Here is a 230,686-nt window from a genome sequence, read left to right on the forward strand (position 1 = left end):
GGCTATGGCGCTTCTGGGCAGAAGAAAGTGCTCGCTCTCCACCGATTCCACCTCTATCCCCGGCAGGCGCATCTGGGCCAGTTGCTGCTCCAGGCGAAACTCATCGGGAGTCTGGTACTGCAGCCTGGAGACCTCATGGAGGGCACAGTGGTGCATCAGTAACTGGGGCAGGGTGTCAAATCTCTGGGTGTCGTCCAGAGTCAGGTGCAGCACCTGATGACCCTGGGCCTTGAGGTGACGGGCAAAGGCCTCCATGGCCAGGAAGATGGCCGCCACCTTTTGGATGTGATGACGGACGTAGCCGGTTTCCTGTTTCAGCTCCGCCAGCAGGTAGAGGCAGTTGGGCTCCACCTGCTGGAACCAGGAGTGGTGGGTATTGAGTTGATCCCCGAGGATCAGCCTGAGCGTGGGTGTCATGGTGTCTCCTCTGGCCAGTCAACGTGACTCTCCTCCAGCGCCACCTGACAGTCTCCCCGCCATTTGTGGATGTAACGCCCCTGTGGGTCATGCATCTGACTCTGTTTCTCCAAATTGAAATGGCGTCCTCCCCGGGGATCGGCGCCGACGCCGGCGATGTATTGCCAGTTACCCCAGTTGCTGCCGACGTCGTAATCGATCAGTTGCTGCTCGAAGTAGGCCGCGCCGCAGCGCCAGTCCAGTTGCAGCTCATTGACCAGGGCGCTGGCCACCAGCTGCCGGCCACGGTTGGAGAGGTAGCCGGTCTCGTTGAGCTCATGCATGCAGGCATTGACCAGAGGGTAGGGAGTGGTGCCCTGACACCACTGAAGGAATCGGCTGGGGTAGAAGCTGGTGAGTGGCCGCCGTTCACCGATCCCCTTGAGGCGGAACAGTTTGTGGCCCCATTTCAGGGCGTACCACTGGAAATACTCGCGCCACAGCAGCTCCCGTTTCAGCCACTCGGTGGAGTCGTTGGCTCCCCAGCTCTGTTCGTAATGGCGCAGGGCCTGCCAGATGCGCCTGGGTGACAGGCAGCCGGCGGCCAGCCAGGGAGACCATTTGGCGGAGTTCTGCCACCCCTCCAGATCGTTGCGGGTCTCCTTGTAATGCCCCGGGGCCGGCCCATCCAGGTAGTGTGCCAGTTGTCTCTGCCCCTGGGATTCGCCGCCAATAAAGGGGCGGGCCCTGTGCTCGCGGATGTGGGGCCAGGGGGTGACCTCCGGCGGTGCGTCAGGCAATGCCTGGGGAACAGCAAGGGGGGGCTTCACCTCGATGGTGAGCATGGCTCGGCGAAAGATGCTGTAACTGGAGGGCAACTGCTCGATGTCGAAGGGGAGCTGCTCCAGATCAAACAGGGTATGGCCATCAAGGTGTTCCAGTTGAAGATTCGGGTGATGGCGGGCCAGCAGTCGGCTCAGTGCCTGTTCGTTGCTGGCCAGGGGGCGCTCTCTCAGCAGGTGCGTGACCCTATGGCGCTCTATCAGCCGGGACAGGGCGGGAATCACAGGTTGCCGAATCAGCACCAGTTGTTGCCCCAGTGTCGTCAATGCCCCATGCAGCTCCTGGCGAGCCTGATGCAGAAAGTGTTGACGTTGACGCCCAATCCTGCTCAGGCCAAAGGGGCCGGGTTGACCCAGAGGGTCTCCCAGGGAGACACACAGCATCTGACCGCCGAGTTGGGCGGCCCGGGCCAGCAGCGGATTGTCGTCCAGCCTCAGGTTGTGTTCAAACAGCACCAAAATAGTCATTTAAGTTTCACTGCTCTCTTAAATTAAGTTAAATTGCAGTTCTTCTCTATCTGTCTACGGTGACTCCATGAAACGGATCCTTCCTATGCTATTGACCACAATCCTTCTGGGTTGTGCCGCAACCCCCGAAAATAATGGTCATGCACTGTTCCAGGGGTTCGATGATTTTCGCCCCGGACCGCCAGGTGGCGTCGATCTGGTCTGGGCTGGTAAAGGGATCAATTCAAAGGAAACATTCAGAGAAAAGCTGAAAAAATACAACAAGATCAAGCTTGATCAGGTCTGGGTCGTGGTGGATGAAAACTATCCCCTGGATGAGGAACAAGTGGCCGAATTGACCGAGTATCTGACCCAGTCCCTGCTCAAGGGCCTCGAAGGGCGTTTTACCCAGGTGGAGGAGGCCGATGCCCAGACCCTGAGGCTGAGTCTGGCCCTGACCAACATTGAGACCCCCAACCCCATACTGGCGGTCACCAGCACCCTGCTGCCTGTGGGCCTGGGGATCTCGACCCTGTCCAAGGTAGTCACCGGGGAACACACCAATGTGGGCGAGGGCACGGTGGAGTTGCTGGTGCGAGACGGAGCCACCGGAGAGCCCCTGGTGGCGGCCATCGATCGGCGTCAGGGGGACAAGGATCTGAACAATTTGGTGGACCCCATGGCCGGGATCAAGGGAGCCATCGACTGGTGGATCGAAAGATTGGGCCGAACCTTTCGGGAAAGTAACTGAAATACAACAAAGAAATTAAATTAGATACAGGTCGGGCTTTTCTTGTAACAGCGACGTTATATACTGGGCGGGTTTAGGGGATCGGTATATGCGCATTTGTGTCTCTTGCTGGTCTGTTTCTTAGTCGAATTCTGAGAGTGGTCGGAATGAAAGAAGTTGCCTTCCGTTGGGTGGATAAATGGCTTATCCACCTGAACCTGAGAGAGAAATTTTACCTCCTGTTCCTGCTTCCCCTGATTACCCTGTTGTTTGCCGGCTGGGTCCTGACCCACCAATCCAACCAGTCACAGAAACTGGATAGCCTGCAACAACAACAACTGGTGTCCAAACTGCTGAATGCGGGCTCCATCCCTGCCGACCAGGCCCGGACTCTGCTGCAACAGAGTGGTCTGAAGGTCGAGGGGCAGGGCAACAACTACCAGGTGGTGGCCCCGTCCGACTCCGGCTTGCTCAGTCAGGTGGCGGGTTGGCAGTGGACCCTGCTGGGGGCGCTGTTGCTGCTGAGCCTGATGACCAGCTACTACATCATGACCTTTATTGGCGGCGCCATGTTCAGTACCTATAAGGCGTTGAATAACTTGGCAGACGGCGATCTGGTTCAGCGTCTTAACTACTTCCCGGTGCGGGATGAGTTCAGCCTGTTGGCGATCACCATAGATAAGGTGACCGAGCGGGAGCAGCAACTGGTGCTGGAGATGAAGAACGCCGCGTCCCTGTTGACCAGCATCGGCAATGAACTGGCCGCCATGAGTCAGCAGTCCGAGGTATTGGCGGAGGATCAGCAGTCTCAGATCGATGGTCTGGCCGGTGCCAGCGTCGAGATGGAAGCCTCCATCCGCGAAGTGGCCGCACACTCAGAAGACTCCTCCACCCTGACCCAGGACGCGGCTCAGGCCTCCAACCAGGGCCAGCAGAAGGTGGACCAGACCCGCGGCGCCATCGCCAGCCTGGCCAGGGAGATTGAACAGGCCCAACGCGCCGTGACCGATCTGGATGCCAGCACGGTGGAGATTGGCAAGGTGCTGACCACCATCAACGCCATCAGTGAACAGACTAACTTGTTGGCCCTGAACGCGGCCATCGAGGCCGCCCGTGCCGGCGAGCAGGGGCGGGGCTTTGCGGTGGTGGCCGATGAGGTGCGTACCCTGGCCAGCAGCACCCAGCAGGCAACCGTGGAAATTCAGGGAATGGTGGAAGGGTTGCAGAACCACAGCAAGGGGCTGTTGCAGGTGACCGAGAGCACGGTGAGCAATGCCCACCAGAGCCAGGAACTGATGTCCGCCGTCCACGGTGAGATTGAGCAGATCAGCGGTCTGAATGTTACCATCTCCGATCGCAGTGCCGAGATTGCCGCTGCGGCCACTCAGCAGGGCAGCGTGGCCGCAGAGATCGCCGCCAGCCTGGAGCGGGTGCGGGCCCAGTCCCATGAAGTGGTGGGGATGATCCGCGACAGTGCCTCCAACGTGGAGCGCATTGCCCAGCAGGCGACGGTGATTGAGGGACTGGTGAAAGACCTCAAGGCCTAAGCCGGTTTTGCTGTCGAAAGCCGCCGTCAGGCGGCTTTTTTGCGCCTGGTCCTGGGGTCAACATCTGGTACCATAGGGGTTAATGAACTGAGTTTACAAAGGAAATGTCATGCTATCCCTGCTGATGCTGGCGGCGGCCCCGCAGATGACCGATATGGACGCCTGTTTATTGAAGGCGGTGAAAGAAGCCGTTGGTGATGTGACCGTTGCCGAGCTTAGGGTGATCTGTGAGGAACAGCTGAATCCAGAGCGTGAGCTTCATGACAGTGCCCTGGAGCATCGGATCGCCGAGGAGCGGATCAGCAACGCCTCTGACTTCAGTCTGACCGCCCATAAAAACAACTATGTGCTGCCATTTACCTTCAACCAGACGCCAAACCAGGCGCCGTTCGACCCGGATGAGTTGCCCCTGCAGCACGCGGAGATGAAGTTCCAGTTCAGCTTCAAGATGCCTCTGACTGTGCCTCTGCTGGATGACAGTGGCCGGCTGTTTTTCGCCTACACCAATCAGAGTTGGTGGCAGGCGTACAACAGCGATTATTCTGCGCCCTTCAGGGAAACCAATCATGAACCCGAGCTGTTCTGGGTACAGAGTGTCGACTGGCAGGTGGGCGACTGGCAGGTGCCGTTCTGGGTGCTGGGGATCAACCATCAGTCCAATGGCCAGAATGGAGACAAGAGCCGCTCCTGGAACCGGATCATCGGCTCCCTGGTGTTTGAGAAGGATGAGTGGACCGTGCTGGCTAGTACCTGGTACCGGCTGCCCGAGGATGAGAAGGAGTCGCCCGAAGATTCCAAGGGCGATGACAACCCGGACATCCTGGATTATATGGGCTACGGCGAGCTGGGGGTGGTCTACAAGTACCATGACCACACCTTCAGTGGCCTGTTCCGCAACAACCTGGACTTCGATGAGAACCGCGGTGCGGTGGAGCTGGGCTGGAGTTTCCCCATAGGCAACAAGGTGCGTGGATACGTGCAGTACTTCTATGGCTATGGGGAGAGCCTCATCGACTACAACGTCCGCACCAACCGCATTGGTGTGGGTTTGGAGATGACCCCCATTCTCTAGCCCACCAGGGCAAGCAAAGCCGCCCCAATGGGCGGCTTTGTTGTCTCAGTCTCCCTGGTTGGCCGCAGAGGCGGTTTTGCCATACCAGTTGACGTTGCGGGTCATCATCATCAGCAGGCTCAATACTGCAAAGCAGAGTATGGAGCCCATCAGCAGGGCGTAGCTTTCCGCCTGAAGCAAGCCAAACAGCAGGGCGTAGAGCAGCACCAGGCAGAATGAGAACAGGCGACCCTGGCGGTTGCCCAGAATGCCGGCCACATAGCTGCCCAGCAGGACGGTCGAGGCCAGAGAGGCCGCCGCATATGCCAGGTTGAACCCTATGTGCTCGCTCAGGGAGAGCAGCAGCAGATAAAACAGCGCCAGGGCCAGCCCCACGAAGCTGTATTGGATGGGGTGGATGGGTCGGGATTGCAGCAGCTCCAGCAGGAAGAAGGTGGCGAACACCAGGGCGATGACCAGCACGGCGTAGTTGATGGCCCGGTGGGATTTCAGGTAGTGGTCCACAGGATCGATCAGTCTTACCCCCATTTGCCTCCCGTTCAAGCCGCTGCACTGGCCGGTGTTCTCCAGGCAATTCAGCATCAGAGGTTCGATGTTGGTGGAGAAGTTGTTGGTCTTCCACTGGGCGGTAAAGCCGGTGTCATCGACCGAGGAGGCCACCGGCAGGTAGTCGCCGACGAAGCTTGGGTGTGGCCAGGGGGAGCTGAGGCTCAGGGAAGAGAGCTCACCCACAGGCGTGACCTTCAGGGATTCCATTCCGCCCAGAGTCAGGTTCAATGAGAAAGGAACCGGCTGGGTGATGTCCAGCGTGGCCAGAGGCAGTTCGGCCCCTATCCCCTGAGGCCAGGATCTTAGGCCGGTTCCCGGTTTCAGGGCCAGCTCCTGCCCGGCCAGGTTCAGGGGGCTGAGATCGCCGATGCCGCGGCTGTCGCTGATGGCCATCACCATAGACACGGACTGTATCTCATCATTTGCCAGGGTGTTTAGCCAGGAGAGATCGAACTGCCCCTGAATCTGGGTCTCGGCCTGATAGAGGCGGGCGGTGTAGATCCCCCGGTATCTTTCATGGGTGAGCATCTGCGCATCCAGCTGGAAGCGTTTGGGCAGAATCAGTTTCTGTTTGCTTAAGGGGCGGCCGCGAGAGTCCCGCTCCTTGGGGTCCAGGTAACGGATGTGGACCAGGGGCCCCATCAATTGCTGTTCCCCGGCGCTGCTGTTGGCGATTTCGTCTCGTACCTGCTGCTGTCGCTGGGCTCGTTCGCTGGAGATGCCACTGATCAGGTTCAGGGGGATCTGCAGCAGGACAAACAGCAGCACTATGTAGCCAAATTTGGTGCTGATGTCGTTTTTAAAGAGGTGTTTCATCTCTGCTCTCCTTGTTTTTTTCCAGCTTATCGAGGGAAGTTGGAGAGAGAGTGGAGCCAATGTGGAGAGTTTATGGAGTTGGCAAATCCAGGCTGACCCGGACGCCCCCCTGCACATTCTCGATGATCAAACCGGCGTCATGAAGCTTGGCCACCTGGGCGACAAAGTTCAGCCCCAGGCCGGTGCTCTTCTGCCCATGCTCCCTGGGCAGGGAGTAGAAGCGCTCAGTCAGCCTGGGCAGGGCATAGTCGGGGATGGCCGGCCCCTGGTTGAACAGCGAGACTCGCCATGAGTGTGGTTGCCGTGTGGCCTGCCACTGCAGCTGGCCACCCCGGGGAACAAACTCCAGGGCGTTGTCCATCAGATTGAACAGTGCCTGGCGCAGCAGGAAGGGATCGCCTCGCAATCGGGCATCGTCCGGTATATCGACGTCGAGGTTCAGCTGCCCCTGCTCGAGTCGAGCCGAGGCGCCCTGAATCACAGGCTCGAGCAGCTCACCGAGCGCCAGAGTCTGGCGCTGGTCCAGCTGGGGCATGGCTTCGAGCTTAGCCAGTTCCAGCAGCCTCTCCACCAGTTGCTGCATCCGGGTGCTTTCCCGCTCGATGTTGCCGGCAAACTTCAGCCGTTTCGCTTCCGGCAGGGGGGACTGCAGAATCTCTCCGGCACCGCGGATGGCGGACAGTGGGCTTTTGAGCTCATGGGTCAGGGTCTGAACATACTCCTCCACATACTGCTTACCATCGAGCTGGTTGCGCAGGGTCTCCAGGGCATTGCTCAGGGCTGCGAACTCGAAGAACATCCGAAAGCTGGGCTTGGTGGCTTTTTCTCCGCGGCCCATCTGCTGGGCGTACTGCTCCAGCCGGCTCAGGGCGGTGTTGATGCGCCAGGAGACCAGAGCCCCGGCCAGCAGCACCAGTGTGGTCATCAGCACCAGCCAGATCAGCACCTTGCGCTTGGACAGGTCGATGAAGGGCTGAACCGACCGGTTGGCCTTGGCCACGGTAACGCTGCCGATGATCTCCTTGCCCTGGTAGATGGGGGCGGCCACATGCATCACGGTGGACAGGGGATCGTCCGGATCCAGGGCGGTGCTGCGGGCGCCATATTGCCCCCGCAACGTCAGATAGACGTCATTCCACCGGGAGAAGTCGGCACCGATGTCCTGTTGCCAGGAGTCGGCGATCACCTGACCCGTGCCATCGGTGACATAGATGCGGTGGCTGATGGACTTCTTGCCAAACTCCCAGATTCGGGCCTTGGGCTGGCGCAGGCCGTAAGCGGCGATCAGCTCGGCAAAGCGGCTCTGGCTCAGCTCGCCTTTGCTCATCTCCTCCGCCGCCAGCACCGCCAGCAGGTTGGCCACGTCCACCAGGGTCTCTTCGGTGACCTGGCGCACCGTGGGTTTGAGCTCCTGGATCACCGACTTGGTGACCAGGTAGCCGGTAAGGGCCACCGGCAACAGAAACAGCAGAAACAGGCGCAGGCCCAGGGGAATCTTTGGCCAGCGTCTCATCGGTTTGCCTTACAGGGGGTCATCATTGTTCATTCCGGATGCTGTAGAGGTAGCCAAAGCCCCGCTTGGTGCGAACTCGCCCCTGCAGGCCAAAGGGTTTGAGCTTGGCACGAATCGCCTTGATGTGGGAGTCGATGTTGCGCTCGTAGGCCGCCTCCGCGGGCATCTGCGCCGCGTCCATCAACTGCTCACGACTCAGCACCCGCTCGACCGACTCAACCAGCTTGTGGAGGATGCGATACTCCACCGTGGTCAGGCCAAGCGGCTGCTGCCGCACCCAGTAGTCGTAGTTCTCCGGGCGCAGGTCAGTGGGTACTTCAGCCTGGTCCGGCTGGGGCCTGGCCCGTAACCTGAGTTTGACCCTGGCCAGCACTTCTCTGGGGCTGAAGGGTTTGGTGACGTAATCGTCGGCACCGATCTCCAGGCCCACCACCCTGTCTATCTCATCGCCGCGTGCGGTGAGGAAGATAATGGGCAGGGAGGAAAAGGAGCGGATCTGTTTGCACAGCTCAAAACCACTCATGTCCGGCAGCCCGACGTCCAGAACCACCAGATCTGCGGCGCCCTGCTCTATGACGGCCAGCCCCTGTCGGGCAGTGGTGTGCCACAGGGTGTCAAACCCCTCCATCTCCAGCACATGAACCAGGGTGTCGGCGATGGCGGGCTCATCTTCGATAATCAGGATTTTCAAGGTGTTACTCTTTATTCGAACTGTTCAGGGATTATACTCATTAATTGGGGCAATACGGCAACCGGATAGGGTTGACCTGGATGCCTCGAAGAGCGTTGTGGGAATAAACCTTGGTTCGTTCAGCTAAGGTACTGATAAAGAACCTACAATCAGCTTCATTTTGGCCAGGGAGAGGATGAGAGATGAGACTTTGTACAGTGGCGCTGGCGTTGATGCTGGCGGGGGGCGCCTGGGCCGGTGAGGAGGTGGAGCGCAGCCCCATCACCAACAGCCGCTGGGAGGAACTATCCCTGACGCCCGATGTGTATGACAATCCCTATGCCGTCTCCCTGTTCAGTGCCCCCAATGGAGAGGACAAGGCGCGTCTCTGGTCTCAGACCAAATCGGTGGCCGCTTACGGCGTGGGGGTGGCCGGCTTTATCGCCCTGCTGCCGGAGGACATCTCCAACTGGGAGCGGGACGACATCGGCCTGTTCGACAAGTGGTGGGACAACGTCTCCGACGGCCCGGTCTGGGATCGGGATGTCTGGTACATCAACTACATAGGCCACCCCTATTTTGGCGGGGTCTACTATCAGGTGGCCCGCAAATCCGGCTACCGCCAGTGGGACGCCTTCGTCTACTCCTTCCTGATGTCCACCTTTTACTGGGAGTATGGCCTGGAGGCCTTTGCCGAGATCCCGGCGATTCAGGATCTGGTGGTCACCCCGGTACTGGGCTGGGTCTACGGTGAGTGGGCTTTCAACAAGGAGCAGGAGATCTGGGCCAACGGCGGTAAGGTGTGGGGGTCCGAGGGCTGGGGCAGCACCGCGCTGTTTTTCCTGGATCCGGTGGACAGCATCGGCCGGGGCATCAATAACCTGGTGGGACGCCAGCTGATCAAGGCGGGTACAGGTTATGTGACCCTCAATGAGCTCACCATGGCCGATGGCGGCACCGACACCCAGGTGCAGTTGCAGCTCAGGTACCGTTTCGGCGGCGGCGACGAGGGGATGAGGCCCCCGAAAACCGGCTATATGCCCAGCGACGATCCGGTGGACACCGGCATCGTCGGCCTGACTCTGGGGACCACCTGGGTGGAGCCGGACAGCAAGTGGGGCGTCAAGGCCGGCCCGGCGGCGGTGATGACCCTGGGGCTCTATTTTACCCCGAGCTTCTCCACCCGGCTGAGCTACGCCCGAGGGGACCTGGATGAGAAGGGCAGTGGCAAGCAGCTGACCTACGAGAACTACAGCCTGGATGCCCAGTACTACTTTATGGCGGAACAGGCGCTGCGCCCCTACCTCATTGGTGGGGTGGGCGAGACCATGTGGGAGCAGGACAGGGACAGGAAAACCTTCCAGGTGAACGGCGGGGCCGGACTGCACTGGCGCTGGCATCGCAACTGGGCACTGCAGGGACAGTGGCGTGCCTTCCACAGCACCAGTGCCTCCACCACGGATTCCATGGCCGAGGTGCAGCTGGTGTACCGCTTTGGCGGCGGCGAGCGATAACGGCTTGGACTCAGGATCAAAAAGCCCGGCATCTGCCGGGCTTTTTGATTATTTGGCGTTGAGGAAGGCGAAGCCTGTGGTGAAGGCCGCTTCCTGGAACTGCTTGAGTCCCACATCCTTGGTGGTGACCTCCAGGGGCGTGCGCTTCAGGCTCTCCTTGATGGCGGTGTTGGTCACCACCTGGGCATCCAGGCCCTCAATCAGCTGAATCGCCGCTTCCATCTTGAAGCCCGCCGCACTGCCGGCAAACTTGCCCTTGGTGGGGCGTTCGCGAATCACCACCTTATCCACCTGGTAGTCGCTCAACAGTTTGGCAAACTCGCTCTGGAAGGCGTGCAGCGCCTTGGTGCCCTGGGTGTCGGTCAGGGTCAGTTTGCGGGCCCGGCAATCGGGTACGTTAAACAGTCCCTTCTCCAGTGCCAGGATGCAGATAATGGCTTCGTTGCTCTTCAGTTCTACGGCGCAGATTCTCATCGGTTCCTCAGGTGTCCCCAGTGATGGCTAGATCGGCGGCCAGTATAGTGGATCCCGCGGCGCTGCGGGAGGGGGATTCTTGTCCGTCCTCCCTCTTTGGGGAAGAAATGGTCAGGGGGCCGGGACGGGCAAACAGGAATCCCTGCATTCGGGTGATGCCGCGATCCAGCAGGTAGAGGCGCTGCTCCTCGGTTTCCACCCCTTCGGCGATCACCTCGATCTCCAGCCGGTTGGCCAGTTGCAGGATGGAGTCCAGCACCGGCTGGGGGTCGCGGCGGTGCTTGATCGCCTGAATAAAGCTGCGGTCCACCTTCAGATAGTCAGGCTGGAACACCTTGAGGCTGGCCAGGCCGTTGTGGCCGGTGCCGAAGTCGTCGATGGCCACCTTAAAACCGCGCTGGCGGATGTTGTACAGGGTGCGCTGAAAGGGGCGGGAGTGGAAATCCAGCACCTCGCGTTCGGTGATCTCCACCACCATCTGCCAGGGCTCGATGCCAATCTGCCGGCTCAGGTGCTCGAGGAAATCCCCCAGGCTGCGCTTCTCCGACAGCAGCTGCTGACCCGCCAGGTTGATGCTCAGGTAGCCATGTTGAGAGGGTTGGTACTGGCACTGGGGCGCCAGCTCATACAGCAGCCGGTCCAGTTGCTGGTGGTACTCCAGCATGGGAATGAACTCGTCCGGCGGGACATTTCCCAGTTGTGGGTGACTCCAGCGTGCCAGCATCTCGTGGCCCAGCACCCTCTTGTCGCGGCCATCCACTATGGGCTGGAACACCGGGAAGATCTCCCGGTTGCTGAAGGTGTCCAGCAGATCTTCCGGATGCAGCCCCTGATAGCTGCGCCAATAGAGCAGCAACATGGTCACCAGGGTGGAGAAGATCAGCGTCAGCGGCAGCCCCAGAGACAGATCCCGCTTCAGGGACAGTGTCAGGTGTTGCGGGGCCAGGGACAGGCTGATGGAGAGGGGGCCGCGTTGTTCCTTGTAGTGCTGAGACAGCCAGTCCTGTTTCGCCTCTCCCAGGGAGACGATGGTCTGTTCCTTGAACTTGAGGGTAATTTTAGCGTTGCTGAGCAACTCCGGCTCGGGAAACAGCAGCTCCATCATGCGCCGGCTCTTGGTGATGCCAAACAGGTAGCGGCTGTCACCCAGGTGCAGTGCCATCATCTGATAGGACTGCAGGTGATGGCTGACGTTCTTCATCCAGGTGGGGCCTTGCCCTTCGAGCAACATGTTGAAGGCGGTGGAGGGGGCGATGATCAGATCTTCGTCGCGACAGAACCCCTCTTCGTCGCTCATGGTGGCCAGGTAGTCAAAGAAGTGGGACAGCTCCGCCTGGCGCTTCAGCTCCAGCTCAGAGGAGGCGTCGCACATCCCCCAGGGAATGCGTCCGGCCAGTTGTTTGAGCTCCTGCTCACTCTGGTTGTAGTAGGCGTCGAACAGGGACAGGCCGAGATCCAGCCTGGAGTTGATGTTGTTGGTGTGGGTCATCAGGCTGAGGGAGAGGCTGAACAGCACGCCCACGAGCAGACAGAGGGAGAAGTATCGCCACCCCAGTCGGATAAAGCGTCCAAGCTGCCACCTGAATTTGCTCATAAACAGGCTGTGGTCCCTGATTGACCCCCAAAGATGTAGCTCAACTTATCACACTTTGACTTTAAAAAAACTGAACGGATACAGACATGTGAGCAAGATGTGAACGGTTTTGACTTAAATTTACTGAGGCTAAAATCCCGGCCTCGGCCCTCCTTATACCCGGCAACCGCCGCCACCTTGCCCGGGATCACAGCTTCGGTCAGTACGCAAAGCCCGTCACACCGGGAGTGAGCGTCATTCAGTGGCGTGAATCACCTTTCCAAATGACATCCATTCTTATTGCTATAGTTGGTGGACCAAGTTCACGAATGCGGTTCATGGTTAAGATCGCATTTTAACGGCTCGTTAAATAAATAACCTTTCCCTTTGTGTTGGAAATTTGGACCTTCGCCCTATCTCAAAAGGAATACCACCTAAGGGGTATGGCTAGCCTGAGGCCAAAAAAACAACATTTAAATCAATGAAACGCAAAACGACACAGGTGAAGACCTTGAGTGAGACGGTGCATATAAGTGGTTTGGTGGTGAGCTGCACGGCGGAGCTGGAGGGGGCGGTGATTCCGGCCCTGACTGAGATCCCCGGTTGTGAGCTGCACACCAAGACAGACGACGGCAAGTTGGTGGTGACCCTGGAGCGAGACAGCCAGGCCAGCACCAGCGAAGCCATTGAAGCGATATCGGCCATCGAAGGGGTGATGAACACCGCTTTGGCCTATCACAGGGTAGAACAACTCTAATATATCAAGAGGATGATATGAGCTTGAACAGACGCGAGTTTATCAAAGCCAATGCCGCAGTGGCCGCCGCCACCGCCGCGGGTGCCATCTTGCCTGTGTCCACCGTCAATGCGGCACAGGGCAAGGACGATCTGGAGTGGGGCAAAGCGCCTTGCCGTTTCTGTGGTGTGGGTTGTTCCATCATGGTGGGCACCAAGGACAACCAGGTGATCGCCACCCGCGGTAACCCAGACTCCCCTGTGAACAAAGGCATGGCCTGTGCCAAGGGCTACTACCTGTCCAAGATCATGTATGGCAAGGATCGCCTGACCACGCCTCTGCTGCGTATGAAGGGTGGCCAGTACGCCAAAGACGGTGAGCTGACTCCGGTATCCTGGGATCGCGCCTATGAGATCATGGCCGAGAAGTGGAAAGCCTCTCTGAAGAAGAAAGGCCCAAGCTCTGTGGGTATGTTCGGTTCCGGTCAATGGACCGTCTGGGAAGGCTACGCGGCCGTTAAGATGATGAAGGCGGGATTCCGTTCCAACAACATCGACCCTAACGCCCGTCACTGTATGGCCTCTGCCGTAGTGGGCTTCCTGCGCGCCTTCGGCATCGATGAGCCCATGGGCTGTTACGATGACATCGAGCACGCCGATGACTTCGTCATGTGGGGCTCCAACGCCGCCGAAGCACACCCCATCCTGTGGAACCGCGTCACCGATCGTCGTCTGGGCCACCCAGGTGCCAAGATCCACGCCATCTCCACCTACCGTAACCGCTGCTTCGACATCGCGGACAACGGCCTGATCTTCAAGCCTCAAACCGACCTGATCCTGCTGAACTACATCGCCAATTACATCATTGAGAATGGCGCGGTAAACAAGGACTTCGTCAACAAGCACACCAAGTTCGCCATGGCCACCACCGACATCGGTTACGGCCTGCGTCCTGATCACCCACGTGAGAAGGAAGCCAAGAACCAGAAGTCCGCGAAGAAGATGACCCCCATCAGCTTCGACGAGTACGCCAAGTTCCTGAGCACCTACACCCTGGAGTACACCGTTGAGCAGACCGGCGTCGACGCCGACGCTCTGGTGGCCATCGCCAAGGCCTACGCCGATCCCAAGCGTAAGGTGATGAGCATGTGGTGCATGGGTGCCAACCAGCACGTTCGTGGTGTGTGGGTGAACAACTCCATCTACAACATCCACCTGCTGACCGGCAAGATCTCCGAGCCCGGCAACAGCCCGTTCTCCCTGACCGGTCAGCCTTCCGCCTGTGGTACTGCCCGTGAAGTGGGTACCTTCGCCCACCGTCTGCCAGCAGACATGGTGGTGATGAAGAAGCCTCACCGCGACATCACCGAGAAGCGCTGGGCCGTGCCAGAGGGCACCATCCCTGCCAAGCCTGGCTACCACGCCGTGTTGCAGAGCCGCATGCTGAAAGACGGCAAGCTCAACTGCTACTGGACTCAGGTGACCAACAACCTGCAGGCCGGCCCCAACATCAACGAAGAGACTCTGCCTGGTTTCCTCAACCCAGAGAACTTCATCGTGGTGTCCGACGCCTATATGACCGTGACTGCCTCCATGGCTGACCTGGTTCTGCCGACCGCCATGTGGGTAGAGAAAGAGGGTGCCTACGGTAACGCCGAACGTCGTGGCCAGTACTGGCACCAGCTGGTTAAGCCGGTTCCCGGCGCACGCTCCGACGTGCTGCAGGTGGTTGAGTTCTCCAAGTACTTCAAGATGGAAGAGGTATGGCCTGAAGAGCTGCTGGCTCAGAAGCCTGAGTACCGCGGCAAGACCATGTTCGATGTGCTGTTTGGTAACGGCGTGGTGGACAAGTTCCCCGTATCCGACTGCAAAGGCAAGCACAACGACGAGTCCGAGGCTCTGGGCTTCTACCTGCAGAAGGGTCTGTTCGAAGAGTACGCCGCCTTTACCCGTGGCCACAAGCACGACCTGGGTGAGTTCGACGAGTACTTCGGCGAAGGCATGCGCTGGCCTGTGATTGACGGCAAAGAGACCCTGTGGCGCTTCAAAGAGGGTCTGGATCCTCTGGTTAAGCCTGGCACCGGTTTCGAGTTCTACGGCAAGCCTGACGGTAAGGCGATGATCATCGCCAACCCCTACGAGGGCCCGGCCGAGGAGCTGACCGAGCAGTACGACATGTGGCTGTGTACCGGCCGTGTACTGGAGCACTGGCACACCGGCACCATGACCGGCCGCGTCGACGAACTGAACAAGGCCTACCCTAACGCCAAGATCTACATGAGCGACAAGGACGCAGCCAAGCGCGGCCTCAAGCGTGGCGATGAGGTGATGGTCAGCAGCCCACGTGGCGCTGTTCGCACCCGCATCGAGACCAAGGGTCGTTACGAGATGCCAGAAGGCGTGGTGTTTATGCCCTTCTGTGACGCTCGTCAGCTGGTGAATAAGCTGCTGCTGGATGCCACTGACCCCATGTCCAAAGAGACCGACTTCAAGAAGTGTCCGGTTCAGGTAGTCAAGGCTTAATCGATTAGGGAAGGGGCCGCCAGGCGGCCCCTATGGAGAGACCAATGAAAGCAAAAATTCTTATGGTAGCAGCGGCCCTGATCGTGGCCGGATGTCAAATGAATGCCACCGAACAGGCTCAGAACACCGCTGAGTCCCGTCGCGGAGAGGCTGCGGTAAACACCCAGGTGCCCGCCGCCCCCATCGCCAACTATCCCAAGAAGCAGGTTGTGGATGAGGTGTTTGCCGGCCAGCCGCCGCTGATCCCTCACAAGGCGACTTACCCAATCACCCTGAAGCGCAATGGCTGCATGAGCTGCCACAAGCCCAAGAAGCAAACCCTGCCTGTCAGCCACACCGACAACGGCAAGCTCAAGGGCCAGCTGTATCAGTGTAAAGCGTGTCACGTGCCTCAGGCCGATAACGTTGGCGCCCTCGCCAACAAGTAACACCAAAAAATAATAAAGACGGGGCGGCCCACCGCCCCGCACTTTGTCAAAACAGGAGACGACAATGAAACTACGCTACCTGGCCACCGTAACTGCCCTGGCCCTTTCCTCTGCCGCTGTGGCTGCCGAGCCCGCGTCCATCGCCGATGCTGTTGCTGAAGGCTCCGTGAAGCTGGATGCCCGTCTGCGTTACGAAAACGTCAGCCAGGACAACGCTCTGAAAGACGCCGATGCCCTGACTCTGCGTACTCGCCTGACTCTGGAGACCGCTGCTTACCAGGGGCTGTCTGCCCTGGTTGAGTTTGAAGACTCCCGCGATGCCTTCGGCATCAACGATTACAACGACGCTCTGGGCAGCAAGCCAGAGTACTCTGTGATTGCCGATCCCAACACCACCGAGCTGGATCAGGCCTTCCTGCGCTATCAGCGCGGCATGTTCAAGGGCACCCTGGGTCGCCAGGTTGTGACCATGGACAACCACCGTTTCGTTGGCCACGTTGGCTGGCGTCAGGACCGTCAGACCTTCGACGCGGTCAACCTGATGCTGACCCCTGCCAAGGACCTGTCCCTGAACTACGTCTACATCAACCAGCGTAACCGCATCTTCGCCGAAGAGAAGGACGTGGATTCCAAGGACCACCTGATCAACGTTGGCTACAAGACTGGCTTCGGTAAGCTGACCGCCTACGCCTACCTGCTGGAAATGGACAACGACACCACCAACGGCATCGACACCTATGGTGTTCGTTTCGCCGGTGGCGCCAAGCTGGCCAACACCCCGGTTAAGTACCAGCTGGAGTACGCCACTCAGGAAAACAAGGCCAACGACTTCGAGGCCGACTACTACCTGATCGAGGGTGCCGCCACCTTCGGCGTTGTGACCGCCAAGCTGGGTTACGAAGTTCTGGGTTCCGACAGCGGCCAGTACGGCTTCTCCACTCCTCTGGCGACCCTGCACAAGTTCAACGGTTGGGCTGACCAGTTCCTGGGTACCCCAGATGCCGGTCTGGTTGACCTGTACGCCGGTGTATCCGGTAAGGCTCTGGGTGGCAAGTTCGCTGCCATTTACCACGACTTCAGTGCCGACGAGAGCGTTGCCGCCGATGATTTCGGTAGCGAAATCGACCTGAGCTACACCACCAAGGTAGCCAAGAACTACACCCTGGGTGTGAAGTACGCCATGTACGACGCCGGTGACATCAAGGTAGATACCGACAAGCTGTGGGTATGGGCCAGCGCCAGCTTCTAAACATCCTGCCCCTGTAATGGAGCATGAGGGCGTGTAGAACCGGAAGGTTCAGCGCGTCCTGGGTCACCTGGGCGGGTGGCCACGACCTAAGGAGGACTCTTTTGAGTCCTCCTTTTTTTTGCTGTTTGTCCGGCCGGGACATTGCCGTCCTTACCCTTGCTTGGAGAGCACCTCCTCAAACAGGACCTGCATTAGTTTGCTGCCGTTTGGTGAGCTCCAGTCCTGAGCGAGTTCCGCGATGAGCTGGTTGGTGGTGGTCAGGGTCACGCCGTGAGCCTCCATTCGCCTCAGGGCAGTCTCGTCTGCCAAGGTGCTGGGAGAGCCGGATCCGTCCACCACGACCTGAACGTTATACCCCTGTTGGATGGCGGTGATGGCCGGATAGACCACGCAGACATCCGTGGTGATGCCGGCGATGATCAGGTTCCTGCGGCCGGCGGCGGCCACCGCCATGGCAAACTGGGGATCTTTCATGGCATCGACCACCCCCTGCCGCTGAATGCGGTTGGCGAAGGCCTCTGGTACCGCGGCGGCCAGTTCGTCAAACAACGGTCCCTGCACCTGATCCTCCTGACTGGAGGTGAGGATGAGCGGCATCCCGGTCTCCTTGGCCGAGCGGGCCAGGGCCAGGGTATGGCGCTTGATCTCCTCGAGGGTGTTGGACTTGACCCAGTTGAGGGTACCGACCTGGTGGTCGATGAGCAGCATGGCGGCATTGTCCGGGGAAAAAAGATTGGATTTCATTGTAAACCTCCTTGGGTGGATGTCAGGGTTGATTCTAGGCCTGATGAAGAGTTTGAACCTCTGGTCCGCCTTAGCCTGCCTCGGGGTATCCGGTACATCATTCGTCTTATCGGGGGCTTCGGTTGCCTGAGTGTGGACTTAGTGTAGTGAACCCTGTGTCCCTTTATTAGATGGTATAGTTGAAGTTAACTATCCCATTTTTGTTGGTAATCTCGGATGGATCTGAATCAGGTCAGAGTTTTTGTTCGGGTGGTTGAAGCCGGAAGCTTTGTGGGGGCGGCTCGGTCTCTGGGGATGCCGTCGACGTCGGTCAGTCGCAAAGTTCAGCAGTTGGAGGCAGATCTGGGAGTGAGGCTGCTCAACCGTAGCACCCGCAAGTTGTCCCTCACCGATGTGGGTCAGCGTTATTTTTTGAACTGTCAGCATAACCTTACTGGCTTGGAGCAAGCCGGCCAGCTCGTTCATCAGTCTCAAACGAAACCCACAGGAACCATGCGCATCACTGCGCCTCTGGATTTTGCTCTGATGTTTGTTCAACCCTGGGTCAGTGCCTTTCTTGTCCGCCACCCGCAAGTGAATGTGGAACTTGAGATCAGTGACCACCAGGTCGATCTCATCGAAGAGAGGATCGATATTGCCTTCCGCTCTGGAATCCTCAAGGATTCCAGCTTGGTGGCACGTCGCCTGTTGACGAAATCCTTGGTTTGCTGTGCCAGCCCCGAGTATCTGGCACAGCACTCGGAACCCCGTCATCCGAACGATCTTACCCAGCATCAGTGCATACTCTGGGGAAGGTCGCTGCAAGGGCACTCCTGGCAGTTTTTGGATCAGGGTAGGGCGGTCGGGGTGCCCGTAACGGGGCGGTACTCGGCAGACACCCAACACCTGTTGATTGAGGCTGTGCTCGCCGGGCTCGGGGTTGCCAAGTTACCTTTTCTGCTGATTAAGCCTTATCTGGAACAGGGTCAGCTTCGGCCCCTGCTTCAGGAGTACCAAGCACCGGCAGGCAACATGTACCTTATCCATCAGTCACATCGCCATGTGAGCCAGGCGGTTCGGTTATTTGTGGATTATGTGGTCGAGCAGATGCACAAGCCTGAACCCGACTCACCGGCGGGATGACCGGCTAGCGTTTTTCGCCCTCAGGCGGTGGCCGGTTGGGGCAGGGGGCAGCTGTCATGCCAGTGGGCCGGCCTGCCAAACAGGTAACCCTGCATGCTGGTGACCCCGCGCTCGAGCAGGAAGCGGCGCTGGGCATCGGTCTCTACCCCTTCGGCGATCACCTCCACCTCCATCTTGCGGGCCAGTTGAATGATGGCGTCCAGCACCGGTTTCTGAATGGCATCGCCGCTGACGGTGTGCACATAGCTCTTGTCTATCTTGATCACATCCGGGGAGAAGGTGCGCAGACAGGCGATGCCGTTGTGGCCGGTGCCGAAGTCATCGAAGGCCAGTTTGAAGCCGGCGTGACGCAGCAGGGCCAAAGTCTCCTGCAACTGCGGGCAGTCGTAGTCCAGGGCATGACGCTCGGTGATCTCCACCATCAGCCGATTGGCGGGGATCTCCAGTTTGTGGCAGAGCTCCAGCAGGAAGCTCAGAGGGTCCCTCAGCCCCTGGGTGAGCTGCTCGCCGGAGAGGTTGATGCTCAGGTAGGTGGTGCTGGGCAGCTTACCTCGGGCCTGGTCCGCCAGTGAGGTGAGCAGGTTATCCAGCAGTCCATGACGCTCCATCATGGGGATGAAGGTGTCCGGGGTAATCTTGCCCAGAGTCGGGTGGGTCCAGCGGGCCATCATCTCGAACCCTTTGACCCGGCCATTGCCGCCATGGACTATGGGCTGGAACACCGGGGCAATCTCCCCCCGGCGCAAGGCGGTGGTCAGGTCATCCAGCAGTACCCCCTGATGGCTGCGGCGTCGAATCATCAGCACCGGCAGGATCAGCCCCAGAGTCAGGGAGAGGGGCAGGCTGTAGGTCAGCCAGCGGCGCCAGTGATCACCACTTAACAGCAGGGCCATCATCTGTGCGTTGACCTTGCCTTGGCTCAGGTTGGTTTGCAGGCTGAGCCAGGGCACCTGGGTGAGGCTGTCTCTGGCATAGAACAGCCGCTGATCCACCTGGATCTGGATCTGCCGGATAAACTCCCTGTCCCTGGGGCTGATCAGTCGCTCCAGCAGGTGCGCCGATTTGGCCATGCCAATGAGGTAGTGCCCCGGGGTCTGCTCGAGAACAAACAGCTGATAGGGGGTCAGGGTGCTGTCATCGAATGAGAGCCACAGCGGTCCCGGATGGGTCGAGATCAGCTGTCCCACCTGAACCGGGTAGAGGGGATTGGTGGCACTGCGGCAGTAGCCACCCCGGTCGCTGAGATAGGCGAAGTGGTCGAACACATCGGAGTGAATGGCCGCTTCGGTGAGACGAAACTCGGTGGTGGCGTCACAGACCCCGGGTGTAAGCTCCTGGCCCAGAGTGGTCAGAGAATCGATGCCCCGATTCAGGTAGTTGTCGGTGGCGGCCACCACCTCTTCCACCCTGTCATCCAGCCGTTCGCTTAGGGCCAGGCTGCCCGCGAAGAGCACGCTCAGCAGGCAGATCAACTGAATCAGAATAAACCATCGCCATCCATGACGAATGTAGCGTCCGAGCTGCCATCTTATTTGAATCATTATGGTCCTGGCACAGGAAGAAGCTGATGCGATCCCCAAAAAAGTGACAAAAATGTAGCAAAATCCCGACGCCCTTTAAACCGAGACCGGCGTAGTTTCCGGGCGTTTCTGCCCACTTTCGAGGCAAAGTATTGAAATGCTGGTTATTAAAAATTTTGCTCAGATTGGCGGAGTGAAGAAGTTTTCTCTGGGGGAGGGCGGGTTAAAAAAAGGTTCTTCGCACATTAGCGGGAACTAGATACGAAAACGGCTGGAAAGGTTATTGTTTAGTCGCCAAACACAAACAATCACCACCAGCCGTTCTCGATGCAAAAGCTTACCTTGCCTATCTCACCGTGGGAAGGGTTTTCCCCCACTCATACTGAGCTCCACCACGATACTCTTACCATCCATTTAACCCCCTCGGGCCCCGGTCAATGTCGCTGTGGCCAAGCTGTCAGTCGGGTTCACGATGTCACTATCCGCACTGTTCAGGAGCGTGATGTTTTTGGCTACCAGACTTTGCTGTCTGTACCACTGCGCCGACTACGCTGCCCTGACTGTGGTGTGGTCACTGAGTGCCTTTCCTGGCTGGAGCCCCATGCTCGCCAGACCAACCGACTTATCCTGTACGTCGAGCAACTGCTTAAGCGGATGCCCATTAAGCACGTTAATGAGATGACCGGTTTGCACTGGCACACCCTCAAGCGGCTGGACATACAGCGTCTGACTCGGGAGGTCACCGAGCCGGACTGGAGCAAGGTACGACGTCTGGTCATGGACGAGTTTGCCCTGTTCAAGGGCCACCGCTACGCCACTGTCATCGCCGATGCCGACACTCACCAGGTGCTGTGGGTTGGCGAGGGCCGTAGTCGAGAGGCGATACGACCGTTCTTCCTGACGTTGGGAGAGCACTGCCAGCATATCGAAGCGGTAGCCATGGACATGAATACCGCCTTCGACCTAGAAGTGGCGATGCATTGCCCCAATGCCGCAGTGGTCTACGACCTTTTCCATGTGGTGGCCAAATATGGCCGGGAAGTGGTGGATCGGGTGCGAGTGGACCGAGCCAACGAGCTGAGGCAGGACAAACCGGCCAGAAGAAGAGTAAAGCGAGGTCGGTGGGTGCTGCTGAAGAACCGGAAGAACATGACCGACAAGCAGCACGCCTACTTGGAGGAACTGCTGGCTGAGAACCGGTCGCTGATGGTGGTGTACCTGATGCGGGAACAACTGAAGGAGCTGTGGTATGCCGACAGTCCCGATGCTGCTCTGAGCCAGTGGCGTTTATGGTGGCAACAGGTCACCGAGAGCGGCATCGAGCCGCTGATTCGCTTCGCAAAGAAGCTCAAACCCTACCTCAAAGGCATCATCGCCTCGGCTACCTTCCGGCTGCACACCTGCAAGCTTGAGGGAATGAACAACAAGATAAAGGTTATCAAGCGCATGGCCTACGGATACCGGGACAGCGACAACTTCTTCCTGAAGATACGAGCCGCTTTTCCCGGTAATGCGCGATGAACCAAAAAAAAAGGGGGCCGAAGCCCCCAAGTGACTAGTAAGCGTCTTTATGTACATTGGCAACGGCGCGACCCGAAGGGTCGGCCATGGCGGAGAAGCTCTTGTCCCAGGCCAGGGCCTCGGGGGTAGAGCAGGCGACGGACTTGCCGCCGGGTACACAGCGGGCACAGGCCTCGCCGGGGAAATGCTGCTCGAACAGGGTGCGGTAGAAGTAACCCTCTTTGGTGTCCGGGGTGTTGACCGGGAAGCGGAAGTGGGCGTTGGCCAGCTCCTGATCGCTCACCTGGGCCTCGGCGTGCTCCTTGAGGGTGTCGATCCAGGAGTAGCCAACCCCGTCACTGAACTGCTCTTTCTGGCGCCAGGCGACGGACTCCGGCAGGTAATGGGCAAAGGCTTCCCGCAGAATCTGCTTCTCGATGCGACCCTCGGTGATGGTCTTGGCTGCGGGGTTCTGGCGCATCGCCACATCCACGAACTCCTTGTCCAGGAAGGGCACCCGGGCTTCGATGCCCCAGGCGGCCATCGCCTTGTTGGCCCTCAGGCAGTCGAATTGGTGCAGCTTGTGGATCTTACGCACCAGCTCTTCGTGGAAGGCCTGGGCACTGGGTGCCTTATGGAAATAGAGGTAGCCGCCAAACAACTCGTCGGCGCCTTCGCCGGAGAGCACCATTTTAATCCCCATGGCTTTGATCTTCCTCGCCATCAGGTACATGGGGGTGGAGGCGCGGATGGTGGTGACGTCATAGGTTTCCAGGTGGTAGATGACGTCGGTCAGGGCGTCGATCCCCTCCTGAATGGTGAAGGTGACCTGGTGGTGGACGGTGCCGATGTGGGCGGCCACTTCGGCGGCGGCGGCCAGATCCGGCGATCCCTCCAGGCCGACGGCGAAGGAGTGCAGCTGTGGCCACCAGGCGGGGCTGGCTTCATCCTCTTCGATGCGGCGGGCGGCGTACTTCTTGGCCAGGGCCGAGGTGATGGAGGAATCCAGGCCGCCGGAGAGCAGCACGCCGTAGGGCACGTCCGACATCAGCTGGCGTTTCACCGCTTCTTCCAGGGCCTGGCGCAGGGTGGCGCTGTCTGCCGGGTTGTCGGCCACAGCGCTGTGCTGCTGCCAGTCGCGCCGGTAGTAGGTGACCGGTTCGTCCAGCCAGCTTGCCTGATAGCGCCCGGGCAGGAACTCCTCTATCTGGCGGCACTGGGGCACCAGGGCTTTCATCTCCGAGGCGACGTAGAAGTTGCCTGAGGCGTCGTAGCCGGTGTAGAGGGGGATGATGCCGATGTGGTCCCGGCCAATAAGATAACGCTGTTTGGCCTTGTCCCACAGCACGAAGGCGAAGATGCCATTGAGACGATCGAGAAACTGCTCGCCGTATTTGCGGTAGAGGGCGAGGATCACTTCACAGTCGGAACCGGTCAGAAATTCATACTCCGCTTCCAGCTCCTGGCGCAATTCTCTGTGGTTGTAGATCTCGCCGTTAACGGCCAGCACCAGATCGCCCTCTTTGCTGTAGAGGGGCTGGGCTCCGTTATCGATATCGACAATCGCCAGTCGCTCGTGAACCAGGATGGCGTTGTCGTCGCAATAGATTCCGGACCAGTCCGGGCCCCGGTGGCGCATCTTTTTTGACTGGCTCAAGGCCAGAGATCGCAGTTCGGAGGCTGGAGTCTTCAGATCCAGAATACCAAAAATACTGCACATGGTAGTGGTTCTCCGTTGTCGTCTAAGGGGCAGGTTGCTGTCACATTGCCACTCTTTGGTTCATTTGCCAACTGCATGTATAGTCAGTGTAAATGAATTGATAATCGGTCGCGCCCATGGGCACGACCACAAAAGCTCAGCCGATGGTGCGCTTGAGCTGTTCCAGTAAGGTGGGCAGGGAGGTGTCATCGTCCCAGCTCAGGCTTTTGTAGCTGTCACCGCGGAAGGCGCGATCGACTTCTATCAGGGCATTCATGCGACCGCCCTGAGGCACGAAGGAGACCTCCACTTCCCGCACCCCGAACAGGCTCATGCCGCCGGGGACAAACTCCAGCTCCTGATAGGCACCGCTTTGGGAACTGAAGCCTGCACCATTGAGGTGCCCTTTTTCCACATCGGCTTTGTGCAGTTGATAACCCGCTTGCTCCATGGCGGCCAGCAGGGTGTCCATCGCCGGGGTGGGGGCGACGGCCAGGATGTCACGGTCGGAAGGATCGATGGCCAGGTCCACCTCAAGACCGGTTTGCAGCCACACCTTGCTCTGGTTGCGGCGACCGCCCACTGTGGTGATGGGGGTTTCCGGGTGGAGCACGCCCTCGAAAGGCAGCTCATAGGTTTGGCCCGCTTCAATGGTCATTTTTTCACTCAGGCGCCAGCTCTCCAGGGCCACGTGCTGATAGACGGTGGAGTCGTCCACCTCCGCCTTGGCTTCGGTCACCAGAGTCAGAGACAGCCCTGAGATCTCCTGGTCCACGTCGCCCCCTTTTATCACTATAGTGGCGGAGAAGGGGTGGCCGGGCATCATCACATCCTGATGCAGCTGGGTGTCCACCTTGGCGGCGCCGATTCCTACAGACGCCAGTAGTTTCTTAAGCATGATTCTTCCTCAAATCTTCTGTTGGCCGCCGTCATTGGCGGCCCTGATTAACTTGCCGGGCGCAGAGCGTGGAATTCGCTGCCCTGATTGAATCCGGGCCACTGTTCGCTGTTGGCCAGTGCGCTGCCTGCCCGGTAGAACACCTCAATGTCCTCCAGGGCCCCGGAGAGGTTCCAGTGTTCCCGGTAGATGTCACAGGTGTTGTGGTAGCACCCCTTCATCTCCTCTCGCATCTTGTTCCGATACTCGGCCAGAGCGTCGCTCTTGGGGGTGGAGCCGCCTCCGGCAAACACTGCCGGAACGCCCTGTTTCACGAAGGAGAAATGGTCGGAGCGGAAGAAGCCGCCGGCTTCAGGGTAACGCTCCGGCGCCAGCACACGCTGTTGACCCGCTGCCGCCTCGGCGAGATAGTCGTCCAACTGGGACTGTCCCAGGCCGACCACGGTGAACTCCTTCACTGCGCCATAGACGTTGGTGGAGTCCAGGTTGAACACCCCGGCGGTTTTCTTCAGAGATTCGGTGGGGTTGGCCACGTAGTAACGAGAGCCCAGCAGGCCCTGCTCCTCGCCGGTGACGGCGATAAACTGGACGGAACGCTCCGGTGGCTTGGGGGCCTCGGCGAACTGGCGGGCGATCTCCAGGATGCCGGCCACGCCGGTGGCGTTGTCCAGGGCGCCGTTATAGATGGTGTCTCCATCGCTGCCGAGGTGGTCCCAGTGGGCGGTGTAGCTCACTACCTCATCGGGGCGCTCACTGCCGGTGAGCTTGGCCACCACGTTGTGGCTGGTGGCGTATTCCACCTTCTGGCTCAGCCTGGCGTCAGCGCGGGCGTTCAGTGACAGGTTAATGGGCGACTGGGCCGCCTGGGCCATCAATGCTTCCAGACTCTTGCCTTCTTCTGCCAGCAGCTTCTGGGCCACCTCTTTCTGAATCCAGCCCTCGATCATGGGATGGGGCTCGCTGCTGCCGGCCAGGTCCAGTTGCGGGCCGGTCCAGCTGTTGGCAACCACGGACCAGGGGTAGGAGGCCGGCTCGGTGTCGTGAATGATCAGGGCCGCGGCGGCGCCCTTGCGGCCCGCTTCGGCAAACTTGTAATCCCATCGGCCATAGTAGGTCATGGTGTTGCCCTTGAAGTGCTCGGGCTCCCCGGTGGCAAAGCCTGGGTCGTTCACCAGAATCAGCACCGTCTTGCCGGTAACGTCCAGCCCCTGGTAGTCGTTCCAACCATACTCGGGGGCATCGATGCCGTAGCCAACGAAGACGATGTCACTGCCGGATAGGACCTGGGAGGGGCGGTCGTGAAAGCTGTTGATGACCGCCTGTTCCGGCAGGGAGAGAGACTCGCCGCCCAGGCTCAGCTGGGTGCCGGGCTGTGTGGTGTAGGTGACCATGGGGACAGGCTGGAGGTAGGAGTCGCCGTTGCCGGGCTCCAGGCCCATGGCACGAAACTGCTTCTCCAGATAGGCCAGGGTCAGGGCTTCCCCTTGAGTGGTGGGCTGGCGGCCCTGATAACGGTCGGAGGCCAGCTCCTTGATGTCGGTACGGAACCTGGATTCATCGATACCTGACTGCTGGGCCGGAATCTGGCTGCAAGCACCAAGCAGCATCAATGCCGGTGCCAATAGGGTGAGTCTCATGCTAAATCCTTCTTTAATGTGTTGGCTGAATCTGCCGTTCAGCTGATGTGCAAGACCCTATCATCCTTTGGCGACAGCCACTCGACAAGATTGACTTGTAAGGAATTCTTTTTGTCCTATGTGGCCTATGCTCCAAGGTGCCCTATTGTTGCCATCCGGCTTCGGGTATCGGAAGGCCAGGTTAGCCGCTCACCTCGCTGCCCGGGGTTGGCCCCAGGCGACGTGCCCCCGTAACGCTCATGCTGGAAGCTGATGGGGATTTTTCATCATTCCCATGCTGAAAATCAACATGTCTTAAAAATAAACCTTCAAGGCTTTTTATTTCTCAACTGATGCCGCTTTTTATTGGTGATTTATTATTTGATAGGCAAAAAAGTGTTCGATCACTGACGAATCGGCAATCAACACATTCGTTGTGTGTTGTCGAGAAGGGGCAGGTGCGGTCAGGTGGCAGGAGAAGGGCAAAAAAAGGTGGCACTGAGGCCACCTTTTCGAAGCTTGCTCTGTCGGTCAGACCACATCAATCTCCGCCACACAGGGGAAGATGTGGGTGGGCCTGAAGGGGTGGGTGTCCAGCTCCTCGATGCCGGTGACACCGGAGAGCACCAGGATACTCTCCAGCCCTGCCTGAACACCTGCCTTGATGTCGGTGTTCATGTTGTCACCCACAATCACCGTATCACCGGAGTGGCTGCCCAGGTGATCCAGGGCGCTGCGGACGATCCAGGAGGAGGGCTTGCCCACATAGAAGGGGGTTTTGCCGGTGATTCTCTCGATGGGGGCACACAGGGCCGAACAGGCCGGGCTGTAGGAGGGGCCGTGGGTGTCCGGATTGGTGGCAATAAAGCGGGCACCGTTGGCCACAAAGTTGGCAGCACGGTGGATCATGTCCCAGTTGAAGGAGCGGGTCTCGCCCACCACCACAAAATCGGGGTCGATGTCGGTGATGGTAAAGCCCGCCTGATACAGCTCGTGGGTCAGGGCACCCTCGCCGATGACATAGGCTTTATTGCCGCTCTGGTGCCTGAGGAAGTGGGCGGTGGCCATGGCGGAGGTATAGAACGCTGAATCCGGCAGGTGGATGCCTGAGTTTGCCAGGCGGTTGGCCAGATCCTTGGCGGTCTGGGCCGGATTGTTGGTGAGTAGCACCAGCGGATTTCCCTGCTCCTGCAGCCGCTTGATAAAGCGGTCGGCGCCGGGGATCAGCTGGTTGTCGTGCATCAGCACGCCGTCGATGTCACAGATAACGCTCTTTAACTCAGTCGCCATGTATGGCTCACTCCTCGCTGGCGTACCCCTGTTCGGGCAACAGTTGACCATCCAGAAGGGCACCCTGGTCGTTCATGGCCAGGCGTCCCTCACAAAACCATTTGACCACCAAAGGATAGATGCGGTGCTCCTGGGTATGCACCCGTTGAGTCAGCGCCTCTATGGTGTCCTCTTCAAACACCGGCACCTTGGCCTGGAGGATCACCGGTCCTCCGTCGAGCTCCTCGGTCACAAAGTGGACCGAGCAGCCGTGCTCGGCATCGCCGGCGTCCAGGGCTCGCTGGTGGGTGTTGAGACCTGTGTACTTGGGCAGCAGGGAGGGGTGGATGTTAAGCATCTTCCCTGCAAACTTCTGCACCAGCCCAGGGCTCAGAATTCTCATAAAGCCAGCCAGGACCACCAGGTCTGCATTCAGTGCATCCAGTTGGGCGGCCAGGCGGGCGTCGTAGGACTCCCGGCTTTCTCCCTTCTCGGCGAGCAGGGTGATCCCTTCGATGCCGGCGTTGGCTGCGCGGGTGAGGCCATAGGCCTCGCCCTTATTGCTGATGACGCCGACGATCTGGCCGGGAACCAGACCTTCGGCGCAGGCATCGATGATCGCCTGGAGGTTGCTGCCGCTGCCGGAGATGACAACGGCGATTCGGGTCTGCTGTGCCATCTTAAGCGATCACCACCTGGGGTTGGTCATCGCCGCGGGCATCGATGTTGCCCAGCAGCCAGGCGTTTTCCCCTTCCGCTTTCAGCAGGGCCACGGCGGCCTCTGCCTCGGATTGAGGCAGGGCGATCACCAGGCCGACGCCACAGTTGAAGGTACGGTACATCTCGTGCTGGTCGATGTTGCCCACCTGCTGCAGCCAGTTGAACACTTCTGGCCACTGCCAGGAGTTGCCGTCGATCACCGCCTGGGCATTGTCAGGCAGGACTCGGGGAATGTTCTCCCAGAAGCCGCCACCGGTGATGTGGGAGATGGCGTGCACCTTGTGCTGCTCCAGCAGTTTCAGCACGGGCTTGACGTAGATGCGGGTCGGGGCCAGCAGGGTCTGGATCAGAGGTTGACCACCGATGGTCTGCTCCTGTGGGTTGTCCACCCGCTCCAGTACCTTGCGGATCAGAGAGTAGCCGTTGGAGTGCGGGCCGCTGGAGCCCAGGGCGATAAGGGCGTCACCTGGGGCCACCAGGCTGCCGTCGATGACGTCGGCCTCTTCAACCACGCCGACACAGAAGCCGGCCAGGTCGTAGTCTTCCCCTTCGTACATGCCGGGCATCTCGGCGGTCTCACCACCGATGAGGGCACAGCCTGCCTGTTCACAACCATCGGCGATGCCGGAAACCACCTGGGTGGCGGTGTCCACGGAGAGTTTGCCTGTGGCGTAGTAATCCAGGAAGAACAGGGGCTCGGCACCCTGCACAATCAGGTCGTTGACGCACATGGCCACCAGGTCCACGCCGACGGTGCCATGACCGTTGTAGTCCATGGCCAGGCGCAGCTTGGTGCCTACGCCATCGGTGCCGGAGACCAGAAGGGGCTTGTTATATTTCTCGGGCAGAGCGCACAGGGCGCCAAAGCCGCCCAGGCCGCCGCGCACTTCCGGGCGATGGGTACGCTTTACCGCAGACTTAATGTTGTCTACCAGGGCGTTACCGGCATCGATGTCGACACCGGCGTCTTTGTAGCTGAGGGAATCGGCTTTGTTCACAGAGGCCTCGTTGTTTTTGTAGGGATTTTTATAGTGTTGATGTTCTGGCGCGCATTTTACCAGTTGCACACTGTGTGCCCAAGTTTTTCTCTGTGATGGCGGTTCACCAAACGTAAACCGGTTGAAAACTCTTCGTTTATGGTGTTTTAGTGTGATCGGCCTCCCGTCGTGGGCTGGCTGGCAGCACACTCTCTTCCCAAGGGTGGGGATTCACGCTATGATTCCGCTGTTTACCTGTAGCCTACCATTCGGAGAATAAGATGAAAGTCACTGAGGTCAAGCACCCGCTGATTCAACATAAACTGGGCTTGATGCGTGAAGCTGATGTCAGCACTAAGCGCTTCCGTGAGCTGGCAAAAGAGGTTGCCGCTCTGCTGACCTACGAAGCGACCTCCGATTTTGAGACCGAGTCCGTGGAGATCGACGGCTGGAACGGCCCCATCACCGTTAACCAGATTAAGGGTAAGAAAGTGACCGTGGTGCCCATCCTGCGTGCAGGCCTGGGCATGATGGATGGCGTTCTGGAGCACATCCCTGCCGCCAAGGTGTCCGTTGTGGGCATCTACCGTGATGAAGAGACCCTGGAGCCTGTGCCTTACTTCGAGAAGCTGGTCTCCAACATCGATGAGCGTATCGCTCTGGTTGTGGATCCCATGCTGGCCACCGGCGGTTCCATGATCTCCACTCTGGATCTGCTGAAGAAGCGCGGTTGTACCAGCATCAAGGTTCTGGTTCTGGTTGCGGCTCCCGAGGGCCTGAAGGCTCTGGAGGAGGCTCACCCGGATATCGAACTGTTCACCGCTTCCGTGGATGAGTGCCTCAACGAGAAGGGCTACATTCTCCCGGGACTGGGTGACGCCGGGGACAAGATCTTCGGAACCAAGTGATTTCAGAGACGGCGCCATCGGCGCCGTTTTTTTGAATCCCGTGAAAGCCGGGTGGGGCTGTGCCCCAGCTTTCGACCCTACATTGGTCCACTAGAGACCAATCACATAATTACGATAAATAACAACGAGGTTAACATGCAGCAGCAAGCTGTTACGGCCGGGGCTGCGCCTGTCCCGGCAACCTGGCGACAGGTGGTCGCCGGTACCCAGATGCTTTTCGTGGCCTTTGGTGCCCTGGTTCTGGTTCCCCTCCTTACCGGTCTGAATGTCAACGTTGCCCTGTTCACCGCCGGTGTGGGCACCCTGTTGTTCCAACTGGTGACCAAGCGTTCGGTTCCCGTATTCCTGGCTTCCTCCTTTGCCTTCATTGCCCCCATCTCCTATGGCGTGGCCCAGTGGGGCGTCTCGGCCACCATGGGTGGCCTGATGGCGGCCGGCCTGGTGTATGTGGTGCTGTCTCAGGTGGCCCGTGCCGGTGGCATGGAAGCGATCAACAAGTTGCTGCCTCCGGTGGTCGTGGGTCCGGTGATCATGGTGATTGGTCTGACTCTGGCCCCTGTGGCGGTGAACATGGCTCTGGGGATGCAAGGGGACAATCAGGCCTATGAGACTGGCTTGGCGCTGTCTATTGCCCTGCCTACCCTGATTACTGCCCTTGTGGTGGCGGTGATGGGCAAGGGGATGCTGCGTCTGCTGCCGATTCTGTCTGCGGTGGTGGTGGGGTACAGCCTCTCCTGGTTTGCCGGCATCATCGACTTCAGCGGCGTGGCCGCTGCGCCCTGGTTTGCCATGCCTGACTTCACCACGCCGAGCTTCCACTGGGAAGCGATTCTGTTCCTGATCCCGGTGGCCATTGCCCCGGCGGTGGAGCACATCGGTGACATGCTGGCCATCAGCAATGTGACCGGCAAAAACTACGTGAAGAAGCCGGGCCTGCACCGTACCCTGCTGGGCGATGGTGTGGCCACCATGGCCGCCGCCAGCCTGGGCGGACCACCAAACACCACCTACTCTGAGGTGACCGGTGCGGTGATGCTGACCCGCAACTACGACCCCAAGGTGATGACCTGGGCGGCGGTGAGCGCCATCCTGCTGGCCATGGTGGGTAAGTTCGGTGCCATCCTGGCCACGGTGCCCACCGTGGTGATGGGCGGCATCATGATCCTGCTGTTCGGCTCCATTGCAGCAGTGGGCATGAGCTCGATGATCAACAACAAGGTGGACGTGTCCGAGCCCCGTAACCTGGTGATTGTGGCGGTGACCCTGGTGTTCGGCATTGGCGGCATGACCATTAAGATGGGTGAGTTCACCCTGCAGGGTATCGCCCTGTGCGCCGTGGTGGCCATCCTGCTGAACCTGGTATTGCCAAAGAACTTCGGTCACGAAGACGAGGCCTGATAGCCGGCTCATCTAACGAACAAGAGGACTCATTGAGTCCTCTTTTTTTATCAGGCTTTGCCTTCGGCCTCTTTCTTCCTGGCTTCAGCCAGCTTGGTGTTGGCCTGACTGAGCTCGGCGGTGATGCTCATGATCTCACTGCGTTTGGCATCCAGCAGTTTCTGTTTGGCTTCCGGGTCCATCTCTTTGCTTTTGAGCTCTTCCAGTTGCTCCTTGGCCTTCTCCAGCCTCTCCTTGATCAGCTTGATCGACTGTTTGATTCGCTCGATAGCAGGAGATTCCTTCTTCTCAGACTTCTTGCTCTCTCCAGTGGTGGCCTGCTCGCCGGCCAGTTTCTGTCTGGCTTCCTGGGAGATGCTGACGGTGATGCGGTTCTCCTTTGGCGTGGACACATTGCCTTTGGGGGCGGTGGTGCCGGCGTCGGTGGCGGGCACGGCTTCCCGGCCCTGGGAGGTGGCCAGGGTGATGTTGCTGCCCTGATGTTGAGAGATCTGCATGGAGAGCTCCTGTTGACGGTCTGATGGTGAGTGTATCGGCAGCATATAGAATCACTTGAGAGTGATTACGGGAGATAACTCAAATAAATCAGTAAGTAAAAGTAAGCGTTGGTTTGAACAAGGGAATAAGAAGGGACAGAGCCTTGTCCGTCACCTTCATTACTTTCTGTTGGCGGAGAGTATTGGTTTAGTTGGGTAATTTAAGATACTGAATGTAGTAATTCAGATGCTGGATATCCACCAGAGAGACCAGAGCATCCAGATCTTCTACGGCCAAAGTGCCATATTTTTTCCGAATCATCTCCTGGCCAATCAACTCTTTAATTACTGAGATGCAATATTGTTTGGTCACCCCGGAGAAGCTGGCGATATCTTCATATTTCAGTGGCGCATCTCGAAACTCGATCTCATGCCCATAGAGAAAGATGATCACCAGGCACATGATGATGTGTTGTTTCTTATCCAACAGGCTGCTCATCACCGACCAGTCACGGGTGGCGGCATTGCTGATTTCATAACGTCGCAGGCAGAACTCAAAAAGGGCTTCTGATCTGCCGGCCAGGCGGTGCAGACAGTGACCAGGAATGGCCCGAAGTACTGTGTTGTCCAGTGCCACATAGCTTTTGTTCAGCCAGGGGTTGATGCCATTGGGGGCATGGCTGGTGAGCAGGGTCTTGGGTAGCCAAATGCCGGTGACTTTACTGAGCTCAGCCGGATAGTCCACCACCTCCTTGAGTACACCACTCTCGACGAAGTTCAGGGCGGCTTCCTGAAAGCTGGGCAGGAAGCACTCACCTTTTTTGAGTTTTATCAGGAAGCTCTGATCCAATATCTCGGCGGTGAGAGGTTCATCTATGCCGTTTCGGAGCAAAAGATCAGTCAGGGTGTCCGGAGGAGGGGACCAAGAAAAGCTGGGGTTCTTCATCAATTTCGTCTGTTCAACCTTGATTGTTTGCTGCAGCCACCACTTGTTACAACCGGGCCACAATGTCAGTTATTGTCGTCAAAGTCTTCACGTGTTTTGAGGGGAGAGCCGGTTGGATTCCGCCGAAGCCATTCTTTTGAGGCTTTTTTTTAAAGATTGGAACGTTAAAAGAAAAAGAGTAAAAAAAATGTGAATGACCACTTTACAGGGTTTTTGACTGAGAAATGGGTTCTATCACCGTCCGGAGCGGAGTCTATCACATCCATTAGTGTTTGAATGGTCAACGGGTTTACCATTTGCGGTCTGTTCTGCGAATTTATTTTATCTTTGTTACATTCGGCTCAAAAACGTCAGTTTGTGTATAAAGTCGCTATTGAGTTCGCCGATATCCAAGACAAGTTCGATTACAAACTTGGTAAGGGGGTGTCGTGCGAATTGCCACAAATACGACATCGATGTTCACCAACCAGTTGCTGCAACGCAGCAGCAGTGGTGTTGCGTCGTCGATGGAGAGGATGTCGTCTGGGCTAAGAATCAACTCGGCAAAGGACGATGCGGCCGGGTTGCAGATTACCAATAGGCTAACCTCGCAAATTAATGGGCTTAATGTCGCGATTAAGAATGCATCTGATGCCATCTCGATGGCGCAAACTGCAGAGGGCGCCGTTCAGGAGGTGACCGAGTCCCTGTTTCGTATCCGTGACCTTAGCTTGCAAGCGGCGAACGGCTCGAACAGTGATGAGGACAGGAAAGCGCTTCAGAAAGAGGCGGCCGCTCTGTTGGAGGAGATTGACCGAACCAACACCACCACCTCGTTTGGTGGCAAAAGGTTGTTCAAGGAAACCGATGCTTCCCGGGTGGATCCTGTGGAGAGGGAGATCGTCAGTAAGCTTGCCAACAGCTGGCTGAAAGAGTCTGAGGACTTGATTAAGGATAAGCTGGGTATTGATGGCAAGAACACCACGCTGAAGATCGACCTTGAGCATATGGATGGGCCTGGTGGAACGGCGGCCAGTGTTTCCTCCCTGGTTGCGGGCAGTACCGCCTATAACCAGGTGATGACCATTGATCTTGACGATTTTGGCGCCGGTGCCGGTGGAGGCAGTCTCGAGTTGGATGAAACCATCCTTCACGAGATGGTGCACGCTATTCAAGGGGCGAACTTCGATAAATGGGGAAGCACTGCGACCTGGTTTAAAGAGGGCAGCGCCGAGGTGATGCGTGGGGCCGACGACAGGTTGAGTGCGGATATCGCCAATAATGGTGGCGGTGCCACAGGCATTGGCGCCATCTGGACTCAGCTCAAAGCGGATGTGGCCAGTACAGCCAACCCGGGCACGGCCATTGAAACGGCAGCCGCCTATTCCGGCGGTTATGTGGTCAACCGCTACATTGACCATGAGCTGGGTGGTGGTGGACTGAAGGCGGTCAACACGGCCATGGCTGGCGGTGCCACCCTGGACGCGGCCCTTAACACCGCTTCCGGAGGCCGATGGACCGACGTCAATGCTCTGTTCGCTGAGCTCGATGGCGCAGGTGGCGGTGGTGCGGCGACCAAGTTTGAGGAGTTCATCAATACCCAGATGAATCTCTCCAATGCCGACAATGGCTCATTGGCCGGTTTCGATGTGACTGGCAGTGGCCCAGAGCTGGACAATGTGATGCAGGGTGTCACCGGAGATGGCAGCGGTGCGGCCTCCTTCGATGAGTACTTTGTGTCCGGTGACGATGACAACGACGACAGCGACTTTGCCCCGGGCAGTTATGACCCGACGGGTATCGGCGCGACGGAAGTTGCTCTGGCTGACTATGCTCCGGAGATCGGTGAGGGAGAGGGTGGGTATCAGATTGCTGCCCAGGTTGGCGCCAATGCCCATGAGGAGATTACCTTCAACCTCGGCAGCTTTGGCACCAAGTATCTGGGATTGGACAGAGTCGATCTGACCAAGGACCCTCAATCGGCCATCGAAGCGGTGGATGATGCGCTCAAGATTGTTGATTCGTCACGGGCCTCATTGGGGGCAACGGTGAACCGCCTGGAGCACACCATCTCCAACTTGACCAATATCACCGAGAACACCTCGGCCAGTCGTTCCCGAATTCGGGATACGGACATGGCAAAAGAGTCCTCGAAACTGGCCAAGCAACAGGTGCTGCAACAGTCCGCCTCGGCGATGTTGGCTCAGGCCAATCAGCTGCCGTCTGCGGCATTGTCTCTGCTGTAACAAGCCCACAAAAAAAGCCCCGTCGCAGTTGCGGCGGGGCTGACAGTAATGATGATTGTGGTGCAGCAGGCTCGTTGATATGGGTCGAGATTAACCAATGAGCAGGGAGAACCTTGCTGACCGACGCCAATTCTATCCTTCTGGGTTTTCCCGCTTTGTCATCCAGTGTTCATTTACCCCGTACCGGGTTCACACTTTTGTCTTCCGGCGGAGAAATCAGGCAGTCATTCAACTTCCCTGCCTCTGTGATACACTCTGGCCATTGATGTTGACCCCGGGAATCTTCGTGAAACGACTCGCTTTTTTACTGCCTCTGCTGTTCTGCTCATCCGCCCTAGCGGTGGAGGTGGCCAACCTCTATCAGGCCCAGGTTCAGGTGGAAGGACGTGAGCGTGCCGAGCGCCAGCAGAAGATTCCCGATGCCCTGATGCAGACTCTGGTGCGACTGACCGGAGATGACGCCGTAGCCGAGGACCCCCGCATGAAGGGGATGCTGGGCAACCCCACCCGCTTTGTCTCCAGCTTTGGCTATGGCGGCGATCCCCTGACCCTGACCATCCAGTTCGATGGCTCGCTGCTGGTGAAAGAGATGCAGCAGCGACAACTGCCGGTGTGGGGCAAGCAGCGGCCCCTGACCCTGGGGTGGGTTGCCCTGGAGGATGAGCAGGGGGAGCGTCAGCTGATGTCAGAACAGCTGGACGCCCAGATGCTGGAGGCCTGGCGCGAGCAGTCCGAGTTGCGTGGCCTGCCCCTGTCCCTGCCGTTGATGGATCTTGAGGATGCCATCCGGGTGGGCCTCAATGACGTCTGGGGCTTTTTTGTGGACCCTGTGGCCGAGGCCAGTGAGCGATACCAGGCGGATTTCTTTATGCTGGCCAGGGTCTGGCCCGGTACCGAAGGCTGGTATTACGCCCTGGCCCTCTACCCCTATCAGCAGGGAGACCAGGCCGACCGCTATGGTTTTGGCAGCGTCCGCCGCAGTGTGATGCAGAAAAGCGGACAGGCCGAAGGGCTGGAGCAGGGGCTGATGGCCCTGCAACGGGAACTGGCCGGCTACTACGCCCGTCGTTACGCCACCGTGGCCAGCGAAGAGGAAGCCCAGAAACAGCTGGTGTTCGAGATTCAGGGCAGCATGTCCGAGCTGGTTGCCGTCGAGCGTTATCTGCGTGGCCTGAGTGCCATCGCCAGCCTGCAGGTGACCGCTTTGCAGGACCGTCAGGTGAGCTTTGCCGTTGAACTGGTGGGCTCCGCCGATGCCCTGGCGCAGATTCTCGAGCTGGAGCCTCGGGTGGAAACCCTGGTGTCTGACGATGAAATGGTCACTCAGACCCGATATCGCTGGATCGGCGATCAGTGAAATTGGGACGGGCGGGAGCCCGTGCTACAATGACGCCATCTTGCGGACTGGAGCTGTAAATCCCTAGTGCAATCGAATTCACCCATTCAGCTCTCCCTGCCTGTACATCTGCCGGACGATGAGACCTTCGGCAGTTACTACCCGGCGGCCAACCAGCAGTTACTGGAGGCGATTCGTCAGGTGGCCGAGGGCAAAGGGGAGACCGTCACCTACCTGTGGGGGCAGGCCAAGTCCGGCCGTACCCATCTGCTGCATGCCGCCTGCGCCCACGCCCGGGAGCTGGAACGGCAGGCGTTCTACCTCCCCCTGGGAATCCACGCCAGCATGTCGCCTGCGGTGCTCGATGGGCTGGAGGAGATCTCGCTGGTCTGTCTGGATGACATCGATCAGCTGGCCCGAAATCCCTTCTGGGAGGAGGCGGTGTTTGATCTGTACAACAGGATCAAGGAGCGCGGTGACTGCAAGCTGATTGTGTCCGCCAGTTGTCCCGCCGGCCAGGCCGGGTTCCTGCTGCCGGATCTGGTGTCCAGGTTGAACTGGGGGGTGCATTACCAGGTGCAGTCCCTGACCGACGAGGAGAAGCTGACGGCACTGCAGCGCCGGGCCAAGGCACGGGGACTGGAGTTGCCCGAAGATGTGGGCCGCTTTATGCTCACCAGACTGGCACGGGACCTGCGCACCCTGTTTGATGTGCTGGACAGGCTGGACAAAGCCTCCATGCAGGCTCAGCGTCGACTGACCATCCCCTTCGTCAAGGAGACCCTGCACCTCTAGCGGGTCGACTCAACGAGCATAAGAAAGGCCGCGTCTGCGGCCTTTTCTGTTTTAGTGGTTTTCCAGCTTCCAGTCCGGAGCCCTGCCCAGGTGGCGGTGCTGTCCCTCCTTGGGGGAGAGCAGGGGTGGCATGGCCTGGACCCGCGGGGCCGAGGTGGCCTCTTCCAGGGTCAGATTCTGGGCCCAGCTTTCGCCGCTGCGCATCTGGTTGGGGCTGGGGAGCCCTGAGATCACCTGGTCGGCGTTCAAGGAGGGCATCAGCTCGGTGAGCACCAGGTCCAGCCTGGGCAGTATCGCCGTTTCGCCGATGCGGCCCCGCTGGCCCCAGTCCACGGTGATGCTGGAGGCGGAGACCTGCTCAGGCAGGTCGGTGACCGCCACATCCCGGCGAATCTCATACCTGTGCATCATCATCGCCTCTTCAAACAGCATCGCCAGATCCTCTCTGGAGGTGGAGTAGCTGTAGTCGTCGTTGGCACGGTCGCCGGAGAAGAAGGCGGTGATGTCATCGGGCTGGTAGCTCTTCTGCAGGGTGGTGGCCTTGGTGCCTCTGAACTGCACGTCAGCCAGCGCCTTCATCTCGCTGCTTTGCAGCGGCAGGTCCCGGGTCAGGTGATCGGAGATCAGGGCATTCTGTTCGCTGCGCTGATAGAAGGCCTCAAGCAGGGTGGCACTGTTGATGCTGTCCCAGGTGCTGCTGGGGAAGAAGTCATTGGCATGGGCCAACTCGTGGTAGAGCAGGCTGGCCAGGTCGGGCTCCAGGGCGCCCAGGCTGCGGCTCGCTTCTAGGTGGGGCGGGTAGTAGACGCTGGCGTAGCTGTTGCCCTTTACATAGCGCCAGGGAAGCAGGAAGTTCAGTTCGCTGCCGAAGCCGCTGCGAAAATCCGGATCTTCATTGATGGTGGCCATCTGCCAGGGAGCCTGCCACAGATCCGACGGGTCAAGATAGATGGCGCCGGTGGCGACCCAGTAGAAGGAGGGGCGAACATCGGAACTGATCACCACAGCGGTAACCGCACCCAGCAGGCGGCGGAAGTCGCCATGGGTGTCGCGCTGTTCCAGGAAGCGCTTAAAGGCGTCCCCCATCCAGGGGTGGGAGACCACCACCCGCTCCATCACCTGGTCCACCGTGGGGTTCGGGTGGCTCTGCCCCAGCAGCGGCAGGGTCTCTATGCGGCAGGGGGAGGAGGAGGTCAACTGAGTGGAGTAGACGCAGCGCCCCAGGGCATCGGCCCAGGGGGAGTCTGAATCCCAGGCGACCACTCGGGCCAGGGGGGAATCAAACAGGGCGCCGGAGACCGGCGAAGGTTCGGCGGTGACCAGCAGGTAGGCGTTGTCAGCGACATTCTGGCCATTGTCACTGGCGCTGGCGCTGATGCGAATCAGGGTGTCCTGGGTCACTGCGGGGGCGGTAAAGGTCAGCAGTTCAGGGTCACTGTTGTCCATGTTGCTGATGTCAGGACCGGAGCGCTGCTGCCAGCTGATGTTCTGCAGGGGCTGGCTGCGATCGCCGCTGCGACCCAGGCGCATGGAGACCCGTCCGCCGGAGGGCACCACCTGATCCCCTCGGATCCGGGTTGCCGACACCGGCTCCGTGGTGCTGATGTCCACAGGCGCTTGGATGACGTTGCCCTGGGTGTCGGTTATGGTTAGCTGAAACTCGTAGAGGGTTGCCTGGGGCGCCTCGAACGCCGCCATGGGCGATCTGGGGTTGGTGATGTTGACCGCCGGCCCTGAGACTTGAGACCACTGGAAGCTGAGATCCCGGCTGGGGACACCATCGACGGTGGCCACCAGGGCCACACTGCCGTCGGCCGCCGGGCTCAGGTTCAGCCTCAGCTGTGACGAGGGAGGAAGCGGCGTGGGATCAGGGGAGGAACCTCCGCCTCCTCCGCCACAGGCGGCGAGCAGAGTTAAGGCGGTCAGTGCAATCCAGTGCTTCTTCATAGGCTCTCTCCCATAGGGGGTTAACATGGGTGCAGCTGGCCTCCCTGGCCTGCCCGTACCCTTTCTATTGCTTCTTTTTCTTCAGCCCCAGGCCCAGTTCTCTGCCGCGGCTGCGGGCGTAAAAGCTGCTGGCCAGCAGCCAGCTCAGGAGCATTACTGTGGCCAGGGCTGGCCACCAGAATGCCTCTCTGGCCACCCAGAGTTGGGTCAGGCTGGCCACCAGATAGAGGCAGGCGATGAAGCCGGACCAGGCATGGGTGTAGGGTTTCCCCTTGAGCATGCCGGGAAGGGGCAGGAACAGGGGCACCAGCATCATCAGGCTGAACCCCAGGGAGTATCCACTTCCTGGCGCCAGCCACAGTTGCCAGAGGGGAATGTACAGCAGACAGCTGAGGTAGCTGCCCAGGGCGATGCGGCCCAGGCTTTCGCTGTTGCTCACCATCTTATTTGAGGATCTCCAGCACCTGCTCAGGGGGACGGCCGATGGCGGCTCGGTTGCCATGGACCACGATGGGGCGCTCAATCAGTTTGGGGGTGCTGAGCATGGCGGCGATCAGGGCGTCATCTCCGGCATCGGCCAGGTTCTGCTCCTTGTATTCCGCTTCCTTGGTGCGCATCAGCTGGCGGGGAGTCAGCCCTAGCATCTCCAGAATCTGACGCAGTTCCGTTTCCGAGGGGGCCTGTTTCAGGTACTCATACACTTGAGGGGTGACCCCCTGCTCCTCCAACAGGGCCAGCGTTTGACGGCTCTTGGAGCAGCGGGGGTTGTGCCAGATGCGGGTCGTTTGGGTCATGGTTATGAACTTCCTGTGATCATGATCTCATTATGGGGCCATTCTACGTTGGCCCGCCATCAGATCAAAGGGATTTCATCTCCTGTTCCGACTTGCGCAGTTCCTTGATTCTGGCATCGATGCGTGCCTTCTGCAGCGGATTGTCCCGGGTCTGGCGGTAGGCGTACTGAAGCTGTTCAATCGCCTGGCCGTAACCGGCCGACAGGGCCAGCAGCTCCGCCTGGACCATATGGCGCTCGGCGGTCAGGCCCATCTTGCGGTAGACCTGGGAGAGCAGATCGTAGGCCACCACGCTGTCCTTATTGAGCAGAATCTGGTGCTCAAGCAGGGCGCGGGCCTCTTTGAGCTGACCCGTCTGCAGCAGCACGTTGGCTAGGTTGATCTCGATGACGCTGTTGTCGGGCCTGAGCTTCTGTGCCTGGCGCAGCAGGGAGATTGCTTCCTTTGGGCGCTTCTGCATCAGCAGGATGTCGGCGGCGGTGTCCAGGTAGAACAGGTTTTGCGGATCTTTGGTCAGCAGGGCCTTGAGCTCCTTCTCCGCCTCATCGAAGCGCTCCATGTCCAGCAGGGTCAGGGCCTTGCCGTAATGGGCGGCGTCGATGACCACAGGGTCGCCCATCTTGGCCTGCTTATCGAACAGGAACAGGGCGTGGTCTCTGTCTAGCTTGGAGTAGCGCACCTGCACCCTGGCCTTGGCCAGATGGAACAGCAGATTCTCCGGTACCGGACGATAGGGGTAGAGGGCAGCCCGGGCGCGGGCGTCGGCCACCCGGCTTTCCGGCAGGGGGTGGGTCAGCAGCATCTGCGGGGGCTTGCTGGCAAAGCGGTATTTGGCCGCCATCTTGCCGAAGAAACTGGGCACGGCGTTGGGATCGAAACCGGCGGCCGCCAGGGTCTTGATGCCGATGCGGTCCGCCTCTTTTTCGTTGCTTCGGGTGTAGTTGATCTGCGCCTGCTGGCTGATGGCCAGGGTCGACTGCAGGGCGGCTATGCCCGCTTCCGGGGAGGCCATGGCCAGGATGATGGAACCAATCACCCCGGCCACCGTGGCGGGGGCGGTCTTCTTCTGGGCTTCAATGGCCCGGGCCAGGTGGCGCTGGGTCACGTGGGCAATTTCGTGCCCCAGTACCGACGCCAGCTCACTCTCGTTGTCCGCCTCCTTGATGATGGCGGTGTGAACCCCCACATGGCCGCCGAAGAAGGCGAAAGCGTTGATTTCGTTGTTGTTGATCAGAAAGAAGGTAAAAGGGGTTTTGACGTTGTCTGCCCTGGCCACCAGCCGGTTGCCCAGGTCATTAAGGTACTCGTTCATCACAGGATCGTGGATGATGGGAAGCTGACCACGCAGCATCCGCATATAGAAGTCCCCAATCTGACTCTCCTTGTCGATGGAGAGTGTGCTGGAGGCCACGGTGCCAAGCTCTGGCAGCTCCGGTTGAGCCTGGGCTGCGGTGAGCCCCAGGGTCGCGCTCAGCAGCGCGGCTCCCAGAGTAAGTGAAAAACGTCTGATCACGTGTGTCCTTGATGTCCGTTTCTGATGATGTTCCGGCCAGTGTACCTGCATCCGCCTGTGAATGACCACAGTGTTGCGCAGGCATTTACCCGAAGTTAAGGGAGTAATGCTATGTTTTAGCTTAGGTTATTCCGGTCTTTGGTTGTCGTTTCGCTCCGGGGTGGCCTGGATTGTTATCGGGGTGCGTTGGCCTTTGCCGTTCTGGGAGCGACTTGGCATCCATGGGGAAACGACAATCGGCAGAGCGCAGCCTGCCTTAGTTAGTCTGCGCAGAGGCCCTTTGGGTTCCAGCGACTTTACATAATCTTGCATCCCAGGTTTGTGGTTTGCCTGAGCTAGGGGGATAATGGCGCCCGATTCGTGGCGGTTTTCTTGCGGGGATGAGTTTCCCTGATGAGGGCCCATTTAGTCGGCAGGGAAGTCAGGATGCAATTTGTTGATCTTTCATCTTATCGTTGTCCAATGGCCTTCGTTCAGGCCAAGCTGGCGATGAAGGATCTACGTGGGGACGGGGCGCTGGAACTGCTTATCGGCGACCCGGCAACCTTGCGGGATCTGATCCCCTATGCTCGGCGCTGCGGCTTTTCGGTGGAATCCGAGACCCGGCCACAGGGGACGGCAGTCTATCTGCGCCCGCAACATTAAAAGACAGAAAAGGTTTTAGAAAAGTATGTGGAATCTACTCCGCAACTGGTACCAGGAGAAGTTCTCCGACCCTCAGGCGGTCACCCTGGCGCTGATCCTGATGGTGGGCTTTGCCATCATCTACTTCTACGGCAAGCTGATTACTCCGCTGCTGGTGGCCGTGGTGCTGGCCTACATGCTGGAATGGCCGGTGGCGCAAATGGCCAACCGGGGCCTGCCACGCTCTTTGGCGGTGTCGCTGGTGCTGCTGGTGTTTGTCGGGGTGATGATGATGTTCTGTCTCATCGCCCTGCCTCAGATCTGGAATCAGGGGATCAGCCTGGCTCGTGAACTGCCCGACATGATTGGTCAGGCTCAGGGGATGGTGCTGACCCTGCCCCAACAGTATCCCGAGGTGATCAGCGAGCAGCAGGTCCATGAATTGATGCAGAACCTCAACAACCAGATTCTGGCCTGGGGGCAGCAGGTACTGCAGATCTCTCTGGGTTCCCTGGTGGACCTGGTGGCCCTGGCGGTCTACGCCATTCTGGTGCCGCTGCTGGTGTTCTTTTTCCTCAAGGATAAGCGTCAGCTGCTGCGCAGCCTCAGCCGCTTTGTGCCCAGCAATCGTGAACTGGCCAAGCAGGTGTGGGCCGAGATGAACGGCCAGATCGTCAACTACATTCGCGGCAAGGCCATTGAGATCTTGATCATCGGCGTGGCCAGCTACCTCACCTTCCTGTTTATGGACCTGCGCTACGCCGCCCTGCTGGGGCTGGCCGTGGGCCTGTCGGTGCTGATCCCCTACATCGGCGCTACCGTGGTGACCATTCCCGTGGCCCTGGTGGGCCTGTTCCAGTGGGGGGTGACCCCACAGTTCGGCTATCTGATGCTGGCCTACGGCATCATCCAGATGCTGGATGGCAACGTGCTGGTGCCGATTCTGTTCTCCGAAGCGGTGAACCTGCATCCGGTGGCGATCATCATCGCCGTGCTGATCTTCGGCGGCCTGTGGGGCTTCTGGGGGGTGTTCTTTGCCATCCCCCTGGCGACCCTGGTCAAGGCGGTGATCAACGCCTGGCCCAGCACTGAGATGGTGCAGGAGGCGGGTCAGTGAGTCAGCTTCCCGTCAACGAGATCTTCGAAACCATCCAGGGCGAAGGGCAGTTTACCGGCATGCCGGCGGTGTTCCTGCGTCTTCAGGGCTGCCCGGTGGGGTGCCCCTGGTGCGACACCCGCCATACCTGGGAGGTGGAACCTGAGCATCAGGTGGACCCTGAACAGATCATCGGGGTCAGTGGCGACAAGCCAATCTGGGCCCAGTATGACGAAGCCCAGCTGGTGGCCCTGCTCACCGACGGCCGCTACAGCGCCCGTCACCTGGTGATCACCGGTGGCGAGCCCTGTCTCTATGATCTGACCGAACTGACCGAACGGATGCACGCCGCCGGCTGGCGCTGTCAGATTGAGACCTCCGGCTGTGCCGAGGTGCGCTGTGACGAGCAGACCTGGGTGACGGTATCGCCCAAGGTGGGGATGAAGGGCGGTCTGCCTGTGCTGGCGCAGGCGCTGGCGCGGGCCGATGAGATCAAGCACCCCATCGCCACAGAGCGTCACATTGAGGAGCTGGATCAGCTTCTGGAAGGCCAGGCCCTGCCGAGAAACCCACAGATCTGCCTGCAGCCCATCTCCACCAAGAAGCGGGCGACCGAGTTGGCCATCGACACCTGCATCAAGCGTAACTGGCGACTGTCGGTTCAGACCCACAAGTATCTGGATATCGATTAAGCGGCTCGACAGCCCCGATAAAAAAAGACCGCCATCTGGCGGTCTTTTCTGTTTCTGGGCAGGTTATCTGGGCTGATCGGCCAGCAGGTACTTGTCTATCTCCGCCCTGGTCATCTTGTGGATGCCGCTGGCCGGAGCCGCCTGGATGGTGAAGAAGTAAAAATCCGGGCCCAGGGTGTCACCCAGCATCTCTCTGGAGAAGGTGAGGTAGGGCGCATGTTGGGCGTCGTCTTTGCTCAGCTTACCGGCATCCTGGCCCTTGTCGGTGCAGCACCAGGAGTGAACCCCCAGAGTGGCGCCATCCTGATAGACTCTGTGGTAGCCGGCGGAGAAGAGATCCACGCCGCCGGAGTGGGCCTCGCCCCCTTTACGAATCTCTGTGGTCAGCTGGGCATTGCGCACCAGGCGGCTGGTGTGCAGGTTGATGGCATCGTTCACCGAGCCCTCCACATTCTCCAGGACCAGGGTCTTCAGGCCAGGGTTGTTCTCCAGCAGAGCCTTGAGCTTGATGTAGCTGGAGGTGCCCAGGGCGCCGTTGACGAAGGCGGTGGTCTTGGCCTCATCCAGGCGGAAGCTGGCGTTGCCTGCGCTCAGCAGGGCTTCATTGAAGACAAATTCAACGTTGTACAGCCCCTGGGTGACGGGCTCCTCGACGCTGCCCTCCATCTTGAAGTTGTCGCCCTCAGAGGTGACGGTGATCGCCTTGTGGCTCAGCTCGTCTCCCACCCGGTCAATTTTAAAGCTGGTGGCGATGGGCGTTTCCTTGTCGAAGTCGAAGCCAAAGGTCAGGACGCCCTCGGCGAACTTGACCACAATGAGCTTCTCCTTCTGGGACATGTCATAGAACTCCACCGGGTACTCTTTTCCGTCCAGGGTAAGTTTGATCTGGTCGTACTGGCTCTGGAAATTCGCCACATAGGCGGCCACCTTGTCGGGCTGAATGAAGTGAGCCTCTTTGGTGCTGGCCTTGTCATTGTCGCTGTTGCCGCTGCTGCCTCCACCACAGGCTTGCAGTGCCAGGGTCAGGAGGAGTACCGAGAAAACTCTTAACGTCATGGTTGTCTCTCTGTCTGTGTTTTGTTGCAGAGATTTAACCAAATAACCGGCCTGCGCTTTGTAACCCTTTGTATCCTTGCGCTGACTCAGGACCAAAAAAATCCCCGCCGGGGCGGGGATCTTCAACTCGTTACAAAACCGTCAGCACTCGACGATGTTCACCGCCAGACCGCCACGGGCGGTCTCCTTGTACTTGGTACGCATGTCCTGGCCGGTTTCCCACATGGTCTTGATCACCTTGTCCAGGGAGACCTTGTGCTGACCGTCGCCACGCAGCGCCAGGCGGGAGGCGTTGATCGCCTTGACCGCGCCCATGGCGTTGCGCTCGATGCAGGGCACCTGCACCAGGCCGCCCACGGGGTCGCAGGTCAGGCCCAGGTTGTGCTCCATGCCGATTTCCGCGGCACACTCCACCATGGCCGGGGTGCCGCCCATGATCTCGGTCAGGGCGCCGGCGGCCATGGAGCAGGCCACGCCCACTTCACCCTGACAGCCCACTTCGGCGCCGGAGATGGAGGCGTTTTTCTTATAGAGGATGCCGATGGCGGCGGCGCTCAGCAGGTAGCGGCAGGCGGTCTCTTCATCCACCGGCTGCACAAACTTGTCGTAGTAGCAGAGTACCGCGGGCAGGATGCCGGCGGCGCCGTTGGTGGGGGCGGTGACCACCCGGCCACCGGCGGCGTTCTCTTCGTTCACCGCGAGGGCAAAGAGATCCACCCAGTCCATGGCGTTGAGAGGATCGCTGCTGTTGCACCCCTCCACGGTGAGTCTGCGGTAGAGGGTGGGGGCGCGGCGGCGCAGCTTCAGGCCACCAGGGAGGATCCCCTCGTCCCGGCAGCCACGCTCCACACACTGTTTCATGGTAAGCCAGATGGTCCACAGCTGGGCGCGGATGGCGGCCTCGTCGGCCACCACCTTTTCGTTGGCCATCATCAGTGAGGCGATGGACAGACCCTGCTCATTACACAGCTCCAGGAGCTGAGCGGCGCTCTCGAAGGGGTAGGGCAGAACCGGGCCCTGACTCAGAGTCACCGGCTGGGCGATCTCACTCTTGTCCAGGACAAAGCCGCCTCCGACGGAGAAATAGGTCTGCTCATAGACCACCAGTCCCCGCACCAGGGCGCGCAGGGTCATGGCGTTGGCATGTTGGGGCAGGGTTTTGCGTCTGTGGTAGGTGAGGCCATCGGCCCGGGTGAAGCTGACCCGGCGCTGGCCTCCCAGAAGCAGGGCTTCTTCGGATTCAACCTGGTCCAGTTTGCCCTGGACGCTGTCGGTGTCGACGGCTTCAGGCTCGTCGCCCAGCAATCCCAGCACCACGGCTTTGCCGGTGCCGTGACCCTTGCCGGTCTGGCCCAGGGAGCCAAACAGCTCACACTGAATCTCATCGGCCTGCTCAAACTGCTGATGCTCTTTGAGCTCATCGATAAAGCGATTGGCTGCCCTCATCGGGCCCACGGTGTGGGAGCTGGAGGGGCCGATGCCGATACTGAACATATCGAACACGCTGATCATAAACGGTATCCCTGTTGTGTCGTTGCCCGCAGGCGGATGGCTGATGGTAACCCAGGCGGAGGGAAAGCAAAATCCGACCTGACTCAATTAGCATAATATCTCGTGGCTGTGCTGTCCTGCCGATGTCTGTGCCGAAGCGGGTGTAACCTCAGGGGAAGTGCTCTGGAGAAAAACTGTTCGGGAATGGGATTCACACTGGATTGGGCCCATACTGGTTAGAGACACACTTCTGGGGTGGGGTTGAATTGGGCTCACCTGGCAAAATTCGACCAACCGTGATCCAGATCAGGGTTTGCCCTTTGAATGGTCCAGCCCTGTGGCTATAGTGGTCCCAAGCTAATGGAATGGTTTCGCTATGATTATCTACCTGCACGGCTTTGATGCCACCAGTCCCGGAAATCACGAGAAGGTGCTTCAGCTGCAGTTTGCGGATGAAGATGTACGTTTTATCAATTACTCCACCCTGCATCCCCGTCATGACATGCAGCATCTGCTGAAAGAGGTGGAGAAGCATAAGAAGTTCAGCGACGATGCCAATCCGCTGATCGTCGGTGTTGGCCTGGGCGGCTTCTGGGCCGAACGGGTGGGCTTCCTCTGTGGCATGCGTTCCGTGGTGTTCAACCCCAATCTCTGGCCGGAAGAGAATATGGTGGGGCTGATTGACCGACCTGAGGAGTATCGGGACATCAAGGAGAAGTGCGTCAAGGCGTTCCGCGAGCGAAATCGCGGCCACTGCCTGTGCGTCCTGGCCCGCAATGACGAGGTGCTGGACACCAAGCGCATCGAGTCGGAGCTGGGGGCCTACTACCCGGTGATCTGGGATGAGACCCAGACTCACAAGTTCAAAGATATCTCCAAACAACTCAGGGCCCTGTCCCAATTTAAAACAGAGGAGCGCGACTGCGCCTGAAGTTTTAGCCAATCTTGGGGCGGTGTTCACAAAATCACCGCCCTCTCTTTACGCTTGTTATTGATACTGTTAGTTTTTATTCACTTTAAGGAAATGCTAATGTACTGATCGCTGTTAAGGAAGACAGTTTGTTCAACCGATTCAAAGTCAAAGCCGTTCTTATGGCGCTGCTCATGGCAGCGATCTTCACTTCCGACCCCTTTGGCCTTCAGAGTGCTTCAGAAAGCCACAACGAAACACTGGTCAATCGCTATCTCTCCCCTTTTGTTCCGGACACCTTCGCAGATCAGATAACGGTTGTTCTCATTGATGAGCGATTTGTCGCCAATACCCAGGATATCTACCCTGTTCCCTATTCGGATCTGGCAAGGGTTCTTAAGAACCTCAACGCTCTTAAGTCTGGTCCCATCTTTTTTGACATTCTTCAGCACTATGAGCATTCACCTGGATTGAATCGGTGGCTCAATCGGTTACGCAGAAGTGATGCGCCGGTGGTCATGGCCAGTTCCCCCAAGTTTGATACTGATGCCCGGCTTAGTGACCCGAATAGCCTGCGTCATGCGATTGCCGGTGTTTCCACTCTTGGAGCCGTGTCTTGGGATGGAGTTGGTTACCACTACCCTCTGGTGTGGGAGGAGGGAGGTCTGGTCCGAACCAGTGCTGCGCTGCGCCTGTACCGGATTTGGTGTCAGGACAATGGCCGTGAGTGCGAAGGAGATGCTCGGTTTCAAGAACCTATGACGGTGCGTTGGAGTAACCGTCATGCACCGGATCAGGAGAGGATTCTCAATCTCAGCAGTCAATGTCAGCAGTCGAAGGGAGCCGCTTACCGGCAATCGCTGTCTGCCATTTTCGGGGACCTGGCCCAAGGTTTACTCTCCGATGACGATACTGAGCTCAGTGGGCGCTACCCCTGTCCGCAGATCCTTACCATCAGTGCCTGGGAGTTGATGGAGCCCGGTGCACTCAAGGATCCTGAGCTACGCAATGTGATTGAGAACCGGGTGGTGATGGTTGGTTACGATCTGGAAGGGCTGGCGGACCGAGTGTTGTCGCCGGTTAACGGAAACCTTCCGGGAGTGTTCCAGCATGCTGTGGCCCTCGAGAATCTGATGCTGTTTGGTGACCAGTACTGGCATAAGCCTTCGGAGTTTGATGGATGGGGTTTTGGCTTTTTCGACGTGGTCAGTTGGTTTATTGAGTTTCTTGTGCTGTGTTGGGTGTTTGATTACCGGATGCGATACATCGAAGTTCAAACCGAGCTGTGTCATGAAGAGCGGCTCTCTGCGGCTCTGTCAGGGTTAAAACAGGCGCTGCTGTTTGCGTTACTCACATTTGGAACTGCGATGCTGCTGAGCTCCCAAATGGGGATTGGCATCGTTAACCTGCATATTCTGGTGCTGATAGTTCTGTTGGCCCTGCCTACCTGGTGTTTCTATTTGGTGTCTGCTCTGAGGTGGACACTGCTTCCCGATTTTTCTGGCGGTACCTGCCCCGATTCCACAGAGATGGGCGGTGCCTTAACGACTTCGCGTCAAGGAAGTGATGATGATTAAACCGTATATATCCGCCATTCTGGCTCTGGGTGTGCTGGCTCCTTCAGCACAATTGGTTGCCGCAGAGAAGGTGCTGATCTTGGATTTCACCATGGACACTGTGGAGATCTGCGACAGGCAGGAGAACTGCAAGGATGTGCCCAGGGCCGAGCTTCCGAAAGACACCGGCTTGCCCCTGGAGGTGAAGAGTTACGACAAGCCGACCGGAATGTTGATGTACAAGCTGGAGGAGGTTGAGTACTGGGTCCATCAGTCAGAAGTCAGCCTCAATCAGAAGGCCAGTGCCAGCTACATCTGCACTTCGCACACGATAGCCCGCAAGAGCGATGAGGAGACTTTTGGCTCATTGGGGCTGGGTGAGGGGTGTGACCAATGAAGAAACTGTTTGTTCTGGTGGCCGGACTGGCTCTGGTGGGTTGCAAGACCACCTTGCCTCTTGTGGGAAGTAGCACTTATGAGACGGTTAACGGTACTTTTCTTAACTCCACCGCCCTGGCCGATGCCAAGGCGAAATCTGTGAAGGAGAAGGCCCCCGAGGAGATGATGGTGGCCTACCGTCCTGGCGCCGATCGTCACCTGATTGAGAGTCGCAAGATGGATGAGTACCTGCAAGGGGTACTTGGCAAGGTCCTGGCTCAGTGGCCTCATCCATTGGAGCGGCCTATTAAGGTGAAGGTCACCGCTAACCGTGCCTTTACCGCACGGGCTGAAACCGACACCATTATTCTCTCCATGGGGCTGATTGCAGACATCGAAACCGAGGATGAGCTGGCCTTTGTCCTTGCCCACGAAGCGTCTCATATCCTGTTGGGACATCAGGATACCAACGATTATTTCCTGGCGCAGAAGGTGGTGGTGGAAAAGGCAGCAAATGTGGCGATCAACGCAGCGTTTCTTGCTGACCTGGAACACACTAAAACCGAAAAGGGATTCAGGATCTCCACCAAGAACAGTGAAAAGTCTCAGCAGCAGATGGTGGATGCATATAAGACCGGCCTAACCATCAACCGTCTGAGCCGGGATGTCATCAGTTCGGCGGTGTCGCGTGGGCAGGAGGATGAGGCGGACCTGCTTGGGTTGGACCTGATGGTTCTGGCGGGATACAGCCCTGCCTCTTACCAGTCAGTTCTGGAACGCATGGGCAGCAGTCAGACCTTTTCTGAAGAGCAACTTCAGGAGAAGAAACAGGATTTTCAGCAATTCGTTACCCTAGCCACCAGTGGAGAGATCCCTGAGGGAGGAAGTACCTGGGAAACCATCGGTTATATGGCGGCCAATGAAGGGACAACTCGGCTACTTCAGTGGTTTTCTGATCGGCATAACAAACCGGAAGCGCGTATCTCCGACCTGGCACACTATGTGAAACGGGAGTATCGAAAAGAGCGTCGTCGTCGTCAAAGCAGTGACGCCCTGCAGGCACTTAAGAGTGACAATGAGCTGAACCGTTACTGGTTCGCATCGGAAGCGTTCAGAGCCTTGGATAAGGGGTTTGTTGACAAGGCTGAGGCGCTCGCTCGCAAGTCCTTGACCGGCAGTACTTCGCGTCACGCTTATCCGCGATTTGCCATGTACAGTGTGCGCATGGCCCAGGGTAATAAAACTAAGGCGGCACAGAACCTGGACTTGATTGAGAACTGGGAAGATGCCTCCATTCAGACCTTTATCTTGGCCTCTCAGGCGTACCGCGATCTGGACCAGTTGGACAAGGCTGATTCTATTCTTACGAGGGGGGAGCAGGTGGTTGGCAGTCGCACTCCTTTCCATGTGGATCACATCGCTCTTTATCGGAAGCTTGAAGATCAGGACAAGGTCGCGGCTGAACTGGAGGGGTGCAAGGGCGTAGGTACTGAAGAGATTGTTGTTCAATGTCATCAGGCAGCAGGTATAGCTTATGCCGATGAGAAAAAGGATGACAGTACCTTGGGAAGCTTGGCGGATTCGGTTACCAGCCTGATTAAGCTATAGAGATATCAATGGAAGCCGGCTTTTTTTGCGGAAGCCGGCAGTTCCGATGAAGCTGCTATATTGAAACTAACTGTTGACGGTAGGTGCTTCGATGAAACGGCTGTTGGTGAGGGTGACAGGCAAGGTCCAGGGAGTGTGGTTCCGGGCCTCAGCTCAGGAGACGGCACTCCGGCTTGGGGTGACCGGTTATGTACGCAATCTGGATGACGGCAGCGTAGAGATGCTGGCCCAGGGGGCAGACAGGGCGGTGGATGCCATGCTGGATTGGGCCCATCAGGGCCCGCCCAGTGCCCAGGTATCCGATGTGCTGGTGTCCGATTACGACGGCAGCGATCTCTACCTGGACTTCGAAGTTACTGAGTAAGCTCGGTACTCTGTGCGCTTGCCGGCGTCGCAGTCGCCGGCTCAATCTCAGGTAAAGCCTCTACGGGCGCCTCTTCCAGCGGTGGCATCTTGCTGGGCTGGGTCATTCTGCGGATCTGCACCACCATCCCCAGTCTGGGGTGATCGAAATAGTGAATCTCCCGGCTGCGCACCCGGCGGCTCTGTTCCAGCCTGATCCGGTTCAGGAAGGGTTCGGTCTCCACTTCGGCTTCAACGGCTTCCTCCTGCTGCAGTGCAGAGACCATGGGCGCCGCATCTGCCACTGGATTAACCTCTTCGCTTTCCAAGGCGGTCACCGGCCGTTCCCCCTCTTCACGCAGCTGCAGCTGGGTATCGATGTGGAGGAACTGGTTGAGATAGATGCGAATCCAGCCATCGAGCTGCCACATGGGTTCGCTCTGTTCCACCTGGGGCATCAGCCAGGAGAGATCGAAGGTGCCGCTGTCGGCGGGGCCTTCCTCCGGGATCAGCCGGCCATCGGCCTGATAGCGGTCGGCGAAGTTATGGCCGCTGTAGAGGCGGTAGGCCTGGCTGTTGCCGCGGCTGTAGACCGGCTGTTGCCAGCCGGTGTGCAGCAGCAGCTTGACGCCGCCGCGCTTCAGTTTGGCCAGTGCCTCATCGAACTCAATCTCGCTCTCCGGCAGCAGGTAGGGCTCGCCCAGGCGGGGATCGCCCATGTTCATGGCGGTGACCCGAACCGGCAGGTCACTGGGCTGCTGTGGCTCATCGGTCTGAGGTTGGCACTCGGGCTGATCCGGCTGCCAGCCAAAGCTCTGACAGTCGCTCAGCGCCAGCTCCAGAGAGCTGGTGTCCGGCATCACCGCCGGGCCGAGCAGATCCCGCTGGGCGGCGATCTTCATCGGCGTCAGCTCTTCCGGGAAACGCTCGCTGGTAACCTGGGGACGTTCAAACACCACCAGCTCCACCTCAAACCAGGTGGCCTCTTCGGCGGCGGTCATTCCGCTGCCCAGCAGGGCGGTGAGCCCAAACAGGGCGTGGTACAGTGGTTTGCTCATCAGATCCCCAGTTGGCTTAACAGCTGCTCCACCGCCTCCAGACGGGCAGGGGTTTCCTGCAACTCGCCCTGAAAGCGCAATTTATTGGGGCCATCCATCCGCAGGAGGCCAGGTTGGGATTGTAACAGACCTATGAGGATTTCCGGAGTCACACTGGTGTCCGGGCCAAACTCGATGCTGCCACCCTTGGCGTGACCGTCGATGCGACGGATGCCGGCGGCCATGGCCCTAAGCTTCAGTCGGGTCAGGGTCAGCAGATTCTCGGTGGCATCCGGCAGTTTGCCGAAGCGGTCCACCAGCTCCACCCTGGCTTCGGTGAGCTCGTCCACGCTGTTGCAGGAGGCGATGCGCTTGTAGATGGCCAGCCTGGTGTTGACGTGGGGGATGTACTCCTCCGGCAGCAGGGCCGGCACCTTCAGCTCCAGCTCGGTCTGCTCTGCCAGGATCTGGTCCAGGCTGGGCTCCTTGCCCGCCTTGAGGGCCGCCACTGTCTGCTCCAGCATGTCCATGTACAGACTGAAGCCCACCTTGGCGATGTGGCCGCTCTGTTCATCCCCCAGCAGTTCGCCGGCACCGCGGATCTCCAGATCCTGGGTGGCCAGCATAAAGCCTGCCCCCAGATCTTCCAGCTGTTCGATGGCCTCCAGGCGCTTCTTGGCGTCCTTGGTCAGGCGCTTGCCCTGGGTCAGCAGGTAGGCGTAGGCCTGGTGGTGGGAGCGGCCCACCCGCCCCCGCAGCTGATGCAGCTGGGCCAGGCCGAAGCGGTCGGCCCGCTCGATGATGATGGTGTTGGCGCTGGGGATGTCGATGCCGGTTTCGATGATGGTGGTGCACACCAATACGTTGAAACGCTGATGGTGGAAGTCGCTCATCACCCGCTCCAGCTCCCGTTCGCGCATCTGGCCGTGGGCGATGGCGAAGCGGGCTTCGGGCACCAGTTCCGCCAGATCCTTGGCGCACTGCTCTATGGTTTCCACGCTGTTGTGCAGGAAGTAGACCTGGCCACCACGGAGGATCTCCCGCATCAGCGCTTCGCGGATCAGGTTGCCCTCCTTGGGGCGGACGAAGGTTTTCACCGACAGTCGCCGCGCCGGTGGGGTGGCGATGATGGAGAGATCCCGCATGCCGGACATGGCCATGTTCAGGGTCCGGGGGATGGGGGTGGCGGTCAGGGTAAGGATGTCCACCTCGGCTCGCAGCGCCTTGATCTGCTCCTTCTGGCGGACACCGAACCTGTGTTCCTCATCGACGATGAGCAGCCCCAGATCGGTGAACTTGATGTCCGATTGCAGCAGCTTGTGAGTGCCGATGACGATGTCCACCTTGCCTTCGGCCAGTTGGCTGAGCACCTGTTTCTGCTCACCGGCGGTCTTGAAGCGGGACATCACCTCGATGCGCACCGGCCAGTCGGCGAAGCGGTCGCGGAAGTTCTCATAGTGCTGCTGGGCCAGCAGGGTGGTGGGCACCAGTACCGCCACCTGCTTGCCTCCGGCCACCGCCACGAAGGCGGCGCGCATGGCCACTTCGGTCTTGCCGAAGCCCACGTCGCCGCACACCAGGCGGTCCATGGCGTTGCTGGTGCGCATGTCCCGCACCACTGCGTCGATGGCGTTGTGCTGGTCGACGGTCTCCTCGAAGGGGAAGCCGGCGGAGAAGCGCAGATACTCGGGCTCATCCAGTTCAAAGGCGAAGCCCGGCTTGCTCTCTCGCCGGGCGTAGATGTCCAGCAGTTCGGCGGCCACGTCCCGCACTTTCTCGGCGGCTTTGCGTCTGGCTTTGTCCCAGGCTTCGCTGCCCAGGCGGTTGAGCTGAACCTCCGAGTCCTCACCGGCGCTGTAGCGGCTGATGAGGTGCAGGGCGTTCACCGGCACGTAGAGTTTGGCCTGGTCTTTGTATTCCAGGACCAGGAACTCGGTGCTCATGCCGCCGGCGTCCAGGGTCTGCAGCCCCTGATAGCTGCCGACGCCGTGCTTCAGGTGCACCACGGGCTGGCCCACTTTGAGCTCGGCCAGGTTGCGGATCAGGGTGTCGGAGCTGACGGTCTTGCGCTGACGGCGGCGCTGACGCACCCGGCCCCCAAGCAGCTCCTCTTCGCAGATGAGGGCCAGTCCCTCCTGCTCCAGCATGACGCTCTGCTCCAGAGGGCTGACGATGATGCCCATGGTGGCGTCATCCTCAAGGAACTGGTCCAGATGGTTGAACTGGGTCAGGGAGAGCTGCATGGGGCGCAGCAGTTCCAGCAAGGCCTCCCGGCGACCCTCGGACTCGACGCTGAACAGGGTGCGCTTCACCCCATCCAGTCTTTCGGCCAGGGCCTGGGTCGGCACCTTGAGCTGATGGTTCACCGCCACGTCGCCGATGGCGGCGACTTTGGCCTTGGGCTCTTTGGCGATCTCGCTGACGTCACGGGAGAGCTGGATGCGACCATGGGGTTTGATGCGGGAGAACAGCTCTTCGGTGTTGAGGAACAGGGTGGTGGGCGGCAGCAGTGGCCGCAGCGGATCCACACCATAGTTGTCGTAGCGCTGGGTGGCATCGGAGAGGAACTTGTCACAGGCCCCCTGAATGTCCCCGGCGGTCATCAGCTGCACCTGCTCCGGCAGGTAGTCGAACAGGGTGGCGGTGGACTCGAAGAACAGCGGCAGGTAGTTCTCTACCCCGGCGGGCATCAGGCCGCGGCTGATCTGTTGATAGACAGACTCGGCTTCGTTGCTGATGCGGCTGAAATGCTGGCCCCAGCGACTGCGGAACCCTTCGATCGCCTTGTTGTTGGTGGGAAACTCCCGGGCCGGCAGCAGGCGGACCCTCTCCAGGCTGCCCTGGGTGCGCTGGCTGTCTACGTCGAAGGTGCGGATGGACTCCAGCTCGTCGTCGAACAGATCCAGGCGCAGCGGCTGTTCGCTGCCCATGGGGAACAGATCGATGATGGAGCCGCGTACCGCAAACTCACCATGTTCATACACCTGCTCCACATGGTGGTAGCCCGCCTGGGTCAGGTTATGGCGCAGGGCCTCGATGTCGATCTGCTGGCCGGGCTCCAGCAGCAGCACGCTGCTGCCCACATAGTCCACCGGCGGAAGCCTGACCAGGGCGGTGTTGACCGGCACGATCACCAGGCCACTTTGAGTCTGGGGCAGTCGATAGAGGGCTTCCAGGCGCTGGGAAACAATATCCTGATGGGGAGAGAAGCTGTCGTAGGGCAGGACCTCCCGGTCCGGGAACAGGGTGACCGTCATCTCTGGGCAGAGGTAGGAGAGCTCCTGCTCCAGGTGCATGGCGGACGGGGTGTCCTGGGTGATCAGTAAGCTGACCCCCTGATGCTGTCGGGCCAGGCGGCTGATGGTCAGGCTGAGGGCACTGCCGGTAAGGCCGGTAAGACGGCGCTTGCATCCGGCGCCGGCGGGGGCCGGAGCCAGGGGGGAAAAACTACTCATGATTCGGGCTTACTGAAGTTAGGTGCGGCTATTGTAGGCAAGGGGGGCGGGCGCTTCCACCCCGCCTTGTCAGGGAGTGTGTTGTTCGCGTCGGGCCTGGGCCCGGGCACGCAGCAGTCTCTGCTCCACCTGCAGGCTGGCATGAACCAGACGCTCCTGGTCCGCCTCGATGATGCTGGTGAAGTCCAGGTCCCACAGGTAGCCGTCCTCCTGGGGTAGACACTGGGTCAGTTCGGCAACGGCGAATACGGCGACGTTCTCTTCGGGCACCAGCAGCTTGATCTCGAGGATGGTGCCGGGCTCCAGGGCCTCATCACTGTGGACCTGGGCACCACTGCCGCCAAAACGAACCCCCTGGCAGCGGTACTGGGCCTCGGTGCTCTTTTCCAGCTGAAGCTGCAATACCATATCCAGCTTGAGGTTTTGCAGGCTCAGGTACTCCGCCAGCTCGGCGGCGTGCTGGGCCAGGCTGGCCATCAGGGGCTGACAGCGCTGCTCCACTTCGTTGACCTGGGCCATCAGTTTGAAGGCCCGTGGCATCATGGCCAGCAGGGTATCGCCATCCACCAGGCGCTTGTCTGCGGGCAGGGGGTCGGCAAACAGGGTGAACTCGCAGCTGACGCTGAAAAAGCTTTGTTGCGTTTCGGACATGGCCTGAACTTGTCTATTGGGGGCGAATAACTTTATTATCCGATAACTTATCTATTTGGCAAATGGTTAGATGTCGCCCTCTGTCTCCCTGCTTATCGGGTTGCGTTACTGGCGTGCCCGTAAGGACACCCAGTTCGTCTCCTTTATTACCTTCTTCTCCGTGGCCGGTATCGCCCTGGGAGTGGCCGCGCTGATCGTGGTCAGCTCGGTGATGAACGGCCTGGAGGGGCGGCTGAAGACCCGCCTGCTCGGCGCCGTGCCCCAGGTGCTGGTGTCCGAGTCCCGTTATCTTGAAAGCCCCGCCGAGTTGCAACAGACTCTGGCCGCTCAGCCCGGGGTGGTGGGCGTGACCCCGCTGGTGAGTACCGAAGCGATGCTTCAGGGAGAGGGGGCCCTCAGTGGTGCCCAGATTCTCGGAGTGGATCCCGACCAGGAAGCCGGCTTCTCGACGGTTTCCGATCATCTGCTCAGCGGTCGCTGGCAGGATCTCGAGGCGGGGCAGTACCAGATTCTGATGGGCGCCCGCCTGGCCAGTCGCCTCAACCTGATGCCCGGCGACAAGGTGCGGGTGATCTCCGCCACCGGCGCCGTCTACGGTCCCATGGGGCGCCTGCCCAGCCAGCGGGTGTTTACCCTGGCCGGGGTGTTTGAGCTTGGCGCCGAAGTGGATGGCAACCTGGCCTATGTGCACATCAACGACGCTGCCCGCCTCACCCGACTGGGCAAGGGAAAGGTGGCGTCCATGCGCCTCTATCTGGATGATGCCTTCAAGGCGCCCTCTCTGGCCGCCCAGCTGCAGACCCAGCTCGGAGAGGCGTTTCGGGTGCAGGACTGGCGCAACGACTACGGCCAGCTGTTCAGTGCGGTCAAGATGGAGAAGAACATGATGGCCATGCTGCTGGCGCTGATCATCGCCATCGCCGCCTTCAACGTGGTCTCCGCCCTGGTGATGATGGTCACCGACAAAACTTCCGACATCGCCATCCTCAAAACCATGGGGCTGAGCCGCGCCTCGGTGATGGGGGTGTTCTCCGTCCAGGGGATGACCAGTACCCTGCTGGGGGTGGTGATCGGCGCCCTGGCTGGCCTGGCGCTGGCGTTTAACCTGCAAGGGGTGATGGCCGCCCTGGGGATCTGGCTGTTGCCGCCCGGGCAGCCTCTGCCGGTTATCCTCAACTATGGCCAGATTGGCCTTATCCTGGCCGGCGCCATGCTGATCAGCTATCTGGCCACTCTCTATCCCGCTTGGCGGGCTTCCCTGATTCAACCCGCTGAGGCGTTACGTTATGAGTGATCTGTTGCTGCGTTGTGAGCAGCTGGGCAAGGAGTATCGGGAGGGTAAGCTGGCCACCCGGGTACTGACTGACCTCAATCTGGAGGTGCATGCCGGTGAACTGCTGGCGGTGGTGGGCAGCTCCGGTTCGGGCAAAAGTACCCTGCTGCACATCATCGGCACCCTGGACAGCCCCAGCGAGGGCCAGGTGTGGTTTAAGGGGCAGGAGCTGTTTGCCTTGAGCGATGGCGCCCGCACTCAGCTGCGCAACCGTGAGCTGGGCTTTGTCTATCAGTTTCATCATCTGCTGCCGGAGTTCACTGCCCTGGAGAACGTGATCATGCCTCTGCTGATCGCCGGTCAGTCCAAGGCCCAGGCCAGAGCCCGGGGGGAGGAGCTGCTCAATCGGGTGGGGCTGAATCACCGCATGGCCCATAAGCCCTCTGAGCTTTCCGGAGGCGAGCGCCAGCGTGTGGCCATCGCCCGGGCCCTGGTGAACAAGCCGGCGCTGGTATTGGCGGATGAACCCACGGGCAACCTGGATGAGACCACCGCCGAAGAGGTGTATGAGCTGATTCGGGAGCTGGCCGCCCAGGAGGGGACCGCCTTCGTGGTGGTCACCCACGACCGGGAACTGGCCGCCCGGCTGGATCGCCAGCTGATGATGCATGGCGGCCGATTGCAGGAAGCCCAATGAAGAACCTGGCTCTCATCTGGCAACTGGGGTGGCGATTCCTGCGCACCCGCCACAGTAACCGCTTTATCTCGGTGATCTCCCTCTCCTCCATCATCGGGGTGGCACTGGGTGTCACTGTGCTGATCCTGGTGCTCTCCGCCATGAACGGCTTCGAAAGGGAGCTTAAAGACCGGTTGCTGGCGGTGGTGCCCCAGGCGGAACTCATCGCGGTGGACAGCCCCATTCTGGACTGGAACGCCATGGCGGATGATGCCCTGAGTGAACCCGGCGTGGCGGCAGCGGCTCCCTTTACCCTGGTTAACGGCCTGCTGCAAAAGGGAGAGAAGCTCAAAGGGGTGTCGGTGCGAGGGGTGGACCCTGAGCTGGAGGCTCAGGTCTCCGATGCCCAGAGTTATATGTCTTCCGAGGCCTGGGGCTCACTCTCCGGTGATGACTCGCCCCTGGTGCTGGGCAAAGCCCTGGCGGCCGAACTGGGCCTGAGTCTGGGGGACAAGGTCACCCTGCTGGTGCCCCGGCCTGCCGCCCAGGGGCAGCGCCCCCCCAAGCGGGTGGTGTTTACCCTGACCGGGCTGTTTGATCTCGGCGGCGAGATTGACCGCACCATGGCCTTCACCAGCCTCAGCCGGGCCTCACAGATACGGGACTTTGGCCAGGGCGTGGGCGGCCTGCGCCTCAAACTGGATGATCTGTTCGCGGCGCCTCAGGTGATTCGCGCCGTGGGCTATCGCCAGACCCATTATCTCTACCTCAATGACTGGACCCGTACCCAGGGGCACCTCTACTCCGACATTCAGCTGATCCGCAGCCTGATGTACCTGGTGCTGGTGCTGATGGTGGCGGTGGCCAGTTTTAACATCATCTGCTCTCTGGTGATGGCGGTGCGGGACAAGCAGGCGGAGATCGCCATTTTGCGCACCATGGGCCTGGAGCGACGGGCGGTGATGGGGGCTTTCCTGGTACAGGGGGCCCTGACCGGTCTGACCGGCTGCCTGTTGGGGGCGGCCCTGGGCAGTGCCCTGGGCTGGCGGCTGTCCGATCTGGTGCGCGCCATAGAGCAGAGCCTGGGGGTGACCCTGCTCTCCGGGGATGTCTACTTTATCGATTTTCTGCCGTCACAGCTGATCTGGAGTGACGTGGTGTCGGTGACGGTGCTGGCCTTCCTGGTGACCGTGGTGGCGTCTCTCTATCCCGCCTGGAAAGCGGCGGCCCAGGAGCCGGCTCAGGCACTCAGGTAGGTGTCACACTGACACTCGGCAAAGAAAGAGGCACCCATGGGGTGCCTCTGTTGCATCAGGGGATCAGCAGCAGTTTGCCAGTGACCTTGCCCGCCTCGATGGTGCGATGGGCTTCGGCGGCCTCGCTCAGGGGCAGGGTGCTGTAGACCGGCTTGATCTTGCCTTCATCCAGCAGCTGGTAGAGTGCCTTCATGGAGCTTTCTACCAGTGGGTAGTCATTGAAGAAGGTGGCGTAGATCTCCGAGTAGGTGATGGTCGGGGCCTTACCGAAGTGCTTAAAGGCCTCCGCCTGCAGGTTGGTTTCGCCTGCGCCGCCCAGCAGCCCGAAGATCACCACGTGGCCCAGAGGTTTGAGCAGCTCCAGATCCTGGACAATGGTGTCACCTGCCACCGGGTTGAAGATGTAATCCACCCCCTCACCACCCGTAGCCTGTTTGACCTGCTCAACCCAGTTGTCATCTGAGGTGTCGAACATGAAATCGGCTCCCTGGCTGAGGCCATTGGCCAGCTTTTCTGCCTTGCGCTCCAGTCCCACCACGGTGAGGCCCGCATTTTTGGCCAGTTGGATCAGCGCAGTGCCCACACCGCCTGAGGCCGCATAGATCAGTGCGGTCTTACCGGGCTGCGCCCTGACGACGTTGTGCAGCATGTGGTAGGCGGTGAAGTAGTTCACCGGCAGTACCGCAGCTTCAAGCAGATCCGCATCACCAGACAGAGTCACCAGTCGGTCGGCCGGCACCGCGGCATACTCGGCGTAGGCGGACGCACCGATGGGGCCAAGGAAGGCCACCTTCTGCCCCGGCTTCAGCTCCGTGTTGTTGGCATCCACTATGGTGCCGCTGCCCTCGACGCCCGGAATAATGGGCAGCTCCGGCATCATGCCTGGAGGCATATTGCCTTCACGGATGATGGTGTCGATAAAGTTCACCGGGGCGGCGGCGATCTTCACCAGCACCTCGCCTGTTTTTAGGGTTGGGGTGTCGACGTTCAGGTATTCAAGGGTGTCGGCTGCGCCGGTTTGCTTGATGCTAATTGCTTTCATTCTGGGACTCTCCTCAGTGGCTATGGGGCAGATGCTAGGGGGGAATCCCTGTGGAGAACAGGCGTAAGAGCGGTTAAGATAATTCCATAAATGAGATTATCGGGTGCCCGATGAGAAAGTTATATGATGATCTGGAGCTGTTCTGCGCCGTGGTGGAAGCGGGGTCGCTGAAGGGGGCCTCCAGCACATTAGGGGTGCCCCACAGTACCGTCAGTCGCCGCATTGAGGCTTTAGAGCGGGAGATGGGACTCTCTTTGTTGCAGCGCACAACTCGCCAGCTGAAGGTGACCTCTCTGGGGGAGCAGATATACCAAGATTGTTCTCCCATGCTCAGGTCTATCAAAGACTCGCTCACATTGGCCAAGGAGAGAGAGCAGTCGTTCCAGGGGAGCTTGAAGGTCAGTATGCCCGTGAGAGCCGGGTTGGATTTTCTGGGATGCTGGATGTTGGACTTTGCCGCCGACCACCCCCGGATGCAGCTGGAGATGGAGCTTAGCGATACCTATGAAGATATGATTCACCGGGATATCGACTTGGCATTTCGAGTCGGCCCATTGAGCGACTCCTCGGCGGTAGCATCTCGTTTATGGGATATTCCCTATACCCTGTTGGCCCACCCTGAGCTGTTGGAGCGTCATGGAGTTCAAGGCAGGATCCTGGACATCAGCCAGCTTGAGCAGTTGCCCTGTATTCAGGTGAAGCCGGTAATGAAATGGGGCTTTTGCTCTCAGGAAGGACAGATACTCTATGTTCAGCCTGGGCAGGGCGCTAGGGTGAATGACCTGGCGCTGGCCCATCACGCCGCTGGGCTGGGGCTGGGAATTGTCTTCGGTCCCCGTGAAATGCACCGTAATAAAGATCTGGTGGAGCTTCAGGTGGAGGGTTGGCAGCCCATTCAACGAACCATGTACGCATACCATATTGGCAAACGACACCTGAACAGCCGCATCCAGGCGATAGCCGAGTATGTTCGTCAGCGTCGTATCCAGTGGGAAACAGAGAGAAACCTCTGACACAGAAAAGGCTCCTCTCGGAGCCTTTTTTGACGGAATTTACCGGCGAAGCTCAGCTGCCATTGCCATTGCCATTGCCATTGCCATTGCCATTGCCATTGCCATTGCCATTGCGCTGTTTCTGGCGCTTCTTCCAGTTAAACAGGATGGAGTAGCGCCACAGGCTGTTGATCACGAAGTAGGTAAACAGGGAACTGAGCACCCCAAGTACCAGACACCCTAACAGGAAGGGTTCGCCAATCTGGCCCAGGCTGGTGCTGAGCCACTCCCAACTGAGCTCAAACTGGAAGTGCCCCGCTTCGATTCCCAACAGGGAAGCCCCGACCAGGTAGGCCAGATAGAACATGAAGGGCATGGTGACCGGGTTGGTAAACCAGACGGTGACCACCGCCAGGGGCAGATTAACCCCGAGGATGATGGCGGCGGCGGCGGCCAGGATCATCTGAAAGGGAACGGGAACCCACGCCATGAACATGCCGGCGGCAAGGGCGCCAGCGGCAGAGCGACGATTCAGGTGCCACAACCCCGGTTGATGGATCACATCACCGAAGAGTTTCAGGTGCTTGTGGTCCTTGAGCTTCTCAGGGTTCGGCATCAGCCGTTGAATGGTCTTTTTTGGCATAGCGGTTTGTTATCGCCTAAACAGAGTCAGGTGAACAGTTTTCTTCTAGGTTGGGTGGCAGCCATCAGCTCAGGCCTGTTCTGGCCGGCACTGCTGCCTCCCGGGTTTCTGGTCGTCATTGGAGCGGCCGCCCTCTGGCTAGTGCGGCAAAGGCCGATGCTGGCCGGATTGCTGCTGGGCATCTGCTGGTTCTCCTGGCACGGCGACCGTCATATCACGGCGTCGCAACCCCTGAATGAGGGGGAGCACCAGCTGGTGGCAAGGCTGCTCACTTTACCAACCCGCGGCGCACTATACCAGCGAACTCTATGGCAGGTCGAGAGAATCGGTGAAAGGTCACTGAAGTTTCACCATCCCAATCGCATCTGGCTGAGCTACCAGGGAGAGACCCAATGGCAGGCGGGCCACCTCTATCAACTCAGGGTTAAATTGCGGCCCCCCATGGGTACCTTCAATCAGTTTAGCTGGAACCAGCGGCGCCATGCACTGGCCAACCGGGTGGTGGCTCAGGGACGCATCCTGGCGATGGAGCCCCTGGCGCAGAACAGCCACTGGCGGGTGCCCCTGGCCCAGACTCTGGAGCAGGCGGTGGCCCAGCTGCCCAGAGGGGATCTGCTGCGTGCCCTGGCCATGGCGGACCGGCGCGGCCTCAGTGATGAGCGCTGGCAGCAGCTGAGGGCCGCAGGCCTGACGCACCTGGTGGCGATCTCTGGACTGCATCTGAGCCTGGTGGCCCTGTTGCTGGTCACTGTGCTGGGCTGGTTGGCAAGGCGGCTGTTCCCCTCTCAGGGTGGTGGGGCACGTCTGCCCGTATTGATGGTGGCCGCCCTGGGGGTGACCGCCTATGCCCTGCTGGCCGGGCTGGGGCTGGCGACCCAGAGGGCGCTGATCATGGCTCTGGCGGCCATGGTGATGCTGGCCACCGGGCGATTCGGTCGTCCCTGGGAGCTGTTGCTTCGGGCCGCGGCGCTGTTGCTTTTGCTGGACCCCCTGGCGGTGCTGGGGCCGGGCTATTGGCTCTCCTGCTGCGCCGTTGCCATCATCATGCTGTTGGTGGCCCAGGCTCCCGGTTGGAGTCATGGCCGTCTGGCCAGCCTGGTGTGGATTCAATGTGGATTGACTCTGCTGCTGGGGCTGGTGCAACTGGGGTGGTTCGGCTCCCTGTCTCTCCATGCCCTGTGGGCCAATTTGTTGATGGTGCCCTGGGTGTCCCTGGTGGCTCTGCCCCTGACCCTGCTGGCCGCCCTGTGGAGCTGGAGCGCTTTGCCCTTTGCCGATGCTGGCTTGTGGTTGGCGGACCTGTCTCTGTGGCCTCTGGAGTGGGTGGCTCGACTGGCCCAGTCTCTGCCGGGGGCCAGTCTTGGCTGGGCCCATGGCCTGATGACCCTGATACTGCTCCCTCTGGCCCTGTGGCTGGTATGGCGTCCTCCTGTGCCCCTGGCCAGATGGCTGGCCCCCCTGTTGCTGATGCCGACACTGCTGACTCAGGTGGGAGAGCCCCCTTCGAGCTGGCGGGTGCATGTGATGGATGTCAGGCAGGGGCTGAGTGTGGTGGTGGAGAAGCAGGGCAGGGCCCTGGTGTACGACACCGGGGCGGCCTTTCCTTCCGGTTTCAGCTACGCCGAGCGGGTGGTGGATCCCTTCCTCAGAGGCAGGGGCATTGTCAGCCTGGATTATCTGGTGCTCTCCCATGGCGACAACGACCATGCGGGCGGGGCCGGGGCGATCAAACGCTTGTGGCCCGGGGTCGAGGAGATCTCGGGGGAGGGGTGCAAGCAAGGCCCCTCTCACTGGCAGGGGCTCGATCTGGCCTGGCAGAAGTTCGACTACCGGGGCAACAATGGTTCTTGCATCCTGCGCATCTCCGACGGTCAGCACAGCGTCCTGCTTCCCGGTGACATCGAGGCGGCCTCCGAGGCCAGGATGAGCCCGAAGCGGGCCACGGTATTGGTTACGCCCCACCACGGCAGCCGCAGCTCCAGCACCGAGTCCTGGGTCAGGGCGGTCGCCCCCAGCATCGTTGTGCACCCGGCGGGCTGGCGCAACCGCTGGGGCTTCCCCCACCCGGAGATCGAGGCCAGGTACCAGGGCAGCGGGGCGCTTCAGAAAACCACGGGGCGTCAGGGGCAGGTGAGTGTTCACTTTCACCCTGAAGAGGTGAAGGTATTGAGCTTCAGTGAGCAACTGGCTCCCTATTGGTACAACCAACGACGGTGGTAATTCATGTGGTAATTGACGGTTAAATCGACATTTGTTCACCTTGCGTTGGTATCCATGCCCTGTGTGGGTAGAATGGCCCCTTAAATTGAAATTCGGTTAACTCTATGAGCGCCAAACCAACTCCTATGGAGAAGGGACAGACCTGGGCAACCTTCAAGCGTCTGTGGCCCTATGTTCTCCCCTACCGCGCCGCCTTCGTTGTCTCCATCTTGGGGATGATCACCTATGGTGCGGTGGACGCCGGTATGATCTGGCTGGTTCAGCCCCTGATTGATAATGCCCTGACGGCGGGCAACAGCGATGTGCTGAAGATTGCCCCCTTTATTGTGGTGGGCATGTTCCTTGTCCGTGGCTCGGCCAACTTTGTCTCCACCTACTGCCTGGCCTGGGTCAGCCAGAAGGTGGTGCAGAGCATGCGTCAGATGGTGTTCGAGAAGTACCTCAACCTGCCGGTGAGCTACTTTGACACCCAGAGCTCCGGTGACCTGATCAGCCGCATCACCTATGACACCGAGCAGGTGGCCCGCGCCTCCAGCAGCGCCCTGGTGAGCATGGTGCGCGATGGCGCCACGGTCATCGGCCTGCTGTTCATCATGTTCTATCAGAGCTGGCAGCTGTCACTGATCTTCTTCCTGATTGGGCCCCTGGTCGCCTGGGTGATCACCCTGGTGAGCCGTCGTTTCCGTAAGGTCTCCAAGGCGATTCAGAAGGCGATGGGCGGCGTGACCACGGCGTCTGAGCAGATGATCAAAGGGCACAAGAATGTGATCGCCTTCGGTGGTCAGGCGATTGAGGCGGAGCGTTTCGCTAAGGTCAATAACCGCAACCGTCAGCAGAACATGAAGCTGTCGGCGGCTCAGGCGATCAGCCAGCCGGTGATTCAGATCATCGGCTCCGTGGCCCTGGGCGTGGTGCTCTATGTGGCCAGCTTCGACTTTATCTTCCAGAGCCTGAGCCCTGGCACCTTTATCACCATCGTCGGGTCCATGATGGGTCTGATGCAGCCGCTGAAACACCTGACCCGGGTCAATGCCGACTTCCAGCGGGGCATCACCGCCGCTCACTCGGTGTTTGAGGTACTGGATACCCCGAATGCGCCGGACGGCGGCAGCCATAAAGTGGACCGCATCGAGGGTGCCATCAGCTTCAAGGATGTGACCTTTTGCTACCCCAACACCAACAAGGATGAGCCGGCCCTGCGTGGGGTGTCTCTGGATGTGCCTCCAGGCAAAACCCTGGCGCTGGTGGGCCGCTCTGGTTCGGGTAAGAGTACCATCTCCAGCCTGTTGCCCCGTTTCTACGACGCCACCGCGGGTAGGATTCAGGTGGACGGGGTGGATGTGAACGAATACGTCCTGAGTAACCTGCGCAGTCAGATTGCCATGGTGTCCCAGCAGGTGACCCTGTTCAACGACACCATCGCCAACAACATCGCCTACGCCTGTGAGCGCTGCAGCCGGGAGCAGATCGAAGCCGCCGCCGAAGCAGCTTACCTGATGGAGTTCGTCAAGGATCTGCCTCAGGGGCTGGACACCATGGTGGGTGAAAATGGCATCCTGCTCAGTGGCGGTCAGCGTCAGCGCATCGCCATCGCCCGCGCCATCCTGCGTGACGCCCCCATTCTGATTCTGGATGAGGCCACCTCGGCCCTGGATACCGAGTCCGAGCGTGCCATTCAGGCGGCACTGGATAACCTGCAGAAGGGGCGCACCTCAGTGGTGATCGCCCACCGCCTGTCCACCATCGAGAACGCCGACATCATCATGGTGGTGGACAAGGGCCAGGTGGTGGAGCAGGGCAGCCATCAGCAGCTGCTTGCCCACGGGGGCATCTACAGTCAGCTGCACCAGATGCAGTTCGGTGACAATGAGTAGCTGGTTTGAACGGGCCTGGCAGCAGGGGAGCCCGGTGCTGTGGCTGCTGGCCCCACTGACCGGGCTGTTTATCCTGATCAGCGGCCTGCGTCGCCTGCTGTTTCGTCTGGGTCTCCTGCCCAGTGCCAGGTTGCCGGTTCCGGTGATCGTGGTGGGCAACCTCAGCGTCGGTGGCAATGGCAAGACGCCGGTGGTGCTCTATCTGATTGAGTTGCTTAGTCGCCACGGCTACAAGGTCGGGGTGATCAGTCGCGGCTATGGTGGTCAGGCGGAAGCCTGGCCTCAGTGGGTTTCTCCAGACACGGACCCCGCGCTGGTGGGGGACGAGCCGGCATTGATCGTTCAGCGAACCGGGGCGCCCATGGCGGTGGGACCGGACCGCATCAAGGCGGCACAACTGCTGCTGGAGCGGGCTGAGGTGGACGTGATCCTGGCCGACGACGGCCTGCAGCACTACCGTCTGCGTAGAGACATTGAGTTGGTGGTGGTCGACGGCGAGCGCCGTTTTGGCAATGGCTTTCGGATGCCCATGGGGCCCATGCGAGAGCCGGTGAGCCGTCTTAAGAGTGTGGACATGGTGATCTGCAACGGCGGAAAGCCTCAGGCTGGCGAGTACCCCATGTCACTGGCGCCAGACCAACTCAAAGCGGTGGATGGCAGTGACCGGGCCTTCGACCCGGACCTGGAGATTGTGGCCATGGCGGGAATCGGCAATCCCCCAAGGTTCTTCACCTCGCTTGAGGAGCAGGGACTGTCGCCGCTGCGCTGCGTCCCCTTTGCCGATCACTATCTGTACAGCGAGGCGGAGCTGGCGGCACTGACCCCGGACGACGAGCTGCTGCTGATGACCGAGAAAGATGCGGTCAAGTGCCGTGGTTTTGCCCGGCCCAACTGGTTTTACCTACCGGTAACTGCTAATTTACCGGAAGAATTTGATGGCGCACTGCTGTCACGACTGAAGGAATAAACAATGGCGTTCGATACCAAACTGCTAGAGATTATTGCCTGCCCTGTGTGCAAGGGTAAGCTGGAGTTCAATGCGGCTGAGCAGACCCTGACCTGCAAGGCAGACCGTCTGGTTTACCCCATTGATGACGGTATTCCGGTGCTGCTGGAGAACCGTGCCACCGAGCTGAAGGAAGACTGAGCATGAGCTTTGTGGTGGTGATCCCCGCCCGCTATGCCTCGACCCGGTTGCCGGGCAAACCTCTGGCGGACATTGCCGGCAAACCCATGATCCAGTGGGTCTGTGAGCAGGCCCAGGCCAGCGGTGCCGACAGGGTGGTGGTGGCCACCGACGATCAGCGGGTGTTCGACGCGGTTACCGGTTTTGGCGCCGAAGTGGTGATGACCTCAGAGCATCATAACTCCGGAACCGAGCGCCTGGCCGAGGTGGTTGACCTGCTTAAGCTCAGTGAAGATCAGGTGGTGGTCAATGTTCAGGGTGACGAGCCGCTGATCCCACCGGCTAACATCCGTCAAGTGGCGGAAAACCTGGTTTCCAGTGGCTTGCCCATGTCCACCCTGGGGGTGGCCATCGAAGACGCCGAGGAGATGTTCAATCCCAATGCGGTCAAGGTGGTGTGTGCCGCCGACGGCCGTGCTCTGTATTTCTCTCGTGCGCCCATTCCCTACCACAGGGATGGTTTTGCCGATGGACCCGCGGTGAGCCCGGGCGCGTTGCGTCATGTGGGCATCTATGGTTACCGTGCTGGTTTCATTCAGCGCTACATCAGCTGGCAACCCAGCCCCCTGGAGGGGATTGAGTCTCTGGAGCAGCTGAGGGTGCTCTACTACGGCGAGGGGATTCACGTGGAGGAGGCGAAACAGACGCCGCCTGCAGGGGTGGATACCCCGGAGGACCTGGACAGGGTCCGTGATATTCTAAGTTGAAAGCAGGCGGCCCCAAGGCCGCCTTTTTTAGGCCTGCCTTCAGTCCGGCCAGACTTCCGATCTGGCCTTGTTGATCTGCTGCTTAAAGGTGGTGGTGAGGGAAGCGCCATTGAGGTATTCGCTGGTGCCCCACTGGTAGGTGAGGCAGAGCACCGCCGCCAGAATCAGGCCGCGCCAGGTGCGGGTGCCAAACAGCAGGCTGAAGGCAACAGCCCCAAACAATCCCCCTACCAGCCAGGCCCAATGGCCGCTGATTCTGTCCAGTGACAGCTCCAGCAGTGCCAGGGCGACACACACGGTCAATGCCCCCAGCAGGGGGCCGGGAGTGGGTGAGCGGATCAGCACCGCCGCCCCATACACTGGCACCATGGAGACCAGTAACACCAGGGCGGCGAAAATCAGCAGATCAATCATGCAGCCTGTTTCGATCCTCGTAGAGAGTGGTGACCCAGCGCTCGGTGGTGATGAAGCGCCAGCTCCAGGAGGCCATGGATGCGGGGAAGGCTTTTTGCCAAGCCTCAAGTGGCGCATCCTTGTCCTGTTTTTTCGCCCATACTATTGAGTCTAGCAGCATTTTTTCGAACTTTTGCAGATCGGCCTTGTTGGCCAGCTTGCCGTGCCCCGGTATCACCCTGGTGTCTGCATCCATCCACTCCAGCGCCTTGGTGACCGCATTGAGGTACCCCTCCACACTGCCTCCCCCCTTGAGGTCGACGTAGGGGAACATGCCGTTGAAGAAGAGATCGCCCATGTGCACCACATTGGCTTTCTCGAACCGCACCAGGGCGTCGCCGTCGGTGTGGCCATGGGGCAGGTGGATCACCCGGATGGTGTCGCCGTTGAGGTGGAAGGTGATCCCCTTATCGAAGGTCACCACCGGCAGGTGCTCGGGGGAAAACTTATCATCGTCTGCCAGTCTCAGCCGGACGTTGTGATGGGCAAAGACCGTGGCCGGAGGAGCAAACTCGGCGTTGCCGCCGGTGTGATCCCCGTGGTAGTGAGTGTTGAGCACATAGTTCACCGGCCCGGGCTTGATGGCGGCCAGCGCCTGCTGGATGCGGCCCGCCAGGGGGGCGAACTGGTCGTCGATGATAAGAATGCCATCGTCACCGGCGCTGACGCCGATGTTGCCACCGCTGCCTGTGAGCATATGGACCCCGTCGGACACCTGCTCGGTGAGAATCTTCACATCCTTAAAGCGATCCTCGGCGCTCAGAGGCATCGAAAACAGCAGGGTCATGAGAAGCAGTTTGCGCATAACAGATCTTCCTGATTGTTGTTTGTTGTTGAAAATAGCATCGATTCTGTGCGGTTGATAGACAAGTCACTTCCTCCATATAGCGACTTTGGCTTCTGGGTGGCGTCCTCAGATGGACCGGCAAGAAACAGGGCGTGTTACCGAGCCGTGCAAGGATTTTTTCTGCCGGCCTCGACTTTGGTTGATCTGCACCAGCTGCAGAGTGTGAGTTGCTGCGCAATCCGCCGCCCTGGTAAAAAGTCAATATGTAAATACCGGGTCATTTGCAAAATTTAGCCTCCTATCATCGCTTCAAGGCCCCAAAGGGCTGCTTATAAAAAGGTGAATAGTGATGATGAGAGAAACGCAAAAATGGCTGGCCTACGCGGCCATGGCCACGGCGCTGACCGCCTGTGGTGGCAGTGACGATAAGGATACCGCCGAGACCCCTGAGCCACCGCAAGTGACCGACCCGAACCGGCCCGCAGAGCGGGTATTCGGCCCCAGGCCGACCCATACCATGGCGGGGAAGAGCTTCAATCTCTACTGGAACGAAGGCAGCGGCTTCTATTTCTATCCTGGCGGCATGGTGATCACCCCACCGGCTACCCGCCCCATAGTGATCACCGGCGATGAGGTGCTGCAGTGGCTGGATCAACACCATGGTGGTGAGTCCATCAAGAACCAGTATGTGAAGATGTTCAAGCCGGGCAACTTCACCGAGTTTGATGCCCTGGTGTACGCCGCCGAGAACCGTAAGCAGGAGATCTGCGACCGCTGGGGCAAGGCCGCCGACTGCGAGGTCAATCTGGAGTACCAGTGGGATCCAGGCCGGCGCAGTTTTGATATCACCATCAATGGTGACGGCAACTGGATGACCGCCCAGGACTACGACGGCGGCGACGAAACCGCGGTCAACAACTGGGGGCTGGAGCACATCGGCTACTTCAGGCCGGACGAGATTCTGGTGAAGCACAAGATGAACTTCGGTTTTGCGCCTTACCCCCAGGACGAGGTGGAGTTCTACTACCAGGCTCAGCGGGAGGAGATCACTCGCCTCGAGGAGAATGGCGGCAAGGTCATCGTTGCCGAGATTCAGGTTCAGACAGGCATGCGCCTCAATAGCCAGATGGAGTTTGAGACCCGTTACATCAAGGAGTACAACAGGGCCAACCCCTACGAGTCGGTGTTCACCGAGGAGCGCTCCGAAGCTCAGCTGGACGACAATGGCCAGCCCATGTACCACACCGGCTTTATGATGGAGGGGATGTTCATCAGCTGTGGCATCGAAGGGCTGATCTGTTGGGACTATGAGCCGGACTACCGGATTCGCAATGTGGAGGTGAAGCCCCACAACCTGCGTCCCGACTATTACTACGATGGCGTGGTGACCATGGCCGACGTGGCCCTGTCTCTCAATGATGTTCCCGGTCACTCGGGCAGCCTGATCCTCTGGCCCTCATTGGACACCAACACCACGGTGGAGACCTACGCCATCAACGACATCGACGGCCTCTACTCCAGCGGCTTCTATGGCTGGAATTACAACTGGAGCCATAAGATGCTGTTCGAGCGCGAAGGCGCGCCTTACCAGAAACTGGGCCAGACGCCTTTCGATTACTCGCCCCATATCGTTGGAGACATGGCGGTACTGGGTAGCCCGGATGTGATGGTGTTCCAGTATGGCGACTTCTACCGCTCCTACTATGAGGTGCAGGAGTTCCTTCAGGGGGATGAACACGACCCTTACCGGTTGACCCGAGGCAGTATTGCCGAGCCTATGGCGCCCCTGTCTGAGGCCCACTTTGGCTGGAAAGTGGCAAACTGCGGCATGTGTCATACTCCCAAGGATATGGACTATGGCAAGCACCCCTCTCTGGTGGACGATAGGGTGATAGAGCCTGCCAAGTGCGCGGAATGCCACGGCAACAACGGTGCGCCCGAGGGGCACGATCAGAAGGCCGGTTGTTATCGTTGCCACTTCGACATGGTGGGCCATGGGGATGCCATCGAGGCCAACTTCACCGCTCACCCCTTTGAGAAGCTGGGCAAGGGCCAGAGTGCGACCTTCCCCGATCCCTACTCCTGTGTCAGTTGCCATGCGAACCAGCAGGATGTGTTGGTAGGCGGTAAGTAAAACCCTTTGAACTGGACACCCCTGACAGGCCTGGGGTGTCCGCTTTGGCAATGAACTCTGAGGTTGCTATGAAACGAGGCAGATTAAGGGTTGAAGAGGAGGAGCTTCTGCTCCCTGCATTGGCAGAGTTTGGCATCAGCTCCTTCTACTACACCCTGTTTTATCTTCCGGAAGGTGACGATGCGTTGGACATGGAGTTTGCCAACAAAGTGGATTTCAAGACCTACTCGCCGGCCAGGATGCTGAGGAAGAGCTATGTGTCCGGCGGTGACCAGGCCACCTTGCCCTACATCGAGCAGTACCTGAAGCGTTACGCCGAGCAGGATCGCTGTTTCTATTACGATGCGTCTGAGGAGTTCGAGTTTTATCAGCCCAGATGCGGTGAGCGTAAGAACCAGGCCCTGCTGAAGCTGATGGCCAGTCATCACGTGAATGCGGAGATGGGAACCGGGGTAATCGACAGGGTCAGGCCTGGGTTCTTTGGTTTTTTCTTCCTGACCTCCTCCCTGCCGTCGGAGCAGTTCGAGGTGGCCGCGCTGAAGCGGAAAACCGAGATCCGTGCGGTGTTGGAGCGCTTCCATCATCAGGTGTGTGGCCGTTACTTCAGGGAGCTCAATCCCTGGTTTGATTCAGGGCTGATACCTGAGCAGGCGCTGGAGATACTCCAGCTGTTGTCCCGGGGCTACATCACCAAGGAGATCGCCGAGCTGAAGAGTCTCTCCAGTCGCGGGGTGGATTATCATCTGGATAATCTTAAATCCTGTCTCAATGCCCGAAACCGGATCCATCTGGTGGCCAAATCCTACGAACTTGGGATTCTTCCCTGAACCGACCAAAAAGCCCGGCAGATGCCGGGCTTTGTTTTTGGGAGTCTTTGCCTTAGTACCTGTAGGTCAGGTCCATGTAGTAGTAACCGCCATTGAACCCGAAGGGGGTGTTGGTGAGCGGGTAGACGAAGATGCCGTTGAAGTTGTTGTCCTCTGGGCGCTTTTCCGGATAGGTGTCAAACAGGTTCTGAGCACCGGCGGTCAGGGTCAGGTCATCGGTCAGGGCATAGCTGGCACTGAGATCCGTGGTCCACTTGGCGTCATATTTCACCTCGGAGCGGGAGTAGCCCACGGTGTAGGTGCCGAAGTAGCTGAACCTCAGGTGGGTAGTCAGATCCTTCAAGCTGTGGGTGAAGCCGATGTTGCCCTTATGGTGCAGGTTGGCGTCGGTGGCGCGGATCTCCTCTCTGCGGTCGAACAGCTGCTCCTCCTGGCCACTCAAGATGGTGGGCAGGTTCACCGACTGAATCTCGGTGTCGTTGTAGGCGTAAGCCAGGTTGGCTTTCAGCTCACCCCAGCTGCCCAGGTCAAACTCCTGGGTGGCCACCAGGTCCAGGCCCTGGGTGCGGGTGTCCAGGCCGTTGATGAAGAAGCGGGCAGACTCGGCGTTGGTGCCGGCGAACAGGGCTTCAATTTGTGGGGAGGACTCCTTGTCCACCGAGCCGGAGAGGATGATGCGATCGTCCACATCGATGCGGTAGGCATCCAGGGTGACGGTCAGGCCGCTGTCGTGGCTGTACACCAGACCCAGGCTGTAGGAGTGGGAGATCTCCGGCTCCAGCTCATTTACACCCAGGGCCTGGGTGATGGGCGCCAGGGTGTTGAAGGTGCCGGACTCACGGGGCACAAACTCGCCGGTGACCGGATCCGGGTCGAAGAAGGTGGAGATGTTGGTGAAGTACAGCTGCTGCACGCTGGGGGCGCGGAAGCCGGTGTTGGTGGTGGCACGCAGCGCCAGGGAATCGGTGAAGTCCCAGCGCCCCGCCAGCTTCCAGCTGGTGTTGCTGCCAAAGTCAGAGTAGTCCTCGTAACGGGCGGCGGCGGCCCAGTAGAACTGGTCGCTGTACTGGTTTTCCAGCTCCAGGTAGAGCCCCAGGTTGTGACGGTCCTCGTCTACCGCAGACTCGGGAGTGAAGCCGCCAAAGCCCTGGCTGCCACCGGATTTGCCCTGGTAATCGCCGCGGATGTAGGAGGCTTCCTCACCGGCTTCCACTTTATAGCCGCTGTTGCGCCAGCTGGCGCCCAGGGCGACCACCAGTTCGGAGTCGTTGACGAAGTCATAGTAGCGGGAGGCGTCGATGTTGAGGTTGAGCTCGTTGGTGGTCAGCTTACCCGCATCGAATTCGGTTTGGCTGGTGGGGCCCAAAGAGGCGTTCAGGCTGTTCTTTACCCGGTACTCGAAGCTGTTTTGGCCATAACCGGCGGAGGCATCCAGGCTCCATTCGCCCACCTCGAATTCATAACCCACCAGTAGGGAGGCGTCGATGATCTCGGGGTTGATCTGGGGCAGGAAGCCGTCGGGGTAGATCTCCGGTACGTTGCGGCTGTCTCTGGCGCGGCGGTAGAAGGCGCCGGAGGTGGACTCACGCTCGGAGTAGCCGCCGAAGAAGTACAGCTGGTCGTCGCCACTGATGGCGGTGCCGGCGTTGAGGAACAGGCCGTAGTTCTGGTAGTCGCTGTCACCCACATGGTGGTTGTTGCGGTCGAAGGTCTCCTCGCGGGGATCCGGGCTGCCGTCGGCCAGCTCAGGGTACTGCTGGCGGGGGTCGTTACCGGCGCGGTTTGTGGGGTTCTTGTGATGGCTCTCCAGAGAGAGGTTCAGGAAGCCCTCGTTGCCAAACTGCATGCCGTGATTCAGGCCGATGCGCACCTGCTCACCGTCACCTTCGTAAGTCTGGCCCAGGTGGGTGCTGATGCTGCCTCCCTGGTCGGCGTCCTTGAGCACCACGTTGATCACCCCGGCGATGGCGTCGGAGCCGTACTGGGCGGCGGCACCGTCACGGAGAATTTCGATGCGCTTGATGGCGGACATGGGGATGGCGTTCAGATCCACGTTGGAGGAACCCTTGCCCACGGTGCCGGAGAGGTGCACCAGGGCGGTGGTGTGGCGGCGTTTGCCGTTGACCAGCACCAGGGTGTGATCCGGGGACATGCCGCGCAGGTTGGCGGGGCGAACCGCGTCGGTGCCGTCGGTGACCGAGGAGAAGGGGAAACTGTAGCTGGGGGCGGCAAACTGCAGCGCCTTGGCGGTTTCCAGCTGACCGGTGGCGGCCAGGTCTTCGGCGGAGATGATGTCTACCGGGGCGGCAGAGTCGGTGGCGGTGCGCAGGGCGATGCGGGAGCCCACCACTTCGATACGTTCAACAGCGGCCTCTTCGGCGGCCAACAGGGGGGCTGGCAGGGTTGCTGCGACAGCCAACGCAACAAGGTTTCTAAACATCCGTACTATCCAAATAACCAAAGTGAATATGAAAGTGTGAGGATGTTAACATTTCCAAGTTCGCCGAATTATAACCAAATCGTCTGAATCATCGTGCTCCGGTCTAAAAACCGTTGAAATAAACTCCTGTTTTAACTTGGCTTAAGTCTGTTGTTAAGAGTTGGTTTTGGGGCCTGAAAAAAGGGAGGCCTAAGCCTCCCGAACGACGGTGGGAAAACTCATTACATCCAGTTGGGCAGTTTGTCGTCGCTCCACTGCTTGATGCGGGCGCAGCGCTGGGCGTAGAAGTGACGCATGCGACTGAGCAGCAGGTAGCAGTAGGGCACCAGGAACAGGCTGGTGACGGTGGAGAACAGCAGACCGCCGATGATGGCCAGGGCCATGGGGGTGTAGGAGGGGCCGCCGCCGGCCAGGCGGGTGTCATTCAGGGCCAGAGGCACCAGCCCCAGCACCGTGGTGGCCACCGTCATCAGCACCGGTCGCAGACGGGAGGCGGCCGCCTCGATGATCGCCTGCTTGAGACGGTCGATGTCCGGCTCTCTCTGGTTGATCTGGTCCACCAGCACGATGCCGTTGTTCACCACCACCCCCATCAGGATCAGGATGCCGATCATCCCCATGATGGACATATCCTGCCCCAGCACCATGAAGGTCCAGTAGACCCCGGTGATGGAGAACAGGATGGAGGTGATCACTGCCGTGGGCAGAAGCAGGGATTCGAACAGCGCCGCCATCACAATGTAGATCATGGCGATGGCCAGCAGCATGTTGATCATCATGATCTGCTCGCTGTCCTGCTGCTGACGGAAGCCGCCGCCGAAGCTGTACTCGTAGCCGGGGGGCCAGTGGATGGAGTCCAGCACCTTGGTCAGGTCTTCACGCACCTCATCCATGGAGCGGTCCTCGACGTTGCCGCCGATGGTCAGGGCGGTCTGGCGGTTGAAGTGGCGAATCCCCTGCAACTGGGGCTGGCTGTCGATGCTGGCCAGCATCTCCAGGGTGTAGACCCGCTCTCCGTCTCGGACTATGGGCAGCTGCTTGAGCTGCTGCAGTGAATCACGCCACTGGCGCTCCCAGGCGAGGAAGATCTGAATCTCGCCGCTGGGGTCGTGGCGGAAGGAGCGCAGGTTCTGGCCACGCACCGCCAGGGCCAGGGTCTGGGCGGCGTCGCTGACCTCCAGCCCCAGGCGGGAGAGCAGTTGGCGGTCAAACTGCACCACCAGCTCCTGCTGGCCGGCACCGGCGTCGGAGCGCACATCTTCCAGTCCTTCGATGCGGTTCATCAGGGGCACCAGCTGCTCCGCCAGCTCCATCAACACCGTGGTGGAGCGACCAGTGAGGGTGATCCTCATGCCGCTGTCATCACCACCGCCCCAGCCAAACTCAGGCTCGGCGTTGGCCAGCCTGGGCATGTTGTCGCGGATGGTCTGCTTGATGGACTCGATGTCTGCAGGCAGCTCTTCGCGCATGATCAGGGTGGTGGTGGCGTTGTCTGTGGCGTAGTAGCTGTAGATGCTGTCAAAACCCAGCTCCTCCTGGTTGGCAAACAGGTACTCCTCCACTCTGTCCACCATGGCTTCGGTGACCGCCACCGGCTGGTTCTCCTGCAGGTGGTAGCGCAGGTAGAGACGGGTGTTGTCGTCGTCATCGTCCGCCATCTTGACCTGACTGATGGGCAGGGCGGTGCTGCCAAGCAACACCAGGGCGATGATTCCCGAGGTCTTGGGCCACTCCAGGCAGCGGGTCAGCCACTTGCGGTATCTGGGGTGGTGGCTGCTGCCTTTGGGGCTGGATTTCAGTCCCTTGAGGCGGGAGAGCAGCAGGGGCAGCAGGGTCTTGGCCAGCAACAGGGAGGCCAGCAGGGAGATGCAGATGGCGATGGCCACATGCTCCAGGAACATGGTCAGCTGCACCTTGGTACCGAAGATGTTCGGCAGAAACACGATGATGGTAGTCAGGGTGCCGGCCATTACGGCCAGGGCTACCTTGTTGACCCCAGCCAGAATCGCGTCCTTGGTGTCCTTATACTTGCCGCTCTCCTGAGCCTGCAGCACCGACTCGGTGACCACCACAGAGTTGTCGATCAGCATGCCTACCGCCAGCAGCAAACCCATCATCGACAGGATGTTGAGGCTGTAGTTCATCAGGTACATGGCCGCCAGGGTGATGGCGATGGAGATGGGCACGGACACCACCACAATCAGGGTCATGGGGATGTTGCGCAGGAACAGGAACAGCACCCCGAAGGAGAGGCCTGCGCCTATCAGGCCGGCCATCAGCAGGTCATGCAGGGAGCTTTTTACCCCCTGGGCCTGGTCGTCCATGGAGAACAGCTCGATGCCCTGGAACTGGGGGTTGTCGTTGGCCTGGTCGATCACCTTGGTGACCCGGTCGGCCACCTCCACCAGGTTGGCGCCGGACTCCTTGAAGATGTCCAGGCCGATGGCGTAGGCGCGATTGAGGTGGCGGCCATCGATGCGCTCTGCCTGGGTGTAGCCAATCTCGGCCACATCACCCAGGCGCAGGCCGGGGCGCAGCACCAGATTCTCGATTTCACTGACGCTGCGAAACTCCCCTTTAGGCGAGAGTTGCCACAGGGTCTGCTGGCTGCGCAGGGTGCCGCCGCTGAGGGTGAAGTTCTCCTGGTTCAGGCGCTGTTGCAGCTTGTCAGGATTGATCCCCATGGTGGCCAGGGCATCGGCATCGACGCGAATCTCGATGCGGGGCTTGTCCACACCGTAGAGGGTGACCTGGGAGACGCCGGGCAGGCGCTCCAGAGGACGCTTGAGCTGACTCTCCAGCAGATCATAGGCGCCGCTGAGATCCCGCTTGGAGGAGATCCTCAGGGTATAGATGGGCATGTCTGCGGTAGAGAACTGGCGCAGCAGCACCCGCTCGACGTCGGTGGGCAGCAAATGACGCACCGAGTCCAGCCGTTCCCTGGCTTCCACCGTCTTGGTGGCGATGGGCACACCCCAGTCGAAGCGCATCTCGATAAAGGCGCCATTCTCGGTGGAGTGGGAGCGCATGCTCTTGACATCACTCAGGGTGGCCAGGGACTCCTCCAGCACCGTGGTGATGCCGCGCTCCACCTCCTGGGGTGAGGCGCCCTGGTAGGGTACCTCCACCATGATCTGGGGGATCTCCAGGCCGGGAAACATCTCCAGGGGCAGCAGTCGGCTGGAGACCAGCCCCATCAGCAGCATCGCCAGGAAGGCCATGGTGATGGTCACCGGCCTCTTCAGCGCCAGCTTGGTCAGATTAGTGGTCATGCTGACCCTCCATGGCAAATTGCTTGTTGTCGAACAGGCTGTAGAGCACCGGCAGCACCACCAGGGTAAGCAGGGTGGAGATCATCAGCCCGGCAATTACGGTAATGGCCATGGGGGCGCGCATCTCGGCGCCTTCGCCCAGGCCGATGGCCATGGGGGCCAGACCCAGGGTGGTGGTGAGGGTGGTCATCAGGATGGGGCGGAGCCTGGAGTGGGCCGCTTCCATGATGGCCTGGCCACGTTCCACGCCCTCCTGGCGCAGCTGGTTGATCCTATCCACCAGGACGATGGCGTTGTTCACCACGATACCCGCCAGCATGATCAGGCCGATGAAGACGATCACCGAGATGTGGGTGCCGGTGAGCCACAGTCCATAGACACTGCCGGCCAGGGCCATGGGCACCGCCGCCAGAATCAGCAGGGGGTGCAGCAGGGATTCAAACTGGCTGGCCATCACCAGGTAGACCAGGAACACCGCCAGACCCAGGGCGATGTAGAGGGAGTTCAGTGAGTGCTCCATCTCCTCATTCTGGCCACCAAACTGAATGCTGGTGCCCGGGGGCAGCGACAGTGAGTCCAGCAGGGTAGAGGCGGCGTCCACCCCCTCCTTGAGGGAGCCGTAGGCCAGGTTGGCGGAGACGATGGCCACCCGCTGCTGGGCGATACGGTTGATGGACGCCGGGCCAATCTCCTCCTTGATGGTGGCCACCGCATCCAGGGCGATGGGACGCTCTGAGCCCGGGTTGACGATCAGGCTGGCCAGATCCTCATGTTGATCCCGTTGGGCGGGCAGGGCTCGCACCAGAATGTCGATTTTGCGGTCGCGCACCGTGTATCGGGAGGCCACACTGCCGCCGATCACCGAGGCGACCCGGTTGGCCACATCCGGGGCGGTCAGCCCCAGAGACGCCAGCTTGGCGTGGTCGAAACGGATGGTCAGCTCGGGCTGGCCCTCCTTGAGGCTGTTCTGAATATCTTTGAAGCGGTCGGACTGAGCCAGGGTGGCCGCCACCTGACCGCTGGCCAGGCCCAGCATATCCAGGTCATAGCCGCTGATTTCAAGCTCCAGAGGAGTCTTGAAACTGAACAGTTCCGGCGACTGGGCGGAGTACTCCAGATCCGGGATGCGCGAGGCGCTGTGGCGCAGGGCGCTCATCACCCGGACTTGCTGGCTGGCGTCACTGAGCACCACCTGCAGGCGGCCCCAGTTTTCGCCGCCAATCTGGGAGGCGGAGCTGAGCAGGCCGCCGCTGCCCGCCTGGGAGTAGACCTTGTCCACCGCCTCATCGTCCATCAGGCTGTCCGCCAGGTGGCGCAGCACCTTGTCGGTGTGACTGACCTCGGTGCCCGGTGGCAGTTGCACCTCCAGGTAGAACTCCCCCTGGTTCATGGGGGGGATCAGCTCCATACCCAGGCGCGGGGCCAGGGAGAAGGCCAGGGCGGTGACCGCCACCGCCACGCCCAGAGTCAGCACCCGGGCACTCAGGGCCAGGTTCAGCAGCTTGGGGTAGGCCCAGGAGAGGGCGCCGTAGAGGCGGTCAAAGCCCCAGAGCACCGGAGTCAGCAGCAGGGCGAACAGCTTGCGCAGGGCGCGAACCACCACCATCACCACCCCAATCAACAGGCTGGGAATATAGGAGAACAGCAGCACGAAGGGGAAGCTGAACACCGTCGCCGCATGGTGGCGCACCTTGCCCCAGCGGGTGGTGGGCTTGGCCTTGGGCTGGCTGTTTTGATTGACCTTGAGCTCAATCCCCTTGCGGGAGGAGAGCATGGGGATGGCGGACAGGGCCACCAGTAGAGAGGCGATCAGGGCGAAGGTGACCGTCATCGCCTGATCGGCAAATAGCTGACCGGCGATGCCGTCGACAAAAATCAGCGGCACAAACACCGCCAGGGTGGTGAGGGTGGAGGCGACGATGGCGCCACTCACTTCCCGGGTACCCTTCTCGGCGGCCTGATGCAGGTCATCTCCCAGGCGACGGCGACGGTCGATGTTCTCCAGTACCACGATGGCGTTGTCCACCAGCAGGCCCACCGCCAGGGCGATGCCACCGAGGGACATGATGTTGAGGCTGATGCCGGCGAAGTACATCAGGTTGAAGGTGGCGATCACCGACACCGGGATGGAGAGGGAGATGATCATGGTGGGCTTGAGCTGGCCCAGGAACAGGAAGATCACCGCCATGGCCAGCACGGCGCCCACCAGGGCGGCGCTGGTCACCTCGTTGACCGCATTCTCAATGAAGCGGGACTGATCGTAGAGCAGGTTGATGGGGTAGGGGGTCTCCTCCTCCAGGGTTTTGAGCTTGGCCTTCAGGGCCTGGGCCACCGCAACGGTGTTGGCGTCCCCCTCCTTGTAGATGGCCAGCTCCACCGCTTCCTGGCCCTGGCTGCGGGCGATGTTGTCCCGCTCCTTGAAGCTGTCTTTGACCTGGGCCACCTCGAACAGGCGCACCTGGCGCTGGTCGTCGCGATAGACCACCATCTGGCGCAGCTCCTCCAGGTTCTGGAACTGATTGAGGGTGCGGATCAGCAGCTCCTGATCCCCCTGGGTCAGCTTGCCGGCGGACAGGTTGAGGTTTTCGCTGCGAATGCGCTCAATCAGTTGGGCGGCGGTGAGGTTGAGCTGAGCCATCTTTTGTTGGTCGATGAGGATCTGCACCTCCTGCTCCAGACCGCCGGAGGGGCGCACCGAGGCCACACCGGGTACGGTTTCCAGGGTGCGTTTGAGCTCCTCTTCCACCCAGGTGCGCATCTGCACCAGGGCGGCTTCGTTGCTCTCCTCGGTGGTGACCGCCAGACGGACTATGGGGTCCAGGTTGGGGTTAAAGCGCAGAATCAGCGGCTTATCCACATCCAGGGGCAGCTCGATGGCATCCAGCTTCTCGCGGCTGTCCAAGGCGGCCAGATCCATGTCTGTGCCCCACTCGAACTCCAGGTGAACGTCGGACAGACCGGCTCTGGAGGTGGAGGAGACCTGGCGCAGCCCCTTGACCACGCCCACGGATTCTTCGATGGGCTTGCTGACCAGCTGCTCCACTTCCGCCGGGGCAGCCCCCGGATAAAGGGTGCGCACCGTCAGGGTGGGGTAGCTCATGTCCGGCAGCAGGTTGACGCTGAGGCGACTCAGGCCCACCAGGCCGAACATGACGATGGCCAGGATGAACATCCAGACGGTGACCGGACGTTTGACTGAGGTGTTGATGATTCCCATGTGCCGTCCTTAGCGCTGGGCCAGTTGCAGTGGGGCGATAACCTCCACGCTGGCGTCATCCTTCAACTGATGCTGTCCACGCACCACCACCTGGTCGTTCAGGGCCAGTCCCTGGGTGATCTCCACCCGGCCCTCATCCTCGTAGCCCAGTTCCACGGCGCGGCGCTTGGCCTTGCCTTCTTCCACCACGAACACGGCGTGTCCCTGGTCCTGGCGTAGCAGGGCGTTTTTGGAGATCACCAGGGTACCTTCGTGGGCGTCATACTTGAGTCTGGCCCGGGCAAACATCCCGGCCTTGAGGTTGCCCTGGCCATTGGGCACGGTCAGGGTCACCTTGAAGGTGCCGGTGTCGGCGTCGACGATGGGGCTGATGCGCAGCACCTTGGCCTGATGCTTGCGCTCATCGCCGCTGAGAATCAGCTCCGCCATCTGGCCTTTACGTACCTGGGCCAGCTCCTGCTCTGGCAGGTGGATGATGCCGTGCAGCTCATCCTGACGAACGATGTAGAACAGCTCCTTGTATTGTTCCGCCATGTTGCCTCGCTTCACCAGGCGCTTGGCAACCACGCCGTCGAAAGGCGCTTCGGCGCGGCTCTCTTTCAGTTGCAGGGCGGCCAGGTCACGATCGGCGATGGCGGAGAGGCGGCGGAACTCCAGTTTGGCCATCGCTTCTTCGCTGACCAGCTGCTGGTTGGCGATCTTCTTCAGACGATTGAGCTCCTGGTCAATCACATCCAGCTCGGCCTGGGCCTTGTCCAGGTTGTAGCGGTAGCGCTCGGAATCGATGCTGGCCAGGACCTGGCCCTGGGTGACCTTGTCGCCCTCTTCGACGTTCACCTGAGTGATCACCCCGGGTACCCGGCTGACCACCATCGCCTCTTCCGGAGCTTCCAGGATGGCGGTGGAGCTGTAGTAGGACGCGACGGTGTCCTGGACCACGGGTTGGGTTTCCACCGGCAGGGTGACCACCTGCTCCTCTTTGGCGGCATCGGCTTCTTTGCTGGTGTCATCGGCGGCGGGTGCCTGGCCACAGGCGGAGAGAATCCATACCAGGGAGAGGGCGGTCAGGGAGAGGCGTTTCATGGCGCAAATCCTTTATGTCGTTATTCGGAAGTTACGCTTGGAATGCACAGCCTGTGCCAGATTTTTTAACAATATAAAATCAATGGCTTACGTGGTAGATGAGTGGTTAGGTAAACAAAGTGTTGAGGGGATTCACCAAGAGTTGGTGAGTTTTCTTAACTTAATTGAGTGAGTTTGGCACTGCCGCCCTGGTGTTTGCGAAGTCCACTGCCGATAACGGCAGCCAGCCCTCCCCATATCAGCATAAAACCCAGCAACTGCTCCGGAGGACACAGCTCATTGAACACCCAGATCCCCAGCAGGAACTGCAGGCTGGGATCGATAAACTGCATCAGCCCGTAGGTGGTGAAATTGACTTTCTGAATGCCGTGATTGAGCAGGGTCAGGGCAAAGAGGATGAGGGGGGCGAAGCCAAGCTGCAGCCACAGGCTGCTCTGGTCGCTGATCAGGCTGGGCTCTCCCTGCCAGTGGAGGTAGCCCCAGTACCCCAATGCCAGGGGCAGGACCGCCAGGTGCTCCAGGATTAGGGAGGTGAAGGTGTCGGTTTGGGCGCACTTTTTCAGGAAACCGTAGAGGGCGAACAGGGCGCCTATCCCTACTGCCAGGAGTACAGAGAAGCTGTGGTTGCCAAATTGCAGCATCAGGCCGATGGCCGCCGCAATCAGGGCCAGCTTTTGCAGCGGGGAGAGTCGCTCCCTGAGCAGCACCACGGCCAGCAGTACGGACACAAAGGGTGAGAGATACTGTCCCAGGCTGGCGGCGAGGATCTGCTGGTTGAGGTAGGCCCAGATACTGAGCAGGCCGGCGGCCATGGCCAGCGGCGCCGCCAGCATGCAGCACAGGGCGGCTTTGGGGTCACGTTTGACCTGACGCAGCAGGGGACGCCACTTACCCCTGACAAGAAGCAGGCCGAACAGAATGGCGCTGCCCAGGATGATTCTCAGGGCCACCAAATGGGTTACCTGGGTCTCGGGCATCAGGTTCAGGTAGAGAGGCAGCATCCCGAAGATGCTGAACGCTATCACGATTTCCAGTTTATGAAACAAGGGACCCACCTCAGGCAAAACTGACCCAATGTAGCACCCGCAGTGGCCCCTGGCAGTGAGACGAATTCGGAAATCGGAACTGGATCGCCTCTTAAGTCGAATCGGAAGTGTGGCTTGGCTGCCGGGTGGTTCTGCGCCGAATGCCCGCCATGGCTTCCACAGAGCAGAGCAGCAGCCCCAGCCAGATCAGGCCAAAGCTGACGGCTTTGACCTCGTCAAAGGCTTCGGCAAACACCAGGGTGGCCAGCAGGAACTGCAGACTGGGCTCGATGTACTGCATCAGTCCCACCATGGTCAGACTGGTGCGGTTGATGGCCAGGGTAAAGAGCACCAGGGGGATCAGGGTCACCGGGCCGGCGCCCAGGTAGAGCAGCAGGGTGGCGGTGTCCGAGGTGATAAAGGTCAGCCCCTGAGTCTGGCCGCGCCAGACAAGGTAGGCCAGGGCAGGGGGGATCAGCAGCACCGCCTCCACCATGACCGAGTTGAGGGCATCGAAGCGGATGAATTTCTTAATCAGACCATAGAGGGCAAAGGCGCCACCCATCACCAGGGAGAGCCAGGGAAGCTCACCATATTGCCACACCTGGTAGCCGATGCCGGCGGTGGCCAGGATCACCGCGGCGCGCTGTGCCGGGCTGAGTTTGTCACCCAGAAAGAGCACCCCCAGGGCGACCGCCATCAGAGGGTTGATAAAGAATCCCAGGCTGGCGGCCAGAACCTGGCCGTTGGTCAGGGCCCAGGTAAAGCTGTACCAGGAGGTGCACATGACGGTGGAGGCCAACAGGCAGAGCAGCAGAGAGCGTTTGTCTGCCCACATGGCGCTCAGGGAGAGCACGGGTCTGCGCAGCACCAGAATAAGCAGCAGCATGGCCGGTGCCGAGGTGATGATCCTCAGGGCCAGCATCTCCTCCATCTGAGCGCCCTCCAGCGGGGCATAGTAGAGAGGAAGCAGGCCATAGGCCACGAAAGAGAGGGCTGCCAGCAGGTTGCCGAGTCGGGTTGCGCTCATGGGTGATGTTCAAGGGAAAAAGAGGGCGCCATTCTACTGCCGAGGCGGTGTCGGCGACAGGGGGCTTGGGAATAAATTGAGGAGGAGTTCGCGAATACCGGTCGGCGATTAACCTGGGGTTCAGCGTTTGGGGTGGGGGTCCAGCTGCTTCAGCTTGGAGTCCAGCTCTCCGGTGACCGCGTCTTTCAGCATCACCCAATCCCCCAACAGGCTGTAGAAGGGGTACTGGAAGGTGGCGGGGCGATTTTTCTCGAATCCGAAATGGCCCGCCCAGGCGAAACCATAGCCGATGACTGGCAGGCTGAGCAGTAACAGGTATTTGCCGGAGGCCACGGCGATGCCCGCCATCAGCAGCACCAGCGCTGAGCCGACGTAATGAAGGATGCGGCAACGGCGATCCCGATGCTCACCTAAATAGAAGGGGTAGAATTCGTCAAAAGAGCTAAAGCGCTTATCCATAAACCTGTTGTGACCAAAAACTAATCACAACAGGTTTATCATGCTGGTGGCTAGAGCGCCATATAGTTTCAGAAAAAACACCAGCGAGAGGCAAAATTTTCCCAGGCTAGGCAGATTTCTGACGATCTAGTGGCCCTAAATCGAGGAAATCTAACGACGCATGGGGGAATTTTGACCTCGCCCTCCGGGAGCGCCGGAAAGTCACTCATCTTTAGTTGTGTCAGTTTGAAAGAGGACTGATATGGCTTGCATGAGTGATTTTTCGGTAGCTCTGGTGTTCGTTGACGAACCTATTTGGCGCTCTGGGTGGCAAGGTCCGCTTGGGCACGCAGGACGTCGAAGCCTTCGGCCTGGAGCATCTCGGTGAGGCGGATCAGCGGCAGACCCATCAGGGTGTTGGGGTCGCGGCCACTCAAGCGGTCGAACAGGGCGATGCCCAGGCCTTCGCTTTTGAAGCTGCCGGCGCAGTTATAGGGCTGTTCCGCCTTGAGGTAGGCGTCGATCTGCTTGTGGCTCAGGGTGCGGAAGTACACCTTGAAGGTTTCCACGTCCACCTGGCTTTCACCGGTGTCGGTGTTGAGCAGACACAGGCTGGTATAGAAGGTGACCTTTTTGCCACTGGCTGCGGTCAGTTGCTCAATCGCCTTCTCATGGGTGCCGGGCTTGCCCAGGATCTCATCATCGATGACCGCCACCTGGTCGGAACCGATGACCCAGGCGTCGTTGTGCTGAGCACCGGCGGCACGGGCCTTGGCTTCGGCCAGGCGCATAACCAGCTGATAAGCGGTTTCATTGTCGAGAGGGGTCTCGTCCACTTCTGGCTTTTCACAACTGAAAGGGAGATTCAGTTTCTCTAGGATTTCTCGGCGAAAGGGCGAAGTGGAGCCCAAAATAAGCGGCTTTTTCATAGGCTGTCTGGTAAAAAGTGAGACAAATTTTCAGGCCGCAAGCCTAGCAGACTCGAGGCCGGGGCACCATGGAGCCCATTGATTTGGGTCAAACGTCCGCCACTCTAACGGAGTTCAAGGGTTTTACCCTGGAAAAACGGGGCAAAAATCAGCCATCAAGCTATATTTTACCGACCTCGGCCCGTAGTATGGTCAGCCCTTAGCCAGCCTGGGTTTTCGCAGCTAAAATTTCCTTTGACTCAGCTTGAGACGATCGATAAACTGCGCGGCCTATGCAGAATGTACAAATTCCGGTTTCGCTCGACCCAAAACGAGCCGCCCAAAGAAGATTGGTGTATGAAGGTCTCCTTCTCGCTAAGAATCTGAAGCGATTGATTGGTGTGAGTTCCGGCGATTGCACTGATGCCGAGGTGACCGTTGAATGCGGCACTGACATCCAGGGGATAGTCTACCTCAAGGGGAAGGCTGTGACGGAGCTCACTCTGACATGTCAGCGTTGTATGGAGCCTTTTCGGCAGACTCTCGCAGTTGAATTCGCATACAGCCCTGTGACCGACGAAGCACAGGTCGAAGAGCTCCCGGATGCTTACGAACCCGTCGAGTTAGATGAACACGGTGAGGTTCGACTTCATGAACTGGTGGAGGATGAGCTGCTGCTGATGGTCCCGATGATGCCTATGCATGATCTGGCCGACTGCAGTCGCCCCGAAACCGAAGTCGTCGTCGGCGACCTGCCCAAAGAGAGTGAAGATGAGCGTCCGAATCCCTTTGCGGTGTTACAAAAGCTTAAGAGTAAGTAATTAGGAGATTGGGGCCATGGCCGTACAACAGAATAAAGTTACCCGTTCACGTCGCGGTATGCGTCGTTCTCACGATGCGCTGACCACTTGCCAGCTGTCTGTGGACGCAACTTCCGGTGAAACCCACCGTCGCCACCACGTAACCGCTGACGGTTACTACCGTGGTAAAAAGGTAATCAACAAGTAAGTTGATACCGCTTTGACTCATCTAACCCTAGCGTTAGATACCATGGGGGGCGATCACGGCCCCCATGTCACAGTGCCTGCAGCTTTGCAGGCATTGTCGGTTTACGCCGACCTTCATCTGATCCTCGTGGGCGACCGCCCCACCATCCTCTCTATTATGCGTCAGCGTCAGGCCTGTGAATCAGAACGCCTGAGGATTCTGCACGCCGAGCAGGTGGTTCAGATGGGCGATAAGCCGCTGCATGCCCTGCGTCGACTCAAGCACAGCTCCATGCGACTGGCCCTGGATCTCGTGGCCAATGGCCAGGCTCACGCCTGCGTCAGTGCCGGAAATACCGGTGCCCTGATGACCATGGCCAAGGTGGTGCTGAAAACTCTGCCTGGTGTCGACCGCCCCGCTTTAGTGACCGCGTTGCCCACCATGACGGGTGACCCGGTCTATCTGATGGATCTCGGTGCCAACGCCAGTTGCGACTCTCATGCGCTGTTTCAGTTTGCCGTGATGGGTTCGGTGCTCGCCGAGCAGGTGGCAGGTAAGACCAACCCCAGGGTTGCCCTGCTGAATATTGGTACCGAAGAGATCAAAGGAAATGATCAGGTTCAGCAGGCATCCGGCCTGCTGCAGTCCACACCGCACATTAACTACACCGGGTATGTGGAGGGTGACCGCATCTTCTCCGGCGAGGCCGACGTGATTGTCTGCGACGGCTTTGTGGGGAACGTTACCCTGAAGACCACGGAGGGGATAGCCCGCCTGTTGATGCACCAGATAGCTCAGTCGGTTAAGCGGAATCCGCTGGCCCGCTGTCTGAGCTGGCTGCTCAAGGGCAGGCTGAAAAAGCTGTTTTTGCAAATGAACCCCGACCACTATAACGGTGCGAGTCTGTTAGGATTGCGCCATATTGTGGTGAAGAGCCACGGTAATGCTGATGAGCTGGCCTTTCTGCGCGCTGTCGAAGAAGCCATGACAGAGGTTCAAAGGCAAGTGCCTGGCAAGATTGAAGCTCAACTCGAGTCGGTGTTACTAGAAAAGTCCTGTTGATATTCCTATGTATACAAAAATTTTAGGTACTGGGAGCTACCTGCCCACCCAGATCCGCACCAATGCTGATCTGGAAAAGATGGTGGATACCTCCGATGAGTGGATTCTGGAACGTACCGGCATCCGTTCACGCCACATCGCCACCGGCGATGAAAATGTCTCCACCATGAGCCATCGCGCCGCGGTGAAAGCTCTGGAGATGGCCGGCATTGATGCCTCCGAGTTGGATATGATCATCTGCGGCACCTGCAGTGCCCCCAACTCCTTCCCCTCCGCCGCCTGTGAGGTTCAGGAACTGCTGGGTATTGGCAGCATTCCCGCCTTTGACGTGGCCGCTGCCTGCAGTGGCTTCATCTATGCACTGGCCGTGGCGGACCAGTTTGTTAAATCCGGTGCCTGCAAGAAGGTGCTGGTGATTGGTGCCGATGCCCTGGCAGACATGTGCGATCCCGATGACCGTACCACAGTGATTCTGTTTGGTGACGGGGCCGGTGCCGCCGTGGTCGGCGCCTCTGAAGAGCCTGGTGTGCTCTCCACTCACATTCACGCCGATGGTCGTCAAGGCCCGCTGCTCAAGGCCGCCGCGCCCGCCCGCAGCAAGACTCCACGTGCCACCAGCAGTGACGAGTACATGTTTATGAAGGGGAACGAGGTGTTCAAGCACGCCGTGACCCGACTGGCGGAAGTGGTCGAGGAGACTCTGGAAGCCAACCAGATGGATCGCAGTGAGATCGACTGGCTGGTGCCCCACAACGCCAACTACCGCATTCTTAAGGCAACCGCCAAGAAGCTGAATATGGGTATGGACCAGGTGGTTCTGACCCTGGCCGAGCACGGCAACACCTCGGCGGCCTCCGTGCCCATCGCCCTGGATGTGGCGGTGCGTGACGGTCGCATCCAGCGTGGCCAGGTGCTGCTGCTGGAAGCCTTTGGCGCCGGTTTTGCCTGGGGCTCTGCCCTGATCCGTTTTTAAAGGAATCTGAGATTATGTCCAAGTTTGCTTTTGTATTTCCCGGCCAGGGCAGCCAGGCCGTAGGGATGCTGTCCGAGATCGCCGCCGAGAATCCGGTGATTGAACAGACCTTTGCCGAAGCCTCCGAAGTACTGGGTTACGACCTGTGGCAACTGGTGAGTCAGGGCCCGGCCGAGGACCTGAATCAGACCCAGCGTACCCAGCCTGCACTGCTGACCGCCAGTGTGGCGCTCTACCGTGCCTACCAGGCTGCCGGTGGCCAGGCGCCTGCCGCCATGGCTGGCCACAGCCTGGGTGAGTACTCCGCCCTGGTGTGTGCCGGTGTGATCGACTTTAAAGACGCAGTGAAACTGGTTGAGCTGCGTGGCCTGGCGATGCAGGATGCGGTTCCTGCCGGTACCGGTGCCATGTACGCCATCATCGGCCTGGCCGATGACGCCATCGCCACCGCCTGTGAGCAGGCGGCTCAGGGGCAGGTGGTGTCTCCGGTGAACTACAACAGCCCGGGTCAGGTGGTGATCGCCGGCGAAAAAGCCGCCGTTGAGCGTGCCGGTGAGCTGTGCAAAGAGGCTGGCGCCAAGCGTGCCCTGCCACTGCCAGTGAGCGTGCCTTCCCACTGCGCCCTGATGAAGCCTGCTGCCGAGAAGCTGGCGGATGCCCTGGCCAAGCTGGAGCTGAACGCCCCAGCCATTCCTGTACTGAACAACGTGGATGTGGCGGCTGCCGACGATGTGGACGCCATCCGTGATGCCCTGGTGCGTCAGCTGTACAGCCCGGTTCGCTGGACCGAGACCATCAACGCCATGGCAGAGATGGGAATTGAGACTACCTTTGAGTGTGGTCCCGGCAAAGTGCTCACCGGCCTGGCCAAACGAATTAACAAGACGATCGCTGCAGCGGCGCTGAACGACTCGGCGACCCTGGCGGCGGCCCTATAACAAGGAAACGACTCCTATGAGCATTAGTATGGATCTGAGCGGCAAGATCGCCCTGGTCACCGGCGCCAGCCGTGGCATCGGTCGTGCCATTGCTGAGCAACTGGTAGCAGCCGGAGCCAAGGTGATTGGTACCGCCACCAGCGAGCGTGGCGCGGGCGCCATCAGCGACTACCTGGGCGACAACGGCCAGGGTATGGTACTGAATGTGACCGAACAGGCCTCCATCGATGAACTTTTTGCGGCAATTAAGGCCGAACATGGTGACATCGATATTCTGGTGAACAACGCCGGCATCACCCGTGACAACCTGATGATGCGGATGAAAGAGGATGAGTGGAACGATATCATCGACACCAACCTCACCTCAGTGTTCCGCACCTCCAAGGCGGTACTGCGTGCCATGATGAAGAAGCGCAACGGTCGCATCATCAACATCGGCTCCGTAGTCGGCACCATGGGTAACGCCGGTCAGGCCAACTACAGCGCCGCCAAAGCGGGTCTGCTGGGCTTCACCAAGTCACTGGCTCAGGAAGTGGCCAGCCGTGGTATCACAGTGAATGCTGTGGCTCCCGGTTTCATCCAGACCGATATGACTGACGAGCTTACCGAAGACCAGAAACAGGGAATCATGGGCCAGGTGCCTGTAGCCCGTCTGGGTCAGCCGCAAGAGATTGCTGACGCAGTTGTATTTTTGGCTTCCGATCGTGCAAGCTATATCACTGGTGAAACTTTGCATGTCAACGGTGGGATGGTGATGGCCTAAATTTTGGGCCGGATCGTGATCCAGTAGGTAATTTGAGTCTAATTTCGCCTAAATGATGCAAACTCCGTGGTTTGACCATTAAGACCTCGCTTGCATTGTGGGATGAATCGAATAAACTACTCGCAACTCTACGCAGATGCGTAAATTTAATAGGAAAGCGAAGACTATGAGCAACATCGAAGAACGAGTTAAGAAGATTATCGTTGAACAGCTGGGCGTAAAAGAAGAAGACGTTAAGGCTGAAGCTTCTTTCGTTGACGATCTGGGTGCTGATTCTCTGGACACCGTTGAGCTGGTTATGGCTCTGGAAGAGGAGTTCGATACCGAGATTCCTGACGAGGAAGCCGAGAAGATCACCACCGTTCAGGCTGCGATCGACTACGTTACTGCTAACCAGTAAGCAGAAGAATTATGAAACAGGCGGCATGGGCCGCCTGTTTTTGTTTCTGACGGAGAGAGACAATGACCAAGCGCCGTATCGTAGTCACTGGCCTGGGTGCCGTGACTCCTGTCGGACATGATGTGGACACCACCTGGGCCAACCTGCTGGCCGGTAAGAGTGGCGTAACCCCCATCACCCACTTTGACGCCAGCGAGTTTGCTGTGCGTTTCTCTGCCTCAGTCAAAGATTTTGATATCGAGGCTTATCTTTCCAAGAAAGATGCCCGCAAGATGGATCTGTTCATCCAGTATGGTATGGCAGCGTCTATCCAGGCGATGCGCGACAGCGGCATCGAGGTGACCGAAGACAATGCCCACCGTATTGGCGCCGCTATCGGTGCTGGTATGGGTGGTTTGCAGCTGATCGAGGCCAATCACGACCAGTTCAAGAAATCTGGTCCTCGCCGGATCTCCCCCTTCTTCGTGCCCTCCACCATCATCAATATGATTGCTGGCCACCTGTCCATCATGTATGGCTTTACCGGCCCCAACATCGCCATTACCACCGCCTGTACCACAGGGGTGCACAATATCGGCCATGCGGCGCGCATGATCGCCTATGGTGATGCGGACGTTATGGTTGCCGGCGGTGCCGAGATGGCCACCACCGAGCTGGGCGTGGGCGGTTTTGCGGCCGCCAAGGCACTTTCCACCCGCAACGACGACCCCACCAAGGCCAGCCGCCCCTGGGACAAAGACCGTGATGGCTTTGTGATCGGTGACGGTGCCGGCGTAATCGTGCTGGAAGAGTACGAACACGCCAAGGCCCGTGGCGCCAAGATCTACGCCGAGCTGGTCGGCTTTGGCATGAGCGGCGATGCTCACCACATGACCTCGCCACCGGCGGACGGTCGTGGCGGTGCTGCTGCCATGCGTAACGCCCTGAACGATGGCGACGTTGCGCCAGAGAAGGTGGGTTACATCAACGCTCACGGCACCTCCACCCCGGCCGGCGACATCGCCGAAGTGAACGGTGTGAAGTCTGTGTTCGGTGATCACGCCTACAAGCTGATGATGGGCTCCACCAAGTCCATGACCGGTCACCTGCTGGGTGCGGCGGGATCTGCTGAAGCGATCTTCACCATCCTGGCTCTGCACGACCAGAAAGTGCCGCCAACCATCAACCTGGAAAACCCCGATGACGGGTGTGACCTGGACTTCGTTGGCCCTGTGGCCCGCGAGGCGGAGCTGGAGTATGCCCTGTGCAACTCCTTCGGCTTCGGTGGTACCAACGGCTCTCTGCTGTTCAAGAAAGCCTGAGACTGAGTCTCAGAGCGAAAAACGGCGCCCCAGGGCGCCGTTTTTTTGTGCCTGTTGACTACAACTTGTGGATCTCCACCCGGCGGTTGGCGGCCCGCCCCTCTCGAGTGCCGTTGTCCTTGAGGGGGGTGGATTCTCCCTTGCTGTCGGTGGTCAGCTTGTCGCGCTCCATACCCAGTTGCGAGAGGGCCTCGGCGGTATGCTCGGCCCGGGCCAGCCCCAGCTGCTGGTTGTAGCTCTCAGTGCCTGTGCTGTCGGTATGACCGGTGATGGTCAGAGGCTGAGCGTTGATGCGCTGGGCCAGCTCACCCAGGATGGTGCGGGAGGCCGGAGTCAGGTCGCTGCGGTCAAAGTCGAAGTAGATGCGGGCCAGAGGGGCATCCTTGGCGATGCCAGCCTGCTTGAGCATCTCCAGGCAGTCGCTGCCCAGGTCAATCATCTGAGTGCTCTTGGCCAGCTCTGAGGCCAGAGCGGAGCCGTCCTGGCGAATCTGCAGTTGGCCATCCCTGTGATGGCCCATGGCCACCACGGGCGCTATGGCGACGTTATGGCGCACCTCCAGGCTGTCGGTGGCACACAGCTGGGCGATGCGGGCGTTGAGGGTGTCATCGGCCACTACTGGCAGGCTCAGCAGGGTCAAGGTAAGCAAGGTCAGTCTGTGGGTCATGATTCTATCCTGAGTGTCGGTAGTAGAGTCGGCTGATGCCATCGGTGCGGGCGCCCTTGGCGATCAGCTCTTCGATCTTTCTTTTGAGGTCACCGGAGTTATTCACGTCGATCACCTCATTGGCGCAGCGTTCAAAGGCCTGCTGGCTGGTGGCGCTGTATTTGATCCCCAGCACCCCGATGTAGAGGGGAACCTCTCCCCCCTTGAACTTCTCCCGGATGGCGGTGCACAGCCCCTTGTCCACCAGCTTGCCGAAGGTGCTTTGGAAAGGTTGCTCCGAACCGTCGCTGAGGATGATGATCATCTTGGCCCGGCGCTTGTATTCCTCCACCACGGTTTCGTTGGCGCCGCTGCCTGGGATGCCATCGGCCAGGATCTGGGCGCCGCGCAGCAGCCCCTGATACACCGCGGTGTAGCCATTGGACCTCATGCCGTTGATGCTGGGCGGGGTTTTTGCCAGGGGCAGGGTTTTGAATTCGGTTTCGCACAGGCCCCAGCCATAGGGGGTGTGGTACTGGCTGGGATGGCGCTTGGCAAACCGGCGCTTGTCATCAAACAGCTTGTTGACCGTCCCCTGGAAGGCGATGAAGCTGTAGGGGTCAAGATAGTAGGGGTTGTCTACCCCGGTTTCCTGACGGGCGGCTTCAAACACCTTGAGCATGGAGCGCGCTTCGCTGCGAGGGCGGTTGTGGCAATAATCGCTGTAGCTGTATCCCTCGGCACAGTATCTAATGTCCCTATAGCTGTGGCTACTCCAGGCTCGCCAGTCGATGCTCTCATGGCCCACTTCCACACCGGTATTGTTGGCGTTTTTGTAGTCCAGCTGAGACACACAGCGATAATCGCCGTTTATCTGCTCGATGGTGCGCATGTTGAAGGGGACAAAGCCGATGCGGTGATCGAAGCCGTCCGCCTTGGCCTGGTCGGAGAGCAGGTCAGCGGTAATGGCGTTGATCTCCTCTTTGAGCACCTGAATTTTGGATTTGTAGCTGTTCCAGCTGCGATTCATGGAGCCGGAGAAGTCCGCCACAAACACCAGGTCGATATTACGCTCCCGCTTGATGGGGTAGCTCTTGGCCATGGCTCGGTTGGCCACCTTCTCCTGGGACTGGAAGCTGGGGATGATGTTGCCTGTATTGCCAAACCAGGAGTTGTGCTTGGTGGTGGCACTGACCTGGTACTGGATGTATTCCGCCGCTTCGCCGCCTATCAACTCCTCCCCCTCGGTCTTGAGTATCTGCAGGTCGTCGATCTCCACCGTATGGCGCATATAGGCGTTGATGTAGGCGGTTGCCAGCCGTTTACGAAACTCAGCCGGGGTCTCTCCCCCTGGGCCGGGAACATTGCGGTTGGCCATGGAGACCGCCATGGAGGCAGCTTCGGTGGCGTCGGCCAGACGGTTTTTCTTTTGGATATAGCGGGTGCCCTCGACCGCCAGAAACACCATGCTGAACATGGGGGCCAACAGGAAGGCCAGGTAGATGGCGGCGACGCCTCGCTGAATTTTAGGGCTTAACCTTTTCACTGTTATCTCCCCGGCATCACTGAGGTGGCGGAAATCAGGTGCTGACCTATGGCTTTGTCGTACCAGGAGCTGGAGGTCATGCACAGGGTCACCTGATAAAGGGGAAAGCGTTTGCCCGCATCGTTCTCCGGAACCAGCTCACTGAGGGTTGAGATGTTGTTGTCAGGCACACAGGGGGTGTCACCGGCAAAGGTCTTGCTGAAGCTCACCTGAGTTCCCTCCACCAGAGATTGAACCGAGATGCCGAACTGGTCCTGTTCCTCTGCGGTGCTCTTGTGCAGCAGCCGGGCGGCGATCTCTTGAATCTGCAGGAAGTCGGCCCGGCTCAGGGGCTCCCGCTCTGCGTAGAAACGCTGACGCTCCTTGACCAGATTCACCAGGGAGTAGCTGACCCTGTCCAGCTTGGCCCGGTTCAGCACCTGCTGGGAGAGATCGGCACTGAACAGGAACAGGGTGACCAGAAAAGCCAGCACAAAGGCCATCTCGATGGCAAAGGCCCCCTGCTGTTGGTGGACAGAGGCGCGGATACTACTCATCGCTCCACCCCTCATGCTCCTGAATGGAGAGGAAGCGCCGGGTAATGGTGCGGTCTCCCATGGTGCCTATGAAGTAGATTGGCTGATAGTCGTAGCTCAGCTCCACCTCCACCAGGGGGCAGCGATCGCCGCAACTGCTGCTGGGTCTGCCCGCGGCCAGATCGTCCAGGCTGTCGTAGTAGGTGCGGCTGATGCGGTAGCGCTCAACATCCACCAGGCTGCCCCACATCTCGCCATCATGCTGAAACATCTGGTCCTGACGTTCGCCATAGCCCTGGCCCATCCGCTCCCCCTCGAATACCCGGGTATCCCGGGCTGACTCGGACAGGGCGGTTTCGGTGAGATTGACGATATAGACAAAGCGGCTCATCTCGAACACGGCAAAGGTGGTGAGAAACAGCACCATGGCGCCCAGGGCGAACTCGATGGAGAGTACCCCCGCTGTCTGTTTTTTCCGTAGAGCATCTTCATGGGGTGAGCGCCTGCAGCTGTCGGAGGACCCGGGAGACGGGCTGGTCCGGATAGATGCGGCTCAGCAGTTTGTGGGCCTTCTCCAGTTCACCCCCCTTGGCCCAGGCCAGGGCCAGGTTGGCCTGCACCTGCTCGTTGTCCGGGTGACGGCGATAGAGCCCCTCCAGCAACTGACTGGCCTGGTGATAATGTCCCTGGGCCATCTGCACCATGGCCAGATTGTTTTTGACTGCCAGCTCATCGTGGCCTCTTAGCCTGGCGGTATTAAAGGCGTTGGTGGCGGCCTCATACTGACCCAGCTGGCTGTGGGCCACCCCCTGGCGCAAGGCCAGTTCGCTGCTGCTCAGCCCCTGAAGCTGAGCCTTGGCGTAATGCTCCAGGGCCCTGGCAAATTCCCCCTGGTCGGCGGCGGCTTTGCCCGCCAGCAGGCTCTGTTGGGGGCTCTGGTGACCAAGGGTCTCAAGGTGGCTTAAGTAGAACTGGGCAGACTCCAGGTCGTTGCTCTGGTAATAGGCCTGGGCCAGTTTCAGCAGCAGCACCGGGTCATTGGGATGGCTGGCCAGTTGCCCCCGCAGGTGCTCAGCCAGTCCGCTGTAGTTGCCTGTGGTTTCAAGTTGCTCTTCAACTGAAGGTGAGGGAGCCCCGGTAGATGCACAGGCTGCAAGAAATGTCATTAGGATAGGAATCAGATAGTTTTTCATCATTGGAAATTCAACATTAATTGACTGATACCAGGGGCAAGGATCAGGATTACAATTGGCATCATTATCAGGATGATCAGAGGAACACTCATCTTGGCGGACAGCTTGCCGATCTTCTCCTCCACCGAGAGTACCTGCATCCGGCGCATATCCTCGGACAGGTCGGACAGCACCTGAGCGATGGAGGTGCCGTACTGCAGGTTCTGAATCAGGGTAAAGGCGAAGGAGCGGATCTCCGGAGTGGGTACCCGTTCGGACAGGTCGTGCAGGGCTTTTTCCAGCCCTTTGACCGCTGCCGCATCCGAGGTCTTGCGGATCTGGTAGCAGAGATCCTTGTCGAAGGCCTGGAGTTCATCCCCCAGGTAGCGGAAAGCCGCTTCTATGGTCATGCCGGTCTGGATGCACACCGCCATCATATCCAGCATGTAGGGCAGCTGACGGGCGGTTTTGGCGATGAGCCATTTTTTCCTCATCCCCAGGTAGAGATCCGGCAGCACAATGATGGCCACCAGGGTCAGGGCAGCGGCCATCATCTTGTGTGTACCGCTCAGGGACGAAAAGGCGATGGCGGCCATGGCAATGAAGAGCAGGCCATACTTGGCGGGGAGAAAGTAACGTGCCCAGCTGCCCTGGTAGATGCCAGCATCCAGCAGTTTTTGTTGAATGTCCGCCTCCTGGTTCTGGCTGAGCTTGCTCATCAGCTTGGTGACCCAGGTGGCGCCCTTGGCATTTCTTGGTTGCAGGTAGCCGCGGATGCGCGCTTCGCGGCTGCGACCCTGCACCGCCTGAGTCAACAGCCAGGCCAGCAGGGCGGCAAAGGCGAGGGCGATGGCCAGATAGATCATCAGCGAATCCCCCGGACCAGCAGCCAGATGATGGTCAGCCCCAAAGCTTCGCTTCCCAGCACGTAGAAGAGGATCCAGCGGCCGTCCGGATGAAACAAAACGTATTGTAAGTTATCAGGTGTTATGAAGTGCATGACCCCCATAAAAGCCAGGGGCAGGGCGGCGACGATCTTGGCAGAGAGGCGGGCTTCCGAGGTCAGGGCCATCTTCTTCTTCTCCATGGCCCTGGAGTCCACCAATACCCGGATCAGCTTGGCCATCACCTGCTTCAGTTGGCCACCCCGGCTCATGTTGGCGCGAATGGTCACCACAAAGAACAGGTAGGCGGGGTAGGGGAAGCGCTTGCAGGAGCGGTTAAACACCTGCTCCGGGGGTTCACCCAGCTTCAGTCGTTCCCCCACATATTTAAATTCCCGGCCAATCTCGTTATCCAGGGTTTTGCCTACGTAGATGATGGACTGGGTGATGCTGTCCCCGGCGGTGATGGCGCTCATCATGATGTTGAGGGCATCGGGAAACCCCTGCTCGAAGCTGGCCCGTCGCCGCCGCAGCATCAGGTTCCAGCCCCAGATGAAGGCGGCCAGAGTCACCGCCGCCGGCAGCAGCAGGGGATTCAGCTGAAGCCATTTCTGGTTCAGGTAGGAGGTGGCGGTAAACACCAGCATCAGGAACAGGCCAATCTTCAGCCAGGCGCCATCACCCAGGAGATCCAGTACCGGATCCCCCAGCTCCTTGAGCTTGAGGTAGAGGGGGGATTTCCCCAGGCTTTGCAGGTTGACCGCCAGGGGCGTCTGCTCCTGCTGTTGGGGCTCATCCGGGCGCAGGAAGGCGGCCTTGGGATCCGGCTTGCTCTTGCGGTAGAAGGCCAGGGCCAGGCCACCGAGGATCAGGGCGATATAGAGGCTCATGCGGGCACCCCTGTCTGGAACGCCTCCATCAACTCCTCCTGCAGGCCATAATAGGCGGCCTGGCGCATCAGCATGGAGCGCTGCATCAGCCCGGAGGAGACAAACTCCCCGGTGATCTTATCCCTGGCTTGATGGTCATCGGAGTGGAACTGGAACAGCTCCTCCATCACCGCGTTGTCCCCCTCCAGGCCCACCACTTCGCTGATGGAGGTGATCTTGCGGCTGCCGTCGCGCATTCGGTTGACCTGAACGATAAGGTGCACCGCAGAGACTATGGTGCGGCGAATGGCGGACAGGGGCAGGTTGAGGTTGGCCATCATCACCATGGACTCGATACGGGCCAGGGCATCTCTTGGAGAGTTGGCGTGCAGGGTGGACATGGAGCCGTCGTGGCCGGTGTTCATCGCCTGCAGCATCTCGAACGCTTCCGGACCCCGGCACTCACCGAGGATGATGCGGTCAGGTCGCATCCGCAGGGCGTTGATCACCAGGGCCCTCTGGGTAATGGCACCGGTATTCTCCACACTGGGGGCCCGGGTTTCCAGGCGCACCACATGGGGCTGCATCATCCTCAGTTCGGCGGCATCCTCGATGGTGAGAATCCGCTCATCTTCGGCGATGTACTGGGACAGGGCGTTGAGCAGGGTGGTCTTACCCGACCCGGTGCCGCCGGAGATGACGATATTGAGGCGACAGCGGGCGGCGATCATCAGAATCCTGGCCATGGGCTCTGACAGGGTGCCGAACTTCACCATATCCTCCAGACCAATCTTCTGTTCGCGGAATTTACGGATGGAGATGGTGGTGCCATCCAGGGCAACTGGCTTGAGGACAATGTTAACCCGGCTGCCGTCGTCCAGGCGGGCGTCCACCATGGGGGAGGATTCATCTACCCGGCGCCCCACCCGGGAGGCGATGCGCTGGGCGATCTCTACCAGCTGCTGCTCGTTGACGAAGGCCAGGTCTGAGCGGTGCAGTTTGCCGCCCCGTTCGAAGAAGATGTCGTTGACCCCGTTCACCATGATGTCGGTGATGCTCTGATCCTCCATCAGCGGCTGCAGTGGCCCCAGGCCCACCAGCTCGTCCACCAGGTTCTTGACCAGGCCGGCACGCATCACCGCAGGCACCGGGCTGTGGTAGTTGGCGGCCAGGACGCCGACGGCGCCTTCAATCTGGGCGGTCAGCTCATTGCGGCCCATACCTGAGACGGCGCTGGCGTCCAACACCTCAAAGATGCGGTTGCGAAAGTCGGCGTAGATCGCCTTGCTGGTGCTCATCGTTTAAACACCTCTTTGAACAGAGATAGTGGGGTGGACTTCTGCGGGGCCAATTGGCCGTTGATCAACCTGTAGAGGGTGGTCAGAGGTTTCTGCTTGCCAGACTCCTGCTTATGCAGACGGCGCCCCTCCAACACCAGATGGGCGGTCTGCTTGTTGTAGGGGATGACGATGTCCATCTCCCGCTCCAGGAATTGATGCATCTCCTGCAGGCTCAGGGAGAAGGAGGACTCAGGCCTGTGGTAGTTGGCCACCAGCAGCAGCCGGGTGTCATCGCCCCCGTCCAGGTTGAACTTGGCCACCTGCTCCAGCAGTTGCTGGCCATTGCGCAGGGAGGTGACCGAGGGCTCCAGCACCAGTACGATCATGTCGCTGCGCTTGTAGAGGGCTTCCATCTCCAGGGGAAAATCGATGGAGGCGGAGTAGTCCTCCACCATGAAGTTGGCCTGCCTGAGGAGCAGATCGCACAGGGAGTGGGTAAATTCGGTGAGCTCCCTCTGGGGGGCGTCACCGGTGAGGCCCAGCAGATTCAGGCGCCGGCTTACCTTGGTGAGGTAGCTAAAAGCGGCGTCCTCATCCAGCTCATGCAGCTGCAGGCTGATGTTCTTTACATCCTGCTTGGCCAGGTCTTTCTGCCCCAGGATGATGTCGATGTTGCTCAGTTGGTACTTGTGATCCACCAGCACGGTTTCGGCGCCGGAGCCGGCCAGGGCGGAGGCCAGCTCGGTGGCGATCAGCGTGGTGCCGCATCCGCCCCGGGTCCCCACCACGGAGATCCGTTTGGCTTTACGGTTCTGGCTGACCCCGGAGAATTTCTGCTGATTGGCGTGCACATGACGCAAAAACTCGGTGAGCTCCTGTTTGCCCACAGGCCAGAACAGGTAGTAGAACCCCATCTCCTTGAGGGCGCGCATGGTGGTGATGGCGTCCTCCTTGCCGATGATGATGATCCCCTTCTTGTTGGGCATCTGGCTGGCGAACTGACGGGCATCGGCCACCACATTGTCCGAGTCGTTAAGCTCCAGGATGACGATGTCCTGCAGCTTCTCCGGGTTGATCCCCTGGGACTCCTTCTGGCTGTGGGGTTCTGGCCATCCTTCGAAGCGGCATACCTCCTGGACCAGGTTGTGACACTCAGGGGTCTGGTAGAACAGGCTGAAGCCCGCCGGTCCCCGCTCCTGGGGCTCACTCTTGGTATTGGCGCTGATCGCCTTGGCGAGATCAAACATGTCACTGACCTCCTTTGGCCAGGGAGTCTGGGTGGCGGGTGTGAGTCACCCGGTTGGCGTCCACGGCGCACCCCAGCCTGGCATAGGGCTGATCCAGTCGGTGGGCGCTGCACTCTCCGACCAGGGTTTTCCAGAGGGAGACGCGCAGGCTGATGGGGGTGTCCAGCTGACTGTCCTCAATCAGCGTGATGCGGGCGGGATTCAGCCCGTCTGTCAGCAACGCCTGCCTGAGCTGCTTAGCCTGAGGGCCCCAGCTCGGAGCATGGTGCAGGGCCAGGCGGGAAGCATCGGCATCGAACTGGGCGACCAGTTCAGACACCTTGGCTTTCATGGTGCTGACATCCTGACCCTTGGGTCTTAAGTCAAACCTGTGCTGCTCTGCGTAGACCAGAGCTTCTGAGCCCGGGCTGTCCATGGCGTGGTCGGCACACCCGACAATCAGGGCTGTGCCCAGAAGCGCGGCCAGCAGGGGAGAGAGAGTTCGAATCATTGGATAAAGCCTCCGCGCTCCAGCAGCTCCAGGGTGAGAGCCTGCTCCTTGGTGTCGTTGGGGTTGGGATCCGGTAGGTTGAACAACCGGTTCAGGGTGGTGCTGCGCTGTATGTGGGGCAGCACAATCTGATCCGGGGTCACCGGCTTCACCAGATTGACGGTGGCGATGATCACCAGCTCGGTCTTACGTCTGGTGGTGGTGGCCTTGCGGAACAGGCCGCCGAAGAAGGGGATGTCGCCGATGCCGGGCACTCTCGCCAGCTCCTCCACCTCTTCACTGCTCATCAGTCCCCCCAGCATAAAGCTGTCGCCATCCCCCAGTTCCACTGTGGTCATGGCACGTCTGGAGCTGAGCTGAGGCACTTCGATGCCCAGGGTCCGCACATAGCCCTCGATGGCGCTCACCTCCGGGGCCAGCTGCAGGCGGATCTGCTCGCTGCTGATCACCTTGGCGGTGAGGTCCAGACCGATGCCAAACTCCTTGAAGGTGACGTTGGTGTTGTTGTTGTTGGTGACGATCACCGGCACCTCGCCGCCGACCAGGAAGCTGGCGGACTCGCCGGAGATGACGGTGAGGTTGGGCTCGGCCAGCAGCTCGGCCAGGCTGTCATCCCCCAGGGCGGTGATGATGGTGGAGAGATCCGCCGCTTCGAAATCCGCAAAGGTGAAGGTGCCGGGCAAAGAGCCGATGGAGGACCAGTCCACCCCCAGGGTCTCGTTGAACTCGTCGGTCACCTGGGCCACGGAGATCTTCACGTTCACCTGCTGGGGCCGGTCCAGCTCCAGCAGCTCGATGATCCCTTCGTAGGTGTAGAGGCGGTGGAAGGTGGCCAGGCCACTCTCCTTCATGCCGTTGTCAAACTCCAGCACTTCAGTTTCGCCGTAACGTTCCATGCGCTTTCGACCTAAGAGTCCGGCTACCAGGGCGTAGAGTTCATCCCGCTGCTTGTCGCTGAACACCTTGCCTTTGACGGCGACCTGATCGCCTAGCGCCTTAAGTTGGATGCTGAGGTCGGGATAGCGCAGGGCAATTTCCCGGTGGATAGGCGTGAGGTCGATGTCCACCCGCACCAGATCCGAGGCAAGCACCTTGCCGGATTTGGCGTAGACGATGAGCCGGGTTTGGCCCAGCCCCTGGCCGAAGAGTACCAACTGGCGGTCACCGACCACCTTGTAATCGGCGATGTCCGGCTGACTGATGAAGATGGTGCCCAGATCCTCGTTGAAGCTGAGGTTGAGGGCATCCCCCTGGATGAGGTTGCGCTCGCCGGCGATAAGGCCCAGGGGTAGCAGCAGGGCTAGCAGGGTAAGCAATCTGGTTATAAGGCTCATCAGAAGGCGCCTCCAAGGTCGTCACCACTGTCGTCGTCGCCGCCGCGAAGCTCCTTGATGCCGGTGTAGTTGGCGATGATGTCGCTGACATCTGCATCGGGAATGGGGTGCTGGCGCTGACTGCGGTAGATTTCGATGAACATGGTGCGCTGGGCCAGGGAGAGTCTGGAGACCGCCTGGGGGGCAACCTCGATTACCACCGTGGTTTCCAGCTCGCCATTGATGCCCACCTTGGGTTTGACGCCGTTGTCGGACTGACTGTCCAGGGCCATCACCCGAACCTGTTGCATCAACAGGCCGGCCCGCACGCCGGTGAACTGGGTCAGTTCGGCGGTGGCATTGGAGAGGTTGGTGTGGGGGGAGCTCACCGTCAGGATGTCGATGTAATCCCCGGGGTGGATGTAGTTGTCCACCAGATTGGTGGCCGAGATGGTCAGCGGATAGAGCACCATCCCCTCAGTGGTGAGGAGATCGAGATAACCGGGCTGACCAGGCTGGCTAAGCTGCTCGGGGAAGACCCACTCTCCGTCATCGATGTTGCGCGCCGCCAGGGTGGCCGGGGTCAGCGTCAGAGAGATATCCTCATTGGCCCCCAACTGGGCAGCTTCCTCCTGAGTCAGGGTGACTCGGGTCAGGATCGAGCCTGAGACGGCCTCGCCCTCGGCGATGGCACTGCTGGCCTGCCATAGGGTTACCATCTTCACTTCAGGCGGCGGGGGCGTGGCCGGTTCACCATTGCCACTGACCAGGTCCAGGATGCCGTAGAGGCCGAAGATGACCGCCAAAAAGGCGATAAGGTAGGTCACTTTTGAACTCATAATGTGGTTCGCCGTTCGACTGTTTTAGGTATTGAGCGTCGAGACAAGAAGCTGGAATCCCACCCCCAGCAAGATGGCGAGGCCATAGGGGAGTCCCGGGTCTTCCTTGCTCCGGTCAAAAATTCGGTACTTGATGAGGTAGCCTGCGGCCAGCACACCGCCGATAAGCAGTATCCAGAAGCTGGCGTGGAGCAGTTCATCTAAAGTCATCAGTGGCGCCAGGGCCATATAGAGCTTGGCGTCCCCGCCTGCCCAGAAGCGGACCAGGTAGAGGGCCAGGCCGATAACAATGGCCAGGGCAAAGCTTGGCAGTGCCTCAGGCCAGGTGCCGCCGATGAGGGCGACCAGCCAGGTGAGCAGCAGCAGCAGCCCCACCTGGCCGTTGGATATCCGCCGATGGCGGATATCCGACAGGGCGATCCAGCAGGCTTCCAGTGTGATAACAGCGGATAGAACCGGAAGCATTTGGGACCGCCTTGCTAATTAGCCGTCAGCCTGAACGGCTTGTTCACCGAGCATTGTGCCAATGGTGCCAAAGGCTTGCTTAAGTGAAGTAAAAATCGCACCGTCGTTAGCAAATGCTACGCCTAGAATTACAGCCATAGCTACACCAATCAGGCCGTACTCGATGGCGGTTACACCGCGCTCGTCGCGCTTGAAGGTGGTCAGGGCGGCTTGGGCTTTGGCGTAGGTTTTGATCATGTTCACTGTCATCTCCTTATAAACATTTTTAGGCGTGAATGAATCACGGAATTGATGTTATTGAGATGCTGAAATCTTAAAAAGATGGGTTCTATAAGAGTGGCTTATGGAAAGTTTGCTGAATATAGTATTTTCAACGGGTTAGTTCTTGGTGGGTTCCACCTGATTTAATGTGAAAATTTGATGTATATACCATTTGGTACAGGTGAGTCAGGGGAATTGTTGGATATTACAAGGGGAGTATAGACGAAAATGGGAGCGAAAGAGTTTCGCTCCCATGGAAAAATCATCAAATTTGATGAGGCAGGAATTATTGACGGACGTGCGCCAGTTTATTAAAGAGCCACAGCCCGGCATCGTGGAATTGATGGCCATTGGGCCAAAGCAATGTAGCACGCCAGTCAAAATGAGAAATTCGGTCAAAATCGAACTGGATAGGGGTCAGTTTATTGTTCTCCAGATCCTGTTTAATTACGAAATCAGGCAGGCAGGAGATGCCTATGCCGCTTCGACAGAAGCTCAATAGTGTATTGAGGTCTTCCACCTGCCACACCTGCACCATATCGGTCATTTTGCGCATGGATTGCTCCGGCAGGTTGGTGGGCAGCAGCAGCCTCGAGTGGCACAGACTGGCGTAGCGGATGGGTTGCCCCAGGGATTCGGCCAGCTGGGGAGAAGCAACCCAGTGACTGCTTATCTGAAAAGCATCCACCGAGGTAAAGTCCACCATGTCGGTCTTTGGGAACAGGCCAAGAACCGCATCTAGCTGTCCATCATCAATTTTTTGCAAAAGAGACTGACTGTTTTGCTGAACCAGGTAGAGCTCTACGTGGGGAAAGGTTTCAGCAAACTCTGACATGATGGTGAGCAGCTCAGGTGTGCCGACTAAGGGGTCGACACCGATGCGCAGGCGGGGCTCGGCCACCCCTTCAAGGGAGCGCGCTTGCTCGGAAAAGTGCTCTACCTGGGAGAGCATCATCCTGGCATCTTTGAGCAGTCTCTGGCCTTTCTCCGTCAGTTTTGGGTATTTCCCTTGCCGGCTAAAGAGATCAAAACCCAAATCAATTTCCAGGTTTTGTACCTGTTGGCTGATGGCAGCTTGGGTCTTTTTTAATTGTCTTCCTGCGGCGGTAAAGGATCCCTCATCCGCGGCAGCAACGAAGGCTCTGACTGCTTCCAGTTGCAGTTTCATAAAGCTGTCCCTAATAAAACTCTGGCACAAATAAATTAGAAAAAGAGGGGCTGAATAGGGAGGCCCACTCATTAGAGATAATTATTGTTGGCGTTTTTTCACATCAAGATCAACAGTGAATGCCACTCAGTGGCGATTTTTTTGCATATTTGCCGGTTGCATAATGCAAAAACATCAGCGTCATATTTTTCAAAGTGCTGACTTGATTGAGTTTTTCATCTTGGCATGGAAATTTCTTTATCCCTTTCAAACCTATGCCTGGAGGGGATGAGATGTTTCGATTAGCCACACTTTTAATGGCGGTGTCAGCTGGGGCGGCGGCGACGCCCTTTAACAACTGCCCAACAGAAGCCTTTCTGTTTCAGAAGGACACCACGGTGTATGGGGTCGATCTGGTGACCGGTGATTACCAGGTTTTGAAGGAGGACCTGACCCTTCCGGGCAACGTGAATGCCATTGGTTTCAATCAGACCGACAACTACATCTATGGCTTCAGCAAAAGCCAGCTTAATGTGGTTCGGGTGGGCAGTGATTATGAGGCTGAGATCCTGGGGGTCACAGGCCTGCCGTCAGGGGTGCACTTCTATGTGGGGGATGTGCATGAAAACACCTACTGGATCTATCACAGGAATCACGGTCTCTACGCCATCTCCCTGACCGCCTCAGACCCGAACTATCTGCAGGCGGTGAAGATTCAGGGGGCCGATACGTCCATGAACCTCACCGACTTCGCCTTCCACCCGGACGATGGCGAGCTCTATGCCGTGGATAACAGCAGCGGCGCCGTGTATCAGGTTGACATCGGCGACGGCAGCCGCGAGATCCTGGGTTACAGCGGCGTCACCGGCACCTTTGGCGCCGGCTATTTCGATAAGAGTGGCTACTACTACATCAGTCGCAATCAGGACGGCAATATCTTCCGCCTGGATCTGCGCAATCCTGAACAGCTCGATCCCACCGCCGAGTTCTATGCCAATGGCCCCAGCTCCAATCAGAACGATGGCGCGCGCTGTGCCATCGCGCCTGTGGTGGCTAACAACGTCGACTTTGGTGATGCGCCGGACAGCTACGGTACCACCATGGAGGAGAATGGCGCCCGACACAGCCTGGAGCCGCAAGGCCCCATGCTTGGCAGTCAGGTGGACGCGGAACCGGACGGTTTCAAGTCGCCGAGGAGCGATGAGTCTGATGGGCTCAATGATGAGGATGGCATCAGCTTTAAAAACGGCCTGACTGCGGGCCAGACCGCCATCATAGGGGTGTCGGTGGGCCGACAAGCCGGTTACCTGCAGGGCTTTTTCGACTGGAACAGTGACGGCGACTTTGACGATGCCGGAGAACACGCGGTACAGGATGAGTGGCTGGCCGTTGGCAGCAGTGATATCCAGGTGGCGGTGCCCGCCGATGCGTCCGGTGTGGTGCAGACCCGCTTCCGCATCGCTTCTGCCGCCGGGGTTCGCTCCCGAGGAGGGGCGCCGGACGGCGAGGTGGAAGATTACGCTGAAGCCGTGCTGGCACCTGGGGTCACCCAGATCCCCTACCCAAGCAGTGGCTGGGCCACCGTCGCCTTTGAGGACCGTTGGCCCAGAATGCCCGACTACGACATGAACGACGTGGTGGTGGATCTCAAGTTTATCCAGTATCTGCAGTCAGGCGAGATCACCCGCCTCAAGGTCACCGGACAGCTGCGCGCCGCTGGCGCTGCCTATCACAACGGCTTGGCACTGCATCTGCCAGGCATCAGCCGAGGCAACATCCGCAGTGACTCGACGCTGATTAAGACCAGTGGCTCGGTGGAAGGGGCGGGTCTGGAAGCGGGGCAAAGCAATGCGGTGTTTGTCATCAGCGAGGATCTTAAGACCGAAGTCACCACCAATTGCCTTTACTACCGCACCATTGTGGGGTGTGACGAAGCGATTCAGATGAGCTTCGAGCTGGATATCCATTTCGCCGATGGCATTCCGGCCAATGCCATGCCCAGGGCACCCTTTGATCCCTTTATCTTCGCGACCCCGGGCAAGGCGAGAACCGGCTTCGATGGTGCTCCCGGTCGCGGCCTGGAGATCCACATGGCGGATTATCCCCCCACGGATCTGGCCAGCGACCTCTACTTTGGTACCGAGCAGGATGACAGTGCGCCGGGCAGCGGTCGCTACTACCGCACCAGCAACAGCCTGCCCTGGGCTCTGGAATTCAGCCACCAATGGAGCTATCCCGCCGAGCAGGAGGACCTGCTGCAGACCTACCCGGACTTCGAGAAGTACCTGGAGTATGACGGTGGCCAGTACACCGACTGGCATCAGAAGAGTAATGGCGTCCAGCAGAAGCTGTTTGATTGAGGAGATGGATTATGAAGAGTTTCAACCTAGCAGTGCTCACCCTGTTTCTCTGCGCCTGTGGTGGGGGAGGCGGTGGCGGGGGCAGTGCACCCGCTCCGGATACGCCGGCGGTGCCGGACACCCCCTCGACACCGACCACTCCGGACACCCCGGCGACACCTGATGCTCCTGAAGAGCCTCAAACCACCGCGGATCTGGTGGCGTCACCTCAGATGGATTTTGCCAGCAGCAGTGAGCTGTCGGTCAGTGTGACCGTGGATCCCGGCCGCTCCGCCTATGTGGCGCTTTACTCTGTGTTTGACTCCATTGGCGGAAGTTTTCAGCCGGATTACCAAAACCGACTGGCGGCCGGGGTCACCGATGCGGGTCAGTTCAAGGCGGAACTGATGGCCGCGGACGAGCAGCAGGAGCTGCTGGTGGAGGTGTGGTACCACGGAGAATCCACGCCGCTGCAACAGGTGTTCAGCATGCCGGCTGAGCGCATTGAGTGGGAGTTGTAGCCACTGACCTTGCTGAGCAGGCAAGGGGCGTAGTGCCCGGAATAAGCGCTTGCCTGCTCTACTCTTTTACTTTTTACAGGCTCGCAATCCTGGCCTATCTGGCACACAATGAATCCACTTTCGTTGTTCAGAGGGAAAACAATGGCCAAGGTTGCCTTTATTGGATTGGGCGTCATGGGTTACCCCATGGCGGGTCACCTGCAGCAAGCGGGGCATGATGTCACCGTCTATAACCGTACCACCGCCAAGGCGCAGCGTTGGCAGGAGCAGTATGGCGGCAGTTATACCCTGACCCCAAAGGACGCTGCCCAGGGGTGTGAGTTTGTCTTCGTCTGCGTGGGTAATGACGATGACCTTCGTCAGGTGGTGGCTGGCAAGCATGGCACCCTGGCGGGGATGAGCTCAGGTGCGGTGCTGGTGGATCACACCACGGCCTCTGCCGATGTGGCCAGAGAGTTGGCAGCCAAGGCTGGGGAGCAGGGTGTTGGCTTTGTGGATGCGCCGGTCTCCGGTGGTCAGGCGGGTGCGGAAAATGGCGTGTTGACCGTCATGGCCGGTGGTGAACCCGAGCAGTTCGAGCGTGCCCGACCTGTGATAGATGCCTATGCCCGCTGCGCCGAGCTGATGGGGTCCGTGGGCAGCGGTCAGCTGTGCAAGATGGTGAACCAGATCTGCATCGCCGGTGTGGTTCAGGGGCTGGCCGAAGGGATGCACTTTGCCCAGAAGGCGGGCCTGGATGGCGATAAGGTGCTGGAGGTCATCGGCAAAGGCGCGGCCCAGTCCTGGCAGATGGATAACCGCGGACACACCATGCTCAAAGATGAGTATGACTTTGGTTTCGCCGTCGACTGGATGCGTAAAGATCTGGGCATTGCCCTGGATGAAGCCAGAGGCAACGGGGCTCAGCTGCCGCTGACCGCCCTGGTGGATCAGTTTTATGCGGAGGTGCAGCGTCTGGGTGGCAGCCGCATGGACACCTCTTCGTTAAAACTGCGCTTACCCAAATAGAAAATGCCGCCCCATTGGGCGGCATTTTTTCCCCTGTATTTAGGAGGCTATGCGCTCATTCTCCAGCCTGGGTCTTGGTTTAGGCCCCGGTTGAACACCAGGCGGCGTCGACCCGCCTGCATCTTCTTTACGCTCTTATTAAGCTTCCGCTTTGAAAACTTCAAGTTTCACCTGGCTGACTGTGGCCAGAGCATCGCTGGCGCTGTGAACAAAGCTGATCTGACCCCGAGCACTCTCCACCAGCACGGCGCGGCGGATGCTGTCGAAGGGCAGTCCCATACGAGCCATGCCGTTCAGAGCGATCTGCATCGCTGGCAGACTGGGATTGAAGGCGGCGTTCTCGGCATAACGACCCACAAACACCCGGCCGGTATCCGTCTCCAGGGCGATGGCCGCCGGAGTCTTGGAGTAGGGGGCGTAGGAGGCGTTGGCCTCACGCAGGGCACGTTGCACCAGGGAGTCGTCACTCTCCAGCACCATTTCATGGTCGTTGCCGTCCAGCAGGCCATCTTCCATACCCAGGTCCTTGGGCCCGAAGGCGTAGGGCAGGTAGTGGGTCAGAGGCTGGGGTTGCTGCTCGGGCAGACGGATGGTCAGGCCTTCGTTGTTGTTCAGTTCGGTCATGAACTGACGACAGTGGCCGCAGGGAGAGTAGTTAACGGTGATCCCCACCAGTTTACGCTCGCCCGCCAGCCAGGCGTGGCTGATGGCGGATTGTTCGGCGTGAACGGAGTGGAACAGGGCTTCCCCTACCAGCTCCATGTTGGCGCCCATATAGGCGTCGCCAGACACCCCATGGGCGATGGCACCAACAAAGAAGTTGGAGATGGGCGCGTAGGAGAGTGTCGCGGCGATGGGCAGCAGAGCCAGGTACAGCTCGGTGCCGCTTAAGCCGGATTTCTCACTGAGCTCCTTCAGCTGATCGGCGGACAGGTGACCGGCAAAATGCTCGGTCAACATGGGGGCTACCGCCTCCGCCAAGGCTTCGGGCATCTGAGTCAACGCGTCGGCAAAACGGGTACTCATCCTCAATCCTCAATTTATGAAACTGGGTTACAGTTTAGGTGGTTGCGGATCGTTCTGATGTGACGCCGATCACACCCACTTCCAAATATAGGGGAAGTGGGCAACATTTCTTTAATTTACAACGATTGGAGATGATGATAGAGCGCTTTCAGTAACGCCATCTTGGTCTCATCCTGTTGATGCGTCTCCACTAACTGCTCCAGTCGCATCACGTACTCGGGGTCGTTGATCCGCTCCTGGCAGTGGTTGTGCCAGCGTTTCTGCTCCTGCTCGGACAGGGTCTGCGGGAAGTTGCGGGCCCGGAAACGGAAGAACAGCGGGGCCAGCCTGGGGTCGCTGAACTGAGGGTTGAGCGCCGCCAGGTGCTCCGGCGCCGTGGTGCGGATGAGCTCCATCTGACTGCGGTCGCTATCGGAGAAGAAGCCGCCGTACAGCTGCTGGTCCACATCCCGGCTGTCGTCCGAGGCCCACTCTTCGCTGTAGAGGGCGGTGAGCTTCTCCCGAACCTGCTGATGGTGGCTGCGCAAAAGCTTGTAGTTGTCACGACAGCGCTGCTTATCCAGTCCCAGCCGCTCTGCCTGGGCATCTTCCAGGGTGGCCGCCGGGGCGATGAAGGGGCTCTTGTTGAAGTGCAATAGTTTCACCGGCACCCGCAGGTCACCTTCATTGAGTTCACGACTTGGGGTGTACAGCCGCTCCTTGAGCTGTTCGGCACTCCATTCGATCAGTGGGGTGACGTCCTGATGCAGGTCCACCACCACCACGGCGTTGCGGTTCTCCGGGTGCCAGGCCATGGGCATCACCAGGGTGGTGCAGCCCTGGCTGGCGGGGAAGCGTGAGGAGACATGGAGCAGGGGCTTCATCGCCAGCACATCCACCAGCTTGGCCACCGCCTGCTTACGCCTCAGGCCAAAGAACCAGTCGTACAGCTTGGGCTGAGCCTCTTTGATCAGCTTGGCCAGGGCGATGGTGGCCTGAACGTCGGACACCGCATCGTGGGCATTGCCGTGATCCAGGCCGTTGGCGGCGGTCAGATGCTCCAGCTTGAAGCTGGGGTTGCCGTCTTCGCGCAAGGGCCACTCTATGCCTTCGGGACGCAGCGCGTAACAGGCGCGAACCAGATCGATGATGTCCCAGCGGCTGTTGCCGTTTTGCCACTCCCGGGCATAGGGATCATGGAAGTTGCGATACAGGGTGTATCGGGTTACCTCATCATCGAAACGGATGGAGTTGTAACCGACGGTGCAGGTGCCAGGCTTGGCCATCTCCGCTTCCACCTTGGCGATAAACTGCGCCTCAACCTCACCCAGGCGGTTGGCCCGCTGAGGGGTGATGCCGGTGACAAACATCGCTTCCGGGGAGGGCAGGTAATCTGCGGGCAGTTTGCAGAACAGCTCTATGGGCTCGCCGATGGGATTGAGATCCAGGTCGGTGCGGATGGCAGCGAACTGCGCCGGGCGATCGGAGGAAGGGTTGGCACCCCAGGTTTCATAGTCGTGCCACAGCAGGCTTGGGCCGTCGGTCATCGAAACTCGGTCTTTTACAGGAATTTGGGCTGAGTATACACCAGTGCGCCGCTGGCGACACTCGGGCCACCCTAGCGGATCTCCATCGCAGAGCCCGAGCCGATCTCGGCTTTCAGGGCCCGGCGCAGCTTCAGGAACTGGCGCCACATCGCCAGCCGCAGCAGCCGGCGCTTGCGGATCCGGCTATGCTTTTTGTGATTGATTTTCTTGGCTGTGTTTGGGCGAAGTGAATTTCACATAGATATCCATAATCGAGAGGATGGTTTCGTCAGGCAATCACTACCGAACACACGTTAACCTTGTGTGTTGGTCCCAAGGATGTGCTCTTTAGCCTCAAAGCTTTTTGCTACGACTTTGATAGGAGTATTCCTTGTCTCGTTGTAGGAAATAGTCAATCGTTTGATTAAGGCGAAATGATACTGTTGTGATTTGAGATTTCTTTTGTTGTGGAGCTGGGGCTAATTAAACTGCATAGGTGGGGAATTACTGGTTGAATTAACTGTTAGGTTGTTGTTTGGGTGGTTGATGCGGCTTGTTTAACATGTCGTTTACAACTGATTTGTTTTATGAATTTACGTTCTGTCAATAGCTGATATATAATTTTTTAAATATAGACAGGAACATTCTCTTTACATAAATTACTTTCATCAAGTTCAAGTGATTCAGGGTCTATTGGCGCCCGAAGTTGTACTTGATGGGAAGTAAATAATTAGACATAGGATGTAAGTATGTTTTTTAAAAAGATAGCAATTGTAGCAATGCCGCTTATTCCACTCGTCGCCTCCTTTGGTGTTCAGGCTCTCGATGCTGATGATTATGAAATGGTAAGAGAAACTTTTGGAGTGTACAATTGGACTAATTGTAGTTATCAAAAAGGTAGTGGTGAGCCCAATTTTTATAATCTTAAGGGTGGGTTGCAGCCTTATGTGCCAAGACACTATAAGGGACTGACTGCAACAGGTTATATCGACAAGGTAGATACTTCGGCTCCCTCAGAAGACTTGGTCACACCTTATAAAATAGGTTGTTACCAAGATCAGTATCTGCCAAACGCAGAGACCCAAGTATTGTGGCACAACTACAGGCCGAAAGTGTCTTTTACCTATTCAGAAGATCGCTATTGGAGCGGAGGAGTAAATAAAGTTACATTTACGGCTAATGCTACTGATTATGATGGTTACATCGAACAGTATACATGGTATGTAAATGGTGTAAAACAGGTGTCAACTAATAATACATTAACTTTTTACACTTTTGATGGTGGAACGCATCGGGTAAGTGTTAGGGCGCAAGATAACGGTAGGAAGTTTATTCATTCCAGTCAAGAATATTGGTATAACTTTGGCGAGCCCGCTATGAAGCTAACTGCAGAGGATACAAGAGAAGTTGTCCTGAGCCCTTGGAGTTGCCTGGGCCGTTGTGACCCTCTTTAACGTTAAAATATGTAGAAGATGAAAGCCTAATAATCTATGGGTCTCAAGTTCAATGAGCGCCCATAGATATTGCCATTAACTACTAATCTTACTAAGATCTTCCAATTTAAAGTTGTGGCTCGGGTATTGCATTCTAAGCTCTATTTAACCCCTTTCTATAAGAGAAAAATAACTGAGTTTTTGCTGTGTGTCATATTTTTCCCTAGAATTTTTTGGCCTAAATTCGAGTCTTCAGAGTGTAGAACTGGCCTGAATCTGTGTACATCTCTGTTTTATCCGTCACTTTCTAAGTGGTTTGTGATAGCAAGGACACTCGGGCCACCCTAGCGGATCTCCATCGCAGAGCCCGAGCCAACCTCGGCTTTCAGGGCCCGGCGCAGCTTCAGGAACTGACGCCACATCGCCAGCCGCAGCAGCCGGCGCTTGCCAGGAGGGAGGTCGGCGTAGCGCAGGCGATAGAACAGCCGCTGCAGCAGGCGTACAGGGAGAGAGGCCGGCGGGCAGTGGTGGCGGGTCATGGCCACCAGTTGGGAAACCGAGGTGGCGGGGCCGGGCTGGGCACCGAGGCGACTCAGACGCTTGGACAGCCAGCGCCACAGCAGCAGCTCCGGCGCCGGCAGCCTGGGTGGGGTCAGCATTCTGGCCAGTTTCAGGTGAATCAGCAGGGTGGTGAGCACTATGGCGGCTGCCAGCAGCATCAGGTTCTGAACGGAGAGTTTACCCAGCCACTGGCTCAGCCATTGCTGCTGACTGAGGCGGTCAAAGCCGCTGACCTGCTGATGCCACAGGGCATTGAGGCTGTCGGCCCAGGCGCCCAGGGTGCGCACCGGTGCGCTCTCCTTCAGCCAACCTGAGAGTCCCCACCACTGGGCCAATCGTTGTTCCCCCAGTATCTGTACCCGGTCCGGGGCCACCATGTTGGTGGGGTCAGTGCGGATCCAGCCCTGGGCCGGCAGCCAGTACTCCACCCAGGCGTGGGCATTGAGCTGACGAACCTGCAGCCGGTTGCTGTCGCCCAGCCAGCGTCCGCCCTGATAGCCGGTGACCAGCCGGGCGGGGATGCCGGCGGCCCTGAGGACGAACACCATGGCACCGGCATAGTGGCCGCAGAATCCAGCCTGGGTGTCGAACAGGAAATCATCGATCTCATTGGGCCCTGTGGCGGGCGGCGACAGGGTGTAGTGGAAGGGATTATCCCTGAACCTGCGCAGCACCCGGTGAACGATCTCCCGCTGGCTGAGCCCCTTTAAGGATTCTCCCAACTGCCTGGCCCTGGGGTTGCCCGAGGCGGGCAGCATCAGCGCCTCGGTGATGGCCGCGGGGGCCGCCGGAATTGCCCTGGGTCGCCAGCTCAGTACCTGGTCCTGCTGAATCCGGCCCTGCCACAGCCCATCCCCCAGGGGACGCATGCCGGGGGAGAGTCCCTGGCTCATGGCCAATGTGGGTAACCTGACTCCGGAGTACCAATGACTGATGCGATACAGGTGACCCTCTTCCGCCCGGGTGGCGGTGATGGCGTCCAGGGGGTAGGGGCGGGCCCCGTGCCAGGTGCGGCCATCATAGAGGTTGTGGATCCACACCCGGAAGTAGAGCAGCTCCTGAGGCGGTCGCAGTTCGAAGCTGGCGTTGAAGGCCATCTCGGTGGACTGGGTCAACTCGGCGATCTCCCCCAGCGACAGGGTGTCGCTCAGGCCGGTTTGTGCCCCGGGGCGCACGCCCTGGTGCCAGAGGGGGTCCACCCTGGGCACCAGCAGGTAGAGCAGCAGAGTCATGGGCAGGCTGAACAGCGCCAAGCGCAAGGTGGTACCTAGGTTGCTGCGGGCAGAACTGCTGCTGTGCAGGCTCAGCAGCACGGTGATGTTCAGGGTGAACAGGGCCAGGGCCGACGCCAGTTTCAAGGGGGATTGCTGAGGGATGAGGCTCAGTGAGATGAGGAAAAAGCCCACCAGGGTCAGCACCAGGATGTCGCGCCGGGAGCGCACCTCCAGGGATTTGAGGCTGTAGGCCAGGGCGATCATCACCGACAGGGTGATGGCCAGCCCCTCCCCCAGATAGAGGGGCACCAGGCTCAGCAGCACCATGAGTGAGATCAGAAACAGCACCCAGGGCCGGGGAGGCGGGACCTTGCCCAGGAAAATGGCCAGTCGCCAGGCCAGGGCCAGGTTGGCGATGGCCAGGGCCCAGTCCGGCAATATGCCTATCAGGTGGACCACCATCATCTGTTGGGTCAGCAGCAGCCACCCCAGAGTTTGGCGGAAGGCTGCCTGCGGGAATTCAGCGACCATGAGGCACCCCGGCCAAGCTGTCGAGAATCCGGCCCAGGTGATTGCCATCCAGGCCTGGGGGGATCTCCATATGAGGCCCCCGGAGTCCGAAGGGGACCCCCTGCTGCTGACAGTGCAGTGCCGCGCCGGTCAACTGACTCAGGTGCTGCTCCAGATCGCCGTGGCCAGGGTTGAGCTCCAGCCAGAAGGCCTGATTGTTGTTGTCATTGAATTGTTTGAGCATCTTGCCGCGCTGTCTGGCCAGCTGTTTCCAGTCCATCCGTGAGAGGCTGTGGCCGGGTTGCCAGGGGCACAGGCCATCAAGCTCCTGCCATTGGCTGGTCTGGGAGGGGGAGGAGACTGCCGGGATGGACCGGTCGGGTGGGGTCGGGCTGGGCCAGACCCAGCATCCGACCTCTGGCCTGATGTGGGCCCAGACCCGGCACAGGCCCAGGGGATAGTGACTGCTGACTCGCACCCTGCCGGGCAGCAGCCGGCCGCGCCGTTTTCCCAGTGTGCCCAGCTCCAGTCGTTGCCCCGGCGTGACCAGAAGTTGCAACCTCTGCTGTGCCCCCTTGTCCAGGCTGAGGGTCAGGGCATGGCGCGCCCGGTCGCTGGCCAGTTCCAGGGGGAACCCCACCTGCTCACCGGCAAAGCCGGAACGGCCAGGCTGAAACCTCAGGGAGAGCCCGGACAGGTTGCGAAAGCAGATAAGCAAGCAGGAGCTGAACAGGCTGAACATCAGGAAGGAGAGGATCAGGATCAGATTGTTCTGGTAGTTGGAGCCAAAGACGAACAGCACCCCGGCCAGGGCAAGGTAAAAGATGCCAAATCGAGAGGGCAGAATCAGTATGTCGTTGTGTTCCAGCCGCGCGTTGGGGGAGGCCTGGATCTCAGGGGGCTGCCAGAATTTGGGGATCTTCATCGGATGGGATTTACCCTGTCCAGCAGCCGCTGAGCCCCGGAGCTGCCCCGTTCACCGGAGGCCAGCCTGTGGCCGGCCACGGCGGCGAAGACCGCCTGTACATCGTCAGGCACGGCGAAGCTGCGGCCATCCATCAGTGCCCAGGCGCGGCTGGCGGCCAGCAGCGCCCGGCTGCACCTGGGGGAGAGGGGCAGCAGGCCCTCACTGTTGTCCCGGCTGTGTTGCACTAGCTCCAGCAGGTAATCCAGCACAGGCTCGGCAACGGCCACCGCGTCGGCACGCTGCTGCATCTGGCTCAGATCCGCGGCACTGAGCAGAGCGGGGAGCTCCCGCACCCTGTCCGCCAGGTGGTCGCCGCGCAGCAGCAATTTCTCCGACTCGATACTGGGAAAGCCCAGGCTGAGTCTCATCATAAAGCGGTCCAGCTGAGATTCGGGCAGGGGAAAGGTGCCGGATTGCTCCTGGGGATTTTGGGTGGCGATGACGAAGAAGGGGTCGGGCAGGGTGCGAGTGGTGCCATCACAGCTGACCTGGTGTTCCGCCATGGCTTCGAGCAGGGCACTCTGAGTCTTGGGGCTGGCGCGATTCACCTCATCGGCGAGCACCACCTGGCTGAACAGAGGGCCGGGGTGGAAGCGAAACTCCTGGGACTCCGACGAGAAGATGGAGAAACCGGTGAGATCCGCCGGCAGCATGTCTGCGGTGAACTGCACCCGTTGATGGCTCAGCCCCAGGGTGGTGGCCAGGGCCTGGGACAGGGTGGTTTTCCCCATCCCGGGCAGATCCTCGATAAGCAGGTGGCCACGGGCGATGAGGCAGGCCAGTGCCAGCCTGATCTCTCTGGGTTTATCCAGCACCACCTGTTGTAGCTGACCGAGAACGGGGTCCAGGCTCTGCACCATGTTGCGCTCCTTGGGGTTGTCACACCCTCAAGGATAGTCGAGCCCTGCCGCGGCGTGAGCCGCAGCCGGTTCAGTAGCGGCGGCTCAGCTCCTCCTCGGAGAGCAACAGGCCTGGGGTGCCCAGCAGGTCGTTGTAGATCAGCTGGTAACTCAGTACCGCTTTGACATAGTCCCGGGTCTCCTTGAAGGGGATGGTTTCCACCCACTGGTCGGTGGCCAGGTTGCCGTCGGAGCGTTTCAGCCAGCGGCTGACCCTATGGGGGCCGGCATTGTAGGCGGCGGTGGCCAGGATGCGGTTGCCGTCATAGCGTTCCAGCAGCTGATTGATGTAGGCACTGCCCAGCCGAATGTTGTACCCCGGATCATAGAGCTGACTGCGGCCCTGGTAGGAGGTGCCAATGCGCCGGGCGGTCTCCTTGGCGGTCGAGGGCAGCAGCTGCATCAGACCATAGGCGTTGGCGCCGGAACGAGCCCTGGGGTAGAGGGCGCTCTCCCGCCGGGCGATGGCCCGAAGCAGCGCCGGGTCCAGTTGCCAGTGCTTGCCCTGACGGTTGAACTCGTCGTTGTAGGCGGCGGGGAAGCGCCAGGGGATGGCGTTCCAGGCCTTGGCGGTGATGGTGCCCTGGACCGTCAGGAAGTGCCAGCCCATCTCATCGGCCAGGGCGGTCAGGGCATGCTGCTCCTCCTTGGTGACTCTGAGCAGTTGCCAACGCCACTCGGCCCTGGCCTCAGGCAGTCTGTCCAGGGCCATCAGCTCGGTGATGCGCAGCAGGGCAGGCAGCCGGGCGACCTTGTCACTGGCCTGTACTGAGGGGCTGGGCAGTGTGGTGTTCAGGCTGTAGGGCTGTCCCAGGCGTTGGGACACCAGGAAGCCGTAGTAGCTGCGCTCCTTGGTCAGCTCCCGGTACGCGGCCATCGCTTCCTGCTCAAGCCCCAGTTCCTCCAGGGCCCGGGCGCGCCAGTAGCGCCAGTCGTCCGCTTCCACATCCTGAATCCGCGACAGCCACAGGTTGATTTGCGCCCAGTCGCCGTTGCCGATGAGCTGACGGGTGCGGCGGATGATCAGGTCATCCTCGGGATATTGCTCCATCAGGCTGGCCAGTTGTTCCGTCCAGATGTTGTCGCCCAGGGCGCTGCGGATGATCTCCCGTCGAACCTGGGCTTCCTGATCTCCCAGTTCACCCTGCCAGTTGAAGTATTGCTTGAGGGCGTACTTGGCGTCAGAGCGTGCCAGCCGTTTCAGCGCCGCGGCGGCCATCTGCGGAGCCTGAGGGTAGCGCTTGATGCTGCCCTGATTGCGCACCTCTCTGGGGTAGCGGTAGAGGCGCACCAGGCGCTCGCCGCGGCTTTTCCACTCTCCCTTGAGCAGGGTGTTGAGGTAGGCCAGTCGTTGCCCCTGACGAGCGTCGAAGGTCAGCAGCATCCGCTGCCATATCAGTTCATTGGTTCTGCGTCCGGCTTTACGCCACTCGTTCAGCAGCGGGGTGCAGGCTTCGGGCAGGCTCTTGGGGGTCAACCAAAGCTGGTCGGCGCCCTCCCAGGCAAGGTCGGGCTCTCCCAGGGTGCGTTTGGCGCGATAGTAGTAGCATCGAAGGTCGGTGCTTCGTGGCGGCTGAGGACTGATGGCCACAAAGCTCTCCCAGCGCTTGCGCTTTCCTGCCTGCACCAGGAACCGGTGCTTGAAACTGTCGTACAGAGGGGTGTTGGCGAGGTTGGCGAGGATCTCCACCGCCTGCTGGGTGGTCAGCTTACTCATCTGGGTGGTGCGATATTCATACTCCAGATAGGGGGCCAGGGGGTAGGCTTTAAGCTGTTTCCTCAGCAGGTGATACTCAGCCTGATCTCCGGAGTCGATGGCGTTCATCGCCTGTTCGAAGGCGTCTCTTTGCGTCGTGTCTGCCCAGATGTGGGCGCTCAGCAGAGCCGATACCAGTACCAGCGTCCGGGCAATCCAACCCATCGCTCCTCCTTTGTTCCGTTCCAACTCGCCTGTTACTCCCCCGCTGCCTCGTCCAGGGTGGGGTTGAGGGCGTCCTCCAGCAGAGCCGCCTGAGGCTGTTTGCTGGTGGTGGCACCCAGCTGTTTCATCTGTTCCGCCTGACGCAGCAGGTTGCCACGCCCGGAGGAGAACTTGTTGACCGCCTTGTCGTAGCTGCCCTGAGCGGTTTCCAGGGCTCGTCCCACCTTGAGCAGATCGTCGGAGAAGCCCACCAGCTTGTCGTAGATCTTGCCCGCCTGACCGGCGATCTCCTGGGCGTTGCGACTCTGGTGCTCGAAACGCCACAGGTTGTTGATGGTGCGAAGGGCTACCATCAGGTTAGTGGGGCTGGTCAGCAAAATGTTCCGCTCCAGGGCGAAATTTACCAGGTCCGGGTCCGACTCGATGGCGGCGATGAAGGCCGGCTCCACCGGAATGAACATCAGCACATAGTCCAGGGTGCGGATCCCTTTGAGCTTGTGATAGTCCTTCTCTGCCAGTCCCTTGATGTGGCCGCGGATGCTGGCCAGGTGTTCGCGCATCCCCTGCTCACGCTCGGCGTCCTCTTCCGCATTGAAGAAGCGTTCATAGCCGACGAGGGAGACCTTGGAGTCGATCACCACATCTTTGTCGTCCGGCAGGTGAACCACCACATCGGGTTGATAGCGTTTGCCATCCTCCTGCTTCAGGGCGGCCTGGGTGTCGTACTCGTGGCCTTCGCGCAGGCCACTCTGACTCAGCAGGCGGGCCAGCACCACCTCGCCCCAGTTGCCCATCGCCTTGTTGTCCCCTTTCAGGGCACGGGTCAGGTTGAGGGCGTCTTCACTCATACGCAGGTTCAGGGCCTTGAGATCTTCAAGCTGATGTTTCAGGGCGAAACGCTCACGGGTCTCACTGGTGTAGCTCTCCTGCACCTGTTTGCGGAATCCGTCCAGCTGCTGCTGCAAGGGGTTGAGCACGGCGCCCAGCTGGCTGTGGTTGGCTTCGGTGAGGCGGCGGCTCTGGGTGTCGAAGATGCGATTGGCCAGATTTTCAAACTCCATGCTCAGCCGCTTCTCGCTCTGCAGCGCCTGTTGCAGTTGCTGGCGCACGCCCTCCTCTTTGGCCCGGCTTTGAGCCAGGGCGCCGTGGAGGTCGTTGAGAAGCGCTTCCTTGCCCTGCAGCTGGGATTCCAGCTTCTCCAGCTGTTCTCTCTGGTTGGCGGCGGTGACCTCTAGGGCGGTGGCGTCCTGCTCCGCACGTCGGCGGGGACCGAGTTGCAGGGCCCAACCCAGAATCAGTCCCAGCAGAGTGGTGAGGCCCAGCAGGCCAAGGGTAAGGGGTTCCAGAGTCATAGCAGTTTGATTCTCAAGGAGTGATGAAGTCTAGGGCGTGTTGACCTTTGCTGAATATTTTTGCGCTAGCATCCAGCCACTAAGGCCTCGATGTGTCGAGATTGTGACCCAAATGAATGGGAACCTGGACTGAGCAAAGCGCCCTTCGGGGCCGGACTGACAACGACTACTCTTCGTCGTTCAATTTTGACGTAGAACAACTATGCCTACAATCGAACTTCTTGATTAGTCGTCGTCATCCTCGGCCAAATTCTAAACACCAAAGATAAACACTCCCTAGGGTGGCACCGGGATGCGGCGCTATCAAGGGGAGAGCGGTTAAGCGGCGCAAAAGCGCGCGTTTAGGCTGAGGAAAATGCAAATCTTGCATATTGGATTATTCGGGGAGTGCAACTGGCCACCCCGGTCAATCACAGTTCCAGTTTTTGCTCTACACAAGGGCTTGTTCCTTCCCCGGAGATGGCTAAGTATGAGGTTGAAATTACTGAGAGAGCTTAGGAATGAGTGACTGTCTGACCTGGCGCCGGCTGCGGCGGTTAAGCCTGTTCGATCTGGAGGTGTTTTTGCTGCTCAGCCAAAAACTCAACTCCAACCAAGTGGCTGAATCTCTGGGGATATTGCCCTCCAAAGTCAGCCGCACCCTGAGCGGATTGAGGGAGGTGTTTGACGACCCTCTGTTTGTTCGTCGTCAGCACGGCTTTGAGCCCACGGCTGTGGCGGTGGGCCTGTATCCCCAGGTCGATGCCCTGCTGGAGGTCGCCCGGGCGATCCCCGGTCGGCGCAGTGCACAGCAGGCAGAGGGAAAGCGACCACAGATCCGGGTGGCCGTCCCGACAATCTTTGCTCCTGGGTTGCTGCACTTCCTCAAGTCTCGGGCGGAGTCCAAAGGTCAGGAGCTGGATGTGGCCGTTGTGCCAGGGGTTAACGGCCCGGGAAGGGTTGGAGAGGGGCAGCAGATTGATTTGGCGGTGTACTGTGCCTTCAGCCCCTGGAAGGAGGGGGACTCCAAGCGCATCTGCCAGAGCATCCACACTCGGGTGGTGGCGGTTCGGGATCACCCAATCTGGGACAGAATATCGGAGCTGCACCTGGCGCTGCTGGATTACCCCTTTGTGGTGACCGAGGTGCCCAATTTTAACGAGGGCCGTGACCCCATAGAGGACTATGCACTGTCCTTGGGGCGAACCCTGGAGGTTGAGGCCAGGGTGGCGTCACTGCCGGACCTGGTCAATGTGTTGTCCGAAGGCAAGGCATACAGCTTCATTGGCGGCTACAGCTGCAAAGAGTATCTGGAGTCACACCCGGACCTGGTGACCTCCCGGCTTCCCTACAGCTTTCTGCAGCAGGTGAGACGGTTGTTTCATGGGCCATCGGCGGAGCTGGGGGTCTACCTGTACCGCAATGAGGCCGCGAATTGTCCTGAGTGGCTGGAGGCTGCCCTGTGTGAGTTTGTCAGCCAAAACGTGGGCCGGTGACCGGTCATCGGGCAAGGGGCTCGATCGGTAAAGGGCGTTGCAGTTTCTGCAAAATGGAAATTCCAATGATTGCATAGTGAAGGTCTGTGCTATCACACATTGAAATTTTTTCGTCATTAGCTCTTGTGGGCATGATGAACATGGCAAACTATACAGCCTCTTACACCAGGAGGCTGAAGGTGGCCATGAACGACATATTGACCTGGCGCAGGCTGAGGCGGCTCAGTTTGTTTGATCTGGAAGTCTTTGTGCTTCTCAGCCAGAAGATGAACTCCAATAAGGTGGCCGAAGCCCTGGATGTGCTGCCCTCAAAGGTGAGCCGAACCTTAAGCGGCTTGCGTGACACCTTCAACGACCCTCTGTTTGTGCGCCGGCAACGGGGTTTTGAGCCCACTCCTCTGGCGATGCGCCTCTACCCCAGAGCCGATGCCTTGCTCGAGATGGCCAAGGAGATGCCCCATGAGCTGATGCAGCCGGAGGCCGCCAACTCCAATGCCAGGATTCGCATCTCGACGCCGACGGCCCTGAGCCAGGGGCTGTTGAAACACCTGCGCACCCTGGCGGAAGCCCGGGGGGAAAAGCTGGACATTGCCGTGGTAACCGGTGGCACTGAGCCGGTGGCCCCCAATGACAGCAATCAGGTGGACATGGCCATCTACTATGGGTTCGAGCCTTGGAAGCATGTGGAATCGAGGCTCATCTGTTACAACAACAACCCCCTGGTGGTTGCCGTCAAAGGGCACCCGATCTGGCAAAGAAAGGCGGAACTGCACCTGGCGATGCTGGATTATCCCTTCGTGGTCAATGAGCTTCCCTCCTTCAACGAAGGCCGTGATCCCATGGAGGATTACGCCAATGCCATGGGCAGGAAACTGGAGATTGAAGCCAGGGTGTCTTCGCTGCCGGATCTGGTGGCCATTCTCCAGGAGGGGAGGGCGTACTCCATCATCAGCGGCAAGGGCAGTCAGGAGTATCTGGAGGCCCATTCAGACATCCTTTCCGTCATCATGCCCGGGTTGTTGCGGCGCAAGCTGCACAGCTTGTTCAGCGGCAACTCCACCAACCTGGGGGTTTACCTGCATTGCAACAATCCCAGCCTCTGCCCGGGGTGGTTGGTTGAGGCACTGACCCAATTCGTCAAGCGAAACTACGAGGGCTAACCCGGTACTTGTGTTGCCTTTTCTTGAAACTGGGTGAAATCATCTGGTGCCTTCCTGGGTCTTATTGGTTAACCCAAGAGTAAGGAAGTGTGTGGATGAAGTACTTAGCCAAAAAAGCGTGGGACAAGCACAAAGAGAATGACGTCACCCCAGAGGAGGTGTTCAGGGCCAGGCGTAAGATTGCCAAGGCCCTGGGGCTGGGTGCCATCAGCGCCAGTTTGCCGCTGAATGTCCAGGCGGGCTTGCTGGATTGGTTGAAGCCGGAGAGTGAGAGCGTGGATCTGGCGCCCCGCCGGGATCTGGCCTTCGACGTCAGCCGCAACTACGGCATCACCGACGAGCTGACGCCGGAGGATAAGATCCTCACTCACAACAACTTCTACGAATTTGGTACCAGCAAAACAGACCCGGTGAAAAATGCCCAGGGCCTGAAGACTTCGCCCTGGACCCTGACCATCGACGGCGAGGTGGACAACCCCCTGACCCTGGATGTGGAGGAGCTCATTGCCTCCATGCCCCTGGAGGAGCGCATCTACCGGCTGCGTTGTGTGGAGGCCTGGTCCATGGTGATCCCCTGGCTGGGCTTTCCCCTGGCGGAGCTGATCAAACGGGCCAACCCCAACAGCCGGGCCAAGTATGTGGCCTTCGAAACCCTGTATGACCCCAAACAGATGCCCGGACAGGCGTCGCGTTTTGTCGGCGGCGGCATTGACTACCCCTATGTGGAGGGGCTGCGCATGGACGAGGCGATGAACCCGCTGACCCTGGTCTCTGTGGGTCTCTATGGCCGCACCCTGCCTCCGCAAAACGGTGCCCCCATCCGCCTGGTGGTGCCCTGGAAATACGGTTTCAAGAGCATCAAATCCATCGTGCGCATCAAGTTGGTGGAGAAGATGCCGCCCACCACCTGGAATCTGCTGGCCAGTCATGAGTATGGCTTCTACGCCAATGTGAATCCTCAGGTGGATCACCCTCGCTGGTCCCAGGCCAGTGAGCGTCGCATCGGTGCCGGAGGCCTGCTCTCCGCTAAGCGGATCCCCACGGAAATGTTCAACGGCTATGGTGAGCACGTGGCTCAGATGTACACCGACCTGAATCTGAGGCGCTGGTATTGATGAAGTTGACCCGAGGCCGGATTCTGGCGCTGAAGACCCTGCTGCACCTCGGCTTCCTCCTGCCTCTGGCCTATCTGTGGCTGGCGGTGCAGGCCGGGGCCGCCGGTGGCGACCCGGTGCAGTATGTGATCCACTTCCTGGGGATGGGAGCGATCCACGGCCTGATCCTCAGCCTGATGGTCTCCCCCCTGGCCAAAGGACTGAAGATGGCCGGGCTGATGCGAGTGCGCCGCCTGGTGGGGCTGTGGGCCTTCGCCTATGCCCTGCTGCATGTGGCGGCGTTTCTTGGCCTGGACCTGCTGGGGGACGTGGGGCTGCTCCTCGGTGAGATCGTCAAGCGCCCCTACATCCTGGTGGGGATGGCGGCACTGCTGATCCTGATTGCCCTGGCGGTCACCTCCACCAGCGCCATGCAGCGGCGCCTCGGCCGTCGCTGGCAGAAGCTGCACAACTGGGTCTATCTGGCCGCGCTGCTGGTGCCGGTGCACTTCTGGTGGTCGGTGAAGTCCGGTTGGTATGAGCCCGCACTCTATCTACTGGTCAGTCTGGGGCTGTTGGCCTGGCGCCGAAAGCGAATAGTGTTGTACCAACAAATTGTTACCAACTTTAACCGCGGCTTAGACCGGGGCTGACAGCGGCCCCGCTTTTCTGGTTTACTTGCCACACCCAATCCATCAGGGAAGTGAACCATGAAAACCCAAGTTGCCGCCCTGGCACTGCTGGCCAGCCTTGGGCTGGCGGGCTGCCAGAGCCAGTCCACCGCCGAATTGACCCCGCCCCCCTGCCTGGCCGAATGTCAGGCCCAGAAGTTTGATGCCGTCAGCCAGTCCTTTGTGGATGACCTGTGGCGTCACTCGCCCACCTGGGCGCTCTACAGCGGCTTCTACGACTACGCGGATCAGCTGGTGATCCCGGACAGCGACAGCCGTTTGCGCGATGCCCAGTTCGTGGCCAAATGGCGTGCCCAACTGGCCCCCTTCGGCCAGGTGGAGATGACCGCCGGCGCCCGCATCGATCTGGCGCTGATCACCAATGTGCTGGACAAGATGGAGTGGGAGAACACCAGATTCAAGTCCTGGCAGTGGAACCCCGCCAACTACAACGTGGCCGGCCCCTTTGCCCGGCTGATGAATGAACCCTATGCTCCCCTGGAGACCCGGCTGACGGCGATTCTCGGTCGCATGGAGATGGTGCCCGAGTATTACCGCGCCGCCCGGGAGAACATCAACAACCCCACCCTGGAGCACACCGAACTGGCGCTGCTGCAGAACAAGGGGGCACTGAGCGTTTTCTCTGACGCCATGCTCTCCCAGGCGATGGAGTCAGGTCTGAGTGACAGTGACAAAGCCCTGTTCCAGGAACGCTTCTTCGTGGCCAAGCAGGCGATTCAGAGCCACATCGGCTGGCTGGAGGCTCAGGTGGCCCAATTGAAGAAGGGCACCCCGCGCTCCTTCCGCATCGGCGAGACCCTCTATGAGGAGAAGTTTGCCCTGGATATCCAGGCGGGAATGACCGCGAAACAGCTGTATGAGAAGGCGCTGGCGGACCGGGACCAGGCCCAGAAACAGATGATCACCATCACCCAGCAGCTGTGGCCCAAGTACTTCCCCGGTAAGGGGATGCCGGTGAACGATCTGGAGGCGGTTCGCGAACTGGTGGACCACCTGTCTGCCCGTCACGTGAAGCGGGAGGACTTTGTTGCCGAGGTGCGCAAACAGATCCCCGAGCTGGTGCAGTTCGTCAATGAGACTCAGCTGGTGACCCTGGATCCCACCAAGCCCCTGGTGGTGCGGGAAACCCCCGCCTACATGCGCGGCTTTGCCGGTGCCTCCATCTCGGCCCCGGGGCCCTACGATAAGCAGGCCAACACCTACTACAACGTGACGCCGCTCGATGGCATGACCGACGAGCAGGCGGAGAGCTATCTGCGGGAGTACAACCACTGGATCCTGCAGATCCTCAACATCCATGAGGCGATCCCCGGTCACTACACCCAGCTGGTCTACTCCAACGAATCCCCCAGCCTGGTGAAGAGCCTGTTTGGTAACGGCGCCATGATCGAGGGCTGGGCGGTGTACGCCGAGCGGGTGATGCTGGAGCAGGGCTATGGTGGTTTCGAGCCGGAGTTGTGGCTGATGTACTGGAAGTGGAACCTGAGGGTGATCACCAACACCATTCTTGATTATGAGATTCAGGTGAAGGGGATCTCCCGCGAACAGGCCCTGGCCCATATGGTGGGCGGTGCCTTCCAGCAGCAGGAGGAGGCGGAGCAGAAGTGGCGCCGTGCCACCCTCAGCCAGGTACAGCTGACCTCCTACTACTCAGGCTTCCGTGAGATCTACGACCTGAGGGAAGCGCAGAAGGCGAAAATGGGGAACAACTTCGACCTGCAGCGGTTCCACGAAACCTTCCTGAGCTACGGCTCATCGCCGGTGAAGTACATCCGCCAGTTGATGCAGTAGTCAGACTCAGACAATCCGGCCCACGTGGCCGGATTTTTTATGGCGGCTCAGGTCGCTGTACCGAGGAAAAGCGCACCTTAATCCGTTCTCTCCGTGGTGGCCTGCAGCGTCATCGAGTGAGGCCAGCCACCAATCGAAAACGCCGTCCTCGGGGACGGCGTTTTTTTGTATGGGGCTAGCGCCCTAGCCCTTGATGGCGGCCTTTAAGGCATCGCTGGGACGGAAGGCGGCACTGGAGCGGAAGGGGATCTCTATGGTTTCCCCGGTAATGGGGTTGCGGCCGCTCTTGGGCAGGTGATGGCGAACCTCGAAGACGCCCAGTTTGGGCAGGTAGACCTTTTCACCCTCGTGCAATGCTTGAGCTATGGTGGCCAGCAACTGGGTCAGGCTGGCTTGGCATTGGGATTGGCTCAGGCCACTGCGGGCCGCCATGGTTTGAATCAATTGTTTCCGATTCATGGGTCTCTCAGGTTGATGCGCAGGAGCGGCTTTATACCTGAATTTCGGCGCTGAATCGACGTTAGCGGGAACTGACTGATGCCCCTTTATCCGATTCGGGGCAAAAGAAAGCGCCACCCTATAGAGGACAGCGCGCAATATGACATGCTTGGGAACATTAAACGCTTTGAAGTGTATGGGGTTTGTTGCGCATTTGCTGTGAACTGGCTCACGACGGGGGCGAAAAAAGCGAAGAGGTCGGAGAAAGTGGGCTTCGGTCGATTAATCTTGGTCTAAGTTGCTGATATTAAGTGATTATCAGACTGTTGCGACTGCGCTTTTTGTGATCGGGTTTGGGCTGAGGTTGGTGGGTGTGATCTCGCCCCTGGTTGGGCGGGCAGAAATTGCTCCTCGTTGTCATATGACTGCAATCTCTCTGGCCTAAAGTGCAGCACAACGAGCAAACATGCTCTCTCGTTATTGTTTTGACCTTGAAATCCCTGGCCCCCAGAAACCCATTCCGGGGGCATTTTTTTGCCCTTTTCGCTCTCCCTTAATATCTACTAAGAAAATCAACGGCCTGGTTGCTTTCTGCACGATTTTCTCTCTGCCTTCGCCAAAGCCTTGCCATACTTATCTCCATCCCTGTTGAAACAGGGCACAAAAAACTCTGGTCTGATTTTATTGTGGGGCGTGATTGACTTACGCCGTCCTTACCGAGATAAGGAGGCAGCTTTTGATAAAGCGGCTTTGTCTGTTGGCCATATTCTGGACACTGGGATGCGCTGCCCAGCCCATGCCCCTGTGGCGGGCGGTTCAGGACCAGCAGCGAGCCGCCGAAGAGTTAACCCAGCACTTGTCACTCTTGTCTGCAGCGAACGTGTCTCCGCAGTTTTACTCTCTTCACCAAAATCTCGAAGCGCCCGACTTGTCTATGGAGGAGCGGGACAGGCTGCTGCTGCTCGGTTTCCAGTTGATCGAGGAGTTTCATCGGCAACTGAGTGAACGTCCTCCCGGTGCCGATGGCCTGGGCGGTGCGCCCTTCCTGCTGATGGTGCCAGAGGGCGGGGAGTACCCTGTGCTGAAGGCGGCAGAGCAGGGGCGGCTGGAGCAGAGAGTCCGGGAACTGGCGCCTGACTCTGTGCAGTATCGTATGGCACGCCAACGAGTGATCGAGCTGATGGCCTTGGAATCTCTCGTCTGGCCTGAGTTTGGCAAGGCGCCTTTGTTGGAACCCGGAGACCGCCACCCTCAGATTGCCGAGCTGCGCTGGGTGCTGAAACAGTTGGGGGATTACCAGGGGCAGGTGAATGGTGACCACTATGATGACGAGCTGCTCGACTCTGTGCAGGGGTTTCAGCGACGCCACGGCCTGGCTGCCGACGGTGTGGTGGGGCCCAGGACCCGAGCCTGGCTCAGGGTCTCTCCCAGGGTTCGGGCACAGCGACTGGCCCGAAACACCCTGAGGCAGTGGCATGACCGAAGCCGGTTTGCCGACAGTTATCTGCTGGTCAATATTCCCGAATACCGTCTCAGCTGGGTCACTCCAACTGGGGAGAGATTCAGCACCCGGGTGATTGTCGGGCGCAACAGCAGGCGCACGCCCAGGATGACCACCGAGGTGGTCAGCCTGGTGGTGAACCCCAGCTGGAATGTGCCCCGCTCCATAATCTGGCGGGATCTGCTGCCCAAGATACGCCTGAGTGGTGACTACCTGGCCAAGCAGCGCTTCGATGCCTATAACCGCCAGGGTGAGCCGGTGCAGTATTCCGCCGACCAGTGGCAACAGGCCGCCACCGGCCGCTTCCCGTATCGCCTGTCTCAGCGACCGGGTGACGATAATGCCTTGGGACGATATAAGTTTCACCTGACCAACAGCAAGGCGATCTATCTGCACGATACCCCGGACAAGCAGTTGTTTGACCGTTCCCGGCGGGCTTTGAGTTCAGGCTGTGTCAGGGTCGAGGGCGCCGACCTCCTGGCTCGTCAGCTGGCTTTCGAAGGGGAGGTGGATCTTAAGCGCTTTAATCATGCCAGGGGCCTGGGGGAGACCAGGTGGTTCAGGTTGAAGCGGCCATTACCCGTCTACATGGTGTATTGGAGTGCCTGGGTTGCCGACAATGGCGTAGCCCACTATCGCAAGGATATCTATCACCAGGATGGTGATATGGATCACAAAAATGCCATTGCGATGAGATCGACTTTCGGCAGATAAAGGAAGCTGATTCTCAATACTTTATCCCTTCCAACCATTCAGTAGCACAAATTTCAGTTCTTGCCAGTACAAATTATAGCCGTTAGTTTAATGGCGCCGGCACCCTAGCCGGCCTCTTTATAGGGCTGTACTGGAACTGTTGAATGACCGCTTTTGATAACAATAGACGCAAGATTCTTTTGGGGATTGGTGCCGCGGCTGCATTGAGTCAGGTACCTCTGACGGCCCATGCCAGCCTCTCCGCCCCCAAGCGCCTGAGTTTCTACAATCGCCATACAGGTGAAAGCACCAGCCAGACCTTCTGGACCCCGAGTCAATATGATCCCTCCGCCCTGGATGCCTTCAACCAGGTGCTCAGAGATCACCGCACAGGTGAAGCCATGCCTATGGACAATGGCCTCTATGAGCTGCTGCATGACCTGACCCGGGTGCTGGATACGGATCGTCGCATCGAGATCATCTCGGGCTACCGCAGCCCCAAGACCAACGCCATGCTGGCCGGTAAGTCCGCCAAGGTGGCCAAGAAGAGCTACCATATGAAAGGTATGGCCATCGACATCGCCATTCCGGGTGTGGAGCTCTCCGACCTGAGAAAGGCGGCCTTGTCACTGAAGCGGGGTGGGGTGGGGTATTATCCCAAGTCAGGCTTCGTCCATGTGGATACCGGCCGGGTCAGGCAGTGGTGATCACAGGGCGCTGGTGATCCTCAGCCGGTCATGGTAGACTCCGTCCGCTTTTTGAAAGTGCCACTGCTGGTCGCAAGCAGTGGCATTAATTTTTCTGACATTGAAGGTAATAACTATGTCTTTCGAATTTAATGCTGTTGTACGTACTGACCTGGGGAAAGGTGCGAGCCGCCGCCTGCGTCATGCTGACAAAGTACCCGCCATCATCTACGGCGGCAGCGAAGAAGCCGTTGCTATCGAGCTGGAGCACAACGTAATCCTGCAAGCCCAGGAGAACGAGAACTTCTACACTGACGAGCTGACCATCAACATCGATGGCAAAGCCGTTAAGGTGAAGGCTCAGGACATGCAGCGTCACCCCTACAAGCCTAAAGTTACCCACATCGACTTTAAGCGCGTTTAATCTCGCGCAGGCTTGAAAGAAGCGCCCTCAGGGGCGCTTTTTTTGTGCCTGCCATTCTCCGTGTCCGTCCCGATGAGTTTACGATTGTGATCTGGCTCTCTTTTTTTAACAGACTAAAATAGAGTGAGTTTTGGGTACAATCCCATCCCCTCGTGTATGGAAGTGAAGCCACAGCCGTGGCGGATAAGGAGAATCCAATGACGGTGTATGCCACCCTGTGTACCCTGGCAGCCCTTGCCATGATGATCGCCTTTATCAACAGCAAGGTGGGGCGGATGCAGATGACCATCGCCATCACCGCCGGGGCTCTGATGCTGTCCCTGCTGATCGTCATTGCCGGTAAGGCGGGCTGGTTTTCGCTGAAGAGCGTGGCGGCCGAGGCGATCGATCGCATCAATTTCGAAACCTTCCTGCTCAACGGCATGCTGGGCTTCCTGCTGTTTGCCGGCGGTCTGGGAATCAAGTTGCCCAACCTCAAGGCGCAGAAGTGGGAGATCGCCACCCTGGCGCTGGTCGGTACCCTTATCTCCACTTTGCTTATCGGCGGGGTACTGTGGCAGTTCTTCCGCCTGATTGGGGTGGAGTTCGACCTGGTTTACTGCCTGCTGTTTGGCGCCCTCATCTCTCCTACCGACCCCATTGCCGTGCTGGCCATCGTCAAGAAGATGAAGGCGCCCGAGCAGATCAGTGTGCAGATCGAGGGGGAGTCCCTGTTCAACGACGGGTTCGGCCTGGTGCTCTTTGTGACCCTGTTTGCCATCGCCTTCGGCGGCGAGGCGCCGACGCTGGCGGGCATCACCCAGCTGTTTATCCACGAAGCCCTGGGGGGCATTCTCTACGGGCTGGCCATCGGCTTGCTGTTCCACACCCTGATCAGCTCCACCGATGATCACTCCATGGAGTTGCTGCTGACCCTGGGTATCCCCACGGGCGGCTATGTGCTGGCCAGTGCCCTGGAGGTTTCCGGTCCGTTGGCCATGGTGGTGTCGGGCATCATCATTGGCAACTGGACCCGCCACACCGGCATGTCCACCGAAACCCGCGACCATCTGGACAGCTTCTGGGAGCTGGTGGATGAGTTCCTCAACAGCGTGCTTTTCTTGCTGATAGGCCTGGCGATGCTCACCTTCAGCTTCCATCAGGAGGATTGGATTCTGATGGTGGTCTCGATTCCTGTGGTCCTGGCGGCTCGCTACCTCAGCGTCCGTCTCTGCTACCTGGGGTTTGCCCGGTTCCGTCAGTACAATCCGTTGTCGGTGACCATCCTGACCTGGGGAGGACTGCGGGGCGGCTTGGCGCTGGCGATGGCGATGTCGGTGCCTTCAGGTGTGGTGGTGGTGGCCAGCAAAGGGATAGATGTTCGTGAGATCCTGCTGGTGATGACCTATTCGGTGGTGGTGTTCTCCATTCTGGTACAGGGTTCCACCATAGCGCCGCTGCTGAACCGGGCCAATAACTGGGAGACGAACCGGGACAATGGCGACAGTCAGGCCGAGGTGGCTTGATGGCGCTTACGCTGTACCCAGGATGCTGTGACGGGGTTTCACTCTTGTAAGAGGCAGGTAACGCCGGTGTGAGGTTCTGCAGAATGAATGCCGGGCCGAGGGATAGCCTGCGCCACGGGGGATATAAAGCGGATTTTTCTGCATAATTTAGCGGTTTTTAGGGTCTGCCCAAGACACACTTGAATTGGCTTCGTGTACAATATCTGTCCTACTGCGGGGTGGGCAAGAGCGCACCCCCAAAATCCCGAGCAGGTGTCCATGAGCCAGAGCCACTACCCCGAAGTGATACAGCTGATGCAGCAGAAGCACCTGCGTCAGGGGACCCTGTGGGTGGGCTTTTCGACCCTGCTGGTGCAACTGCTGTTCTTCATCAACCTGTGGGAACACCTGCCTCAACCTCCTATACAGACCCGCATTATGGCGTCGGCGCAGATTGTCATCTCGGTGTTGGTGCTTGCCCTGGCCGCCTACCTGATCAATAACCCGGGTGAGGTCAGAAAAACCACTCGAGCCCTCATGGCGCTGCTGGTGGGCACCGCCTGGAGTCTGGTTTCCATCAATACGGTTGAGAGTTGGGGGGAGTATCAATCCTCCAAACAGATCTTCATGCTGGGTTGCCTGACCGTGGTGATTGGCTGGTACACCTCCAGGCTGATGATGTTCCTCAGTTGCTGCATCATCCTGATTGCATACGCCTACCTGACCCTGCTGCACACCGGGTTTGAGTCGGTCACCTACTATCTGTCGGTGGTGAAGTTTCCTCTGCTGATCTGTCTCTCCTCCCTCTATTTGCGTCGCTGGTACTTCTTTGGCCTGGACCGACACAGCCAGAGCCTGGAGTTGCTTGAGCAGTTTAAGCGGGAGACCACCTTGGATCCCCTCACCGGGGTGATGAATCGTCGTGGCTTCGATCAGGCGCTGTCCGACGGTGTGGCGTCGGCAAGACGCTTCGAAATTCCCACCTCCCTGATGCTGGTGGATATTGACCACTTCAAGCAGTACAACGATGCCCTGGGGCACGATCAGGGGGACAAGGGGCTCAAGTTGGTGGCCAACACGCTGTCGGCACTGATGGCCCGCCAGACCGATGTCTTCTGCCGGGTTGGGGGAGAGGAGTTTGCGGTGATACTCTCAGGCACCGACATGGAGGGCGCCAAGGTGATGGCGCAGCGGATGCAGCAGGCGATGGAAGCCCTCAATCTTTCTCATCCCGATTCCATCACCTCGGACAGGGTGACCCTGAGCATCGGCATTGCCCAGTGGCGCGACGAGGACACCTCGGCGTCGCTGTACCGCAAAGCCGACCAGGCTCTCTATCACGCTAAATCACAGGGGAGAGACTGTTGGGCTGTGGACCGGCTGTCCCTGGCTGTCTGAGTCTGGCTGGCGGTCCGTTGACTGCCGCGGCGCCCCGATACCGGCCAATGACCTGCTCTTTGACCATGGCTTTGCGCTTCCTGAGGCAAAGATAATTCGGCTTCTGCTCTTGCCTTGCCAGATGAATTGAGTCCAAAATGTGAATAGATACTAGACTTTCCTATAATTATTCTGATTCTGGCAACGATGGACCTACTTAAATCGATACGGATATTCCGGGCCGTCCTGGAGCAGCAGAGCTTCTCCGCCGCGGCAGCGTCTCTCAACCTGGTGCCGTCGGCGGTGAGCCGGCAGGTCAGTGAACTGGAGCGTCACCTCGGTGTGCAGCTGCTGCAGCGCACCACACGCTCGGTGCGCCTCACCGACGAGGGGCAGCGTTACCTGGCGAAGATGGAGTCCATCTGCAAAGAGGTGGACGGGCTCTATGGTAGCACCCAGACCGGAGATGGGCTGGCGGGCACCATAAGGATGGTGGCCCCGGTGCTCTTTGGCCAGTCGATTCTGCCCACGGCCCTGGCGGAGTTTGGCCGGGAGCACCCCGGAGTGGCCATCGAGCTGCAGTTGCTGAATCGTCAGTGCGATCTGGTGGACGAAGGCTATGACTTTGCCATCCGTACCGGCAAGCAGCCGGACAGCGGGGTGGTGGCCACCAAGCTGACCACCATGCGCATGCTCACCGGGGCCTCTCCCGGTTACCTGGCCCTCAACGGTGTGCCCCAGCACCCGGCGGATCTCACCCGTCACAACTGCCTGATCAACAATGTTCACCGTACCCCCAGATCCTGGCTCTATCAGGATCAGGGCCACCGAATTCCGGTGAAGGTGGATGGGGACTTTGAGAGCAACGACAGCCTCTGTATCCGGGCCCAGGCCCAGGCGGACCGGGGAGTGGTGCAGCTGGCAGACTTCCAGCTGTGGCGCGCCTTCGATACCGGTGCCCTGCAGCCGATTCTCAATGATTATGAGCCGGCGCCGGTGCCGGTGTGGCTGCTGCATCCGGCCCAGCGTTTCCTGCCTGGTGTGCAGCGGGCCCTGATGCAGTTCCTGGTGGAGTACCTGAAGCGTAATGCCCTGAAGCGGATGCCTGTCTAGGGGATACGCTGTGTCTCACCAATAAAAAACGGCTACCCTGGGTAGCCGTTTTTTCATGTTAAAGCAGGCGTTGTCAGTGGCCGCCCACATCAGGGTTGAGCATGGCATTGACCGGATTGTTCTCCTCATCCAGCTCCATCTGACTCCAGCCGTGCATGTAGGCCATCGCCTCTTCGATGGTGGCGATCAACTGCTCCGGCGCTGGCTCTGCGCCCTCTCGCCAGGCCAGGGCGTGCTCTTCGTCACTGCCCAGGGTGGCCAGGTAACCCATAAACTGGCAGCAGGACTCCACCTCTTCCAGCTGTTCCGGGGTGCAGATCTCCTGCCACTTCTCCTTGAGCACCGCAAAGCCGGTGAGGAAGCCGGCGCACCAGTGGCGCAGATCCATGGGCACCTGACGCTGTGTCAGGTCATCCAGCAGGGGACGACACTTGGGAGAGAGCACCTCGCCTTTCTCCACCACCTCGGTGTGCAGCTGATTGTACAGAGCAAAGAGTTGCTCCATCACCTTGTTTTCGAAGGGCCACAGCTCCTGTTCGGGCTTGGTGTTGGCGATGTGGGCGCTCCAGACTCCGGGGTCGATGGTCTTGGGAAAGCAGTGCAGGTGCGCCAGATAGCCGCGGCTCTGCATCAGGGTCATGCCACCGTACTGGGCAGCGTCGTCCAGGGTTTTCGCCAGTTGCTTCTCGTCGGATTTGGTCAGTTTTTCATTCATTTGCGTTCGAGCCCGGTGGGTAGCGTCTCAGGAAGAGGGCTGATAATGCCAGTTGTTCACCGTCATTTTAATGCTCTGGCGCAAGGTTAGGAAAAATTAGTTCATTTTTCGGATGGAAAATCAGGGGGGCGATCGCCCCCCTTGCAGATCAGTGGTGGTCCTGACTGCCACTGATGCCGGTGTACATGGCGTCGCCAAATTGCGCTTTGCCATAGTTGCTGAGGATCTGCTGGCCGGCTTGTGAACCAACGAACTCAATAAACTGGTCCGCGACTTTCAGGGCCTCAGTATTCCCCTTGACGCCCCTCAGGGCATGGTAGGTATTGACCAGTATCGGGTCGCCGGAGAACAGCACCTTAAGCTCACTCAGGTTGGCTTTCTCCGCCACCCAGGTGGAGCTGTCGGTCATGAAATAGCCCTGCTGTTCGTTGGCCTGACGCAGTGTTGCCCGCATAAACTCATGGGTCACCTGGTACCACTGGCCTTGAGGTTGCTTCTCTGCCAGGCCCCAGATCATCATCTCCTTCTTGTGGGTGCCGGAGTTGTCCCCGCGAGAGAGGAACAGGGCGCGGCTGTCTGCCACCTTGCGGTAGGCCTCTTTGATGGAGCCGGCGTCGTTGACACCGGCGGGGTCTGCCTTGGGACCCACCAGATAGAACTCATTACTGCCGATGAGCGTCCTTTGGCTCGCCCAGCCCTGTTCTACCGCTCTCTTTTCCGCCGCGGGTGCGTGAACCATGGCTATGTCGACCTCACCCTGTTTCAGCAGGGAGAGGGACTTGCCTGAGCCGGCCTTGACCCAGCACAGGCGGCTGTCATGACTGGCATTAAACTCATTGGCCAGCGCTTTAAGCAGGCCCAATTCTCCGGGACTGCCGGTAGCCAGTCGAAAGTTGACCTTGCCAGTGCCGTAACTGGCTTTGCACTCGATGGCCTGAGCGGGCAGGGCGGCCAGACAAACCAGGCCCAGGGTGATGGCAGTTTTGAACATCATGACTCCGTTATCGGGGCGCCGCCGACTGCATTGTGGCAACGCCGGTGAGAATGTTGAGGTCATGGTTGATCTGGGTCACCTTTGTGGCAATGGTCTTCTTTTGCACCCTAGAGCCGGATCAACACAAAATCCGTCATTTGGAGTGAAGTGACTAAAAATAACAATGGGGTGCGGACAAATTGACTCAGGTTGTGAGCGAGAAGGGATTGCGAGAAAAGGTGGCCGGCTGAACCGGTCTGCACCGGCTCAGCCAGCCGGAGCGACTGGTGAGTATCGAAAAAAGTGGGGCCGGACGGATTAGCCAGCAAATAGGTGTCTCGGCCCCTAAAACTGATGGCGTCAGTCTGGCTTTATGGCAAAGTTCTTCAATCTGATTGCTGGTGAACTGTGACCGGCGTCTCGGTGTAAATCATTGGAAAAATTCAGATTACTTCTAATGACACCCCGCAGGGACAAAATGTCTCTATCTGGCGTCGCTGTGTTTGGCTTGAGCCCGGCGGCGCGGCAGATCACAGTGGCCATTGTCCCCATGTGGCATACTGTGCCGCTTGTTCCAAACTCTGGAGACTTTATGACCCCTGCCGTTAACGCCGCTAAGAAGGCCAAGGTGCCTTTCCAGCTCCATCAGTATCAGCATGACCCCAGTGCGCCTTCGTACGGCCTGGAGGCCGCCCAGGCCCTGGGACAGGACCCGGCTCGGGTGTTCAAGACCCTGCTGGCGGCGGACGATGCCGGCAAGCTCTGTGTGGCGGTGGTGCCGGTGACCGGCCAATTGGATCTCAAGGCTCTGGCCAAGGCGGTGAAGGCCAAGCGGCTGACCATGGCGGATCCCAAGGCGGCAGAGAAGGCCACAGGTTATGTGGTGGGGGGCATCAGTCCTTTGGGGCAGAAGAAGCGCCTGACGCTGGTGCTGGATGCCTCAGCCGAGGCCTTTGACACCATCTGTGTCTCCGGCGGCCGTCGCGGCCTGGAGATTGAGCTGGCCCCTGGGGATCTGCTCAAGCTCACTGGGGGCGTCTTTGCCGCGGTTGGCTACTCCAAGGGGGACTCGACCACCACATAGCTTTGGCCACCGGCCAGGGGGGCAAACCAATGCTCTCCCAGGTTGTGGTAGCTGATGCCATCGACCACCACACTGTGGCTGCCCGAAGGAAGCTGGTCGATGCGTTGGCCCAGGGTGTAACCGCTTCCGGTATCGCCTGCCTGGATGACGCTGTAGCTGCCTGCCGGGGGAGATTCCACGTAGAGGTAGTGATCCCCGTGTTTACGGTAATAGGCGTCGTTGACAATGGCGTAGGTGACGCCGGAGTACACCGCGAAAGTGGCGATGCGGGCCAGTTCCCTGTGGTGGTAGGCGTAGTGATTGTGATGGGGGGTGTGGCGATACCCGGGTTTGACGACGATTACCTTGGTCTTGTGCTGCGGACCATGGTGAGGTTTGGCCTGGACTGGCGGGGCTGTGAGCAGCGGCAGAATGAGGGCGGTGATCATCATAAGGCGCATGGTCTTGCTCCGTTGGGAAGGTCTGTTTCCAATGTTAGCCGCTTCAATGTAAAGGCGTGACAGCCTGGGTAAAACTGGATAAAGAGTGAGCTGACAAAAGCGCCTCCCACTAAAAAGGCCACCTTGCGGTGGCCTTGTTCAGTTCAAGAGGCAGTCTTAGCGCTTAGGCTTGGACGCGCGGTCCAGCAGGCTCAGAATGTTCTTGTAAGGGATGCCGGAGTGAGTGGTCAGGCCAATCTCACAGGTGGCGGATACGGAGTAACCGCTGGTGCAACCCTTGTCTTTGGTTTCTGCTTTCAGGTGACGCAGACCGTGCTCGTTCAGCTCTGGGAAGTTCATGCCACGGTTACCGGCCATACCACAGCAGCCAACCTTGTCGCGGTCAGGTACAACTACGTCAGAGGCACACAGCTTGGCCAGGCCAACCAGGTCATCAACGATGCCCATCTTGCGGCAGGTACAGGTTGGGTGAACAGCGATCTTCTCTTCGATCTTGCTGATATCCAGGCGGTCAACCATGTACTGCATGGCGAACTCTTCTGGACCCAACATGTTCAAGCGCTTGTCACAGGAGCGACGCATACGCTCCAGACAGGCGGTGGTTTCCACCAGGATGGGGTGCTCACCGTTGTTGGACACTTCCAGCAGCCACTTGGACAGCTCGTCGGACTTGCGGTCCGCCTGCTCGTTGTGACCGTAGGACTCCCAGGACTGACCACAGCACAGACCCTGAGGCTTCTCGCCACACAGCATCTCGATGTTGCACTTCTCGAACAGAGCCTTGATGGTCTCTGGAACGGAGCGCTGGTCAGGGTTGTTAGGAGCGGTACCCAGCATACGGTTCAGACAGGCTGGGAAGTAAACGGCCTTGATGTCACCGGCAGTCTTCATCTCAGGCAGGGCTTTACCACGCTTAGGCATACCGGAGGTCCACAGAGGGATAGGCATGCCAGGCATAACCTTACGGGCAATCTTGGTGATGCCACCCATGCCGCCTTCGCCGATGACGGCACGGGCGATATCGGTTGCACCCAGGGCGAAGCGAGCAACGCCTTCCAGGTTGTCGTACTGGTTTGCAGTGAAGTTGGCTACCTTCTTGTCGGTACCGGTGGCGTACTTGGCACGTTGAACCTTGATGAACTTACCGGTGTCGATGCCCATGGGACAGCCCAGCTTACACAGGCCGTCGGCGGCACAGGTGTCCATGGCGAAGTACTTGTAGTTGGCCTGCAGGTCAGCCAGAACCTCGGGCTCTTTGCCGGTGGTCTCCAGGGTCTTCATCACACGGGCTACCGCGGTACGCTGACGAGGAGACAGGGTCAGGCTGTGGGCCACACAGTGCTGTTCACAGAAACCACACTCGATACACTTGTCGATGATGTCGTGTACCTGAGGCAGAGGCTTAAAGCCCTTGGAGTGGCAGTGTGGGTCATCGTTGATGATCACGCCTGGGTTCAGGATGCCCGCAGGGTCCAGAACGTTCTTGGTGCGCTTCATCAGGTCGTAGATGCGGGTGCCCCACTCTTTCTCTACGAAGGCCGCCATACCGAAGCCGGTACCGTGCTCAGCTTTCAGGGAGCCGTCGTACTTGGTGGCAACCAGCTCTACTACCGCTTCCATGAAGTTGTCGAAGCGGTCTACTTCGGCCTGGGTGCTGAAGTCCTGGGAGAAGATTACGTGGTAGTTACCTTCCAGGGCGTGACCGTAGATCACCGCATCGTTATAGCCGTGCTCGAAGGAGAGGTTCTGCAGGTCGATGGTGGCCTGAGGCAGTACTTCGATTGGGAAAGCGATGTCTTCAATGATGCAGGAGGTGCCGGCAGGGCGCATGGAGCCAGCCAGAGGGAATACCGCCTTACGGATGGCCCACATGTTGGCAATTTCGGAGCCGTTCTGAGTGAACTCAACAGGACGGTACAGACCGTGCTTCTCCATGATGGCGTTCATCTTGGCGGTGTTGCGGTCGATCTCTTCCTGGCTCATGCCGAAGGTTTCGAACAGTACCGCAGTCACATCCTTATGGATGTCGGCCAGGAAGTCTGGGGTCTGGTACTTGGACGCAGCTACCGCCTTCAGGGCGAAGTTGTCCAGCAGCTCGGCGGCGTTGGTCTCGTCGAAGGCGTCTTTACGCAGTTCAACGATCGCTTCACAGGCGCCGCGCAGAGAGTCGAAGTACACCATGGCGGACGCAGAGTGAGTCGCCTTTGGCACGCTCTTCATGGTCATCTCGGACAGGAAGCCCAGAGTACCTTCAGAACCCACCATCAGGTGCAGGATGATGTCGAACGGGTCGGAGAAGTCCACGAAGGAGTTCATGCCGTAACCGGTTACGTTCTTAATGGAGTACTTACGATTGATACGGTCAACCACTTCCTGGTCAGCCATGATCTCATCGCGAATCGCTTCGATACCCTTGATCACTTCAGGGTACTTGGCGGTGAACTCTTTGCGGCTGGCTTCGCTGGCGGTGTCCAGAACGAAACCGTCGGCCATGACGATACGGGCGGAGTCGATCAGCTGGTAGGAGTTGGCGTGGGTACCGCAGTTCATGCCGGAGGCGTTGTTGGACACAATACCGGCAACCATGGCAGAGGCGATGGTGGCTGGATCAGGACCAAACTTCCAGCCCAGAGGGTTCAGAACCTGGTTAACCTTGGAGCCGATTACGCCGGCCTGCAGACGGATACGCTCACCGCCGTCCAGAACCTCGTACTTGTCCCAGTCACCACCGGCTACCATCAGGATGGAGTCGGAGATCGCCTGACCACACAGGGCGGTACCAGCGGCACGGAAGGTAACGGGAGTTTTGTTGGCATGACACTCTGCCAGTGAAGCGGAGACTTCAGCTTCGGTCTTGGGGTGTACCACAATCTGTGGACGCTTTTGGTAGAAGGAGGCGTCGGTACCCCAAGCGACTCGGCGTAGGTTGTCGGTATGGACGCGATTAGCATCAAGAATCTGGCTAAGTTTGTTAGCCACTTCACTATAGTTAGCAGTTAGCACTTTTATATACCCTTATATTTTGTACCAAGGGACTTGAATATTTGAACAAATATCCATTTCTCCCGGTAAAGGCCGCACCTGGATCACATTCATTCAGTATAAATATTATGCCATAAGCGAACTGAGGGTCTTTGGGCGGATGACTGAATATAGAGTCAAAAATAACCGCCATTTTTGTGCAAGTGAACAAATTAAGTGAAGAAAGATCACTTATTCTTCTTGTGGCCTTCGGGATGGAAGTCTCACGGTTACAGGGGCTGGTCGGGCAGGGTGGCAAGGGTTCGAACTGATCAACATTTAAGCCAGGGTAACGGTCCGATATTATCTGCAATTGGCGCTGTCGTTGCACAGCGTTTTGCCAGGGTCAAAGTGGCTTTGACACTCACCTTGGCGACCCTGGTTCTGCCGGATGCATGTCGCCCGCCTGTCTAATAAAGCAGCGTTTTCATGGTTGATTTTCCCAGGCTTAATAGTGGCTTAGGCTTGTCTTGGGGTGGGAGGTGCTTACCAGCTTCTCCCCGGGGAACGCGGCCAATATCGATGTGCGTTGCCCATGGCCGCCGGGGTAGCCTCACTCCTCGAAATGGGTCTGTCTCCCTGGTTAAGGTTTACCCTGATTGTGGGTTCGGTTAAGCCGTTAAGAGGGAGGCCGCCCCGATGAGTCAACCAGACAACTGGCGTGATCCCATCGAAATGCGAATGCCACTCATCCAGGTTTTTGGGGTTGGCGCATTGGGGTGGGGAGAGTCTGTTGTTTTGGTTTTGTGCACAAAGCGGTGTTCGGGCTTGTGAGGCTTGGATTATGTCGAGCAACAAGGGTCGGCTATTTTCAGCGCTGTCCTTGGCAAGAGAGCGAATATGTTCAAGTCAGGGCGGATAAATATGGAGAAATTCCAAAGAAGGCAGAGCAGAGTTATCGGAGTGAGTGGCAGGTAAATTGTTGCGGAAATAAAAAAGCCGGACCCTTAGGCCCGGCTTTTTTTACCAACTTCTAGGAGCTATTAGTAGCCACCCCAGAAGAAGGCGATGGTACCGGCAACCATGGCGTAGGCCAGGGCAACAGGCATGGTCTTACGAATAATCTCAGACTCACGACCCGCCATGCCTACTACGGTAGCAGCAGCAACAACGTTCATTACACACATCATGTTACCGGCGTTAGCACCGATACCCTGCAGGGCCAGTACCAGGGCGTGGTTCATGCCCAGGTTGTCGGCTACAGAGTACTGCAGGCCGGAGAACATCATGTTGGAGAAGGTTGCGGAACCGGACAGGAAGGCACCGAAGATACCAACTACCGGAGCAGTCCACTCCCACACGGCGCCCATGGAGTTAGCCAGCATGTCAGCCAGTGCCTTAGGCATGGACATCAGGCCAGCGTCGTTGGCGCCAGAGTTCAGGAAGATCTTCACCATAGGTACGGAAGCACCCAGGGAGATGATGGTGGGGATCATGGACTTGCAAGAGTCAGTGAACGCACCAGTGAAGGCCTTAGGCTTCATCTTGAAGATGAAGAAGCCCAGGATACACACGGCGACGAAGAAGGCGCCAGGAGCGTACAGAGTCTTGAAGCCGGAACCCAGCTCAGTACCCAGCAGGTTGGGGAAGCTCAGGTTGAAGCTCAGCAGGAAGCTCTTCAGAGGAGCAACTACGCGAGACAGAACCAGCAGACCGGCCATGACCAGGTAAGGGGTCCAGGCAGCCAGCTGAGAGAACTGAGGCTTGGCAGCAGCAGCACCAGCAGACTGAGGCTGACCGGCGTTAGCAGGAGCGGCTTTACCGTCGTTCTCGGCGAAGTCATTCCAAGGCTGTGCAGGCAGCAGGAAGCCTTTCTTCGCAGCAGGAATCACGATGGCCATACCAACCAGGGCACCAATTACAGATGGGAACTCTGGACCGGCGAAGAAGTTGATCAGCCAGGCAGGTACGGTGAACGCCAGACCGGCGAACAGGGCGAACTTCCAGATTTGCAGACCTTCGGCGAAGGACTTCTTACGGCCGAAGAAGCCAGTCAGCACAGCAACCATGGTCAGGGGTACCAGAGTACCGGTGAACAGGTCGATGGTGATCATGTGCTTGGCAATCAGCTGAGCGTAGTCAGCGAAGCCGGCGGTAGCGCCCAGGGCAGCAATCTGCTCGGCAGCCATGGATACGCCGCCAGCGTCCAGACCCTTGTCCATACCGAAGAGTACGGGCAGGCCGATGGCGCCGAAGGATACGGAGGTGGAGTCAGCAATCAGAGCCACACAGGCCGCGGCCAGAGGCGGAATGCCCAGCAGTACCAGCAGAGGAGCGCCGATAGCAGCAGGGGTACCGAAACCGGCGGAACCTTCGATGAAGGAACCGAACAGCCAGCAGATGATGATGACCTGAACACGGGCGTCAGCACTAATGTTAGTGAAGCCCGCACGGATGGTATCCATGGCACCGGAGGCGGCCAGCGTCTTCAGCAGGAAAATTGCGCCGAAGATGATGGTCAGAGGGGTAATGGCGTCCAACATACCCTGGACGACGGATGCGCTTAGGATTGCGGTATCCATCTGCCAGATGAAGGCAGCGGCCAAACCGGTTAATACTGCGGAGATTGGCATTGCCTTGGAAGCAGGCAAGCGCAAGAGCACCAAGAATACGAGTACCGAAATAATCGGTGTGAGCGTTGCGATGGTCTGTATGAGATTCACGCCGTTTTCCCTTCTATTGAGGAATGATTACTTTGTTTCAGTTTCACTATAGTCAACCAAATTTGAATCATGCTTGGTTGAACGATAGTAATTGGTAGCGTATTCAATAGCGGAAAGCACCTCAGAAAATTGATCCAAGTCAATATCGATGAACTTCACATTTTAGTAGCAATCGGGAATGAGTTTCTCGTCCCAAATGGTAGGAAAGTGTGATCTGCGCACTTGATGCGGGATTTTTGACTGTGATCTTGATCACAATAAAAAAGCTGTTTTTATAACCATTTTTTTACAATCGATAAAAATCCAATAAAATCAAAGGGATGGCTTCGTGTGGCGTTAGGGTGGTGTTGCAAGCTTAGAGTCACTAAAGGGTCATAATGGGTGCTTTTGGAATATATAAATGAACATTAATCATAAAAGTGAATAAGGCGGCTAACTTTGTTGCAAAATCGATTTCGGGGGATTTTTGGTTGGAGGGGAAAATATTCGGTAAGGACCGCCTTAAAATGTAGGAAAATAACTAGATAAATCGGGTTATTGCCGAATTACGGCGCTATTACTGAATATTAATTACAAAACCTCGTCATGTTTAGTTTTTGCACAACTCATCTTGCGCCAGATCACAAAGTGCTCTCGGTGGTCCATACTAAGCTTTGGTAAATCAAGCTCCTACGAATCTGAGGTGGATTTTGCAGGGAAACTGGCTACTGATCATGGCCGCCGTGACTCTGGTGACGGCACTTCGAAACGTCGGGTTGATGGCCAGGCATATCATCTTGTTAACAGTTGGCTTACTTGTGGGTCAACTTGTCAGTACATTCCAGTGGCAGACAGGCATCACCGCGACCGGGCTGACCCAAACCATCTACTACCTGATATTGCCCTGGTTGCTGGTGCATGCGGCCCAGATGATCTCCCGCCGGCGGCTGCGTTTGCTTTGGCCATGGGTGGTGGTTCCCGCCACTCTGGTGTTTCTGCTGACCCTGGCAGTGGTGAGCCTGGGGCTCTTTGTGCTGATCGACCATCCCGGCTTTCCATTGATCTCGGCCCTGATTGCCGCACTTTTGCTGGCTGCGTCCGATCCCAGTTGGAGCAGCCAGCTGGTGCAGCGACAGCGCTCTCTGCTGGTACTGCTCGAGGGAGAAGGGATCTGGGTCGAGTTCTTTGCCCTGGTCGGGTTGATGGTTCTGATCAAGGCCGGGTCACTGGAAGAGCTTCGTATTGCAGAGTTTGCCCTGACCTTTACCCGGCTCCTGGTGAGCTCGTTGCTGCTGGCCTGGTTGCTCTCCTATATTGTCCGTCCGTTGATCAGGTGGAACCCCGGGCTGACTCTGCCTTTGGCCTACCTGAGTTTTTGGGGGGCCGAGTGGGCCCTGGGCCTGCCGGGTGCGGCGGTGTGTCTGTTGCTGGTGCTGTTGAGTCGGCCACAACTGGCCAGGGGCGGGAGTCAAAGCATCGAAGAGGGAGCACGCCTGGGGGCGGATCTTCTGGTGTTGATTCTGGGGTTCTCCTTGACCCTCTCCATGTTTACCGAACGCTACTGGGTGATGCTGGCAGCCATTGGCCTGTGTCTGCTGGCCAGGTTGCCTGTGCTTTGGGCCACCACTCGAGGGCTCAACCACCCGTTGACCCAAAACTCGGCCTCGCTGTGGTGGCAACTTCCGGTGCATGGACCTGTGACCCTGGCTTTGGTGCTCTCCATTCCCGTGTCGGTGACCGCCTGGTGGACCATACAGGCGGCCTGTTATGGGGTGATTCTGTTTGAGTTATTGATTCAACGCCCATTGGCGGCCCGCTCTGTGAGCGGATCGTGATTCTGGAAAGCTGGTTCCAAGGGGGGAATGCAGATGTGATGGGTGCCCGGAGAGTTTGATTGACCTTAAGTAAAATACCCCTTTGGGTTTCTGCTTTACAGGTCAAATGCCAATGCGCTGTCCCCATACCGATGCCCTCAGGGTGAAATGTCAGGCCGTCCTCGATGTGACCGAGGGGATGATCGATCAGCAGGGGTTGATCTCATTTAAGCTCTCTCAGGTCGCCAAGGAGGCGGAGATCGCCAACTCCACCTTCTATAAGCTGTTTGAGAGCAAGGAAGACCTGCTGGTGTGCTGCTTCATGCGCAATGCCACCTGCAACCACTTCGATGATTTCGAAGCCCTGCATCCGGGCATGTCCGCCATAGAGCGGGTTCTGCTGCCGATTATCTTTACCTTCGAGGCCACCTATTTCTCTCCAAGCTTCAATCTGGTTCGTCAGGTGGCGGTCAACAGCCGGGTGTGGCGCCTGGCCAGTGCCGACAAGGCCAAGGCGTTTGAGAATCGCATTAACCTCTATTGGGAGAGGATCACCGGATACCTGAAGCAGGCGGTAACCGAGGGGGAGTTGGTGGCGTCTGACGACGAGGTGAGGGAGCTGGCCCAGGCGATCACCTTCTACCTGAGCGGTGCCCTGTCCGCCTATGAGTGCCGCCTCATTGGCAAAGAGTTCCTGCAGGAGAAGCGCCAGACTCTGTTCCGGCAGCTGCAGAATGTGTTTAAACCCTACGGCTGGCGTGAGCCTCTGACCCTGGCGCTGTTTGAGCGGGTGGGGGTTCGGGTGCACATGTACTACCAGGCCAATCGCCGTGACTTCAACAGCTGTGCCCGCTGCATGGCGATGCAGGAGAAGCTGGGCGGCTGAGTTCAGTGGCACAGATGAGTGGGCTCCCTCCGGGGAGCATTTCCTTTATATGGGGGGAAATAAAAAAGGCTCCCTTGCGGGAGCCTTGGCGTGTGTCAGGAGTTGAGTGTTACTTCAGCCTTAGAAGTAGTAGCCGAAGTTGATGTTGATGCGCTGATCCCAGCCGTCGCCTGCTTCCTTGAGGCCAACGTGGTCATCCATCTCGGTGGAGAAGGTCATGTTCTTGCCCATAACGAAATCCGCCATGATGTAAAGAGGACCGGCGGCGATGGCTGCACCGGTGACGTTCTGGTAGCTGTTGTCATAGCTGTCGTCGTCGGTGTCAGGGGTCATCACGCCGAAATCGTTGTAGATCTTCACGCTGCCCCAGTCGGTGGCAATGGTTTTGGCGATGTTGAAGTTGTAGGCCTGGCCCTTGGCGGCGATCTCGTACTGCCAGCTCACCACGGAAACGCCGATCTTGTTGGGATCTACGCCCTCCTGGTTTTTGGCATCGTACTCATACTGCATCGCCTGCAGCTGGATGTTCCACCCGTTGAAGCTGGAGTCCAGGTGAGCGGCGATGGCGTAGCGGTCGCCATTGTCTTCGGTCTTGCTGTTGTAGATCTGACCCCACTGCACCGAACCACCTATGGTGGTGCTGCCGCCGTCGTGCTCCAGGGTGTAGGTCTGGCGCAGGTTCAGCTGGTTGGTCTCTTCGTTGTAGTACTCGGTGCCGTTGATGGTGCCGGTGTACAGGTCGGTGGCGTAGCGCTTGTTCTCGGATGCGCCGTACTCAGGGTTCTTGTAGAAGCCCAGGTCGGTGTGCCACTCGCCGTTGTCGAAGGTGGCCTTGATGCCCACATCATGGTCATCCTCGAAGCCCAGGTAGTAGGGGATACCGAACCACCAGCTGTTGGAGATGAAGTCGCGGTTACCGAAGGGCACCTTGTTGATGCCGAACTGGATCTGCCATTCCGGGGTGGCGTCGTAGTAGCCGTAGCCGTACTTGATGTAGTGGGTGCCTGAGGTGAAGCGGTATTCGGAGGAGAGGCCCCAGTCGCCGTGCTTGCCGTTGAACTTGATGGCGGCCATGTCGAAGGTCAGGTCACCGGCCTTGTCCTTGGAGCTGTCGCTGTAGAACTTCAGGCCGTAGTTCACCCGTACGGCACCGCCGACGCTGATGCCGTCTTCCTGGGCCTGGGCCACAGGGTTGAGCAGGGCGAAGATGGCGCCTGCCACCAGGGAAAGCTTGGTTGCGTGTTTCATTGTATTCACTGCCTTAATCCGAGCCGGCAAGGCCGGCTCAAAAATCTGATACGTCGTTTTTTATTTTTCGAACTTGTCTTGGTTGGTGCCGTAGGGGCCTAGGTCCATGGCGGCCTTACGCAGGGCGTCAACCCGGTCGAAGGCCTCTTCGGCAACCCGCAGGTTCTTCACGTCTTTACGCCAGTAGTACTTGAAGCCATCGAAGTGGGCGTTTTGGGGGTACCAGTACATCACGCCGAAGCCTTCCTCTTCGGTGATGGGGGTGTTGTGGATGGTGTTGCCTGGGATGTAGAAGTACATGCCCTTCTCCATCCACTTGTACTGGCCGTCCGCCAGGGTACGGGCGCGGCCGGAAACGGCGTAGTAGCACTCAGGCTGACCGTGGAAGTGGGGGGCGTGATCAGACTTGCCGCCATTGGTGATGCCGATTACCACAGGGGCGTCGGACAGCTCCTTCCACAGGTAGCCAACCGGAGCGTTTTCCAGTTTGCAGTCTTCTGCTTCCATGATGTTGCCGTCGTCGTCCATGGTCTTACAGAAACGCTGGTCTTTGGCTATGGAGTCGTTGGACTTGATGGTGTTGAAATCCACACGGCCCGCTTCCCAGTCGGCGATGTACTGCTCAACCAGAGGGTCGCGGCACTGCTCAGGCATGGTGGCCTGGGGAGAGTAGGGGGTGGAATCATATGGGATGGCGGTCGCCTGCTGGTAGGGCAGCTGGGCGTGTTCCAGGTGGGCGTTGGCCATAACGGAACCGGAGCACAGGGCGCCGAGGATCAGTGCGAGTTTCTTCATCATTCTCTTCCTATATATATTGTTGTGTTTGAGGCGGCAGGCGCTTTGCCCGCCGCCAAATGGGTTACATCTCGTCGAACCAGGTGCGGTGGCACTCGGAGCAGACCGGAGCCTTGGTCTGGTGTTCGGCGTGACAGGCCAGGCAGCTGGCGCCCTGGTTGAAGTGGATGCTCTTGTGAGGGTTGGCTTCCTCGAGCACCAGTTCACGGGTCACCTCGATGTCGTTGATGTTGCCGTGGCAGTCGATGCAGGCGCTGTCGTCCACGTATTTGCGGGCGGAGCCTTGATGGCAGGTTTTGCAGCCCTCTTCGTAGATAAACTGGTGGTTGGTGCGGCCTTTGGTGGCCCCCTTCACCTTGACCAGATCACCGGCCTGGGCGGTATTGCACAGGGCCAGCATCAGTCCCAGGGAGATCAGTACTCGTTTCATGGCGTTCTCCTCAGGCGTCCGCTTTGATGGTCTTGGGCACGATCATGCCCATGGTCAGGCACTCCAGGCAGGAGGTGGAGCTCAGGCGCGCGTGGCCATGTACCCCACCGGTTACCTCTCCGGCACCGTACAGCTTTTTGATGGGCTGCATGGTGCGGCAATCCAGCACCCGGCCACCCATGTCGGTTTTCAGTCCGCCCATGCAGTAGTGCACCTTGGGCCAGATGCGGCTGACCACGAAGGGGGGCTTGAGCTTGACGGCGGTGTCCATCTTGCGACCGAAGTCGGGGTCGGTGCGCTTGGTTACCTGGGCGTTCCACTGAGCCAGGGTCTGCTTCAGCTCGGCCAGAGGGACGTTGAACTTCTCGGCCAGCTGTTCCAGGCTGTCGACCTTCCAGGCCATCTCGTCGCGCAGGGCGCGGACCACACGGTCATCGTCGGGGTGGTCGTTGTAGTTGAACAGCACCAGCGGGTAGGCAGGGGTGCCGTCCTGATGGCGGTTTTTCATGATGGCGGTGGAGCAGGTCAGGCGATCGGCGCGCTCGTTCATGTAGCGTTTGCCGCTGAGTACGCTGACGGAGATCCCCTCGTGCCAGCCGATGGAGAGCAGGGCGTTGGACCAGCCGAAACCGCCCTCATCGGGAGAGCCCCAGTGACCGGTCTGGATCATGTTGAGGTGCACCGGCAGGGCACCGTGGGCCATGGCGGCCAGCATCACTTCGCCGGTGGCGCCCAGGTGGTTGGTGCCGTCCAGGGTGGGATCCAGAGATGGGTCCACGGCGGCGCGCAGCGCCATGTTGCGGGTGAAGCCGCCGGAGGCGCAGATCACCGCCTTATTGGCCTTGATGCGAACCAGGGAACCGGTTTTCTGGTCGGGGAAGCGATAGCCGCGGCGCACCACCACACCTTCGACCTCTCCTTCGCTGTTGAGGATGAAGTCTTCGATGTAGTGCTGCAGGCGATACTCCACGCCCTCTTGTTTACCCGCTTCATACAGCTTGGTGGTGATGTCACCGCCAGTGCCGTGCTTGGTGCGGATGGCACGGGCCTTGTTATGGCCGCCCACCTGGATGTTGAAGTTCTTACGGAACTCGACCCCGGCATCGACGCACATGTGGTAGGCGCCCAGAGCGTGTTCGGCGATCTGAGTCAGCATCGCCTCATCGGCCATGCCGCGGCCGGAGATCATCTGGTCCTTTACCAGCTCGGCCGGGCTGTCATCTTGGATGCCCTGAGCCAGCTGGATCGGGTTCTTTGGGACGGCGAACCAGCCGCCATTGATGGCGGAGTTGCCGCCAATCACCTGCATCTTTTCCAGGACCAGGACCTTGCCCAGACCCTGACGTTTGGCATTCAGTGCGCTGGAGAGGCCGGCGAAGCCGGAACCGATCACCAGTACATCAACCTCTTCATCCCATCTGGTGGCGGGGGCAGCGGTTGCCACCGCGGGCAGGCCTGCTGCCAGGCCACCGGCGGCCAGGCCGGCACCGAGTCGCAGGAATGAACGTCTGTTCGACATGATTTCTCCAAAGTCGAGAGTGTGTGTGAGATGAAGGTTACGGTGATGCCTGTCTTCGTGCCGTGATGGCGTTATAGAGAAACTGTTCTCATCGATGGAGCCCTGAGCGAACTATTTTACTGAGATGGCAGATGGAATTAGAGCTGAGTTGAAATGAATCCGAGTCGGCTCTCAGAACTCGGCCAGAGTGTGGCTTGGATCGCCGAATGTGACTCTGGTGTTTCCGTGATCCCCTTCAAAAGAGTTTTTTCACTCTTCTCTGATTGGTAAGAAAAAAAGGTTCTGGTCTGGCCAGGTTAATGAAATGTTGCAAAGTGTTGGTATGAAAGGTTTTCTGGCAAATCACACTGGAAATCGAGCGGTAGGCCGATGAAAAAAACCAAAATCGATGCTGTTTTTGGTTTTTGCTGGAGATTATGCCTTTCAATTTGCTAAAGCGTGGCGAATTGTTCGTTGGATTCGGTCTGTGATGATGCATCGGCCTGAAAGCGACAATCATTTGGCCTTTACACACCAGAAATGGCGGCCTAGGTTGCTCTTTGTCACAGTGTGAGGTCGTGGCCTGAAGGAAGTAATAATCATAACTATCAATGGGTAGAACCTATGACTCTGATAAAGAAAAGTGCCCTGACTGCCACTACGCTAGCGGCTCTTGGCCTGGTGAACCTTGGCCATGCGGCTGAGATGGAACGCTATATAGTGAAATTCAAGGCGGGTAAGGGGCAAGGCGTGGCGGCCAGCGTGGCCCAGGGCAAGGGCAAGGTCGAGCGTATGCTCGCCAATCACAACGCCATGTCCGTCAGCCTGCCGGCACAGGCATTGAAGGGACTGCAGAACAATCCCAATGTTGAGTACCTGGAAGCGGATGTTAAGCGGTACATGATGTCCCAAACCGTCCCTTATGGCATCCCTATGGTGCAAGCGGACATGCTGTCCGACTCTGCCGCCTCCAATACCCTGGTGTGCATCATCGACTCCGGTTATGACGGAGGCCATGAAGATCTCAACCATAATGGCGCGGTCCAGGGCACCAATGACCCTGGCACTGGCAGCTGGAACACAGATGAGAACAGCCATGGCACCCACGTGGCCGGCACCATCGCCGGTGTCGCCAACACTGTGGGCGTGGTTGGGGTGTTGCCCAACAGCAACCTGAACCTGCACATCATCAAGGTGTTTGGTGCCGATGGCTGGGCCTACTCCTCCGGCCTGGTGGCGGCCCTGGATGCCTGTAAGGCGGCTCAGGTGGACCGTCAGCTGGACCGCATGGTGATCAACATGAGCCTGGGCGGCTCGCGCTCCAACCGCACCGAGATGCGCGCCTTCGATCAGGCGTTTGCCGAAGGCATTCTGAGCATTGCTGCCGCGGGTAACGATGGTAACACCCGTCACTCCTATCCGGCGTCCTATGACTCCGTAGTCTCTGTGGCTGCCATCGATGAGAATAAGGTGGTGGCAGATTTCTCCCAGCAGACTAATCAGGTGGAGCTCTCCGGTCCTGGTGTGGGGGTGCTCTCTACCGTGCCCATGAACAGCGCCGGCATATCGGATCTGACCGTTGATGGCAGCGCCATCGCTTCTGCCATGATGGACGGCTCGCCCATTAAGTCGGTATCCGGGGACTTGGTGGACTGTGGTACTGGTGAGGCCAGTTGCGCCGCCTCCGGTAAAGTCTGCCTGATCGCCCGTGGCAACGTCAGCTTTGCCGACAAGGTGCTCAACTGCGAAAGCAATGGCGGCATCGGTGCGGTGATCTACAACAACGAACCGGGCATGCTTTACGGCACGTTGGGTGAGGCTGCCACCAACATTCCATCAGTGGGGATCAGCGACAGCGACGGCGCGGCGCTGATGGCCAGCCTGGGCACTGCCAACTTGGCGGTTTCCACCGACCATTATGCCTACTTCGATGGCACCTCAATGGCCACGCCACACGTTGTGGGGGTCGCGGCACTGGTGTGGAGCAACAACCCGACTTGCAGCAACGCCGAGGTTCGCTCTGCCCTGACCAGCACCGCCGAAGACCTGGGGGCGGCCGGTCGTGATGATGCCTATGGCCACGGACTGGTTCGTGCCTATGATGCCCATATGGCTCTGTCCAGCTGCACTGGTGGTTCAGGTGGCGGGGATACCGGTGGTGGCGGCAATGATAAGCCCGGTAAGGGCAAAAAGAACCGTTAACCCGTGAGAGGGGCCGGCACCGCCGGCCCTTTTTTGTGGCTCAGAGCTGATCCTCTATGGGCAGCCACTGTAGGAACCAGGCACCAAAACGTCGCCAGAAACCCGCATCGGGCTCACCCTCCAAGATGGCGCCGGTCTCCATGTCATGCCACCTGAGTTCCCCCTGCTCCAGTGACAGTTTGTAGGCGACCTGCCCCAATGCGTCTCCCAGCCCGTCCCTGACCGCACCGGCCAGCTCTTCGGAGTGAATGAACACCCCCATCTCGGTGTTGATCTGGGCAGAGCGGGGATCGAGGTTAAAGGAGCCGACAAACAGGATCTCGCCATCGAACACCATGGTTTTGGCGTGCAGGCTGGCCTGGGAGGAGGCGTTCCAGGCGCCGGGTTCCAGCCCCGGCAGGCGCTTGGTTTCCCACAGTTCCACCCCGGCCTCCAGCATAGCCCGGCGATACCCTTTGTATCCCGAATGCACCGCAACCACATCGGTGGCGGCCAGGGAGTTGGTCAGCACCCTGACTCTAACCCCTTGTTTCACCAGCTCTGCCAGACCCTCGACCCCGGCTTCGCCAGGGACGAAGTAGGGGGAGACCAGCAGCAGGTCGTGCTCGGTGGTGTCGAAGTAGTAGGCCAGGGCATCCACCATCAGGGTAGGGGTCTGCTCCTGGACCGCGGCCTTTTCCGGCGCGTCGGCCACCACATGGATCTCGCCCCAGTAGAGAGGCAGGGTTTTATCGGTCAGGTGGCGCACCAGAGGCGTATCACGCAGGGAGTCGATGTAGGCCTGCTGCCGGGCCTGATCCCGCTCGATGACCTCGGCGAACTCCCGGGTGATCTGCTCTGTGGGTATGGCCTCCTGCTCCGGGATAAGATGCTCCACCCCGATGGCATAGCCGCTGTTCCAGTAGAGGTCGAACTGGGTGGCGGTTTCATTGACCGCCGGCCCCAGCAGCATCACGTCGAAGTCGCCAAAACTGACCTGCTGGTTGGCGGCAAAATACTCGTCGCCGATGTTACGGCCACCGGTGACCGCCAGGGTGTGGTCCACCACCATGGACTTGTTGTGCATGCGTCGGTTGGTACGATCGAAACTGCCGAGCATCTCCGGCGAGCGCCAGCGTCTGTTGGTAAAGGGATTAAACAGGCGAACCTGAATATTGGGGTGCTGGTTGAGGCGGGAGAGGGCGTCATCCTTGCCGCTCTGCATGTCGTCCAGAAGCAGCCTCACCCGGACGCCGCGCTCCGCCGCCTGCCACAGGCTCCAGAGCAGGGCGCGACCGGTATCGTCGCCTCGATATATGTAGGTCTGCAGGTCGATGCTGCTGACCGCCTGGCTGGCGGCCAGCACTCGAATGATCAGCGCTTCGCGGCCATCTGAGATGGGGTAGACACCGCTGAGACCGGACTGCTCATTCACCAGGGGGGCGAAGGCCTGATGCAGGGGACTGTGGTCCGGCGCCGGCAGGCTGTGACTGGACTGCTGCTCCACCTGAGGCAGAGAGGTGGCACACCCGCCCAGGAGAAGGCAGAGGAGGAGCAACCGAAAATTGAGCATGATGCAGGCCCCGGTTTGGAATGAACTTTAAGCCTAGCAATGGGTTAACCTGACTAACAAGCAAAAAAAAAACGGCCGGGAGGCCGCAAAGACGGGTTGTCGTGAACAACAGAACATCACCCCCTTGTACGGGGCGCTCTGGTCAAGGGATCACCCTTTCTCGCTTAATTTGGGGGTGACCCCTGTCTCGGCATGGTTTTTTTTGTGACGGGCGTTCAGCTTTGGTGGTGTCTTTGAAAGATTGAGGGGCGATCCCCGGTCTGTATCAGGGCCCACCTTTGCGTTTGCCGCTCCCCCTTCGACGCACCCTCCAGTCCATTGCGGCTTTTCTCTTTATACTCAAATTGTTCCAGCTTGCTTATTCATCAATTTGGGCTCAAAGTGGGAATTAATCCTCTGGTGAATTAATGCCCGGGGCCTAGACTGTCGTCATTCACAGATTATGGAGTGACCCACAGATGAGAGCCTTGTTCTCCCTCTTCCTTTCTCTTCCCCTGCTCACCGCCTGCAGTGGTGACGGTGCCTCACAGGCACTGGGTACCCTGGAGCGGGATCGGGTGATCCTCACCGCCACCGCCAATCAGATTGTGCGCAGTACTCCCATCGCCGAAGGCAGTCCTGTCCGCCAGGGGGATGTCCTAGTGGTGCTGGACGACACTCAGCAGAAAGCGATCGTCGCCCGGGCTCGTGCAGAGGTGGCCAAGGCCAACGCCTACCTGCTCAGGCTGACCAATGGTGAGCGCCCCGAAGACATCGCCGCGGCCCAGGCCAATCTGCACCGGGTGGAGGCGACCCTGGTGGAGGCCCAGGCCAACTATCAGCGCGCCGTTACCCTGGTTGAGCGCAAGCTCGCCAGTCAGGCTGAGCTGGACAGTGCCCGGGCCAACCGGGATGCGGCCACCGCCGAGCGCGAGTCGGCCAGCGAGCAGCTGGCCAAGCTGACTCGCGGCAGCCGGGTGGAGGACATCACCCAGGCTCAGGCTTCCCTGGAAGCGGCCCAGGCGGAGCAGGCACTGCAGGAGCAGATCCTCAGTGATCTGACCGTAGTGGCCACCCGGGACGGCATCCTGGACAGCCTGCCCTATAACGTAGGTGAGCGGGTGCCCATGAGTGGCATCGTCGCCGCCATTCAGGCGGAGATGGCCCCCTTTGCCCGGGTCTATGTGCCAGAGCCCTACCGGGTGGCCATGGAACCGGGGATGACCCTGACCGTGCATGTGGACGGGGTGCAGTCCAGCTTCGAAGGCAAGCTGCGCTGGATCGCCACTGAACCCTCCTTTACCCCCTACTATGCCCTGAATGAGCAGGACAGGGCCCGGCTGGTCTACCTGGCGGAAGTGCTGCTGCCGGAGTCCGCCATCAAGCTGCCCTCCGGGGTGCCCGCCCAGGTGGAGATGCCCCATGAGTGACTTCGCCATTGAAGCCAGCGGCCTGGTGAGGCGGTTCGGTGACTTTAAGGCGGTGGATGGACTCAACCTCAAGGTGCCCAAGGGCAGCATCTACGGCTTTTTGGGGCCGAACGGCTGTGGCAAGTCCACCACCATCCGTATGTTGACTGGCCTGTTGCAACCCAGTGAGGGCAGCGTCTCCGTCCTTGGCCTGGAGATCCCCCGCCAGGCGGAGGAGCTGCGTCTGCGCATCGGCTACATGACGCAGAAGTTCTCTCTCTACGACGACCTGACGGTGAAGGAGAACCTGGAGTTCATCGGTCAGATCTATGGCATGGGGCGGGCCGAACTCCATCAACGCATAGAGGAGCAACTGACAACCTATGGCCTGACCCGACTGATCAACCAGAGGGCCGGTGGCATGAGCGGCGGCCAGAAACAGCGGTTGGGACTGGCGGCGGCCACCATGCATAAGCCGGATCTGCTGTTCCTGGATGAACCCACCTCGGCGGTGGATCCGGAGAACCGCCGGGAATTCTGGGAGCAACTGTTTGATCTCTCCGACGCCGGCACCACCATACTGGTGACCACCCATTACATGGATGAAGCGGAGCGCTGCCATGCTCTGGCAATCATGGAAGCGGGCGTGGTGCGCGCCGACGGTGCCCCGGAAACCCTGATGCAGGAGATGGGGGTGAGTGTGGTGGAGGTGGAAGCGCCGGAACTGCGCCGGCTCAAGGAGAAACTGCTGCCTCTGGATGAGATCCGCTCCGCGGCCCAGCTGGGCATTCGCCTGAGGGTACTGGTGGACCGCTCTGTCTCAGAGCCCATAGGCTGGTTGCGCCAGCAGTTTCCTGAATTGGCCGCAGCCGAGCTGACTCTGGCCCGGCCCAGTCTGGAAGATGTGTTTGTCACCTGCACCGGGGAGGGACGCCAGTGAACAGTGTTAATCGCATTCTGGCCATCGTCTTCAAGGAGCTGCGTCAACTCTCCCGTGACCGCATCACCTTCGGCATGGTGGTGATGATCCCCCTGATTCAGCTACTGCTGTTTGGCTTTGCCATCAATACCGATGTGCGCAATATCCCTGTGGCCGTAGTGGATCAGAGCCAGGCGACCCTGGGACGGGTGGTGACCGAGTTGGTGAAGGCCACCCAGGTGGTTCAGGTCACCGAGAAGCTGGCCACCGTGGTGGAAGCGGAGCAGGCGATCGCCGCCGGCCGGGTACGGGCCGCCCTGGTGCTGCCCTATGATCTGACTCAGAGGGCCGCTCAGGGGCGCACCCTGGGTCAATGGCTGGTGGACGGATCCGATACCATGATCAGCTCGGCGTTGCTGCAGCTGCAGACCATGCCGCTCAGCGATCTCATCATCTCCAAGCCCAAGGAGCCCAACACCTTCGAGGTGGCCCTGTTCTACAACCCGTCGCGGCGTTCGGCGGTGAACATTGTCCCCGGGCTGTTGGGGGTGATCCTGACCATGACCATGATCCTCTTTACCTCTGCGGCCATTGTCCGCGAGCGGGAGCGGGGCAATCTGGAGCTGCTGATCACCACCCCGGTGCACTCCCTGGAGCTGATGGTGGCCAAGATCATCCCCTACATCTTCATCGGTCTGCTGCAGGTGGCGATCATCCTGGGGCTGGGGGTGTCGGTGTTTGGGGTGCCCATCAACGGTGAGCTGTCCCAGCTGCTGTTTGCCACCCTGCTGTTCATCTCCGCCAGTCTGACCCTGGGGCTGGTGATCTCCACCATCGCCACCACCCAGTTGCAGGCGATGCAGATGACGGTGTTTGTGCTCTTGCCCTCCATCTTGCTGTCGGGCTTCATGTTCCCCTATGAGGCGATGCCCAACGCGGCCCAGTGGATCGCCGAGGTGCTGCCGGCGACCCACTTTATGCGGCTGATTCGCGGGGTGGTGCTGCGGGGATCGGATCTGGGCGCCATGTGGCCGGATTCCCTGTGGCTGGCGGGCTTTACCGTGCTGGGATTGATGGTGGCATCACTGAGGTTCAAGAAGAGCCTTGACTGAGTTGTCCTTAAACCCAGGCCCCGCATTGCGGGGCCTAGGCTTCGCTCATCCCTTCGGTGATGCAGCGGCACCAGGGCAAGGCCACCTCGTCTAGGGATTTAGGCGTGGGGATCCGGTCGAAGGGGATGCCCAGGGGGTTGGCCAGCAGACGGCAGGCCAGCATCCAGTGCTGAACCCTGGCGTCATTGAGGTCGGTGTCATAGACGTCCATCAGCAGGGGGGCCAGGGTGGCGGGGGCATCGCTGAACATGCAGATCAGCCATTTCATCTCCTTGACGTGCATCCCCTGAAGGTAGCCCTGCGCCTGCACCGCCCTAAGCTCAGAATCCATCAGGTGCTCTATGTCTGCAGGTGCGTCCTGGAAGTAGTTGAACAGCATCTCGTTGTCCCGTACCGCATCCACCATCAGCCGCATGGGACGAGGATCCTGGAGCTGGGTCGCCAGGAAGCGCGAGATCAGATAAAAGTAGCGCTCGTTGGCGGGCACTTTGGGGTCCAGTTCGGCCAGGATGGTCTTGACCTGCATGGTGACGTCTTCCAGCACCAGATCGCAGATCTGCTCCCAGATCTGCTGCTTGCTGCCGAAGTGGTGGCGGATCAGGCCATGGGAGACGCCAGCCTTGTCGGCAAGCTCCCGCACCGACACCCGATCAAACCCCTTGTCCACAAAGAGCTCAGCGGCCGCACATAGGATCGCCTTTCGGGTCTGCTGTGCCGAGGTCGCACTCTGTCTTCCGGATCGTTTTGCTGTCATTGGTCCTCACTCATTAACCACGCCTAAATGCGCAAGTTAGCGCGACTTTATTTGCTACACAAGCGTATAGCAAGCTTGCTATCCGCCCGTGTAGTATATAGGCTATACGCTCGTATAGTAAATCCACTCTTATCAGCGTATGTGTGGTTCACCATGTTAAATACTGCAGTTACTTCGACACTTCTCTCTCGCTCGAAGCAAATCCTGTTGATGATCATTGTAATGGCATGGAGTGCCGTTGCCCAATCCCAGACGGAGCTGGAGTCGGCACAGCCGGTGAAGGCGATGGTTGTGGGCAATCAACATCAAGTCACTCCCTTCGCGGCGGAGGTGTCCGCCACCCAGCACGCCGCCATGGCGTTCCGCATCTCCGGGGAGCTGCGCGGTCTCTATGTACGCATGGGCCAGTTCGTTCGCCAGGGCCAGTTGCTGGCGGAGCTGGACCCCACCGACTACGAACTGGCGGTTCAGGCCAGACAGGCGGAGCTGGACCTGGCGGCGATCCGCTCGGAGCGCGATGCCAAGCTGTTTGAGCGCAAGCTGATCAGCGAGGACCAGTTTGATCGCTCCAAGACCGACCTTCAGGTGGCCAGGGCCCGTCTGGCCCAGGCTCAGACCGATCTTAACGACACCCGCTTGCGTGCTCCCTTCGATGGTTATGTGGCCCTGACCCATGCCCGTGCCGGTGAGGTGCTGGCCGCCAATCAGATGATGATGCAGCTGGAAAACAACGATCAGGTGGACATCAGTTTCAACCTGCCGGTGCAGTATGGTGCAGAGATGCTGGACGCGGGCACCCTGGCGGCCGCCGTCAGTTTCACCGGCCGCCCCGGCCGCTACCTGGGCGCCAAGGTGAAGGAGTTCGCTTCTCAGCCCGACCCGGACACCAACAGCTACCGGGTGACCCTGTCGCTTCCCCGTCCTCCCAAGGTCAATGCCCTGACCGGCATGAACGCCTGGGTAGAGCTGAGCACCCTCAACCAGAAGATGCAGCCGATCTCCCTGCCCAAGGGGGCCGTGGTCAAGTACCAGGGAGACAACCCCGTGGTATGGCGCATCGAGCCCGAGACTCACACCTTGAGTGAAGTGGAGGTGGAACTGGATGAACAGGGGCAGGTGGTGTCCGGCCTCAATCGGGGCGATCGCATTGTGGCTGCCGGTGCCAGTCGCTTGATGCAGGGCCAGAAGGTGCGTGTCTGGGAGCGGGAGCGAGGAATCTAAGATGATGAGTTTTAAGAAATTGGCGCTGACCTCTGCGCTGCTGGCCCTGATCTCCGGCTGTTCTCAGGACAGCAAGATCGAACCCGCGGCCATGCAGAGGGTGGAAACCCAGTTGCTCAGCGCACCTGAGCAGGTGTCTGCGCGCCTGTTCAACGGTCAGGTGTCGGTGGCGGAGATGACCCGCATGGCATTTCGCATCGAGGGCAAGCTGGAGAGCCTCAATGTCCTGCCGGGACAAGAGGTGAAAAAGGGCCAGATCCTGGCCAGGCTGGATGACGACATTCCCCAGCAGCAGTGGCAGGACGCCAAGGCGCAAAAGGAGCTGTTGCAACGCCAGTGGCAGCGCTCATCGGTGCTGCTGGATAAGGGGCTGGTGGCCCAGGCCGAGTTTGATGAGCTGACCGCTCAGCTCAGATTGGCCAGGGTCAACCTCAAATCCGCCGAGGCGATGCTCACCTACACCGAGCTGCGTGCGCCTTTTGATGGGGTGGTGGACGCCTTGGAGAAGCAGGCCTATGAGACCGCCTCCCCCGGTGAAACCGTGATGACCCTGTATCGCAGTGACCGCACCGATGTGGAGATGGACATTCCGGATACCCTGCTCAGCCACGCGGTGAACTTCATCCCCAATCCAGATTATCAACCCAAGGTGTCTGTGCTGGGCAAAGAGGGTGAGCTGGAGATGACCTACCTGGAGCACTCCCTGAAGCTGGATGAGCAGCGGGGCAGCTACGTCGCCCGACTGGCGGCCTTCGGGTCAGACCTGGGGCTGTTGCCTGGCCAGGCGGTGGAGGTGCATCTGGACCTGCGTCAGGCCGGACTGCCCGCCACCAGCGGCTATCGATTGCCCATTACTGCCTTGCAGGCCAGAGGCAGCGAGCCCGGTTTCCAGGTGTGGGTGCTCCAGGGAGAGAGTGTTCAGCCCGTGCCTGTCGAGGTGGTGCAGATGGGGCAGGAGGGCGCCCTGGTTGTGGGTGGTATCTCCAGCGGTGACCGGGTGGTCACCACCGGATTGTCTCGACTGAGACCGAGTAAGCGCGTGGTAGTGGTCGAGAAGGACTGAAACAGATAATGAATATTGCACAATACACAATCAAACACCGCGTCATCAGCTGGATGTTCCTGATTTTGCTAGCGCTGGGAGGCAGCTCCTCCTTCATGAACCTGGGACGCCTGGAGGACCCCGCCTTTACCATTAAAGAGGCGATGGTGGTCTCCATGTACCCAGGTGCCACCGCAGAGGAGGTGGAGGAGGAGCTGACCTATCCCATTGAGAAGGCGATCCGGCTGCTGCCCTACGTCAAGAAGATCACCTCCACCTCAGCCCCCGGGCTGTCTCAGATCACCGTGGAGATGGAGTCCACCTATGGCCCCGATGAGCTGCCCCAGATCTGGGATGAGCTGCGCCGCAAGGTGAATGACCTCGGGCCTCAGCTGCCCTCAGGCGCCTATGCGCCCCAGGTGGTGGATGATTTTGGCGATGTGTTTGGTGTGCTCTATCTGGTCACCGGCAACAGCTATCAGTACGACGACCTCAAGCAGTATGTGGACATGCTGCGCCGGGAGTTGGAGCTGATCGATGGCGTGGGCAAGGTCGATATCGCGGGTGAGCAGCAGGAGCAGGCGTTCATCGAGCTGTCCCTGACCCGTCTGGCGGCCCTGAACCTGGATATGGCCCAGGTGATCAATCTGCTGACCCAGCAGAATGCCGTACTGGACGCCGGCAAGATGACCATCAATGGCGAGTCTCTGTATCTGCGTCCCACCGCCCTGGGGTCCAGCATGGATCCCATCATTCACGGCCGGGATACAGGCCAACTGGTGCGCCTGAGTGATGTGGCTACCCTGCACCGGGGCTTCCAGGAGGTGCCGAATCACCTGCTGCGCTTTAACGGTCAGCAGGCCCTGAGCCTAGGCATCGCCTTCTCCGATGGCGTCAACGTGGTGGAGGTGGGCCAGGCCATCGACCAGCGCATGGCGGAGCTGATGCAGGACAGACCCGTGGGCATTGAACTGCATCCCCTGTATCACCAACCCCAGGAGGTGGAGAGTTCGGTTAACGGTTTCCTGATCAGCCTGGCGGAAGCGGTGGCCATCGTTATTGTCATTCTGCTGTTCACCATGGGGCTGCGCAGCGGCCTGATCATCGGCATCGTGCTGCTGCTGACCATGCTGGGCACCTTCATCATGATGGAGTACGACGGCATCGAGCTGCAGCGTATCTCCCTGGGGGCGCTGATCATCGCCTTGGGGATGCTGGTGGACAACGCCATCGTGGTGGTGGAAGGGATCCTGGTGGGGCTGCAACGGGGCCGCAGCAAGCTTGACGCCTGTAAAGACATCGTCAAGCAGTCCCAGTGGCCTCTGCTCGGTGCTACGGTGATCGCCATTGTGGCCTTCGCCCCCATCGGCCTCTCCGCCGATGCCACCGGCGAGTTTATGAACTCCCTGTTTTATGTCCTGCTGTTCTCGCTTTTCCTGAGCTGGGTAACCGCCTTGACTTTGACACCTTTCCTGGCGGACCTGATGTTATCCGCGCCCAAGGGTGAGCAGAGCAGTGAGGACCCCTATCAAGGCGGCATCTTCAAGGTGTTCGGCGCCTTACTGAACTGGTGCCTCAACTATCGCAAGACCACAGTGGTGGCCATGGTGCTGATGCTGGCGGGGGCCATTGTCGGCTTCGGCAGCGTCAAGCAGGCGTTCTTCCCGCCCTCCAATACGCCGATGTTCTACCTGGACCTGTGGTTACCCGAGGGCACCGACATCCGTCGCACCGAGCAGGTGGTCAAGGAGATTGAGGCCTATGTGCTGGAGCAAAAGGAGACCGAGTTTGTCGCCGCCACCGTTGGCCAGGGGATGCCCCGCTTTACCCTGACCTACGCGCCGGAAAACAGCTACGCCTCTTATGCTCAGCTGGCCATTCGCAGCCCGGACCAGGAGAAGATGTTTGAACTGGCCAACCGCCTGGATGAGGTGATGCCCGAGCGTTTCCCTCAGGCTCAGTTCCAGCTGAAGCTGATGGAGATCGGTCCGTCGCCCAAGTCCAAGATTGAGGCGCGCATCTCAGGTGCCGACCCCCGTGTGCTGCGTCAGCTGGCGGCCGAGGTGGAGAACATCCTGGCCCAGGACCCGGGATCCCGGGGCATTCGCCATGATTGGCGGGAGCAGACCAAGGAGCTGGTGCCTGTGATGGATGAATCCCAGGCCCGTCGTCTCGGCATCGGCACCGATGCGGTGGCCCAGACCCTGAAGATGGCCTTCGGCGGCACCGAGGTGGGGATGTACCGGGACGGCACCCGTATGCTGCCCATCGTTACCCGCCTGGAGCAGCAGTACCGGGATGACTACGCCACCCTGGATAACCTCAAGTTGTGGAGCCCGACGCTGCAGAACTATGTGCCCATCCAACAAGTGGTGCGGGACACCGAACTGGTGTGGACCGAGTCGCTGATCCAGCGTAAGAATCGCAAGCGCACCATCACTGTGCTGGCGGATCACAATGTGCTGGGTGAGGAGACCGCCGATGCCCTGTTCCGCCGCATCAAGCCTCAGGTGGAAGCCCTGGCGCTGCCTCCCGGCTACAGCCTGGAGTGGGGGGGAGAGTATGAGTCTGCCGGTGACGCCCAGTCCATGCTGTTTGGCTCTCTGCCCATGGGCTACCTGTTTATGTTCATCATCACCGTGTTCCTGTTCGACTCCTTCAGGAAACCGGCGGTGATCTGGCTGACCGTGCCGCTGTCACTGATTGGGGTGACCGTGGGGCTGCTGGTGACCAACCAGCCCTTCACCTTCACCGCCCTGCTGGGCCTGCTGAGTCTGAGCGGCATGGTACTGAAGAACGGCATCGTGTTGATGGACCAGATCAATCTGGAGATGGCCAGCGGCAAAGAGCCCTACCAGGCCATTGTCGACAGTGCCATCAGCCGGGTAAGACCGGTGACCAATGCGGCCATGACCACCATCCTGGGGATGATCCCCCTGGTGTTTGATGTGTTCTTCGCCTCTCTGGCGGTGACCATCATGTTTGGCCTGGGCTTTGCCACCATCTTGACCCTGGTGGTGGTGCCGGTGCTGTACGCCATCTTCTTCAAGGTTAAGACACCCTGATTCAACCCCTGGGTGAGTCGATTCCCTTGCCTTCCAAAGGCGCTTGGCCGGTCAGCCCCCTGACCGGCCTTTTTTTTAGAATCGCTCCTGCTGAAGCGCTCGGGCACGCGCCACAACCTGCTCCACCAGGGCTTGGGCCCGCCTTCTGCCAATAAGGTCTTTTCGAATCACCACTGAGCGGGGCTGATTGTTGGGCATCTTTTCCCGGTTGCTGTAGAGGCGGTATTCGCCAGCCAAGAACTGGCGCCAGCCTGGCTGGGGGCAGCGGGTCAGATCCAGCTCACGGAGCAAAAAGCGGTGTCTCGGTTTGTTGGCCGGGCTGGAATCCCTATCGCCGCTGGGGCCCTCGATGGCGTCGGCAGTCAGGCTGACGGCGTATTTGTGGGGATGACGAGTGAGTTTGATGGTCCAGGTAGCCGTAGGTAGGAGTAGCGTCACAATAAACACCACCACCAGGTTGGGATCCCCGAGCAGCCAGAGAATAAGAAAGATCATGGGTAGCTCATAGGCTTGCTGCCTAAATCTCTCCCTGAGGTAGCTTGCTGGGGTTGGGGTGATCAGTTGTGGGGTCATCCTTGTTGCTCCCGGAGTCTCAATGCTCTCTGATGATCGGTGATTCGGGCGTGCAACTGGTGAAACACCTCCTTGGCCCCTTGTCGGCCAAAGACTTTGGCGTCGATGCAGATGCTGTTGCCCTGATTGTCGTGGAGATGGTAGTCGCCATGCAGGCGTTCCAGCTGACCACGGCTCTGGCTTTTCTGCAGGTTGATCTCGCTCAGCGCCAGGTTCTTGGAGCCCCAGCGACCGAAGGGGTTTGTCTTGTCGTTTTCACCGGCGGGCCCCTTAACCCGATCCCGATACAGATAGATTGCGCCCCTGTGGCGATCCCAGTTGGGGAACATCAAGGTGAACAGGCCTGCGCCAATGGTGGCGTAACAGCCGGAGCGCAGCGGGTCTGCGTAAGCCGGGTCCAAAGCGATCAACCACTCAACCGTCGCCAGCCCCAGCAGGCCGCCGGCGATACCGATTAAGCTGTTGCGCACCGAAGGCTTGGGGGCAAGAAACTCAGTCACCGGCTGGCCCAGTGTCCTGGAGTGAGCCGACTCGGCGGCGGCCAGGATCTCTCTGTGGATGGCGCCGGACTGATGGAAACCAAAGAAGATCATGGGAATGACGATGCTGCGGCCATTGTGGTCACAGATGCGATAGCGAAAGTTGAGCCATCTGCTCCATCTCTGGTTGCGGGAAGCGTCCAGATCTATCTCACACAGGGGGAGACGGAGACGAAAGCGCTCCTCTTCGGTGACCCCGGGTTCGCCGGAGAGGCCAGTGACTCCCTCTTTATCCAGCAGGATGCGCAGGTGATGGTGGTTGCGCATACGCCAGATGGGGAAGGTCAGGCCAAGCAGCAGGCTCGTGCCGATATTGGCTTCTGTTTTACCCGACCAGGTCAGGCCCAGCCAAACCAGCCCAATCACCGCCAGGGTGATGAGCAGGGTCTGAGCCATGCCGCTATGGGTGGGTCGATATTCTGTGGCGGTTCCAGTCAAGAAAACTCCATGTAAACAACTGAAATAAAAAAGTAACTTTATTTACATGCGCCAGAGAGTCTAGTGTTTTCTGGAAAAAGTGTGCGCCATATGGAAAAGCGCCACCGATGTGGTGGCGCTTTGGGGCTGAAGTCAGAGTACCACTGGGGTCCCCAGTTTGGGGTCGGTGACTATGGTGGGGCGGTAGTGCCACACCCGGGCGACGTTGTCACCGGTGAGCACCTCCTGGGGCGGCCCCTGGTAGCGCACCTCCCCCTGGTCCAGCACCACCAGGTGATCGGCGTAGCGGGCCGCCTGGTTAAGATCATGGAGGACGGCGATGACGCCCACCCCCTGTTCGTGGGCCAGGGCCCGGGCCAGCTCCAGTACCCTGTGCTGCTGGGCCAGATCCAGGGCAGAGGTGGGCTCGTCCAGCAGCAGCAGGGGCGCCTGCTCCGCCTGGGACAACTGGGTCAGGACCCGGGCCAGCTGGACCCGCTGTTTCTCCCCTCCGGAAAGGGTAGGGTAGCGCCGCTCAGCAAGGTGAACCACGTCCACCTGCTCCAGGGCGTGATCCACCAGGTGCTTGGCCAGGGTGCGATCCGCCGCCAGGGGAAACAGCCCCATCTCCACCACTTCCCGGACTGTGAAGGGGAAGGTGAGACTGTTGTGTTGGGGCAGTACGCCCAGATGACGGGCCAGTTCGATGCGCGGCCACTCCTCCATGGGGCGGCCATGGAAACTGACCACGCCGGTGTCCGGTGTCATGTCGCCGCAGATCCCCTTCAATAGGGTACTCTTGCCGGCGCCGTTGGGGCCCAGTAGGGCGGTGACCTTGCCCGGTTGAATTGCCAGCTCTATCTGTTTCAGCAGCGGTTGGTCGCCGATGCCCAGGCTCAGTGAGTGGATGGTTAGAAAGCTCATGGTTACCCCAGTCGGTGTCGTTGGCTCAGCAGCAGGGCCAGGAAGAAGGGGGCGCCCAACAGGGCGGTGACCAGACCCACGGGCATCTCTGCCGGAGCCATCCAGGTTCTCGCCCCCAGGTCCGCCACCAGCAAAATGGCGGCGCCCAGTCCCGCAGACAGGGGCAGCAGGGTGCGGTGATCCGGGCCCACCAGCATACGAATCAGGTGGGGCACCACCAGGCCGATGAAACCGATCATCCCTGCGGCGGCTACGGTGACCCCTACCCCCAGGGCGGTGAGCAGGACCAGCCGAATCTTAAGCTTCTCCACCTCAATGCCCAGGTGGCGGGCTTCCGCCTCACCCAGCAGTAGGGCGTTCAGCGACCCCGCCTGGCGCTGAAACTGCCAGGCCAGCAGCACAAAGACCGCGGCGCAGATGGCGATGCTGTGCCACTGGGCCGACGCCAAGGAGCCCATCTGCCACAGGGTCAGATCCCGCAGGGCGGTTTCGTTGGCGATGAAGGTCAGAAAGCCGATGCCAGAGCCGGTGAGGGCGCCGATGGCCACACCGGAAAGCAGCAGTAGCACCACCGAGGTGCCGGTGCGGCTGTGAGCCAGACGATAGACGGCAAAGGTGGTGGCCAGGCCGCCGAGGAAGGCGGCCACGGGGGTGGTGTAGGCGCCGGCTTCGGGATAGATGACGATGGCGATGGCGGCGCCCAAGGCGGCCCCCGAGGCCACGCCAATGATGCCGGGGTCCGCCAGGGGGTTACGGAACAGCCCCTGCATCACCGCACCGCACTGGGCCAGCAGGGCGCCGATCACCAGGGCCAATAAGGTCCTTGGCAAGCGCACATTGGAGATAACCAGCTGTTCATGGGGTTGCAGGCTGGTGACCTGGGTTTGAGTCAGTGTGGCCCACAGGGCCCGCAGGCTGTCCGAGGCGTCTATGGCCAGGGGGCCCGTAGTCACCGACAACACACTGGCGATCAACAGGGAGGCGGCCAGGGGCAGCCACAGCAGGCGGGCCTCGGCCATCACTGGATCTCCGCCAGTTTCTGGGCCAGATCCTCGGCGGCATCCAGGGCGCTGGGACCCAGGCCGCCCAGCAGTGCCTTGGCGGGCAGGTCATAGATCTGACCGTTCTTGCCCGCCGGGGTGTGGGCCAGCAGGGGCAGGGATTCGAGCAATTCGCCAGCGGCGTTGTCCGCATCCATGGCGGGTTTGGTCACCAGGATCAGGTCCGGCTGCAGCGACAGCAGGGTTTCCTCGGAGGCGCTCTTGTAGCCGTCGAAGCCGGCGATGTTCTCGCCGCCGGCCAGGGTGATCAGCAGGTCCGCCGGGGTATGACCACCGCCCATACGGGGCCCTCGATCGCCGCGCAGCAGGACAAAGACCACCTTGGGTGCCCGGCTCAGGTTGGCTTTGGCCTGGTTGATCCTGTCCACCTGGGATTGAATGGTGGCTTTCAGAGAGGGCGCTGCGTCCTCCTCGGAAAGCAGGGCTGCCAGGGTATCGATGTTGGCCATCAGTTGCTGCGGGGTTTCGGCCGCGGGCAGGGTGGCCACCTGAACCTTGGCCTGGCGGACGATATCCAGGGCGGACTTGGGGCCCATCTCGTCGCTGCCGACCACCAGATCCGGATTCAGGGAGAGCAGACCTTCCGCGGACAGAGTGCGGTGGTAGCCAAGCTGAGGCAGTGCCATCCCTTCAGGAATCTGGCTGGTGACATCCACCGCCACCAGCTTGTCGGCGCCCTCCAGGGCCATCACCAGTTCGGTCACGGCGGCGCCGGCGCTGATCACCCGTTCGGCGGCCATGGCCGGCAGGGAGAGGGTGGCGCCCAGAAGCAGGGGCAGCAGGGCTTTGTTGAACTTGGGGGTCATGGGGTCTCCTCCATTAGAATCTGAGTCTTGTCTATCTGCCGGGCCTGAAGCAGGGCCAGCAGTTGCATTAGGGGTTGTACCGGGGCGGCCCTATCGGCGGCCACCACCACCTGGTAGTCCGGGTTGGTTTTATGTGCTTGTAAAAAGGCGTGCTTAAACTCCGGCCAGGAGTCATAGGTGGTCTGATTCAGGGCGAAGTGGGGCGCCTTGGCCAGCACATTGACCGCCAGGGTCTTCTCCTCGTCGGGAGAGCTGAGGGCGGTCTCCTGCTGCTGGGGCACATCCACTGGCAGGGCCAGCAGTCTGGTGTTGGCGGTGAGCAGCAGGAACACCAGCACAATAAAGATGATGTCGATGAGCGGGGTCAGGTCCACCGAGGGCGCGCTGCTGTCGACGGCACTGCTGTGTAGCCGAATCACGGCTTCATCTCCTGGACTGAGGCGGCGTGGATGCCAGCCAGCCACAGGTTGATTCGATTGAGTACGTGCTCCGTCTTTCCCAGCTGCCGATCGGCCCACAGGGTAAGCAGGTGGGCGCCGCCGACGGCGGGCAGGGCGATGATGAGGCCTGCGGCGGTGGTGTACATCGCCAGCCCCAGGCCATCGGCCAGTTGAGCTGGTGTTACTGGCCCGGCGGAAGCGCCAATCTCCTGAAACATGCCGATAAGGCCGAGGATGGTGCCCAGCAGACCCATCATGGGGCTGATGATGCCGATAACCATCAATATCTTGAGCCCGGCATGGAGCTGCCGTTTCTGCTTGAGCAGCCAGAGGCCGGCGATCTCTTCTCTCAGGCTCTTCTCCTGACCGGCGTGACCGAGAAGCATCAGGGTGCCCCGGGCCAGCAGGCTGCGCCTGCCGGCCAGTTGATCAGCCAGCGCTTGGCTGTCCAGAGGCTGGGACCAGTTCATCTCTCGCACCCAGCTGTTGCGCCAGGGGGCGTTGATCAGCAGGTTGGCGAGGCGTTCCAGCAAGATGATCAGGGTCAGGGTCAGGCAGGCCATCAGGGGCCAGGCCATAACGCCCAACTGATTCAGCGTGTGATCAAGCAGCGCCATAAGGCGAATATCTCCTGTTAGGTCGAGTTAATTCAGGGCGAAGCGGACCGGAATGCGTACGCGGGACGATTGTCCCTGATTGCCCTGGGTCAAGGGGGCAAACTGCCAGTTCTTTACCGCCGCCAGTGCTGCCCGGTCCAGGCTGGAGTGGCCGCTGCTCTCCAGTAGCTCCAGCTTTATCTGGTCGCCCAACTCGTTGAGCCACACCTCAACCAGAGCCACGCCCTGTTGGCCGCGTTTTTGGGCGATCCTGGGGTAGCGCGGTGGACTTGGTGGGGTGCGAAACGCCGGCTGAGTCACCAGTTCCGGCAGCGGCTTGGCTCCCTGGCGAGCGGCCACAGGTTGCTCGGCCACAGTGGGGGGCTTTTTCACCGGTTGAGGTTTCGCTTCGGCCCTGGTTTCAGGCTCAGGTTTGGGGTCGGCCTGGGTGTCGGTTTTCGGTTTTGGCTCGGGCTTGGGCGCCAATTCAGGCTTAGGCTTCTGTTTGGCTTGAGGCTTGGTTTTTGGCTTCGGCTTGGGCTCAGGTTTTGGTTTAGATTCGGGTTGCTCCTCTCTTTGGGGCTCCGGTTGTGCCGGTGCCGCATTGACCGCGGTGGCCAGGGAGAGGCTGACCGCGGTGGTGACCTGACCGGACTGCACTGAGGGCTGGGGCTCCTGGGCCATGGCGGCCAGTAGGGATCCCTGGAGCAGCAGTGCGGCGGCGGTGGCCACCAGATAGCGGTTCGGCGTCACGGAGTAAGTCCTGGCATCTGTGGTTGATGCCAAGATGATAGATCGCCCCAAACTGAAAGTGCAAATAAAAATGATTCGCATTTGATCTTGGTTTGGGTTTGGGATACAGTGCCTGGGCAATGAGCCGTCCGGCTTTACAAATGTTAATTAACACAATCAGTTAGTTAACTTTTTGGCCGTGCGAGCGTCTGGATATCGACACCGGGAGTGCAGATGAGCCATACCCCCACCATGGACGACCAGATGACCGGCAAGGATACGCCGGATCCCCTGAAGTTTGCCTTTGAGCAGAAGCGCGGTGCCCATGCTGGCGGCCGTGGGCGTCCACCTGTGGCCGCGGACCAGGTGCAAGTCACTCTGGACAGGCTGTTGGCCCAGGAAGCCACCCCGGGCAAACGGCGCTTGCTTTACCTCCACGTGCCCTTCTGCCGGGTACGGTGCACCTTCTGCAGCTTCTTCCAGTACGCCGCCAGTCGCAAACTGGTGGATGAGTATTTCGGTCACCTGCTGGCCGAGATCCGGCGCAAGGGGGAGACCCCATATGCCCAGAGTGCGCCTTTCCACGCGGTCTACATCGGCGGCGGAACCCCGACGGACCTTTCTGGCGACCAGATTCGCCAGCTGGGCCAGGCGCTGCGGGAGAGTTTCCCTCTGACCCCGGACTGTGAACTGACCCTGGAGGGGCGCATCAATGGATTCGATGATGCCAAGTTTCAAGGGGCCCTGGAGGGGGGATTCAACCGATTCTCTTTCGGGGTACAGAGCTTCAACTCTCAGGTCCGCCGGTCCGCCAAACGCCTCGACGACCGCGACCAGGTGATGGGACGGCTCAAGGAGCTGGTGGCGGCGGACCAGGCCCCCATAGTGATCGACCTGCTGTTTGGTCTGCCCTATCAGACCCAGGCCATCTGGCAGCAGGATCTGCAGGATATGCTGGAGTGTGGGGTCAGCGGCGTTGACCTCTATCAGCTTATCGATCTCAGCGGTACCTCCATGCTGGAGAAGTGCGAAAAGGGCACCGCACCGCCGCCGGCGGACACCCCCACCAAGGCGACGATGTACCGGATGGGAGACAGTTTTATGGAGCGCCACCATCTGCGTCGGCTCAGTTGCTGTCACTGGGCCTCGGACAACCGGGAGCGCAGCCTCTACAACTCCATGGTCAAATCCGGTGCGGAGATTCTGCCCCTGGGCGCCGGAGCAGGGGGCAACCTCGGCGGCTATGCCCTGATGCAACCCAGAGATCTGGAACTCTATCAAGGGGCCGTCGAAGTCAACGAGTGGCCTGTGATGATGCTGATGCCCAAGGGGGAGGAGGGCGTCAAGGCGGCCCTGGTGGGGGCCTGTGATAAGGGCTTCATCCACCGAAGCCTGCTGGGCGATCCGCTGTATCACCATGCCATGCCCCTGTTTGAAGCCTGGCAGAAGCGTGGCCTGGCCGAGATCAGCACGGATGCCGTGGCCTTTACCCTGGCGGGACGATTCTGGCAGGTGAACCTGTGCAACGGCCTGCTCAGTTATATCAATTCCAACCCTATGACAATGGAGAAGATTGCATGAAGGATATCGCCCAGGCGGTCGCCCGCAAGATTGAGGAAAACCCCAGCCAGATGCCCGGCCAGATCGCCGCGGAGCTGCAAGTGAGTGAGTTTGAGGTGGTGGCCGCGCTGCCAGTGCCCATGAGCACTCAATTGCCAGTGGAGCGGCTCGCCACCCTGATGGACTCCTTGCCGAGTTGGGGGCCGATGACCACCATCGTCAGTGTGGCCGGGTCCATCTTTGAATTTAAGGGGGCCTTTCCCAAGGGCAAGCCGGGCCATGGCTACTACAACCTGATCACCAAGGGGGAGGGGCTGCATGGCCACCTGAAACTGGACGCGGTGCAGCACATCGCCCTGGTCAGCAAGCCCTTCATGGGCAGTGAGAGTCACAGCATCCAGTTTTTCGATGCTCGGGGCGCCATCATCTTCAAGATCTACCTGGGCCGGGACAGCAAGCGGGTGTTGCTGGCGGACCAGGTCGAGCGGTTCAATGAGCTGAAGCGTACCCTGGCCAACTGAGCCTGTGACAGAGAGCGAAACAAGGGAAGAACACACAAATGGACAATCAGAAAGACCAGAGACTGAGAGAGCGGCTGCTGCCGGAGATTGAGGAGTTCAAGGCCAATGCCCAGACCCTGATGCTGGCGACTATGAACAGGGACGGGCTGCCCAATGTCAGCTACGCCCCCTTCGCCCAAGGGGAACAGGGTTTCTATATCCTGATCAGCGATATGGCCCGCCACGGTATGAACCTCAAGGTGAACAAGGCCCTGTCGGTGATGCTGGTCCAGGATGAGTGCGATGCCAAGACGGTGTTTGCCCGCAAGCGGCTCACCTTCGATGTCCAGGCGCAGCATGTATCCCGGGAGAGTGAGGGTTTTGCTGCGGGCATAGCCGCACTGGAGGCCCGTTTCGGTGAGATGGCCGAGAACCTCTCCAAGCTGGCAGATTTCAACCTCTACTGTTTGCGGCCAAGCAAAGGGTTGTTTGTCAAAGGCTTTGGCCAGGCATTCGCCATTGGGGGGGATGACCTCAATCAGGTGAGTTGGATGACCGGCGACGGCAAGGGACACGGCCACGCCAGAACAGCCTAACAACCTGATTTAACGAGATCCCCTTTCGGGAGCGTTTTTGTTTATGATGGGTGACACTCTGTGTGTCACCCGATTTTTTTGGAGAATCTCCCGCCGATGAAGCGTGCCCCCCTAACCTCAGTCGTACCCTGGATCCTGTCGCTGCTCAAACCCTACCGGGGGCGGGTGATTGCCGCCTGTGTGGCGCTGGCTGTGGGGTCTCTCAGCTGGCTGGCCTTGGGCCAGGGGGTGAAGGTGCTGGTGGATGAGGGGTTTTTGTCGGACAACAGCCAGCGTCTGAATCAGATTATGCTGGTGGTGCTGGGGATCAATCTGTTGGGGGCCCTGGCGGCCTTCTGTCGTTTCTACCTGATGTCCTGGCTGGGAGAGCGGGTCAGTGCCGACATCCGCCGAACCGTCTACAACCATCTGCTGACCCTCTCCCCAGGCTTCTACGAGACCACCCGCACCGGCGAGGTGATCTCCCGCTTCACCAGTGACACCACGGTGATTCAGACCGTGGTGGGGATGAGTCTCTCCATGGCGCTGCGCTCCAGTGTCACCCTGGTGGGCGGCCTGCTGATGATGCTGGTGACCAGTCCCATGATGACCCTGTATACCGCCGTAGCTGTGCCTCTGGTGCTGGTGCCGATCCGGGTACTGGGGGCCAAGGTAAGAATCTACGCCAAGGCGAGTCAGGACAGGGTGGCGGACATCGGCGCCTACGTGGATGAGACCCTGCATGAGATCCACACGGTGCAATCCTACACTCATGAGGCGGTGGACAGGGGCAACTTCAATGAGCGGGTGGAAGCGGTGATCGAGGCTGCCGCCAATCGCATTCGTCACCGCGGCCTGCTGATCGCCCTGGTGATGGGGCTCAGTGTCGGCGCCATTACCCTGGTGGCCTGGTTGGGTGCCCTGGAGGTGCTCGGCGGTGGCATGAGTGCCGGTGAGCTGACCGCCTTCCTCTTCTACGCGGTGATGGTGGCCGGTGCCGTGGCCACAGTGTCCGAGGTGATTGGCGAGGTGCAGCGCGCCGCGGGGGCGACCGAACGGTTGCTGGAGCTGCTCAGTACCCAGCCGCAGATTCGGGCCCCGGAGTCTCCTGCGCCGCTGCCTTCGCCGGTGCGCGGGGAACTGACCCTGGACAGCCTCTCCTTCGCCTACCCCAGCGCCCCGGACAAAATGGTGCTCGAGGAGCTGAACCTGACCCTCAACCCCGGTGAACGGGTGGCTCTGGTGGGGCCCAGCGGTGCCGGCAAGACCACCCTGTTTCAGCTGCTGCAACAGTTCTACCTGCCGAACCAGGGTAGGGTATTGCTTGATGGGGTGGATCTGACCTCACTGGACCCTTTGGAGATTCGTCGTCAGTTTGCCCTGGTGCCCCAGGAGTCGGTGATCTTTGCCAGCAGCGCCCTGGAGAACGTGCGCTACGGACGACCCGATGCCACTCTGGAGGAGGTGCAGCAGGCCTGCAAGGCGGCCCGGGCTCATGAGTTTATTCAGGCACTTCCCCAGGGGTATGACACCAACCTGGGGGAGCGCGGCGTGCGTCTCTCCGGAGGCCAGAAGCAGCGCATCGCCATCGCTCGTGCCCTGCTGGCGGATCGGCCGGTACTGCTGCTGGACGAGGCCACCAGCGCCCTGGACGCCGCCAGTGAACAGCAGGTGAAGCTGGCCCTGGATGAGCTGATGCGGGGCAAGACCACGGTGATCATCGCCCATCGCCTGGCCACCGTGGTCAATGCGGACCGCATTGTGGTGATGGAGCAGGGCAGGATCATCGCCGTGGGGACCCACAGTGAGTTGGTGGCCAGAAACGCCCTGTATAAGGAGTTGGCGGACCTGCAGCTGGTCAGCTGAGGCGCCCATCCGAGGGAATTGCCCCAGATTTTGCCGGCAGCTTGATCCACCGCACCGTCAGCCACCGCCCCGGCGCGGCATAATGGCTCCCTTTGAATGCTACTGAGAGCCACCATGGACAAGCTGCTAGATCGCTTTTTTCACTACGTAACCTTCGATACCCAGGCCGACGCCGAGTCCAGCACCCTGCCCAGCACTGCGGGACAGCTGGTGCTGGCCCGAGCCCTGTTCGACGAGCTCACCAACCTGGGGTTTGAGGATGTCTCTCTGGATGACAACGGCTATGTGATGGCCACCTTGCCCGCCAACACCCGGCGAGAGTTGCCGACCATCGGCTTTATCGCTCATATGGATACCGCCCCCGATGCCTCCGGCAAGGATGTGCGGCCCCAGATCATCCGTGATTACGACGGCGGTGTGGTGGCCCTGGGGGACAAGGGGGAGAAACTGGATCCGGCCCAGTATCCGGCGCTGAACTCCCTGGTGGGTAAGACCCTGATCACCACCGACGGCTCCACCTTGCTGGGGGCGGACAATAAGGCGGGGATTGCCGAGATCATTACCGCGATGATGGTGCTCAAGGCCAATCCGCAGATTGAGCACGGCCCCATCCGCATCGGCTTCACCCCGGATGAGGAGATTGGTCTGGGAGCCAGTGAGTTCGACGTGGCCAAGTTTGGCGCCCAATGGGCCTACACCATAGATGGCGGGCCTGTGGGCGAGCTGGAGTATGAGAACTTCAATGCGGCCAGTGCCACCCTGGTGTTCAGCGGCAACTCGGTGCATCCCGGCAGCGCCAAGAACAAACTGGTCAACGCCCTGACCCTGGCCACCAGTTTCCATCAGCAGATGCCCGCCAGCGAGACGCCGGAACACACTGAAGGTTACCAGGGCTTCTACCATCTGGTCGGAGTGAAAGGCGGCACCGCCGAGGCCAGCCTGCACTACATCGTCCGCGATTTCTGTCTCGACTCTCTGGCTCGCCGCCGTGCCTATCTGCAGGCCCAGGCCGACGCCTTTACCCGCTCTGGCAAGCCCTGTGAACTGCAATGGGTTGATGGTTATCGCAACATGAAGGAGCAGGTGGAGCCTCATCCGCACATCATCGAACTGGCCAAGGAGGCGATGCTGCAGTGTGGTGTCGAGCCGGACATCAAGCCTATTCGCGGCGGAACCGACGGGGCGGTGCTCTCCTACAAAGGACTGCCTTGTCCTAATATCTTTACTGGAGGCTACAACTTCCACGGAAAGCATGAGTTCATCACCCTGGAGGGGATGGAGCAGGCAGTGGCGGTCATCGTCAAGCTCTCTCAGCTGACGGCGGCACGCTGACAGAAGGCCCGTTGCATGAGATGCCTGAGTTGGACAATCTCGTGCTATGGGCAGAGAAAACCGGCGGGGTCTGACCCCGCCATGGAGCACCTATGATTGCGGTGATACTGGAGATCTACCCCACGGACTCCGGCAAAGAGGCGTTTACCGCCCTGGCGGAGCGGCTGCTGGTGATGATCAGTGGACACCCGGGGCTGGTTTCCATCGAGCGGTTTCAGAGCCTGATGGATGAGCATAAGCTGCTCAGCCTCTCCTTCTGGTTGACCCGTGAAGATGTCCAGAACTGGCATCGGCACCTGCAGCAGGAGTTGTCCCAGGACCCCGCCGCCAAGGCCCTGATTCGTCACTATCGGGTGCGCACCGCTCTGGTGGAGCGGGATCATGCCGGTGACCACCGCCAAATTGATGCCTACTTTGACCATCTGGCCTGAAATCAGGTCGCTTTGATCCCTCCCGGTTTGCCTCAGGCCCGATCTGCCGTTAGCTTGAGGCCAGAACCTGAGGAGGGCCAGCATGTCACAGCAGGGGTTTCAACAAGAGTATCGCCGGGGCATCGCGCCGGGCTATTCCGGCTACCTACACGCCGCCGCCGTGCTGACCGTGGGGCTTGTGACCCTTGTCTACAGTGCCCTTCAGCTCCAGTCCCCCTCTCCCTGGCAGTGGTTGACTCTGTTGGCGGCCCTGGTCACCGGTAATCTGCTTGAGTATGTGGCCCACCGCTGGCTGGGTCACCGCAGAACCCGGCTTTTACCCCTGTTCTATCAGCGCCACAGTGGTGATCACCACAGGTTCTTCACTCATTTGGATATGCTGTGGCAGAGTCACCGTGACTGGCGGGTGGTGCTGTTTCCTCTCTATCTCATTCTGTTGGTGATTCTGGCCAACGGTGCCCTGGGATGGGGCCTGGCTCAGTTGTTTTCTGCCAACCTGGGTTGGCTATGGCTGATGGGCACGGTGTTGGCCTATCTTTTCTATGAGATCTGCCACTTCACCTGGCACCTTCCCGCCGATCACCCGCTGTTTCGTGTCCGTGCGCTGGATGCCATGAGAGAGCGGCACCAGCTGCACCACCACCCCAAACGGATGAACCGCATCAACTTCAACATTACCTGGCCCCTGACCGACTGGCTGCTGGGAACAGACTGTCCCGCTGAACCTGGGGGACAGACGTCATCAAAAGAGTAAGGAGTACTCATGTCAGACACAGAACTGCACGCCGAGGACGGCTTCACTGAGAAAGAGGACAGTGCCAAAACCCATGGACTGATCGCCTATGGATTGATGCTGGCGGGGGCCTTTACCGGGATTCTGTGGTTGGTGGGGGCCATCTGGGCCATGCTCAAGCGGGGAGACGCCCGGGGCACCCGCTTCGAGGATCACTACCAGAATATGGTGACCACCTTCTGGTGGGGACTGGGGCTGGCTCTGCTGGGGGTGGCCCTGATCCCCTTCGGCCTGGGGCTGCTGGTGCTGTTTGCCATGGGAATTTGGACCCTGTACCGGCTGATCAAGGGGCTGATCCGCTTGATGGACAACCGCAGTTTCAAAGGCTAGGAAGCCGGCTAGAGGGAGGTCTGATTAAGTGAGCCTCCCTCCTATGATTTCATCCCCTCAATCAGCAGATCCGTCAGTTTGTCTGACGTCAGGGGACGGCTGAACAGGAACCCCTGTGCCAGCAGGCAGCCGCTGTCGCTGAGGAACTTGGCCTGATCCCGGCTCTCTACCCCTTCGGCGATCACCGTCAAAGAGAGCGAGTGGCCCATGGAGATGATCGCTTCGACGATGCCGCGGCTGTCCTGGTCTCCCGGGACGCCATTGACGAAACTGCGGTCAATTTTCAGGGTGTTGAGGGGCAGGCGCTTGAGGTAGCTCAGTGAGGAGTAGCCGGTACCAAAGTCATCGATGGAGATATGGATGCCCATGTTCCGCAGCTGACCCAGGCGGCGGATCGACTCCTCCGGATTCTGGATCATAAAGCTCTCGGTCACCTCAAGCTCAAGGGCCGAGGCGGGCAGGCCACTCTCCAGCAGCACCTGGCCGACCTCCTTGACGAAGTTGTCCCGCAACAGCTGAGGGCCGGCAATGTTGACCGCTAGGCGGCCAAACTTCAGCCCCTGAGCCAGCCAGCTGGCCCCCTGGTGACAGGCCTGCTTCAGCACCCAGAGGCCGATATCATCGATAAGCCCGACCCGCTCGGCGGCGGGGATGAATCGGGATGGCGAGACCTGACCCAGCTCCTCTGAGTGCCAGCGGAGCAGGGCCTCCAGGCCCACCAGGGCGCCGCTGCTGAGGTCTACCTGAGGCTGATAGACCAGATAGAACTCCTGGCGTTCCAACGCCAGGTGCAGGGCGCTTTGCACCTTGAGGTGCTCCATGGACTCTTCGGTGAGGGTGTGGGTATAGAAGGCGAAGCTGTTGCGTCCCTGTTGCTTGGCCCTGTACATGGCGGTATCGGCGTTGCGCAGCAGGGTGTCTCTGCTGCTGCCATCCTGAGGGTAGAGCGCAATGCCCATGCTGCCGGTGAGTTTCAGCTGCTCCCCTGTGCTGAGGGTCACAGGTTGCTGGAACAGGCTCATCAGGCCGCTGGCAACATTGGTTGCCGCAGGGGCGCCCCCCACCTCGGGAAGCAGAATCACGAACTCATCGCCGCCGATCCGGGCAACGGTGTCGGAGTTTCTCAGCTGACCCTTGAGCCGTTGGGCAATCTCACACAGTACCTCGTCCCCGACCAGATGGCCGCGGCTGTCATTGATCAGTTTGAAGTGGTCCACATCGATGAACACCACCGCCAGTTCGCTATGATTGCGTTTGGCGCGCAGAATCTCCTGGTCCAGCTGACTGTGAACGCGCACCCGGTTTGGCAATCCGGTGAGAGGGTCATGGTAGGCCATATGGGCCAGCCGCTCTTCGGTCTGTTTCTGCAGGGAGATGTCGGAGAACAGGGCAACCAGATAACGAATGCCGCCCTCGTCATCGTACACCGCGGAGTGGGTGGCCATCTGCGGGTAGAGGGTGCCGTCCTTGCGGCGGTTCCACAGCTCTCCGTGCCAGTGTCCCTGCTCCAGCATGCTTTGCCACATCGCCTCGTAGAACCCCTGGTCGTGGCGACCGGACTTGAGGATCCTGGGGTTGTTGGTCAGCGCCTCTTCGCGGCTGTAGCCGGTGATGCGGCAAAAGGCGTCATTGACCTCGATAATGGTGCCGCGGTGGTCGGTGATCATCACCCCTTCGGCGGAGTTGGCGAAGACGGTGGCCGCCAGGGTCAGCTGCTCCTGAAATGCCCGGCGCTGGGTGACATTTCGGGTCATGCCGATCACCCCGAGAAGTTCACCCTGCTTATCGATGATGGGGCTCTTTATGGTCTCCAGCCAGGTTTGCTGTTCCGGATCCCCTGGGTCGGCGCACTCCTCCACCACCATCTGCCGGCACTGGCGAATCGCCTGATTATCGGCGGCTTCAAACAGGGCAGCCCGCTCAGGGCCAAACAGCTGGGTGTCATTCAGTCCAAGGGGGGAGCACTGCCAGTCTCTGACCACGCTGTGATTGGCGGCCACGTAGGTGCCCTTGGCGTCCTTTATCCACACATGATCTTCGATGCTGTTGATGAAATCGTTGAGGGTGATGGCCCGGGTCAGAGGGGCCCCCTCAACCTCAGTCACCGCGGCCTGTTTCAGTTGCCGGGCCAGGTCGTTTTCCATGCGGCCGCAGAGGTTGTCCCTGAGCAGCCTGGCATCCTCACTCAGTGTTGTCGGACCATAGAGGCAGATGAGCCCAAACAGCACCCCATTGGGCCAGAACACCTCTTTGAGGTGTAACCTGGCATCTTTGGCTGTTTTGTCTGAGGTGTAGTTCAGGGTGGCGCGAAGCTGCTCGGCCACTGGGGTCAGGATAAGCTTCAGTTGCTCGGGGGAGCAGCGACTGGCATCGCAGAGCAGGACCGGCTCAGCCCCCTGATCGACGTGGAGGATGACGCCCTTGGCCCCCGCGGTTCTGGTCAGCAGCATGAGAGAGGGGCGCCAGTTCTGGCCCAGATCCGCAAAGACGCTGGTGTCCAGCCACTCTGGATTCAGTACTGCCACTCAGGTGCTCCCCCAGGCCGAAACAGGCCACGATAAATAATGCCAACAATAATAGCGATTTGCCTGAAATTCTGGGTTATCAGGCCGATTTTTGTGCGGGCATTATCTCATTTCACCGGGCCCTTGGGAACCGAGGCTTGCGTCGTTGCCGGGCTTGTGTGAGGGCGGCGCAGGTCAGCGACGGTCCGCCGCCTGAGGGGATGGAGGGGGCTGTCAGGCCATTGCAACTGTGGCCACCCGGTCTGAGGCCTGTCCTTGTCAGGGGATTAGCTCAGCTCCTTTTTCAGGAAGAAGCTGACATAACCGGGGGGCATATCCTCGAGCTTGGCAAACACCTCGTAGCTGTGCTGCTGGTAGAACTCCAGAGCCAGGTAGTTGGTGGTCTTGATGAAGATGCCATGGGCGCCTTTGGCGTGGGCGTACCCCTCCAGCTGATTCAGCAAGCGGGTGCCGGCACCACAGCGTCGTTTGTCCTCATCCACCCAGATGCCGTCTACGTGGAGCCAGCCCAGTTTCACCTCACCGGCGATGCCGCCGACAATGCTGCCCGCTTCATCCTTGATAAAGCAGGCGACGGTTTCATGCTGCATAGAACCGGCAACGGCATCGTTGAAACCGATCAGCCCCTGCTTCAGGACCTGAACTTCGCTCTGGTCCGGTGGGGATACCGGCGTTAGCTGTAAACTGTCCATGTTATTGATCTCTTGGGCTGGGTAAACGCAATAAGGTACTGATCACCCGGTGCGGTTTCAACTTCCGCCGAAATTAAACCCTAGAACTGCTCGGAAAACTCGAGTGTCATTGCGGCCAGCTTCCAGTGTCCGTCCCCCTGGCGGCGCCAGTGTTCGGCGAGGATCTGGCCGCGGCCTATGGTCATCTGCCACTTGGCGCTTAACTGGACCTCGTCATCACTGATGAGGGTGGCCTGGGTGTCTTTGTAAACCAGATCCTGGGCGCCGGATTGCAGTATGCCTTGCCAGAAAGTGTGAATCTGCTCCTGGCCGGTGAACTGTCCCATGGGGGTGACGTCGAGGGTGGCGCCTTCGGCGAAACTGGCGACGCAATAATCGAGATTGCCGTGGTTAAACTGGTTAATCCAGTTTTGGCTGGCCTTGAGGGCGTTAATCAGGGTGTGGTGATGCATAAGCGCCTCCGGATGGTCAGGCCTGATGAGAAAAGCATAACATCCGAAAGGGCAGGGTGCAGGGCCACATGCGTGGCCCAATCTCAAGGTCCCCTAGAATCAGGCGTAGAGACCCAGGTTTTCCTTGGCGAAGGCTTCAAATTCGGTGCAGCCGCCTACGTGCTCTTGGTCGATGAAGATCTGCGGCACGGTCGCCACCGGTGCGCCAACGGTCTTTTCCAGATCCTGTTTGCTGATCCCTTCGGCGTGCATGTCCACGTAACGGAACTTAAAGTCCTCACGGGATTCAGTCAGGGTCTCGGCGATCTGCTTGGCGCGAACACAGTAGGGGCAGCCGGGACGGCCAAAGATAACTACAAACATGGGACTCTCCTCTAAAACGATGGAGTATTTATACCACAGACCCAGCAATCTCCTAAATGGGCAAGGATCTCTAGGGTTAGATGTTTTTCTTTAAATTATAAGTGTTTATATTATGTTAATCGGTATGCCTAATAGGCACTATCGGCTTTTCTGTATCGCCCCTGGTAGTCAAACAGGGTTTCGATCACCTTCCAGCCATACTTCTCTTTGCGGGCAATGACGAAATCCGGGTGGCGGAACAGAGGCGCGGCGGCCACCACCGCATCCACATCAGGCAACCTCAATGGGGTACCAGGAGACTTGAGGTGCATCCGGGCAAAGTGATGATAGAAGGCCCCCTTTTGCCCCGGGGTGGTAAAGCCGAAAATCTGCTGCAGCTCCACTCCGTCTTCGTCGTGCCAGGTGACCTTGACCCCCGCCTGGCCGGATTTCAGTGTGTGGGGACTCAGGGTGATACCGGCACAGCGAAGCACCAGGTAATCTTTCAGTTTGAGCACCTCCTTGAGGCGCTTGTCCGGGTCCACCAGGGCTTTGTCGCAGGCCTGGCAGTGACGGGCGGCGATGTCATTCTCCGCCATACAGTCGGGGCACTCCTTGAAGCGAAACCGAAAGTCACACTGCTGGTGTTCCTCATCCAGCCCCTGGCACCTACGCCCGTAATGCTCCAGCAGCAGACCATGTTCATCGTGTTTGCCCCAGAAGTGGTTTTCGTGTCCGCACTTGGGGCAGGGCACTTTGGCCACCTGGGCATCGGCTTTGGGTTTGGGCTCGCCAACCTCGGGGGAGAACAGCGAGTAGCCGTTGCCGGCAAAATCCAGGACCAGGCACTCTGTCTTCCCCTCGGCCAGGCGCAATCCCCGACCGACCATCTGCTGATAGAGGGCCACGGAGTCGGTGCGGCGCAAGATGGCGATGAGATCGATATGGGGGGCGTCAAAGCCGGTGGTCAGTACGGACACGTTCACCAGATACTTGAGTTTTTTGGCTTTGAACTTCTGGATGATGTTGTCCCGCTGAGAGGTCGGGGTGTCGCCGGTGATCAGGGCGGCCTCCCCCTGGGGCAGTTTGGAGATCACCTCCTGGCCATGGCGCACAGTGGCGGCAAACACCAGCACCCCCTGGTGGCGTTGTCCCAGCTTGCCGAGTTGCTCGCAGATCAGCGAAGTGGCCCTTCCCTGGTTGATCAGCATGGTGTCCGCCTGTGAGTCATCCGCGGGCAGCAGCAGAGACGCCACGGCGCCGTCGATGACTCGGGCCGGCGTGAGGTAGCCCTGTTTGATCAACTGGCCTATGGGCAGTTCAAATACGCAGGTCTCAAAGGGTTTGGGCTCAGTGCTTCTCAGGGTGCCATTGATGTGCTTCTGATACACCCAGCCCCCATCGAGTCGGTAGGGGGTGGCGGTCAGCCCAAGGAGTTTCACCTCCGGATTGCTCTTTTGCAGGGCCTGAATGACGCGACTGTACTGACTCTCACCCTTGAGGCTGACCCGATGGCATTCGTCGATGATCACCATGGAGAAGGATTGGGTCATCGCTTGTTCCGATGCGGCAAGGGACTGGATGGAGGCAAACACCACCTTGCCACCGGCCTGCTTCTGGCCCAAACCGGCGGAGTAGATGTCCGCCTGATGCCCCATGGCCACCAGTTTGCTGTGATTTTGCTCCACCAGCTCCTGCACATGGGTGAGCACCAGCACCCTGCCTCTGGCCAGCCGGGCCAGTTCGGCGATGATGACGCTTTTGCCCGCGCCTGTGGGCAGTGCCAGCAGGGCAGGGGATGGGTGTTGTCTGAAGTGCTGGATGACAGCTTTGACCGCATCCTGTTGATAGGGGCGAAGTTGCATGGGTGACGGGAGTGATGAGAACTAGGGGCATCCTAGCCCGGCTCAGGCCTGCGCTCAAGCCGGCTTCAAGATGAGCGGGGTAAAGCGACCCAAATTTGGGTTAACTGGAATCAGATCGCATTTTTAGTGAGCGCTGTTCGAAAGTGGTTCGCCCACGGTTCTGGTTACCCTATGATGCTAGAGATCTCAATATGTGACCACCTTGGTCAAGGCGTGGTCGCAATTGGTAGAATAATTACATGAATTTGAGGTCTGACTTACATTCCTTGTGGTGAGTTTGGGTGGTGCCCCTGGCTTTTTGCTTGGTGGATCACAATTTTTCGTTAGCATGGGCTAAGCGGTTTTATTCCGGGGGGCGGCATCTGTGCAAAAGTTTCAATGGCTGAATCGCTGGTTGGGTGCGGACTCTCTGACCAAGCGACACAGCTATCTGCTGTTATCCGTGTGCTTTATTCTGTTTGGGGCTGCAGTGGCCCTGCTCTCCTCTTTCATCCATTATCGGATGCAGTCCACCAGTATTGAGGCCTCCATTCACCAGAGATTCAATCAGCTCAGGGAACAGAAGCTGGAGATGCTTCAGGGGCGTGTTCAGGAGCTGAATGGCCTGGTCCTCGCCCTGGCGGAAAATCCCCTGATGACCGAATATCTGGTGGCGCCGAATCCAGAGAGGCTGGAGGCTTTGCAATACCTGTTCAGCCTGGTGGCCCGCTCCCATGGGGAGCTGATGCAGGTGCGCTACCTGGACCGTTCCGGCATGGAACGGGTTCGGGTAGACCGGGCCCGGGGCGCCAGAGATCCCCAGGTGGTGGCCGATTCCCTGCTTCAGGACAAGAGTCACAGATACTACTTCAAAGAGACTCAGGACCTGGCTGCCCAGCAGTTCTGGCACTCCAGGCTGGACCTGAACCGGGAGCGTGGCCAGTTGGAGCGCCCCATTCGCCCCACCCTGAGGGTGGCGACGCCAGTCTACCTGGGGAACTACTTCGCCGGCATAGTGATCATCAACACCGAAGCCCAGGCGACCCTGGATGCGCTGAGCCGGGCGCCGGAGTTCGATCTCTACCTGGTGGACGGGGACGGTGAGGTCTTGGTCAACCCCGATCCCAAGCTCTCCTGGAGCCGGTATCTGGACAACAGGCCAACCATAGGCGAGCTGATGCCTGAGCGTCTTGCGGACCCTGAGAGGGTCTACCGTTTCAGCATCGATGCCCTGATTCAAAATGGTGAGTCTCTGGAGCTGCTGGTGGTGCCCCGGGATGAAGCCCTCAGAGAGCTGATGCATGCCAATACCCTGGCGGCGCTGCTGATTGCCGCCAGCGTCATATTGATCTCCTTTCCCCTTGCCTGGCTGGCCGCGGTGATTCCCGCCGGGCTGCAGCAGCGGCTGCAGGATGCCCTGGCCAAACTGCGCAGCAGCAGAGAAACCCTGGATTCCCACGTGATCTCGAGCAGCACGGATCTTGACGGGCGCATTACCCATGTCAGTGCTGCTTTGTGTCAGGTGTCCGGATATAAGCCCTGGGAGCTGCTTGGGCGCACCCATGAACTGCTCCGCCATCCTGATGCTCCCCAGAGCCTTTATGAGGAGATCCGCTCTGTGGTCGATACCGGAGCCAGCTGGCGTGGTGAGCTGATGCAGCTTAGCCGCCAGGGTGAAACCTACTGGGTCAATACGGTGATCACCCCGGATCTGGACAAGGAGGGGGCCGTGGCCGGTTATACCGAGGTCTCTGTGGATGTGACCGACCGCAAGGCCCTGGAGAAGATGTCGGTCACCGACGAACTGACCGGTGTGGCCAACCGTCGTCGCCTGGATCAGCTGCTTGAGGCGGAGATGGAACGTTACCTGAGGTATCGGCAGTTCTTCTCGGTGATCCTGCTGGACCTGGACAGGTTCAAGACGATCAACGACACCGAAGGCCACCAGGCCGGCGACGCGGTGCTGGCTCAGGTGGCTCAATGCCTCAAGGAGAATCTGCGCAAGGTGGATCATCTGGGTCGCTGGGGTGGTGAGGAGTTCCTGGTGATCTGCTCCGGCACCGAGGAGCTGGGGGCGGCGCAGCTGGCGGAGAAACTCAGGGCCAAGGTGGCCGAGCTTCCCCAACCTGTGGGCCGCAGTGTGACCGTGAGCCTGGGCGTGGCCCAGGCGCGTCCGGGAGAGAAGCTCAACCAGTTGATCAGCCGGGTGGATGCGGCGCTCTATCGTTCCAAGCACGATGGCCGCAACAGGGTGACCCGCTCTCAGGGCCAGTTTGAAGAGGATTCTCAGACTCTGGGATAAGTGCCCTATCTCACAGACATCCTGGGACTAAACCGCTAAGGTGAAGCGGTTTTTCCCAGGAGGCAGATGTGACCAATCTGATTATCGGCATCCTTGCCGTCGTGGCTGTGGTGCTCCTATTTCTCAAGTTCCGGCCCAAACCTCAGCCTGCCCCTGTGGTGGTGGTGCCCGATAAAGCGAGCAAACGGGACAGGCCCTGCCCCAGGTGCCAGTACACCCTGGGGTATAAGCCGGCCCCCTGCAGAAAGTGTCGCATCTATCCTCAGCCTGACCAGGCCTGATCAGAGCACTCCCCCTGCCAGGCCCACCAGGGCAAATCCTGCCACCAGAACGACCACCGGAAGCCGTGCCAGCCGAAGCAGGGCAAAGCCCACCAGCACCAGGGCCATGTCGCCTGCGCCGGACACCGATGAGCTGAATACCGGCTGGTAGAGGGCGGCCAGCAGGATGCCGGTGACCGCGGCGTTGATGGCGGCGGTGGCCCCGGCAAAACCGGGCATCTGCGCCATCCCCTCCCACCCCTTAAGCAATCCAAGCAGCAGCAGGAATCCGGGCAGAAAGATCGCCAGGGTGGCGATCAAGGCTCCTAGTATCGGGGCCTCTCCCCCCAGGTGATACCCCAGGAAACTGGCCAGGGTGAACATGGGGCCGGGTACCGCCTGGGCCGCCGCATAGCCGGTGAGGAAGGTGTCACTGTCCATCTGACCGCCCACCAGGGACTGCAGCAAAGGCAGGACCACGTGTCCGCCGCCAAACACCAGACTGCCAGCCTGATAGAAGGGGGAAAACAGCGGCAGGGAGAGCAGCATGGGCAGCAGCCACAGCAGGGCGAACAGGCCAAGGGGCAGCCATTGCACAGTGATGGACCCGGAACGCAGGCCGCTATCTGGAGTGACCAACCGGCCCAGGAGTGCGGCGGCCAGTAACACACCCACCTGGGTGAGCAGGGAGGGATACAGCAGCAGCACGCTGGCGCTGATGATGCAGATCCAGCGATGCAGAGCCGCCTTGCAGAAGCTGGTAAACATCCCCAGCACCGCGTCCGCCACCACCACCATCGCCAGCAGCTTGAGTCCGTGGATTATCCCCTGGGCCCACCCTTGATGCAGGTAGCTGAGGCTGACCGAAGCCAGCAGGATCATCAAGACCACCGAGGGCAGGGTAAAGCCGAGGAAGGCGGCAATGGCGCCGCCGAGGCCAGCGCGTTTGTGCCCCAGGGCAAAGCCCAGCTGGCTGGAGCCGGGACCGGGCAGGAACTGAGTCAGGGCGATAAGCCGGGCAAACTCCTCGTCGCTGAGCCAGCCCCGCTGCTGGACAAAGGCGCGGCGAAAGTAACCGATGTGGGCCGCCGGGCCGCCAAAGCTGACGCAACCCAGCATCAAAAAGGTTTTAAATATCTCAAACATAGTGGTTCCGCTTGCAGGGGCTGGCCCCTTGTTACGCCATCTCTGTGACACTCTGGTGACAGTTTTCAGAGTTTTACTTTTGTCCGGACAAAAAAAGACCCCGCCAGGCGGGGTCGGAAGGTCACAAAACAGTGTGTAACAGGGTTAGCCCTCGTTGCGGTTGAGGCGGGTCTCGATCAGATCGTCGATCACCGTTGGGTCCGCCAGGGTCGAGGCATCGCCCAGGGCGCCCACTTCGTTGGCGGCGATCTTGCGCAGGAAGCGGCGCATGATCTTGCCGGAGCGGGTTTTGGGCAGGCCGGGGGCCCATTGAATCAGGTCCGGGGTGGCCAGGGCGCCAATCTCGGAGCGCACCCATTGACGCAGGGTCTGTCTCAGGGCTTCGGTTTCCTCTGTGCCCTTGGTCAGGGTGACGTAGGCGTAGATCCCCTGGCCCTTGATGTCGTGGGGATAACCCACCACCGCGGCTTCGGCCACCTCAGGGTGTGCCACCAGGGCGCTCTCAATCTCGGCGGTCCCCAATCGGTGACCGGACACATTAATCACGTCATCCACACGGCCGGTGATCCAGTAGTAGCCATCCTCGTCGCGGCGCGCCCCGTCACCGGTGAAGTACATACCACGGAAGGTCTTGAAGTAGGTGAGCACGAAGCGGTCGTGGTCGCCGTAGACGCTGCGCATCTGGCCTGGCCAGGAGTCCAGCAGCACCAGGTTGCCTTCGCCGGGGCCGTCGATCAGGTTGCCCATGTTGTCCACCAGGGCAGGTTGCACGCCGAAGAAGGGGCGGGTGGCACTGCCGGGTTTCAGGTCGGTGGCGCCGGGCAGCGGGGTAATGAGGATGCCGCCGGTTTCCGTCTGCCACCAGGTGTCGACAATGGGGTTGCGCTCTTTGCCGATGACGTCGTAGTACCAGCGCCAGGCTTCCGGGTTGATCGGCTCACCCACAGAGCCGAGGATGCGCAGGCTGCTGCCGTCGAAATCTTTAAAGTGCTCCTCACCCTCGGCCATCAGGGCCCGGATCAGGGTGGGGGCGGTGTAGCAGATGTTCACCTTGTGGCGGTCGATGATCTCCGCCATACGCTTGGGGGTGGGCCAGTTGGGCACCCCTTCGTGCATCAGCAGGGTGGCACCGTTTGCCAGGGGGCCATAGACCATATAGGAGTGGCCGGTGATCCAGCCCACGTCGGCGGTACACCAGTAGATCTCGCCATCACGGTAGTCGAACACATACTCGTGGGTCATGGAGGCGTACACCATGTAGCCGCCGGTGGTGTGCAATACGCCCTTGGGGGTGCCGGTGGAGCCTGAGGTGTAGAGGATAAACAGGGGATCCTCGGCGTTCATCTCCGCCGCTTCGCAGTAGGGGGAGCTGACGGACATCAGGTCGTGCCACCAGATGTCGCGGTTGTCCTGCCACTGGATTTCACCGCCGGTGCGCTGCAGGACGATAACCCGCTCCACCGTGGTGACGTCCGGGTTTTCCAGGGCGGCGTCCACGTTGCCCTTCAGGGGAATGATGCGACCACCACGAACACCCTGATCGGCGGTGATCACCACCTTGGACTTACCGTCGATGATTCGACTGGCGATGGAGTCGGGAGAGAAGCCACCGAAGATCACCGAGTGGATGGCACCGATGCGGGCACAGGCCAGCATGGCCACCGCGGCTTCGGGCACCATGGGCATGTAGATGGTCACCACATCGCCGCGCTGCACCCCCTGGCCGCGCAGGGCATTGGCGAAGGCACACACCTTCTCATGCAGCTGGCGGTAGGTGAGGGTCAACTGATCCTTGTCGTCGTCCCCCTCCCAGATGATGGCGGGCTGGTCACCCCGGGTTTCCAGGTGGCGGTCCAGGCAGTTGTAGGAGGCGTTCAGGGTGCCGTCATAGAACCACTTGATGTAGAGGTTGTGGTCGTCGAAGGAGACCTTGCGGATCTTGGTGTAATCCTTGAACCAGGTGATGCGTTGGCCATGCTCACGCCAGAACCCCTCAGGGTTCACTACGGACTCCTGGTACATGCGACGATACTGTTCGTCATTGAGTTTCGCCGAGGCGGCGAGTTCGGCATTCACCGGATAGAGAGACTGCGTGCTCATCGAGGAATCCTTCTCTTTATTCAAAATGATGTCTACCCGGTAGAGTCTTGCAACTCGCCACGGGAGCAACCATTAGACATTGGTCTAGCGTGCTTTTAACCATAGCAGTGCCCGGCGCAAGCCGGGTTGCAAAGCCAATGTTGGTGACCGCCTTTTTTTAAGGCTATTTCAATAAAAATTCATAAAATACAATGGCTTGTAATGGTTGGCTCTGGCTGGTCTACCCCAGGTGAACCGGCCGGCGATCTTCAACAATACAGGACCGACCACTTAGCCGACTTTGGGAGCCGGGCACCCACAACCCATCCGGCGGCCCTGGGATCTCTGTCGGGGTCTGTGATGCGGTGGGTGGGGTTGGGTCCCGCGGTAAGGGAAAATTGTGATTTCAGCTGGGTTGCTGGCATCATAAGGGCATAATTACTAAACAGTTACGCCTATGTCACCCACGCTGCTTATTGGGGTTGCCGCCCTCTGTTACCTGAGCCTGCTTTTCCTGATCGCCTGGGGAGGGGATCGCTACATACGCCAGATCCCCGCCCGGGTGAAACGCTGGGTCTATGGCCTCTCCCTGGCGGTCTACTGCTCCAGTTGGAGTTTCCTCGGGACCGTAGGCCAGGCCACCACGGATCCCTGGGGGTTCATTCCCATCTACATCGGTCCCATCCTGCTGTTTACCGTGGGCTTTGGGGTGATCCGCAAACTGGTGACCGTCTCCAAGCAGCAGAACATCACCTCGGTGGCGGATTTCATTGCCGCCCGCTATGGCAAATCCCAGCTGCTGGCGGCCCTGGTGACCCTGATAGCGGTGTTCGGTGCCATGCCCTATATCGCCCTGCAGCTCAAGGCGATGGTGCTCAGCTTCAGTCTGTTTCAGCCTAGAACCACCGCCCTGGAGGGGGACATCCTGGCGCTGCTTATCTCCGCTTGTCTGGCGGTGTTTGCCATCCTGTTTGGCACCCGGAAGCTGGATGCCACCGAGCATAACCCTGGCCTGATGCTGGCCATCGCCTTCGAGTCCCTGGTGAAACTGGCCGCCTTTGTCGGGGTGGGACTGCTGGTGGTGTTTGGCCTGTTTGACGGCCTCGGTGACCTTATTGCCCAGTCCAGGGCACAAGGGGTGATCAGCGGCGACAGCCATGCGTTGCAGCTGGAGAAGCTGATGCCGGAAACCCTGCTCTCCATGGCGGCGTTTCTCTGTTTGCCGAGGATGTTCCATGTGATGGTGGTGGAGTGCGACCACCCGAGGGCGGTGGAGAAGACCCGCTGGCTGTTTCCCCTATACCTGCTGGTGTTTGGCATCTTCGTGGTGCCTCTGGCCCTGGCGGGAACCCTGCTGCTGCCGGCCAGCGTGGCACCGGATACCATGGTGATTAGCCTGCCCCTGGCCACCGGCCACTTCTGGACCTCGGTGATCGCCCTGCTGGGGACCATCTCAGCCGCCACCGGCATGGTGATAGTCGCCGTGGTGACCATCTCCATCATGGTGTCCAACGAGTGGTTGGTGCCTCTGCTGCTGCGTTCTGGCAAGATTCGCAGCCAGAACTTCTCCCAGTTCTCCACCCTGCTGCTCAATGCCCGCCGCATCACCATTATCCTGCTGGTGCTGGCCGGTTTGGTGGCCTATCAGACCATCACCTCCCAGGAATCCCTGGCCAGGTTGGGGATGCTGGCGTTTGGGGCCTTTGCTCAGCTGGCCCCTGGCCTCATTGGCGGCCTCTACTGGAAGGGGGGCAACCGCAGTGGCGTCCTCAGTGGCCTGGCGGTGGGCTTTATCCTGTGGTTCTCCGTGGTGTTGCAGCCGGAACTGGCCCATCAGTCCAGCCTGTTCGGGGTGAATCAGGGCGTGGTGGATCTGTTCCTGGCTCTGCTGGCCAATGCCCTGTTCTACATTGTCGGCTCCCTGGTGTTTCGTGCCGGGGTGGCGGAGCGGATTCAGACCAGTGCCTTCGTGCAATTGCCGGAGGAGCGCCGGGTCAGCACCAAGCTGCTGGGGGTGGTGACCCAGCATGATCTGTTGCTGCTGGCTTCCCGGTTCGTCGGGCCGACCCGGGCCTACCAGAGCTTCTCCGAGTTCAGCCCGGGATCGGTGGACTCCCGCTCCTGGGGCCGCAGCGCCCCGGTGGAACTCATCGCCCACACCGAGCGCCTGCTCTCCAGTGTGCTCGGTGCCTCCTCGGCGGACCTGGTGATGGACTCGGTGCTGCGGGGGCGGGATCTGGCCCTGGATGAGGTGTTCTCCCTGATGGATGAGGCCTCCGCCAAGATCCTGCTGTCTCAGGACATGCTCCGCGGGGCCATCGAGCACGCCTATGAGGGGATGAGTGTGGTGGACCAGGAGCTGAAGCTGGTGGCCTGGAACAACCGCTATCAGGAGCTGTACCACTACCCGGACGGCTTCCTGCAGCTGGGGATGCCGGTGGAGCAGATCATCCGCTTCAATGCCGAGCGCGGCTATTGTGGCCCGGGAGAGATAGAGGACCATGTGGCCCGGCGGGTCTACTTCATGCGTCAGGGCAGTGCCCACAGCTCCGAGCGGCGCCGTGACGATGGCCGGGTGATCAGCGTCCGTGGCAACCCCATGCCCGGCGGCGGCTTCGTGATGACCTTTACCGACATCACCGAGTTCCGTCAGCAGGAGGCGATGCTGCAGAACATCAACGCCACCCTGGAGGCCAGGGTGGAGGAGCGCACCCGTGAGCTGGAAGCCCTGAACCAGAAACTGGTGGTGGCCAAAGAGGCGGAGGAGGAGGCCAACCAGAGCAAGAGCCGCTTCCTGGCCGCCATCGGCCATGATCTGATGCAGCCTCTGAATGCCGCCAGGTTGTTTACTGCGGCCCTGGCTCAGCATCAGAAGCTGGATAAGGAGCTCACCGCCACAGTGGAGAACATCACCGGCTCCCTGCACACCGCCGGGGATCTGCTGGCGGACCTGCTGGACATCTCCAAGCTGGAGTCGGGCACCATGGAGGTGAACCGTGCCGACGTCAATGTGATGGACATCCTCGAACCTCTGGTGACCGAGTTCTCCGCCCTGGCTCAGAGCAACGGTCAGCGTTTCAGTGCCCACCTGCGTTCGGCCACCATCAACACCGACCCCAACCTGATGCGTCGTATCGTGCAGAACTTCCTGACCAACGCCCTGAAGTACGCGCCACGGGGGCGGGTGGTGATGGGCACCCGAATTCACAATGGCCGGCTGGAGATCCAGGTGTGGGACAATGGTTGCGGCATTGCCGAAGACAAGCTGGACGAGATTTTTTATGAGTTTAAGCAGCTGAATCTTCATGCCCGGGTAGGCGGCATCGGCCTGGGACTGGCCATTGTGGATCGCATCAGCAAGGTACTGGGCCACAAATTGCACCTGCGCTCCTCGTTGGGAGAGGGCTCCATGTTCTCCGTGTCTCTGCCCATCAGTGCCTCTCCGGTGCCCGCCCGGCCCAAACCCAAGGCGTTGCCCCAGTCTCCACTGAAAGGCGTCAAGGTGCTCTGCATCGATAACGAGGCCACCATCCTGGCCGGTCTGGCCACCCTGCTGCAACGTTGGCAGTGCGACGTGGCCCTGGCGGAGAGCCTGGAGGATGCGCTGATTGAGATGGGGCTCCAGGGGTTCAAGCCGGATGTGATGCTGGCGGATTACCACCTGGACGACAACCGCAACGGCCTGGATGCCATGGATGAGATTCGTCGCCGCTACGGCGAGCAGGTGCCCGGGGTGCTGATCACCGCGGACACCCGCGAAGAGCTTAAGCAGGAGGTGGCCCAACGAGGCTACAACTACATGGCCAAGATGGTGAAACCCGCCGCCTTAAGGGCCATGGTCTCCTCTCTGATTGCGAAAAAGGCGGGTGCAGACCATGATTAGATTTGTAAAGGGTAAGGTTCAACCCAATGAGTAAGATGGAAAAGTTTGAGGCGATCTGGCAACGGGCCGCCGAGCGCAAGGGGGGCGATGACGCCCTGAAGGCCCTGCTGCCGGCCCCGGCCACACAGACCCTGCCCAGCGATGACAGGCTGCTGTCCGCCATGAGCGCCCAGATCTTCAAATCGGGATTCGTCTGGCGGGTGGTGGACAACAAATGGCCCGCTTTCGAAGAGGCGTTCTGGGGTTTTGAGCCCCACAAGCTGGTGCTGATGTCTCCGGAGCAGCTGGATCAGCGAATGCAGAACCCGGCCCTGATCCGCCACGGCAAGAAGATGCAGGCGGTGCTGGACAACGCCCGTATGGTCGCAGAGCTGGCCCAGGAGCATGGCAGCTTTGGCCAATGGCTCAGCCAGTGGCAGAGCCAGGAGGTGGTGGCGCTCTGGGCTGAGCTGAAAAAGCGCGGTGCCCGCCTGGGCGGCAACACAGGTCCCTATTTCCTGCGAATGGTGGGGATAGACACCTTCCTGATGACCGGAGACGTGACCTCCTATCTGCAGGCGCATCAGCTGATAGAGGGGAGCCCCACCAGTAAGCGGGCACTTACTCAGGCTCAGGCCTGCTTCAACCAGTGGCAGCAGCAGAGCGGTCTGCCCCTGGCCAGCATCTCCCGGGTGATCTCCTGTTCTGTGGGGGACAACCGCCTGGGAGTGAGTCACTGACGGCCACTTGATGGCCATCAGTGCGCCAGAGTAAGGAGAAGATGATGGAATCGAAAACACCCTGGTACTTCTGGCTGGTTGCCGCTTTGGCGTTGTTGTGGAACGCCGGGGGCGCCCTGGATTACGTGATGACCCAGACCCGCAATGAAGAGTATATGGCTCAGTTTACCCAGGAGCAGCTGGCGTTCTTCTACGGTCTGCCCTCCTGGGTGGTGGCCTGTTGGGCCACGGCGGTGTGGGGAGGCGTGCTCGGCGCATTGCTGTTGTTGCTGCGCCGGGAGGTGGCGGTGCAGATACTGCTGGTCTCTTTTGCCGCCATGGCGCTCTCCATGTTCCACAACTTCCTGCTCAGCAATGGCCTGGAGGTAATGGGGGATCCCACCTCGCTAATGTTCAGCGCAGCGATATTTGTGATCTCCCTGGCCCTCTACCTGTTTGCCCGCAGGATGACCCGGGTCGGCATCCTGCGCTAAGGGGCCGGCGTCACCAGATCACGAATCCTATCGGTTAGGGCATACATGTCGAAGTGTTTCCTGAACTGGTTGGAGGCGCGCAGGAAAAAGCCCAGGGGGTAGGCCTCAAGAGCGCGCTGTTCCACCTCCTGGGGCAGGCTCCAGCTGGGCAGCACCACCGCCTGTCCCGGTGCCTGAGGCGCGTCTCCCAGCAGGCTGGCGGATTCACTCTGCAGCCACTGGCTCTCTTCATCACTTTCCAGGCCACTCTCTTCGATGATCCTTCTGGCGAGGCTCTGTTCCAGCATGGTACTGAACACCACCTTGGAGACGGCGGTTTCCCCCTGTGGGCATACCAGGCTCATGGGGTGTTCCACCAGGATGTCTCTGGCCAGGGATTTTTCCTCCGGCCAGGCAAACCCCAGTGTCAGATCAGACTCATCAATGATGGCGGGGGTCATTACCGAGAAACGGGAGATGGAGAGGTTGAGACTGGCGGACTCGGAGATGACCTGGGCGATGGCACTGACCAGATCGTTACGTATGCCATCGCTGATGGAGATCTTCAGAAACTGCTGCTGATCCAGTTTGGCAAACTCGCTCATCATCTCATCCTGCAGGCGAATTGCCCTCTGGCTGTAGTGAAACACCAACTGCCCCTCCCGGGTCAGTTTCAGCCCTGAGCTTTTCTCCAGCAGGCGTTTGCCAAAATGTTCCTCCACCTTGCGCACGTGTTGAGACACAGCAGGTTGGGTCATAAACAGTGAGGCGGCGGCATCACTGTAGCTGCCTTTGTCTGCGACACAGGCAAAGGTTTTCAGAAACTTGATATCGATAGAGCGATTCATCACAATCCCCAGTCAGTGCGTCCATTCTTATTCTAAGTAATTGATATATTTTTATTATTAGGTCTGTTTGCCTCTCCTGTGCCCACAGCCCCAATTGCTTTACATTGATTTTAGGTTGTTTTCATTTTGGTCGCCCTGCTTCCTCAAGGGCCGAGGTTACTGAGTATCACCCCCAGGCAGCCGCCGACGGCGATGGCGGGACCATAGGGGACCCCTCTCTCTCTGGCTTTTTGGCGATTGACGATCATCATGGCAATGGCGATGGTTGCTCCCATCAGGGTGATCACCATCAGCACCCCGGGGAACAACTCGGGATTGATCCCCAGAGAGTAGGCCGCCAGCAGTTTGGTGTCGCCGGCGCCCAGAATATTAAGCATCATTAATGCTACGCCGACAGCAATAATAATGATCGGAAGCAGCAGCTGGATCTGCTCCATGGGGCCGGTAAACGCAATAAAGGCAGAGAGCAGTCCGGCAAAAATGACTGTAATATTTGAAATTTTTCTATGTCTTATGTCGCTATTAATCGCCACCAGACTCACTAGTGAAAGAATAATCAACAGCACAGGTCCCCCCACATTTTTGCCTTTTAATCCGTACCTTAACCCCAGTCGTTTCGACTGTATCAGACTTTATCATTTTTTTCTTATAAAAATATAAGGAGAAAAGGCTAGTGAGGAAAATCGGATCGAACATAGTATTGGTCGTGCAAAGCAATCAAGGCAATTGACGCCAAACAAATTATTCCTGGGGGAATCTTCATATGTTCGATTACATCAAGTCCAAATTCTACCTCTCTTTCGGTCAGTACATTAAAGACGAGCGTGGTGTAACCGCAGTAGAATACGCCATTATCGCTGTAGCAATGTCCGCCATTATCCTGGTTGTATTCAACGATGGCTCCCTGAAGACCGCTCTGACTGACGCCGTAGGCTCCATTAAGACCAACATGACTTCTGCGACTACTGCCAACTAATTGCCAGTCGCCAATTAATTGTCCACGGTGGAGTTTGTTATCGACGTCAATTAATTGCCAGTCGCCAAGGATTTGTCGGCGCCTAATTGCCCCGACAGTCTAAATCGATAATTCATCTTTTTAGTCTGTCGGCGGCCAGACTCAATACCGAATAAGAGCAAAAAGGAGGCTTGCCCTCCTTTTTTTATAGATGCTATGAGTAGATTATTCATTTTCGTCATTATCTTCGGCATCGTGCTGTTTTCTATATTTTCTTTAGAAGAATTTCTGATTGCGCCACAGCCCGAAGTAGCAGCCGTAGAGAATAGGGTCAGAGAGGTCGAAGTGGCACGTCTTGTTCGGGACGTAAGTCGCTCTGAGTCCGTAGACAAAACCTCTCTCGAGTTTATTTCATTGAATGAAACCGCAGTTCTGAACCAGAACATTACACCCGCCAGAGAACTTAAACTCACAAAGGGAAGTGTTTTTGGCGACAACTATAAGGCTGGAAGCTTTTTATTATCTGACATGGTGTCGAACCCCGGTGATAAAGGGTATCTGATGCTGTCCATCGGCGACAAATATGTCCCCTATTTTTATTCTTCCGACGACAACCAAGCCATCGATACCATCCCCATTGCCGTGGGTGATCGGGTGAGTTTCGTGGCCACGACTGCCGCCACCCACAATATCAAAGAGGCGGGTTATGCCGAGATCACCGACATCACCAGCCGGGTGATTGTTGAGGACGCCAAGGTGATTCAGGTGCTCAGCGCCCCCCAGAACCAGCAGGATCAGGAGGAGAGCGACAGCAGTTTGCTGATTGCCCTGACCGTGGAGCAGGTGCTTCAGCTGGAGATGGCCAGGAAGCTGGGAGACATCACACTGGTACCGTCCCGTCTGACCGGTAATACCCTGTCGGTGAAGAGCAGTGACGTCATCGAGCGTCTCAGCGGTGTTCGCGAGCTTCGTGCCGGGGAGGCCCAATGATGATTATGAGAGTAACGGCCTGGCTGGTGGCCCTGCTGGTGACCGTGGTCATGGCACTGATCCCCGCCACCGCCGCCACCTACAACCTGGATGAGGGGGGCGCCAAGACCCTGAGATCCAGCAAGCCCATCGATACCGTGTTCATCTCCAACGCCAAGGTGGCGGACTACAAGGTGGTGGACAACCACAAGGTCGTAGTGTTTGGTGTCTCCCCCGGATTGTCCACCGTGATCCTGTACGATCAAGAGGGGGGAATTGGCCAATCACACCCTGGTGGTCAACCTCAATCCCAAGGTGCTGGAGCAGCTGGTGGCCGCTCACTACCCGGATGAGAAGATCACCATCCGCAATGTGCTGGAGCAGGTGGTGCTGGAGGGCACCGTCTCCAGTGAATCGGTCAAGCAGTCGGTCTATGAGTTGGTGGGTGAGATGCTGACCAAGGAGGTTCAGGTCAATGAGATCGTCCTCAACGACACCAATGGCTATGAGCTGGCGAATCTGGAGTATGGCCGAACCAGCCTCTACCGCGGCGTCATCAATAACCTCAAGGTGCTGACCACAGAACAGATCAACGTCAAATTGACGGTGGCAGAAGTCTCCAGCGGCCTGCTGAGCCAGTTGGGTGTTCAATACGGATCCGAAGGGGCGGAAGCGGGTCAATTCGTGGATTACCTGACCAACTTCTCTGCCGATGACATCATCTCTGTCATCTCCGCCAAGAAGGACGAGACCCTGGGACAGGTGTTGGCTGAGCCTAACCTGTCGGTCATCTCCGGTGAAACCGCCAGCTTCCTGGTGGGCGGGGAGATCCCCATCGCCGTGCGCACCGACGACACCGTCTCTGTCACCTACAAAGAGTACGGCATCATGCTCAACCTGGTGGCCAAGGTGATGGACAGCGACAACATCCGTCTGTCGCTGATGCCCGAAGTGAGCTCCATCGATCCCCAGAACACCTACGACAGCACCATTGCCAACATTCCGGCGCTGCGCACCCGCCGTGCTCACACCACGGTTCAGCTGAAAGATGGTCAGAGCTTTGTTCTGGCCGGCCTGCTCACCTCGGAAGAGAGAGAGCTGCTGTCCCGGGTGCCCCTGCTGGGAGACATTCCGGTGCTGGGCAGCCTGTTCAGCCATACCGAGTCCGATTACACCAAGACTGAGCTGATCATTGTGGCCACGGTCAACCTGGTGCAGCCCACCTCGCCTGAGCGTGTGCGCCTGCCGATGATGCAACGCACCAGCGATCTGGAACGGCTGCTGGGGATCGAGTTCAGCAACCCTCAGCAACCTGAACTGCAAGAGGTTCTGACCCAGGGAGGTTTCCGATGAAACAGATGGTTTTCCTTTTGGCCGTGTTGTTGTGTGGCTGCAGCGCCACCCAGGCCCCGGAGCGCGCCAAAGTGATGGTTCGTCAAATGGAGACGCGCCTTGAGCTGGCCTCTGTCAGGCTGCCCGATGCCGGACATCGCACCCAGGCGTTCATCAACGAGCTGAGTGAACACTCCGACCACCTGAGCCTGCGCATTCAATATGGCCCGGGCGCCGAAGAGATGGCCAATGCCCTCAAGCTGTCCGCCTATGGCCAGGGGGTGTCCCCGGTGCGAATCAACCTGGTTGCCCTTCCCGGCAGCGCCAGAGACAAACTGACCCTGGATGCCCGTTACCTGCTGATTCAGAGTGACGGTTGTGGTCGCCTCTCTATGGCCAACCGGGAGCAGTACAGCTTCGGCTGCACCCTGGAGTACAACCGCACTCTGTCTCTGACCAACCCGCTGCCCGGAGGTGCTGAATGAACCTGAGCAGCATCTTTAAAAGCGGCGGTGCGGAGAAGAAGGAAGCCAGCCAATGTCTGGATCTGGTGGTGTCGCCGGACTCTGAGTTGCGTGACCGCGTCATGGAGGGCTACGCCATCGAGGGCTTCGGTCAGCCCAAGGTGGAGGGCAGCCTGGAAGCGGTCCGTGACTGGGCCGAGAGTGAATATGGCTCCCGCACCCTGATTCTGGATCTTCGCCATGCGGATCCCGAGCAACTCAAGGGCATCGTCGAAGCCCACACCACCCAGTTGGACGTGCAGATCAGCGTGATCATCCTGGGAGAGTCCGACTCCATCAAGCTGAAAAACTGGGTGGAGACCCAGGGCGCCCGCTATGTGCTCTGGGAGGGCAATGTCAACGCCCTGATTCACAACGTCGGCGATCTGCGTCGTCCCGGCCCCGCCATCGGAAGCTACAAGGCCAGGACCGCCAAGCGGATTCTGGTGCTGGGCAGCAAGGGCGGCGTCGGCGTCAGCTGCGTCAGCAGCGCCCTGGTGCACCTGTTCTCCGCCAAGGCCGGCCTGCCGACCCTGCTGGTGGACCACGACAATGGCGCGGTGAGCAGCGATCTCTACCTGGGTATTGAGGGGCTGAAGATCCGTCAGAACAGCTCGGATCTCAGCCACAAGGAGATCGATGCCTCCATCGCCCGCACCTATCTCAACCGAATTAATGACCGGGCGGACTGCCTGATGCTGGAGAGCGTCAACAACTGCGTCGGCTTCCATGCCCCCAACCTGTTGGAGCTCTCCCGTCAGCTGGCCCAGGACTACAACTTCATCATCGATTCGGTGCCCTCCACCCTGTTTGACGAGGTCAACGATCCCGGGTTTGCCGAGCGTTATCACCGTATCTATGTGGTGTTGGACCCATCGGTCAGCTCGTTGCGTGCCTACAACCAGTTGAAGAGCAAGCTGGACAAGATCCCTCACCGGGTGATCGTCAACCAGTCTCGTCCCAACGGCGACTATGCCCTGAGCATGGCCGATGCCCTGGATAAGCTGAAGATGGAGTCCGCCATCTCCCTCGGCTATGAGGCGGGCCTGGAGAAGGGGCTGATTCAGAAAGGGCACTCCTTTATCGAATCCAAGAAGCTGCTGCGCGCCCTGGCCACCATCGTCGATGAGCTGGCTGGCAAACGCATCTATGGCGGCGGTCGACTGAGGTGGTTGTCCCGATGAGCATATTGAAGAAGATCTACATCGATCTCAGGGATGAGATCTTCGATGCCATTGACGCCGCCAGCATCGGCGACGTCAGCAAGGAGGAGCTGCAGGAGCAGTTGCGTCTCTCCGTGGACCTGCTGGTGGATCAGCGTCAGCTGCAGGTTACCAGCATCCAGCGCATGGAGCTGGTGCGCGCCCTGTTTGCCGAGCTTAAGGGGCTGGGGCCCCTGCAGGCGCTGCTGGAGAACGACGACATCTCCGACATCATGATCAACGGACCCAACGACATCTTTATTGAGATTGGCGGCAAGGTTGAACGCTCCGAGATTCAGTTCGTCAACGAGAAGCAGCTGAACACCATAGCCAAGCGCATCGCCTCCAACGTGGGCCGGCGCATTGATGAGGCCAAGCCGCTGTGTGACGCCCGCCTCGAAGATGGCAGCCGGGTGAACATCGTCATTCCGCCCCTGGCCATCGACGGCACCTCCATCTCCATCCGTAAGTTCAAGCAGCAGAAGATCCAGATGGAAAATCTGGTGGAGTTCGGCGCCCTCTCCATGGAGATGGCCAAGCTGCTGACCATCGCGTCTCACTGCAAATGCAACGTGCTGATCTCCGGTGGTACGGGTTCGGGAAAAACCACGCTGCTCAATGCGCTGTCGGCCTTCATTGGCGAGACCGAGCGTATTGTCACCATCGAGGATGCGGCGGAGCTGCAGCTGCAACAGCCCCATATCGTCCGCCTGGAAACCCGTCAGGCCAGTGTCGAGGGCACGGGGGCCGTGGATGCCCGGGAGCTGGTGATCAACGCCCTGCGGATGCGTCCGGATAGGATCATCGTTGGTGAGTGTCGGGGCGGCGAGGCGTTTGAGATGCTGCAGGCGATGAACACCGGCCACGATGGCTCCATGTCCACCTTGCACGCCAACAGCCCCAGGGACGCCATTGCCCGGGTAGAGAGCATGGTGATGATGGCCACTGCCAGCCTGCCTTTAGCGGCGATTCGCCGCGCCATCGTCAGCGCCGTCGACCTTATCGTTCAGGTCAAGCGTCTGCATGACGGCAGCCGCAAGGTGATGTACATCTCCGAAGTGGTGGGCCTGGAGGGTGAGAACGTGGTGCTGGAGGACATCTTCCGTTTCGAGACCGGCATCGATGGCTTTTCCGGTAACCGTATCCGAGGCGATTTCCGCACCCCGGGTCTCTCTACCCGCTCGGTGATCTATGAGCGTGCCCGCTTCTTCGGTCTGGAACAGGAGCTGAAGGAGATCTTCTCATGATTCGCCTGGCCTTCCTCCTGGTGCTGTTCGGCCTGCTGTTCATCTGGTGGCAGGATAGAAAGCGCCACAACAAGATGGACAAGATGATCGGCATGGAGCGGGAGCTGGAGGCTCAGGAGGTGGCGAGGATGGTGATCGACGCCAGCCGCTTCGATGCCAGTTTCAAGACCCGGATGAGGGCACACTGGAAGAGCCTGATCAAGCTGATGTCCCCCAAGCCCCAGGTGAAGATGACGCTCTATTTCTGCGTCTCCACCACCGGGCTCTACCTGCTCAACGAGATGCTGCTGCACCTGAGTCTGCCCATGCTGCTGGGTTGGGGATACCCCATCACCTTCGTGCTCTTTGTGATGCAATTACAAAAGATGCGCGAGCAGAGGTTTCAGGATGACTTTCCCGATGCCCTCAATATCCTGGCCGGGGCCCTGTCCGCAGGTCAGAGTGTGGTGCACGCCTTCGAGTATGTGGGCGAGCAGCTGGATAACGATGTGGGCCGGGAATTCAAGCTGATGTCCGAGCGTCTGCTTATCGGTGAAGACCCGGACGATGTGCTGCAGCGAAGCGGCAGTACTTTCCCCTATGTGGAGTACTTCTTCTTTGTCTCCACCATCCGCCTCAACCTGAGCCGCGGTGGTCAGCTCAAGGATGTGATCAATCGCATCAACCGGCTGATGTTCGACGCCCGGGCACTGGATAAGAAGAAGAGTGCCCTGACCTCGGAGGCGCGGGCCTCCGCCAAGATTGTGGCGGCGCTGCCCTTTATTTTCCTGCTGATCCTCAAGTACACCAGCCCGGAGAACTACAACTTCGTGATGTTTGAGGAGGGGGGGAAACCCATCTTCTACTACGTGCTGATCAGTGAGTGCATCGGCTTTGCCTGCATCGCCTGGATTCTGCGGGGGGTGGACTCATGACCTACATACCTCCCTATGTGTTCTATCTGGCTGCGCTGGTTTCCGCGCTGTTGCTGGCCTGGGTCGGTTCCCGTATCTGGGACCGGTTCGCCACCCGATGGAATGTGAATGCCCTGCTGGGCAACGGCCAGGGTGAGAAGCCCCAAGGCCAGTGGGTGGACAAGGTGGTCAGCCCCTTCAGCTTCAACCAGAAGGAGATGGAGAAGAAGCTGGCCAGCGCCGGCATCTATCAGGAGTGGGTGGCGCAAAGTTACTACTTCCTGAAGTTCATCCCCTTTGTGGTGGTGCTGGCGGTGGGGATCTTCCTGGTGATGCGCGGCTACGTGGACTCCACCAAGTTTATCCTGATGGTCAGTCTCAGTGCCGTGGTGTTTCTGGTGGTGCCGGACATCTACCTGGATATGCGGGCCAAGAAGCTGATTCGCAAAATCAGCGGCCGCTTGCCCTTCCTGCTGGATCTGATGAACGTCTGTGTCCATACCGGGATGACGGTGGAAGCCGCCCTGGACCATCTGGCCGGTGAGCTGGTGATGGTGGACAAGCACCTGGCCCGGGTGGTTCGCATCACCGTCGAGCGCTCCAAGGTGGTGGGGATCGAAAAGGCGATCCATGAATTTTATGAACTGGTGCCCACCAGCGAGGCCCAGAGTTTTGTGATGACCATTGTCCAGAGTCTGCAGTATGGCTCCTCTGTGGGGCCTGTGCTCTCTGGTCTGGCATCGGATATTCGGGAGATCAACATGATGAACCTGGAGGAGAAGATCGGCAAGTTGGGGGCCAAGATGTCCATCCCGCTGATCCTTTTCATCATGGTGCCCATCGTGGTGTTGATTGCCGCTCCCGGCATTATGCGGATGTTGAGTTAGAGAGGATGATAACCATGACTAGAACCCTGAGCGCCACCCTGTTGGCAATGAGTCTGGTCGGGTGTGCCAGCCAGCCGGTTGATGATCCACTGGATACTCGCGAAACCCTGCTGCAGGCCGCCAACAACCAGCCTGGCCTGGTGGCCCACTACAAGGCCAATTTGCAGCAGAAACCGGAATACAAGCTGGCCCTGATCAACGTCTATCTGGATCAGGGTGACATTCGCTCCGCCGAGCTGTACACCAGCCTGCTCTCGGAACAGGATCGCAAACAGGCTCAGGTGAAACTGGCCCTGGCCCGAATCGACTGCCAGAAACAGAACTGGCAGGTCTGTGAGCAGAAGCTGGAGGAGTATCGCCAGGCCGGGGGGGACACGGTGCAGTATTTGCTGAATCTCGGCCGCGCCAGCGCGGGCCAGGGTCGCTTTGAACAGGCCTTTGCCCAGTTTGAGGAGGCCCGCCGGCTGGGGGCCGAAGACCTGCTGGTACAGAACAACCAGGCGGTGGTGAGGATGATGCAAAAGCGCTACACCGATGCCATGGCGCTGCTCTATCCCCTCTACCTGAGCCACCCGTCCGATGGCGGCATTCAGGCCAACCTGATTCTGGCATCGATCCAGGCGGATCGGCCCGAGGTCGCCCTGGATGTGCTGCGTCAGCAGTTCGATGAGCAGCAGGCTCAGCGTCGTCTGCAAGCCCTGGTTGGGGGCATGAAACCCAAGCAGAAGAGCCAGGTGTTGTGGATGAATGAGGACGCTCAGCAGGTGCCGCAGGCCAGAGAGCCTGAGAGCGTCGTCCAACCTCAGTCAGAGCGGGTCGCCGAAACAGAGGTGAAGCCCAAGAGTGCACCTGAACCTCAGAACATCGACAAAGATAAGTCGCAGCCCGCCGGGGACCTTCCCCCATCTCCCCCGGCGGTTGCGGCGCCCCCTGCTCAGCAGGTTGCTCAGTGCGTCATTGAGCCTGCCCAGGATAAGCAGTTCTGCATTCAGGTGACCTCCTGGGATCGCCCCCTCAGCCAGAGGATGCGCAACGACTTTGCCAAGCGTTACGGCAGTCTGTTTGAACGCCACGTAGAGGATCGTTACCGCTACTGTGTCAGCGAGTTTGACACCCTGGCCGAGGCCAAGGCCTTCCTGCCGCAGATCTCCGAGTCCGGAGCCTATGTAGTGACCAAGACCAACTGCCATAAGCAGGTGGCCCCATGAAACGCCAGAGCGGGGTGATCGCCGTCGAAGCGGCCCTGGGACTGCCGCTGTTGATCCTGATGGTGCTTGCCTGGCTGGAGTTTTGTGTCCTCACCTACGCCATGAGCGCCACCGACCACGCCCTGGCTACGGCGGTTAATGCTGCAAAACGTCAGGGCAGCCTCAGCTCCACTACGGTGGCGGATTACGAGTATGCCCTGCTGCAGGCGCTCATCGAGAACGGGGTGACCTGGTGGATGAGCTCCGAGGAACTGGCCGCCATGACCGCCGATGTCCTCTATTTCGACAGCATGGCCGATTACGCCTCCTGCAGTGCCGGAGGGGCAGATCTGCTCAGTTGTGCCAAGGCCCGAACCACGGGTCTCAACGCGCCGGTGGCGGTCTATCTGGTGGATTACAGCTACAAACCCATGTTCAACATCTATCTGCCTGAGCTCAAGGTTCACCGGGAGGTGGCGGCAATTCAGGAATATGAGCGCTGTAAATTCAAGTATTGGGATGGCTGCTGATGAAGAGAATCCAAGGGGTATTCACCGTCGAGCTGGCTCTGGTGCTGGTGGTGCTCTCCAGCTTCTTCGCCCTGCAGGTGAACTACATGATCGCCGTGGCCAAGAAGGGCGCCATGGACAGGGCGGCCTACTCGGCGGCCGCCCTAATTGCCGAGCGTCGCCAGTTCTTTGACGATGAAGGGTATATCTGTGGCGTCAATGGTGGCGATGCCACCAAGTGCAACACGTTGATGACTGAGATCCGGGATGTGGTGGAGGGCGCCATGGCCCGGGCGCTGTCCAGCTTTGACGCCAACGATATGGCCATCGTGGTGGAGGAGTACATTCCCGCGCCCCCTGCGGCGGCCTACACGGTGCGGACCCTGGGCGACAGCACCGGCTGCGATCTGGTCTCCATCAACAACGCCGCCATGGACGCGCTTTCGCCCCTGACCTCCAAGAGCCGGAAGCTGCCCATCTACCAGATATCGCTTTGCTATAAGACCGAATTTAATCTGCTGGGCGCGGTGGAGGGGGATCCCTTCAACATCGTGGCCAGCTCCATCTCCTTTGCGAGGTTCTGATGATGCGAACGCCGAAACAACAACAGGGTGCGGCGATGATCATCTTCGTCGGCCTTTTGCCAGTGATGATGATGCTGTTTGCCTTCGCCATGCATCTGGCCCAGCAGATGCTGGCTCACGCCCGTTTGCTTGAAGCCGCCGAGGTGGCCAGCCTGGCGGTGGCGGCTCAGAACGAACCGACCCAGGCTGAGTCAGAGAAGCTGGCCAAGGACATTGTCGATTTCTACATCAAGGACAACGTGGGTGAGCTGGCGGTGAGTGTAGACCAGAGTGCCTGTACCTACGCCAGTGGCTGCATGCAGGAAGCGGGGGAGCTGGCGCCCTCCATGCAGTCGGATGTGGTGGTCCAGGCCAAATACAACAGTTGGATCAGCTACAACGAGATTGGCATCAAGGATCAGTTTGATCTCAAGGGGGGCTCACTCTCCAAGCGTTACCTGCCCAAGCCGGTGGATGTCTATTTCATCGTGGATTTCAGTTACTCCATGAGCTGGGCCTGGACCAACGGCGAACCCAAGTTCGACATCGTGAAGGACACCCTGGCCAGGGTGGTGGACCAACTCAAGCTCTATAACCAGTACAACCAGGATAAGAGTCGCATCGCCCTGGTGGGCTTCAACAAGTTCAGCGTACGCAAGGTCAACGGCAGCCGGGTGCTCTACGATATGGACATCTATGACACCACCACAGAGACGGTGGCGCGGATGTTTGAAGACAAGCCGCCGGCCTCCAGTTACTACCAGTATTACGACTACTACTATCCGAGAAACTTCCACGATGTGCCCCTGACCGAGGATTATGACCATTTCCTGGCCGAACTGGACACCATGACCGCCAGCGCCCGTTACGCCGGCACCCACTCCTGGCAGGGGATGCTGAGGGCGGCGGTGGTCTCCAACGAGGCCACCAACCTCAATCCGGACCAGGTGTTTATCGTACTTTCCGACGGTCACGACAATGAGATCACCTACAACGGGGTGAAGACCAACCGTTACCTGAAGATGCTGGTGAACTCCGGCCTGTGCCAGAAGCTGTTTGACAACATGAGGGGCAAGACCGGCCGCCATGGGGAGGAGATCTCGGTGAAGGCGGGGGTGATCGGTATTGATTTTCTGCTCGACCAGGAGAGCAACGGGTTTTACAACTGCGTGGGAGAGAAAAACATCTACCACGCCAGTCAGGGACCGGACGTGTACAAATACATTTTGCAGATGCTGAACGAAGAAACGGGGCGACTGAAATGATGAAACTGAGCAAAATTGCCGCCTTGGGCCTGCTGGCCTGGACTCTGGCACCACAGAACGTCCTGGCGAGTTGCCTGGACAGCCAGGCACTGTACAAGCAGAGCAGTAAACAGACCGGAGCCTGGGCCATTACCCACCATGACGGTGATCGCTTGCTGAAGGTGACGCCACTGAATGAGGTCGGGGCATCGAGTGAAACCGTCTCAGAGAGCAGTGACTGCTCCTTCGATCTGGACAGACTGACCCTGGTGCTCCACTACGAGCTGGACAAGTTTGAGCTGACCACGGATCACAAACAGGCCTTGCTGGAGCTGGTGGTGATGGTGGAGCAGGGGGGCTCTCTGGCCCTGGGGGTCTCCGGTCACGCCGATCACCTGGGCAGCGACCAGTACAACCTGAGCCTGTCCCAGCGGCGGGCCCAGGCGGTCTCTGAGTTCCTCAAACGGGTGCGACCGGACCTGGCCACCGAATCCTACTCCTTTGGCGAGTCCAGCCCGGCGTGCAGCCGGGAGGAGAACGCCAGTCTCGGCTGTAACCGCCGGGTGGAGATCAGGTTGAAAATTTAGTTAGACATCTCCCAACGAGTGTTTTTGGGCGCCCCTTTTTTTGCTTTGGATAAAGTTTAATAGCTGCTATCGAGAAGCTTAAGTCCTTAAGAATATGGTCAGCGGTTGTCTAGGCAGTTCCTGTGTTACTGAACCGGTTAGCAGGGCTGACAATTCACAGTTTCTCGTGACAAAGAGAGCTGAGCCCTGTCAGGGCATAACGTCTTGGTGAGAGCTCCATTGGTATTGTTGGAAAAGGTTGTTCGCGTGTAAGGCTGACATAAAAAAGAGGCGCCTTGGCGCCTCTTTTCTGTTTTTTCCCATTAGCTGAAGTGGGACACCTGCTCGGAGAGGTTGGTGGACAGGCGCTGCAGCTCCTCGGCGCTGGAGGCAGTCTGGGCTGAGGTCTCTCTGGTCATGCGGTTCAGATCGCTGACCTGGGTGGCGCTGGCGGCGATCTCCTGGCTCACCTGGGCTTGCTGCTCCGAGGTGGTGGCCATGCTCTCCGCCATGGAGGCGATGCCCTGGATCTGCTGGCGAATGGCGCGGAAGGCGTCACCGGCGGTGTGGGCCTTGTCGCTCACCTGGACGCTGGAGGTCTGGCTGGCGTTCATCATGGCAACCGCCGACTCGATCCGGCTTTGCAGCTCACCGGTGATGCCGATCACCTCCTGTACCGAACTCTGGGTGCGGTGGGCCAGTTGGCGAACCTCGTCAGCCACCACGGCGAAGCCGCGTCCCTGTTCGCCGGCTCGGGCGGCTTCGATGGCGGCGTTCAGTGCCAGCAGGTTGGTTTGCTCGGCCACGGCGTCGATCATCGAGGTGACCGATTCGATGCTTTTGCTCTGCTCATGGACCTGATGAATGGCGTCGGTGGAGTGATTCAGCTGCTCGCCCAGGCGGGCGATCTCCTGCTCCATATCCTCTACCATGGTGGCGCCGTTTTCGCTGTCGTCATCGGCGCTGCGCACGTTGTTGGCCACCGCCTCTACCTGCTCGGCCACGGAATGGGCGGAGGAGGCCATCTCCTCAATGGCGGCGGCCATCTGGTCCACCTGTTGCTGCTGCTGATCCGCCTGGGCCAGGTTATCGCCGGCAAATCGGGCCACGCCGTCGGAGGCCTGGTCGGATTCGCTGCTGGTGTGTTTGATCTGCTCCACCAGGCCCTTAAGGCCGCTGGCCATCTGCCCCATGTTGGCCATCAGCTGGACAATCTCGTTATTGGAGTCGCTGCGCATCTTGGGGATGTCGATGCTGACCCGGCCCTCTCCCAGGGCGCGCATATAGCCGTTGGCCTCGGTCAACGGCGCCAGCAGACGGCGCACCATCCAGAGCAGCACCAGGATGGTCACCGCACCGGCCACGGCGGCAATCAGAATGATGTCCCTTAGAATGATCTGCGATTCCTTGGTGACCTCATCGATGAAGGTGCCGCCGGAGATCACCCACTGCCAGCCGGGGACCTTGGCGTAGGCCATATACTTCATGCCGGTGAAGCCATTGTAGGTGTGAGGGTACTGAACCACGCCGGAGTCCCCTTCGAACAGCTTCTGGAACGGTTTCTCCTCGGTGGCCATATCGATGATGTTCTTGCTCAGGTTGTTTTTGTCCGGATGGTGCAGGTATTGGCCGCGGTCCTTTTCAGCATCGCTGAACACTATGGTGTAGCCGGTGTCCCCCCAGTTCACCTGGGCCAGACTGTCAAACAGGGCCTGCGCCGACTGGTCAACCGGCAGGGCCACCACCACGGCGCCGATCATGGTGCCGGCATTGTCCCGCAGCGGGGTGTAGTAGGTCAGATACTGCTTGCCGTAGAGGTCGATCTTGTTGTGGTAATCCTGCCCCTGGATCAGGGCCTGATAGCTGGGGCTGCGTCTGTCCAGCTGGGTGCCGACGATGCGCTCTCCCTGCAGATTGGTCAGTGAGGTGGAGAGGCGGTAGAAGTCGCTGCCCTCCTTGGTGAAGATGGTGGCCCCGGCGTGGGTATCTTCCAGGAAGGCGTCCACCAGCATGTTGTCGCTGACCCGGTCGCCGAAGATGACGAAGTCGGTCAGCTCCTTGCCCTTGATGGTGACCTTGGTGCCGCTGACCTCCAGATCTTCCATGTAGCGGCTACGCAGGCTGGTGACCAGAATCTTGGCTTCCTCCAGGTAGCCTTTAAAGCTCTGTTCCAGGGTCAGGCTCAGGGCCTGGACTTTGGATTGGTGTTCGCTTAGGGCTTTCTCCATCAGGGTGCGGTTACTGTCCTGATAGACCAGATAGGCGGTTGCCGAGAAGGCCAGGGTGACCAGGAGGGCGACCATCAGTCCCAATTGCAGGCTGAGGCTTCGATGTTTGAGGGTGGATAATAGGGCCACAAGATTCTCCCCGAATCGCTAGAGGTGTGTGTTTTGCAGAGGCGGTATCGCCTGCTGTTATTTATCGGATGGGAGAAAGCTGGGCTTGAATGGCGTTTTTGCTTTTGTGATCTGGATTATTTGGTGGGATGTTCTGAATGGGGTCAAGTTCTCAGAATGGACCTCTTCGGGGCGACAGTCAGAGGCGGCCCGCTGTTCGGGCCGCCTTGGGTGTCAGAACTTCTTGGGGGCGAAGCCGGTGACCTCTTTGATCCCCATCTCCCGCCCTAGGGCGGTCATGGGGTGGACCACCACCAGTCCTCGGACCGATTTTTTCAGCTTGCCCATGTCCGCCTGCTCCTCCTTGGTCAAGGGGCGCTTGAACGCCAGGGAGGACACCTTGTTGCCCTGCTTGCCCAACTGGCGGGTCTGGGTTTTCTTCACGCTCTCGATACGTTTCTTCAGGGCCTGGCTCTCCTCGGAGAACTTGTCGATCATTGCCATGTCGCCTCTCTGGTGGGCGGCATCGAGCTTACGGCGGATGGCGTCCAGGCGGTTGTTCAGCTGCTGGAGCTCTTGTTTCAGGTTCATTGTGTATCCTCTGAGCGTTTAATGCCGTCGCGGCAGCCACTGCTGCTATTGCCCGGCGCAGTGGGGTAGTATATCAGGCTATACAGTGTCGGGTGGGATAAAGAGGAGAGGCCCATGGACGATTACTCACAGCACTTCAGTGTGGACTCCTTCTGGAAGAAGCTGCGTCGCTACGCCATCACCATAGGTCGGGAAGCGGTGGAGAAAGCCTTGGTGCTCTATTTCTGCCTGATGGACCCGGCAACCCCGACTCAGGCCAAGACGGTGATTCTCGGCGCCCTGGGTTACCTGATTCTGCCCCTGGATGTGATTCCGGATCTGACCCCAGGCGTGGGATTTTCCGACGATATCGGCGCGCTGTCGGTGGCCCTGGCCACGGTGGCCGCCCACCTGACCGATGAGCACTGGGACAGAGCCGCCGCTCAGGTGCAGGAGTGGTTTGGTGAAAAGGCCTGAGAAGAGGGCGACATAAGCCGCCCACCATGGTTACAGTGCCCGTTTGATGGCGGGCATCATCTGCCGTTTACGGGACAGGGTATCGCTGAGCACGGTGATTCCCTCTGAGTTGGCTGCTTTGCCATAGGCTTTCTCGGCCAACTTGGCGTCTGTGTTATCGCTGGTCAAAACGTAGGCGGTTTTCTGCTGCATATCGACAATGGCGAAGAAGATGTGCTCACGCTTCTGGGTCTGTTTGGCCTTGGTCAGCGCTTGTTTCAGTTCGTTGGTGCGCTGCAGAAGCTGGCCACTGTCCAGTACCTCGGCGACGCCAAACCCAACCGCTTTACCATTGATGCTGTAGTTCTTGTAATCCCCCACCACAATCTCATACGCGGACTTGTCCGACAGGTCGGATTTTGCCTGGAACATCGCCTGGGCAAAGTCGTCTGGGTGGAGTTCGGCGATGGACGCAAGCTGGGCCACCAGTCGGCGGTCATGATCTGTGGTGGTGACTGAACTGAGGTTGAGGGTGTCAGACAGGACACCGGCCAGCAGCAGTCCGGCGGTGGTTTTCGACAGGGTCAGGCCATGAGTCAGGGCGTCATCGGCGATAATAGAAGCGGCGGAACCCCAGGGCTTGATGTTGACTGCCACCGGCCGTGAGAAGGTGATGGGGTTGTCGCGCAGGGCATGGTGGTCAATGATCGCTTCGATATTGTCCAGCTGAACTCCCTGCATCAATTGGGTGGTCTGGTTGAAGTCCACCAGAGCGACTTTGGCTGAACTCAGATCCTGCGCCAGCGGCGGAGTGGCCATGAACAGGCTGTCCAGAACGTAACGGGTTTCCTTGTTCAGATCGCCGGTGACCCTCGCCTGGCCGCCATAGATCTCGGCGGCGGCGATGGCGGAAACCACGGTGTCGGTGTCCGGAGTGATATGACCCATCCACAGGGTATCGGCGGACAGGGGTTGGCGGCCGTCGCGGATGTCCAGATCGGCGGCGGTGACTGACAAGGCGGTGGCCAGGCTAAGGGCCAATGCGGTTTTCAGTAAGGTGTTCATAGTCGTTCCTTGAGAGAGTGGGGCCGCCATCAGGCAGCCCCGGACATTTACTCGGCGGTGCCGGGCCAGAAGTAGAGGTGGTTGCTGCGTCCTTTCAGATCCATGTTGGCGTCAATAAGGGGCTTGAGATAGTCCACTGCGGACTCGCCCAGAAGCTCATAACCTGGCAGCGGCGTGCCACTGTCCAGGGTTCGGGTGATGTCGGATCGCATCTTGGGGTTATCCAGCTTGCTGCCGACGGCGACGGCCACCAGGTGACCCTCCTGGGCGCCCAGAACCCAGGCTTTCTGAACCTTGACGCCCTTGCGGCCACCGAGCACCACCGCCTGAAGGGGTTGGCCATCGGCTAAGGACTGGTAGACCTCACCTTGCACACCTGAGTGGCCTGAAACCAGTTGTGTCTGACCACCCGTTTTGACATTGATGGAGCCGTCCAGATTGCGGGCCTTGATGCCGTCCAGTGCCGCGATGGTGATCTCCGGAGACAGGTCGGGCTGTTTGGGTGCACTTTGAGCCTGGAAACGCCCACTGACGGAGAACGCGACCTCGGTCTTGGACAGGGATTGGTCTTTGGCCAGCAACCCATTCTGATTCAGCTTGGCGTAGAGCCAGTCATTGAGCTTGTCCAGGTCGGCGCGCTGTTTGGTTTTGCCTTCAAAGCCAATTTCCAACAGCAGTGGCTCGCCGTATTGTCCCTGTTTGCCGTATTGGCCCGGATGCCGAACCTGTTTCCAGATCTGAATCTCGATCTCTTGGCCTTTGAACGGACCCTGGTTGATCCAGCCTTTGTACTTGGATTGGCGCATGATGTCGGTCTTGAGCACCTTGTCAGCCCCATGGCGCATCAACGGGGTCAGCTGTTTATAGGCCTTGCGATCGGCATACATCAGGTAGTCGAAGATCTCGGTGGTGGAGGCGTTGTAGAAGTCAAACTGAAACATGTTGAATTTTACATCGGTGGCCAAGCCATACTTGTCACCATCTAAGGAGACGTCGATCTCCCCTTCACCATCGACCATGGGCTTCAGCCGGGCCAGGTCGGCAGCGCGTACCTTATGGGTAAACTTGGATTTTTTCGGCTTGCTGACGTCCAGTCGTACCCGGAAGATCTCATTGCGACTCTTCAGGTAGCGGTCGGCGGTATCCAGATAGAAGCCCTCTTTGAATTTCACCTTGGCGCGCCAGTCGATGTAGGGCGTCGCTTTAAGGAACGCCTCGCCCAGCGACTTGGACTCACCGTCCCAGAAATACTTCTCATCGATCATGTAGTGCCACTCTATATCCTCCATCTGTCCTAAGGAGATGGGTTTGGCCGGGCCATAGTCTTTAAGGTATTCATATTCCAGGGATTGTATCTGCGGGGCGATGTCGATGAGGTAGTTTCCCGCATTGTGAAGGGCTTCGTCAGTCCGCCCTGGCCGGCGCTTGTTGTAGCGTCCGGATTTGTTGTTGATCAGCCACTGGCCATTTTCGTATTCCAGTACGCCGCCGATGCGGGCCTTGGCGCCTCCGACCAGGGCGGTGTGGCCATACTTCTCCTTGTAGCCCCATTTTTTGATCTTGCCGTCTTCGATTCTCATCATCCCTTGCTTGTACTTCACGCCCCAGGGGGAGGTGACTTCGGGGGCGATCACCAGGTTGCCCTGTTCGTCGATGACCCAGACGTAGCCTTGGTCTTTGTCCAGATAGATGGGGTGTGCCTTGTTGCCTACCTGCAGATAAGGGTTAAGAGCGATCTGATGGTGGTTGTCGACCTCGTAAGCCTTGATGTAGGCGGGCGGCATGACCGGACCATAGAGGCTGTCCAGATCGGCGGCCAGGGCGCCGAATGCCAGGGGCAAAATGCCCAGGGCGACCAGGTGATGTTTCATAATTTGAGTCCTAGTGTGTCGTTGTCCATAAGTGCGCTATCGTCAATCGTCCTGATCTTCACTGGAGGGCAAAATGTTTGATCAAATCAAACCTAAAAGGATTCACTCATCAAGATGACTGACATAGATGTCCTGAAAATGCCTGTTTAGGCCTGCTTTCATTGGGGTTATATTAATCAATTGGGGCTTGGTCATTATGATTACGATCAAGTTAGTTTTGATCTAATCTGTCACTTGTTTTGTTTGTGATCTCTTAGGTGAACTGGGTTTTGGGGATGGGAAGGGCGGTCGAAGGTAAGAGGCGAGCCTGAGGCGGCTTTGGGAAAAGGGCCTTGAAGGTGGTCACTACCAGTGGGAGGGATTGCGGCCAAGGTCTGATGACTTGGGCAGGGAACCCGCCCAAGTAACGACGGTTGGGCAGCCGCCCAACCGGCATGGTAGTTCAATATGGAGCCATTTGATGATGGGAGTTTGTCCCCTGGAGCGAAGTCCGTCGATTCAGACCGGCTTGTTGTCCATATCCAGCCCTTGAAGGGCGATCACCGCCTGGGTACGGTTTCGTACTCCCAGCTTCTTGAAGATGGCGGTGGCGTGGGCCTTGATGGTGGCTTCAGAGACGTCCAGCTCGTAGGCGATCTGCTTATTGAGCAATCCCTCGGCAAACATCTGCAAAACCTTGTACTGCTGCGGGGTCAGTTCCGCCAGTCGGGCGCCGATGTCATCCTCGCCATGTTCCTCGTCAGCCAGTCCTTCCATGCCCGGAGGCAGGTAGAGTTCGCCATCGAGCACCAGTTGCAGGGCTTCTGCCAGCTGTTGTGGTTGGGCGGACTTGGGGATAAAGCCCTGAGCGCCGTAGTGAATCGCCTTACCCACGGTCTGACCATCCTCGTGGGCGGAGATCACCATCACCGGAATGGCAGGGTAGTGACTCCTCAGGTGAATCAGGGTGGAGTAGCCATGGGAACCGGGCATCTGCAGATCCAGCAGCACCAGGTCGATATCCGCTTCGGCACGCAATCGCTGTTCCAGGGTGTCAGCGCTGTCCGCTTCCAACCAGCGCGTATCCGCCATAAACAGGCTGAGAGACTGCTTCAGCGCCTGACGAAACAGAGGATGGTCGTCGGCGATGAGGATAGAGCGAGCGTGCTGGTCCATGGCTTCATGAGTCCTTTTTCTAATAATGCCATTACTTTATGCAAATTTAGTCCAAAAACAAAGGGGCGCCGCGCGGCGCCCCTGGAGATCGGATCAGCAATGAGATCTCATCAGCGTTGTCTGCGGGCCCGGCTGGCTTCGGCCAGGTCGCGAAGCAGTACTTCGCTCTCTTCCCAACCCAGGCAGGCGTCGGTGATGCTCTTGCCGTAGATCAGGCTCTGACCGGGAATTACCTTCTGATTGCCCTCATTGAGGAAGCTCTCGGCCATCACACCGGCAATGGTATGGCCGTGGGCCTGCTGCATCTGCTCCATGATGTCCTTGGCCACCTCCAACTGACGGCGGTGCTCCTTACGGCTGTTGCCGTGGGAGAAGTCCACCACCAAGCGGGGACTGATGCCGGACTCGGTCAGTCGCTCACCGGCGTCAATCACATGCTGAGCCTGGTAGTTGGGGCACTTGCCGCCGCGCAGGATGATGTGGCCGAAGGGGTTGCCATGGGTGCGGTACACCGCCATCTGCCCCTCTTTGTCCGGGGAGTAGAAGATGTGGGGTACCCGGGAGGCGCGCACCGCATCGATGGCGATCTGCAGGTTACCGTCGGTGCCATTCTTAAAGCCCACAGGGCAGGAGAGGGCGGAGGCCATCTCGCGGTGGATCTGGCTTTCCGTGGTACGGGCCCCAATGGCGCCCCAGGTGATCAGGTCGGCGATGTACTGACCATTGACCATGTCCAGGAACTCGGTGGCGATGGGCAGGCGCAGCTCGGTAATGTCGGTCAGCAGTTTACGGGCCTTACGCAGCCCCTTGTTGGCGCTGAAGCTGCCATCCAGGTCCGGATCGGAGATCAGGCCTTTCCAGCCCACTATGGTGCGCGGCTTCTCGAAGTAGACCCGCATTACGATCATCAGGTCCTCGGCCAGCTCCTTCTGCAGTCCGGCCAGGCGCTCGGCATACTCCAGGGCGGCGTCCGCATCATGGATGGAACAGGGGCCAATGATCACCAGCAATCGGGGATCTTCGCCACTTAAAATCGCCTCTACCTGGCGTCGGGCGCTCAGGAGCCCCTCTGCTGCGCCATCGGAGAGAGGGTATTCGCGGGCCAGCTCAGCCGGGGAGATCACCTTACACAGCAGGGTGGTCCGCAGTTCATCGGTTTTAAAAGTCATGTGTGCCTACAACAGAGCGGGACGGGGCCCGCCGTTTGCAACAAATTAGACGGATTATACCCAATCTTTGGCGTTAGGTAAGGAAACAATCCAAATCACGCCAGTGGCTTGAGAGCGTTTGTACCAAAAACAGACAAAAAAAGAGGAGGGTAACCCCTCCTCATTCTGGTTAGCGCATGGCGGACTTCTGGTCCAGATTCCACAGGACGTTCTGCTCGCTGCCCATCATGGTGCTGGGCAGTTTCCCGTCCCAGTTCTGGGCGCGGACGTACTCCACCAGCAGAGGACTCTGAGCAATGGCGCCAGCCTTTTCGCGCATCGCTTCCGCTTCCGCCAGGCCTTTCACCTTGATCGCTTCCGCTTCCGCCTGGGCTTCGGTGAGGATGGCATAGGCGTTACCGTCGGCCCTGGCCTTCTCCGCGTCTCGCTTGGCTTCTGCGGTGTTGACCTCCCGTTGGGCCTCCAGTTTCTGGCGTTCCAGACGGTGCTTTTCGGCTGCCGCCAGGTTTTTCTCCGTCTGCTTGGTCTCGATGCTCTGCAGATACTTCTGCGGCAGCACCAGGTTCTCTATCTGCACACTGTCCAGTTTCACCGGGAACTCACTCATGGTGCTGATGACGTTCTCCTCGATTTTGGCGATCACCTTGCCCCGGTTCTGAACGATCTCCTCCGCCTTATAGCGGGCGATGGCGTCTTTGGCCGCCGATCTCAACCTGGGATCCAGAATGCGGTTTTCAAACTGGTCCAGGCCACCGTAGTTGCGGTACAGGTCGAACGCTTCGCTGCGGATCACCGTCCAGTTGATGGAGACGTCCACATCCACCGGCATCTGCTCGTGGGTGGCGGCCTTCAGGGTTTCCACGTTCTTGCGGGTGCGAATCTCCAGCTTCTGCACCGAGTCTGCCAGGGGAATCTTGACGTGCAGGCCGGGGTTAACTTGTTGCTGTGCCTGACCAAAGCGTTTGACGATGCCCACATGGCCTTCATCTACTGTGTAGAAAGTGGATGTGATCACCACACCCAACAGAAACAGACCGATGGCGATAGGTGCAGCCTTGGTGGCCAGTTGGGTCTTCGCCGAGTTGTTCATCATGATTATCTCCTTTTTGTATTATGTGATAATTATTTCGAATCCATGGCTTCAATATATCAAATTCTTATAAAATAAAAAATCGAACAGATGGCTATAAATTATCGGAAAAACCGAGTTGGCGTGGCAATCGGCACTTCTGACTCTTTATTGGCGCATTTTTTCGGCAGAGTGCGCATTGTCGAGCCATACTCCTTGGGGAAATTGAACCTGGAACTGGAAAAAGGCACCGCCTTTGAATGGTTTGCTGGCGGGGGCCCCGGAGCCAGGGCAGAAATCAAGGAGAGGGAAATGATGAAAAGAGTATTGATGCTGCTTACCCTGTGTCTGGGCATGCTGTCGCCCCTGGCCTGGTCACACTGTCAGGTGCCCTGTGGCATTTACGATGATCATGCCAGGGTCAAGCAGATGCTGGAGGACGCCGCCACGGTGGCCAAGGCCAGCGCCATGATGGCGGAGCTGGCTGGCAAAGGGGATGCTCAGTCACAGAACCAGATGGTACGCTGGGTCATGAACAAGGAGCAGCACGCTCAGAAGGTGATCTCTACCATCAGTGATTACTTCCTGACCCAGAGGGTGAAGTCCAGCCAGAAGGATTACCAGCAGCGACTGGTGAAGCACCATGAGGTGATAGTGGCGGCGATGAAGGCCAAGCAGAACGCTGATCCCAAGTTCGCCGATGCCCTGTCCAAGGCGATTGAGGCGCTGGCCCCTTACTACCCGGAGCACAAGCACTGACGTTGCTACAGACCAAAAAAGAGGGCGCCCATTGGCGCCCTTTCTTGTTCGGGTTTAGAACATGCTCCGTTCCAGCCCGGTTTCCGACAGGATCTTGGTGGCGATCTCCTCCACCGAGTTGTTGGTGGTGTTCAGGAAGGGAATCTTCTCCTTCTTGAACAGCAGTTCCACCTCTTTCACTTCCATCCGACACTGGCGGGCGGAGGCGTACTTGGAGTCGGCCAGACGGCTCTGACGGATTTCGGTGAGGCGCTGAGGGTTGATGGTGAGACCAAACAGCTTCTTCTTATACTTCTTCAGCTCAGGCGGCAGCTTGAGATTTTCCATATCTTCGGCAATGAAGGGGTAGTTGGCTACCTTGATGCCGAACTGCATGGAGAGGTAGAGGCTGGAGGGGGTCTTGCCGCAGCGGGAGACGCCAATCAGGATCACGTCCGCCTCTTCCAGGTTTTTCAGGGTCACCCCGTCGTCGTTGTCCATGGCGTAGTGGATGGCGTCGATACGGGCGTTGTAGGACTCGTTGGCCATGGAGTGGGTTCTGTGGGCCTTGGGGTCTGCCTTGATCCCTAACTGCTGTTCCAGGGGGGCCACAAAGGTGTTCAGGAAGTCGTAATCCAGTCCTTCCGACGAGTAGATGATGGCTCGGATCTCCGGGTTCACAATGGAGTGAAAGATCAGAGGACGCTCTCCCGTCGTAATAAAACAGTCATTGATCTGGTTTCGAACTTCCTCAGCTTTCGCCAGAGTTTCCACAAATGGGATGGTCTTTTGTTCGAAATCTACTGGAAACTGGGACAAAACCGCGTGCCCAAACACTTCTGCAGTAATGGCTGTTCCGTCGGAGATGTAGAATACTTTGCGGGTCATCCGGGCCTCATGTAGTAATAAAATTACAAGAAAAATTAGACTTTTATGGCTATTTAGGCCCAGTGTATGATGCCAGCGACCCCGTAGGAAGGGGTGTCATAATAAATCTGAGGTTGTGAGGACAGAACAGTGACCCAATATGTACTCTGGTACCAAGAACTTGGCATGAACGACGTCAACCGAGTTGGCGGTAAGAATGCGTCTCTCGGTGAGATGATCAGCAACCTGGCTAACGCCGGCGTTCAGGTACCCGGTGGTTTCGCTACCACTGCGGAGGCCTATGATGAGTTCCTTGAGCAAAGTGGACTGAACGAGCGTATTCACACCGTTCTGGACACCCTGGATGTTGATGACGTGAACGCCCTGGCCAAGGCCGGTGGCGAGATCCGCCAGTGGATCATCGATACCCCCTTCCAGCCCGCCCTCGAAGAGGCGATCCAGGAAGCCTACAACGAGCTCAACCAGGGTGGTGCAGAAGACGCATCCTTCGCGGTTCGCTCCTCCGCCACCGCCGAAGACATGCCCGATGCGTCCTTCGCCGGTCAGCAGGAAACCTTCCTGAACGTTCGCGGCATCGATGCCGTGATGGTGGCCATCAAGCACGTATTCGCGTCTCTGTTTAATGACCGTGCCATCTCCTACCGTGTTCACCAGGGCTACGACCACCGCGGTGTGGCTCTGTCCGCTGGTATCCAGCGCATGGTGCGTTCCGACAAGGCCTCTTCCGGTGTGATGTTCTCCATCGACACCGAATCCGGCCACGAAGACGTGGTCTTTGTGACCTCCGCCTATGGTCTGGGTGAGATGGTGGTACAGGGTGCAGTAAACCCTGACGAATTCTATGTACACAAGCCAACTCTGACTCAGGGCCACAAGGCGGTATTGCGCCGTAACCTGGGTTCCAAGCTGGTTCAGATGGTGTACTCCGGTGACGAAGCCCACGGCAAACAGGTTGAGATCATCGACGTAGACGTCGAGCAGCAGAAGCAGTTCTCCGTCACCGACGAAGAGGTGCTGGAACTGGCCAAGCAGGCGATGATCATCGAGAAGCACTACGGTCGTCCCATGGACATCGAGTGGGCCAAAGATGGCATCGACGGCAAGCTGTACATCGTACAGGCCCGTCCAGAGACCGTGCGCTCCAACGAAGACGCCCAGGTGATGGAGCGCTTCAACCTGGAAGGCACCAGCGACGTGGTGACCGAAGGTCGCGCCATCGGTCACAAGATTGGTGCCGGTGTGGCCAAGGTTCTGGACTCCATCGAAGATATGGACAAGATCCAGCCCGGCGACGTTCTGGTTACTGACATGACCGACCCTGACTGGGAGCCGATCATGAAGCGCGCCAGCGCCATCGTGACCAACCGTGGTGGCCGTACCTGTCACGCCGCCATTATCGCCCGTGAGCTGGGTATCCCTGCGGTAGTGGGCTGTGGCGACGCCACCGCCAAGATCACCAATGGTAAGGAAGTGACCGTTTCCTGTGCCGAAGGTGACACCGGCTACATCTACGACGGCAAGCTTGGCTTCTCCGTGACCACCTCCCGGGTGGACGACCTGCCTGAGCTGCCCATGAAGATCATGATGAACGTGGGTAACCCTGACCGCGCGTTCGACTTCGGTCGTCTGCCCAATGAAGGCATCGGCCTGGCTCGTCTGGAGTTCATCATCAACCGCATGATCGGTGTGCACCCCAAGGCGCTGCTGAACTACGACGATCAGGAAGCCGATGTGAAGGCGGAGATCGACGAGCTGATGGCCGGTTACGCCAACCCGGTTGAGTTCTACATTGCCCGTCTGGCCGAAGGTGTGGCGTGCATCGCCGCCTCCGTGTACCCCAAGCGCGTGATTGTTCGTCTGTCTGACTTTAAGTCCAACGAATACGCCAACCTGGTCGGTGGTGACCGTTACGAGCCTGAGGAAGAGAACCCAATGCTGGGCTTCCGCGGTGCGTCTCGTTACATCGATGACTCCTTCCGTGACTGCTTCGCCCTGGAGTGTGAAGCCATCAAGCGTGTTCGCGGCGAGATGGGCCTGACCAACGTTGAGATTATGATTCCATTCGTTCGTACTCTGGGCGAAGCGGAAGGCGTAATTGCCGAGCTGGCCAAGAACGGCCTGAAGCGTGGTCAAGACGGTCTGCAGGTACAGATGATGTGCGAGCTGCCCTCCAACGCCCTGCTGGCGGATCAGTTCCTGGATCACTTCGATGGCTTCTCCATCGGCTCCAACGACATGACTCAGCTGGCTCTGGGTCTGGACCGTGACTCCGGCATCATCAGCCACCTGTTCGACGAGCGCAACGACGCGGTTAAGGCGCTGCTCTCCATGGCGATTCAGGCGGCCAAGGCTCGCGGTAAGTATGTGGGCATCTGTGGTCAGGGTCCTTCCGACCATGAAGATTTCGCGGCGTGGCTGGCGGAAGAGGGGATCGATTCTGTCTCCCTGAACCCAGACACCGTGGTCGAGACCTGGCTGTACCTGGGCAAGTCTCTGACCCAGAAATAAGTCTGGTCAATACTAGAATAATGAGGGGGGCGCTGCTAAAGCGCCCCCTTTTTTTATATGATTCGAGCAAGTATTCATCTGGGGACTTGCGGTCGAATGATCCCATCATTGCCTACAGCGCAGACACTGGACGCGCGCTATCAGAATTTTACGGAACAATTGGCCCAACAGGGGTTTAGTGGCGAGATCGATCTCAGCTACAGCGCCCGGTTGGCGATGGCGGTGGACAACAGCGTCTATCAGTTTATGCCTCAGGCGGTGGTCTACCCCAAGGATGCCCACGACCTGCAGCTGATGCTGCGCCTGGCGGCTTCCCCGGCGTTTAAGGGGATCCACTTCGCCCCCAGGGGCGGGGGGACCGGCACCAATGGTCAGGCCCTGAACTTTGGCCTGGTGGTGGACACCAGCCGTCACTTCCAAGGGGTGTCAGACATCGATGCCCAGGCACGCAGTGTCCAGGTGGAGTGTGGCGTGGTCAAAGATGCCCTGAACGACGCACTGCGTCCCCACGACCTGTTCTTTGCCCCGGATCTCTCTACCTCCAACCGCGCCACCATCGGCGGCATGATCAGCACCGACGCTTCCGGCGCCGGCTCTCTGGTCTATGGCAAGACTTCGGATCATGTTCTGGGCGTCACCTGCATATTGGATGACGGCACCCTGCTGACTACGGGCCCCTGGGACGCCGAGGCCCGCCAGGCGCTCACCGGTCGGGCCAAGGAGCTGGCGGACGCCGTATTGACCCTGTGCCGCGACAAGCAGGCGCAGATCAAGCAGACCTTCCCGGAACTGAACCGTTTCCTGACCGGCTACGACCTGCGTCACGCCTATGACGCCGACAACGATACCCTGGATCTGACCCGGCTGATCTGTGGCAGTGAGGGCACCCTGGCCTTTGTGGTCAGCGCCAAGCTGGATCTCACCCGGATTCCGACCCACCGTGCCCTGGTCAACATCAGCTACGACAGCTTCGATTCTGCCCTGCGCCACGCCCCCATCATGGTAGCGGCGGAGGCCACCGCGGTGGAGACCATCGACTCCACCGTTTTGGGTCTGGCCAAGGATGACATTATCTGGCATCAGGTCTCCGAGCTGGTGCCCAGCGCCTTCGATGACGCCATGGCGGGCATCAACATGGTGGAGTTTGCCGGAAGCCAGGAGGAGGTCGAGACCAAGCTGGCCAACCTGGAGCGGCTGCTGGCCGAGGGGGCCAAGGGGGTGCTGGGCCACAGAGTCTGTCTGGACAAGGGGGAGATCGCCCGGGTCTACCAGATGCGTAAGAAGGCGGTGGGCCTGCTGGGCAATGCCAAGGGCGCCCGCAAACCCATCGCCTTTGCCGAGGACACCGCGGTGCCGCCGGCGCAGCTGGCGGACTTCATCGCCGAGTTCCGCACCCTGCTCGATGGCCACAAACTGAGATACGGCATGTTTGGCCATGTGGACGCCGGGGTGCTGCACGTGCGTCCCGCCCTGGACATGTGCGACCCGGCAGATGAGGCCCTATTGCGCACCGTCTCTGACGAGGTGGAGGCGCTGACTCGCAAGTACGGCGGTCTGATGTGGGGCGAGCATGGCCGAGGGGTACGCTCCGAGTATGGCCCGGCGGTGTTCGGCGAGCTGTTCGATGACCTGCGCCGCATCAAGGGCTGGTTCGACCCGCACAACTGCATGAACCCGGGCAAGATCTGCACCCCCTTCGAATCTCAGGAGGATGTGTACAGCATCGATGAAATCAAGCGGGGCAGCTTCGACCGTCAGTTGCCACAGGCGGCCCGCAGCCAGTTCGACAAGGCGATCAGCTGCAACGGCAACGGTCTGTGCTTTGACTACAACGCCAACAACCCCATGTGCCCCTCCTACAAGGTTACCGGCAACCGGGTGTGGTCACCCAAGGGCAGGGCAACCCTGATGCGCGAGTGGCTGAGGCTGCTGGAGCAGGAGGGGGTGAACACCGCCGATCTGGATGCGGTGCCCATGGCCTCCCTGCGTCAGCGCATCAAGGCCAGTCTGGGCCAGCACAGGCGCCAGGATTTCTCCCATGAGCTCTATGAGGCGATGCAGACCTGTTTGGCCTGTAAGGCGTGCAGCGGTGGCTGCCCGGTCAAGGTGGATGTGCCCGACTTCCGAGCCCGATTCCTGCACCTGTATCACAAGCGCTATCTGAGACCGGCCAAGGACTACCTGGTGGCTGGCATCGAGTCGGCCCTGGGGTGGATGGCCAAGGTGCCTCGCCTGGTGAACCTGATGACCCAGAATCCGCTGTCCGGCTGGGCGGCGGGCAAGCTGTTCGGCTATGTGGATACCCCGGCACTGTCGGTGCCCACCCTGGCACAACGTCTGCCGGCAGAGCTGCGCCTGGATGAGTCGGAGCTGGCCAGGCTGAGCGATGAGGAGCTGGCCAATACCCTGGTGATCGTGCAGGACCCCTTCACCAGCTACTACGATGCGGTGGTGGTGGAGCGTGGCGCCCAGTTGCTGCAGGCCCTGGGTTACCGGGTGCGGGTAATGGATTATCAGCCCAACGGCAAGCCACAGCACATCAAGGGCTTTATGGATAAGTTCACCGAGACCGCTACCCGCAGCGCCCGGGCGCTGAACCGGGTGGCCAGCTTCGGAGTGACCCTGATTGGGGTGGACCCGGCGTTGGTGCTCACCTACCGGGACGAATACAACCTGGTGCTGGGGGATGCCCGGGGTGACTTCCAGGTGCTGTTGTTCAACGAGTTCCTGGTGACTCAGCTTGAGCGCTGGCCACAAAAGCCCAAGGGGGAGGCTGCCTACAAGCTGATGACCCACTGTACCGAGAACAGTCTCCGCCCTCAGGCGGTGGCCGAATGGCAGAAACTGTTCAACCACTTTGGTGGCGAGCTGATTCATCAGGCTGGTGGCTGTTGCGGCATGGCCGGTACCTTCGGCCATGAGAAGGGCAATTTGGCCATCTCCAAAGATCTGTATGACCTCTCCTGGAAGCCGGCCATCGAAGCGGCCAGCGAGGAGGTACTGGTCTCTGGTTACTCCTGCCGCTCCCAGGTGAAGCGCTATGAGAAGCAGCGTCCCCGTCACCCTCTGGAGGCCTTGCTCGACTTAGTCGGCTAAGGTGGCACGGAACAATAAAGGGGCGCTTCGGCGCCTTTTTTGATCTCTGCGTGCTCTGCACTGTCTGCAAAGGTGATCTCGATCACGTCGAAAAAACAGTCAGTCGAACCTGGATCACGATTTTGCTTGAATATGAATAATCTGAAGGGGAGTGAAGGGGTGGGGCACAGCAGAGGGGATAACGTCGTATCACCACTCTGCCGGCGACCTTGTCACCTTGTATATGACGCGGTCGACGCGATCAGAGCAGTAGGTAAGGGAGCACTGTCTGACCGGGCCCGGCAGCGGAACAAAGGGCTAACTCGATGGGTTCACTCACTGGTTTTGTGAACCCTGTCCCGCTGTCGACCCTTGCATAGTACTTAGCCTTGCGCCTCTCTGACAGCGAATTATCATTATCCTCGAATTAATCCAATTAATCCGAGGTGGCTATGTTAAACGGCGCGATACTCTCTTCGCTGCACTGTTTTGAGTGCGCGGCCCGACATCTGAGTTTCACCAAGGCGGCGGAGGAGCTCTACCTCACTCAATCCGCCGTGAGCCACCGCATCAAGAAACTGGAGGAGCAGCTGGGGTTCAAGCTGTTCCTGCGGTTTAATCGCCGGCTGCAATTGACCGACCAGGGGGCCGGATTGCTGGCAGAGCTGGACCAATCCCTCGGCAGCCTGGAGATCGCCATCCGCGACCTCAAGCAGCAGGACTTCTCCTCTACCCTGAGTATCGCCGTGCCTCACAGCTTTGCCCGCTGCTGGTTGGCCGAGCGCCTGGGTGATCTGCACTCCAAGTTTCCCCGCCTGACCCTTCAGGTTCGGGCCCAGTCCAGGGCCACTGATTTCCAGCACGAATCTGTGGATTTGGCGGTCTATTACTCCGACCACCTCACCTCTGGCCTCTATGGCACCGACCTGATGGAGGAGAGCCTGGTGCCGGTATGCAGCCGGGAGTACGCCGACATCAATGAGCTGTGGAACAGCCCAGAGCGCCTGGGGCAGTGTCTGCTGCTCCATGATGAGACCGCCTGGCAGAGCTCGGGTTTCTACACCGAGTGGCAGTACTGGGCGCGCCTGGCCGAGATCGAGGGCCTGTCTGTGGACCGGGGCTTCGTGTTCAACCGGGCGGACCTGGCCTATCGGGCGGCGATGTCCGGTCAGGGGGTGGCCATGGGACGCTGGAGCATGGTGGCGCCCCAAGTAGAGGCGGGCAACCTGGTGGTTCCCATCGAGTCCTTCGTGCCTGCCGGACAGCGCTACTACCTGGTGTGTCACCCGGACCGCAAGGATACGCCTGCGGTGAAGGCGATGTTTGACTGGCTGCAGGAACAGGCGACCCAGCGCATCTCCCTGGGAGAAGCCAGCATGGCCAAGTACACAGATCTGGCGAGTCAGCGCGCTTTCTAGGATTGCCTTTGTTTATAAGAAACGCCGCCAAACTCAATGAGTTCGGCGGCATTTTTGTGCCTGGTCTATACTGGTAACCCCGACTGGTCTGTCCATCTGTGCCGGGAAAGTCGGTATCCTGTTCGGTTTAGAGTAAATATGCCACTTAAGAGAACCTTCTGAAGGAATGACAGTGCTTCAATACCACGCCAACCAGATCCCCACGACGATCCCACTGATTGCCCGAGCCATCCTCAAGCGTACGCCTCCGGCGCAGCTTCCTGAGAAGGCCATTGAGATTCAGGATTTTCGTTTTGATGCCGGCAAGCTGGAGAAGTACAACACCTTCTGTGGCTTTCCCAAGGGCAGCCTGCCCCTGAGCTACATGTTTGTTGCCTCCCAGCCTGTGCAACTGATGCTGCTGACTCAGCCGGATGTCCCGGTCAAGCCTTTGGGCATGATTCACCTGGGCGTGAGCTTTGAGCAGCACCAGCCCATGAGCCTGGACAACAGCTACCAGTTCACCCTGAAGGTGGGCGACCAGCAGGAGACCATCAAGGGGCTGGAGTTTGAACTCCTCGGCGAGTTTCGCCACGAAGGTGAGCTGACCGCCAGCTACGTCAGCCGCTGCCTGCTCAAACTGGAAGGCCCTCGCAAGCGTGGCCGTCCTGCCCGTGAGCCCCGTGTGGCCTACGACTGGAAGCCAGTCACCAGCCTGATGATGCAGGAGAGCGATGCCCGCCGTTACGCGGCCATCTCCGGTGACTACAACCCCATCCACCTGCACCGTCTGACCGCCAAGCCCTTCGGCTTCGAAGCGCCCATCGCCCATGGCATGTATATGGTTGCCAAGATGCTCGCCAGTGTGGCCGAGCCGGTGACCTGCGCCAGTTTCCAGTTCCAGCGTCCGGTGCTGATGCCTTGCGAGGGCACCATCGAGCGTGACGGCGAAGGCCTGCGCCTGGTGAACGAGGCGGGCAAGGCCCTGGTCTCCGCCAAGGTTGCCTGATAACCAGACCGCGATACAAAAAAGGCTCCTTTCGGAGCCTTTTTTAGTGTCTGTCGCTTAGTGCAGCAGGTGCTGGTGCCCCATCTCTATCTCCGGGGCAGCGTGGTTCTCTTCGTCGTTGTCGTCCGGCAGGGCATAACCCTGCTCATGGATCCATTTTAGCAGCTGCACCTTGACGTCACTGTGGAACCCGACGAAATCGGCAAACTGTTCCTCGGTGAGTCCGGCAGCGGTACGAACATGGCTGCTGATCACCAGCTTGGGCAGGGTGTCATCCATCAGCTCGACGAAAATCTTCAGTTCATTATGCCTGTTGTTCAGCTCACCCAGCTCACTGTAGAGCTTGAACAGGGTGGCGGGGCGCAGCTCCATGGAGGTGCTGAACTGCAGCAGACCCTGCTCCTCAATCAACTCCAGCTTGCTGTCGAACACGCCGGGGCGCTCCTGCATCTTGGTCAGGTGGAAGCCATCGCAGGCGCCGCACAGGTAAAATTCCACCTGCATCGCTTCGAGCCAGCGATGGATGTCGGCGTGTCCTGGTTGAGAGATTTGAGGCATAGAATCGGGAACGCTTTAGTGTAACTTAGGGAGCAAGAGTAACATTCAGACACAGGGAAACCAAGGTAACGGCGCTCAGAGTGTGTTACATCTCTTTAAATAGAGACTGGGCGCTGCGACTCACCGCCAGGCGCAGGTCTCCCGCCTCGACCCAGAGGCGTCCCGCCAGATCCCGAGTTACCCGCTTGATGGCGTCCACCCGCACTATGTTGGCGCGGTGAATCTGCCAAAACTGGTCTGAATCCAGTTGATTCATTAACTCCTTAAGAGAGAGACGCAACAGGTATTGCTCATCGCCCTTGCCCCGTTGGCGGTGCAGAGTGACGTACTTGTCTTCGGCGCGAAAGGCGACGATCTCCTCGACCGGGATCAGGTGCAGATCCTCGCCCTTGGAGGCTTTCAGCCATTTCAGGGGGGCGGGTGCCGGTGCCAGTTTCTGCATTTGGCTGATCAGGGAGTCCAGCGCGTTGGCGTCCCGGGGAATGGCCAGTCGTTGCTGCAATCTCTGGCAGGCATTGGCCAGACGGGTCTGTTCCACCGGTTTAAGCAGGTAGTCCACCGCCGCCTGCTCGAAGGCGGCCACGGCATACTGATCGTAGGCTGTGGTGAACACAATCAGAGGGGGCTGGGCCAGGGCGGAGAGGTGGCGAGCCAGAGCCAGGCCATCCAACCCTGGCATGCGAATATCCAGAAACACCACTTGAGGTTGGTGGCGGCTGATGGCGTCCAGGGCTTCCACGCCATCCGCGCATTGGGCCTGCAGTTTCAGTTCGGGCCAGCAGCGTGCCAACAGGGTGGCCAGGTGTTGTCTGAGCAGGGGCTCGTCATCGGCAATAATGGCGGTGATGGTCATGCGGGCTCCTGGCTCAGAGAGGACAGAGGGGCAAGAGGCAGTGACAGGCTGGCCAGGGTTCCCCCTTCCGGGCGCTCGGCCACATCCAGGCTGGCTTCATTGCCAAACAGGGTCTGCAAGCGCTCACGCAGGGTGCTCAGTCCCATTCCATGGCCCCGGTTCGAGGAGTGACCTAGTCCCACGCCGTTGTCCTCGACGCAGAGGCGTAACTGATCCTGATTTTGTGTCATGGTCACCCGTATATGGCCGGGGCCGGACGCCGCCTCGATGCCATGGGTGAGGGCGTTTTCCACCAAAGGCTGCAGCAGCAAAGGGGGAATGACCTGATGGGTCAGCTCATCGGGACAGATCACTTCCCAGGAGAGTCGCCCCAAACGAATCTCCTGCAGCTCCAGATAGGCACTCAGCAGTTGGCTCTCCTCGCCGCACCGGGTCAGTGGTCCCCGGTTGGGAATCAGGCTGGCTCTGAGCAACTCGCTGAGCTTTTGCAGCATCAGTTTGGCTTTGTCGCTGTCGAGGTCGATCAACACCTGGATATTGGCCAGGGTGTTGAACAGAAAGTGCGGCTCCATCTGGCTTTGCAACTGCTGAAGTCGGCTGAGGACCAGGGCACGTTCCTGTTCACTCTGGCGGCGTTTCGCCTGCTCCATCAGGTACTCCATCTCAGCGGCCTGGCTGCGGGCGTGGAAGTAGTAGTAACAGGCGATGGTAAACAGCAGCGACAGCAACAGAATAGGGGTCATGTCGGTGGCGGTCAGGTTGGTATTGAACCGGCTGAGCCAGAACCAGGCATGGAGTGAACCCAGGGTCATGGCGGCCACCACTGACAGCAGGGTGAGCAGACGGCTGTTCATTTCAGGAAACAGCTTTAACAGGGTGCGGCTGCACACTATGCCACTGGCGCCGTATCCAAAGCTGATGAGCAGGTGGTTGCTGTAGGGGCCTGGCCATACCTGACTGGTGGCCAGGGCCACGACGGCACAGAACAGAACGGTGAACAACACCGATTTGGCTTCCTGTTTGATACTCTGGGTACTCATTAAAATCGTCCTGTCAAATTTACAAAAATCATACGCTTATCCGGCAGGTTTCGGTAGGGCGAGTCGGCACTGCCGAGCAGAGTGCGCATCGCCAGCTCCAGGTTCAGGCTGTGTTGTTCGAATGACCAGTTTAGCCGGGGGGTGGCGATCACTCCCTGGCTTTGAGGGTCCATCAACAGATCCAGCCTGAGTTCCAGTGATTCCGCGCTCAGCCTCCAGTGGAGCATCAGACTGTGTTGGGTCAGGTTGCCATTGGCGAACCCGGCGGCATAGGTTCGCTGGACAGAGGGCACCTCTTTGGCGGCGTCGGCCCGATGCAGGGCACTTTGCCATTGGGACTGGCTCCAGGCCCGTCCGTCGAACCAGTATTCCAGAATCAGCTGGTGGCCGCTGACATGACTCCAGGTCAGCCCTAGCAGGGCCTGCACCGCATCATGCTGGCTGGTCAGTGCCACCGGCGCCTGGGGTTGACCGGTCAGCTGATAGCCCGGGAAACGGGCCTGATACAGGGCACTGCCGTGTATCTCAAGGGCATCGGTGGGGACCCAGACATAACTGGCCCCTATCAGCCCCCGGCGCACGTCGTCGTAGTAGCCCAGCAGTTGCCACTCATGACCCATAAGCATCCGGTAGTGGCGCAGCCCCAGTCCCTGCTGTTCGCTGGCCTGACTCATTGCGGTCTCTGGCGCCGAACTCCAGGAGGCGTCGGTGGCGATCAGGGTCCATTCGCCATCCAGGGTAAAGTGGGAGAGCGCCGCAACGCCCACCCCCTCTTCAACCTGAACTCCCAGTGGGTGGCGCCGATAGCCGCGGAACAGATCCAGTGGCCGGTAGCCATAACCCACACCCCAGTCGATGCGTGCCTTGCCCAGGGTCAGCTCCAGGTCGGAGTCGGCCAGAGGCGCCTGCCAAACCAGTTCCTGCAGCCACAGCTGTCCGGTGCTGCCGCTTTCATCCCTCTCCCAGGTGGCCGAAGCACTGGTACGCCAGTTGCCCTGCTGGTGGCTGAGGCCAATGAGGGCGTCCTGTCGGTCCGCGGAGCGGTAGTCCGGAAACAGAACGCTGTGGCTGCTCTGTCCCTGGCCATGGCTCAGCTGCCAGTGCCATTGGGTATCGGCCATGACAGAGCCAATGGGCAGCAGTGCCCAAAAGGCCAACCACCCCAACCAGGGCTTCATAGGCTGTCCACCCGGTTGCGGCTCAGGTAAGCGGGATTGAAGTACTTGTCGGGCAGAGAGGTTGGGGTGATGTCGAGATACTCCACCAGGGTGCGCTTGCCCGGTTGGATACTATCGGTCAGCTCCATGGCAATGACCATGATGTGGCCGCCGCGCTCACCGGCGATGAATCGGGCAACCTTGGCCAGTTTGCCGGAATGGAGGTAGAGCTTTGCCCGCAGGGGGAATCCGGAGTCTTTTTCGAGCCAGAGCTGAATCTTCTGGTAGCTGGCACCAGGGGCTTTGGCGGTCAGCTCCAGTTGCATCTCACGCTGGTCCTGACTGACCAGCAGAGGGTGATAACTGTCGCTCCAGGTTAGGGTGGAGATGTCGCCCACCGAGGCTTCCCCCAGCAGTTTTTGCAGTGGCGTGATGCGGATGGGGCGCCGGCTTCTGGGCATCATCAGCCAGTAGTCTTTGCCCAACATCAGCATCTTCTGCCCCTGCTCCTGGGGAGACTTGAACAGCACCAGAGAGTGCAGTTCGGGGCGGGTGTAGACGTGATAGAGCCGCTGTTTGCTCATCACACCCTGCTCATACAGAGTCACCCTGGACACCACTTTGGCTGCGGCGCTTTGCAAGCGGTACTGGTCCGCCTGTTCGAGCAGGATGGTGAGAGATTGGGCGGACACCAGTGCTGGCAGCAGAGTCAGCAGCAACAACAGAGTTCTAGACATGTGCCAGGGCCTCGATAATGGGTTGTTTTACTCCACGCCTGGCTGCCATCAAGGCAGCCACCAGGCAGATACTGAGCACCATCAGGGTCACCATCAGTGCCAGGGGCGGGGAGAAGTCGATGTGCAGTGGGTAGCCCTGGGTGCGCCCCGGTGGGGGCGGCATCTGTATGGGCACCAACATCAGAATCAGGCTGGTCAGGGCGGTGGCCGTCACACCCAGAGTGGCCCCGAGACAGGCCATCAGGGCAGACTCTTTCAGAAAGCCGCAGATGATCTCTGAGGGTCTGGCGCCCATGGCCGACAGGGTGCCGATCTCCCGGGTGCGCTCTGCCACCGACATGGTCAGGGTGTTGAACAGGGCTACAAACACCACCAGTGCCATCACCATCCCCAATAGGCCGAAAATGCCGTCGTAAAGGTTGCGGACCTTATGGTAGAAGAAGGCCCGTTCCTGCCAGGGCGTTTGCACCAGAGGCTGGTCCAAATCCCGCACTAACGCTTCGACCCGGGTGCCAACCTTGACCAGTGAGATCATCTCGTCCAGATAGAGTGACAGGGTACTGATCCTGGAAGAAACCAGCAGGGACTGGGCGTCGCTGACCCCCAGATAGAGCTGGCGTTTGTCCAGTTCCGGTACCCCTGTGGTGAAGACTCCCCCGACCTTGAAGTCCAGGGCATTGAGCGCCCCGTCGCTGGTGGTGGCCAGCAGGGTGATCCAGTCTCCGACGGTGACCGCCAGATTGTCGGCCAGGGACTGGCCCAGTAATACTGCCGGCTCTTCCGGGTTGTAGCGGGGAGAGTCGCTGGGCAACAGGGGGTGGCCCTGGTTCATAGTCAGGAAGGGGCCTTTGACGGCAAATTCACGGTGACTGACGCCGATGCCCATAAAGATGGTGCTCTTGTTGCCGTTGGAGACAAGCCCGGTGAAATGCACCCTGGGCAGTACTGCCCGCACTTCGGGGATCTCAGCAAGGTGGTGCATCAGTGCCGGCTCGGGCTCGAATCCCAGGGCAAGG

202 protein-coding genes and 1 pseudogene (2 of these 203 running past the window's edge) are annotated in these 230,686 nt (G+C 59.3%); 100 read left to right on the forward strand and 103 right to left on the reverse strand.

Features of this window, described 5'->3' with window-relative positions; translation table 11 throughout:
- Together QUE41_RS06205 and QUE41_RS06210 are read right to left on the reverse strand one after the other, a co-directional pair.
- Positions 1-417 carry the 5' end (the start) of a cryptochrome/photolyase family protein gene (locus QUE41_RS06205; protein ID WP_286342014.1) on the reverse strand. Its footprint begins 1,128 nt before the window's first position, so only the first 417 of its 1,545 coding nucleotides appear in the window; its start codon is at positions 415-417; the stop codon falls past the left edge of the window.
- The gene (locus QUE41_RS06210) at positions 414-1,706 is read right to left on the reverse strand and encodes a DASH family cryptochrome (protein ID WP_286342015.1); all 1,293 of its coding nucleotides are present in this window, start codon (positions 1,704-1,706) and stop codon (positions 414-416) included. Before QUE41_RS06210 ends, QUE41_RS06205 begins: the two co-directional genes overlap by 4 nt.
- A gap of 85 nt (positions 1,707-1,791) precedes the next feature.
- Here QUE41_RS06210 and QUE41_RS06215 point away from each other — a divergent pair, with 85 nt between their 5' ends.
- The 3 genes from QUE41_RS06215 (at position 1,792) to QUE41_RS06225 (ending at position 5,034) form a co-directional block, all read left to right on the forward strand.
- On the forward strand, positions 1,792-2,436 hold the full coding sequence (locus QUE41_RS06215) for a DUF3313 domain-containing protein (RefSeq protein ID WP_286342016.1): 645 nt from the start codon (positions 1,792-1,794) through the stop codon (positions 2,434-2,436).
- A gap of 146 nt (positions 2,437-2,582) precedes the next feature.
- Positions 2,583-3,962, forward strand: coding sequence for a methyl-accepting chemotaxis protein (locus QUE41_RS06220; RefSeq protein WP_286342017.1), 1,380 nt, complete (start codon positions 2,583-2,585; stop codon positions 3,960-3,962).
- A gap of 109 nt (positions 3,963-4,071) precedes the next feature.
- A complete protein-coding gene (locus QUE41_RS06225; RefSeq protein ID WP_286342018.1) occupies positions 4,072-5,034 on the forward strand; it encodes a phospholipase A in 963 nt (320 codons plus the stop codon).
- 45 nt (positions 5,035-5,079) lie between these two features.
- On the opposite strand, the gene creD is transcribed toward QUE41_RS06225, so the two are convergent.
- The 3 genes from creD to QUE41_RS06240 form a co-directional block, all read right to left on the reverse strand.
- Positions 5,080-6,399, reverse strand: coding sequence for a cell envelope integrity protein CreD (creD, locus tag QUE41_RS06230; protein WP_286342019.1), 1,320 nt, complete (start codon positions 6,397-6,399; stop codon positions 5,080-5,082).
- A 70-nt stretch (positions 6,400-6,469) separates the two neighbouring features.
- Complete coding sequence (gene creC / locus QUE41_RS06235) at positions 6,470-7,912, reverse strand: two-component system sensor histidine kinase CreC (protein ID WP_286342020.1); 1,443 nt, start codon at positions 7,910-7,912, stop codon at positions 6,470-6,472.
- 22 nt (positions 7,913-7,934) lie between these two features.
- Positions 7,935-8,603 carry a response regulator gene (locus QUE41_RS06240; protein WP_286342021.1) on the reverse strand — a complete coding sequence of 223 codons (669 nt, stop codon included), beginning with the start codon at positions 8,601-8,603 and terminating at the stop codon, positions 7,935-7,937.
- Positions 8,604-8,785: 182 nt separating this feature from the next.
- Here QUE41_RS06240 and QUE41_RS06245 point away from each other — a divergent pair, with 182 nt between their 5' ends.
- Positions 8,786-10,096 carry a DUF3943 domain-containing protein gene (locus tag QUE41_RS06245; RefSeq protein WP_286342022.1) on the forward strand — a complete coding sequence of 437 codons (1,311 nt, stop codon included), beginning with the start codon at positions 8,786-8,788 and terminating at the stop codon, positions 10,094-10,096.
- A gap of 48 nt (positions 10,097-10,144) precedes the next feature.
- Here the strand turns inward: QUE41_RS06245 and QUE41_RS06250 are convergent, their stop codons facing one another.
- Complete coding sequence (locus QUE41_RS06250) at positions 10,145-10,570, reverse strand: DUF3010 family protein (RefSeq protein WP_286342023.1); 426 nt, start codon at positions 10,568-10,570, stop codon at positions 10,145-10,147.
- 7 nt (positions 10,571-10,577) lie between these two features.
- Positions 10,578-12,164 carry an EAL domain-containing protein gene (locus QUE41_RS06255; protein WP_286342024.1) on the reverse strand — a complete coding sequence of 529 codons (1,587 nt, stop codon included), beginning with the start codon at positions 12,162-12,164 and terminating at the stop codon, positions 10,578-10,580.
- 490 nt (positions 12,165-12,654) lie between these two features.
- On the opposite strand from QUE41_RS06255, the gene QUE41_RS06260 reads away from it, so the two are divergent.
- The 4 genes from QUE41_RS06260 (at position 12,655) to QUE41_RS06275 (ending at position 17,078) form a co-directional block, all read left to right on the forward strand.
- On the forward strand, positions 12,655-12,900 hold the full coding sequence (locus QUE41_RS06260; protein WP_028108098.1) for a chaperone NapD: 246 nt from the start codon (positions 12,655-12,657) through the stop codon (positions 12,898-12,900).
- A 17-nt stretch (positions 12,901-12,917) separates the two neighbouring features.
- Positions 12,918-15,401: a nitrate reductase catalytic subunit NapA gene (napA, locus tag QUE41_RS06265; protein WP_028108099.1), complete on the forward strand. Its 2,484-nt coding sequence runs from the start codon at positions 12,918-12,920 to the stop codon at positions 15,399-15,401.
- A 44-nt stretch (positions 15,402-15,445) separates the two neighbouring features.
- Positions 15,446-15,829: a nitrate reductase cytochrome c-type subunit gene (locus QUE41_RS06270; RefSeq protein ID WP_286342025.1), complete on the forward strand. Its 384-nt coding sequence runs from the start codon at positions 15,446-15,448 to the stop codon at positions 15,827-15,829.
- A gap of 64 nt (positions 15,830-15,893) precedes the next feature.
- Positions 15,894-17,078 (forward strand): alginate export family protein, encoded by a 1,185-nt coding sequence (locus QUE41_RS06275; RefSeq protein WP_286342026.1) that lies wholly within the window; start codon positions 15,894-15,896, stop codon positions 17,076-17,078.
- A 150-nt stretch (positions 17,079-17,228) separates the two neighbouring features.
- On the opposite strand, the gene QUE41_RS06280 is transcribed toward QUE41_RS06275, so the two are convergent.
- The gene (locus QUE41_RS06280) at positions 17,229-17,822 is read right to left on the reverse strand and encodes an isochorismatase family protein (RefSeq protein WP_286342027.1); all 594 of its coding nucleotides are present in this window, start codon (positions 17,820-17,822) and stop codon (positions 17,229-17,231) included.
- Between the two features lie 216 nt (positions 17,823-18,038).
- On the opposite strand from QUE41_RS06280, the gene QUE41_RS06285 reads away from it, so the two are divergent.
- Positions 18,039-18,944, forward strand: coding sequence for a LysR family transcriptional regulator (locus QUE41_RS06285; protein WP_286342028.1), 906 nt, complete (start codon positions 18,039-18,041; stop codon positions 18,942-18,944).
- A 20-nt stretch (positions 18,945-18,964) separates the two neighbouring features.
- Here QUE41_RS06285 and QUE41_RS06290 read toward each other — a convergent pair whose 3' ends face one another.
- On the reverse strand, positions 18,965-20,485 hold the full coding sequence (locus tag QUE41_RS06290) for an EAL domain-containing protein (protein WP_286342029.1): 1,521 nt from the start codon (positions 20,483-20,485) through the stop codon (positions 18,965-18,967).
- A 306-nt stretch (positions 20,486-20,791) separates the two neighbouring features.
- Here QUE41_RS06290 and QUE41_RS06295 point away from each other — a divergent pair, with 306 nt between their 5' ends.
- Positions 20,792-21,985 (forward strand): ISL3 family transposase, encoded by a 1,194-nt coding sequence (locus QUE41_RS06295; protein WP_286342030.1) that lies wholly within the window; start codon positions 20,792-20,794, stop codon positions 21,983-21,985.
- Between the two features lie 34 nt (positions 21,986-22,019).
- Here QUE41_RS06295 and asnB read toward each other — a convergent pair whose 3' ends face one another.
- The 6 genes from asnB to purM form a co-directional block, all read right to left on the reverse strand.
- Entirely contained in the window at positions 22,020-23,684 is a 1,665-nt protein-coding gene (asnB, locus tag QUE41_RS06300; protein ID WP_286342031.1) for an asparagine synthase B, read from the reverse strand.
- Positions 23,685-23,820: 136 nt separating this feature from the next.
- On the reverse strand, positions 23,821-24,561 hold the full coding sequence (locus tag QUE41_RS06305; protein WP_286342032.1) for a sporulation protein: 741 nt from the start codon (positions 24,559-24,561) through the stop codon (positions 23,821-23,823).
- A 47-nt stretch (positions 24,562-24,608) separates the two neighbouring features.
- Positions 24,609-26,198: a M28 family metallopeptidase gene (locus tag QUE41_RS06310; RefSeq protein WP_286342033.1), complete on the reverse strand. Its 1,590-nt coding sequence runs from the start codon at positions 26,196-26,198 to the stop codon at positions 24,609-24,611.
- A 510-nt stretch (positions 26,199-26,708) separates the two neighbouring features.
- Positions 26,709-27,467 (reverse strand): HAD-IIA family hydrolase, encoded by a 759-nt coding sequence (locus tag QUE41_RS06315; protein WP_286342034.1) that lies wholly within the window; start codon positions 27,465-27,467, stop codon positions 26,709-26,711.
- A gap of 7 nt (positions 27,468-27,474) precedes the next feature.
- Positions 27,475-28,125 carry a phosphoribosylglycinamide formyltransferase gene (purN, locus tag QUE41_RS06320; protein ID WP_286342035.1) on the reverse strand — a complete coding sequence of 217 codons (651 nt, stop codon included), beginning with the start codon at positions 28,123-28,125 and terminating at the stop codon, positions 27,475-27,477.
- 1 nt (position 28,126) lies between these two features.
- Positions 28,127-29,164, reverse strand: a complete 1,038-nt coding sequence (purM, locus tag QUE41_RS06325; protein WP_286342036.1) for a phosphoribosylformylglycinamidine cyclo-ligase — start codon at positions 29,162-29,164, stop codon at positions 28,127-28,129.
- 260 nt (positions 29,165-29,424) lie between these two features.
- On the opposite strand from purM, the gene upp reads away from it, so the two are divergent.
- Both upp and QUE41_RS06335 read left to right on the forward strand, forming a co-directional pair.
- The gene (gene upp / locus QUE41_RS06330) at positions 29,425-30,051 is read left to right on the forward strand and encodes a uracil phosphoribosyltransferase (protein ID WP_286342037.1); all 627 of its coding nucleotides are present in this window, start codon (positions 29,425-29,427) and stop codon (positions 30,049-30,051) included.
- A 135-nt stretch (positions 30,052-30,186) separates the two neighbouring features.
- Positions 30,187-31,449, forward strand: coding sequence for a uracil-xanthine permease family protein (locus QUE41_RS06335; protein ID WP_286342038.1), 1,263 nt, complete (start codon positions 30,187-30,189; stop codon positions 31,447-31,449).
- A gap of 50 nt (positions 31,450-31,499) precedes the next feature.
- On the opposite strand, the gene QUE41_RS06340 is transcribed toward QUE41_RS06335, so the two are convergent.
- Together QUE41_RS06340 and QUE41_RS06345 are read right to left on the reverse strand one after the other, a co-directional pair.
- Positions 31,500-31,946, reverse strand: a complete 447-nt coding sequence (locus QUE41_RS06340; RefSeq protein ID WP_286342039.1) for a hypothetical protein — start codon at positions 31,944-31,946, stop codon at positions 31,500-31,502.
- Between the two features lie 187 nt (positions 31,947-32,133).
- Positions 32,134-32,871 (reverse strand): Crp/Fnr family transcriptional regulator, encoded by a 738-nt coding sequence (locus QUE41_RS06345; protein WP_286342040.1) that lies wholly within the window; start codon positions 32,869-32,871, stop codon positions 32,134-32,136.
- Positions 32,872-33,326: 455 nt separating this feature from the next.
- Here QUE41_RS06345 and QUE41_RS06350 point away from each other — a divergent pair, with 455 nt between their 5' ends.
- The 3 genes from QUE41_RS06350 to hda all read left to right on the forward strand — a co-directional run bounded on the left by QUE41_RS06350 (position 33,327) and on the right by hda (position 37,227).
- Positions 33,327-35,096: a flagellinolysin gene (locus tag QUE41_RS06350; protein WP_502876018.1), complete on the forward strand. Its 1,770-nt coding sequence runs from the start codon at positions 33,327-33,329 to the stop codon at positions 35,094-35,096.
- Positions 35,097-35,382: 286 nt separating this feature from the next.
- Positions 35,383-36,453, forward strand: coding sequence for a DUF2066 domain-containing protein (locus QUE41_RS06355; RefSeq protein ID WP_286342042.1), 1,071 nt, complete (start codon positions 35,383-35,385; stop codon positions 36,451-36,453).
- A gap of 66 nt (positions 36,454-36,519) precedes the next feature.
- Positions 36,520-37,227 carry a DnaA inactivator Hda gene (gene hda, locus QUE41_RS06360; protein WP_286342043.1) on the forward strand — a complete coding sequence of 236 codons (708 nt, stop codon included), beginning with the start codon at positions 36,520-36,522 and terminating at the stop codon, positions 37,225-37,227.
- Positions 37,228-37,278: 51 nt separating this feature from the next.
- Here the strand turns inward: hda and QUE41_RS06365 are convergent, their stop codons facing one another.
- The 4 genes from QUE41_RS06365 to bepA all read right to left on the reverse strand — a co-directional run bounded on the left by QUE41_RS06365 (position 37,279) and on the right by bepA (position 41,481).
- The gene (locus QUE41_RS06365) at positions 37,279-39,174 is read right to left on the reverse strand and encodes a PKD domain-containing protein (RefSeq protein ID WP_286342044.1); all 1,896 of its coding nucleotides are present in this window, start codon (positions 39,172-39,174) and stop codon (positions 37,279-37,281) included.
- A 64-nt stretch (positions 39,175-39,238) separates the two neighbouring features.
- A complete protein-coding gene (locus QUE41_RS06370) occupies positions 39,239-39,616 on the reverse strand; it encodes a DUF2069 domain-containing protein (protein WP_286342045.1) in 378 nt (125 codons plus the stop codon).
- A gap of 1 nt (position 39,617) precedes the next feature.
- The gene (gene arsC, locus QUE41_RS06375; protein ID WP_286342046.1) at positions 39,618-39,968 is read right to left on the reverse strand and encodes an arsenate reductase (glutaredoxin); all 351 of its coding nucleotides are present in this window, start codon (positions 39,966-39,968) and stop codon (positions 39,618-39,620) included.
- A 64-nt stretch (positions 39,969-40,032) separates the two neighbouring features.
- Positions 40,033-41,481 (reverse strand): beta-barrel assembly-enhancing protease, encoded by a 1,449-nt coding sequence (gene bepA / locus QUE41_RS06380; protein ID WP_286342047.1) that lies wholly within the window; start codon positions 41,479-41,481, stop codon positions 40,033-40,035.
- A gap of 426 nt (positions 41,482-41,907) precedes the next feature.
- Between bepA and QUE41_RS06385 the strand changes: the two genes are divergently transcribed.
- The 3 genes from QUE41_RS06385 to queE are packed head-to-tail and all read left to right on the forward strand — an operon-like array spanning position 41,908 to position 43,893.
- On the forward strand, positions 41,908-42,126 hold the full coding sequence (locus QUE41_RS06385; RefSeq protein ID WP_286342048.1) for a sulfurtransferase TusA family protein: 219 nt from the start codon (positions 41,908-41,910) through the stop codon (positions 42,124-42,126).
- Between the two features lie 25 nt (positions 42,127-42,151).
- Positions 42,152-43,222 carry an AI-2E family transporter gene (locus tag QUE41_RS06390; protein WP_286342049.1) on the forward strand — a complete coding sequence of 357 codons (1,071 nt, stop codon included), beginning with the start codon at positions 42,152-42,154 and terminating at the stop codon, positions 43,220-43,222.
- A 59-nt stretch (positions 43,223-43,281) separates the two neighbouring features.
- Complete coding sequence (gene queE, locus QUE41_RS06395; protein ID WP_502876019.1) at positions 43,282-43,893, forward strand: 7-carboxy-7-deazaguanine synthase QueE; 612 nt, start codon at positions 43,282-43,284, stop codon at positions 43,891-43,893.
- Between the two features lie 63 nt (positions 43,894-43,956).
- Here queE and QUE41_RS06400 read toward each other — a convergent pair whose 3' ends face one another.
- Together QUE41_RS06400 and QUE41_RS06405 are read right to left on the reverse strand one after the other, a co-directional pair.
- Entirely contained in the window at positions 43,957-44,949 is a 993-nt protein-coding gene (locus QUE41_RS06400; protein ID WP_286342051.1) for a hypothetical protein, read from the reverse strand.
- A 141-nt stretch (positions 44,950-45,090) separates the two neighbouring features.
- On the reverse strand, positions 45,091-46,461 hold the full coding sequence (locus tag QUE41_RS06405; RefSeq protein ID WP_286342052.1) for an L-serine ammonia-lyase: 1,371 nt from the start codon (positions 46,459-46,461) through the stop codon (positions 45,091-45,093).
- A gap of 355 nt (positions 46,462-46,816) precedes the next feature.
- Here QUE41_RS06405 and ycfP point away from each other — a divergent pair, with 355 nt between their 5' ends.
- From ycfP to QUE41_RS06430, 5 genes are all read left to right on the forward strand, one after another.
- Positions 46,817-47,371 (forward strand): alpha/beta hydrolase YcfP, encoded by a 555-nt coding sequence (gene ycfP / locus QUE41_RS06410; RefSeq protein ID WP_286342053.1) that lies wholly within the window; start codon positions 46,817-46,819, stop codon positions 47,369-47,371.
- A 128-nt stretch (positions 47,372-47,499) separates the two neighbouring features.
- A complete protein-coding gene (locus tag QUE41_RS06415; protein ID WP_286342054.1) occupies positions 47,500-48,927 on the forward strand; it encodes a CHASE2 domain-containing protein in 1,428 nt (475 codons plus the stop codon).
- The gene (locus tag QUE41_RS06420) at positions 48,920-49,303 is read left to right on the forward strand and encodes a hypothetical protein (RefSeq protein ID WP_286342055.1); all 384 of its coding nucleotides are present in this window, start codon (positions 48,920-48,922) and stop codon (positions 49,301-49,303) included. The genes QUE41_RS06415 and QUE41_RS06420 overlap by 8 nt, the downstream gene beginning before the upstream one ends.
- A complete protein-coding gene (locus tag QUE41_RS06425; protein ID WP_286342056.1) occupies positions 49,300-50,892 on the forward strand; it encodes a M48 family metalloprotease in 1,593 nt (530 codons plus the stop codon). Before QUE41_RS06420 ends, QUE41_RS06425 begins: the two co-directional genes overlap by 4 nt.
- A gap of 91 nt (positions 50,893-50,983) precedes the next feature.
- Positions 50,984-51,256, forward strand: coding sequence for an acylphosphatase (locus QUE41_RS06430; protein WP_286342057.1), 273 nt, complete (start codon positions 50,984-50,986; stop codon positions 51,254-51,256).
- On the opposite strand, the gene QUE41_RS06435 is transcribed toward QUE41_RS06430, so the two are convergent.
- From QUE41_RS06435 to QUE41_RS06445, 3 genes are all read right to left on the reverse strand, one after another.
- Positions 51,246-52,292 (reverse strand): CsiV family protein, encoded by a 1,047-nt coding sequence (locus QUE41_RS06435; RefSeq protein ID WP_286342058.1) that lies wholly within the window; start codon positions 52,290-52,292, stop codon positions 51,246-51,248. The two genes, QUE41_RS06430 and QUE41_RS06435, sit on opposite strands and share 11 nt — an antisense overlap.
- A complete protein-coding gene (gene mfd, locus QUE41_RS06440) occupies positions 52,292-55,726 on the reverse strand; it encodes a transcription-repair coupling factor (protein WP_286342059.1) in 3,435 nt (1,144 codons plus the stop codon). Before mfd ends, QUE41_RS06435 begins: the two co-directional genes overlap by 1 nt.
- A 69-nt stretch (positions 55,727-55,795) precedes the next feature.
- On the reverse strand, positions 55,796-56,377 hold the full coding sequence (locus QUE41_RS06445) for a PilZ domain-containing protein (protein ID WP_286342060.1): 582 nt from the start codon (positions 56,375-56,377) through the stop codon (positions 55,796-55,798).
- Positions 56,378-56,447: 70 nt separating this feature from the next.
- Between QUE41_RS06445 and QUE41_RS06450 the strand changes: the two genes are divergently transcribed.
- From QUE41_RS06450 to lolE, 3 genes are read left to right on the forward strand one after another with little or no spacing between them, the layout of a single operon-like run.
- Positions 56,448-57,671, forward strand: coding sequence for a lipoprotein-releasing ABC transporter permease subunit (locus QUE41_RS06450; protein ID WP_286342061.1), 1,224 nt, complete (start codon positions 56,448-56,450; stop codon positions 57,669-57,671).
- Entirely contained in the window at positions 57,664-58,347 is a 684-nt protein-coding gene (gene lolD / locus QUE41_RS06455) for a lipoprotein-releasing ABC transporter ATP-binding protein LolD (protein ID WP_286342062.1), read from the forward strand. Before QUE41_RS06450 ends, lolD begins: the two co-directional genes overlap by 8 nt.
- The gene (gene lolE, locus QUE41_RS06460) at positions 58,344-59,582 is read left to right on the forward strand and encodes a lipoprotein-releasing ABC transporter permease subunit LolE (protein WP_286342063.1); all 1,239 of its coding nucleotides are present in this window, start codon (positions 58,344-58,346) and stop codon (positions 59,580-59,582) included. Before lolD ends, lolE begins: the two co-directional genes overlap by 4 nt.
- Before the next feature lie 55 nt (positions 59,583-59,637).
- On the opposite strand, the gene QUE41_RS06465 is transcribed toward lolE, so the two are convergent.
- Positions 59,638-60,624: a quinone oxidoreductase family protein gene (locus QUE41_RS06465; RefSeq protein ID WP_286342064.1), complete on the reverse strand. Its 987-nt coding sequence runs from the start codon at positions 60,622-60,624 to the stop codon at positions 59,638-59,640.
- A gap of 110 nt (positions 60,625-60,734) precedes the next feature.
- Here QUE41_RS06465 and QUE41_RS06470 point away from each other — a divergent pair, with 110 nt between their 5' ends.
- Positions 60,735-61,637 (forward strand): LysR family transcriptional regulator, encoded by a 903-nt coding sequence (locus QUE41_RS06470; RefSeq protein WP_286342065.1) that lies wholly within the window; start codon positions 60,735-60,737, stop codon positions 61,635-61,637.
- Positions 61,638-61,689: 52 nt separating this feature from the next.
- Here QUE41_RS06470 and QUE41_RS06475 read toward each other — a convergent pair whose 3' ends face one another.
- Positions 61,690-62,259 carry a DUF2062 domain-containing protein gene (locus QUE41_RS06475; protein WP_286342066.1) on the reverse strand — a complete coding sequence of 190 codons (570 nt, stop codon included), beginning with the start codon at positions 62,257-62,259 and terminating at the stop codon, positions 61,690-61,692.
- A gap of 30 nt (positions 62,260-62,289) precedes the next feature.
- On the opposite strand from QUE41_RS06475, the gene QUE41_RS06480 reads away from it, so the two are divergent.
- The 5 genes from QUE41_RS06480 (at position 62,290) to kdsB (ending at position 68,246) form a co-directional block, all read left to right on the forward strand.
- Complete coding sequence (locus tag QUE41_RS06480; RefSeq protein ID WP_286342067.1) at positions 62,290-64,479, forward strand: DNA internalization-related competence protein ComEC/Rec2; 2,190 nt, start codon at positions 62,290-62,292, stop codon at positions 64,477-64,479.
- Positions 64,480-64,583: 104 nt separating this feature from the next.
- Positions 64,584-66,353, forward strand: coding sequence for a lipid A ABC transporter ATP-binding protein/permease MsbA (gene msbA / locus QUE41_RS06485; protein WP_286342068.1), 1,770 nt, complete (start codon positions 64,584-64,586; stop codon positions 66,351-66,353).
- The gene (gene lpxK / locus QUE41_RS06490) at positions 66,346-67,320 is read left to right on the forward strand and encodes a tetraacyldisaccharide 4'-kinase (protein WP_286342069.1); all 975 of its coding nucleotides are present in this window, start codon (positions 66,346-66,348) and stop codon (positions 67,318-67,320) included. The genes msbA and lpxK overlap by 8 nt, the downstream gene beginning before the upstream one ends.
- 3 nt (positions 67,321-67,323) lie before the next feature.
- Positions 67,324-67,500: a Trm112 family protein gene (locus QUE41_RS06495; protein ID WP_136853202.1), complete on the forward strand. Its 177-nt coding sequence runs from the start codon at positions 67,324-67,326 to the stop codon at positions 67,498-67,500.
- A gap of 2 nt (positions 67,501-67,502) precedes the next feature.
- The gene (gene kdsB, locus QUE41_RS06500; protein WP_286342070.1) at positions 67,503-68,246 is read left to right on the forward strand and encodes a 3-deoxy-manno-octulosonate cytidylyltransferase; all 744 of its coding nucleotides are present in this window, start codon (positions 67,503-67,505) and stop codon (positions 68,244-68,246) included.
- A 39-nt stretch (positions 68,247-68,285) separates the two neighbouring features.
- Here the strand turns inward: kdsB and QUE41_RS06505 are convergent, their stop codons facing one another.
- Complete coding sequence (locus QUE41_RS06505; protein ID WP_286342071.1) at positions 68,286-68,660, reverse strand: hypothetical protein; 375 nt, start codon at positions 68,658-68,660, stop codon at positions 68,286-68,288.
- Positions 68,653-69,504 carry an MBL fold metallo-hydrolase gene (locus tag QUE41_RS06510; RefSeq protein WP_286342072.1) on the reverse strand — a complete coding sequence of 284 codons (852 nt, stop codon included), beginning with the start codon at positions 69,502-69,504 and terminating at the stop codon, positions 68,653-68,655. Before QUE41_RS06510 ends, QUE41_RS06505 begins: the two co-directional genes overlap by 8 nt.
- A gap of 331 nt (positions 69,505-69,835) precedes the next feature.
- Between QUE41_RS06510 and QUE41_RS06515 the strand changes: the two genes are divergently transcribed.
- Together QUE41_RS06515 and QUE41_RS06520 are read left to right on the forward strand one after the other, a co-directional pair.
- On the forward strand, positions 69,836-71,620 hold the full coding sequence (locus tag QUE41_RS06515) for a cytochrome c3 family protein (protein ID WP_286342073.1): 1,785 nt from the start codon (positions 69,836-69,838) through the stop codon (positions 71,618-71,620).
- A gap of 68 nt (positions 71,621-71,688) precedes the next feature.
- Positions 71,689-72,447 carry a helix-turn-helix transcriptional regulator gene (locus QUE41_RS06520; RefSeq protein WP_286342074.1) on the forward strand — a complete coding sequence of 253 codons (759 nt, stop codon included), beginning with the start codon at positions 71,689-71,691 and terminating at the stop codon, positions 72,445-72,447.
- A gap of 52 nt (positions 72,448-72,499) precedes the next feature.
- Here QUE41_RS06520 and QUE41_RS06525 read toward each other — a convergent pair whose 3' ends face one another.
- The 8 genes from QUE41_RS06525 to QUE41_RS06560 all read right to left on the reverse strand — a co-directional run bounded on the left by QUE41_RS06525 (position 72,500) and on the right by QUE41_RS06560 (position 85,881).
- On the reverse strand, positions 72,500-74,887 hold the full coding sequence (locus QUE41_RS06525) for a TonB-dependent receptor plug domain-containing protein (RefSeq protein ID WP_286342075.1): 2,388 nt from the start codon (positions 74,885-74,887) through the stop codon (positions 72,500-72,502).
- A 221-nt stretch (positions 74,888-75,108) separates the two neighbouring features.
- Positions 75,109-78,159, reverse strand: coding sequence for an efflux RND transporter permease subunit (locus QUE41_RS06530; RefSeq protein ID WP_286342076.1), 3,051 nt, complete (start codon positions 78,157-78,159; stop codon positions 75,109-75,111).
- Entirely contained in the window at positions 78,149-81,376 is a 3,228-nt protein-coding gene (locus QUE41_RS06535; protein ID WP_286342077.1) for an efflux RND transporter permease subunit, read from the reverse strand. The genes QUE41_RS06530 and QUE41_RS06535 overlap by 11 nt, the downstream gene beginning before the upstream one ends.
- A gap of 9 nt (positions 81,377-81,385) precedes the next feature.
- The gene (locus QUE41_RS06540; RefSeq protein ID WP_286342078.1) at positions 81,386-82,459 is read right to left on the reverse strand and encodes an efflux RND transporter periplasmic adaptor subunit; all 1,074 of its coding nucleotides are present in this window, start codon (positions 82,457-82,459) and stop codon (positions 81,386-81,388) included.
- A 155-nt stretch (positions 82,460-82,614) separates the two neighbouring features.
- Positions 82,615-83,505, reverse strand: a complete 891-nt coding sequence (locus QUE41_RS06545) for an EamA family transporter (protein ID WP_286342079.1) — start codon at positions 83,503-83,505, stop codon at positions 82,615-82,617.
- A gap of 91 nt (positions 83,506-83,596) precedes the next feature.
- Complete coding sequence (gene rarD, locus QUE41_RS06550; protein WP_286342080.1) at positions 83,597-84,514, reverse strand: EamA family transporter RarD; 918 nt, start codon at positions 84,512-84,514, stop codon at positions 83,597-83,599.
- Positions 84,515-84,634: 120 nt separating this feature from the next.
- Positions 84,635-84,973, reverse strand: coding sequence for an Mpo1-like protein (locus tag QUE41_RS06555; RefSeq protein WP_286342081.1), 339 nt, complete (start codon positions 84,971-84,973; stop codon positions 84,635-84,637).
- A gap of 290 nt (positions 84,974-85,263) precedes the next feature.
- Positions 85,264-85,881: a Maf family protein gene (locus QUE41_RS06560; RefSeq protein WP_286342082.1), complete on the reverse strand. Its 618-nt coding sequence runs from the start codon at positions 85,879-85,881 to the stop codon at positions 85,264-85,266.
- Positions 85,882-86,153: 272 nt separating this feature from the next.
- Here QUE41_RS06560 and yceD point away from each other — a divergent pair, with 272 nt between their 5' ends.
- The 8 genes from yceD to fabF all read left to right on the forward strand — a co-directional run bounded on the left by yceD (position 86,154) and on the right by fabF (position 92,284).
- A complete protein-coding gene (gene yceD / locus QUE41_RS06565; RefSeq protein ID WP_286342083.1) occupies positions 86,154-86,681 on the forward strand; it encodes a 23S rRNA accumulation protein YceD in 528 nt (175 codons plus the stop codon).
- 16 nt (positions 86,682-86,697) lie between these two features.
- A complete protein-coding gene (gene rpmF / locus QUE41_RS06570; protein WP_084643748.1) occupies positions 86,698-86,868 on the forward strand; it encodes a 50S ribosomal protein L32 in 171 nt (56 codons plus the stop codon).
- Between the two features lie 12 nt (positions 86,869-86,880).
- Positions 86,881-87,909: a phosphate acyltransferase PlsX gene (gene plsX, locus QUE41_RS06575; protein WP_286342084.1), complete on the forward strand. Its 1,029-nt coding sequence runs from the start codon at positions 86,881-86,883 to the stop codon at positions 87,907-87,909.
- A 7-nt stretch (positions 87,910-87,916) separates the two neighbouring features.
- Positions 87,917-88,882 (forward strand): beta-ketoacyl-ACP synthase III, encoded by a 966-nt coding sequence (locus QUE41_RS06580; RefSeq protein ID WP_286342085.1) that lies wholly within the window; start codon positions 87,917-87,919, stop codon positions 88,880-88,882.
- A 14-nt stretch (positions 88,883-88,896) separates the two neighbouring features.
- Positions 88,897-89,820, forward strand: a complete 924-nt coding sequence (gene fabD / locus QUE41_RS06585; protein ID WP_286342086.1) for an ACP S-malonyltransferase — start codon at positions 88,897-88,899, stop codon at positions 89,818-89,820.
- 16 nt (positions 89,821-89,836) lie between these two features.
- Positions 89,837-90,583 carry a 3-oxoacyl-ACP reductase FabG gene (gene fabG / locus QUE41_RS06590; RefSeq protein ID WP_245568322.1) on the forward strand — a complete coding sequence of 249 codons (747 nt, stop codon included), beginning with the start codon at positions 89,837-89,839 and terminating at the stop codon, positions 90,581-90,583.
- A 166-nt stretch (positions 90,584-90,749) separates the two neighbouring features.
- Positions 90,750-90,983, forward strand: a complete 234-nt coding sequence (gene acpP, locus QUE41_RS06595; RefSeq protein WP_028108150.1) for an acyl carrier protein — start codon at positions 90,750-90,752, stop codon at positions 90,981-90,983.
- Between the two features lie 62 nt (positions 90,984-91,045).
- The gene (fabF, locus tag QUE41_RS06600; RefSeq protein WP_028108151.1) at positions 91,046-92,284 is read left to right on the forward strand and encodes a beta-ketoacyl-ACP synthase II; all 1,239 of its coding nucleotides are present in this window, start codon (positions 91,046-91,048) and stop codon (positions 92,282-92,284) included.
- A gap of 58 nt (positions 92,285-92,342) precedes the next feature.
- Here the strand turns inward: fabF and QUE41_RS06605 are convergent, their stop codons facing one another.
- The 15 genes from QUE41_RS06605 to QUE41_RS06675 all read right to left on the reverse strand — a co-directional run bounded on the left by QUE41_RS06605 (position 92,343) and on the right by QUE41_RS06675 (position 105,051).
- On the reverse strand, positions 92,343-92,951 hold the full coding sequence (locus QUE41_RS06605) for an OmpA family protein (RefSeq protein ID WP_286342087.1): 609 nt from the start codon (positions 92,949-92,951) through the stop codon (positions 92,343-92,345).
- 4 nt (positions 92,952-92,955) lie between these two features.
- Positions 92,956-94,476, reverse strand: coding sequence for a TadE/TadG family type IV pilus assembly protein (locus tag QUE41_RS06610; protein WP_286342088.1), 1,521 nt, complete (start codon positions 94,474-94,476; stop codon positions 92,956-92,958).
- A gap of 2 nt (positions 94,477-94,478) precedes the next feature.
- On the reverse strand, positions 94,479-95,012 hold the full coding sequence (tadF, locus tag QUE41_RS06615; protein WP_286342089.1) for a tight adherence pilus pseudopilin TadF: 534 nt from the start codon (positions 95,010-95,012) through the stop codon (positions 94,479-94,481).
- Positions 95,005-95,439, reverse strand: a complete 435-nt coding sequence (locus QUE41_RS06620; protein ID WP_286342917.1) for a TadE family protein — start codon at positions 95,437-95,439, stop codon at positions 95,005-95,007. The genes tadF (QUE41_RS06615) and QUE41_RS06620 overlap by 8 nt, the downstream gene beginning before the upstream one ends.
- A gap of 40 nt (positions 95,440-95,479) precedes the next feature.
- Positions 95,480-96,157 (reverse strand): tetratricopeptide repeat protein, encoded by a 678-nt coding sequence (locus QUE41_RS06625; protein ID WP_286342090.1) that lies wholly within the window; start codon positions 96,155-96,157, stop codon positions 95,480-95,482.
- A gap of 26 nt (positions 96,158-96,183) precedes the next feature.
- Complete coding sequence (locus QUE41_RS06630) at positions 96,184-97,029, reverse strand: type II secretion system F family protein (RefSeq protein WP_286342091.1); 846 nt, start codon at positions 97,027-97,029, stop codon at positions 96,184-96,186.
- Complete coding sequence (locus QUE41_RS06635) at positions 97,029-97,937, reverse strand: type II secretion system F family protein (protein ID WP_286342092.1); 909 nt, start codon at positions 97,935-97,937, stop codon at positions 97,029-97,031. The genes QUE41_RS06630 and QUE41_RS06635 overlap by 1 nt, the downstream gene beginning before the upstream one ends.
- The gene (locus QUE41_RS06640) at positions 97,934-99,214 is read right to left on the reverse strand and encodes a TadA family conjugal transfer-associated ATPase (protein ID WP_286342093.1); all 1,281 of its coding nucleotides are present in this window, start codon (positions 99,212-99,214) and stop codon (positions 97,934-97,936) included. Before QUE41_RS06640 ends, QUE41_RS06635 begins: the two co-directional genes overlap by 4 nt.
- Entirely contained in the window at positions 99,211-100,443 is a 1,233-nt protein-coding gene (locus tag QUE41_RS06645; protein ID WP_286342094.1) for a CpaE/TadZ family protein, read from the reverse strand. Before QUE41_RS06645 ends, QUE41_RS06640 begins: the two co-directional genes overlap by 4 nt.
- A 1-nt stretch (position 100,444) precedes the next feature.
- Positions 100,445-100,933, reverse strand: coding sequence for a hypothetical protein (locus QUE41_RS06650; RefSeq protein ID WP_286342095.1), 489 nt, complete (start codon positions 100,931-100,933; stop codon positions 100,445-100,447).
- Positions 100,930-102,267 (reverse strand): type II and III secretion system protein family protein, encoded by a 1,338-nt coding sequence (locus tag QUE41_RS06655; RefSeq protein WP_286342096.1) that lies wholly within the window; start codon positions 102,265-102,267, stop codon positions 100,930-100,932. The genes QUE41_RS06650 and QUE41_RS06655 overlap by 4 nt, the downstream gene beginning before the upstream one ends.
- Positions 102,267-103,085: a Flp pilus assembly protein CpaB gene (gene cpaB / locus QUE41_RS06660; protein WP_286342097.1), complete on the reverse strand. Its 819-nt coding sequence runs from the start codon at positions 103,083-103,085 to the stop codon at positions 102,267-102,269. The genes QUE41_RS06655 and cpaB overlap by 1 nt, the downstream gene beginning before the upstream one ends.
- Positions 103,086-103,109: 24 nt before the next feature.
- Positions 103,110-103,550, reverse strand: coding sequence for an A24 family peptidase (locus QUE41_RS06665; protein WP_286342098.1), 441 nt, complete (start codon positions 103,548-103,550; stop codon positions 103,110-103,112).
- Positions 103,551-103,568: 18 nt separating this feature from the next.
- Positions 103,569-103,787: a Flp family type IVb pilin gene (locus tag QUE41_RS06670; protein WP_286342918.1), complete on the reverse strand. Its 219-nt coding sequence runs from the start codon at positions 103,785-103,787 to the stop codon at positions 103,569-103,571.
- A 310-nt stretch (positions 103,788-104,097) separates the two neighbouring features.
- The gene (locus tag QUE41_RS06675) at positions 104,098-105,051 is read right to left on the reverse strand and encodes a LysR family transcriptional regulator (RefSeq protein WP_286342099.1); all 954 of its coding nucleotides are present in this window, start codon (positions 105,049-105,051) and stop codon (positions 104,098-104,100) included.
- A 200-nt stretch (positions 105,052-105,251) separates the two neighbouring features.
- Here QUE41_RS06675 and QUE41_RS06680 point away from each other — a divergent pair, with 200 nt between their 5' ends.
- The 3 genes from QUE41_RS06680 to QUE41_RS06690 all read left to right on the forward strand — a co-directional run bounded on the left by QUE41_RS06680 (position 105,252) and on the right by QUE41_RS06690 (position 108,826).
- Complete coding sequence (locus QUE41_RS06680; protein ID WP_286342100.1) at positions 105,252-107,318, forward strand: LruC domain-containing protein; 2,067 nt, start codon at positions 105,252-105,254, stop codon at positions 107,316-107,318.
- A gap of 11 nt (positions 107,319-107,329) precedes the next feature.
- Positions 107,330-107,818, forward strand: a complete 489-nt coding sequence (locus QUE41_RS06685) for a hypothetical protein (RefSeq protein WP_286342101.1) — start codon at positions 107,330-107,332, stop codon at positions 107,816-107,818.
- A gap of 141 nt (positions 107,819-107,959) precedes the next feature.
- Entirely contained in the window at positions 107,960-108,826 is an 867-nt protein-coding gene (locus QUE41_RS06690; RefSeq protein ID WP_286342102.1) for an NAD(P)-dependent oxidoreductase, read from the forward strand.
- A 138-nt stretch (positions 108,827-108,964) separates the two neighbouring features.
- Here the strand turns inward: QUE41_RS06690 and cdd are convergent, their stop codons facing one another.
- Positions 108,965-109,852: a cytidine deaminase gene (gene cdd / locus QUE41_RS06695; RefSeq protein WP_286342103.1), complete on the reverse strand. Its 888-nt coding sequence runs from the start codon at positions 109,850-109,852 to the stop codon at positions 108,965-108,967.
- A 116-nt stretch (positions 109,853-109,968) separates the two neighbouring features.
- The gene (gene sbcB / locus QUE41_RS06700; protein ID WP_286342104.1) at positions 109,969-111,378 is read right to left on the reverse strand and encodes an exodeoxyribonuclease I; all 1,410 of its coding nucleotides are present in this window, start codon (positions 111,376-111,378) and stop codon (positions 109,969-109,971) included.
- Positions 111,379-112,106: 728 nt separating this feature from the next.
- On the opposite strand from sbcB, the gene QUE41_RS06705 reads away from it, so the two are divergent.
- The gene (locus QUE41_RS06705) at positions 112,107-112,811 is read left to right on the forward strand and encodes a hypothetical protein (RefSeq protein WP_286342105.1); all 705 of its coding nucleotides are present in this window, start codon (positions 112,107-112,109) and stop codon (positions 112,809-112,811) included.
- A gap of 323 nt (positions 112,812-113,134) precedes the next feature.
- Here the strand turns inward: QUE41_RS06705 and QUE41_RS06710 are convergent, their stop codons facing one another.
- The 5 genes from QUE41_RS06710 to rmuC form a co-directional block, all read right to left on the reverse strand.
- On the reverse strand, positions 113,135-115,096 hold the full coding sequence (locus QUE41_RS06710; protein WP_286342106.1) for a transglutaminase TgpA family protein: 1,962 nt from the start codon (positions 115,094-115,096) through the stop codon (positions 113,135-113,137).
- A complete protein-coding gene (locus tag QUE41_RS06715) occupies positions 115,086-116,000 on the reverse strand; it encodes a DUF58 domain-containing protein (protein WP_286342107.1) in 915 nt (304 codons plus the stop codon). Before QUE41_RS06715 ends, QUE41_RS06710 begins: the two co-directional genes overlap by 11 nt.
- Positions 115,997-116,902 carry an AAA family ATPase gene (locus QUE41_RS06720; RefSeq protein WP_286342108.1) on the reverse strand — a complete coding sequence of 302 codons (906 nt, stop codon included), beginning with the start codon at positions 116,900-116,902 and terminating at the stop codon, positions 115,997-115,999. Before QUE41_RS06720 ends, QUE41_RS06715 begins: the two co-directional genes overlap by 4 nt.
- Before the next feature lie 70 nt (positions 116,903-116,972).
- Positions 116,973-118,862, reverse strand: a complete 1,890-nt coding sequence (locus tag QUE41_RS06725) for a transglycosylase SLT domain-containing protein (protein ID WP_286342109.1) — start codon at positions 118,860-118,862, stop codon at positions 116,973-116,975.
- Positions 118,863-118,894: 32 nt separating this feature from the next.
- Positions 118,895-120,214 (reverse strand): DNA recombination protein RmuC, encoded by a 1,320-nt coding sequence (gene rmuC / locus QUE41_RS06730; protein WP_286342110.1) that lies wholly within the window; start codon positions 120,212-120,214, stop codon positions 118,895-118,897.
- A 500-nt stretch (positions 120,215-120,714) separates the two neighbouring features.
- On the opposite strand from rmuC, the gene QUE41_RS06735 reads away from it, so the two are divergent.
- The 5 genes from QUE41_RS06735 to QUE41_RS06755 all read left to right on the forward strand — a co-directional run bounded on the left by QUE41_RS06735 (position 120,715) and on the right by QUE41_RS06755 (position 126,426).
- Positions 120,715-121,689, forward strand: coding sequence for a LysR family transcriptional regulator (locus tag QUE41_RS06735; protein WP_286342111.1), 975 nt, complete (start codon positions 120,715-120,717; stop codon positions 121,687-121,689).
- A 185-nt stretch (positions 121,690-121,874) separates the two neighbouring features.
- Complete coding sequence (locus QUE41_RS06740; protein WP_286342112.1) at positions 121,875-122,849, forward strand: LysR family transcriptional regulator; 975 nt, start codon at positions 121,875-121,877, stop codon at positions 122,847-122,849.
- Positions 122,850-122,944: 95 nt separating this feature from the next.
- Positions 122,945-123,964, forward strand: a complete 1,020-nt coding sequence (msrP, locus tag QUE41_RS06745) for a protein-methionine-sulfoxide reductase catalytic subunit MsrP (protein WP_286342113.1) — start codon at positions 122,945-122,947, stop codon at positions 123,962-123,964.
- Complete coding sequence (gene msrQ, locus QUE41_RS06750) at positions 123,964-124,596, forward strand: protein-methionine-sulfoxide reductase heme-binding subunit MsrQ (RefSeq protein WP_286342114.1); 633 nt, start codon at positions 123,964-123,966, stop codon at positions 124,594-124,596. The genes msrP and msrQ overlap by 1 nt, the downstream gene beginning before the upstream one ends.
- Before the next feature lie 57 nt (positions 124,597-124,653).
- A complete protein-coding gene (locus tag QUE41_RS06755) occupies positions 124,654-126,426 on the forward strand; it encodes a DUF885 domain-containing protein (protein ID WP_286342115.1) in 1,773 nt (590 codons plus the stop codon).
- 183 nt (positions 126,427-126,609) lie between these two features.
- On the opposite strand, the gene QUE41_RS06760 is transcribed toward QUE41_RS06755, so the two are convergent.
- Positions 126,610-127,002, reverse strand: coding sequence for an HU family DNA-binding protein (locus tag QUE41_RS06760; RefSeq protein WP_286342919.1), 393 nt, complete (start codon positions 127,000-127,002; stop codon positions 126,610-126,612).
- A 598-nt stretch (positions 127,003-127,600) separates the two neighbouring features.
- On the opposite strand from QUE41_RS06760, the gene QUE41_RS06765 reads away from it, so the two are divergent.
- The 6 genes and pseudogenes from QUE41_RS06765 to QUE41_RS06790 all read left to right on the forward strand — a co-directional run bounded on the left by QUE41_RS06765 (position 127,601) and on the right by QUE41_RS06790 (position 134,142).
- A complete protein-coding gene (locus QUE41_RS06765; RefSeq protein WP_286342116.1) occupies positions 127,601-129,079 on the forward strand; it encodes a L,D-transpeptidase family protein in 1,479 nt (492 codons plus the stop codon).
- Between the two features lie 143 nt (positions 129,080-129,222).
- Positions 129,223-129,765, forward strand: coding sequence for a peptidoglycan L,D-endopeptidase MepK (mepK, locus tag QUE41_RS06770; protein WP_286342117.1), 543 nt, complete (start codon positions 129,223-129,225; stop codon positions 129,763-129,765).
- A 115-nt stretch (positions 129,766-129,880) separates the two neighbouring features.
- Positions 129,881-130,165: pseudogene (gene rplY, locus QUE41_RS06775) on the forward strand (50S ribosomal protein L25); the annotation flags it as partial.
- A 200-nt stretch (positions 130,166-130,365) separates the two neighbouring features.
- Complete coding sequence (locus tag QUE41_RS06780) at positions 130,366-131,673, forward strand: cation:proton antiporter (RefSeq protein ID WP_286342118.1); 1,308 nt, start codon at positions 130,366-130,368, stop codon at positions 131,671-131,673.
- 258 nt (positions 131,674-131,931) lie between these two features.
- Positions 131,932-133,050, forward strand: a complete 1,119-nt coding sequence (locus QUE41_RS06785) for a GGDEF domain-containing protein (RefSeq protein ID WP_286342119.1) — start codon at positions 131,932-131,934, stop codon at positions 133,048-133,050.
- Between the two features lie 186 nt (positions 133,051-133,236).
- A complete protein-coding gene (locus tag QUE41_RS06790; protein WP_286342120.1) occupies positions 133,237-134,142 on the forward strand; it encodes a LysR family transcriptional regulator in 906 nt (301 codons plus the stop codon).
- A 73-nt stretch (positions 134,143-134,215) separates the two neighbouring features.
- On the opposite strand, the gene QUE41_RS06795 is transcribed toward QUE41_RS06790, so the two are convergent.
- Both QUE41_RS06795 and QUE41_RS06800 read right to left on the reverse strand, forming a co-directional pair.
- Positions 134,216-134,857 (reverse strand): UPF0149 family protein, encoded by a 642-nt coding sequence (locus tag QUE41_RS06795; protein WP_286342121.1) that lies wholly within the window; start codon positions 134,855-134,857, stop codon positions 134,216-134,218.
- A 148-nt stretch (positions 134,858-135,005) separates the two neighbouring features.
- Complete coding sequence (locus QUE41_RS06800) at positions 135,006-135,851, reverse strand: ABC transporter substrate-binding protein (protein WP_286342122.1); 846 nt, start codon at positions 135,849-135,851, stop codon at positions 135,006-135,008.
- Between the two features lie 571 nt (positions 135,852-136,422).
- Here QUE41_RS06800 and ybaK point away from each other — a divergent pair.
- Positions 136,423-136,914, forward strand: coding sequence for a Cys-tRNA(Pro) deacylase (gene ybaK / locus QUE41_RS06805; protein WP_286342123.1), 492 nt, complete (start codon positions 136,423-136,425; stop codon positions 136,912-136,914).
- Here ybaK and QUE41_RS06810 read toward each other — a convergent pair.
- From QUE41_RS06810 to QUE41_RS06820, 3 genes are all read right to left on the reverse strand, one after another.
- A complete protein-coding gene (locus QUE41_RS06810; RefSeq protein WP_286342124.1) occupies positions 136,884-137,354 on the reverse strand; it encodes a hypothetical protein in 471 nt (156 codons plus the stop codon). The genes ybaK and QUE41_RS06810 overlap by 31 nt on opposite strands.
- 156 nt (positions 137,355-137,510) lie before the next feature.
- A complete protein-coding gene (locus QUE41_RS06815) occupies positions 137,511-140,333 on the reverse strand; it encodes an FAD-binding and (Fe-S)-binding domain-containing protein (RefSeq protein WP_286342125.1) in 2,823 nt (940 codons plus the stop codon).
- Positions 140,334-141,358: 1,025 nt separating this feature from the next.
- Positions 141,359-143,038, reverse strand: a complete 1,680-nt coding sequence (locus QUE41_RS06820) for an L-lactate permease (RefSeq protein ID WP_286342126.1) — start codon at positions 143,036-143,038, stop codon at positions 141,359-141,361.
- Between the two features lie 797 nt (positions 143,039-143,835).
- On the opposite strand from QUE41_RS06820, the gene QUE41_RS06825 reads away from it, so the two are divergent.
- Both QUE41_RS06825 and QUE41_RS06830 read left to right on the forward strand, forming a co-directional pair.
- On the forward strand, positions 143,836-144,852 hold the full coding sequence (locus QUE41_RS06825; protein WP_286342127.1) for a cation:proton antiporter: 1,017 nt from the start codon (positions 143,836-143,838) through the stop codon (positions 144,850-144,852).
- Positions 144,853-144,964: 112 nt separating this feature from the next.
- On the forward strand, positions 144,965-145,717 hold the full coding sequence (locus QUE41_RS06830; protein ID WP_286342128.1) for a TetR/AcrR family transcriptional regulator: 753 nt from the start codon (positions 144,965-144,967) through the stop codon (positions 145,715-145,717).
- A 120-nt stretch (positions 145,718-145,837) separates the two neighbouring features.
- On the opposite strand, the gene QUE41_RS06835 is transcribed toward QUE41_RS06830, so the two are convergent.
- The 4 genes from QUE41_RS06835 to QUE41_RS06850 all read right to left on the reverse strand — a co-directional run bounded on the left by QUE41_RS06835 (position 145,838) and on the right by QUE41_RS06850 (position 149,709).
- Positions 145,838-146,965 carry a hypothetical protein gene (locus QUE41_RS06835; RefSeq protein ID WP_286342129.1) on the reverse strand — a complete coding sequence of 376 codons (1,128 nt, stop codon included), beginning with the start codon at positions 146,963-146,965 and terminating at the stop codon, positions 145,838-145,840.
- A 60-nt stretch (positions 146,966-147,025) separates the two neighbouring features.
- Complete coding sequence (locus QUE41_RS06840; protein WP_502875986.1) at positions 147,026-147,760, reverse strand: cupin domain-containing protein; 735 nt, start codon at positions 147,758-147,760, stop codon at positions 147,026-147,028.
- Positions 147,761-147,824: 64 nt separating this feature from the next.
- Positions 147,825-148,190 carry a cytochrome c3 family protein gene (locus QUE41_RS06845; RefSeq protein WP_286342131.1) on the reverse strand — a complete coding sequence of 122 codons (366 nt, stop codon included), beginning with the start codon at positions 148,188-148,190 and terminating at the stop codon, positions 147,825-147,827.
- Between the two features lie 10 nt (positions 148,191-148,200).
- Positions 148,201-149,709: a flavocytochrome c gene (locus QUE41_RS06850; protein ID WP_286342132.1), complete on the reverse strand. Its 1,509-nt coding sequence runs from the start codon at positions 149,707-149,709 to the stop codon at positions 148,201-148,203.
- A gap of 603 nt (positions 149,710-150,312) precedes the next feature.
- Here QUE41_RS06850 and QUE41_RS06855 point away from each other — a divergent pair.
- Positions 150,313-151,890, forward strand: coding sequence for a S8 family serine peptidase (locus QUE41_RS06855; RefSeq protein ID WP_286342133.1), 1,578 nt, complete (start codon positions 150,313-150,315; stop codon positions 151,888-151,890).
- A gap of 40 nt (positions 151,891-151,930) precedes the next feature.
- On the opposite strand, the gene QUE41_RS06860 is transcribed toward QUE41_RS06855, so the two are convergent.
- Complete coding sequence (locus QUE41_RS06860; protein WP_286342134.1) at positions 151,931-153,442, reverse strand: phospholipase D family protein; 1,512 nt, start codon at positions 153,440-153,442, stop codon at positions 151,931-151,933.
- Positions 153,443-153,900: 458 nt separating this feature from the next.
- On the opposite strand from QUE41_RS06860, the gene QUE41_RS06865 reads away from it, so the two are divergent.
- Genes QUE41_RS06865 through QUE41_RS06875 form a run of 3 tightly spaced genes read left to right on the forward strand, consistent with a single transcriptional unit; the run spans position 153,901 to position 156,861 of the window.
- The gene (locus tag QUE41_RS06865; protein WP_286342135.1) at positions 153,901-154,851 is read left to right on the forward strand and encodes an HlyD family secretion protein; all 951 of its coding nucleotides are present in this window, start codon (positions 153,901-153,903) and stop codon (positions 154,849-154,851) included.
- Positions 154,844-155,770, forward strand: a complete 927-nt coding sequence (locus QUE41_RS06870) for an ABC transporter ATP-binding protein (RefSeq protein WP_286342136.1) — start codon at positions 154,844-154,846, stop codon at positions 155,768-155,770. Before QUE41_RS06865 ends, QUE41_RS06870 begins: the two co-directional genes overlap by 8 nt.
- Positions 155,767-156,861 (forward strand): ABC transporter permease, encoded by a 1,095-nt coding sequence (locus QUE41_RS06875; protein WP_286342137.1) that lies wholly within the window; start codon positions 155,767-155,769, stop codon positions 156,859-156,861. The genes QUE41_RS06870 and QUE41_RS06875 overlap by 4 nt, the downstream gene beginning before the upstream one ends.
- Before the next feature lie 34 nt (positions 156,862-156,895).
- Here the strand turns inward: QUE41_RS06875 and QUE41_RS06880 are convergent, their stop codons facing one another.
- Positions 156,896-157,615, reverse strand: coding sequence for a TetR/AcrR family transcriptional regulator (locus tag QUE41_RS06880; RefSeq protein ID WP_286342138.1), 720 nt, complete (start codon positions 157,613-157,615; stop codon positions 156,896-156,898).
- Between the two features lie 210 nt (positions 157,616-157,825).
- On the opposite strand from QUE41_RS06880, the gene QUE41_RS06885 reads away from it, so the two are divergent.
- Genes QUE41_RS06885 through QUE41_RS06895 form a run of 3 tightly spaced genes read left to right on the forward strand, consistent with a single transcriptional unit; the run spans position 157,826 to position 162,943 of the window.
- Positions 157,826-158,836: an efflux RND transporter periplasmic adaptor subunit gene (locus QUE41_RS06885; RefSeq protein WP_286342920.1), complete on the forward strand. Its 1,011-nt coding sequence runs from the start codon at positions 157,826-157,828 to the stop codon at positions 158,834-158,836.
- A 1-nt stretch (position 158,837) separates the two neighbouring features.
- Positions 158,838-159,899 carry an efflux RND transporter periplasmic adaptor subunit gene (locus QUE41_RS06890; RefSeq protein WP_286342139.1) on the forward strand — a complete coding sequence of 354 codons (1,062 nt, stop codon included), beginning with the start codon at positions 158,838-158,840 and terminating at the stop codon, positions 159,897-159,899.
- An 8-nt stretch (positions 159,900-159,907) separates the two neighbouring features.
- Positions 159,908-162,943, forward strand: a complete 3,036-nt coding sequence (locus QUE41_RS06895; RefSeq protein ID WP_286342140.1) for an efflux RND transporter permease subunit — start codon at positions 159,908-159,910, stop codon at positions 162,941-162,943.
- Positions 162,944-163,018: 75 nt separating this feature from the next.
- Here the strand turns inward: QUE41_RS06895 and QUE41_RS06900 are convergent, their stop codons facing one another.
- From QUE41_RS06900 to QUE41_RS06935, 8 genes are all read right to left on the reverse strand, one after another.
- On the reverse strand, positions 163,019-163,516 hold the full coding sequence (locus QUE41_RS06900; protein WP_286342141.1) for a hypothetical protein: 498 nt from the start codon (positions 163,514-163,516) through the stop codon (positions 163,019-163,021).
- The gene (locus QUE41_RS06905; protein WP_286342142.1) at positions 163,513-164,493 is read right to left on the reverse strand and encodes a hypothetical protein; all 981 of its coding nucleotides are present in this window, start codon (positions 164,491-164,493) and stop codon (positions 163,513-163,515) included. The genes QUE41_RS06900 and QUE41_RS06905 overlap by 4 nt, the downstream gene beginning before the upstream one ends.
- A 132-nt stretch (positions 164,494-164,625) precedes the next feature.
- A complete protein-coding gene (locus QUE41_RS06910) occupies positions 164,626-165,396 on the reverse strand; it encodes a heme ABC transporter ATP-binding protein (protein ID WP_286342143.1) in 771 nt (256 codons plus the stop codon).
- A gap of 2 nt (positions 165,397-165,398) precedes the next feature.
- Complete coding sequence (locus QUE41_RS06915; protein ID WP_286342144.1) at positions 165,399-166,415, reverse strand: FecCD family ABC transporter permease; 1,017 nt, start codon at positions 166,413-166,415, stop codon at positions 165,399-165,401.
- Complete coding sequence (locus QUE41_RS06920; RefSeq protein WP_286342145.1) at positions 166,415-167,263, reverse strand: heme/hemin ABC transporter substrate-binding protein; 849 nt, start codon at positions 167,261-167,263, stop codon at positions 166,415-166,417. The genes QUE41_RS06915 and QUE41_RS06920 overlap by 1 nt, the downstream gene beginning before the upstream one ends.
- The gene (locus QUE41_RS06925; RefSeq protein ID WP_286342146.1) at positions 167,260-167,682 is read right to left on the reverse strand and encodes an ExbD/TolR family protein; all 423 of its coding nucleotides are present in this window, start codon (positions 167,680-167,682) and stop codon (positions 167,260-167,262) included. The genes QUE41_RS06920 and QUE41_RS06925 overlap by 4 nt, the downstream gene beginning before the upstream one ends.
- The gene (locus tag QUE41_RS06930; RefSeq protein WP_286342147.1) at positions 167,679-168,320 is read right to left on the reverse strand and encodes a MotA/TolQ/ExbB proton channel family protein; all 642 of its coding nucleotides are present in this window, start codon (positions 168,318-168,320) and stop codon (positions 167,679-167,681) included. Before QUE41_RS06930 ends, QUE41_RS06925 begins: the two co-directional genes overlap by 4 nt.
- 27 nt (positions 168,321-168,347) lie before the next feature.
- On the reverse strand, positions 168,348-169,052 hold the full coding sequence (locus QUE41_RS06935) for an energy transducer TonB (protein ID WP_286342148.1): 705 nt from the start codon (positions 169,050-169,052) through the stop codon (positions 168,348-168,350).
- 213 nt (positions 169,053-169,265) lie between these two features.
- On the opposite strand from QUE41_RS06935, the gene hutW reads away from it, so the two are divergent.
- The 8 genes from hutW (at position 169,266) to QUE41_RS06975 (ending at position 176,418) form a co-directional block, all read left to right on the forward strand.
- Positions 169,266-170,612, forward strand: a complete 1,347-nt coding sequence (gene hutW, locus QUE41_RS06940) for a heme anaerobic degradation radical SAM methyltransferase ChuW/HutW (RefSeq protein ID WP_286342149.1) — start codon at positions 169,266-169,268, stop codon at positions 170,610-170,612.
- Positions 170,609-171,112 (forward strand): heme utilization cystosolic carrier protein HutX, encoded by a 504-nt coding sequence (gene hutX, locus QUE41_RS06945; RefSeq protein WP_286342150.1) that lies wholly within the window; start codon positions 170,609-170,611, stop codon positions 171,110-171,112. The genes hutW and hutX overlap by 4 nt, the downstream gene beginning before the upstream one ends.
- Before the next feature lie 38 nt (positions 171,113-171,150).
- Positions 171,151-171,687 (forward strand): heme utilization protein HutZ, encoded by a 537-nt coding sequence (gene hutZ, locus QUE41_RS06950; RefSeq protein ID WP_286342151.1) that lies wholly within the window; start codon positions 171,151-171,153, stop codon positions 171,685-171,687.
- Between the two features lie 96 nt (positions 171,688-171,783).
- Positions 171,784-173,532 (forward strand): ABC transporter transmembrane domain-containing protein, encoded by a 1,749-nt coding sequence (locus tag QUE41_RS06955; protein ID WP_286342152.1) that lies wholly within the window; start codon positions 171,784-171,786, stop codon positions 173,530-173,532.
- 114 nt (positions 173,533-173,646) lie between these two features.
- Positions 173,647-174,864: a peptidase T gene (gene pepT / locus QUE41_RS06960; protein WP_286342153.1), complete on the forward strand. Its 1,218-nt coding sequence runs from the start codon at positions 173,647-173,649 to the stop codon at positions 174,862-174,864.
- 92 nt (positions 174,865-174,956) lie between these two features.
- A complete protein-coding gene (locus tag QUE41_RS06965) occupies positions 174,957-175,295 on the forward strand; it encodes an antibiotic biosynthesis monooxygenase family protein (RefSeq protein ID WP_286342154.1) in 339 nt (112 codons plus the stop codon).
- A gap of 82 nt (positions 175,296-175,377) precedes the next feature.
- Entirely contained in the window at positions 175,378-176,049 is a 672-nt protein-coding gene (locus tag QUE41_RS06970) for a sterol desaturase family protein (protein ID WP_286342155.1), read from the forward strand.
- Between the two features lie 9 nt (positions 176,050-176,058).
- The gene (locus QUE41_RS06975) at positions 176,059-176,418 is read left to right on the forward strand and encodes a DUF4870 family protein (protein WP_286342156.1); all 360 of its coding nucleotides are present in this window, start codon (positions 176,059-176,061) and stop codon (positions 176,416-176,418) included.
- Positions 176,419-176,459: 41 nt separating this feature from the next.
- On the opposite strand, the gene QUE41_RS06980 is transcribed toward QUE41_RS06975, so the two are convergent.
- The 5 genes from QUE41_RS06980 to radD form a co-directional block, all read right to left on the reverse strand.
- Positions 176,460-178,943: an EAL domain-containing protein gene (locus QUE41_RS06980; RefSeq protein WP_286342157.1), complete on the reverse strand. Its 2,484-nt coding sequence runs from the start codon at positions 178,941-178,943 to the stop codon at positions 176,460-176,462.
- A 266-nt stretch (positions 178,944-179,209) separates the two neighbouring features.
- On the reverse strand, positions 179,210-179,635 hold the full coding sequence (locus QUE41_RS06985) for a GNAT family N-acetyltransferase (RefSeq protein WP_286342158.1): 426 nt from the start codon (positions 179,633-179,635) through the stop codon (positions 179,210-179,212).
- An 80-nt stretch (positions 179,636-179,715) separates the two neighbouring features.
- Positions 179,716-180,087: a nuclear transport factor 2 family protein gene (locus QUE41_RS06990; RefSeq protein WP_286342159.1), complete on the reverse strand. Its 372-nt coding sequence runs from the start codon at positions 180,085-180,087 to the stop codon at positions 179,716-179,718.
- 99 nt (positions 180,088-180,186) lie between these two features.
- On the reverse strand, positions 180,187-180,450 hold the full coding sequence (locus tag QUE41_RS06995; protein WP_028108208.1) for a GrxA family glutaredoxin: 264 nt from the start codon (positions 180,448-180,450) through the stop codon (positions 180,187-180,189).
- Positions 180,451-180,578: 128 nt separating this feature from the next.
- Entirely contained in the window at positions 180,579-182,294 is a 1,716-nt protein-coding gene (gene radD / locus QUE41_RS07000; protein ID WP_286342160.1) for a DNA repair helicase RadD, read from the reverse strand.
- 364 nt (positions 182,295-182,658) lie between these two features.
- Here radD and QUE41_RS07005 point away from each other — a divergent pair, with 364 nt between their 5' ends.
- Together QUE41_RS07005 and QUE41_RS07010 are read left to right on the forward strand one after the other, a co-directional pair.
- Entirely contained in the window at positions 182,659-184,575 is a 1,917-nt protein-coding gene (locus tag QUE41_RS07005) for a sensor domain-containing diguanylate cyclase (protein WP_286342161.1), read from the forward strand.
- A gap of 68 nt (positions 184,576-184,643) precedes the next feature.
- A complete protein-coding gene (locus QUE41_RS07010) occupies positions 184,644-184,856 on the forward strand; it encodes a hypothetical protein (RefSeq protein ID WP_286342162.1) in 213 nt (70 codons plus the stop codon).
- On the opposite strand, the gene chrA is transcribed toward QUE41_RS07010, so the two are convergent.
- Positions 184,857-185,981, reverse strand: a complete 1,125-nt coding sequence (gene chrA / locus QUE41_RS07015; RefSeq protein ID WP_286342163.1) for a chromate efflux transporter — start codon at positions 185,979-185,981, stop codon at positions 184,857-184,859.
- Positions 185,982-186,125: 144 nt separating this feature from the next.
- Positions 186,126-188,081, reverse strand: coding sequence for an acetate--CoA ligase (gene acs, locus QUE41_RS07020; RefSeq protein WP_286342164.1), 1,956 nt, complete (start codon positions 188,079-188,081; stop codon positions 186,126-186,128).
- Between the two features lie 436 nt (positions 188,082-188,517).
- Between acs and QUE41_RS07025 the strand changes: the two genes are divergently transcribed.
- Genes QUE41_RS07025 through QUE41_RS07035 form a run of 3 tightly spaced genes read left to right on the forward strand, consistent with a single transcriptional unit; the run spans position 188,518 to position 193,135 of the window.
- A complete protein-coding gene (locus QUE41_RS07025) occupies positions 188,518-191,943 on the forward strand; it encodes a hybrid sensor histidine kinase/response regulator (RefSeq protein ID WP_286342165.1) in 3,426 nt (1,141 codons plus the stop codon).
- 26 nt (positions 191,944-191,969) lie between these two features.
- Positions 191,970-192,662: a DNA-3-methyladenine glycosylase I gene (locus QUE41_RS07030; protein ID WP_286342166.1), complete on the forward strand. Its 693-nt coding sequence runs from the start codon at positions 191,970-191,972 to the stop codon at positions 192,660-192,662.
- 44 nt (positions 192,663-192,706) lie between these two features.
- A complete protein-coding gene (locus QUE41_RS07035; protein ID WP_286342167.1) occupies positions 192,707-193,135 on the forward strand; it encodes a hypothetical protein in 429 nt (142 codons plus the stop codon).
- On the opposite strand, the gene QUE41_RS07040 is transcribed toward QUE41_RS07035, so the two are convergent.
- Complete coding sequence (locus tag QUE41_RS07040; RefSeq protein WP_286342168.1) at positions 193,132-193,962, reverse strand: LysR family transcriptional regulator; 831 nt, start codon at positions 193,960-193,962, stop codon at positions 193,132-193,134. The genes QUE41_RS07035 and QUE41_RS07040 overlap by 4 nt on opposite strands.
- Before the next feature lie 143 nt (positions 193,963-194,105).
- On the reverse strand, positions 194,106-194,540 hold the full coding sequence (locus tag QUE41_RS07045) for an A24 family peptidase (RefSeq protein ID WP_353506867.1): 435 nt from the start codon (positions 194,538-194,540) through the stop codon (positions 194,106-194,108).
- A 185-nt stretch (positions 194,541-194,725) separates the two neighbouring features.
- On the opposite strand from QUE41_RS07045, the gene QUE41_RS07050 reads away from it, so the two are divergent.
- From QUE41_RS07050 to QUE41_RS07115, 14 genes are all read left to right on the forward strand, one after another.
- The gene (locus QUE41_RS07050; protein ID WP_028108217.1) at positions 194,726-194,938 is read left to right on the forward strand and encodes a Flp family type IVb pilin; all 213 of its coding nucleotides are present in this window, start codon (positions 194,726-194,728) and stop codon (positions 194,936-194,938) included.
- Between the two features lie 540 nt (positions 194,939-195,478).
- On the forward strand, positions 195,479-195,907 hold the full coding sequence (locus tag QUE41_RS07055) for a hypothetical protein (RefSeq protein WP_286342169.1): 429 nt from the start codon (positions 195,479-195,481) through the stop codon (positions 195,905-195,907).
- On the forward strand, positions 195,904-196,239 hold the full coding sequence (locus QUE41_RS07060) for a pilus assembly protein N-terminal domain-containing protein (protein ID WP_286342170.1): 336 nt from the start codon (positions 195,904-195,906) through the stop codon (positions 196,237-196,239). The genes QUE41_RS07055 and QUE41_RS07060 overlap by 4 nt, the downstream gene beginning before the upstream one ends.
- Complete coding sequence (locus QUE41_RS07065; protein ID WP_286342171.1) at positions 196,163-197,239, forward strand: type II and III secretion system protein family protein; 1,077 nt, start codon at positions 196,163-196,165, stop codon at positions 197,237-197,239. Before QUE41_RS07060 ends, QUE41_RS07065 begins: the two co-directional genes overlap by 77 nt.
- Positions 197,236-197,703 (forward strand): hypothetical protein, encoded by a 468-nt coding sequence (locus QUE41_RS07070; protein WP_286342172.1) that lies wholly within the window; start codon positions 197,236-197,238, stop codon positions 197,701-197,703. Before QUE41_RS07065 ends, QUE41_RS07070 begins: the two co-directional genes overlap by 4 nt.
- Positions 197,700-198,905, forward strand: a complete 1,206-nt coding sequence (locus QUE41_RS07075) for a CpaE/TadZ family protein (protein WP_286342173.1) — start codon at positions 197,700-197,702, stop codon at positions 198,903-198,905. Before QUE41_RS07070 ends, QUE41_RS07075 begins: the two co-directional genes overlap by 4 nt.
- Positions 198,902-200,170, forward strand: coding sequence for a TadA family conjugal transfer-associated ATPase (locus QUE41_RS07080; protein ID WP_286342174.1), 1,269 nt, complete (start codon positions 198,902-198,904; stop codon positions 200,168-200,170). Before QUE41_RS07075 ends, QUE41_RS07080 begins: the two co-directional genes overlap by 4 nt.
- Positions 200,167-201,084 (forward strand): type II secretion system F family protein, encoded by a 918-nt coding sequence (locus QUE41_RS07085; RefSeq protein ID WP_286342175.1) that lies wholly within the window; start codon positions 200,167-200,169, stop codon positions 201,082-201,084. The genes QUE41_RS07080 and QUE41_RS07085 overlap by 4 nt, the downstream gene beginning before the upstream one ends.
- A complete protein-coding gene (locus QUE41_RS07090; protein WP_286342176.1) occupies positions 201,081-201,950 on the forward strand; it encodes a type II secretion system F family protein in 870 nt (289 codons plus the stop codon). Before QUE41_RS07085 ends, QUE41_RS07090 begins: the two co-directional genes overlap by 4 nt.
- 14 nt (positions 201,951-201,964) lie before the next feature.
- Positions 201,965-203,158 (forward strand): tetratricopeptide repeat protein, encoded by a 1,194-nt coding sequence (locus QUE41_RS07095; RefSeq protein ID WP_286342177.1) that lies wholly within the window; start codon positions 201,965-201,967, stop codon positions 203,156-203,158.
- The gene (locus tag QUE41_RS07100; RefSeq protein WP_286342178.1) at positions 203,155-203,667 is read left to right on the forward strand and encodes a TadE/TadG family type IV pilus assembly protein; all 513 of its coding nucleotides are present in this window, start codon (positions 203,155-203,157) and stop codon (positions 203,665-203,667) included. The genes QUE41_RS07095 and QUE41_RS07100 overlap by 4 nt, the downstream gene beginning before the upstream one ends.
- Positions 203,667-204,230: a tight adherence pilus pseudopilin TadF gene (gene tadF / locus QUE41_RS07105; protein ID WP_286342179.1), complete on the forward strand. Its 564-nt coding sequence runs from the start codon at positions 203,667-203,669 to the stop codon at positions 204,228-204,230. Before QUE41_RS07100 ends, tadF (QUE41_RS07105) begins: the two co-directional genes overlap by 1 nt.
- A complete protein-coding gene (locus tag QUE41_RS07110; protein WP_286342180.1) occupies positions 204,230-205,474 on the forward strand; it encodes a TadE/TadG family type IV pilus assembly protein in 1,245 nt (414 codons plus the stop codon). Before tadF (QUE41_RS07105) ends, QUE41_RS07110 begins: the two co-directional genes overlap by 1 nt.
- On the forward strand, positions 205,471-206,040 hold the full coding sequence (locus QUE41_RS07115; RefSeq protein ID WP_286342181.1) for an OmpA family protein: 570 nt from the start codon (positions 205,471-205,473) through the stop codon (positions 206,038-206,040). Before QUE41_RS07110 ends, QUE41_RS07115 begins: the two co-directional genes overlap by 4 nt.
- A 302-nt stretch (positions 206,041-206,342) precedes the next feature.
- Here the strand turns inward: QUE41_RS07115 and QUE41_RS07120 are convergent, their stop codons facing one another.
- Positions 206,343-208,376, reverse strand: a complete 2,034-nt coding sequence (locus QUE41_RS07120) for a methyl-accepting chemotaxis protein (RefSeq protein ID WP_286342182.1) — start codon at positions 208,374-208,376, stop codon at positions 206,343-206,345.
- Positions 208,377-208,589: 213 nt separating this feature from the next.
- Positions 208,590-208,946 (reverse strand): YibL family ribosome-associated protein, encoded by a 357-nt coding sequence (locus QUE41_RS07125; protein WP_286342183.1) that lies wholly within the window; start codon positions 208,944-208,946, stop codon positions 208,590-208,592.
- Positions 208,947-209,060: 114 nt separating this feature from the next.
- On the opposite strand from QUE41_RS07125, the gene QUE41_RS07130 reads away from it, so the two are divergent.
- Complete coding sequence (locus QUE41_RS07130) at positions 209,061-209,402, forward strand: YkvA family protein (protein ID WP_286342184.1); 342 nt, start codon at positions 209,061-209,063, stop codon at positions 209,400-209,402.
- A gap of 30 nt (positions 209,403-209,432) precedes the next feature.
- On the opposite strand, the gene QUE41_RS07135 is transcribed toward QUE41_RS07130, so the two are convergent.
- The 5 genes from QUE41_RS07135 to QUE41_RS07155 form a co-directional block, all read right to left on the reverse strand.
- Positions 209,433-210,446: a manganese-dependent inorganic pyrophosphatase gene (locus QUE41_RS07135; RefSeq protein WP_286342185.1), complete on the reverse strand. Its 1,014-nt coding sequence runs from the start codon at positions 210,444-210,446 to the stop codon at positions 209,433-209,435.
- A 47-nt stretch (positions 210,447-210,493) separates the two neighbouring features.
- Entirely contained in the window at positions 210,494-212,317 is a 1,824-nt protein-coding gene (locus tag QUE41_RS07140; RefSeq protein ID WP_286342186.1) for a hypothetical protein, read from the reverse strand.
- Positions 212,318-212,815: 498 nt separating this feature from the next.
- Positions 212,816-213,472 (reverse strand): response regulator, encoded by a 657-nt coding sequence (locus QUE41_RS07145; RefSeq protein WP_286342187.1) that lies wholly within the window; start codon positions 213,470-213,472, stop codon positions 212,816-212,818.
- Between the two features lie 110 nt (positions 213,473-213,582).
- Positions 213,583-214,641, reverse strand: a complete 1,059-nt coding sequence (locus tag QUE41_RS07150; RefSeq protein ID WP_286342188.1) for a 3-deoxy-7-phosphoheptulonate synthase — start codon at positions 214,639-214,641, stop codon at positions 213,583-213,585.
- Between the two features lie 169 nt (positions 214,642-214,810).
- A complete protein-coding gene (locus tag QUE41_RS07155; RefSeq protein WP_286342189.1) occupies positions 214,811-215,734 on the reverse strand; it encodes an SPFH domain-containing protein in 924 nt (307 codons plus the stop codon).
- A 288-nt stretch (positions 215,735-216,022) separates the two neighbouring features.
- On the opposite strand from QUE41_RS07155, the gene QUE41_RS07160 reads away from it, so the two are divergent.
- Positions 216,023-216,469 (forward strand): superoxide dismutase, Ni, encoded by a 447-nt coding sequence (locus QUE41_RS07160; RefSeq protein WP_286342190.1) that lies wholly within the window; start codon positions 216,023-216,025, stop codon positions 216,467-216,469.
- Between the two features lie 54 nt (positions 216,470-216,523).
- Here the strand turns inward: QUE41_RS07160 and ppsR are convergent, their stop codons facing one another.
- On the reverse strand, positions 216,524-217,336 hold the full coding sequence (ppsR, locus tag QUE41_RS07165; RefSeq protein WP_286342191.1) for a posphoenolpyruvate synthetase regulatory kinase/phosphorylase PpsR: 813 nt from the start codon (positions 217,334-217,336) through the stop codon (positions 216,524-216,526).
- A gap of 129 nt (positions 217,337-217,465) precedes the next feature.
- Between ppsR and ppsA the strand changes: the two genes are divergently transcribed.
- The 4 genes from ppsA (at position 217,466) to QUE41_RS07185 (ending at position 225,325) form a co-directional block, all read left to right on the forward strand.
- Entirely contained in the window at positions 217,466-219,844 is a 2,379-nt protein-coding gene (ppsA, locus tag QUE41_RS07170; RefSeq protein ID WP_286342192.1) for a phosphoenolpyruvate synthase, read from the forward strand.
- 96 nt (positions 219,845-219,940) lie between these two features.
- Positions 219,941-222,940, forward strand: coding sequence for a D-2-hydroxyglutarate dehydrogenase YdiJ (ydiJ, locus tag QUE41_RS07175; RefSeq protein WP_286342193.1), 3,000 nt, complete (start codon positions 219,941-219,943; stop codon positions 222,938-222,940).
- A 431-nt stretch (positions 222,941-223,371) separates the two neighbouring features.
- A complete protein-coding gene (gene dsdC / locus QUE41_RS07180) occupies positions 223,372-224,337 on the forward strand; it encodes a DNA-binding transcriptional regulator DsdC (RefSeq protein ID WP_286342194.1) in 966 nt (321 codons plus the stop codon).
- A 172-nt stretch (positions 224,338-224,509) separates the two neighbouring features.
- Positions 224,510-225,325: a MaoC family dehydratase gene (locus QUE41_RS07185; protein ID WP_286342195.1), complete on the forward strand. Its 816-nt coding sequence runs from the start codon at positions 224,510-224,512 to the stop codon at positions 225,323-225,325.
- Between the two features lie 57 nt (positions 225,326-225,382).
- Here the strand turns inward: QUE41_RS07185 and QUE41_RS07190 are convergent, their stop codons facing one another.
- The 6 genes from QUE41_RS07190 to QUE41_RS07215 all read right to left on the reverse strand — a co-directional run.
- A complete protein-coding gene (locus QUE41_RS07190) occupies positions 225,383-225,883 on the reverse strand; it encodes a YbjN domain-containing protein (RefSeq protein WP_286342196.1) in 501 nt (166 codons plus the stop codon).
- 85 nt (positions 225,884-225,968) lie between these two features.
- On the reverse strand, positions 225,969-226,736 hold the full coding sequence (locus QUE41_RS07195; RefSeq protein WP_286342197.1) for a LytR/AlgR family response regulator transcription factor: 768 nt from the start codon (positions 226,734-226,736) through the stop codon (positions 225,969-225,971).
- Positions 226,733-227,776, reverse strand: a complete 1,044-nt coding sequence (locus QUE41_RS07200; protein ID WP_286342198.1) for a sensor histidine kinase — start codon at positions 227,774-227,776, stop codon at positions 226,733-226,735. Before QUE41_RS07200 ends, QUE41_RS07195 begins: the two co-directional genes overlap by 4 nt.
- Complete coding sequence (locus QUE41_RS07205; protein ID WP_286342199.1) at positions 227,776-228,954, reverse strand: hypothetical protein; 1,179 nt, start codon at positions 228,952-228,954, stop codon at positions 227,776-227,778. Before QUE41_RS07205 ends, QUE41_RS07200 begins: the two co-directional genes overlap by 1 nt.
- On the reverse strand, positions 228,951-229,670 hold the full coding sequence (locus QUE41_RS07210) for an outer membrane lipoprotein-sorting protein (protein WP_286342200.1): 720 nt from the start codon (positions 229,668-229,670) through the stop codon (positions 228,951-228,953). Before QUE41_RS07210 ends, QUE41_RS07205 begins: the two co-directional genes overlap by 4 nt.
- On the reverse strand, positions 229,663-230,686 hold the 3' portion of the coding sequence (locus tag QUE41_RS07215) for an ABC transporter permease (protein WP_286342201.1). The gene runs 230 nt beyond the window's last position; the window shows 1,024 of its 1,254 coding nt (coding positions 231-1,254); the start codon falls outside the window, past its right edge; the stop codon is at positions 229,663-229,665. The genes QUE41_RS07210 and QUE41_RS07215 overlap by 8 nt, the downstream gene beginning before the upstream one ends.

Source organism: Ferrimonas sp. YFM, assembly GCF_030296015.1.
Taxonomy (GTDB): domain Bacteria; phylum Pseudomonadota; class Gammaproteobacteria; order Enterobacterales; family Shewanellaceae; genus Ferrimonas.

Coding starts and splice junctions, on each gene's coding strand:
- QUE41_RS06210 (WP_286342015.1), bottom strand. CDS start 1,706: ATGACTATTTTGGTGCTGTTTGAACACAACCTGAGGCTGGACGACAAT.
- QUE41_RS06215 (WP_286342016.1), top strand. CDS start 1,792: ATGCTATTGACCACAATCCTTCTGGGTTGTGCCGCAACCCCCGAAAAT.
- QUE41_RS06220 (WP_286342017.1), top strand. CDS start 2,583: ATGAAAGAAGTTGCCTTCCGTTGGGTGGATAAATGGCTTATCCACCTG.
- QUE41_RS06225 (WP_286342018.1), top strand. CDS start 4,072: ATGCTATCCCTGCTGATGCTGGCGGCGGCCCCGCAGATGACCGATATG.
- creD (WP_286342019.1), bottom strand. CDS start 6,399: ATGAAACACCTCTTTAAAAACGACATCAGCACCAAATTTGGCTACATA.
- creC (WP_286342020.1), bottom strand. CDS start 7,912: ATGAGACGCTGGCCAAAGATTCCCCTGGGCCTGCGCCTGTTTCTGCTG.
- QUE41_RS06245 (WP_286342022.1), top strand. CDS start 8,786: ATGAGACTTTGTACAGTGGCGCTGGCGTTGATGCTGGCGGGGGGCGCC.
- QUE41_RS06250 (WP_286342023.1), bottom strand. CDS start 10,570: ATGAGAATCTGCGCCGTAGAACTGAAGAGCAACGAAGCCATTATCTGC.
- QUE41_RS06255 (WP_286342024.1), bottom strand. CDS start 12,164: ATGAGCAAATTCAGGTGGCAGCTTGGACGCTTTATCCGACTGGGGTGG.
- napA (WP_028108099.1), top strand. CDS start 12,918: ATGAGCTTGAACAGACGCGAGTTTATCAAAGCCAATGCCGCAGTGGCC.
- QUE41_RS06270 (WP_286342025.1), top strand. CDS start 15,446: ATGAAAGCAAAAATTCTTATGGTAGCAGCGGCCCTGATCGTGGCCGGA.
- QUE41_RS06275 (WP_286342026.1), top strand. CDS start 15,894: ATGAAACTACGCTACCTGGCCACCGTAACTGCCCTGGCCCTTTCCTCT.
- QUE41_RS06280 (WP_286342027.1), bottom strand. CDS start 17,822: ATGAAATCCAATCTTTTTTCCCCGGACAATGCCGCCATGCTGCTCATC.
- QUE41_RS06285 (WP_286342028.1), top strand. CDS start 18,039: ATGGATCTGAATCAGGTCAGAGTTTTTGTTCGGGTGGTTGAAGCCGGA.
- QUE41_RS06290 (WP_286342029.1), bottom strand. CDS start 20,485: ATGATTCAAATAAGATGGCAGCTCGGACGCTACATTCGTCATGGATGG.
- QUE41_RS06295 (WP_286342030.1), top strand. CDS start 20,792: ATGCAAAAGCTTACCTTGCCTATCTCACCGTGGGAAGGGTTTTCCCCC.
- asnB (WP_286342031.1), bottom strand. CDS start 23,684: ATGTGCAGTATTTTTGGTATTCTGGATCTGAAGACTCCAGCCTCCGAA.
- QUE41_RS06305 (WP_286342032.1), bottom strand. CDS start 24,561: ATGCTTAAGAAACTACTGGCGTCTGTAGGAATCGGCGCCGCCAAGGTG.
- QUE41_RS06310 (WP_286342033.1), bottom strand. CDS start 26,198: ATGAGACTCACCCTATTGGCACCGGCATTGATGCTGCTTGGTGCTTGC.
- QUE41_RS06315 (WP_286342034.1), bottom strand. CDS start 27,467: ATGGCGACTGAGTTAAAGAGCGTTATCTGTGACATCGACGGCGTGCTG.
- purN (WP_286342035.1), bottom strand. CDS start 28,125: ATGGCACAGCAGACCCGAATCGCCGTTGTCATCTCCGGCAGCGGCAGC.
- upp (WP_286342037.1), top strand. CDS start 29,425: ATGAAAGTCACTGAGGTCAAGCACCCGCTGATTCAACATAAACTGGGC.
- QUE41_RS06335 (WP_286342038.1), top strand. CDS start 30,187: ATGCAGCAGCAAGCTGTTACGGCCGGGGCTGCGCCTGTCCCGGCAACC.
- QUE41_RS06340 (WP_286342039.1), bottom strand. CDS start 31,946: ATGCAGATCTCTCAACATCAGGGCAGCAACATCACCCTGGCCACCTCC.
- QUE41_RS06345 (WP_286342040.1), bottom strand. CDS start 32,871: ATGAAGAACCCCAGCTTTTCTTGGTCCCCTCCTCCGGACACCCTGACT.
- QUE41_RS06350 (WP_502876018.1), top strand. CDS start 33,327: ATGTTCACCAACCAGTTGCTGCAACGCAGCAGCAGTGGTGTTGCGTCG.
- QUE41_RS06365 (WP_286342044.1), bottom strand. CDS start 39,174: ATGAAGAAGCACTGGATTGCACTGACCGCCTTAACTCTGCTCGCCGCC.
- QUE41_RS06370 (WP_286342045.1), bottom strand. CDS start 39,616: ATGGTGAGCAACAGCGAAAGCCTGGGCCGCATCGCCCTGGGCAGCTAC.
- arsC (WP_286342046.1), bottom strand. CDS start 39,968: ATGACCCAAACGACCCGCATCTGGCACAACCCCCGCTGCTCCAAGAGC.
- QUE41_RS06385 (WP_286342048.1), top strand. CDS start 41,908: ATGCAATTTGTTGATCTTTCATCTTATCGTTGTCCAATGGCCTTCGTT.
- QUE41_RS06390 (WP_286342049.1), top strand. CDS start 42,152: ATGTGGAATCTACTCCGCAACTGGTACCAGGAGAAGTTCTCCGACCCT.
- queE (WP_502876019.1), top strand. CDS start 43,282: ATGCCGGCGGTGTTCCTGCGTCTTCAGGGCTGCCCGGTGGGGTGCCCC.
- QUE41_RS06400 (WP_286342051.1), bottom strand. CDS start 44,949: ATGACGTTAAGAGTTTTCTCGGTACTCCTCCTGACCCTGGCACTGCAA.
- QUE41_RS06405 (WP_286342052.1), bottom strand. CDS start 46,461: ATGATCAGCGTGTTCGATATGTTCAGTATCGGCATCGGCCCCTCCAGC.
- ycfP (WP_286342053.1), top strand. CDS start 46,817: ATGATTATCTACCTGCACGGCTTTGATGCCACCAGTCCCGGAAATCAC.
- QUE41_RS06420 (WP_286342055.1), top strand. CDS start 48,920: ATGATTAAACCGTATATATCCGCCATTCTGGCTCTGGGTGTGCTGGCT.
- QUE41_RS06425 (WP_286342056.1), top strand. CDS start 49,300: ATGAAGAAACTGTTTGTTCTGGTGGCCGGACTGGCTCTGGTGGGTTGC.
- QUE41_RS06430 (WP_286342057.1), top strand. CDS start 50,984: ATGAAACGGCTGTTGGTGAGGGTGACAGGCAAGGTCCAGGGAGTGTGG.
- QUE41_RS06435 (WP_286342058.1), bottom strand. CDS start 52,292: ATGAGCAAACCACTGTACCACGCCCTGTTTGGGCTCACCGCCCTGCTG.
- mfd (WP_286342059.1), bottom strand. CDS start 55,726: ATGAGTAGTTTTTCCCCCCTGGCTCCGGCCCCCGCCGGCGCCGGATGC.
- QUE41_RS06445 (WP_286342060.1), bottom strand. CDS start 56,377: ATGTCCGAAACGCAACAAAGCTTTTTCAGCGTCAGCTGCGAGTTCACC.
- QUE41_RS06450 (WP_286342061.1), top strand. CDS start 56,448: ATGTCGCCCTCTGTCTCCCTGCTTATCGGGTTGCGTTACTGGCGTGCC.
- lolD (WP_286342062.1), top strand. CDS start 57,664: ATGAGTGATCTGTTGCTGCGTTGTGAGCAGCTGGGCAAGGAGTATCGG.
- lolE (WP_286342063.1), top strand. CDS start 58,344: ATGAAGAACCTGGCTCTCATCTGGCAACTGGGGTGGCGATTCCTGCGC.
- QUE41_RS06465 (WP_286342064.1), bottom strand. CDS start 60,624: ATGAAAGCAATTAGCATCAAGCAAACCGGCGCAGCCGACACCCTTGAA.
- QUE41_RS06470 (WP_286342065.1), top strand. CDS start 60,735: ATGAGAAAGTTATATGATGATCTGGAGCTGTTCTGCGCCGTGGTGGAA.
- QUE41_RS06475 (WP_286342066.1), bottom strand. CDS start 62,259: ATGCCAAAAAAGACCATTCAACGGCTGATGCCGAACCCTGAGAAGCTC.
- msbA (WP_286342068.1), top strand. CDS start 64,584: ATGAGCGCCAAACCAACTCCTATGGAGAAGGGACAGACCTGGGCAACC.
- lpxK (WP_286342069.1), top strand. CDS start 66,346: ATGAGTAGCTGGTTTGAACGGGCCTGGCAGCAGGGGAGCCCGGTGCTG.
- QUE41_RS06495 (WP_136853202.1), top strand. CDS start 67,324: ATGGCGTTCGATACCAAACTGCTAGAGATTATTGCCTGCCCTGTGTGC.
- kdsB (WP_286342070.1), top strand. CDS start 67,503: ATGAGCTTTGTGGTGGTGATCCCCGCCCGCTATGCCTCGACCCGGTTG.
- QUE41_RS06505 (WP_286342071.1), bottom strand. CDS start 68,660: ATGATTGATCTGCTGATTTTCGCCGCCCTGGTGTTACTGGTCTCCATG.
- QUE41_RS06510 (WP_286342072.1), bottom strand. CDS start 69,504: ATGCGCAAACTGCTTCTCATGACCCTGCTGTTTTCGATGCCTCTGAGC.
- QUE41_RS06515 (WP_286342073.1), top strand. CDS start 69,836: ATGATGAGAGAAACGCAAAAATGGCTGGCCTACGCGGCCATGGCCACG.
- QUE41_RS06520 (WP_286342074.1), top strand. CDS start 71,689: ATGAAACGAGGCAGATTAAGGGTTGAAGAGGAGGAGCTTCTGCTCCCT.
- QUE41_RS06525 (WP_286342075.1), bottom strand. CDS start 74,887: ATGTTTAGAAACCTTGTTGCGTTGGCTGTCGCAGCAACCCTGCCAGCC.
- QUE41_RS06530 (WP_286342076.1), bottom strand. CDS start 78,159: ATGACCACTAATCTGACCAAGCTGGCGCTGAAGAGGCCGGTGACCATC.
- QUE41_RS06535 (WP_286342077.1), bottom strand. CDS start 81,376: ATGGGAATCATCAACACCTCAGTCAAACGTCCGGTCACCGTCTGGATG.
- QUE41_RS06540 (WP_286342078.1), bottom strand. CDS start 82,459: ATGAAACGCCTCTCCCTGACCGCCCTCTCCCTGGTATGGATTCTCTCC.
- rarD (WP_286342080.1), bottom strand. CDS start 84,514: ATGAGCGCAACCCGACTCGGCAACCTGCTGGCAGCCCTCTCTTTCGTG.
- QUE41_RS06555 (WP_286342081.1), bottom strand. CDS start 84,973: ATGGATAAGCGCTTTAGCTCTTTTGACGAATTCTACCCCTTCTATTTA.
- QUE41_RS06560 (WP_286342082.1), bottom strand. CDS start 85,881: ATGAAAAAGCCGCTTATTTTGGGCTCCACTTCGCCCTTTCGCCGAGAA.
- yceD (WP_286342083.1), top strand. CDS start 86,154: ATGCAGAATGTACAAATTCCGGTTTCGCTCGACCCAAAACGAGCCGCC.
- rpmF (WP_084643748.1), top strand. CDS start 86,698: ATGGCCGTACAACAGAATAAAGTTACCCGTTCACGTCGCGGTATGCGT.
- QUE41_RS06580 (WP_286342085.1), top strand. CDS start 87,917: ATGTATACAAAAATTTTAGGTACTGGGAGCTACCTGCCCACCCAGATC.
- fabD (WP_286342086.1), top strand. CDS start 88,897: ATGTCCAAGTTTGCTTTTGTATTTCCCGGCCAGGGCAGCCAGGCCGTA.
- fabG (WP_245568322.1), top strand. CDS start 89,837: ATGAGCATTAGTATGGATCTGAGCGGCAAGATCGCCCTGGTCACCGGC.
- acpP (WP_028108150.1), top strand. CDS start 90,750: ATGAGCAACATCGAAGAACGAGTTAAGAAGATTATCGTTGAACAGCTG.
- fabF (WP_028108151.1), top strand. CDS start 91,046: ATGACCAAGCGCCGTATCGTAGTCACTGGCCTGGGTGCCGTGACTCCT.
- QUE41_RS06605 (WP_286342087.1), bottom strand. CDS start 92,951: ATGACCCACAGACTGACCTTGCTTACCTTGACCCTGCTGAGCCTGCCA.
- tadF (WP_286342089.1), bottom strand. CDS start 95,012: ATGAGTAGTATCCGCGCCTCTGTCCACCAACAGCAGGGGGCCTTTGCC.
- QUE41_RS06625 (WP_286342090.1), bottom strand. CDS start 96,157: ATGACATTTCTTGCAGCCTGTGCATCTACCGGGGCTCCCTCACCTTCA.
- QUE41_RS06630 (WP_286342091.1), bottom strand. CDS start 97,029: ATGATCTATCTGGCCATCGCCCTCGCCTTTGCCGCCCTGCTGGCCTGG.
- QUE41_RS06635 (WP_286342092.1), bottom strand. CDS start 97,937: ATGAGCCTCTATATCGCCCTGATCCTCGGTGGCCTGGCCCTGGCCTTC.
- QUE41_RS06640 (WP_286342093.1), bottom strand. CDS start 99,214: ATGAGCACCAGCAAGGCGATCTACGCCGACTTTCGCAACCGCATCTTT.
- QUE41_RS06645 (WP_286342094.1), bottom strand. CDS start 100,443: ATGTTTGATCTCGCCAAGGCGATCAGCGCCAATACCAAGAGTGAGCCC.
- QUE41_RS06650 (WP_286342095.1), bottom strand. CDS start 100,933: ATGATTCGAACTCTCTCTCCCCTGCTGGCCGCGCTTCTGGGCACAGCC.
- QUE41_RS06655 (WP_286342096.1), bottom strand. CDS start 102,267: ATGAGCCTTATAACCAGATTGCTTACCCTGCTAGCCCTGCTGCTACCC.
- cpaB (WP_286342097.1), bottom strand. CDS start 103,085: ATGAGTTCAAAAGTGACCTACCTTATCGCCTTTTTGGCGGTCATCTTC.
- QUE41_RS06665 (WP_286342098.1), bottom strand. CDS start 103,550: ATGCTTCCGGTTCTATCCGCTGTTATCACACTGGAAGCCTGCTGGATC.
- QUE41_RS06670 (WP_286342918.1), bottom strand. CDS start 103,787: ATGATCAAAACCTACGCCAAAGCCCAAGCCGCCCTGACCACCTTCAAG.
- QUE41_RS06675 (WP_286342099.1), bottom strand. CDS start 105,051: ATGAGTGGGCCTCCCTATTCAGCCCCTCTTTTTCTAATTTATTTGTGC.
- QUE41_RS06680 (WP_286342100.1), top strand. CDS start 105,252: ATGTTTCGATTAGCCACACTTTTAATGGCGGTGTCAGCTGGGGCGGCG.
- QUE41_RS06685 (WP_286342101.1), top strand. CDS start 107,330: ATGAAGAGTTTCAACCTAGCAGTGCTCACCCTGTTTCTCTGCGCCTGT.
- QUE41_RS06690 (WP_286342102.1), top strand. CDS start 107,960: ATGGCCAAGGTTGCCTTTATTGGATTGGGCGTCATGGGTTACCCCATG.
- cdd (WP_286342103.1), bottom strand. CDS start 109,852: ATGAGTACCCGTTTTGCCGACGCGTTGACTCAGATGCCCGAAGCCTTG.
- sbcB (WP_286342104.1), bottom strand. CDS start 111,378: ATGACCGACGGCCCAAGCCTGCTGTGGCACGACTATGAAACCTGGGGT.
- QUE41_RS06705 (WP_286342105.1), top strand. CDS start 112,107: ATGTTTTTTAAAAAGATAGCAATTGTAGCAATGCCGCTTATTCCACTC.
- QUE41_RS06710 (WP_286342106.1), bottom strand. CDS start 115,096: ATGGTCGCTGAATTCCCGCAGGCAGCCTTCCGCCAAACTCTGGGGTGG.
- QUE41_RS06715 (WP_286342107.1), bottom strand. CDS start 116,000: ATGAAGATCCCCAAATTCTGGCAGCCCCCTGAGATCCAGGCCTCCCCC.
- QUE41_RS06720 (WP_286342108.1), bottom strand. CDS start 116,902: ATGGTGCAGAGCCTGGACCCCGTTCTCGGTCAGCTACAACAGGTGGTG.
- QUE41_RS06725 (WP_286342109.1), bottom strand. CDS start 118,862: ATGGGTTGGATTGCCCGGACGCTGGTACTGGTATCGGCTCTGCTGAGC.
- rmuC (WP_286342110.1), bottom strand. CDS start 120,214: ATGACTCTGGAACCCCTTACCCTTGGCCTGCTGGGCCTCACCACTCTG.
- QUE41_RS06735 (WP_286342111.1), top strand. CDS start 120,715: ATGAGTGACTGTCTGACCTGGCGCCGGCTGCGGCGGTTAAGCCTGTTC.
- QUE41_RS06740 (WP_286342112.1), top strand. CDS start 121,875: ATGAACGACATATTGACCTGGCGCAGGCTGAGGCGGCTCAGTTTGTTT.
- msrP (WP_286342113.1), top strand. CDS start 122,945: ATGAAGTACTTAGCCAAAAAAGCGTGGGACAAGCACAAAGAGAATGAC.
- msrQ (WP_286342114.1), top strand. CDS start 123,964: ATGAAGTTGACCCGAGGCCGGATTCTGGCGCTGAAGACCCTGCTGCAC.
- QUE41_RS06755 (WP_286342115.1), top strand. CDS start 124,654: ATGAAAACCCAAGTTGCCGCCCTGGCACTGCTGGCCAGCCTTGGGCTG.
- mepK (WP_286342117.1), top strand. CDS start 129,223: ATGACCGCTTTTGATAACAATAGACGCAAGATTCTTTTGGGGATTGGT.
- QUE41_RS06780 (WP_286342118.1), top strand. CDS start 130,366: ATGACGGTGTATGCCACCCTGTGTACCCTGGCAGCCCTTGCCATGATG.
- QUE41_RS06785 (WP_286342119.1), top strand. CDS start 131,932: ATGAGCCAGAGCCACTACCCCGAAGTGATACAGCTGATGCAGCAGAAG.
- QUE41_RS06790 (WP_286342120.1), top strand. CDS start 133,237: ATGGACCTACTTAAATCGATACGGATATTCCGGGCCGTCCTGGAGCAG.
- QUE41_RS06795 (WP_286342121.1), bottom strand. CDS start 134,857: ATGAATGAAAAACTGACCAAATCCGACGAGAAGCAACTGGCGAAAACC.
- QUE41_RS06800 (WP_286342122.1), bottom strand. CDS start 135,851: ATGATGTTCAAAACTGCCATCACCCTGGGCCTGGTTTGTCTGGCCGCC.
- ybaK (WP_286342123.1), top strand. CDS start 136,423: ATGACCCCTGCCGTTAACGCCGCTAAGAAGGCCAAGGTGCCTTTCCAG.
- QUE41_RS06810 (WP_286342124.1), bottom strand. CDS start 137,354: ATGCGCCTTATGATGATCACCGCCCTCATTCTGCCGCTGCTCACAGCC.
- QUE41_RS06830 (WP_286342128.1), top strand. CDS start 144,965: ATGCGCTGTCCCCATACCGATGCCCTCAGGGTGAAATGTCAGGCCGTC.
- QUE41_RS06835 (WP_286342129.1), bottom strand. CDS start 146,965: ATGAAACACGCAACCAAGCTTTCCCTGGTGGCAGGCGCCATCTTCGCC.
- QUE41_RS06840 (WP_502875986.1), bottom strand. CDS start 147,760: ATGAAGAAACTCGCACTGATCCTCGGCGCCCTGTGCTCCGGTTCCGTT.
- QUE41_RS06845 (WP_286342131.1), bottom strand. CDS start 148,190: ATGAAACGAGTACTGATCTCCCTGGGACTGATGCTGGCCCTGTGCAAT.
- QUE41_RS06850 (WP_286342132.1), bottom strand. CDS start 149,709: ATGTCGAACAGACGTTCATTCCTGCGACTCGGTGCCGGCCTGGCCGCC.
- QUE41_RS06855 (WP_286342133.1), top strand. CDS start 150,313: ATGACTCTGATAAAGAAAAGTGCCCTGACTGCCACTACGCTAGCGGCT.
- QUE41_RS06860 (WP_286342134.1), bottom strand. CDS start 153,442: ATGCTCAATTTTCGGTTGCTCCTCCTCTGCCTTCTCCTGGGCGGGTGT.
- QUE41_RS06865 (WP_286342135.1), top strand. CDS start 153,901: ATGAGAGCCTTGTTCTCCCTCTTCCTTTCTCTTCCCCTGCTCACCGCC.
- QUE41_RS06870 (WP_286342136.1), top strand. CDS start 154,844: ATGAGTGACTTCGCCATTGAAGCCAGCGGCCTGGTGAGGCGGTTCGGT.
- QUE41_RS06880 (WP_286342138.1), bottom strand. CDS start 157,615: ATGACAGCAAAACGATCCGGAAGACAGAGTGCGACCTCGGCACAGCAG.
- QUE41_RS06885 (WP_286342920.1), top strand. CDS start 157,826: ATGATCATTGTAATGGCATGGAGTGCCGTTGCCCAATCCCAGACGGAG.
- QUE41_RS06890 (WP_286342139.1), top strand. CDS start 158,838: ATGATGAGTTTTAAGAAATTGGCGCTGACCTCTGCGCTGCTGGCCCTG.
- QUE41_RS06895 (WP_286342140.1), top strand. CDS start 159,908: ATGAATATTGCACAATACACAATCAAACACCGCGTCATCAGCTGGATG.
- QUE41_RS06900 (WP_286342141.1), bottom strand. CDS start 163,516: ATGACCCCACAACTGATCACCCCAACCCCAGCAAGCTACCTCAGGGAG.
- QUE41_RS06910 (WP_286342143.1), bottom strand. CDS start 165,396: ATGAGCTTTCTAACCATCCACTCACTGAGCCTGGGCATCGGCGACCAA.
- QUE41_RS06915 (WP_286342144.1), bottom strand. CDS start 166,415: ATGGCCGAGGCCCGCCTGCTGTGGCTGCCCCTGGCCGCCTCCCTGTTG.
- QUE41_RS06920 (WP_286342145.1), bottom strand. CDS start 167,263: ATGACCCCCAAGTTCAACAAAGCCCTGCTGCCCCTGCTTCTGGGCGCC.
- QUE41_RS06930 (WP_286342147.1), bottom strand. CDS start 168,320: ATGGCGCTGCTTGATCACACGCTGAATCAGTTGGGCGTTATGGCCTGG.
- hutW (WP_286342149.1), top strand. CDS start 169,266: ATGAGCCATACCCCCACCATGGACGACCAGATGACCGGCAAGGATACG.
- hutX (WP_286342150.1), top strand. CDS start 170,609: ATGAAGGATATCGCCCAGGCGGTCGCCCGCAAGATTGAGGAAAACCCC.
- hutZ (WP_286342151.1), top strand. CDS start 171,151: ATGGACAATCAGAAAGACCAGAGACTGAGAGAGCGGCTGCTGCCGGAG.
- QUE41_RS06955 (WP_286342152.1), top strand. CDS start 171,784: ATGAAGCGTGCCCCCCTAACCTCAGTCGTACCCTGGATCCTGTCGCTG.
- pepT (WP_286342153.1), top strand. CDS start 173,647: ATGGACAAGCTGCTAGATCGCTTTTTTCACTACGTAACCTTCGATACC.
- QUE41_RS06965 (WP_286342154.1), top strand. CDS start 174,957: ATGATTGCGGTGATACTGGAGATCTACCCCACGGACTCCGGCAAAGAG.
- QUE41_RS06970 (WP_286342155.1), top strand. CDS start 175,378: ATGTCACAGCAGGGGTTTCAACAAGAGTATCGCCGGGGCATCGCGCCG.
- QUE41_RS06975 (WP_286342156.1), top strand. CDS start 176,059: ATGTCAGACACAGAACTGCACGCCGAGGACGGCTTCACTGAGAAAGAG.
- QUE41_RS06985 (WP_286342158.1), bottom strand. CDS start 179,635: ATGGACAGTTTACAGCTAACGCCGGTATCCCCACCGGACCAGAGCGAA.
- QUE41_RS06990 (WP_286342159.1), bottom strand. CDS start 180,087: ATGCATCACCACACCCTGATTAACGCCCTCAAGGCCAGCCAAAACTGG.
- QUE41_RS06995 (WP_028108208.1), bottom strand. CDS start 180,450: ATGTTTGTAGTTATCTTTGGCCGTCCCGGCTGCCCCTACTGTGTTCGC.
- radD (WP_286342160.1), bottom strand. CDS start 182,294: ATGCAACTTCGCCCCTATCAACAGGATGCGGTCAAAGCTGTCATCCAG.
- chrA (WP_286342163.1), bottom strand. CDS start 185,981: ATGTTTGAGATATTTAAAACCTTTTTGATGCTGGGTTGCGTCAGCTTT.
- acs (WP_286342164.1), bottom strand. CDS start 188,081: ATGAGCACGCAGTCTCTCTATCCGGTGAATGCCGAACTCGCCGCCTCG.
- QUE41_RS07025 (WP_286342165.1), top strand. CDS start 188,518: ATGTCACCCACGCTGCTTATTGGGGTTGCCGCCCTCTGTTACCTGAGC.
- QUE41_RS07030 (WP_286342166.1), top strand. CDS start 191,970: ATGAGTAAGATGGAAAAGTTTGAGGCGATCTGGCAACGGGCCGCCGAG.
- QUE41_RS07035 (WP_286342167.1), top strand. CDS start 192,707: ATGGAATCGAAAACACCCTGGTACTTCTGGCTGGTTGCCGCTTTGGCG.
- QUE41_RS07040 (WP_286342168.1), bottom strand. CDS start 193,962: ATGAATCGCTCTATCGATATCAAGTTTCTGAAAACCTTTGCCTGTGTC.
- QUE41_RS07050 (WP_028108217.1), top strand. CDS start 194,726: ATGTTCGATTACATCAAGTCCAAATTCTACCTCTCTTTCGGTCAGTAC.
- QUE41_RS07055 (WP_286342169.1), top strand. CDS start 195,479: ATGCTGTCCATCGGCGACAAATATGTCCCCTATTTTTATTCTTCCGAC.
- QUE41_RS07060 (WP_286342170.1), top strand. CDS start 195,904: ATGATGATTATGAGAGTAACGGCCTGGCTGGTGGCCCTGCTGGTGACC.
- QUE41_RS07070 (WP_286342172.1), top strand. CDS start 197,236: ATGAAACAGATGGTTTTCCTTTTGGCCGTGTTGTTGTGTGGCTGCAGC.
- QUE41_RS07075 (WP_286342173.1), top strand. CDS start 197,700: ATGAACCTGAGCAGCATCTTTAAAAGCGGCGGTGCGGAGAAGAAGGAA.
- QUE41_RS07080 (WP_286342174.1), top strand. CDS start 198,902: ATGAGCATATTGAAGAAGATCTACATCGATCTCAGGGATGAGATCTTC.
- QUE41_RS07085 (WP_286342175.1), top strand. CDS start 200,167: ATGATTCGCCTGGCCTTCCTCCTGGTGCTGTTCGGCCTGCTGTTCATC.
- QUE41_RS07090 (WP_286342176.1), top strand. CDS start 201,081: ATGACCTACATACCTCCCTATGTGTTCTATCTGGCTGCGCTGGTTTCC.
- QUE41_RS07095 (WP_286342177.1), top strand. CDS start 201,965: ATGACTAGAACCCTGAGCGCCACCCTGTTGGCAATGAGTCTGGTCGGG.
- QUE41_RS07100 (WP_286342178.1), top strand. CDS start 203,155: ATGAAACGCCAGAGCGGGGTGATCGCCGTCGAAGCGGCCCTGGGACTG.
- tadF (WP_286342179.1), top strand. CDS start 203,667: ATGAAGAGAATCCAAGGGGTATTCACCGTCGAGCTGGCTCTGGTGCTG.
- QUE41_RS07110 (WP_286342180.1), top strand. CDS start 204,230: ATGATGCGAACGCCGAAACAACAACAGGGTGCGGCGATGATCATCTTC.
- QUE41_RS07115 (WP_286342181.1), top strand. CDS start 205,471: ATGATGAAACTGAGCAAAATTGCCGCCTTGGGCCTGCTGGCCTGGACT.
- QUE41_RS07125 (WP_286342183.1), bottom strand. CDS start 208,946: ATGAACCTGAAACAAGAGCTCCAGCAGCTGAACAACCGCCTGGACGCC.
- QUE41_RS07130 (WP_286342184.1), top strand. CDS start 209,061: ATGGACGATTACTCACAGCACTTCAGTGTGGACTCCTTCTGGAAGAAG.
- QUE41_RS07135 (WP_286342185.1), bottom strand. CDS start 210,446: ATGAACACCTTACTGAAAACCGCATTGGCCCTTAGCCTGGCCACCGCC.
- QUE41_RS07140 (WP_286342186.1), bottom strand. CDS start 212,317: ATGAAACATCACCTGGTCGCCCTGGGCATTTTGCCCCTGGCATTCGGC.
- QUE41_RS07145 (WP_286342187.1), bottom strand. CDS start 213,472: ATGGACCAGCACGCTCGCTCTATCCTCATCGCCGACGACCATCCTCTG.
- QUE41_RS07150 (WP_286342188.1), bottom strand. CDS start 214,641: ATGACTTTTAAAACCGATGAACTGCGGACCACCCTGCTGTGTAAGGTG.
- QUE41_RS07155 (WP_286342189.1), bottom strand. CDS start 215,734: ATGATGAACAACTCGGCGAAGACCCAACTGGCCACCAAGGCTGCACCT.
- QUE41_RS07160 (WP_286342190.1), top strand. CDS start 216,023: ATGATGAAAAGAGTATTGATGCTGCTTACCCTGTGTCTGGGCATGCTG.
- ppsR (WP_286342191.1), bottom strand. CDS start 217,336: ATGACCCGCAAAGTATTCTACATCTCCGACGGAACAGCCATTACTGCA.
- ydiJ (WP_286342193.1), top strand. CDS start 219,941: ATGATCCCATCATTGCCTACAGCGCAGACACTGGACGCGCGCTATCAG.
- dsdC (WP_286342194.1), top strand. CDS start 223,372: ATGTTAAACGGCGCGATACTCTCTTCGCTGCACTGTTTTGAGTGCGCG.
- QUE41_RS07190 (WP_286342196.1), bottom strand. CDS start 225,883: ATGCCTCAAATCTCTCAACCAGGACACGCCGACATCCATCGCTGGCTC.
- QUE41_RS07195 (WP_286342197.1), bottom strand. CDS start 226,736: ATGACCATCACCGCCATTATTGCCGATGACGAGCCCCTGCTCAGACAA.
- QUE41_RS07200 (WP_286342198.1), bottom strand. CDS start 227,776: ATGAGTACCCAGAGTATCAAACAGGAAGCCAAATCGGTGTTGTTCACC.
- QUE41_RS07205 (WP_286342199.1), bottom strand. CDS start 228,954: ATGAAGCCCTGGTTGGGGTGGTTGGCCTTTTGGGCACTGCTGCCCATT.
- QUE41_RS07210 (WP_286342200.1), bottom strand. CDS start 229,670: ATGTCTAGAACTCTGTTGTTGCTGCTGACTCTGCTGCCAGCACTGGTG.